Annotated in this window: 155 protein-coding genes, 6 tRNA genes, 1 pseudogene, 1 riboswitch and 5 other annotated features; of the genes and pseudogenes, 44 read left to right on the forward strand and 118 right to left on the reverse strand. The window is 26.3% G+C overall.

The features are described 5' to 3' along the window. Positions 1 to 324 (forward strand): annotated as a pseudogene (locus tag B5D11_RS07085) (transposase); the annotation flags it as partial. A gap of 146 nt (positions 325 to 470) precedes the next feature. Here B5D11_RS07085 and zapA read toward each other — a convergent pair. From zapA to ytxC, 10 genes are all read right to left on the reverse strand, one after another. Continuing rightward, positions 471 to 1,067 (reverse strand): cell division protein ZapA, encoded by a 597-nt coding sequence (gene zapA / locus B5D11_RS07090; protein WP_078682356.1) that lies wholly within the window; start codon positions 1,065 to 1,067, stop codon positions 471 to 473. Between the two features lie 197 nt (positions 1,068 to 1,264). After that, the gene (gene pheT / locus B5D11_RS07095; protein ID WP_078682357.1) at positions 1,265 to 3,646 is read right to left on the reverse strand and encodes a phenylalanine--tRNA ligase subunit beta; all 2,382 of its coding nucleotides are present in this window, start codon (positions 3,644 to 3,646) and stop codon (positions 1,265 to 1,267) included. 67 nt (positions 3,647 to 3,713) lie between these two features. Then, positions 3,714 to 4,733: a phenylalanine--tRNA ligase subunit alpha gene (gene pheS, locus B5D11_RS07100; protein WP_078682358.1), complete on the reverse strand. Its 1,020-nt coding sequence runs from the start codon at positions 4,731 to 4,733 to the stop codon at positions 3,714 to 3,716. Between the two features lie 135 nt (positions 4,734 to 4,868). Further along, positions 4,869 to 5,081, reverse strand: a binding site (T-box leader). 302 nt (positions 5,082 to 5,383) lie between these two features. Next, on the reverse strand, positions 5,384 to 6,172 hold the full coding sequence (locus tag B5D11_RS07105; protein ID WP_180376977.1) for a TrmH family RNA methyltransferase: 789 nt from the start codon (positions 6,170 to 6,172) through the stop codon (positions 5,384 to 5,386). A gap of 15 nt (positions 6,173 to 6,187) precedes the next feature. After that, on the reverse strand, positions 6,188 to 6,850 hold the full coding sequence (locus B5D11_RS07110) for a potassium channel family protein (protein ID WP_078682360.1): 663 nt from the start codon (positions 6,848 to 6,850) through the stop codon (positions 6,188 to 6,190). Positions 6,851 to 7,107: 257 nt separating this feature from the next. Next, complete coding sequence (locus B5D11_RS07115; RefSeq protein ID WP_078682361.1) at positions 7,108 to 8,454, reverse strand: TrkH family potassium uptake protein; 1,347 nt, start codon at positions 8,452 to 8,454, stop codon at positions 7,108 to 7,110. A 455-nt stretch (positions 8,455 to 8,909) separates the two neighbouring features. Further along, positions 8,910 to 9,269: a 50S ribosomal protein L20 gene (gene rplT, locus B5D11_RS07120; protein WP_078682362.1), complete on the reverse strand. Its 360-nt coding sequence runs from the start codon at positions 9,267 to 9,269 to the stop codon at positions 8,910 to 8,912. A gap of 30 nt (positions 9,270 to 9,299) precedes the next feature. Beyond that, positions 9,300 to 9,497, reverse strand: a complete 198-nt coding sequence (rpmI, locus tag B5D11_RS07125; RefSeq protein ID WP_078682363.1) for a 50S ribosomal protein L35 — start codon at positions 9,495 to 9,497, stop codon at positions 9,300 to 9,302. Between the two features lie 20 nt (positions 9,498 to 9,517). After that, the gene (gene infC / locus B5D11_RS07130; protein ID WP_078682364.1) at positions 9,518 to 10,039 is read right to left on the reverse strand and encodes a translation initiation factor IF-3; all 522 of its coding nucleotides are present in this window, start codon (positions 10,037 to 10,039) and stop codon (positions 9,518 to 9,520) included. 17 nt (positions 10,040 to 10,056) lie between these two features. After that, positions 10,057 to 10,173 (reverse strand) — a sequence feature (ribosomal protein L20 leader region). Between the two features lie 45 nt (positions 10,174 to 10,218). After that, positions 10,219 to 11,118: a putative sporulation protein YtxC gene (gene ytxC / locus B5D11_RS07135; protein WP_078682365.1), complete on the reverse strand. Its 900-nt coding sequence runs from the start codon at positions 11,116 to 11,118 to the stop codon at positions 10,219 to 10,221. 369 nt (positions 11,119 to 11,487) lie between these two features. On the opposite strand from ytxC, the gene B5D11_RS07140 reads away from it, so the two are divergent. After that, positions 11,488 to 12,186: a DUF6873 family GME fold protein gene (locus B5D11_RS07140; RefSeq protein ID WP_078682366.1), complete on the forward strand. Its 699-nt coding sequence runs from the start codon at positions 11,488 to 11,490 to the stop codon at positions 12,184 to 12,186. A 553-nt stretch (positions 12,187 to 12,739) separates the two neighbouring features. Here the strand turns inward: B5D11_RS07140 and B5D11_RS07145 are convergent. The 13 genes from B5D11_RS07145 to B5D11_RS07205 form a co-directional block, all read right to left on the reverse strand. Then, positions 12,740 to 12,814, reverse strand: a tRNA-Cys gene (locus B5D11_RS07145). 4 nt (positions 12,815 to 12,818) lie between these two features. After that, a tRNA-Gly gene (locus tag B5D11_RS07150) sits at positions 12,819 to 12,893 on the reverse strand. A 4-nt stretch (positions 12,894 to 12,897) separates the two neighbouring features. Continuing rightward, a tRNA-Phe gene (locus B5D11_RS07155) sits at positions 12,898 to 12,973 on the reverse strand. An 18-nt stretch (positions 12,974 to 12,991) separates the two neighbouring features. Then, positions 12,992 to 13,068 (reverse strand) — tRNA-Asp (locus B5D11_RS07160). 4 nt (positions 13,069 to 13,072) lie between these two features. Beyond that, a tRNA-Val gene (locus B5D11_RS07165) sits at positions 13,073 to 13,148 on the reverse strand. A 367-nt stretch (positions 13,149 to 13,515) separates the two neighbouring features. Beyond that, positions 13,516 to 14,400 (reverse strand): Hsp33 family molecular chaperone HslO, encoded by an 885-nt coding sequence (gene hslO, locus B5D11_RS07170; RefSeq protein ID WP_078682367.1) that lies wholly within the window; start codon positions 14,398 to 14,400, stop codon positions 13,516 to 13,518. 113 nt (positions 14,401 to 14,513) lie between these two features. Continuing rightward, complete coding sequence (locus B5D11_RS07175; protein WP_078682368.1) at positions 14,514 to 15,254, reverse strand: class I SAM-dependent DNA methyltransferase; 741 nt, start codon at positions 15,252 to 15,254, stop codon at positions 14,514 to 14,516. 72 nt (positions 15,255 to 15,326) lie between these two features. Then, positions 15,327 to 15,614: a small, acid-soluble spore protein, alpha/beta type gene (locus B5D11_RS07180; RefSeq protein WP_078682369.1), complete on the reverse strand. Its 288-nt coding sequence runs from the start codon at positions 15,612 to 15,614 to the stop codon at positions 15,327 to 15,329. Positions 15,615 to 16,039: 425 nt separating this feature from the next. Next, positions 16,040 to 16,996, reverse strand: coding sequence for an ABC transporter ATP-binding protein (locus B5D11_RS07185; protein ID WP_078682370.1), 957 nt, complete (start codon positions 16,994 to 16,996; stop codon positions 16,040 to 16,042). Continuing rightward, positions 16,996 to 18,015 carry an ABC transporter ATP-binding protein gene (locus B5D11_RS07190; RefSeq protein WP_078682371.1) on the reverse strand — a complete coding sequence of 340 codons (1,020 nt, stop codon included), beginning with the start codon at positions 18,013 to 18,015 and terminating at the stop codon, positions 16,996 to 16,998. The genes B5D11_RS07185 and B5D11_RS07190 overlap by 1 nt, the downstream gene beginning before the upstream one ends. Positions 18,016 to 18,028: 13 nt before the next feature. Next, the gene (locus B5D11_RS07195; RefSeq protein ID WP_078682372.1) at positions 18,029 to 18,961 is read right to left on the reverse strand and encodes an ABC transporter permease; all 933 of its coding nucleotides are present in this window, start codon (positions 18,959 to 18,961) and stop codon (positions 18,029 to 18,031) included. Between the two features lie 12 nt (positions 18,962 to 18,973). After that, positions 18,974 to 19,906 (reverse strand): ABC transporter permease, encoded by a 933-nt coding sequence (locus tag B5D11_RS07200; protein WP_078682373.1) that lies wholly within the window; start codon positions 19,904 to 19,906, stop codon positions 18,974 to 18,976. A gap of 71 nt (positions 19,907 to 19,977) precedes the next feature. Beyond that, positions 19,978 to 21,693, reverse strand: coding sequence for a peptide ABC transporter substrate-binding protein (locus B5D11_RS07205; RefSeq protein ID WP_078682374.1), 1,716 nt, complete (start codon positions 21,691 to 21,693; stop codon positions 19,978 to 19,980). A gap of 728 nt (positions 21,694 to 22,421) precedes the next feature. Here B5D11_RS07205 and B5D11_RS07210 point away from each other — a divergent pair. The 3 genes from B5D11_RS07210 (at position 22,422) to dapB (ending at position 25,223) form a co-directional block, all read left to right on the forward strand. Continuing rightward, positions 22,422 to 23,423, forward strand: coding sequence for an aspartate-semialdehyde dehydrogenase (locus tag B5D11_RS07210; protein ID WP_078682375.1), 1,002 nt, complete (start codon positions 22,422 to 22,424; stop codon positions 23,421 to 23,423). 44 nt (positions 23,424 to 23,467) lie between these two features. After that, the gene (gene dapA / locus B5D11_RS07215; RefSeq protein ID WP_078682376.1) at positions 23,468 to 24,355 is read left to right on the forward strand and encodes a 4-hydroxy-tetrahydrodipicolinate synthase; all 888 of its coding nucleotides are present in this window, start codon (positions 23,468 to 23,470) and stop codon (positions 24,353 to 24,355) included. A gap of 115 nt (positions 24,356 to 24,470) precedes the next feature. Beyond that, the gene (gene dapB, locus B5D11_RS07220) at positions 24,471 to 25,223 is read left to right on the forward strand and encodes a 4-hydroxy-tetrahydrodipicolinate reductase (RefSeq protein ID WP_078682377.1); all 753 of its coding nucleotides are present in this window, start codon (positions 24,471 to 24,473) and stop codon (positions 25,221 to 25,223) included. A gap of 69 nt (positions 25,224 to 25,292) precedes the next feature. On the opposite strand, the gene B5D11_RS07225 is transcribed toward dapB, so the two are convergent. After that, a complete protein-coding gene (locus B5D11_RS07225; RefSeq protein ID WP_078682505.1) occupies positions 25,293 to 26,459 on the reverse strand; it encodes an aminotransferase class I/II-fold pyridoxal phosphate-dependent enzyme in 1,167 nt (388 codons plus the stop codon). 184 nt (positions 26,460 to 26,643) lie between these two features. Between B5D11_RS07225 and dapD the strand changes: the two genes are divergently transcribed. Continuing rightward, on the forward strand, positions 26,644 to 27,354 hold the full coding sequence (gene dapD, locus B5D11_RS07230; protein WP_078682378.1) for a 2,3,4,5-tetrahydropyridine-2,6-dicarboxylate N-acetyltransferase: 711 nt from the start codon (positions 26,644 to 26,646) through the stop codon (positions 27,352 to 27,354). A gap of 47 nt (positions 27,355 to 27,401) precedes the next feature. Here dapD and B5D11_RS07235 read toward each other — a convergent pair whose 3' ends face one another. The 3 genes from B5D11_RS07235 to pdaB form a co-directional block, all read right to left on the reverse strand. Beyond that, entirely contained in the window at positions 27,402 to 28,082 is a 681-nt protein-coding gene (locus tag B5D11_RS07235) for a single-stranded DNA-binding protein (protein ID WP_078682379.1), read from the reverse strand. Between the two features lie 78 nt (positions 28,083 to 28,160). After that, positions 28,161 to 28,676, reverse strand: a complete 516-nt coding sequence (locus B5D11_RS07240; RefSeq protein WP_078682380.1) for a hypothetical protein — start codon at positions 28,674 to 28,676, stop codon at positions 28,161 to 28,163. Between the two features lie 122 nt (positions 28,677 to 28,798). Beyond that, positions 28,799 to 29,566, reverse strand: a complete 768-nt coding sequence (gene pdaB, locus B5D11_RS07245) for a polysaccharide deacetylase family sporulation protein PdaB (protein WP_078682381.1) — start codon at positions 29,564 to 29,566, stop codon at positions 28,799 to 28,801. Positions 29,567 to 29,891: 325 nt separating this feature from the next. Here pdaB and B5D11_RS07250 point away from each other — a divergent pair, with 325 nt between their 5' ends. Beyond that, positions 29,892 to 30,416, forward strand: a complete 525-nt coding sequence (locus B5D11_RS07250) for a DUF4364 family protein (RefSeq protein WP_078682382.1) — start codon at positions 29,892 to 29,894, stop codon at positions 30,414 to 30,416. Here the strand turns inward: B5D11_RS07250 and B5D11_RS07255 are convergent. The 3 genes from B5D11_RS07255 to B5D11_RS07265 all read right to left on the reverse strand — a co-directional run bounded on the left by B5D11_RS07255 (position 30,413) and on the right by B5D11_RS07265 (position 35,360). After that, positions 30,413 to 31,297, reverse strand: a complete 885-nt coding sequence (locus B5D11_RS07255; protein WP_078682383.1) for a YncE family protein — start codon at positions 31,295 to 31,297, stop codon at positions 30,413 to 30,415. The genes B5D11_RS07250 and B5D11_RS07255 overlap by 4 nt on opposite strands. 58 nt (positions 31,298 to 31,355) lie before the next feature. Continuing rightward, on the reverse strand, positions 31,356 to 32,651 hold the full coding sequence (locus B5D11_RS07260; RefSeq protein ID WP_078682384.1) for a bifunctional folylpolyglutamate synthase/dihydrofolate synthase: 1,296 nt from the start codon (positions 32,649 to 32,651) through the stop codon (positions 31,356 to 31,358). A 63-nt stretch (positions 32,652 to 32,714) separates the two neighbouring features. After that, positions 32,715 to 35,360, reverse strand: a complete 2,646-nt coding sequence (locus B5D11_RS07265) for a valine--tRNA ligase (RefSeq protein WP_078682385.1) — start codon at positions 35,358 to 35,360, stop codon at positions 32,715 to 32,717. A 70-nt stretch (positions 35,361 to 35,430) separates the two neighbouring features. After that, positions 35,431 to 35,653: a binding site (T-box leader), on the reverse strand. 179 nt (positions 35,654 to 35,832) lie between these two features. On the opposite strand from B5D11_RS07265, the gene B5D11_RS07270 reads away from it, so the two are divergent. Next, positions 35,833 to 36,855 carry an ABC transporter substrate-binding protein gene (locus B5D11_RS07270; RefSeq protein ID WP_078682386.1) on the forward strand — a complete coding sequence of 341 codons (1,023 nt, stop codon included), beginning with the start codon at positions 35,833 to 35,835 and terminating at the stop codon, positions 36,853 to 36,855. Positions 36,856 to 36,976: 121 nt separating this feature from the next. Here B5D11_RS07270 and B5D11_RS07275 read toward each other — a convergent pair whose 3' ends face one another. The 10 genes from B5D11_RS07275 to B5D11_RS07320 form a co-directional block, all read right to left on the reverse strand. Then, on the reverse strand, positions 36,977 to 41,287 hold the full coding sequence (locus B5D11_RS07275; protein ID WP_078682387.1) for a 2-hydroxyacyl-CoA dehydratase: 4,311 nt from the start codon (positions 41,285 to 41,287) through the stop codon (positions 36,977 to 36,979). A gap of 228 nt (positions 41,288 to 41,515) precedes the next feature. Further along, positions 41,516 to 41,914 carry an ATP synthase F1 subunit epsilon gene (gene atpC / locus B5D11_RS07280; protein WP_078682388.1) on the reverse strand — a complete coding sequence of 133 codons (399 nt, stop codon included), beginning with the start codon at positions 41,912 to 41,914 and terminating at the stop codon, positions 41,516 to 41,518. An 11-nt stretch (positions 41,915 to 41,925) separates the two neighbouring features. Then, entirely contained in the window at positions 41,926 to 43,326 is a 1,401-nt protein-coding gene (atpD, locus tag B5D11_RS07285; protein WP_078682389.1) for a F0F1 ATP synthase subunit beta, read from the reverse strand. 23 nt (positions 43,327 to 43,349) lie between these two features. Continuing rightward, on the reverse strand, positions 43,350 to 44,198 hold the full coding sequence (atpG, locus tag B5D11_RS07290) for an ATP synthase F1 subunit gamma (protein WP_078682390.1): 849 nt from the start codon (positions 44,196 to 44,198) through the stop codon (positions 43,350 to 43,352). Positions 44,199 to 44,263: 65 nt separating this feature from the next. Further along, on the reverse strand, positions 44,264 to 45,781 hold the full coding sequence (gene atpA / locus B5D11_RS07295) for a F0F1 ATP synthase subunit alpha (protein ID WP_078682391.1): 1,518 nt from the start codon (positions 45,779 to 45,781) through the stop codon (positions 44,264 to 44,266). Between the two features lie 16 nt (positions 45,782 to 45,797). Beyond that, on the reverse strand, positions 45,798 to 46,340 hold the full coding sequence (locus B5D11_RS07300; RefSeq protein WP_078682392.1) for a F0F1 ATP synthase subunit delta: 543 nt from the start codon (positions 46,338 to 46,340) through the stop codon (positions 45,798 to 45,800). Position 46,341: 1 nt separating this feature from the next. Continuing rightward, positions 46,342 to 46,821, reverse strand: a complete 480-nt coding sequence (locus tag B5D11_RS07305) for a F0F1 ATP synthase subunit B (protein WP_078682393.1) — start codon at positions 46,819 to 46,821, stop codon at positions 46,342 to 46,344. A gap of 112 nt (positions 46,822 to 46,933) precedes the next feature. After that, complete coding sequence (atpE, locus tag B5D11_RS07310; protein ID WP_078682394.1) at positions 46,934 to 47,167, reverse strand: ATP synthase F0 subunit C; 234 nt, start codon at positions 47,165 to 47,167, stop codon at positions 46,934 to 46,936. 115 nt (positions 47,168 to 47,282) lie between these two features. Beyond that, the gene (locus tag B5D11_RS07315) at positions 47,283 to 47,984 is read right to left on the reverse strand and encodes a F0F1 ATP synthase subunit A (protein WP_242942255.1); all 702 of its coding nucleotides are present in this window, start codon (positions 47,982 to 47,984) and stop codon (positions 47,283 to 47,285) included. After that, complete coding sequence (locus B5D11_RS07320) at positions 47,971 to 48,348, reverse strand: hypothetical protein (protein ID WP_078682396.1); 378 nt, start codon at positions 48,346 to 48,348, stop codon at positions 47,971 to 47,973. Before B5D11_RS07320 ends, B5D11_RS07315 begins: the two co-directional genes overlap by 14 nt. Positions 48,349 to 48,728: 380 nt before the next feature. Here B5D11_RS07320 and B5D11_RS07325 point away from each other — a divergent pair, with 380 nt between their 5' ends. The 3 genes from B5D11_RS07325 to B5D11_RS07335 all read left to right on the forward strand — a co-directional run bounded on the left by B5D11_RS07325 (position 48,729) and on the right by B5D11_RS07335 (position 51,118). Next, positions 48,729 to 49,496 carry an ABC transporter ATP-binding protein gene (locus B5D11_RS07325; RefSeq protein ID WP_078682397.1) on the forward strand — a complete coding sequence of 256 codons (768 nt, stop codon included), beginning with the start codon at positions 48,729 to 48,731 and terminating at the stop codon, positions 49,494 to 49,496. After that, positions 49,486 to 50,292: an ABC transporter permease gene (locus tag B5D11_RS07330; RefSeq protein ID WP_078682398.1), complete on the forward strand. Its 807-nt coding sequence runs from the start codon at positions 49,486 to 49,488 to the stop codon at positions 50,290 to 50,292. The genes B5D11_RS07325 and B5D11_RS07330 overlap by 11 nt, the downstream gene beginning before the upstream one ends. 469 nt (positions 50,293 to 50,761) lie before the next feature. Further along, positions 50,762 to 51,118: a tetratricopeptide repeat protein gene (locus tag B5D11_RS07335; protein ID WP_078682399.1), complete on the forward strand. Its 357-nt coding sequence runs from the start codon at positions 50,762 to 50,764 to the stop codon at positions 51,116 to 51,118. A gap of 20 nt (positions 51,119 to 51,138) precedes the next feature. On the opposite strand, the gene B5D11_RS07340 is transcribed toward B5D11_RS07335, so the two are convergent. Genes B5D11_RS07340 through B5D11_RS07350 form a run of 3 tightly spaced genes read right to left on the reverse strand, consistent with a single transcriptional unit; the run spans position 51,139 to position 56,461 of the window. Beyond that, positions 51,139 to 52,332 (reverse strand): transglutaminase-like domain-containing protein, encoded by a 1,194-nt coding sequence (locus B5D11_RS07340; RefSeq protein WP_078682400.1) that lies wholly within the window; start codon positions 52,330 to 52,332, stop codon positions 51,139 to 51,141. 26 nt (positions 52,333 to 52,358) lie between these two features. Then, complete coding sequence (locus B5D11_RS07345) at positions 52,359 to 55,157, reverse strand: ATP-binding protein (RefSeq protein ID WP_078682401.1); 2,799 nt, start codon at positions 55,155 to 55,157, stop codon at positions 52,359 to 52,361. Between the two features lie 2 nt (positions 55,158 to 55,159). Then, on the reverse strand, positions 55,160 to 56,461 hold the full coding sequence (locus B5D11_RS07350; protein ID WP_180376974.1) for a metallophosphoesterase family protein: 1,302 nt from the start codon (positions 56,459 to 56,461) through the stop codon (positions 55,160 to 55,162). A gap of 379 nt (positions 56,462 to 56,840) precedes the next feature. Between B5D11_RS07350 and gltX the strand changes: the two genes are divergently transcribed. Further along, positions 56,841 to 58,301, forward strand: a complete 1,461-nt coding sequence (gltX, locus tag B5D11_RS07355; RefSeq protein ID WP_078682403.1) for a glutamate--tRNA ligase — start codon at positions 56,841 to 56,843, stop codon at positions 58,299 to 58,301. 83 nt (positions 58,302 to 58,384) lie between these two features. Here the strand turns inward: gltX and B5D11_RS07360 are convergent, their stop codons facing one another. From B5D11_RS07360 to B5D11_RS07370, 3 genes are all read right to left on the reverse strand, one after another. Next, positions 58,385 to 59,314, reverse strand: a complete 930-nt coding sequence (locus B5D11_RS07360; RefSeq protein ID WP_078682404.1) for a S66 peptidase family protein — start codon at positions 59,312 to 59,314, stop codon at positions 58,385 to 58,387. Positions 59,315 to 59,448: 134 nt separating this feature from the next. Next, positions 59,449 to 59,955, reverse strand: coding sequence for a D-glycero-alpha-D-manno-heptose-1,7-bisphosphate 7-phosphatase (locus B5D11_RS07365; RefSeq protein WP_078682405.1), 507 nt, complete (start codon positions 59,953 to 59,955; stop codon positions 59,449 to 59,451). Positions 59,956 to 60,002: 47 nt separating this feature from the next. Continuing rightward, the gene (locus B5D11_RS07370; RefSeq protein WP_078682406.1) at positions 60,003 to 61,463 is read right to left on the reverse strand and encodes an aminoacyl-histidine dipeptidase; all 1,461 of its coding nucleotides are present in this window, start codon (positions 61,461 to 61,463) and stop codon (positions 60,003 to 60,005) included. 385 nt (positions 61,464 to 61,848) lie between these two features. Between B5D11_RS07370 and B5D11_RS07375 the strand changes: the two genes are divergently transcribed. After that, on the forward strand, positions 61,849 to 62,451 hold the full coding sequence (locus B5D11_RS07375; RefSeq protein WP_143327683.1) for a DUF1836 domain-containing protein: 603 nt from the start codon (positions 61,849 to 61,851) through the stop codon (positions 62,449 to 62,451). Positions 62,452 to 62,516: 65 nt separating this feature from the next. On the opposite strand, the gene B5D11_RS07380 is transcribed toward B5D11_RS07375, so the two are convergent. After that, positions 62,517 to 63,245: a lysophospholipid acyltransferase family protein gene (locus tag B5D11_RS07380; RefSeq protein ID WP_078682408.1), complete on the reverse strand. Its 729-nt coding sequence runs from the start codon at positions 63,243 to 63,245 to the stop codon at positions 62,517 to 62,519. A 113-nt stretch (positions 63,246 to 63,358) separates the two neighbouring features. Here B5D11_RS07380 and B5D11_RS07385 point away from each other — a divergent pair, with 113 nt between their 5' ends. Further along, positions 63,359 to 64,219, forward strand: a complete 861-nt coding sequence (locus tag B5D11_RS07385; protein ID WP_078682409.1) for a ComEC/Rec2 family competence protein — start codon at positions 63,359 to 63,361, stop codon at positions 64,217 to 64,219. Positions 64,220 to 64,501: 282 nt separating this feature from the next. On the opposite strand, the gene B5D11_RS07390 is transcribed toward B5D11_RS07385, so the two are convergent. The 4 genes from B5D11_RS07390 to manA all read right to left on the reverse strand — a co-directional run bounded on the left by B5D11_RS07390 (position 64,502) and on the right by manA (position 68,311). Continuing rightward, entirely contained in the window at positions 64,502 to 65,281 is a 780-nt protein-coding gene (locus B5D11_RS07390) for a serine hydrolase (protein ID WP_078682410.1), read from the reverse strand. Between the two features lie 89 nt (positions 65,282 to 65,370). Beyond that, a complete protein-coding gene (locus tag B5D11_RS07395; RefSeq protein ID WP_078682411.1) occupies positions 65,371 to 66,468 on the reverse strand; it encodes a 6-phosphofructokinase in 1,098 nt (365 codons plus the stop codon). Positions 66,469 to 66,782: 314 nt separating this feature from the next. Next, on the reverse strand, positions 66,783 to 67,229 hold the full coding sequence (locus tag B5D11_RS07400) for an FUSC family protein (RefSeq protein ID WP_078682506.1): 447 nt from the start codon (positions 67,227 to 67,229) through the stop codon (positions 66,783 to 66,785). Positions 67,230 to 67,333: 104 nt separating this feature from the next. Then, the gene (gene manA / locus B5D11_RS07405) at positions 67,334 to 68,311 is read right to left on the reverse strand and encodes a mannose-6-phosphate isomerase, class I (protein WP_078682412.1); all 978 of its coding nucleotides are present in this window, start codon (positions 68,309 to 68,311) and stop codon (positions 67,334 to 67,336) included. A 278-nt stretch (positions 68,312 to 68,589) separates the two neighbouring features. Between manA and B5D11_RS07410 the strand changes: the two genes are divergently transcribed. Together B5D11_RS07410 and B5D11_RS07415 are read left to right on the forward strand one after the other, a co-directional pair. Continuing rightward, positions 68,590 to 69,942 (forward strand): Mur ligase family protein, encoded by a 1,353-nt coding sequence (locus B5D11_RS07410; protein WP_164850156.1) that lies wholly within the window; start codon positions 68,590 to 68,592, stop codon positions 69,940 to 69,942. 27 nt (positions 69,943 to 69,969) lie between these two features. Beyond that, positions 69,970 to 70,701: a type 1 glutamine amidotransferase gene (locus B5D11_RS07415; protein WP_078682414.1), complete on the forward strand. Its 732-nt coding sequence runs from the start codon at positions 69,970 to 69,972 to the stop codon at positions 70,699 to 70,701. A 31-nt stretch (positions 70,702 to 70,732) separates the two neighbouring features. On the opposite strand, the gene B5D11_RS07420 is transcribed toward B5D11_RS07415, so the two are convergent. The 3 genes from B5D11_RS07420 to B5D11_RS07430 form a co-directional block, all read right to left on the reverse strand. After that, a complete protein-coding gene (locus B5D11_RS07420; RefSeq protein ID WP_078682415.1) occupies positions 70,733 to 70,903 on the reverse strand; it encodes a YtxH domain-containing protein in 171 nt (56 codons plus the stop codon). Positions 70,904 to 71,031: 128 nt separating this feature from the next. Continuing rightward, positions 71,032 to 71,496: a ribonuclease HI gene (rnhA, locus tag B5D11_RS07425; RefSeq protein WP_078682416.1), complete on the reverse strand. Its 465-nt coding sequence runs from the start codon at positions 71,494 to 71,496 to the stop codon at positions 71,032 to 71,034. Beyond that, complete coding sequence (locus tag B5D11_RS07430) at positions 71,471 to 72,442, reverse strand: YkvA family protein (protein WP_078682417.1); 972 nt, start codon at positions 72,440 to 72,442, stop codon at positions 71,471 to 71,473. The genes rnhA and B5D11_RS07430 overlap by 26 nt, the downstream gene beginning before the upstream one ends. A 259-nt stretch (positions 72,443 to 72,701) precedes the next feature. On the opposite strand from B5D11_RS07430, the gene B5D11_RS07435 reads away from it, so the two are divergent. Then, the gene (locus B5D11_RS07435; protein ID WP_078682418.1) at positions 72,702 to 74,444 is read left to right on the forward strand and encodes an ATP-dependent metallopeptidase FtsH/Yme1/Tma family protein; all 1,743 of its coding nucleotides are present in this window, start codon (positions 72,702 to 72,704) and stop codon (positions 74,442 to 74,444) included. A 333-nt stretch (positions 74,445 to 74,777) separates the two neighbouring features. On the opposite strand, the gene B5D11_RS07440 is transcribed toward B5D11_RS07435, so the two are convergent. The 3 genes from B5D11_RS07440 to B5D11_RS07450 form a co-directional block, all read right to left on the reverse strand. Further along, positions 74,778 to 75,776 (reverse strand): rhomboid family intramembrane serine protease, encoded by a 999-nt coding sequence (locus B5D11_RS07440; protein WP_078682419.1) that lies wholly within the window; start codon positions 75,774 to 75,776, stop codon positions 74,778 to 74,780. A 140-nt stretch (positions 75,777 to 75,916) separates the two neighbouring features. Continuing rightward, a complete protein-coding gene (locus B5D11_RS07445; RefSeq protein WP_078682420.1) occupies positions 75,917 to 76,978 on the reverse strand; it encodes an HD-GYP domain-containing protein in 1,062 nt (353 codons plus the stop codon). A gap of 125 nt (positions 76,979 to 77,103) precedes the next feature. Then, the gene (locus tag B5D11_RS07450; RefSeq protein ID WP_078682421.1) at positions 77,104 to 77,505 is read right to left on the reverse strand and encodes a DUF6762 family protein; all 402 of its coding nucleotides are present in this window, start codon (positions 77,503 to 77,505) and stop codon (positions 77,104 to 77,106) included. 191 nt (positions 77,506 to 77,696) lie between these two features. Between B5D11_RS07450 and B5D11_RS07455 the strand changes: the two genes are divergently transcribed. Further along, complete coding sequence (locus tag B5D11_RS07455) at positions 77,697 to 78,356, forward strand: metal ABC transporter ATP-binding protein (protein ID WP_078682422.1); 660 nt, start codon at positions 77,697 to 77,699, stop codon at positions 78,354 to 78,356. A gap of 12 nt (positions 78,357 to 78,368) precedes the next feature. Further along, positions 78,369 to 79,163, forward strand: coding sequence for a metal ABC transporter permease (locus B5D11_RS07460; protein WP_078682423.1), 795 nt, complete (start codon positions 78,369 to 78,371; stop codon positions 79,161 to 79,163). A 38-nt stretch (positions 79,164 to 79,201) separates the two neighbouring features. On the opposite strand, the gene B5D11_RS07465 is transcribed toward B5D11_RS07460, so the two are convergent. From B5D11_RS07465 to B5D11_RS07475, 3 genes are all read right to left on the reverse strand, one after another. Then, positions 79,202 to 79,618 (reverse strand): Fur family transcriptional regulator, encoded by a 417-nt coding sequence (locus B5D11_RS07465; RefSeq protein WP_078682424.1) that lies wholly within the window; start codon positions 79,616 to 79,618, stop codon positions 79,202 to 79,204. A 79-nt stretch (positions 79,619 to 79,697) separates the two neighbouring features. Further along, a complete protein-coding gene (locus tag B5D11_RS07470) occupies positions 79,698 to 80,255 on the reverse strand; it encodes a manganese efflux pump MntP (RefSeq protein ID WP_078682425.1) in 558 nt (185 codons plus the stop codon). A gap of 84 nt (positions 80,256 to 80,339) precedes the next feature. Next, positions 80,340 to 81,518, reverse strand: coding sequence for an aminotransferase class I/II-fold pyridoxal phosphate-dependent enzyme (locus tag B5D11_RS07475; protein WP_078682426.1), 1,179 nt, complete (start codon positions 81,516 to 81,518; stop codon positions 80,340 to 80,342). Positions 81,519 to 82,367: 849 nt separating this feature from the next. Here B5D11_RS07475 and B5D11_RS07480 point away from each other — a divergent pair. Beyond that, entirely contained in the window at positions 82,368 to 83,198 is an 831-nt protein-coding gene (locus B5D11_RS07480) for an SDR family NAD(P)-dependent oxidoreductase (RefSeq protein ID WP_180376975.1), read from the forward strand. A gap of 349 nt (positions 83,199 to 83,547) precedes the next feature. Here the strand turns inward: B5D11_RS07480 and B5D11_RS07485 are convergent, their stop codons facing one another. Continuing rightward, positions 83,548 to 85,545, reverse strand: coding sequence for a fructose-1,6-bisphosphatase (locus tag B5D11_RS07485; RefSeq protein WP_078682428.1), 1,998 nt, complete (start codon positions 85,543 to 85,545; stop codon positions 83,548 to 83,550). Positions 85,546 to 86,056: 511 nt separating this feature from the next. Between B5D11_RS07485 and B5D11_RS07490 the strand changes: the two genes are divergently transcribed. Both B5D11_RS07490 and B5D11_RS07495 read left to right on the forward strand, forming a co-directional pair. After that, positions 86,057 to 87,070 (forward strand): permease, encoded by a 1,014-nt coding sequence (locus tag B5D11_RS07490; protein ID WP_078682429.1) that lies wholly within the window; start codon positions 86,057 to 86,059, stop codon positions 87,068 to 87,070. A 381-nt stretch (positions 87,071 to 87,451) separates the two neighbouring features. Beyond that, entirely contained in the window at positions 87,452 to 88,780 is a 1,329-nt protein-coding gene (locus B5D11_RS07495) for a CCA tRNA nucleotidyltransferase (RefSeq protein WP_078682430.1), read from the forward strand. 205 nt (positions 88,781 to 88,985) lie between these two features. On the opposite strand, the gene B5D11_RS07500 is transcribed toward B5D11_RS07495, so the two are convergent. The 8 genes from B5D11_RS07500 to B5D11_RS07535 all read right to left on the reverse strand — a co-directional run bounded on the left by B5D11_RS07500 (position 88,986) and on the right by B5D11_RS07535 (position 98,623). Next, the gene (locus B5D11_RS07500; protein WP_078682431.1) at positions 88,986 to 89,531 is read right to left on the reverse strand and encodes an amidase domain-containing protein; all 546 of its coding nucleotides are present in this window, start codon (positions 89,529 to 89,531) and stop codon (positions 88,986 to 88,988) included. A gap of 96 nt (positions 89,532 to 89,627) precedes the next feature. Then, positions 89,628 to 92,015: a VIT and vWA domain-containing protein gene (locus tag B5D11_RS07505; RefSeq protein ID WP_078682432.1), complete on the reverse strand. Its 2,388-nt coding sequence runs from the start codon at positions 92,013 to 92,015 to the stop codon at positions 89,628 to 89,630. Between the two features lie 67 nt (positions 92,016 to 92,082). Further along, positions 92,083 to 93,204 carry a GNAT family N-acetyltransferase gene (locus tag B5D11_RS07510; RefSeq protein ID WP_078682433.1) on the reverse strand — a complete coding sequence of 374 codons (1,122 nt, stop codon included), beginning with the start codon at positions 93,202 to 93,204 and terminating at the stop codon, positions 92,083 to 92,085. 20 nt (positions 93,205 to 93,224) lie between these two features. Next, complete coding sequence (locus tag B5D11_RS07515) at positions 93,225 to 94,544, reverse strand: glycosyltransferase (protein ID WP_078682434.1); 1,320 nt, start codon at positions 94,542 to 94,544, stop codon at positions 93,225 to 93,227. 275 nt (positions 94,545 to 94,819) lie between these two features. Then, positions 94,820 to 95,173, reverse strand: coding sequence for a hypothetical protein (locus B5D11_RS07520; RefSeq protein WP_078682435.1), 354 nt, complete (start codon positions 95,171 to 95,173; stop codon positions 94,820 to 94,822). Positions 95,174 to 95,503: 330 nt separating this feature from the next. Then, a complete protein-coding gene (locus B5D11_RS07525) occupies positions 95,504 to 96,859 on the reverse strand; it encodes a glycosyltransferase family 4 protein (protein WP_078682436.1) in 1,356 nt (451 codons plus the stop codon). A 370-nt stretch (positions 96,860 to 97,229) separates the two neighbouring features. Beyond that, complete coding sequence (locus B5D11_RS07530) at positions 97,230 to 98,171, reverse strand: SPFH domain-containing protein (RefSeq protein ID WP_078682437.1); 942 nt, start codon at positions 98,169 to 98,171, stop codon at positions 97,230 to 97,232. Further along, positions 98,171 to 98,623: an NfeD family protein gene (locus B5D11_RS07535; RefSeq protein WP_078682438.1), complete on the reverse strand. Its 453-nt coding sequence runs from the start codon at positions 98,621 to 98,623 to the stop codon at positions 98,171 to 98,173. The genes B5D11_RS07530 and B5D11_RS07535 overlap by 1 nt, the downstream gene beginning before the upstream one ends. A 372-nt stretch (positions 98,624 to 98,995) precedes the next feature. Here B5D11_RS07535 and B5D11_RS07540 point away from each other — a divergent pair, with 372 nt between their 5' ends. Then, positions 98,996 to 100,897, forward strand: coding sequence for an NAD(+) synthase (locus B5D11_RS07540; RefSeq protein WP_078682439.1), 1,902 nt, complete (start codon positions 98,996 to 98,998; stop codon positions 100,895 to 100,897). 32 nt (positions 100,898 to 100,929) lie between these two features. On the opposite strand, the gene B5D11_RS07545 is transcribed toward B5D11_RS07540, so the two are convergent. Both B5D11_RS07545 and B5D11_RS07550 read right to left on the reverse strand, forming a co-directional pair. After that, positions 100,930 to 101,355 (reverse strand): YaaR family protein, encoded by a 426-nt coding sequence (locus B5D11_RS07545; protein ID WP_078682440.1) that lies wholly within the window; start codon positions 101,353 to 101,355, stop codon positions 100,930 to 100,932. A 236-nt stretch (positions 101,356 to 101,591) separates the two neighbouring features. Further along, positions 101,592 to 101,858, reverse strand: coding sequence for a hypothetical protein (locus B5D11_RS07550; protein WP_078682441.1), 267 nt, complete (start codon positions 101,856 to 101,858; stop codon positions 101,592 to 101,594). A 531-nt stretch (positions 101,859 to 102,389) separates the two neighbouring features. On the opposite strand from B5D11_RS07550, the gene B5D11_RS07555 reads away from it, so the two are divergent. After that, a complete protein-coding gene (locus tag B5D11_RS07555; protein ID WP_078682442.1) occupies positions 102,390 to 105,056 on the forward strand; it encodes a cation-translocating P-type ATPase in 2,667 nt (888 codons plus the stop codon). Between the two features lie 115 nt (positions 105,057 to 105,171). Here B5D11_RS07555 and B5D11_RS07560 read toward each other — a convergent pair whose 3' ends face one another. Beyond that, entirely contained in the window at positions 105,172 to 105,669 is a 498-nt protein-coding gene (locus B5D11_RS07560; protein WP_078682443.1) for a GAF domain-containing protein, read from the reverse strand. 275 nt (positions 105,670 to 105,944) lie between these two features. Between B5D11_RS07560 and B5D11_RS07565 the strand changes: the two genes are divergently transcribed. Beyond that, a complete protein-coding gene (locus B5D11_RS07565) occupies positions 105,945 to 108,971 on the forward strand; it encodes a vitamin B12-dependent ribonucleotide reductase (RefSeq protein WP_078682444.1) in 3,027 nt (1,008 codons plus the stop codon). 102 nt (positions 108,972 to 109,073) lie between these two features. On the opposite strand, the gene B5D11_RS07570 is transcribed toward B5D11_RS07565, so the two are convergent. Further along, positions 109,074 to 109,460, reverse strand: a complete 387-nt coding sequence (locus B5D11_RS07570; protein ID WP_078682445.1) for a hypothetical protein — start codon at positions 109,458 to 109,460, stop codon at positions 109,074 to 109,076. A 250-nt stretch (positions 109,461 to 109,710) separates the two neighbouring features. Here B5D11_RS07570 and B5D11_RS07575 point away from each other — a divergent pair, with 250 nt between their 5' ends. Together B5D11_RS07575 and B5D11_RS07580 are read left to right on the forward strand one after the other, a co-directional pair. Continuing rightward, positions 109,711 to 110,178, forward strand: a complete 468-nt coding sequence (locus tag B5D11_RS07575) for an Lrp/AsnC ligand binding domain-containing protein (protein WP_078682446.1) — start codon at positions 109,711 to 109,713, stop codon at positions 110,176 to 110,178. A 187-nt stretch (positions 110,179 to 110,365) separates the two neighbouring features. Further along, the gene (locus B5D11_RS07580) at positions 110,366 to 110,581 is read left to right on the forward strand and encodes a DUF378 domain-containing protein (RefSeq protein ID WP_078682447.1); all 216 of its coding nucleotides are present in this window, start codon (positions 110,366 to 110,368) and stop codon (positions 110,579 to 110,581) included. A gap of 66 nt (positions 110,582 to 110,647) precedes the next feature. On the opposite strand, the gene B5D11_RS07585 is transcribed toward B5D11_RS07580, so the two are convergent. The 7 genes from B5D11_RS07585 to B5D11_RS07615 form a co-directional block, all read right to left on the reverse strand. Beyond that, positions 110,648 to 111,163, reverse strand: coding sequence for a hypothetical protein (locus B5D11_RS07585; protein WP_078682448.1), 516 nt, complete (start codon positions 111,161 to 111,163; stop codon positions 110,648 to 110,650). 80 nt (positions 111,164 to 111,243) lie between these two features. Then, positions 111,244 to 112,998: a phosphoenolpyruvate carboxykinase gene (locus B5D11_RS07590; protein ID WP_078682449.1), complete on the reverse strand. Its 1,755-nt coding sequence runs from the start codon at positions 112,996 to 112,998 to the stop codon at positions 111,244 to 111,246. A 486-nt stretch (positions 112,999 to 113,484) separates the two neighbouring features. After that, on the reverse strand, positions 113,485 to 115,467 hold the full coding sequence (gene tkt, locus B5D11_RS07595) for a transketolase (protein WP_078682450.1): 1,983 nt from the start codon (positions 115,465 to 115,467) through the stop codon (positions 113,485 to 113,487). Between the two features lie 105 nt (positions 115,468 to 115,572). Next, complete coding sequence (locus B5D11_RS07600) at positions 115,573 to 116,310, reverse strand: class I SAM-dependent methyltransferase (RefSeq protein ID WP_078682451.1); 738 nt, start codon at positions 116,308 to 116,310, stop codon at positions 115,573 to 115,575. Positions 116,311 to 116,625: 315 nt separating this feature from the next. Beyond that, positions 116,626 to 117,420 (reverse strand): ABC transporter ATP-binding protein, encoded by a 795-nt coding sequence (locus B5D11_RS07605; RefSeq protein WP_078682452.1) that lies wholly within the window; start codon positions 117,418 to 117,420, stop codon positions 116,626 to 116,628. Then, on the reverse strand, positions 117,386 to 118,288 hold the full coding sequence (locus B5D11_RS07610; RefSeq protein WP_078682453.1) for an ABC transporter permease: 903 nt from the start codon (positions 118,286 to 118,288) through the stop codon (positions 117,386 to 117,388). Before B5D11_RS07610 ends, B5D11_RS07605 begins: the two co-directional genes overlap by 35 nt. A 1-nt stretch (position 118,289) precedes the next feature. Then, positions 118,290 to 119,303: an ABC transporter substrate-binding protein gene (locus B5D11_RS07615; RefSeq protein WP_078682454.1), complete on the reverse strand. Its 1,014-nt coding sequence runs from the start codon at positions 119,301 to 119,303 to the stop codon at positions 118,290 to 118,292. Positions 119,304 to 119,941: 638 nt separating this feature from the next. Between B5D11_RS07615 and B5D11_RS07620 the strand changes: the two genes are divergently transcribed. Then, positions 119,942 to 120,580, forward strand: a complete 639-nt coding sequence (locus B5D11_RS07620; protein ID WP_078682455.1) for a histidine phosphatase family protein — start codon at positions 119,942 to 119,944, stop codon at positions 120,578 to 120,580. Between the two features lie 203 nt (positions 120,581 to 120,783). Here B5D11_RS07620 and B5D11_RS12650 read toward each other — a convergent pair whose 3' ends face one another. The 18 genes from B5D11_RS12650 to B5D11_RS07705 all read right to left on the reverse strand — a co-directional run bounded on the left by B5D11_RS12650 (position 120,784) and on the right by B5D11_RS07705 (position 136,365). Further along, positions 120,784 to 120,921 carry a hypothetical protein gene (locus tag B5D11_RS12650; protein WP_164850153.1) on the reverse strand — a complete coding sequence of 46 codons (138 nt, stop codon included), beginning with the start codon at positions 120,919 to 120,921 and terminating at the stop codon, positions 120,784 to 120,786. Between the two features lie 176 nt (positions 120,922 to 121,097). Then, entirely contained in the window at positions 121,098 to 121,628 is a 531-nt protein-coding gene (locus tag B5D11_RS07625; RefSeq protein ID WP_078682456.1) for an ECF transporter S component, read from the reverse strand. A gap of 245 nt (positions 121,629 to 121,873) precedes the next feature. Then, positions 121,874 to 122,314: a DUF134 domain-containing protein gene (locus tag B5D11_RS07635; protein WP_078682457.1), complete on the reverse strand. Its 441-nt coding sequence runs from the start codon at positions 122,312 to 122,314 to the stop codon at positions 121,874 to 121,876. Positions 122,315 to 122,346: 32 nt separating this feature from the next. Further along, on the reverse strand, positions 122,347 to 122,538 hold the full coding sequence (locus B5D11_RS12655; protein WP_180376976.1) for a hypothetical protein: 192 nt from the start codon (positions 122,536 to 122,538) through the stop codon (positions 122,347 to 122,349). A 121-nt stretch (positions 122,539 to 122,659) separates the two neighbouring features. Next, positions 122,660 to 123,490: an Mrp/NBP35 family ATP-binding protein gene (locus tag B5D11_RS07645; protein ID WP_078682458.1), complete on the reverse strand. Its 831-nt coding sequence runs from the start codon at positions 123,488 to 123,490 to the stop codon at positions 122,660 to 122,662. Positions 123,491 to 123,730: 240 nt separating this feature from the next. Then, positions 123,731 to 124,147, reverse strand: a complete 417-nt coding sequence (locus B5D11_RS07650) for a HutP family protein (protein ID WP_078682459.1) — start codon at positions 124,145 to 124,147, stop codon at positions 123,731 to 123,733. 285 nt (positions 124,148 to 124,432) lie between these two features. Beyond that, positions 124,433 to 125,779 carry an NADP-specific glutamate dehydrogenase gene (gdhA, locus tag B5D11_RS07655; protein ID WP_078682460.1) on the reverse strand — a complete coding sequence of 449 codons (1,347 nt, stop codon included), beginning with the start codon at positions 125,777 to 125,779 and terminating at the stop codon, positions 124,433 to 124,435. 121 nt (positions 125,780 to 125,900) lie between these two features. Beyond that, positions 125,901 to 127,022, reverse strand: coding sequence for a tRNA 2-thiouridine(34) synthase MnmA (gene mnmA / locus B5D11_RS07660; RefSeq protein ID WP_078682461.1), 1,122 nt, complete (start codon positions 127,020 to 127,022; stop codon positions 125,901 to 125,903). 26 nt (positions 127,023 to 127,048) lie between these two features. Then, complete coding sequence (gene proC, locus B5D11_RS07665; RefSeq protein WP_078682462.1) at positions 127,049 to 127,864, reverse strand: pyrroline-5-carboxylate reductase; 816 nt, start codon at positions 127,862 to 127,864, stop codon at positions 127,049 to 127,051. Beyond that, positions 127,857 to 128,516: an endonuclease III gene (nth, locus tag B5D11_RS07670; protein ID WP_078682463.1), complete on the reverse strand. Its 660-nt coding sequence runs from the start codon at positions 128,514 to 128,516 to the stop codon at positions 127,857 to 127,859. Before nth ends, proC begins: the two co-directional genes overlap by 8 nt. A 192-nt stretch (positions 128,517 to 128,708) precedes the next feature. Then, positions 128,709 to 128,843: an OadG-related small transporter subunit gene (locus B5D11_RS12945; protein ID WP_265936967.1), complete on the reverse strand. Its 135-nt coding sequence runs from the start codon at positions 128,841 to 128,843 to the stop codon at positions 128,709 to 128,711. Positions 128,844 to 128,870: 27 nt separating this feature from the next. Next, positions 128,871 to 129,992 (reverse strand): sodium ion-translocating decarboxylase subunit beta, encoded by a 1,122-nt coding sequence (locus B5D11_RS07675; protein WP_078682464.1) that lies wholly within the window; start codon positions 129,990 to 129,992, stop codon positions 128,871 to 128,873. Between the two features lie 209 nt (positions 129,993 to 130,201). Next, the gene (locus tag B5D11_RS07680; protein ID WP_078682465.1) at positions 130,202 to 130,903 is read right to left on the reverse strand and encodes a lysophospholipid acyltransferase family protein; all 702 of its coding nucleotides are present in this window, start codon (positions 130,901 to 130,903) and stop codon (positions 130,202 to 130,204) included. A gap of 255 nt (positions 130,904 to 131,158) precedes the next feature. Further along, the gene (gene queG, locus B5D11_RS07685) at positions 131,159 to 132,157 is read right to left on the reverse strand and encodes a tRNA epoxyqueuosine(34) reductase QueG (RefSeq protein ID WP_078682466.1); all 999 of its coding nucleotides are present in this window, start codon (positions 132,155 to 132,157) and stop codon (positions 131,159 to 131,161) included. A 20-nt stretch (positions 132,158 to 132,177) separates the two neighbouring features. Next, positions 132,178 to 132,762, reverse strand: coding sequence for a serine O-acetyltransferase EpsC (epsC, locus tag B5D11_RS07690; RefSeq protein ID WP_078682467.1), 585 nt, complete (start codon positions 132,760 to 132,762; stop codon positions 132,178 to 132,180). Positions 132,763 to 132,843: 81 nt separating this feature from the next. Continuing rightward, positions 132,844 to 133,755, reverse strand: a complete 912-nt coding sequence (gene cysK, locus B5D11_RS07695; RefSeq protein ID WP_078682468.1) for a cysteine synthase A — start codon at positions 133,753 to 133,755, stop codon at positions 132,844 to 132,846. 78 nt (positions 133,756 to 133,833) lie between these two features. Continuing rightward, positions 133,834 to 134,087 (reverse strand) — a binding site (T-box leader). Positions 134,088 to 134,162: 75 nt separating this feature from the next. Beyond that, positions 134,163 to 134,888 carry a spore cortex-lytic enzyme gene (gene sleB / locus B5D11_RS07700; protein ID WP_180376978.1) on the reverse strand — a complete coding sequence of 242 codons (726 nt, stop codon included), beginning with the start codon at positions 134,886 to 134,888 and terminating at the stop codon, positions 134,163 to 134,165. 214 nt (positions 134,889 to 135,102) lie between these two features. Continuing rightward, complete coding sequence (locus B5D11_RS07705; RefSeq protein WP_078682470.1) at positions 135,103 to 136,365, reverse strand: magnesium transporter; 1,263 nt, start codon at positions 136,363 to 136,365, stop codon at positions 135,103 to 135,105. 164 nt (positions 136,366 to 136,529) lie between these two features. Continuing rightward, positions 136,530 to 136,693, reverse strand: a riboswitch (M-box (ykoK) riboswitch). 217 nt (positions 136,694 to 136,910) lie between these two features. On the opposite strand from B5D11_RS07705, the gene B5D11_RS07710 reads away from it, so the two are divergent. The 3 genes from B5D11_RS07710 (at position 136,911) to B5D11_RS07720 (ending at position 141,813) form a co-directional block, all read left to right on the forward strand. Continuing rightward, positions 136,911 to 138,758, forward strand: coding sequence for a YgiQ family radical SAM protein (locus tag B5D11_RS07710; RefSeq protein ID WP_078682471.1), 1,848 nt, complete (start codon positions 136,911 to 136,913; stop codon positions 138,756 to 138,758). Positions 138,759 to 138,827: 69 nt separating this feature from the next. Beyond that, positions 138,828 to 139,637, forward strand: coding sequence for a tetratricopeptide repeat protein (locus B5D11_RS07715; RefSeq protein WP_078682472.1), 810 nt, complete (start codon positions 138,828 to 138,830; stop codon positions 139,635 to 139,637). Positions 139,638 to 139,899: 262 nt separating this feature from the next. Continuing rightward, a complete protein-coding gene (locus tag B5D11_RS07720) occupies positions 139,900 to 141,813 on the forward strand; it encodes a BMP family ABC transporter substrate-binding protein (RefSeq protein ID WP_078682473.1) in 1,914 nt (637 codons plus the stop codon). Positions 141,814 to 141,856: 43 nt separating this feature from the next. On the opposite strand, the gene B5D11_RS07725 is transcribed toward B5D11_RS07720, so the two are convergent. The 4 genes from B5D11_RS07725 to B5D11_RS07740 form a co-directional block, all read right to left on the reverse strand. Further along, positions 141,857 to 142,447, reverse strand: a complete 591-nt coding sequence (locus B5D11_RS07725; RefSeq protein ID WP_078682474.1) for a metallophosphoesterase family protein — start codon at positions 142,445 to 142,447, stop codon at positions 141,857 to 141,859. Between the two features lie 31 nt (positions 142,448 to 142,478). Further along, positions 142,479 to 143,126, reverse strand: coding sequence for a hypothetical protein (locus tag B5D11_RS07730; RefSeq protein WP_078682475.1), 648 nt, complete (start codon positions 143,124 to 143,126; stop codon positions 142,479 to 142,481). Between the two features lie 68 nt (positions 143,127 to 143,194). Next, positions 143,195 to 144,082 (reverse strand): YegS/Rv2252/BmrU family lipid kinase, encoded by an 888-nt coding sequence (locus B5D11_RS07735; protein WP_078682476.1) that lies wholly within the window; start codon positions 144,080 to 144,082, stop codon positions 143,195 to 143,197. Positions 144,083 to 144,191: 109 nt separating this feature from the next. Further along, positions 144,192 to 144,620 (reverse strand): CBS domain-containing protein, encoded by a 429-nt coding sequence (locus tag B5D11_RS07740; RefSeq protein ID WP_078682477.1) that lies wholly within the window; start codon positions 144,618 to 144,620, stop codon positions 144,192 to 144,194. Between the two features lie 397 nt (positions 144,621 to 145,017). Between B5D11_RS07740 and pssA the strand changes: the two genes are divergently transcribed. Further along, positions 145,018 to 145,533, forward strand: a complete 516-nt coding sequence (gene pssA / locus B5D11_RS07745) for a CDP-diacylglycerol--serine O-phosphatidyltransferase (protein ID WP_078682478.1) — start codon at positions 145,018 to 145,020, stop codon at positions 145,531 to 145,533. A 14-nt stretch (positions 145,534 to 145,547) separates the two neighbouring features. Here the strand turns inward: pssA and B5D11_RS07750 are convergent, their stop codons facing one another. From B5D11_RS07750 to B5D11_RS07765, 4 genes are all read right to left on the reverse strand, one after another. Further along, positions 145,548 to 145,889: a hypothetical protein gene (locus B5D11_RS07750; RefSeq protein WP_078682479.1), complete on the reverse strand. Its 342-nt coding sequence runs from the start codon at positions 145,887 to 145,889 to the stop codon at positions 145,548 to 145,550. An 81-nt stretch (positions 145,890 to 145,970) separates the two neighbouring features. Then, complete coding sequence (gene sdaAA / locus B5D11_RS07755; protein ID WP_078682480.1) at positions 145,971 to 146,840, reverse strand: L-serine ammonia-lyase, iron-sulfur-dependent, subunit alpha; 870 nt, start codon at positions 146,838 to 146,840, stop codon at positions 145,971 to 145,973. 7 nt (positions 146,841 to 146,847) lie between these two features. Beyond that, on the reverse strand, positions 146,848 to 147,525 hold the full coding sequence (sdaAB, locus tag B5D11_RS07760; protein WP_078682507.1) for an L-serine ammonia-lyase, iron-sulfur-dependent subunit beta: 678 nt from the start codon (positions 147,523 to 147,525) through the stop codon (positions 146,848 to 146,850). Between the two features lie 109 nt (positions 147,526 to 147,634). Then, a complete protein-coding gene (locus B5D11_RS07765; RefSeq protein WP_078682481.1) occupies positions 147,635 to 149,293 on the reverse strand; it encodes a nucleoside kinase in 1,659 nt (552 codons plus the stop codon). Positions 149,294 to 149,455: 162 nt separating this feature from the next. On the opposite strand from B5D11_RS07765, the gene B5D11_RS07770 reads away from it, so the two are divergent. The 3 genes from B5D11_RS07770 (at position 149,456) to fba (ending at position 151,550) form a co-directional block, all read left to right on the forward strand. Continuing rightward, positions 149,456 to 150,145: a DUF421 domain-containing protein gene (locus B5D11_RS07770; protein ID WP_078682482.1), complete on the forward strand. Its 690-nt coding sequence runs from the start codon at positions 149,456 to 149,458 to the stop codon at positions 150,143 to 150,145. Next, a complete protein-coding gene (locus B5D11_RS07775; protein ID WP_078682483.1) occupies positions 150,142 to 150,522 on the forward strand; it encodes a DUF4363 family protein in 381 nt (126 codons plus the stop codon). The genes B5D11_RS07770 and B5D11_RS07775 overlap by 4 nt, the downstream gene beginning before the upstream one ends. Before the next feature lie 104 nt (positions 150,523 to 150,626). Further along, entirely contained in the window at positions 150,627 to 151,550 is a 924-nt protein-coding gene (gene fba / locus B5D11_RS07780; RefSeq protein WP_078682484.1) for a class II fructose-1,6-bisphosphate aldolase, read from the forward strand. 39 nt (positions 151,551 to 151,589) lie between these two features. On the opposite strand, the gene B5D11_RS07785 is transcribed toward fba, so the two are convergent. Continuing rightward, complete coding sequence (locus B5D11_RS07785; protein ID WP_228201965.1) at positions 151,590 to 151,940, reverse strand: helix-turn-helix transcriptional regulator; 351 nt, start codon at positions 151,938 to 151,940, stop codon at positions 151,590 to 151,592. A gap of 249 nt (positions 151,941 to 152,189) precedes the next feature. Between B5D11_RS07785 and B5D11_RS07790 the strand changes: the two genes are divergently transcribed. Continuing rightward, positions 152,190 to 153,929, forward strand: a complete 1,740-nt coding sequence (locus B5D11_RS07790) for an ABC transporter ATP-binding protein (RefSeq protein WP_078682486.1) — start codon at positions 152,190 to 152,192, stop codon at positions 153,927 to 153,929. Positions 153,930 to 153,931: 2 nt separating this feature from the next. Next, positions 153,932 to 155,713: an ABC transporter ATP-binding protein gene (locus tag B5D11_RS07795; RefSeq protein WP_078682487.1), complete on the forward strand. Its 1,782-nt coding sequence runs from the start codon at positions 153,932 to 153,934 to the stop codon at positions 155,711 to 155,713. Between the two features lie 144 nt (positions 155,714 to 155,857). On the opposite strand, the gene B5D11_RS07800 is transcribed toward B5D11_RS07795, so the two are convergent. Beyond that, entirely contained in the window at positions 155,858 to 156,352 is a 495-nt protein-coding gene (locus tag B5D11_RS07800; RefSeq protein WP_078682488.1) for a hypothetical protein, read from the reverse strand. 179 nt (positions 156,353 to 156,531) lie between these two features. On the opposite strand from B5D11_RS07800, the gene B5D11_RS07805 reads away from it, so the two are divergent. The 6 genes from B5D11_RS07805 to leuS all read left to right on the forward strand — a co-directional run bounded on the left by B5D11_RS07805 (position 156,532) and on the right by leuS (position 161,973). After that, entirely contained in the window at positions 156,532 to 157,074 is a 543-nt protein-coding gene (locus B5D11_RS07805; protein WP_078682489.1) for a class IV adenylate cyclase, read from the forward strand. 2 nt (positions 157,075 to 157,076) lie between these two features. Further along, positions 157,077 to 157,970: a DUF5685 family protein gene (locus B5D11_RS07810; protein ID WP_078682490.1), complete on the forward strand. Its 894-nt coding sequence runs from the start codon at positions 157,077 to 157,079 to the stop codon at positions 157,968 to 157,970. Further along, positions 157,954 to 158,538 carry a J domain-containing protein gene (locus tag B5D11_RS07815; protein WP_078682491.1) on the forward strand — a complete coding sequence of 195 codons (585 nt, stop codon included), beginning with the start codon at positions 157,954 to 157,956 and terminating at the stop codon, positions 158,536 to 158,538. Before B5D11_RS07810 ends, B5D11_RS07815 begins: the two co-directional genes overlap by 17 nt. 22 nt (positions 158,539 to 158,560) lie before the next feature. Further along, a complete protein-coding gene (locus tag B5D11_RS07820) occupies positions 158,561 to 159,064 on the forward strand; it encodes a hypothetical protein (protein ID WP_078682492.1) in 504 nt (167 codons plus the stop codon). 39 nt (positions 159,065 to 159,103) lie between these two features. Continuing rightward, a tRNA-Gln gene (locus B5D11_RS07825) sits at positions 159,104 to 159,180 on the forward strand. An 82-nt stretch (positions 159,181 to 159,262) separates the two neighbouring features. Beyond that, positions 159,263 to 159,479 (forward strand) — a binding site (T-box leader). Positions 159,480 to 159,537: 58 nt separating this feature from the next. Next, positions 159,538 to 161,973 carry a leucine--tRNA ligase gene (leuS, locus tag B5D11_RS07830; protein WP_078682493.1) on the forward strand — a complete coding sequence of 812 codons (2,436 nt, stop codon included), beginning with the start codon at positions 159,538 to 159,540 and terminating at the stop codon, positions 161,971 to 161,973. Positions 161,974 to 162,038: 65 nt separating this feature from the next. On the opposite strand, the gene B5D11_RS07835 is transcribed toward leuS, so the two are convergent. Continuing rightward, positions 162,039 to 162,827 (reverse strand): GTP pyrophosphokinase, encoded by a 789-nt coding sequence (locus tag B5D11_RS07835; RefSeq protein WP_078682494.1) that lies wholly within the window; start codon positions 162,825 to 162,827, stop codon positions 162,039 to 162,041. A 328-nt stretch (positions 162,828 to 163,155) separates the two neighbouring features. Between B5D11_RS07835 and B5D11_RS07840 the strand changes: the two genes are divergently transcribed. Beyond that, complete coding sequence (locus B5D11_RS07840) at positions 163,156 to 164,160, forward strand: methyl-accepting chemotaxis protein (RefSeq protein WP_078682495.1); 1,005 nt, start codon at positions 163,156 to 163,158, stop codon at positions 164,158 to 164,160. Positions 164,161 to 164,409: 249 nt separating this feature from the next. Here B5D11_RS07840 and B5D11_RS07845 read toward each other — a convergent pair whose 3' ends face one another. The 9 genes from B5D11_RS07845 to B5D11_RS07885 all read right to left on the reverse strand — a co-directional run bounded on the left by B5D11_RS07845 (position 164,410) and on the right by B5D11_RS07885 (position 173,400). Beyond that, positions 164,410 to 166,884 carry a CoA-disulfide reductase gene (locus B5D11_RS07845; RefSeq protein WP_078682496.1) on the reverse strand — a complete coding sequence of 825 codons (2,475 nt, stop codon included), beginning with the start codon at positions 166,882 to 166,884 and terminating at the stop codon, positions 164,410 to 164,412. Positions 166,885 to 166,886: 2 nt separating this feature from the next. Continuing rightward, on the reverse strand, positions 166,887 to 167,174 hold the full coding sequence (locus tag B5D11_RS07850; protein WP_078682497.1) for an ArsR/SmtB family transcription factor: 288 nt from the start codon (positions 167,172 to 167,174) through the stop codon (positions 166,887 to 166,889). A gap of 118 nt (positions 167,175 to 167,292) precedes the next feature. Further along, complete coding sequence (locus B5D11_RS07855; RefSeq protein WP_078682498.1) at positions 167,293 to 167,979, reverse strand: metallophosphoesterase; 687 nt, start codon at positions 167,977 to 167,979, stop codon at positions 167,293 to 167,295. A 13-nt stretch (positions 167,980 to 167,992) separates the two neighbouring features. Further along, positions 167,993 to 168,250, reverse strand: a complete 258-nt coding sequence (locus B5D11_RS07860; RefSeq protein WP_078682499.1) for an EscU/YscU/HrcU family type III secretion system export apparatus switch protein — start codon at positions 168,248 to 168,250, stop codon at positions 167,993 to 167,995. A gap of 45 nt (positions 168,251 to 168,295) precedes the next feature. Further along, a complete protein-coding gene (locus B5D11_RS07865) occupies positions 168,296 to 169,630 on the reverse strand; it encodes a hypothetical protein (RefSeq protein ID WP_078682500.1) in 1,335 nt (444 codons plus the stop codon). Between the two features lie 117 nt (positions 169,631 to 169,747). Then, the gene (tyrS, locus tag B5D11_RS07870) at positions 169,748 to 170,968 is read right to left on the reverse strand and encodes a tyrosine--tRNA ligase (RefSeq protein WP_078682501.1); all 1,221 of its coding nucleotides are present in this window, start codon (positions 170,966 to 170,968) and stop codon (positions 169,748 to 169,750) included. Between the two features lie 237 nt (positions 170,969 to 171,205). After that, entirely contained in the window at positions 171,206 to 171,616 is a 411-nt protein-coding gene (locus tag B5D11_RS07875; RefSeq protein ID WP_078682502.1) for a hypothetical protein, read from the reverse strand. Positions 171,617 to 171,722: 106 nt separating this feature from the next. Then, the gene (locus B5D11_RS07880; RefSeq protein ID WP_078682503.1) at positions 171,723 to 172,871 is read right to left on the reverse strand and encodes an AlbA family DNA-binding domain-containing protein; all 1,149 of its coding nucleotides are present in this window, start codon (positions 172,869 to 172,871) and stop codon (positions 171,723 to 171,725) included. Positions 172,872 to 173,094: 223 nt separating this feature from the next. Continuing rightward, on the reverse strand, positions 173,095 to 173,400 hold the full coding sequence (locus tag B5D11_RS07885; protein WP_078682504.1) for a hypothetical protein: 306 nt from the start codon (positions 173,398 to 173,400) through the stop codon (positions 173,095 to 173,097). Between the last annotated feature and the right edge of the window lie 187 nt (positions 173,401 to 173,587).

Below are 173,587 nucleotides of genomic sequence, written 5' to 3' on the forward strand. Positions count from 1 at the left end.
CGTGATAGAAATGGAGAATATGAGCCTAAAATTGTTCCTAAATATCAAAGAAATGTAACAGGAATTGAAGAAAAGGTTATAGCTCTTTATGCTGCTGGAATGACTACAAGAGATATAGCTGAACAAGTTAAGAATCTTTACGATGTTGAAATATCATCTGAAATGGTATCAAATATAACAAATAGAATTATTCCTGTAGTTACAGAATGGCAAAATAGGCCGCTTGAAAAGACTTATTCATTTGTATTCATGGACGCAATACATTATAAAGTACGTGAAGATAAGCAGATTGTAGTTAAGGCAGCTTATGTTGTTTTAGGTGTGAATGCTGCATTATCAAGATAAATCATAAATACCTCCTAAAAATCAGCATATAATATCACTATATTATATTAAATGTGTAAAACAATATATGCATGTTTATAAATAATAAAAACTACAGCTATAATTATAGCTGTAGTTTTTATTATTTATTTTTCTAATTTTATAAGAGAATTTTTCATTCTTTTTTCTTTTACAAGATCTATACCTTTTTCTATAAGTCTTTGCTGAAGATCAATAGTCTTGTATTTATAACTTTGGAGCTGAAATCTTAGTTCTTTATTTTCATTTTTTAAAATATTTCTTTCATTTAAATATTCTTTGGCAGTTTCTTCCATTATTTGAAGCTGACTAACTAAGTTTTTAACTTCTTCTTCTTTTTCTTTAGAAAATTGCTCGCTTGTCATATTTTTTAATTTTAATTGAAGTTCTGCATTATATTCTTCTAAATATTTGAGTTGTTTTTTTATAGAATTTAATTCCTCTTTTAAGCTTTTTTCCTTTTCTAATAGTTTGTCTACTTTTTCTTGAAGTTCTTCATAAGCTTCATCACATTTATACATATCATCTGCGGCATTTAAAGCAGTAAGAATTGAGGCTGCAGATAAACTTAATTTAGGATTAGCTTCTAAAGTTTCTTTAAGCTTTTTATCTACATACCTAGCTACTTTATGTAAATATTCTTCATTTTCTTCTCCTCTTAAATTATATTCAACACCATTTATAACAACCGTTACAACGTTCATCGGTTCACCCTCTTAAGTTTTTTATATAATTTATCTATATTTTAACATATTTTTGACAGCTATAAAACACTAATTTGAAATTTTATGTTAAATTATATAAAATGCCTAGACTAACTTTATAATTTTTAGTAAGTCTAGGCATTTTTTTAATTATTACTTTGATAAACCAAATTTATTTTTCATATTATATTATATATTTATCTTAATTTAGCACCTAAGTTGTGTTCTAAACTTCTTAGTATTTTATCATGTACTTTATTTACTTCTTTATCAGTTAAAGTTTTATTTTCAAGTCTATAAGTAATTGAGTATGCAACACTTTTCTTGCCTTCTGGTATTTGATTGCCTTTATAAACATCAAAAAGTTTAACTCTTTCAACCATATTTGAGCCTTGTTTTTTAATTATATCTTCAATTTCCTGAACAAGTACAGAGTCATCTACTAATACTGCCAAATCTCTTGTAACAGCAGGATACTTTGGAAGAGGCTTATATTTTTTATTCATATTGCTTGATTTAATTAAAACATCTAAGTTTAATACTGCTATATAGCATCTTTCATCTATTCTATAGTTTTCGCTTACATCAGGATGAATTTCACCTAAAGTTCCTATTAAATCTTTTTTAATATACAAAGCTGCTGTCTTCCCTGGATGAAAAGTAGGATTTTCAGATTCTCTTTTAAAAGAGGCATTATCTATTCCTAATGTATCTAAAATATTTTCCACAATTCCTTTTAAATCTAAATAATCTACATTACCATACATACCTATTGTAATTATATTTTTTTCATCAGGAAGTTTATTAGAATCTTCTTTAGGGATATATACTTTACCTATTTCAAATAATTTAACTTCTTCATTATTTCTTGAATAATTTCTAGCTAAAGCTTCCATCATAGAAGGAATAGTTGTAGTTCTCATTATGCTAAAGTCTTCTCCAAGGGGATTTTTAATAACTACTGCATTTCTTAAAGTTGAGTCTTTTGGAAGTAAAATTTTATCAAAAACTTTTGGACTTATAAAAGAATAACTTATAGCTTCATTTAATCCACATCCTATAAGAGTTTCTACTATTTTATCAGTTAATTTTTGTTTTGTGTTTTTGCCTCCATGTAAAGATATACTATTCATAATAGAAACAGGTATATTGTTATAACCATATATTCTTGCAATTTCTTCAGCTACATCTTCTTTAATATTTATATCACTTCTAAAAGTTGGAACTGTTATAATTAAAGTATCATTGCTTAATACCGTTCTAAGTTCCAATCTATCAAGACATTCTTTCATTTCTTGTCCTTCAATATTTGTTCCTAAAAATTTATTAACCCAGCTTACACTTACTTCAATAACCTTTTCCTTATAAACTTTAGGATATATATCTATTGTACCTTCCATAACTTCTCCACATCCCAAAGTTTCTACTAAATTACAAGCTCTATCAAGTGCAATTTGCGCTAAATTAGGGTCTAAGTCCTTTTCAAATCTGCTTGAAGCTTCTGTTCTTAATCCAAGATTTTTAGAAGATATTCTTATATTAGTTCCATCAAAATTAGCACATTCAAATATAACTTCATTAGTATCTTCTTTTACTTCTGAATTTAGCCCTCCCATTATTCCAGCAATGCCAATTGTTTTGTTTCCATCTTTTATATTTAATACTTCTGAATTTAATGTTCTTTCTATTCCGTCTAAAGTAACAAATTTTTCTCCATCTTCTGCTCTATCAACTACTATAGTGTTAGAAGAAATTTCTCTTCTATCAAAAGCATGCATTGGCTCTCCAAGTTCTAACATTACAAAATTAGTTATATCTACTATATTATTTATTGGTCTAACTCCAGCATCTAAAAGTCTTTCCTGCATCCATGCTGGTGATGGAGCAATTTTAACATTTTTAACTCCTCTTGCCATATACCTTCTGCAAAGTGTATTATCTCTAACCTCTACCTTTAAAATATCATTAATATTTTCTTTTGATGATGCTTTGTAACTTATATCTGGAAATTTTAAAGTTTTTCCTAAAGTAGCAGCAGTTTCTCTAGCTATACCCACAATACTTAAACAATCAGGCCTATTTGAAGTTATTTCAAAATCTATAACTGATTTGTTAAGTCCTAAAACTTCTTTAATATCTTTTCCTATAGGAGTATCTTTTGGAAGTATCATAAGACCGTGAACGTGTTCCTCTCCTGCTATTCCAAGCTCTTCTTCAGAACACATCATACCATTTGAAACTACTCCTCTAAGCTTACCTTTTTTTATTTTTACTCCATTAGGTAAAGTAGAACCATGAAGGGCTACAGGTACAATATCTCCTTCTTTCATATTTTCTGCACCTGTAACTATTTGAAGTTCTTCTCCATTTCCAACATCAAGCTGACAAATAACTAATTTTTCTGCATCAGGATGAGGTTCTATTTTTAGTATTTTACCTGTAACTACATTTTGTATTTCATCTCCAGATGTTATAATTTCTTCTACTTTAGAACCAGAAAGAGTAAGTCTATCTCCTAATTCTTTAACTGATATATCAATGTCTACATAATCTTTAAGCCATTTATATGGTACTTTCATAGTTAATCCTCCTCATAGCAATATTAAATATTTCTGTATTTAGTTTTTATTTTAAATATCTATATAATTAAAACTGATTAGAAAATCTTACATCACTTTCATATAAAAGTCTTATATCATCTATTCCATATTTAAGCATTACCATTCTATCTATTCCAAACCCAAAGGCAAATCCACTATAAACTTCAGGATCTATACCGCAATTTCTCAAAACTTGTGGATGAACCATTCCACAACCTAAAATTTCTATCCATCCGCTTCCTTTACATAATTTGCATCCCTTACCTCCACACATAAAACAAGTTGCATCCATTTCTGCTGAAGGTTCTGTAAAAGGAAAATGATGTGGTCTGAATTTAGTAACTATATCTTCACCATACATTCTCTTAGCAAAAAGATCTAAAGTTCCTTTTAAATCTGCAAAAGTTATACCTTTATCTACAACAAGACCTTCCATTTGATAAAAAATTGGAGAATGTGATGCATCTACTGCATCAGAACGATAAACTTTTCCTGGTGCTATCATTTTAATTGGAGGTTTTTGGCTTTCCATAGTTCTTATTTGAAGTGGTGAAGTCTGTGTTCTTAAAACTACATTATCATTAATATAAAAAGTATCTTGTTCTCCTCTTGCTGGATGATTTTTAGGAATATTTAATGCTTCAAAATTATAATAATCTAATTCAACTTCTGGCCCTTCAACAATGGTAAATCCCATTGATAAAAATATATCCTGTATGCTCTCAAGAGTAAGTGAAATAGGATGCCTTTTACCTAAAACCCTTTTATTTCCAGGCATAGATATATCTATAACTTCTTTTTTTAACTTAAATTCTTTTTCTTTTAGTTTAATATTGTTTGAAGCTTCTTCTATATGCTTTTCTAAAGTTTCTCTAATTTCATTTGCTATTTTCCCTATTATTGGTCTTTCTTCCTTAGAAAGAGCACCCATACCTCTTAATATTTGAGTAAGCTCTCCTTTTTTACCAAGATATTTAACTTTAATATTTTCTAAAATAGCTTTATTTTCAGCTTCATTTAATTCCTTAAGAGCCATTTCTTTTATTTGTTCTAATTTTTCTCTCATATATGATCTTCTCCTCCTAAATTTATTGAATAATTAAAATTTACAATATGATACCCAACTTAATTTAATATTGCAATCTTTTAAAATAATAATACTCCCTCTATTTAGAATAAAATATAAAAAAAATCCATCCCTATAAGGGACGGATTTTTCCGCGGTACCACCCTAATTGACATAAAAATGTCCTCTTAGATAAATTTAATGGTTTTATCCACCAACAGCTACTATATTTCACTGTCAGAACTCCAAAGTGAACTTCGATGAAAAACTTTTAAAAAGGCTTTCAGTCTATGACCTTTTCTCCCTGAAAAAGTATTCTTCATCTACTCTCTTTTTCATAGTTTTTTATTTATTTATTTTTAATTTACTAAAAAATTATTATTTATATACATTAAACTTCAAAATTTAATAGGTTTATATAGTAAAATAATAATACGATTTTTACTAAAATATATTTTAGTAATTCCAAAACAGTATTTTTTCTTAAAAATAACCACTATATTTTAAAATAAATCAATAATGGACATACTGCTCATTGTATAGACAGTAGGAATTTATTTACAGTTTACTACGGTTTAATAATATTCTATATTTATATTATTTTACTAAACCATATTTAACTTAAATCTTAATCATTTATATATTATAATTTAGCTCTTATATATTGTCAACTTTTGTCTAACTGCTTCAAACATTATAATAGAAGCTGCCGCAGCAACATTTAAAGATTCAGCCCCACCTGGCATAGGAATTTTTACTTTTACATCTGCCAATTCTAAAATTTCTTTACTAACTCCAAAGCCTTCATTGCCTACAGCTATTATTATATTTTGTGTCAAATCTTCATCATATAAATTTTTTGAATCTTTTAAAGAGGTTACAATTAACTTAAATCCATTATTTTTTAGTTCTTTAAGCTTAGTAAAATTATCATCTTGAAATATAGGTATATTAAAAATAGATCCCATAGTTGATCGTAGAACTTTTTCATTATAAATGTCTACAGTTCCTTTTGTAAGTATAACTCCTAAAGCTCCAGAAGCATAGGAACTTCTAACTATATTGCCTAAATTTCCAGGATCTTGTACCTTGTCTACTAATATATAAAATCCTTTTTTAGATTCTATTTTAAAATCTTTGTTTTTTACTACAGCTGCAATGCCTTGTGGATTTTCTGTACTGCAAAGCTGTTTTAAAATATTATGGTTAACTACATATACTTTTGTAGAAGATTTTATATTATTTTTAATGCTATAAGTTTCCCATTTATCCAAAATCATTTCACTTATAAAAATTTTGGATACTTCAAAATTAGATTTTAAAGCTTCATCTACAAATCTAAATCCTTCTATTAGAAATTCTTTTTTTTCTAATCTATATTTTTTTTCTTTAAGCTTTTTAGTTTCTTTTATTAATGAATTATCCTTGCTTTCGATGATTTCCAAATATTTCACCTATCTTCCAAAGATGCTTTCAAATCTACTTAATTCTTTAGTTGAACCTATTGCTATAATAGTATCTTCTGGACTTATTAAATCATCCGCTCTTGGTGCTATATTAATTTCTCTATTTCTCTTAATTCCAATAACACTTAATCCATAATTTGCTCTTACATCTATTTCTCTTAAAGTTTTTCCATACCATTCTTCTGGTGCTACAATTTCTGCAATATTATAATCTGGTGAAAGTTCAATATAGTCTAAAATATTAGATGCAAATATATTATGTGCAACTCTAACTCCCATATCTCTTTCAACAAATACTACTCTATCAGCTCCTATTTTATATAGAAGTTTTGCATGCATTTCATCATGAGCTTTACTTATTATATATTTAACTCCAAGTTCTTTTACTATAAGAGTAGCCATTATACTTGCTTGAATATCTGAACCTATTCCTATTACAGCTACATCAAAATTACTTATTCCAAGATCTCTAAGACTTTTTTCATCAGATGTATCTACCTGTGCTGCATGAGTTACATAATCTGATATCTCTCTTACTGCATCTTCATCAGAATCTACTGCCAGTACCTCATTTCCAAGTGAATAAAGTGTTTTTGCAACTGAAGATCCAAAATTTCCAAGACCTATTACAACAAATTGTTTCTTACGCATATTTTCCTCCCAAAACTTTTAAGAATGCTGAAAATTTAAAATTTTAGTATCCTTAAATTTCATAAAATTATTATATATGATTAACCTACAGTAAGCTGTAGATTAATTTTCACTATGAAATTTATATATATTGGTCAATATTTAATAAAAAAACTTTTGTGAGATAATCATTATATAAGTTTAAATTTTAATACAACCATTTTAATAAAATAATAATTACTCTATGATAAAAGTAAACTATATTAAATTAATTAATATTATCCAACTAATATTTTATCTTCTGGATATTTGATTGTATTTTTGCTGCATTTTCTAGCTATTGCAAGAACTATAGTAAGTGGTCCAACCCTTCCGCAAAACATTGTAAATGAAATAATTGCTTTACCTATGGTTGTTAATTTAGTAGTAAGTCCTAATGTTAACCCTACAGTACCAAAAGCTGATGTAACTTCATAAATAATATACTCAAGAGATGCTCCTACTTCAGTAATTGATAAAATCATACTTACAGTTATAATTAGCCCAATTCCTATTATAGTAATTGCAAGAGCTCTATATATAATTTCTTTTCCTATTCTTCTTTTAAATATTTCTGTATCATCTCTTCCTTTTACAACTGAAATAACTGTCATAACTAAAATTCCAGCTGTCGTTGTTTTAATTCCACCTGCAGTAGAACCTGATGAACCTCCAATAAACATTAATATTACAGTAAGAAATCTTCCTGCTGGTGTCATATCACTTGTAGATATAGAATTAAATCCTGCTGTTCTAGGTGTAATAGAAGCAAATAATGAAGATAATATTTTGCCTTTAAATGACATAGGTGCAATTGTTGCAGCATTATTATGTTCAAACAAGAACATCAAAATTGCTCCACCTAATATTAAAATAGATGTTACAGTTATAACTAATTTAGAATGTAATGAAAATCTTTTTTGTTTTCTATAATTAAATATCTCATACCAAACATAAAAACCTAATCCACCACTAGCTATAAGAAAAGAAATTGTTAAAATTATCACTGCATTATCAGCATAAACAGTAAGACTTCTAAATTGACCAATTAGATCAAATCCAGCATTACAAAAAGCTGATATTGAATGAAATATACTAAAATATATACCTTTAGCTAATCCATAATCAGGGATAAATACTGTAGAAAGTAAAAGTGCTCCTACACTTTCTACAAAAAATGTAAAAATCAAAACATGTTTAGCTAGTTTAACAAGCCCTTGCAGCGAAAAAGCATTCATAGCTTCCTGCATAACAAGTCTTTCTTGAAGAGTAATCCTTTTGCCTATAACTAAAGAAATTAATGTAGCAAAGGACATAAAGCCTAATCCTCCTATTTGAATTAAGCATATAATAACAGTTTTCCCAAAATAACTCCAATAAGTTCCAGTATCTAAAGTTACAAGCCCTGTAACACATACTGCAGAAGTAGAAGTAAATAATGCATCTATAAAAGGAGTTTGATTACCTGAATTTGAAGATACAGGCAATGTCAAAAGTATAGCTCCTATTAGAATAACCAAAGCAAACCCTATTGTTAAAATTTGGACAGGTCTAAACTTTATATCCTTGTAAAAATTGATTTGCATATTAGCACCTCTTATAATAATAATGTGAATATAATTATTTATTATATTCATTTATATATGTATTTTAAATATATATGTATTTAAAATATAATATCATATATTATATGATATTATTAACCCACAATAAGCTGTAAATTAATTTATACTATACAGTTTATAATTTTCTAAATTTTTATTGCTTATATAGTGGTTAATATTTATAGTAAGTCAATATTTAATAAAAGACTTTTTATAAGATAATCATTATATTAATATATTAATAAATTTTTTAGAAGTATAGCCGAATACTTAATTTTAAATTATAAAATAAGTACCCGGCTAAAAAAATATACTATAAAATTATAAATATTAATTTCTTAATTATTGTTTATTAATAATTATCATTATACTATTAATATAAAAATTTACAACATATTTAATATAAATTTTTATATTAATTAAATAAGAAAAATTTATTATTGATTTAATGATTTTTTAGCAGTTTCAACTAATTCACTGAAAGCTTTTGGATCATTTATAGCTATTTCTGAAAGCATTTTTCTATTTATATCAATTCCTGCAAGTTTAATTCCATTCATAAATTTTGAATAAGATAATCCGTTCATTCTTGCAGCAGCATTTATTCTTGCTATCCAAAGTTTTCTAAAATCTCTCTTTTTTAATTTTCTTCCTACATATGCATTTCTAAGTGCTCTTATAACAGTTTCATTAGCTGTCTTAAATAGCTTGCTTTTTCCACCATAATATCCTTTTGCAAGCTTAAGTACTTTTTTATGATATTTACGAGCGTTCATAGCTCTTTTAACTCTTGCCATTTAAAAAAACCTCCTCCTAGTGCATTAATATTATAGATATGGTAATAATTTTTTCATTGATTTTTCTTGAGCAGCTGCTACATAATCAGTTTTTCTAAGATTTCTTTTTCTTTTAGAGCTTTTCTTTGTTAATATATGGCTCTTAAATGCTTTAGCTCTTTTAAGCTTTCCACTTCCTGTTTTCTTAAATCTTTTAGCTGCACCTCTATGTGTCTTCATTTTAGGCATAGTAAAATTCCTCCTCTCAATTATGCTCTTTTAGGAGCAAGTATCAAAATCATATTCTTTCCTTCTAATTTAGCTGGTTTCTCTATCACACTTACATCTTCAAGTTTACTTGAAAAAGAATTTAATATACTGTAACCTACATGTGAATAATCAGCTTCTCTGCCTCTAAATCTAACAGTGACTTTAACTTTATCACCATCTAGTAAAAATTTTCTAGCATTATTTGCTTTTATGTTAATATCATGTTCTTCAATAGTAGGGCTTAATCTTATTTCTTTAATGTTTATAACTTTTTGCTTTTTCTTAGCTTCTTTATCTTTTTTAGTCTGCTCATACAAAAACTTACCAAAATCCATAATCTTACAAACAGGTGGAACGGCAGTTGGAGCTATAAGAACTAAATCTAGTTCTTTTTCTTCAGCTATTTTCAAAGCTTCTTTTGTTTGAAGAATTCCCAATGGTTCTCCATTATTATCAATTACTCTTACTTCTTTTTCACGTATTTCCTCGTTTAAAAGATAATCTTTATTAATAATTTTCACCTCCAAAATATTAATATAAATTAAAAAAAGGACAGCAAAAGCCGTCCTTTAAATAGCTCAACACTAAAAGTTAACCTATTAAAACCTCTTTAGCAAAGCCTCAAGGTGAGAAACGGCTGTTTCTACTTAATTCAACATTAATAATTTTATATTTTATTTCATAATTTGTCAATAGATTTTTATGATTTTATTTTTGATTTTATATTTTTACACATATTACATTTATCACAAAATTTAACCCTATCTCCAAATACACTTGTAATAGTATCTAAAATTTCTTTGTTGCTGCAATTTTCTTTACCATGAATTATTATATTTTTAGGTGCATTTGTAATAAGTGCACTTATAAGCATATCATCAATACTTATAGCTCCAGAAAATTTATCATCACTTAAATCACTAAATAATATATCCATTATATCATTCCCAAAACCATCTTGCAAAATATAATTTTCATTGCCTTCAATTATAATGTTGATTTTTTCTATTTTACTTTCTTGAAGATCTACAAAATATTTTAAAAGTTTTATAAATTCACTATATTCTTTTTCTACCATATAATTTTCTACTACTTTATCAATTATACTTTCTAAATCATTTATAAACTCTTTCATTCTAAATCTGATAAAACCATTTATGTTGATTTCTTTATTTTCTTCAATGCAATCTGTTATCTTTTGAATTATAGAATTTTTTCTATTTCTATAAAATACCATATTTTCATTTGTTATAGGTCCTTTATTTTTTAAAGCTTTTAAGCTTAAATTTTTAATTTCTTTAATTTCATCATACTTTAAAAAGAAATAAGTATTAGTTATAAAATTATGTATTTCTTTTTTGTAAAATTCATCAATAACTAAATCATATAAAATATCAGCCATATAAAAATTAAATATTTTTGTAAGCTTAGAATCATAAGCATTCTCATCACAAAATATCTTTAAGAAGTGAGTATTGTTATCTATGCTTTCTGAAAAGCCTACTGTTATGTTTCTTTCATTAAAATATTGCTTCATTTCACTTACTTTTTCTACTATATCTTCTTTAAATTTATCATATACAACTGTTAAAAGCAGCATATTTGATACACTCCCTTCTTATACTATTATGTGTTTAAAGAAAATGTATATGCAAAATTAATTAAACAATTATCGACAAAACTAAAATTATATAAATTTTTATAAATATAATTTTATAAAAATCTAATATTAATGCTTATCAAAATAAACTCTTATTTATAATATAAACATAAAAAATAATAGCAATTTCAAAATCACTATCTATAAAAATAAAATGTATATTCTATGCTTAGAATTATTATTTTATTAAATTCTCTATTGTATATTTATAATAAATATATTAATAAAACTTTCTGTAGTTGAAATAATTTATATTTAAATTTATATTTAATTGTAATAATGTTATTATATACAGGAGTTGAATTTATTATGAAAATTATTTTTATAGATTATAGAGCAACAAAAGAGGAGAAAGAAAATTTAGGGAAATTAGGTTATAAAGTACTTACAGTTCCTCCTAACAATAATTTATATGAAGCTGTATGTGGACACCCTGATATGCTTTTACATGTATTAAATGAAAATACTATTATAGTACATAAAGATATGGATTTAAAATTTATTGATTTTCTAAAAAGTCAAAATATAAATGTTATTTTTTCAGAAAAAAGTTTAAGTAGTAATTACCCTTTAGATATAATTTTAAATGCAGTAAATTTAGATAATATTTTTATGCATAATATAAAATATACAGATAGTGTTTTACTTAAAATGATAAAACATAAAAAGATAATAAATGTTAAACAAGGTTATAGTAAATGTTCTACAGCAATTGTAAGAAATAATGCTGTAATGACAAGTGATAAAAAAATTGCAAAAAGTCTTTATGAAGAAGGAATTGATGTACTTTTATTGCCTCCTGGAGATATTTTGCTTCCCTATTTAAATTATGGATTTATAGGCGGGTGTTGTGGACTTTTAGAAGACAATATTATTGCTTTTTATGGCGATTTACACAATTATTTATATGGCAAAGATGTATTTGATTTTTTAAAAAAGCATAAAGTAGAACCTGTATTTTTAAGTAAAGGTAAACTTATAGATAGAGGAAGTATACTTACAATATAAAACAGTATTTACTATAGAAGTATTTATATTTTAAATCTTGCATTATAATATACTTGAACCATTGTAGTATACTTACAATATAAAATAAAGCAGTAACCAAAATACTAAATTATAATTTTGGTACTGCTTTATTTTTTAATATTATTATCATCTCACAAAGGTCTTTTTATTAAATATTTATCAATTATATCTAATCTCTATCAAGTACTCCAGCATGTATCATGCTATCACTTGATACATGTAAAATAAAAAGTTCTTTATGTATAGATATAATAGAAATTTAAAAATACTATAAATTGTATAGTGGAAATTAATTTACAGCTTATTATGAATTAATAATATTATATATTAAAAACTATTTTAAAGAAACAAATAAAACTAAAATTACAGCTATAGATTATAGATTAATCATATTTATATATTAAAAAACTATATATAAATTAAAAAACTATATATAAATTAAAAAACTATATATAAATTAAAAAACTATATATTAAAATTTGTATATTAAAATATTAAAAAGCTGTTTTAAGATAAATCTTAAAACAGCTTTTGGAGGCGCCACCCAGATTTGAACTGGGGAATAAAGGTTTTGCAGACCTCTGCCTTACCACTTGGCTATAGCGCCATACTGGAGCGGAAGACGGGATTCGAACCCGCAACTTTCACCTTGGCAAGGTGACACTCTACCATTGAGTCACTCCCGCAAAATGGTGGCCAGACCAGGAATCGAACCAGGGACACGAGGATTTTCAGTCCTCTGCTCTACCGACTGAGCTATCTGGCCTTAATATTATTAAATAAATGGCGACCCAGAAGGGGCTCGAACCCTCGACCTCCGGCGTGACAGGCCGGCACTCTAACCAACTGAGCCACTGGGCCATAGTGGTGGGCACAACAGGGCTCGAACCTGTGACCCTCTGCTTGTAAGGCAGATACTCTCCCAGCTGAGCTATGCGCCCACTAATTATCACTTAAGACAATTAAAATTATATAATGTTAAAGTTGAATTGTCAATATGTTTTTTATTCAAAAGGCATTTTGTGATTGATTTATGATAATGTCTTCATTATATCGTAATTTATGTTGATAACTGGACAAAAATAATTAAAAAAGCACCAATAAAACTGGTGCTAATATTATAAAAATTTTGAAACATTTTTTAAAATGGTTGATATATGTTTTTATTTAAAAGACATTTTTGCTTGCTTTTATAAATATTACTTGCTTTTGTAAATATATTTTATGTAGAAAATTTTTAAATTTATCTATATAAAATATAATAATAAATATATAGATAAATAAATATATTTATATTTATATTTATTATTACATAGTTGCTTTTTTTAAAATCTCACCTATTTCTTTATTTGTAAATATATAAGAGGTATTACAGAAATGACATTTTACTTCTTCATCTTTGCCTTCGTTGTATATTTCTTCTAAATCTTTTTTCCCTATGCTTATAAGTGCTTTTTCTACTCTATCTCTTGAACAATCACATTTAAACTCTGGCTTAATACTATCTAATATATTTAAATTCATATCTTCAAATATAAAATTTAATATATCTTCAATAGTCATTCCTTTTTTAATAAGTTCAGTTATAGAAGGTATATCCTGAAGCCTATAAGTTATTAAATCTGCTGTAAGTTCATCAGCACCAGGCATCATCTGTATTATAAATCCTCCTGCAGCTTCTATACTTAAATCAGTTCCAACTAATACTCCAAGTCCTACTGCTGATGGAGTTTGTTCGGAAACAGTAAAATAATAAGCTAAATCGTCTCCTATTTCACCTGTATATATAGGAACTTGACCTACATAAGGCTCTTTCAATCCCATATCTCTTATAACAAGTAAGTTCCCATTTTTACCTATTGCTCCTCCAACATCTAATTTCCCTTTACTGTTTGCAGGAAGTTCTACAGATGGATTCCCAATATATCCTTTTACCTTTCCATTAGGATAAGCTGTTACTACAACTCCTTCTGCTTTTCCTCCTCCAGAAATTTGTATAGTTAAAGTTTCTTTTTCAGATTTTAACATAGCTCCCATAAGGCTCCCTGCTGTAAGCATTCTTCCTAAGGCTGCAGCTGCTGTAGCAGAACAATTATGTATTTTAGAAGCTTTATCTACAAGTTCTGTAGTTATAGCTCCAAATATTCTTATATTTCCATTTTGAGCTGTTGCTCTTACTAATTTATCAGCCATTTTTACCTCCTTACAAATAACAAATCGTAAAATAATTTTTACGATAATTATAAAAAATTTATCACAAATTTGTTTTCAAATATATTATTGTATATTATTGTTTATAAACTGCTTTAATTTTTTTTAAGTACATATACTATTCTTTCACATTCATCATCTATAGGAAGATTTTCATAATTATTTAATTTTTCAACAATTTTAAATCCTATATTTTTTAATAAATTATCTAAATAGTTTGTTGTATATGCTTTTTCTATATGTTCTTCATCAAATCTTTTATACAAATTATCTTCTTTTATAAAAAAAATTAAATTCATTTGAACTATATCATTTTCAGTAAAGTTATCCCATATATATACTACATTATCATTGTCAAAAGTAAAAGTATTATTTCCTAATATATTAATGAGTTTATAGTAAGAGTTAATATCAAAAATAAATATTCCATTGTTTTTCAAGTGATTATAAACTGAATTAAAATAAGCATTTAAGTCATTTTCTTCAATAATATAATTTGTAGAATCAAGACAGCAGGTTATAAGATCAAATTTACGATTTAAATTTAATTTTGATATATCCTGACATATAAATTTTGCTTTTATTTTTAAAGCTCTTAATTTTTCTTCTGCTTTTGTAAGCATTTGACTTGATAGATCTACAGCCCATGTATTTTTAAAATATCTAGATAATTCTAAAGTCATGTTTCCTGTACCACAAGCTAAATCAAGATAATCATTTCTTTCTAAATTTAATTTTTCACATATTTCTAAAATCTTGTCTGCCCATTTTTTATAATCTATATCTGAATTTATCAATTCATCATAAATATATGCAAACTCTTCATATTGACTCATTAAAATTTCTTCCTTTCTAAGCACAATTATGCTCAAAGTAAATAATATATATTTCTGCTGTATAAGTCAATATTATTTTTTTATATCCTCATATTTAAAATCTATATATCCATCATTCATAATAATTTCTTTATTTTTAGGAAGATTTAATTCTTTTTTCCTTTTTGTCATTATACCTCCTATACGTCCAGTTTCTTCTGCTGTCAAAGAACTCCATCCATATTTATCTACTTTATCACTTAAGCCTAGTTCTTCTGCTATTTCATATTTTATTGTCTCTCTAAGTTTTTCCATTTCAGTTAGTTCTCTATTAGACTTTAATTTTGCTTTAATAACTTTTTTAAGTGGTGTTTTACCCATAAATTTTATACCCCCTATTATATACTATATTTTTTATTTTTAACTTAGGGGATTATATTTATTCATATATAAAAATTTTAATCATTTTATTATTTTTTATGAATATATTATATAATTAATTATATTTTGTTGAGAATATTTCAAACAGTGTAAAGGAAATTTTTTAATGAATATATTATATAATTAACTCACAATAAGCTGTAAATTAATTTCCACTATACAATTTATACTGTTTCTAAATTTCTATTATATATAGTGATCAATATTTAATAAAAAGATTTTTTGTGAGATAATCACTATATTTAGATAATCACTATATTTAGATAATCATTATATTTATATCTATAAAAAATTTTTTATACTCTAATATATTTAGTATACTATACATATTATTTACAATAAAAAAAGATGGAGAAATTCCCCATCTAGAAAAGATGACAAGCTACAAAGTGATCTTTTTCAATTTCCTTAAATTCTGGTCTTTTTTCATGACAAATAGGTTTAGCATACTTACATCTAGCTGCAAATCTGCATCCTGGTTTTGGATTTATTGGACTTGGCACTTCTCCTTCAATAACAATTCTTTGCCTTTTCCTTTCTGTTTCAGGATCAGGAATAGGAATAGCTGATAAAAGTGCTTGAGTATAAGGGTGCAAAGGCTTATCATACAAAACATTACTACCTGCAAGTTCTACCATAGTACCTAAATACATAACTCCAACTCTGTCAGATATATGCTTAACCATAGAAAGATCATGGGCAATAAATAAATAAGTAAGTCCTAGCTCCTTTTGAAGATTAATAAGCAAATTTACAATTTGTGCTTGTATAGATACATCAAGAGCTGAAATAGGCTCATCGCATACAATAAACTCAGGTTCTATAGCAAGAGCTCTTGCTATACCTATTCTTTGTCTTTGACCTCCTGAAAATTCATGTGGAAATCTAGAGGCATGCTCTTTATTTAACCCTACAAGCTCTAAAAGTTTATATATTCTGTTAGTTCTTTCTTTTCCAGTATATAAGTTGTGTATGTCAATTCCTTCGCCAATAATATCTCCTACAGTCATTCTCGGATTTAATGAAGCATATGGATCTTGAAATATTATTTGTGCCCTTCTTGTAAATTTTTTCTTTTCTTTATGATTTAATTTATGAATATCTACACCATCAAATAATACTTTACCATCAGTTGCTTCATATAATCCCATTACAGTTCTGCCGCAAGTTGTTTTACCACAACCTGATTCTCCAACCAAACCTAATGTTTCACCTTTTTTTATATTAAAACTTACATCATCTACTGCTTTTAATACAGCATCTTTACCAACTTTAAAGTATTTTTTTAAATTTTTAACCTCAATTAGATTTTGTTCTGCCATTATTTTGCACCTCCTAATTCTTTAGGCATTTCTACTTTTGGTGCTAATGAATGTTTTAGCCAGCAAGAAACTTCATGGCTATCAGAAAGTTTTGTAACTTCTGGCATAGCTTCTCTACATATAGGCATTGCATATTCGCATCTTGATGCAAAAGGGCATCCTACTGGTGGCTTTATTAAATCCGGAGGAGTTCCTTTAATGGAATATAACTCTTTTTTATGTCCAGTGTCTAACCTTGGCACTGATTGAAGTAATGCCCAAGTATACGGATGCTGAGGTTTATAGAATATTTCATCTGTAGTTCCTCTTTCTATTATTTGACCTGCATACATAACTTGAATTCTATGTGCAACATCAGCAACTACTCCAAGGTCATGAGTTATAAGTATAACTGCAGTTCCAAGTTTAGCCTGAAGATCTGCAATAAGTTCCATTATTTGAGCTTGAATTGTTACATCAAGTGCTGTTGTTGGTTCATCAGCTATAAGTATTTTAGGATTGCATGCAAGTGCTATAGCAATCATAGCTCTTTGTCTCATACCGCCCGAAAATTCGTGAGGATATTGTTTTGCCCTTTTTTCTGCATTAGGTATATTAACAAGTTTAAGCATTTTAATTGCTTCACCCATAGCTTCATGTTTATTCATACCTCTATGAATTATTAAACTTTCTGCTATTTGCTTGCCAACTGTCATTGTTGGATTTAGAGATGTCATAGGATCTTGAAAAATCATACTTATCTCTGCGCCTCTTATATTTCTTAATTCTTTTTCAGGTAAATCCACCAAGTTTTTGCCATTAAATATTATTTCCGAACCTTTTTTTATTTCTCCTGGAGGGGTTTGTATAAGCCTCATTATAGATTTAGCTGTAACTGATTTACCACAACCAGACTCACCTACTACTGCTAAAGTCTCTCCTTTATTTAAGTAAAAATCTACACCTCTTACAGATTGAACTTCACCAGCGTAAGTATGATATGAAACTTTCAAATTTTTAACTTCTAATATTTTTTCCATTGCTATTTCCCCCCTATTGACGTAATTTTGGATCTAATGCATCTCTTAATCCATCGCCTAACAAGTTAAATGAAAGCATAGTTAAACTGATAAATAGTGCCGGGAAAAATAACTGATAAGGATAAAACTTCATATTTTGTTGTCCTGATTGAGCTAAAGCACCCCAACTTGTATTTGGAGATTTTACTCCTAAGCCTATATAGCTTAAAAAAGCTTCACCAAATATAAAAGATGGTATATCAAAAGTTATAGCTACAATCATAACTCCAATTGTGTTTGGAATTAAATGCTTTAAAATAATTCTATTTGAATTGGCACCAAGGGCTTGTGCTGCCAATACATATTCTTGTTCTTTTATTTGAAGAATTTGTCCTCTAACTAATCTTGCCATACCTACCCATCCAGTAATAGTCATTGCTATTATAAGTGGAAGAATGGCTCCTTTAATCTGAAGTTCTGAAAAAAGTATTGAAATAAGAATAACTACTATTAAGTAAGGAATACTACTTAATATTTCAACAATTCTCATCATTATATCATCAACAATACCACCGAAATAACCTGATATACCACCATATATAACTCCAACAAAAGTATCAATTATAGCTCCAAAAAAAGCTATAATTATAGATATTCTTCCACCTTTTGTTACTCTTGCAAAAAGATCACGTCCTAACATATCTGTACCAAACCAATGTACTTTATTAGGGCTTTGATTAATGTTAGAGGTATCCATAGCTTCAAATGAAAATTTAGTAATCATAGGTCCAAAAATGGTAATAAATATTATTAAAACCAGTATAATTAATGAAGCTATGGCAACTTTATTTTGCTTAAGTCTTCTCCAAGCGTCTTGCCAGTAAGTTATATTTGGTCTTAGAATTTCGTCAGCATTAGAATTTTCGCAACCAATAATTTGAAATTTTTCTTTACTTAATTCTGACATAATTCGCTCCTCCTATTTCTTTTCACCTGATATTCTTATTCTTGGATCTATTAGTCCGTATACAATATCAACAATAACTAATGAGAATATATAAAGTGCTGCAACAAAAATGGTTTGTCCCATTATCATAGTAAAATCTCTATCCGTTACACTGTTTACAAAGTAGGAGCCTAATCCTGGTATAGAAAATATTGTTTCTATTACAAAAGACCCAGTTAATACTCCAGCTATTTGAGGTCCTAATAATGTTATAGCTGGCAAAATAGCATTTCTTATAATATGTTTCCATGTTAATGAAATTTTTGATACGCCTTTAGCTTTTGCTGTTAATATATAATCCTGTCCTATTACATCTAAAGCATTAGCTCTCATATATCTAGCATAAGTAGCAATTGAACTAAAACTCATAGCAATAGAAGGCAGTATTGTATATTTAAAAGAACCATATCCTGTTGTAGGAAGTAATTTAAATTTAACAGTAAATGTGTATTGAAGAAGAGCCGCAACTACAAAGCTTGGTATAGAAACTCCAAGAAGTGCAATAAAAATAACTAAATAATCAGGCCATCTTCCTCTATTGAAAGCAGCTATAATTCCTAAAATACACCCTAACAAAAATCCTAATACTATAGATTGAATACCTATTCTTGCTGACTTAGGAGCATGTTCTTTTATAACATCGCTAACGTTTCTTCCTGCATATACCATAGATTCTCCTAAATCACCTTTTGCAACATTTTTAATATAAGTTAAATATTGTTCTGGAACTGATTTATCTAAACCATATTTAGCTCTAAAGTTTATTCTAGCCTGTTCTGGAAGTTTTTTTTGTCCAGTTGTCAGAGGATCTCCAGGCATTATATGCATAAGCATAAAGGTTATTGTTATTATTATAAATAATGTTACAAACATATATCCTATACGCTTTGCTATGAACTTTAGCATATTCATCCCTCCACAAAATAAAATTTGTTGCCGCAGGATTATATCCCACAGCAACTTTAATACAATATTTTTTATTTTCCTCTGCCTTGAGTATAAGCATACTTAACTTCATATAATTGACCAAAATTTACAAGCATAAGATTTTTTACATAATTAGCTTCAAATATGTTGTATTTTCTGTAATTTACAGGAGAAGCTACAGCTTCATCAACTAAAAGAAGTTGTTCTGCTTGTTTAAATAATTCTGTTCTTTCAGCATCATCTTTAGCAGTTCTAGTTTTGTTTATAAGTTCATCATATTTAGCATTCTTCCAACCATTATTCATCTGTCCAGCGTTGCTAAGCCACATATCCATAAATGTCATTGGATCATTATAGTCAGCACCCCAAGCTAAACCTGCAAGCTGATATTCACCACTGTCAAGTCTTTTCATAAATTGGTTCCATTCCATATATTCTGGTTCTATTTTAACTCCTAGAGCATTTTGATATGCCTGTTGATAATATTCAGCAATTTCTTTTGTTTCAGCATCTGTTCCAGAGTTAATCATCTTTATAGTTATTTTAGATGGATCTTCAGGAAGTCCTAATTCCTTTAGTCCTTCTACAAGTAAAGCTTTAGGGTCTTTATATTTATCATAAGCAGCTTTTAATGGTTCAACCCCTGCAGCTTTTCTATATTCTTGATCTCCTATAAGAATTTCAAATGGTACCCATCCTAGTGCTGGTGAACCAAGTCCTTTGTAAATTGTTTTTACTATATCTTCTCTATTTAATGCTAATGAGAAAGCAAGTCTTACCTTAGGACTATTAAATGGGTTTACCTGACCATCAATTTTTGGTATTGTATTATAAGTCTGATAAACTACAGATCCATCATATCCTGTTAAATTAGTATATTTACCTGCTTTATTAAATTGATCTACATACTCTGGTTTTCTAACTCCTACAGCATCTATAGAACCATTTTCAAGTTCATTCATTCTTGCTGTTTCATCTTTTATAATTTTAAAATTAACTTTATCTAATTTAACATTGTCTTTATCCCAGTATTTTTCATTTTTTTCAAGAACTACATCACTTTGATGTGTCCAACTTGCAATTTTAAATGGTCCGTTTACAGGAAGAGTTTCTGCTTCTGTACCATATTTATCTCCATATTTTTCAACTATATCCTGTCTTTGAGGTAAAAATGTTTTAAATGAAGTTAATTGTAAGAAATATGGTACTGGCTGTTTTAATGTAAATTCAAGAGTATTATCATCTATTGCTTTTACTCCAACATCTTCTTTCTTACCTTTTCCTGAATTATATTCCTCTGCCCCTTTAATTGGGAATAAAAAGTATGCATACTGTGCTGCTGTATTAGGATCAAGTGTTCTTAAAATGCTGTAAACATAATCATTTGCTGTAACCTTTTTACCATCATACCATTCATAATCTCTAAGAGTAAATGTCCATTTTAAGCCATCTTCAGATGTTTTCCATTCTTTTGCTCCAGCTGGTGCAATGATTTCCTTACCATCTTTGTCTTTTTCAAGCCTTGTTAAACCTTCTGTTATTTCAATAAGTATTTGAGATGAATAAAGATCTGTTGCTTTTGACAAATCCATTGTTTTAGGTTCTGCCTTTAAAGTTAAATTTAAATACTGCTCCTTATCCATTTCTCCTGATGCAGCTTGATTATCAGTTCCTGCTTGAGGTGTTTTACTACCACAACCTGCAAACAAAGATGCAGTAAGAACTGTAGCAGCCATAACTGCGGCTAACATTTTTTTGCTTTTCATTTTATTTCCCCCTTTTAATTTATATATATATTTATATATGATATGTATTTCTACTTATCATATTATTTCATATAATAAGTATTTCTAATTATCATATTAACTATTCATGATAATTTTAATAATTATGAAATTATTAAAATATAAATGTTTAAGCTATGAAAATTCATAAATTTTTATGTCTTATTTTTTCATTTTTACATACTACCATACATTTTATATGTTGTCAACATTTGAATTTTCATGGTTTTATTACAGCAAAGTTATAAAAATCTGTTTGAAATTTTCTAATAATTGAATTAAAATTTTCTTATCTAAGCATCAATTGAATAATAAAAATTTAAATTTATTCATAGATATCATTATTTAAAATTTAATGTTAACATCTAACAAAATAATAATATTTATAATAATCTTTCTTGCTCTAAAAAATAAAATATATTTTTGTTTATATTTTATATATCTAATTCATCTTATTTATTATAAACTAAAAGTAAAAATATATAAAATAATTTAAAAATTATAGCACTTTAAAAAATTTTTCTAATATCATAATAATAATAGAAAGGAAATAATACTTTTATTATAATAAAAAATAAATAATAATTCTACTAAAATTTTATTTTAATTACAATTTTACAATTTAACATACAAAAGTATATATTTTTTTACATATAGATTATATAATATACTTATTATATATATTTTATAGTTTTTAGGAGGTATAAAACATGAAATTTAATGTAGCAATTGTTGGTTGCACAGGTATGGTTGGAAGAAAATTTATAGAAATATTAGAAGAAAGGGATTTTCCAATAGACAATTTATATCTTTTTGCTTCAAAACGTTCTGCTGGTACTTCTATTTCATTTAAAGATGAAAATATAATAGTAGAGGAACTAAAAGAAGATAATATAAAAAATAAATCTATTGATTTTGCTCTTTTCTCTGCTGGAGGAGATGTAAGTCTTGAATATGCACCTATATTTGCTAAATATAACGCCATTGTAATAGATAATAGTAGTGCTTGGAGAATGAATAAAGACGTTCCTTTAGTAGTTCCAGAGGTTAATCCTGAAGATATTAAATTAAATAAAGGTATAATAGCAAATCCTAATTGCTCAACAATACAAGCTGTAGTAGCTTTAAAACCTTTATATGATAAATATGGAATAAAAAGAATTATTTATTCTACTTATCAAGCAGTATCCGGTGCAGGTATGGGAGGATATAATGATTTAAAAGAAGGAATTAATGGTAAAGCACCAAAAAAATTCCCTTATCCAATAGCTAATAATGTTATTCCTCATATAGATACTTTTACAGAAAATGGATATACTAAAGAGGAACTTAAAATGATAAATGAAACTATAAAAATTATGCACGATGACAGTTTAAAAATAACTGCTACTACTGTAAGAGTTCCTGTTTATTACGGCCATAGTGAAAGTATTAATGTAGAATTAAAAAATGAATTTAACATAGAAGATATATTTAATCTTTATAAAAACTCTAAAGGTATTGTTTTAAAAGATGATGTTAATAATTTAGTTTATCCTATGCCATTAGAGGCAGAAGGACATGATGAAGTTTATGTGGGAAGAATAAGGAGAGATTTTAGTGTGGATAATGGTTTGAATTTATGGGTTGTTGCAGATAACATAAGGAAAGGTGCTGCACTAAACGCAATTCAGATTGCAGAATATATAATAAATGAAAGGAAAAAATCATAATCAACTGTGATTTTTTATAAATAATTAAGAAGGAGGCTAATTATATGAGTATTTTTAAAGGCAGTGGCGTAGCTATAGTTACACCTTTTAATGAATCTGGAGTTGATTTTAAAAAATTAGAAGAACTCTTAAATTGGCATGTAGAAAACGGCACTGACGCTATTATTGTATGTGGTACTACCGGTGAAGCTTCAACAATGACTGAAGCTGAAAAAAAAGAAACAATTAAATTTACTGTAGATGTAATAAAAAAGAGAATACCTGTAATAGCAGGAACTGGTACAAATAATACAAAAGCTTCTGTTTCCATGAGTAAATTTGCTGAAAGTGTTGGTGTAGACGGACTTTTAGTAATAACTCCTTATTATAACAAAACTACTCAAAAAGGACTTATTGAGCATTTTAAAGCTATATCTGAAAGTGTAAATCTTCCTATTATATTATATAATGTTCCATCAAGAACAGGCATGAATCTTGAACCTAAAACACTTAAAGCTCTTTGTGAATTTGAAAATATTAAAGCTATAAAAGAAGCTAGCGGAAATATAAGCCAAGTTGCTAAAATTAAAGCTCTTTGTGGTGATAGAATAGATATATATTCTGGAAATGATGATCAAGTAATTCCTATTATGTCCTTAGGAGGATTAGGGGTAATTTCAGTACTTGCTAATATTATACCTAAAGATATTCATGATATGTGCAAACTTTTCTTTGAAGGAAAATATGAAGATGCATTAAAAATACAGCTTAATACTTTAGCTTTAAGTGATGCTGTATTTATAGAAACAAATCCTATACCAATAAAAACTGCCATGAACCTTATGGGAATGAATGTAGGAAATTTAAGACTTCCTCTTTGTGAAATGTCTCCTGCTAATTTAGAAATTTTAAAGAAAGAACTTGTATCTTATGGATTAAAATTATCCCAATAAAAATATTTTAAATTATTACTTATACATGTACTACAAATAATAAAAAATTTATATTAAATATATGTATAAGTTAGTTTTAAATAAAAAGCTTATAAATAAGCATTGGAGTGATTAAATGATAAATATTTTATTAAATGGCTGTTGTGGGAAAATGGGTAAAATAGTTACCCAGTCTTGTACTAATTTCCCTAATATAAAAATATGTGCAGGAGTAGATAGATTTAAAACAAATATGAATTATCCTGTTTATGAAAATATTTTTGAGTGCAAAGAAAAAATAGATGTAATTCTTGATTTTTCAAGACCTGATTCTTTAGAATCCCTACTAACTTATTCAAAAGATAAAAATATACCTCTTGTTCTTTGTACTACAGGTTATAGTGCTGAGCAATTATCAAAAATAGATGAATATAGCAAATTAATTCCTATATTCCGTTCTGCTAATATGTCTTTAGGAATTAATGTAGTTAATAATATATTAAAAAAAATAACTAACCTTCTTTATAATAATTTTGATATTGAAATAATAGAAAAGCATCATAATCAAAAGGTAGATGCTCCAAGTGGTACTGCTCTTCTTCTTGCAGATACTATAAAGTCTTCTATATCTGAAGAAACAAATTATGTATATGGAAGAGAAGGAAATAGCAAAAGAAATCATAAAGATATTGGAATACATGCAGTAAGAGGTGGAAGTATTGTAGGGGAACATGAAGTTATGTTTGCAGGCCAAGGAGAAATAATAGAAATAAAACACACAGCTTTATCTCGTGAAGTATTCGCTATAGGGGCATTAAAAGCCTGCGAATTTATGTATGGCAAAGAAAAAGGACTTTACTCTATGGACGATATTATAGAAAATAATTAAAATTTACAGTATGCTTAAAAAATAATCCATTGCATCATAAAAATAATGCAATGGATTATTTTTATTTAATTATGTAAAATTTTTATTTATCCATTTTTCAAGTCTATCCATACCTTCTTTTAAAATATCAAAGCTGTAAGAATAAGATATCCTTACATGTCCTTCTCCTAAAGGACCAAAAGCTGAACCTGGAACAAGAGCTAAATGTGCTTCTTTAAGAAGTCTTTCACAAAACTCTTCGCTGCTTAATCCATATTTTTTTATAGAAGGAAATATATAAAAAGCTCCAGTAGGCATTACTGTTTCTAATCCCATTTTTATAAGTCTTTTATATACATAATCTCTTCTTTTTATAAATTCTTTTTTCATATCTTCTACATCTTTAAGGCAATTTTTAAGGCCTTCATAAGCACCATACTGGGCTATTGATGGTGCACAAGAAACATTATATTGATGTACTTTCATTATTTCATCCATAAAAAATTTTGGTGCACAAACATATCCTACCCTAAGCCCAGTCATAGAAAACATTTTAGAAAAACCACTTATTAAAATAATTCTATCTTTTAATTCCTTGCACTGAGCTATAGAATAATATTCTTCTTCAAAACATAAAGAGCTATATATTTCATCTGTAACTATGATTATATTACTATCTTTTAATAAATTACTTAATTTATTTCTATCTTCTTTAGATAAACTTGCCCCTGTAGGATTAGATGGATATGAAAGTATTAATATCTTTGGATCTTCAGTTTCAATAAGTTTTTTAATTTCATCTACATTTATAGAAAAATCTCCATTAAGACTATAATTTATTACTTTTCCACCTGCTAATTTACTGCAGCTTTCGTAAGCTGGATAAGCTGGACTTGGTATAAGAACCTTATCTCCTTCATTTAATATAGCAGTAAATGTGGAAAGTATAGCTTCACTGCCTCCTACAGTTATACATATCTCATCTTTATTATAATCTATATTAAATTTACTTAAGAATTTAGATATTTCTTCTCTAAGCTCCGTTAACCCTGAATTTAATGTATATTCTGTTTTGTTTTCATTTATAGCATTTATCATTGCTTTTTTTATATTTCCTGGGACATTAAAATCAGGCTGTCCTAATGTTAAAGATAAAGCCTCAGGTACTTGAATAACTTTATTGTAAAATTTTCTTATACCAGAAATTTCTATATTTTTTACTCTTTTTGAAATTGCATATTCGTTATATGTAGAAATATCCACTAAACTACCTCCTTTGTATTTGATTTATACTTATAATTATATTCTTTTTTGCTATTTTTTAAAAGATTTTCTTTTTATGCTAATTTACCCCTTTCATTATTCTTTATTTTTTATTATAATTTATTGTATATTGCCATATAGTAAAAGTTTAATAACTTAAAAAAGGAGGTTTATTAATATGGAATATAATTTAACAGACCCTTATGAAATAGCAAGATTTATAAAAGAATCAAAAAAAACAACCCCTGTTAAAGCATATATATCAGGAAATTTAGATGAATGTGATTTCGGAAATATAGATGTATATGGCTCCAATAATTTTTATGTACTTTTTGGTGAAGGTAATGAAATTTTAGAATTCATAAACCAAAATAAAAATAAAATAGAAAAATTTAAATTAGAAAATGATAGACGTAATTCAGCAATTCCACTTATGAATATTCTAAATGTAGATGCTAGAATTGAACCAGGTGCTATTATAAGAGATAAAGTTATAATAGGAAAGAATGCTGTAATTATGATGGGAGCTGTAATAAATATAGGCGCAGAAATTGGAGAAAGCGCTATGGTAGATATGAATGCTGTTATAGGTGCCAGAGCAAAAATTGGCAGAAGAGTACATGTAGGTGCTGGCGCCGTTGTCGCTGGTGTTCTTGAACCTCCTAGTAAAAGTCCTTGTGAAATAGGAGACGATGTTTTAATTGGTGCAAATGCTGTCATTCTTGAAGGAGTTAAAGTTGGAAATGGTGCCATTGTAGCTGCAGGCTCTGTTGTAACAGAAGATGTACCAGAAGGTGTTGTTGTTGCTGGAACACCTGCAAAAATTATAAAAACAGTAGATGAAAGAACAAAAGAAAAGACAAAAATACTTGATGATTTAAGAAAATAAGGGAATTTTTCCCTTATTTTTCTTTTATTTTTTATTATTTATTTTTATTATTTATTCTCCTCAAAAACATTTTCATTTTCTTCGTCGTCACTTTTTATTACACTTAAATCTTTATTTACTTTTTCCATTTTAGATATAGATACTTCATAAGCTACTTTTTTAATTGTTTCATTCTCTGATATTTTCTTTTCATATTCTCTGCTTTGAAGTCTTCCCCATATTCTAATATTATCTCCTACTTGAAGGTTTTGGCAAAATCTTGAATTTCTTCCCCAAGCTATGGTTGGAATATAATCTGATTTATTATAAGAACGATTAACTGCTAAAAGCATGTCTGCTATTTCTCTTCCAAAAGGAGTAGTCCTATAAATTGGCTGCTTACATATATATCCATCAAGAAATATTTGATTTGGATTTTTACTTTTTTCAATGCAGAATTCAATATTTCTTGCAAATACTGAAAGTATAAGTCTGTTAGCCCCATCTATAAATTTATTATAAGATCTAAGCTGCCCTTCTACTATTACTTCACTTCCTTCTTTAAGATCCATTCCTACTATTAATCTTTCCGAAACTGTAACATTTAATAAATCCTTTGCTTCACTTAATCTTGGTACTTCAATATTAAATGTATAAAATCCTTCTCCATACATTTCATGGCTAAATTGAAGATCCGATACTATTTTCCCCTCCAAATATATCTTATTGTTTAACATTAAATTGTCCATCTTAACCCCTCTTTCCCTTAGTTTTAATTACTCACACAACATATAAATATTCAAATAAAAAATAAAATATAACAATTTTTAACTTAAAAATAAAACTTTTTTAAATAATTTTTTTTCTATATCTTCTGCTTTTAATCCTTCAATCAATGCTATTGTTACTGATACCATCAATGAATATAAATGTATATCATTAATATATTGAAAATGAATAGGTATTTCTTGAGGTTCAAGTATGTAATCTTCTTTTAAATCTAAATATCTCTGGAGGCAATATACAAAACCTAAATTATTATCTTCAACACTGGAAAGAGTTACTGTATTTTTATTCCCAAATCCATATGTTATTATATTCCCATATATATTCAAATTTTCTTTATAATTATTATCCATATTAATAAAACAATAATTACATTTTAAATTTGAAAATTTTAATTTTTTATTACTATTTAAAATTATATAGTCTAACTTAGAATATTCAGTTAACTCATCTAAAAATAAAAATTTATAATGAATTTCTAAAATATCTAAAGCCTCTAATATATATGTTTTTAATTTCTCTTCTTCTATCCCAGATATTATTGTTAAGTTTTTCATATAATCCCTCCTGCAAAAACTTATTTTAAATTATTTTAAGCAGGAGGCTGTATTTTATACATTTATGAATATATGTTCTCATTATATTACATATTTATTATAATCTTCAATACAAATACATTTTATTTAGATATTTGTCTTCCTGTAGAATCTATATAAAAATTATCTTTATAAATTAAATCAGAAACTTTTACAAAAGTATATCCATCATTTTTTAATTTTTCTAGTACTTTAGGAAGATTTTTAGGTGTATATTTAGCAGTATTATGATATAAAATTATTGAACCTGGTTTTGTTTTTGAAATTACTCTATTATATTCTATATCTTCTCCTTGTTCCTTCCAATCAATGCTGTCAACATCCCACTGAATACAATAAAAGCCAGCCTCTTCTATAGTTTCTATTAAAGTATCATTGTAAGCTCCTGAAGGAGCTCTAAAAAGCTTTGTCTCCTGACCTGTTATAGATATAATTTTATCTTCACAGTTTTTAATATCCTGCAATATTTTTTCTTTTGGTATTTTTGTCATATCTGGATGCTTGTCACTATGATTGCCAATTTCATGCCCTCTATTAGATATTTCTTTAGCAAGGTCTTTGTTATCCTCAATCCATCTTCCTACAAGAAAAAATGTAGCTTTAACATCATATTTATCTAATATATCTAATATTTGTTCTGTATTATCTTCTCCTAAACTTACATCAAAAGTTAATGCTATCTTTTTTTCTTTTACATCTACACTGTATATAGGGAGTTTTTTATGCATTAATTTAAATACTCCTATATTTTTATAATTAACTATTATTGAAGTTATAGAACTTATAAATAATAAAATTAATGCTATAAATATTTTTTTAGCTATTTTCCTTTTTTCATGTAATATTGTCATATATCTCCCTCATATTTATTATTTCTATATAATATTATTCTTAAAAAAATTTTATATTCATATGTTTTACTTTGGATAACATATGTCTTTATATATACTTTACTATCATATTATTTTTTATTTTGAGTTAAATTTCTCATTTTACTTTGGATAATATAGGTCTTTGAGCCTTTAATAATACAGTATAAGTATTTTTTTAAAAGAAAAACTATAAACATGAAATTAAAGCACCGATTTATTTCGATGCTTTTTGTGATATAATATTTTTATAATATTTTTAAGAATGTTAGCATTATAATATACATTAATACAAGGGGGAATAACTGTGTTTGGAGATACTTCTGAATTAGCAGAAAATAAATTACTTCTTCTTTATATATTTGATAAAATCAATCTTCCAATTTCTAATATACAGATAACACAAATAGTACTTGAAAATAATTTCATAAATTATTTTACTCTTCATCAATACATATCTGAATTAGTTTCTTCTGGATTTTTAGAATATACAAAAGAAGAATCTAAACATAAATTAATTATAACAGCAAAAGGTTCAAAAGTTCTTTCTATGTTTAAGCAAAGACTTCCTAAAGATAAAATAGAAATAATAGATAACTATTTAAAACTACATTTAGAAAAAATTAAAAAAGAAATTACTATTTTTGCTGATTATACAATTGAAAATAATAATAATTATATAGTAAATTTAAAAGCAACTGAAAACAATTCAATTTTAATGGACTTAAAATTAAATGTTCCTTCAATTAAACAAGCAAGAGAACTTTGCAGCAGATGGAAGCAAAATTCATCAGAATTATATAGTAAAATAATTAGTTTGCTTATAGATTAAATAATTAGCATACCTGTAGGTTCTCCCCCTATAGGTATGATTTTTTTAGTTTCTTTTTTTAAATTAAGCTCTATTAAAAAATTATTATAGTTATCACCCACATAAATATTTTCTTCATTTTTAATTATACCTCTTGGCATCCCACCTATTTTTATTTTTTTTATTTCTTTTACATTATCCATATCTATTATACTTATAGTACCATCTCCAAAATTAGATATATAGCAAATATTATTTTCACAATAAATATCTACAGGATAAGTTCCTACTTTTAATCTCCATACAGTTTCTAAATTTTTTAAATCTATCATGCATAAACTTCCATTTTTATTAATTCCCATAAAACTTTCACATACTAAAAGCTTATCTTCTTTTGGTGTAAAAATTGCTTTTACTGGATAACTTAAAACTTTTATATTTTTAATATTAAAGTTATCACTACAGTCAATTAGTGTTATACTATCACTATTCATGTTAGATACTGCTATTATCTTTTTATTTTTATTAATAGATATACTATGTGGAAAATTACCACAGGGTATTTCTTCAATTATTTTATTTTGGCTTAAATTAAATACTATAATACTATTTAATTCACCACAGATAATATAAGCATTATCTTCAAAAACATCTACTCCATTACAATGCATGCCAATAAAAAAATTTTCAATTTCTTTATTCATATTTATATCTACAATAGATAAACTATTACTATAACTGTTAGCTACTAATAACTTATCTTTATAAATACATATATCATGGGGACCGGCTTTATAAGCTTCATGCCTGCTTAGTTCTATTTTCTGTTCCTCTTTAAATTGAATTAAGTTAACCTTTGAAATATAGTCAGAAGAAGTATTGCATACGTATAAGCAGCTCAATCTAATCACCCCCGTTACACTAATATATAATATGTAACTAAGGGCAAACTGTTAATAATTAATAAGCATTTTTTATTATTTTCCTCATATCTCCTATCATATAAAGAGATCCACATATAAGGAGTAAATCATCTTTTTGACAATAAGATAATCCTAATTTATAAGCTTTTTCATAATCATCTTCAATTTCTACATTAGGATTAATTTTCTTTATATTATAAGCAAGTTTTTTAGAAGTTTCTGCTCTTTCAGAATGAGGAGCTGTAACTATAATTTTAGCTGCTTTAGGAGCTATTATATTTATCATATTTCCAACTTGTTTATCAGCTAATATACCTAAAATAAGAATTATATTATTATATTTAAAATAAACATCAATGCTTTCTTTTAAATTTTTTATACCATCTACATTATGTGCTCCATCTATAACTACCAATGGATCCTTTTTCATAACCTCTAATCTTCCAGGCCATTTTACATTTTTTAAAGCTTTTAAAATATGTTGTTTTTCTATATTTATACCTTGCCTTATAAGTTCTTCTACTGCATGTATTACAACAGAACAATTTAACATTTGATGTTTTCCTAAAAGGTTAAATTCTACTTCATAATAATTTTCATTAGTTTTAATAATAATATTTTGTTTAAAATTATTAAAATCTATATATTTTAATTCCGCAGTATTTCTTTTAACATCTATAAGTTTAGAATTTTTTTCAGTGCATATATTTTTTATTACATTATAGCTTTCTTCTTCTTGAGGATATAAAACCAAAGGTACTTCATTTTTTATTATTCCAGCCTTTTCATAGGCAATTTTCCCTAAAGTATCTCCAAGTATTTTCATATGATCATAACTTATAGAAGTTATAATACTTAATATAGGTATTATAACATTAGTAGAATCTAATCTTCCTCCAAGACCTACTTCAATAACAGCATAATCTACATTTTTATCATAAAAATATTTAAACATAGCACAACTTATTATTTCAAACTCTGTAGGATGTTCATATCCTAAGCTAATTACCTTATCTACAGCTTTAGCTACTTCAGTTACTACTTTAGCTAAATCTTCTTTGGATATATTCTCACTATTTATTTGAATTCTTTCTTCAAATTCTTCTAAATACGGAGAAATATACATACCAACTTTATATCCTGCTTCTTTTAAAATTTCACTTATCATAACAGTTGTAGAACCCTTACCATTAGTTCCTGCTATATGTATACATTTTAATTTTTTATGAGGATTCCCTAAAATTTCTAAAATCTTTTCTGTTCTTTCTAATCCATAATTACTCCCCAATTTTGCAGTATTTTTTATATAACTCATAGATTCAATATAATTCATTTTATCACCAGTTTCTATTTTATTTATATAAATTAATCAGCAGAGGAAAATCCTCTGCTATTTTTAATTTAAATTTTTAATTCTTTGAATAACTGCATTAAGCATTTCTTTATATTTTTCACCTTTAGCTCTTTCTTCATCTACAACAGCCTTTGGAGCTTTATTTACAAATTTTTCATTTGAAAGTTTTTTCTCTACTCTATCTATTTCAGATAAAAGCTTTGTTTTTTCCTTATTAAGTCTTTCAAGTTCTTTTTCTCTATCTACTAAATCTAAAAGAGGAATATATATTTCGGCTCCTCTTGTAACTACTGAAACAGCATTTTGAGGAATTTCTTCTTTAGATTGTAACATATTAATCTCTGATGCAAATGCGAGTTTTTCAAAATAAATTGTACCAGATATAAAAGCTTTTTCAGCTTCTTTTGAAACTAAAGCTAAAATTTTTGCTTTTCTTGATGGTGGAACATTCATCTCTGCTCTTACATTCCTTATGCTTTTAATAGCATCTATAATATAATCCATATTTTCTTCTGCTTCTTTATCATTTAAATTTTCATCATATTCAGGCCATTTTGATATTGTAATTGATTCATATTCAGCGTCTAAATGTGTATATATTTCTTCTGTTATAAATGGCATTATAGGATGAAGAAGCTGCAAACTTGTAGTTAAAACTTTATAAAGCACATTAAAAGTTATACCCTTTGCTCTTTCATTATTCCCATAAAGTATAGGTTTGACTAATTCTATATACCAGTCGCAAAACTCTGACCAAATAAAATCATATATCTTTTGTGATGCTATTCCAAGTTCGAATTTTTCTATATTATCAGTTATATCTTTAGAAACAGTATTTAATCTTGATAATATCCATCTATCAGCTATAGTATAATCTTTATCATCTTTATATTTTTCCATAATATTTTTATCTAAATTCATTATAACAAATCTAGATGCATTCCAAATCTTATTTGCAAAATTTCTAGCTGCTTCAACCTTTTCTTCTTGATATCTTATGTCATTTCCTGGAGCATTCCCAGTTATAAGCATAAATCTTAAAGCATCTGCTCCATATTTTTCTATTACATCTAATGGATCTACACCATTGCCTAAAGACTTAGACATTTTTCTTCCTTCTGCATCTCTTATAATTCCATGTATAAGTACAGTTTCAAAAGGAATATCGTTCATATTATGAAGACCTGAAAATATCATTCTTGCTACCCAGAAGAATATAATATCATAACCTGTTACAAGAGTATTTGTTGGATAAAAGTATTTTAAATCCTCTGTTTCATTTGGCCATCCTAAAGTTGAAAATGGCCATAGAGCGGAACTAAACCAAGTATCAAGAACATCTTTATCCTGTTCTAAGTTACTGCTTTTACACTTTGAGCAAGTTTTTGGCTCTTCTATAGAAACATTAATCTCCCCGCAATCTTTGCAGTACCAAACAGGAATTCTATGTCCCCACCAAAGCTGTCTTGATATACACCAATCTTGAATGTTTTCCATCCAATTATAATATATCTTTTCAAATCTTTCTGGAACAAATTTTATCTTTTTTTCTTTAACAACTTCTATTGCTGGTTTTGCTAAAGTTTCCATTTTTACATACCACTGTTTTGAAATCATAGGCTCTACTGTAGTTTTACATCTATCATGGCATCCAACATTGTGAGTATGTTCTTTTATTTTAACTAAATATCCTTGCTCTTCTAAATCCTTAACTATTGCTTTTCTTGCTTCGTATCTATCCATGCCTGCATATTTACCGCCTAAAGCATTTATAGTTCCATCTTCATTCATAATATTTATTTCTTCTAAATTATGTCTTTTACCAACTTGATAATCGTTTGGATCATGAGCAGGAGTTATTTTAACTGCACCTGTTCCAAAATCTAAATCTACATAGTCATCTTCTATTATAGGAATTTCTTTATTAACTAAAGGTAAAATTAGTTTTTTACCTACTAAATGTTTATATCTTTTATCTTTAGGATTTACAGCTACTGCTGTATCTCCAAGCATTGTTTCTGGACGAGTTGTTGCTATTTCTAAATACTCATCACTTCCTACTACTGGATATTTTATATGCCAAAAATATCCATTTTGTTCACTGTATTCTATTTCCGCATCAGAAAGAGCTGTTTTACATTTTGGGCACCAATTTGTTATTCTATTTCCTTGATATATAAGCCCTTCATTATATAATTTAACAAAAACTGTTCTAACAGCTTTACTTAAATTTTCATCCATTGTAAAAGCTTCTCTTGTAAAATCCGCTGAAACTCCCATTTTTTTAAGCTGCATTCTAATTCTTTCTCTATATTCATATGTCCATTCCCAAACTTTATCAAGAAAAGCTTCTCTTCCCATTTCTTTTTTCTTTAAACCTTGTTTTAAAAGCTCATTTTCAACTTTAACTTCCGTTGCTATACTAGCATGGTCTTCTCCTGGAAGCCAAAGTGTACTGTAGCCTTGCATCCTTTTAACCCTTATTAAAAAATCTTGAAGTGTATTATCTAATGCATGACCTAAATGAAGCTTACCTGTTATATTTGGAGGAGGCATAATAATAGTATAAGGTTTTTTATTTTTGTCTACCTTTGGAGTAAAGTATCCTTTTTCTTCCCAAGTTTTATAAATTCTTTCTTCAAATTCTTTTGGATTATATGTGGTTGCAATATTTTTTAACTCTTCCATAACTTCATCTCCTCATATTGTATATTGTACATTATAATTTTTAACTAATAAATAAAAAAGCCTTCATCCATAAAAGGACGAAGACATAATCGCGGTACCACCTTTTTTCCTACAGACACAAGTCGATAGGCTCTTAAATTTTTAACAGTTAAGAAAACCGTCTTGCTTTACTAAAATTCAAGCAAGAAGCTCCAAAGCTACCTTCAAGGCAATTTGTATAGAAAGTCTCTCAGCCTTAGAACTTTCCTCTCTTAATACTCCAAGCCTTTACTCCTCTTTATCAAAGCTTTTTATTAATATATTATGTTTTAATTATTAATTATTATACTATTATTTTAATATCTGTCAATATTATTTAAGAAATTAAATATTATTAAATTTTTATATAAATCATAAACTTTAAACAATTATTAACACTATTACTTCTCACTTCATAATATAAAGTATACTAAGATTTTTAATGGAGGTATTTATGAAGAAAAAGTATTTAACCTTATTTCCTTTGCTATTATCCTTTGCATTAATTATTACTTTATTTAGTGGTTGTAATAAAAAAAACAATAGTGATGTTATAAAGGTGAAATTAAATGAAGTAACCCGTTCCATTTTCTATGCACCTTTTTATGTTGCTATGAATGAAGGCTTTTTTAAAGAAGAAGGACTAGAGATTGACCTTACAACAGGCGAAGGTGCAGACAAAACTATGCAGCAGGTTTTAAGCCGCAGTGTAGATATAGGTTTTTCTGGGCCAGAACAAGTTTTATACATCTATAATCAAAAAAGAGAAGATTATCCTATAGTATTTGGACAGCTTACACAAAAGGACGGTTCATTTTTAGTGTCTAGAAAAGAAGAAAAAGATTTTAAATGGGAATCTTTAAAAGGTAAAGTTATATTAGGAGGCAGACCTGGTGGGGTTCCTCAAATGACACTTGAATATGTATTAAGAAACCATGGAATCAATCCTTCAAAAGATGTTGAAATGATAACTAATATTGCATTTTCTGCAGTAACTGGAGCATTTAAGGGAGGTACTGCTGACTATGCTGCATTGTTTGAACCAAATGCAAGCCTTTTAAGAAAAGATAATACAGGTTATATAGTAACTTCTGTTGGTGCTTCAGCTGGAATAATTCCATACACCTGTTATTATTCTACAAAATCATATATAGAAAAAAATCCTGAAGTTATAGAAAAATTTACTAGAGCTGTTTATAAAGGTCAGATTTGGGTTCAAAATCACAATGAAAAAGAAATTGCAAAATCTATAAAGTCATTTTTCCCTGGGACAGATGAAGATTTAATTGCACAAGTTGTTAAAAACTATAAAGACATAGATGCTTATGCACCAAACTTAGTTTTAAAAGAAGAAAATATGACCAGGCTTATGGATATCATTCAATCTTATAAAGCAGATATCTTACCTGAAAGACCTCCTTTTGATAAAATAGTTAATAATAGCTTTGCAGAAAAAGCTATAAAAAATGTAAAGTAGTTTTTATTTATATAATATAAAAGAGCGGCGAAAAACTACTATAATAATTATTAATTTTTATAAATAAAAGCCATGCATAAAAAATTTTTATGCATGGCTTTTAAATTTATTGAAAGCTTTTTTAAAATCCTATATCTAAACCATTTTTAGTTTCTATTTCTATTTTTTTATCACTAGCCGCTTCATTTAATGCTTCATTGCCTGTCTCAATGTTTAAATTTTTAAATGCTACAGAAAGCATGAGTTTTATTCTGTTAAGCTGATTTACCTCACTAGCACCTGGATCATAATCTATAGCTGTTATATTTACATCAGGATATTTATTTTTTAATCCTTTTATCATTCCTTTACCTGTAACATGATTTGGAAGACAAGCAAAAGGCTGCATACACACTATATTTTTTACATCACTTTCTATAAGCTCTATCATTTCTGCAGTTAAAAACCATCCTTCACCTGTTTGATTCCCTAAAGATAATATTTCTTTAGCTCCTTGAGCTAATTTATTAATACTTTTAGGAGCACTAAATCTTTTACTTTTATTTAAAGCTTTTTTCATTTCTATTCTGTAATATTCCATACCAACTATAGCGGCATTACTTGCAATTTGAGCTTTTGTTGTTCCTGATAAATATCTCTTTTTAAAATTTGCATTATATGCACAATACATAAGAAAATCCATTAAATCAGGCATTACAGCTTCGGCACCTTCGCTTTCAATAATATCTATTATATTATTGTTTGCTGTCGGATGGAATTTAACTAATATTTCTCCAACTAATCCTACTTTAGGCTTTATTATATCTTTTAGCTCAATATTATCAAAATCTTCTACTATTTTTTTTACATACTTTTTAAAAAGCTTTCTATCTCCTTTTCTTACTGCTTCTTTACATTTTTCTGTCCAAAATTCATACAAAAGATTAGCTGAACCTTTTACTTCTTCATAAGGTCTTACTTTTAAAAGTACTCTCATAAGTAAATCGCCAAATACAACTGCCATCATAGCTTTATTCAAAAGTCCAATCGTTATAGAAAATCCCGGATTTTTTTCTATACCCATTGCATTTAAAGATATTACAGGTATATTTTCATATCCAGCATCTTTTAAAGCCTTTCTTATAAAACCTATATAATTAGTAGCCCTGCATCCGCCTCCAGTTTGAGAAATCATTACAGATAGTTTATTTATATCATATTTACCTGATTTTATAGCTTCTATAATCTGTCCAACAACTATTATAGAAGGATAGCAAGCATCATTGTTTACATATTTAAGTCCTTCATCTACCGCATCTTTATCTACAGAAGGAAGAACAACAAGATTATAGCCTGACGCTCTAAAAGCTTCTTCTAAAAATTGAAAATGAATAGGAGACATCTGTGGTACTAATATTGTATGAGTTTCCTTCATTTTTTCAGTAAAAATAACTCTTTTTAAAGGCTTAGTTATTAATGAAGGTTTAAATCCCATTTTATCTCTTTCTTGCATAGCAGCCTTTAAAGAACGAATACGTATCCTAACTGCACCAAGATTGTTACCTTCATCTATTTTTAAAACTGTAAATATCTTATTAGAACTCTCTAAAATTTCTTGAACCATATCTGTGGTTACTGCATCTAATCCACATCCAAAAGAATTTAATTGAACAAGCTCTATATTCTTTTGAGTTTTTACAAAGCTAGCAGCACCATAAAGTCTTGAATGATATACCCATTGATCAACGACTCTAAGAGGTCTTTCTATTTTACCCAAGTGTTCAATAGAATCTTCTGTAAGTACAGCCATATCAAATTCTGTTATTAAATTTGGTATTCCATGATTTATTTCAGGATCTATATGATATGGTCTTCCTGAAAGAACAATACCTTTTTTACCTGTTTTATTTAAATATTCTAGTACTTCTTCTCCTTTTTTTCTTATATCTGATTTGAAATTTTCCTGCTCTTTAAAAGCCTTTTCTACAGCATTTTCTATTTCAGCCTTTGTAACACCGAAAGTTTTAAATTCTTCAAAAAGTCTTTTCTTAAGTTTTTCTTTATCATCTAAAGCTAAAAAAGGATTCATAAATTTTACATCTTTTTCTTTTAATATATCCATATTAGTTCTTATAACTTCTGAATATGAAGTTACTATAGGGCAGTTATAATGATTATCCGCATCTTCTTTTTCTTTTTGTTCATATGGTATACATGGATAAAAAATAAATTTTATTCCTTTATTTACAAGACTCATTATATGTCCATGAGTTATTTTAGCTGGATAGCATACCGATTCTGATGGTATTGTTTCAATTCCCATTTCATAAATTTTTTTTGATGATCTAGGAGATAATTCTACCCTAAATTTTAACTCAGTGAAAAAAGTAAACCAAAATGGATAATTTTCATATATATTTAAAACTCTTGGAATTCCTACTGTCCCTCTTGAAGCTTCTTCAATATCTAAAGGCTTATATTTAAAAAGTCTTTTATATTTATAATCGTAAATATTAGGTATATCTTGTTTTTTATTAGTTATTCCAAGTGGTCTTTCACATTTATTTCCCGATATGAATTCTTTTCCTTCATTGAATTTATTTATAGTTAAAAGACAATTATTACCGCATAATCCACATCTTCTCATAGTGGTTTGTGAAGAAAATTTATCTAAATTTTCTTCAGATAATAAAGTACTTTCCATGCCTTCTTCATATCTTTCTTTAGCTATTAATGATGCGCCAAAAGCTCCCATAAGCCCTGCAATATCTGGTCTTACTGCTTCTCTTTCTGATACAAGTTCAAAACTTCTTAAAATAGCATCATTATAAAATGTTCCACCTTGAACTATTATTTTTTTACCCATTTCTTTTGAATCACGAACCTTAATAACTTTTAAAAGTGCATTTTTAATTACAGAATAGGAAAGTCCAGCAGATATATCTGCAACAGTAGCCCCTTCTTTTTGTGCTTGCTTAACTCTAGAATTCATAAATACAGTACATCTTGAGCCTAAATCTACTGGATTTTGAGATTTCAATGCTTCTTTTGCAAAATCATCTACGCTCATATTTAAAGAATTTGCAAAAGTTTCGATAAAAGAACCACAGCCTGAAGAACAAGCCTCATTTAATAATATACTATCTATAACACCATTTTTTATTCTAAGGCATTTCATATCTTGCCCGCCAATATCTAATATAAAGTCTACTCCTGGTAAGAAAAACTCAGCAGCTTTATAATGTGCTATAGTTTCAATTTCTCCTATATCTATATTTAAAGCAGCTTTTAATAAAGCTTCTCCATAACCTGTTACAACTGAATTAACTATTTTGGCTTCTTTTGGCATATTTTTGTATAAATCTTTAAGAATTTTTATAGAGCTATTTAAAGGACTTCCTTCATTACTTCCATAAGAAGAATAAAGTATACTTCCTTCTTCATCTATAAGTACAGCTTTTGTTGTAGTAGAACCAGCATCAATTCCTAAAAAACATTTACCTTTAAAACTATTTAAATCTCTTCTTAAAGCTTTATGTTTTTCATGCCTTTCTTTAAATTCTTTAAGTTCATCTTCATCTTTAAATAGAGGTCTTAGTCTTCTTACTTCATTTGAAGTATTATTGTAAATAGAATTTAACCTTTGAAGAAAATCTTTAAATGAAATAGTATCTCCATTTTTAGAAGCTAAGGCTGCTCCTATAGCAACAAAAAGTTGAGAGTTTTCTGGAAAAATACTCTCTTCTGGAGATAAATTAAGTGTTTCTATAAATCTTTTCCTAAGTTCTGAAAGAAAATAAAGAGGTCCTCCTAAAAAAGCTACTTTCCCTTTAATAGGCTTACCACAAGCAAGTCCACTTATTGTTTGATTAACAACAGCTTGAAATACAGAAGCTGCAATATCTTCTTTTGCTGCTCCTTCGTTTAAAAGGGGTTGTATATCTGTTTTTGCAAATACACCACATCTTGATGCTATAGGATATATAATCTTATGTTTTTTAGAAAGTTCGTTAAGCCCTGCAGCATCAGTTTTAAGCAGTGAAGCCATTTGATCTATAAATGCTCCTGTCCCTCCTGCACAGGTACCATTCATTCTTTGTTCTAATCCTCCATCAAAATAAGTGATTTTTGCATCTTCTCCTCCAAGTTCTATAGCCACATCAGTCTGAGGAATAAATTTTTCAATAGTGTTAGTAGATGCAATAACCTCTTGTATAAAAGGTACATTAAGCCATTTAGAAATAGAAAAACCACCTGAACCTGTTATTGCTATTTTTATATTTTCATTTTTATATTTATTGTAAGCTTCATTTATTATATTTATTATTGTCTTTTTTATGTCTGAATAATGTCTTTCATATTTACTATAAATTATATTATTAAAACTATCTAAAATTACTAATTTTACTGTAGTAGAACCTACATCTAATCCCATATATAAAACTTTGTCCATATTTTTAGCTAAAAAGCTATTCCCCCCTTCATTACGAAGCATGCCTATAAAATATTAAAAATTTGAGTAAATTTACTCAAATTTTATATATTATTTAAAATATATTATTTATTACTTAAAACATATTATCGTTTTATTTCAATATACTATATATTATATAACTTTAATTCATATTATTCAACTTAAAAAAATAACCCAAGCGATAATAAATATTCACTTGGGCATACACTAATCTGCAGCTTTTATTCTTGCTAAAGCTCTTTTTAACCTTAGTTCTTCTTTTTTATAATCTCTAAATTGATTTTTTCTTAAAATTGTTTCTGCTTTTTTCTTAGCTTCTTCTGCCCTGTTTATGTCAATTTCTTCTGGCCATTCTGCAGTTTCACAAAGCAAATTTAATTTATTATTTGAAATTTTTAAAACTCCTGTAGATGTAAAAAGTTTTAATTTTCTTCCATCTATAGTAGTAAAATATGTTACTGTCGGTACTAAAGAAGTAGTCATATCTAAGTGATTAGGTAAAATTTCAAATCGTCCTATTTCACTTTCTGTAGAAAGTTCCTTAACTTCTCCATTAAATATTTTTCTCTCTGGGGTTAAAATCATAAGTTTTAATTTTTCATCCATTTATCTTCCCCCTAGTCTGCCATCATCTTTTTTGCATTCTCAACTACTTCATCAATAGTTCCAACAAACAAGAAAGCAGCTTCAGGTATGTCATCATACTTTCCTTCTAATATTTCCTTAAATCCTCTTACAGTTTCCTTTACAGGCACAAATTTACCAGGTATTCCAGTAAATTGTTCTCCTACTGTAAAAGGCTGTGAAAGAAATCTCTGCACTTTTCTAGCTCTAGATACTACAAGCTTATCTTCTTCAGAAAGCTCATCAATTCCAAGTATTGCTATTATATCTTGAAGTTCTTTATATCTTTCAAGTATATGTTTTACATCGTTAGCTACTTTATAATGTTCTTCTCCAACAATTCTAGGATCAAGTATTCTAGATGTTGACTCTAAAGGATCAACTGCCGGATATATTCCTAATTCTACTATTGATCTCGAAAGTACAGTAGTAGCATCAAGATGTGTAAAAGTAGTAGCTGGCGCTGGATCAGTTAAGTCATCAGCAGGAACATAAACCGCCTGAACTGAAGTAATGGAACCATTTTTGGTTGATGTAATTCTTTCTTGTAATGCTCCCATTTCAGTTGCAAGAGTTGGTTGATATCCTACAGCACTAGGTATTCTTCCAAGAAGTGCTGAAACTTCAGAACCAGCCTGAGTAAATCTAAATATATTATCTATAAATAGAAGTACATCTTGACCTTGATCTCTAAAATATTCTGCCATAGTAAGACCGGTTAAAGCAACTCTCATTCTTGCACCCGGCGGCTCATTCATTTGTCCAAAAACCAAAGCAGTTTTTTCTATAACTCCTGATTCTTTCATTTCATTATAAAGGTCATTACCTTCTCTTGTTCTTTCTCCAACTCCTGTAAATACTGATATACCTCCATGCTGTTTTGCTATATTATTTATAAGCTCTTGAATTAAAACAGTCTTTCCTACTCCAGCACCACCAAAAAGTCCTATTTTACCTCCTTTTTGATAAGGTGCTATAAGGTCAATAACTTTAATTCCTGTTTCAAACATCTCTGGTACAACTGATTGCTCTTCAAAACTTGGAGCTGGTCTATGAATTGGATAATATAAACTTGCCTTTATACTTTCTCCCTCGTCTATGGTTTCTCCTAATACATTAAAAAGTCTTCCTAAACATTCTCTTCCTACTGGAACTGATATTGGTTTCCCTGTATCATGGGCTTCCATACCTCTTTTTAATCCTTCTGTAGAATCCATAGCTATAGTTCTTACAATATCGTCTCCTATGTGCTGCTCAACTTCTACAGTAAGTTTTTTATTTTGCCCTAAATTTATTTCAATAGCATTATATATACTAGGAAGATTTTCTGAATTAAATTTTATATCTACTACTGGTCCTATGACCTGTACTACCTTGCCTACATTTTCAGCCATAAGCCTCTCTCCTCTTCCTTTTTTTATTTTTGTGCTTCTGCTCCGCCTACAATTTCAGATATTTCTTGAGTTATAGCACTTTGTCTCATTCTATTAAACTGAAGTTTTAATTTATCTAATAATTGATTTGCATTTTTAGTAGCTCCATCCATAGCAGCCATTCTTATTGATTGCTCGCTGCATTTTGAATGAATTAATAAATTAAGCATTTTTGCCCTAATATAAATAGGAACAATATCATCTAAAAAATCATCTACTTCAGGTTCAAATTCTATATATTTCGTAGAATAATTTTCTTCGTCTCCTAAAGGTAAAATTTTTTCTATAGTTACTTCTTGTTTAGCAGTACTTAAAAATTTATTATAAACTGCATAAACTTCTCCTACTTCATTGTTGTCATAAATATTTAAAATGTCCATAGCAAAAGCATTTGAGTCTCCTAAAGTAGGTACATCATGAATATCAGTATATTTTTTGTATATTTTATAATTATATTTATTAAAAAAAGATACTCCTTTTTCTCCTAAAATAAATAATAAAGAATTTTCTTTATCTTTAGATATTTCCTCTAATGCTTTATTCAATACATTTAAATTAAAAGAACCGCAAAGACCTTCATCTGAAGTAAATATTACATATAATTTTTTCTTGTTACCATTACCATTTTTATATACATTACTTATTTCGTGATGCTTTAAACTTTCATTTAATACAGCCATTAAAGAATCATAATAAGGACTGTTTATATCTAATGCTTCTTTAGTTTTCCTAAGCTTAGAAGTGGCAACAAGTCCCATGGCTTTTGTAATTTTTTGTGTATTTGTTACAGACTTTATTCTGCTTTTTATAGCAACAAGTCCTAGCCCTGCCACATTAAACACCTCCTACAATCCTTAGATGGCATAGCAATTTAAAATTGCTATGTCTTTTTTTAAGCTTAGACCTCATTAGATAAAAATATTTTTTTAAATTCAGTAATTGCCTTATTTAATGATTCTTTAATTTCGTCGGTGAGTTCTCCCTTTTCTAGTATAGCTTCACCTATTTTTTTATGATGAATATTCATATATTCTAAAAATTTATCTTCAAATAATTTTATTTTATTAACATCTATATCCATTAAAAAGTCATTAACAGCTGCATATAAAATCATTATTTCTTTTTCAACAGACATAGGTTTATATTGATCCTGCTTTAATATTTCAGTTATTCTTTTACCTTTTTCCAATCTTCTTTTTGCTTCTTTATCTAAATCTGAACCAAATTGTGAGAAAGCTGCTAATTCCCTGTATTGTGCTAAGTCAAGTCTAAGAGTACCTGCAACTTGCTTCATAGCTTTTATCTGTGCATTTCCTCCAACTCTTGAAACTGAAATACCTGCATTAACAGCCGGTCTTTGCCCTGAAAAGAATAATTCTGATTCAAGGAATATCTGACCATCTGTAATAGATATAACATTAGTTGGAATATATGCTGTAACATCTCCAGCAAGAGTTTCAATTATAGGAAGTGCCGTCATTGATCCTCCACCTAATTTGTCAGAAAGCTTAGCTGCTCTTTCTAAAAGCCTTGAATGAAGATAAAATACATCTCCTGGATATGCTTCTCTGCCTGGTGGTCTCCTAAGTAATAATGACATTGTTCTATAAGCTGATGCATGTTTTGAAAGATCATCATACACTATTAAAACATGTTTACCTTTATTCATAAAATATTCTCCCATACTGCAACCAGCAAAAGGAGCAAGGAACTGACGAGGAGCTGTTTCTGACGCTGTAGAAGAAACTATTATTGTATAGTCCATAGCTCCCATTTCAATTAATGTATTATATATATTAGCTACAGTTGATTGCTTTTGACCTATAGCAACATATATACAAATTATATCTTTACCCTTTTGATTTATTATAGTATCAATTGCAAGGGCAGTCTTTCCAGTCTGTCTATCTCCTATAATAAGTTCTCTTTGTCCTTTACCTATAGGGATCATTGAGTCTATAGCTTTTATACCAGTTTGAAGTGGTTCTTTTACTGATTGCCTATCAATAACCCCAGGAGCAATAACTTCTGTGGGTCTATATTCAGAAGCTTTAATAGGTCCTTTACCATCTATAGGCTCTCCTAATACATTTACAACCCTTCCAAGAAGAGCTTCTCCTACTGGAACTTCCACAACTCTTCCTGTTCTTTTAACTATATCTCCTTCTTTTATTCCTCTTTCACTTCCAAAAAGAACAGCACCTACATTATCTTGCTCTAAATTTAAAGCCATACCATAAACACCATTAGAAAATTCAAGAAGTTCGCCTTCCATACAATCATCTAATCCATGTATTCTTGCAACTTCATCTCCTACTTGTATTACGGTACCAGAATCTATAGTTTCTAATTTATTTTCATATTTTAATATCTGCTCTTTTATAATAGATGTAATCTCTTCAGGTTTTATGTTCATTATTTCACCTCTATTCTTATTTAAGAGACAATTTTTTCATTGCTTCATATCTGCTTTTAATTGTTCCATCAATTATATCATCGCCAATTTTAACAAATACTCCTCCAATTATGCTTTTATCAATCTCTTCATCTAAAATAACTTTTTTGTTGTACTTATTTTCAAGTTTACTTATTAAAGATTTTTTTTCTTCTTCATTAAGAGGAATTACAGTCTTTACATGAGCAACTAAAGTTTTATTTTTCCCTAAATAAATATTTTCAAGTTCATTAAAAATCCTATCTATCTCCATTATCCTGTCTTTTTCAACAAGTATTAACAAAAAAGATAGTATATCATTTTCTATTTTTCCTTTAAATATATTTTCAAGTAGCTGTTTCTTTTTAGATGTACTTATATTAGGATGTTTTAATAATTCTAAAAATTCTTTGTTGTCATGCATAATTTTTGTTATTTCTCTTAATTCTTCTAAATACTCTTTGGTTTTATTCTTGTCTTCAGCTATTTCATATAAGGCAAGTGCATATCTTTTTTCTAGATATTCATATGTTTCATTCAAATTAAACACCTACCTCATTGATATACTCATTTATGAGTCTTCTATGCTCTTCTTCATCTAATTCCTTTTCTAAAGCCTTAGAAGATAGCAATATAGCTAAATTTACAGCTTGAGCTTTTATATCATCTTCAGCCTTTTGTCTTTCTCTTTCTGCATCTTTTCTTGCTCTTTCAAGAATGTTGTCTGCTTCTTCTTTAGCTTTATTTATTATTTCATCTGATAGTTTTACAGCTTTATATTTTGATTCATTTATTATTTTTTCTTCTTCTTCATAAACTTTTTTTATTTTTTCTTCATGCTCCATTTTTAAAGCTTCAGCAGTTTTTACTGCTTCTTCTGATTTTTTTATTCTTTCTATTATTTCTAATTCTCTAGAATTAATAGTTTCTGTCACAGGTTTATAAAGAAAATGCTTTAAAATAATATTTAAAATTCCAAAATTTATAATTGTAGCTATGACAGTTAGCCAATTTATCTCCACAACTAATCTTGCCTCCTTTCAGTAAATCAAAAACTGTTTAGGCAGTTTGTTTTTTATAAAGGCATTTTAGAATTAATTTTGATTTAGTGCCTTCTTAGGCACTAAATCAAAATTAACCAGCTATTTTACCTATTAACATTAATGCAACTAATAATCCATAAACAGCAGTTGCTTCTGCAAAAGCATTACCTAAAAGAAGTGCTGTAGTTACCTTACCACTTGCCTCTGGTTGCCTTGAAATAGCTTCAACAGCTTTACCTGTTGCATTACCTGTTGATACTCCTGCTCCTATTCCTGCTAATACTGCAATTCCTGCTGCTATTGCTATAAATCCTGCACTTGTCATATTAATATTCCTCCCTTTAAATCAATTAATATTTATTATAATTCCCTATTTAGCAAATAAAATAATTTTATAGCTTTTTAGGGGGTTATACTAGAATAAAATTATAAAATATATGTTATTCATGCTCTGCTATAACTTTTAAATTTATCATAGTAAGCATAGTAAATACTAACATTTGTACTGTACCATCAAAAATATCAAAATATACATGTAAAGGTACTGGCAAGCCAATTTGTGCAAAGAAGCTTATTCCTCCAAGTGCTTCATAAACAATTTCTAATATTACTGCCGCTGCAGTCATATTACCAAATAAACGAAGACTTAAAGACACTGGAAGTAAGACTCTTTCAAGTAAGTTCATAGGCAGCATAAAAAATGCTGGTTTTGTAAAGCCAATAAAATAATGAAAAATTCCAACTTTTTTAATAGCATACCATTGAATAACTACAAAAGTTGTTAAAGCCATGCCTAAAGCAACACTATAATCCATAGTAGGAGGTTTAAAGCCAACCAATCCAGTTAAATTCATAAAAAGTAAAAAAGCTACAAGAGATCCTACATATGGTGATAAATTTATATAATTTTCTCCCATGGTAGATTTAACAAAATTATTTGTATATTCTACCAAAAGCTCAGCAATGGACTGCTTTTTGTCTGGAACTTTTTTTAAATTTCTTGTAAGGAATATACTTAACACTGTAATCAAAATAATAATAATCCATTGTGCAATTATATTTTTAGAAAATCCATAAGTATGCCCCAAAAAATTTAAATTAAAAAGATAACTTTCTTCGCCCACACAATCACTTCCTTTCATTAAATAAATTAAATATACCATAGGCTATTATTGCAATAATATGAGAAGTAAATCCCATAATATAAGAAATCATATTGTTAATATTATTATTAAATATGATAATACCTATTATGCAAATAATTAATGGCTTTAGAAAATTTATAGCGGTTAAAATTTTTAATGATTTCTTTTTTCGTTTTACCAGTATATTGGCACTTATTATTCCAAAAATAAAAAAAACTGCTGCTCCTAAAAATAGACCTAGCAGAAATTCTCCTGTGTAATTATTAGATTTAGATATAACTTCTACAATTATTATTCCTAATATTCCTATTAAAATATCAAATACAATAATTTTTTTAAATGTACTTAATACTTCTACCAATTGTTTTTACCTCACATTCATATAAACTTATTATAAACATTATGTTTTACTTATCAAATTTTAAAAATAACAAATTATATTAATTTAAGCTTGTCTAAACGTTTTAAGTCTTGTTTTCTCCTTATATTCTTTGATTATAAAAAACATATATAAATATTTAACTTTAAAAATATATTATCAAAGCAATAATAACACCTTCTTTAAAAATAGACTATAAACTCCATGCTTAAATTATTATTTTACTACACCAAATTAACTTTTCATATAAAATACCTATAAATTAACTTTAATTTTAACACTATATATCCATTTTTCATATAATAAAGTATCAATAATTTTTATTTTTTAATAGTATAAGAATATAATAAGGAGCTGATGTTATGAACATAGTAGAGCTTAGTAATATATATATGAATTATCATACCCTAAAAAATGAAACCCAAGCTATTAATAACCTTAGTTTTAGTGTAAAAAAAGGAGAATTTATAAGTATAGTCGGCCCTTCTGGTTGTGGTAAATCTACTATTTTAAACATTATTGCAGGTCTTTTGAAACCTTCTTCTGGTAAAGTTTATATAGGAGGGAATGAATGTACTGCAATTTCTAAAGATATAGGATATATGTTTCAAAAGGATCATCTTTTTGAATGGTTAACAGTTTTTGATAACGTATGTTTAGGTCTTAAAATACAACATAAGTTAAATACTTATACAAAAGAAAAAATAAATATGTTATTAAAAAATTATAACCTTTTAGATTTTAAATATCATTATCCAAATGAGCTTTCAGGTGGAATGAGGCAAAGAGTTGCTCTTATAAGAACTTTAGCTTTAGATCCAAAAGTTCTTCTCCTTGATGAACCTTTTTCTGCTTTAGATTATCAAACAAGATTAAATGTAAGCGATGAAATATATCAAATAATAAAAAAAGAAAATAAAACAGCAATAATGGTAACCCATGATATTTCTGAAGCTGTATCTATGTCCGACAGAATAATAGTTTTAAGTAAAAGGCCTGCTACAGTAAAAAATATAATTGACATAAAATTTGAAGAACAATTCAATACCCCTTTAAAGCATAGAGAAGCACCTGAATTTAGAGTTTATTTTAATACAATATGGAAGGAGCTGGACGTAAATGATAAATGAAAGTTTAGAGCATAAACAGTATTTAAAAAAAGTTAAACGCAGGAATACTATCATAATAATTGTTAGATTAGGCATACTTATTGCATTTTTTTCAATTTGGGAAATAGCTGCATCATTTAAATGGATTGATCCTTTTTTAACAAGCTCACCTTCACGCATGATTAAAAGTTTAATTACAGTATATAATGAAGGAACTTTGTTTAGGCATATATTTATAACATGTATAGAAACTGTAATTGGTTTTTTGCTTAGTACTATTATAGGTACACTTATTGCAATACTTTTATGGTGGTCTGATTTTGCAAACAGGGTATTGGATCCATATATAGTTGTTTTAAATGCTTTACCAAAAATAGCTCTAGCTCCTATTATCATATTTTGGATGGGTAATGGAATGAAAGCCATAGTTCTTGTTACAGTACTAATATCTATAGTGTCTACAATAATAAGTATATTAAATGGATTTAAAGAAGTTGATGAAGATAAAATTAAACTTATGATAACTCTTGGGGCATCAAAATTTCAAATTTTAAGTCATCTTATAATACCTGCTTCTATTCCTACTCTTATATCTTCACTAAAAATAAATGTCGGCTTATCTTGGGTTGGTGTAATTATGGGAGAATTTTTAGTATCTAAAGAAGGTTTAGGATTTTTAATAGTTTTTGGAGGTCAAGTAGCTCAGCTTGATACAGTAATGATGAGTATTATTATACTTTCAATTTTAGCTTATTTTATGTATCAAATTGTGGCTATTATAGAAAAAAAATTTAGCAGAGGATATACTTTAAAATAAATTTGATAATATTATTAACCCACAATAAGCTTTAAATTAATTCCCACTATACAATTTATAGTGTTTCTAGATTTATATTATCTATATAATAGTCAATATTTAAATAAAGAGACTTTTTGTGAGATAATTATAATGTTATATTAAAAAATAAATAAAATATATGTAATGAACTTAAGTAAATTATATAAGTTCATTGCAAAAAATAGCCGCAAATTAAGTGTTTTTTATTTTAAATTTTATTAAATTAAACCACTTAATTTGCGGCTATTTTTAAATTAGAGTTTCTTATTAAGTCTTATAAGCTTTACGGAAGGTATTAAAAATTTTTTAGTAATTTAATTATTTATGTATATATCTTGTAAAATATGGATAAAATTTAAATGGAATATTTTTCATAAATATTTTATATATATCATAAATATAAGATATATATAAATATTTAATTTACATATAAACATAGGAGGAATATATGAACTATTTTCAAAAAGCAAATGAATTATATAGTATTAAAGATTACAAAAAAGCTATAGAAATGTATGAGCAAGCTGTAATTTATAAAGATAATGAAGCTGCCTCTCTTTATAACGCAGCAGTGTGTTTTATAAAACTTAAAGAATATAAAAAAGCAATTCCGCTTTTAAAATCTGCTATAATGAAAAAGAGAGAAAGCAAATATTTCTTTAATTTGGGTTATTGTTATATTATGCTTAATAATCCTCAAAAGGCATTAATATATTTTAACACAGCTTGGTCTCTTGATAATAATGATGATGATTGTGAAAAAGCAATTAACTCAATACTAAAAAGTTATGTTAAAAAGCCGTAGATTTAAATCTACGGCTTTTATTACCATTCACCAGCAACTCTTTCATTTCTATGATCAATATTAAATCTTTTGCTATCAAAATAATTTCCACCTTTATAGAAAGTAGTGTCTACATTAATCCATTTGTTTTCTTCTTTTATGTAAACTTGGTTCCAAGCATGACTTACCCAGCTTATACCATTAAAGCCATCTCCAGTTATAATTCTAACCTTTAATCCGTTTGCCCTCGCCATAGCTACATAAAGGCAAGCATAATCAAAACAAATTCCTTTTTTAGTTTCAAAAGCAGGTATAGCTCCAGATTTCATACTAAAATCATTATTTAATACACTGTTTGCTTTATCATAATCGTAATCTATGTTTTTACCAATCCATTCATATAATATTTTTGCTTTTTCTCTATCACTTGCTGCATCCTTTGTCAAATTTTTAGCAAAGGATCTTATGTTTTCATTAGATTTAATACCTTCGTCTAATGTAATACCATTATAATAAATTATAACTTTTTTATCAGATGTATTTGATGGATATATATTTGTATCTTTAGAATATTCATTTTTGTTTTCTGTTTCTTTTACTACAATTTTAAATGAATTATCTAAAATATCAGGCAACTTTTTAGCAAGTTTAGAATTTGATATAGGTACTACTATTTCTTTGCATAAAGCACTATATATTTTTGATTCTTCTAAATAAACATTATACTTACTTAATATATTGAACATAGAAGCAAAATTTAAAATAAAAGTAATAATAAGAGTATAGCTTATAGCTTTTGGTATTTGACTTATACCCCCAGTAATTCTTTTTGATATATTACTTTTATTTTGAATAAATTTCTCTAATGCATCCAAAACAGGATAAAAAATAATATAATTTAATATTTCTAAAACAATTCCTAATAATTTATAAAATATAAATATCATTAAAGGTATAATGACAACATAAAATATTATCATTTTATTATCAATATACATTTTTATATTTATAGGTATTATTTCATATATTTTTTTATAAATTCCCTTATCATGCTCAATAAATATTTTTTTTGAAATATTTATACCTAAAAATAAAGAAATTATAAAAGATATATTACTTTCTACTTCTTTAATATCTGCTTTTAAATTTTTAGATGAAAATTTTAAAAAAAAGCCTTTTAATATAGGATATATAAAAACTACAATCAAAATAAAACTTATGGGATTTATATTCATAAGCATCACCTCTTTGCTGCCATATTTTAAGATAAATATTTTGTAAGTTTTTCAAAATCTGAAACTTCAAAATTTCCTTCTTCTAACTTCCAATATTGAACATCACAGCTTATATTGTTTATTATTTCTAACAATTCTTTATGACAAGTTAAAATAAATATTTGATGTTCTTTAACTAATTCATTTAATATATTTAAAGTATTTTTAGTATGAATACTATCAAAATTTACAAAAGCATCATCTAATATAATTGGGAATTTAGGATTTATCTCTTTTATCCTATTAATTCTTACAGATAAAAATAACTGTTCTGCTGTACCCGTGCTTAATACATCTACGGATTTATAAATTTGTTTGTTTTTATTTTCTACTTTAAAATCTGATTGAAGAATATTGTCTGAAGGTAGCACAGACTTAATTTCTCCACCTGTTATTTTATCTAAAATATTACTTGCTCCTACTAAAATAGAATCCTTAGCTCTTTCTATAAAATTTTTCTGAACTTTTTCTAAAATATATTCTGCAGCAGCATAATAAGAATATTTTAAAGCTAAATTTTCCATAAGTCCTCTAGCTTCATCTATTTGTTTTTGAGATTTTTCAAGTTTTTCTGATGTCTTTAGATTATCAATATCTATTTTTATCTTTTGTCTTTCTTCTTTTATATTTTCTAAATTTAAAAGAAGATTTTTTAATTTAGCTTTAGAAGTATCATATTCTCTTTCTATTTGGTCTTTAGAAGTATAGTTTAAAAATATATAGTCAATATTAAAATTATTATCATTATAAATTTCAGAATAAGCCTTTTTTATCCTATCCCCTTTCATAATTTTTTTAAGCTGTTCTTCTATTAATTCTTTGTTAAATTTTAAACCAACATATTTGTTATATATTCTAACTTTGTTAATTTTTTCTTCCATAATGTCTAATATATCTTCAGTATTTTCTTCTATCAAAAAAACTTTTTTGATTTTATTTTTCATTATTTGATTTTTAATACTAATATCTTCAAAGTTTTGTGCTTTATTTAAATGCATTGCTGCAGTATCCATTGCATTAAATATTTCATCTTTATAGTTTAATATATTATCATTTTCGTATAAATTATTATGTACGTATAAGCTTACTATATCTTTTACTTTTAGTAAATCTGATTTTATATCATAATAAAGATTTTGTATTTTTTTATTTGTATTTTTTAAATTAAAAATCTTTTCTTTTAAATCTTGTATATCTTTAAAATATTGATATATTGAATTTATAGAAACTTCTCCTTTTATTTTAAGCTTATTTTTATATAATTTTAATTCTTCATATAAACTTTTAATATTATTTTCAATAGCTTCTAAATTTAAACTGCTATTTTTTAACTTATTTTCTAAAGATTTAAGTTCAATTTCTAAATTTCTTTTTTTTATTAATAAATTATTTTGAGAAAAATATTTTATTATAAAATAAATAGATAGTATAGTAACCCCTATTACAGTTATGCTTCCCCCTATAAATTTGTTAAAAATAAATAAAACTATTCCTAAAAAAATTATTCCTGTAGAAGTATATAAATATCTTTTAATTAAATTATTTATATTTAATGACTCTATATTATTAAATTCAGATTTTATTATTTTGTTTTTAGATTTTATATCTTCAATTTCCCAAAGTATCTGCTTTTTTTTATCTTCTTCTTTTTTTATGTTATCTATAAGCATTAAAAGCTTATCCTCTTTTATAAAATCACAATCTATACTTAAGACTTCAGATATATCTTCATTCCAATCTGAATTTAAATAATTCATTTTTTTAAAAATATTATTTTCATCAATTTCAAGCTGATTTTTTAATGATAAATAATTTTCAATTTTTTGCTTTATACCTGATTTTTGCTTTTCAAATATTGTTATATCATTTTTTTTATTTAAAAGTTTATTGTAATACTTTATAATATCAGAATCTTTTTTGGTGGTTTTTTTATATTCATTATATATATTTTTATATTCTTCATATAATATTTCCATTCTTTCCAAAGATGGAAATTTATCAAATCCTTGAAAATCATGTTCTTTTTCATAATTTTCAATTTCTATTTCTATATTTTGCTTTTCTTTGTAAATATCAAAATTATTTTTTAAAGTTTCCAAAATTATTATTTCATTTTCAATTTTGTTAATGTCTTTATATAAATTATTTATTTCTTCTTCTAATTTATTTAATTCAATACATTTTTCATTGTATTCTTTAAGCTCTTTAAGTGCTTCATCTCTATTTTCAATTCCTTCTAAAACACTATCATAATAAGGTTTAAACATTTTAGTATTTGGATTTCCAAGTTTTCCGCCTATTTTTTCTTTTTCCTTTCTAAAATTATCTATAAGTTTAGGGATATGGATTATATCTTTTATACCAGCACCAAGTAAAACAGCTTGAAGCTTTTCTTCTTCATCTTTCCCTTTTGCTCTTTTAAGTTCATCAAGTGTAATTGTATAAAGTTTTTTATAAGTATAAATATCTATATTTTTATGTAATTCTTTTAAAGATACTGATTTATGAAAATCTAAAGAAGTTATTTGAGGCTCACTAAACCCACTAATACGCAAATTAAGATTTTCTAAAGAATCACTTATTATATCACTTTCAACATAATATTCTATGCTATCATCTCTTAAATTTCTAGGAAATCCATAAAACATATATCTTAAAATTTCTAATAATGTAGTTTTACCCGCCCTATTTAATCCTCCTATTACTACAATTTTAGGAGATATATTATTCATTAAAGCATTTTTATAAATTCCCATATTACCTATATAAAGTCTTTTTATTTTCATATTTAATCATCACCTTTTTCCAAAACAGCATCTATAATAATATTTTCTGCCTGTTTTACTATATAACTTAAAAGTTCATCATTAAGCTGTAATTTTTTTATATTTATATCTTCTACTGAATTTGTTCTTTCCCAAACAGAACCTAATCTTTTTATAAATGCATCATCTTTTAAACACTCTAAAGAAATCTTACTTATTTCTTTTAAGAGCTCATTATTATCCTTTAATAATTCCAAATTTTCAATAGGTTTTCTTAAATTTAACTCTATAGAATCTACATATATAAAAGGATCATAATTTATATATTTATTATTTAAATTATCTAAAAGATATTCTCTAATTTCATCTTCTTTTTCTAAAATAAGGTTATATATTTCTCCTCTGCCTGTTATAATAAATCTTACTGCTATACCTTTTATATATTGAGAATATTCTTTAATATCTTTTATCAAGTTTTCACACTTTAAATATAAAAAATCTTCTAAATCCCCTAAATTTTTTATATTTTTTTCTCCTGTTATATCAACCTCTTCTTTTTTCCATAATACATCTGAAGTATTAATAAAATCTATATTTTCTATTACATTATCATAAGCTTTAACAAAAACAATTCCACCATAACCTTCTTCTCCTAAATCTCTTCCTTGAGGTATTCCAGGATATATTATAAAAGGATTATTATCTATAATTTTATATTTATGTATATGACCAAGTGCCCAGTAGTCTATTCCTTCTATAGCTTTTAAATTTGCAGGAAGACATGGAACGTAATTATTAGAATTATCTAATTGAGTATGCATTAAAGCAATATTTAATGCATTATCTTTAGGTAAATTATAATGGCTATACATTTTTCTGCTATCCCAATTATCTCTATAAGATTGTCCAATAATTCTACAATATATTTTTCCATATTCATCTTTAAATTCATATATTTCTGGTTTTTCAAAACCGAATATATATACATTACTAGGGAGATTAAAAAGTTCATTATCTTTATTTATTGGATCATGATTTCCACCAATAGCAAATACCATTATATTATTTTCTTCTAATCTTTTGCATTGGTTTATAAAAAAACTATTACCTTTAACTGAGCGAGCTTCTTTATCATATATATCTCCACTTATAATTATAAAATCTACACTCTTATCTATTGCAATATCACATATTTTTTTAAATGAATTGTACACAGCATTATCTCTAATATCTATAATATTATTATTTTTTATTTTCCTTGTAAAATGAAGAATACTTCCTAAATGTATGTCTGCGGTATGAATAAATTTTATTTCATTTTTCATAAATGTCCTCCTAAGCATTATTGATTATATTATAATAGAAAAACCTGTAATTATCTATAAAAAAGCATGATACGTATGTAAAAATTGGTATGTAATTTTTATTTTTTATTATATTTATTTGCAGTTTGTAATTTAAAACTAAATAAAACTTTATTGAGCATTTATTAACTTTAATAATATTTTAAAAATATAGAAATTGTGGATATTTAATATATAAAATATTATATTGCAAATTAAAGATACTTAAGGTTAAATCTTGACATAAAAAATTCATTATTATATGATAAAAAGAGGATTTTAAATATATTTGATCCTCTCATATTTGAGAGGATTTTATTTTATGTATATAAAAATGCATATATTTTAAGGAGTGAAACAAATGTGTAAAGGTAAGATAAGAACCAGATTTGCACCTAGTCCAACTGGTTATATGCACGTTGGAAATCTTAGAACGGCATTATATGCTTATTTAATAGCAAAACATGAAAATGGTACATTTATACTTAGAATTGAAGATACAGATCAGGAAAGATATGTAGAAGGTGCTACAGATGTAATTTATAATACTTTAAAAACTACTGGCCTCATTCACGATGAAGGTCCAGATATTGGAGGCCCTTTTGGACCATATGTTCAAAGTCAAAGAAAGGATATTTATCTTGAATATGCTAAAAAACTTGTAGAAAAAGGAGAAGCTTATTATTGTTTTTGTTCTAAAGAAAGACTTGATATGTTAAAAGCTAATGCAGAAGCATTAAAAAGGCCTTTTAAATATGATAAACATTGTCTTCATCTAAGTAAAGAAGAGGTAGAAGAAAAATTAGCTCAAGGTATTCCTTATGTTATTAGGCAAAATAATCCAACAGAAGGTACTACAACATTTGATGATGTTATTTATGGGAAAATTTCTGTTGATAATTCTGAACTTGAAGATATGATACTTATAAAATCTGACGGATATCCTACATATAATTTTGCAAATGTAGTTGATGATCATCTTATGGGTATAACACATGTTGTTAGAGGAAGTGAATATTTATCTTCATCTCCAAAATATAATCGTCTTTATGAAGCTTTTGGATGGGATATACCTATATATGTACATTGTCCTCCAATAATGAAAGATGCTCATAATAAATTAAGTAAAAGAAATGGAGATGCTTCTTTTGAAGATTTAATAGCTAAAGGATATCTTAAGGAGGCTATAATCAATTATATTGCTCTTCTTGGATGGAATCCTGGAACTACACAAGAAATATTTTCTTTAGATGAGCTTATAAAAGAATTTGATTATCTTCATATTAATAAGGCACCAGCTATTTTTGATCCTGTAAAATTAAGATGGATGAATAGTGAATATATTAAAAAACTTTCCCTTGAAGAATTTCATGAAAAAGCTTTGCCTTATTATGAAAAAAGTATAACAAATCCTAATATTGATTTATTTAAAATAAGCTCTCTTCTTCATACGAGAACTGAAGTACTTGGAGAAATTCCAGAACAAATAGACTTTTTTAATTCCCTTCCTGAGTACTCTAATGAATTATATATTCATAAAAAAATGAAGACTAATCTTGAAAATTCATTGGTTAGCTTAGAAAAAGCTCTACCAGTTCTTGAAAACATAGAAAATTGGAATTTTGATTCTCTTCATGATGCTATATTTAAACTTATTGAAGAAATGGGAATTAAAAATGGCGTTATGTTATGGCCAATAAGAACTGCTTTATCAGGAAAAGCATTTACTCCAGGTGGTGCTTTTGAAATTGCAGAAATATTGGGTAAAGAGGAATCTTTAAGAAGAATTAAAATTGGCATTGAAAAATTAAAAAATGCATAAATATTTTAAATAAATTTAAGAGCCATACATAATTAAGGCAAATCCTTTTTTATGTATGGCTTTTAATATAATATTTTATATTTTTATATTAAAGCATTTTCTAATACTTTAATTGTACATTCATCCGCATCTATATAAGCTTTTACTCCAAGAGGCAATGTTACCTTAGGCTTACAGTGTCCTGCTTTAAAATTATATATAGTTGGCTTTCCTGATTCTTTTATAATGTCATTAAATACTTCCATAAGTGTAAGATCATCTTCACGTTGAAGATTGCAGTTTTTAAAGTCTCCTAAAATTATTCCTCTGCAATCATTTAACTTTCCTGCAAGTCTAAGCTGAGTTAACATCCTGTCTATTGAATAAGTACATTCATCTATATCTTCTAAAAATAAAATCTTTCCTTTAGTGTTTATTTCATAAGGAGTTCCAAGAGTGGCAGCTATTAAAGACAAATTTCCTCCTATTATTTTTCCAAAAGCTTTTCCTTTAACCATAGATTTAATAGGAATACCTTCAGGGTTTTTAATCTCACCTAGCGATTCTACAGATGTTATAGCTCTAAAATAGCTTTGTTTAGAAAATTCATCAAAATCATCTATCATATCTGAAGCTACCATAGGACCATGAAAAGTAATAATATCACATCTTTGATTTAATACTATATGAAGAGCTGTTATATCACTATAACCAATAAAAAGTTTGGGATTATTTTTTATCAAGTTATAATCAAGTTTATCCAAAATTCTTGGTACTCCATAACCTCCTCTTAAACAAAAAATCCCATCTATATTTTTATCTTTAAACATGTTATTTATATCATTAGCTCTTATATAATCCTCGCCTGAAAGATATCCATGTCTTTTACTTATGCTTTCTCCAGTTACTACATTAAATCCTTGTCCTTCTAATATTTTTATAGCTTTATAAACTATACTAATATTTTTTACTGGACTAGATGGAGCTATAAGGCCTATAGTGGAACCTTTTTTTAATGCTCTTGGTTTTTTCATTGCATAATCTCCCTATATTATTTCTATAAAAACTTTTATACATTTAAAATATCTAAAATATAAAATATTCAATTTAGTTAATTTTTATATAAAATTAAAATTTAAAACTAAAAAATATTTTTGTATTAGTATCTCTATTGTAATTCCATTATTTTATTTACAACTTCATAAAGGTTTTTACCATTTATATCTGCATTTTCATTTATTGTACCTATTTTGGCAGTTTTACATCCTGCAGAAATTCCTGCTTCAATGTCTGTATCCATATCACCTATCATCCAGCTGTTTTTTAAATCTACACTATATTTTTTAGAAAGTTCAAGTATCATACCAGGATTTGGTTTTCTACAGTTAGATTTTTTATTAAAATCAGGACAATATTTTATTTCTTTAAAGCTGCAATAAGGTTTAAGTTCTTCAATCATTTTTTTATGAATATCTTCTAGTTGTTCTTTAGTTAAATGTCCCATTTCAATTCCACCTTGATTTGTTACAATAAATAAATCATATCCTCCATCATAAGCTTTTTTTAAAGCTTCCTTTACTCCATCATAAATTATTAAATCATCAGGCTTATTTACGTGCTTTTTAGAATTGTCGTTTATCACTCCATCTCTATCTAAAAATAAAGCTTTATTCATTTTTTCACCACCTAAATTATATTATTTTATTTCTTTTAATATTATACTTATTTTATTTCTTTTAATACCGCTAAAAGATATTTCCATGTTCTTTGAACGGAAGATATACTCATATTTTCATTTGGAGTATGTACATCATAAATATTAGGTCCAAAAGATATCATATCTATTTCACCAAATTTTTCTTCAAATAAACCACATTCAACACCTGCATGTATAGCTACTATCTCAGGCTCTCTACCGTAAAGATCTTTATATACCTTTTGAAATAATTTTTTTATTTTAGAATTTGGGTTATATTTCCATTCTGGATAATCTGCTTCTTTGTAAAATTCAGCATTAAAAACTTCTGCTGTTATTTTATATTTATTTACAATATCTTCTTTTAAACTTCTAACACAGCTTCTTGCAGCACTATTAAAATGTACTGACTCAGAGTCTGTTTTCACAGCACCTAGATTTATAGAGCTTTCAACTAATCCTTCTATTTCCATACTCATAGTTTGAACTCCGTTAGGTATTAAATATAAAAATTCAATTGCTTTTTTTGTACTTTCTTTTGAAAATACCTTATTTAAAGTTTTTGAAACTATATTAAAATCTACATTGATATAAGGATCTGATATTTTAAATTCATTTTGTAAAATTTTATTCCATTTATCTATTAATAACTTTATATCTTCTATGCAATCTTTTTTTATTAAAATTTCTGCATAAGCTTCACGAGGAATAACATTATCCTTATTCCCACCGTTTATGGATATTAGGCGAAAATCAAATGTATTTAAAATATCATAAAGTATACGTCCTATAATTTTATTAGAATTTCCTCTTCCTTTATTTATTTCCATACCAGAATGACCACCTTTAAGCCCTCTGATTTTAATTTCAGCACAAACAAAATTTTCTTTTATATTTTGTTCCCAATCTATTTTAAGAACACTTCTTAATCTAACTCCTCCAGCACAGCTTACTAATAATTGTCCTTCTTCTTCTGAATCCATATTTATTAATATTCTTCCTTTTATATGTTCAGGATTTAAGTTTTTGGCTCCAGTCATACCTGTTTCTTCATCTGTAGTTATAAGTACTTCAAGAGGAGGATGAGGTATATCATTAGAACTTAAAATAGCTAAAGAATAAGCTATAGCTATACCATTATCTGCACCTAAAGTAGTTCCTAGTGCATAAATTTTATCTCCCTCAACTCTAAGCTTTAAAGGATCTTTATTAAAATCATGTTCTACATTTTGTTTTTTTTCATTAACCATATCCATATGACCTTGAAGCACAACAATAGGTGCATTTTCATAACCTTTATAAGCAGGTTTTTTTATTATTACATTTAAAGCTTCATCTTGAATTACTTCCAAGTTATGTTCTTTTGCAAAATTTACTAAATAATCACTAATAGCTTTTTCATTCCCCGAACCTCTTGGAATATTACTTATTTCTTCAAAATATTTAAACACTTCATAAGGTTTTAAATTATTTAATATATTGCTCATAATTATTACCAACCCTTCCTAATTATTTTCTCATTATAGCTAAACATAATAAAATATAAAAATCAAGTTGATTATATATATTTAATATAAAAACTAAATATAGTTTAGAAAAATAATAATATGATTATCCAACAAAAAGTATTTTCCCTTAGAATTGACCACTATATGTTGAAGTAAATCAATAGAGTATTATTTTATTATAGTGATAAAGCTTTGAAACTTTAGTATCTATCTATATATATTTATATTTTATAAAATTTAATAATGTATTTTATAACTTGTTATTACTATTTAAAATATATATAATTGTTTTATGTTTAATTTATTATAATATCAACTAATATAATAAATTTAATACAAATTATTATATTTTGGAGTGAGTACTTTGGAAAAAATCGAAGAAACTTTATTTAATCTTATAGAAAAAATATGTACTACAGAAGAAATAAAACTTTCAGATATACCTTGTGTAGATCTTTATGTAGATCAAGTAACTACTTTTTTTAATGATAAGCTTCAAAATTTAAAAAGAGACGATGAAGATAAAATATTAACAAAAACTATGATAAACAATTATGCTAAAGCAAAGCTTCTTCTACCTATAAAAGGTAAAAAATATTCGAAAGATCAAATTATTTTATTATCTTTAATTTATAATTTAAAACAAATACTTTCTATTAATGATATAGGTTTAATTTTATCTCCTATTATAGAAAATTTTTCAAAAGATAAAGATGCTTCTTCAAATTTAGAAAAACTTTATTCTACATTTTTAGAATTAATAAAACCCCAATCAAATGAATTTGCCCAATGGCTTAAAGATAAAATCAAATTAGTAAGTGAAGGAGATTTTTATACAAAAGATAAAAATGATGATTATACAATACTTATACTTATTGTATTAATTCTTATAAATTCTGCTAATCTTCACAAAAGAATGGCAGAAAAAATTATAGATGAATTTTTTAAAAATAAATCACAAAAATAATATTTTAAATATTCAAAAATAAATATGCACTATAAATAACATTTTAAGTTATTTATAGTGCATATTTATTTTTGTTCATTTAGACTTTTTAAATTTTTTTCTATTATGCCTTTTACAGTATCTGACAATTTGTTTTGTTCTTCTTTTGATAATTCTTTTGTGTATATAGGTTTTGATATAATAATATCTACATTGGCCGCTTTAATTTTTTTGCCTTCTTGTGCTTCAAAAATTTTATAAGTACCATTTATAGTAATTGGTACTATAGGCGCACCAGATTTCGTAGCTAATTTCATAGCACCTTTTTTAAATTCTAAAAGTTTTTCTCCTTTACTTCTAGTACCTTCTGGATAAATAACCATTGAATATCCTTTTTTTAAATTTTCAATGCCATCTAATATAGCCCTTACTGAATCTCTAGAATTTTCCCTGTCCATAAAAACACAATGTATCTGCTTCATCCAGTAATTTACTCCTGGAAGCTTTTCAAGTTCTTTTTTAGCTATAAATCCCATTGGCTTATCTATGTATCCAAGCATTGCTAATATATCAAAATCACTTTGATGATTAGATACAAATACACAAGCTTCTTGTGGTATATTTTCAGCACCAACTACATTTACTTTAGAATGAGATTTTTCTACTAAACCTTTTGCCAAGTTTTTTACTTCTTTATAAGAATATAAATCTATTTCTTGCTCTGTCATATTTTTCTTTAATATTTCAAACTTAAATCTTTTTATATATGTTTTAATTATAAAATATATTCCATAAAAAATCCATAAATATGGCATGTTCTTTCCCCCTAATAAATTAATACATTTATTATACTAATTTATATTATTTATTGCAAGACGACTTTATGTATGATAGTATAGATACACAAATTCATAAAGAGGTGTTATTGGTGAAGGTAAAAAACACTTTGCTTAAAATTACAACAATATTTATTTTTACTATATTAATTTTTACAAGTTGTACTTTACAAGAAGTTTCAAATTATAGTACAGATATAAAATTAAAAAATAATTTACTTGTACATTATATAGATGTAGGTCAAGGTGACAGTATATTAATACAAGTAAATAACAAAAATATGTTAATAGATGCAGGAAATAAGGATGATGGTGAAAAAATAGTATCTTATTTGAAAAATCAAAAGGTAAAAAAGCTTGATTATGTTGTAGCTACTCATCCTCATGAAGACCACATAGGTGGAATGAGTGAAGTAATTAAAAATTTTGTTATTGATGACTTTTATGCTCCAAAAAAAATTACTACAACAAAAACTTTTGAAAATATGATAAAAGCTTTAAACGGCAAAAAAATAAAAACTGCTTTTAAAGGAGTAGAACTTGATTTAGGAGAAGATGTGCAATGTCAAATGATAGCTCCAAATAATAAAAATTATAAAGAAATTAATAATTATTCAGCTGTAATAAAGTTAACTTATAAAAATACTAAATTTCTTTTTATGGGTGATGCAGAAAAACTAAGCGAAGAAGAAATAATAAATAATAATATAGATATTTCTTCTGACGTTTTAAAACTTGGTCATCATGGAAGTTCCTCTTCATCTTCTTCTAAGTTTTTAGATAAAGTTTCTCCTAAAATTGCAGTAATAAGTTGTGGTAAAAATAATGATTATGGTCATCCTCATAAAGAAACTATTTCTAACTTAAATAAAAGAAATATTACTATATATAGAACTGATCTAAACGGCACAATTGTGCTATCTAGTGATGGAAAAAATATAATAAAAAAATAAATTAATTATTTATATTTTATTTATAGTAAAAATTATAAAACATAGATATCCAACTTAAAGATTTAACATTAGTATGATGAAATAATAATTTAACTAGTAAATATATTTTTATCTAAGCAAAGAAATTTATTATTTTACAAAACTTATTACGTTAAGCTTTAAAGTTGGATATCTATAATTTCAATACATTTATTTTAATTATAATTTATTTTTATTGGTATATAATAAATAATCACGTTTACAAAAATCATTTACAAATCTATTTTAATTATAAATAATAATTTATTTCCAGCTTTTATCTATTATATCCCACATCATTTTCCCTAATCTCGATATAGTAACAATTCCATATACATTATTGGGAAGAGTTTTTGCCATAACTACAAATATAAAATCTCCTTTTTTTGTATTTAAAATTGCTGCATCATTTTCAACTCCATGTAAACTACCTGTTTTATTACCTATACATTTCCATTCTTTTTCAGGAATATAAAAAGGAATTTTTCTTCTATCTTGGCTTTTACGCAAAGAATTTAAAATAATGCTACTATATTCTTCATTTAAATACTTACCTTGATAAATTAATTTTAAAGAATTGGCTAAATCTAAACTTGTTGTTAAATTTTCTAACCCTTTTTCATGAGATTTAAAATCCATCATTTTTCTTTTCAATACAGTATCTTTTAATCCCATTTCTTTTATAACTTCATTTATACTTTCCATTCCTATTATATCTATAATCTTATTTGCAGCAGTATTATCATTTTGTATAAGCATAGCATTTAACAGCTCAATTATTTTATATTCTTTTTCATCAAATTCATGAATAATTCCATCTCCAGAAACCATATCTTCTTTTTTTATTAAAACATTTTCATAAAGATCAATAAAATTATCCTGAACTTTTTTTAATAAAGCAATAGCAATATGAATTTTTATACAATCTGCTGAAGGCATTTTTATTCTTTCATTAAAACTATAAGTATAAGAACTATTAATATCTTCAAAATAAAAACTATATTCTCCTATTCTTTGATCTAAATATCTCTTTAATTCTTTCATATCATTCTTCTCCTACTAGTTCCCTGAATATTAATTATATTATAAAAATATCAAGCAAATAGGCATGCAGATTATGCACGCCCAAATTTTTAATTGCCAAATGATATTCCAATACTTTTTGCAACTCTTACAAGCTCTCCATCAGGATCAACATTTTTAGTTTTTCCTATAACATTTTCTAGAGAATCATAAGATAACTTATTACCTTTTAAGCAAACCATATTGCCAAACTTTCCTTCATTTATTAAATCAACAGCTGCTACTCCATATTTAGTTGAAAGTACTCTATCGTAAGTTGAAGTGTTTCCTCCTCTTTGAACATGACCTAATACTGTACTTCTTATTTCATGATCTTTTATTATTTTTTCTAAATCTTCAGCAAGTTTATTAGCTATTCCACCTAATCTAATTGGATCTGGACTATCTTCAACTATTTTATTTACTACAACATCTCCATCCTTAGGTTTAGCACCTTCAGCAACAACTATAATGCTAAATACTTTCCCTTCTTTTTTCCTATCATAAATTTTTTCTACTACTTTATTTATGTCATAAGGAATTTCAGGTATTAATATAACATCTGCAGAACCAGCTATACCTGACTCAAGTGCAATCCATCCTGCATTTCTACCCATAACTTCAAGTATCATTATTCTGTGATGAGATTCAGCTGTAGTATGAAGTCTATCTAATGCCTCTGTTGCAATTTCAACAGCAGTATTAAATCCAAAAGTTATGTCTGTAGAAGCTAAATCGTTATCTATAGTTTTAGGAACACCTATAACCTTTACTCCTTTTCTAGCAAAATCTCTTGCACTTGTTAATGTTCCATCTCCGCCAATAACTACTAATACATCTACTCCCGCTTTTTTTAAATTTTCTACAGCTACATCAGATACATCTTTTTTTACCATTTTACCATTTTCTTCTACAAGATAATCGAAAAGGTTATCTTTATTAGAACTATATAATATAGTACCTCCTCTATGAAGTATACCAGAAACGCTTTCAAGATCTAATTTAACATAGTCATTATTATATAGACCTCTATAACCAAATTTATAACCTATAACTTCATAACCATACTTTAAAATTGCAGTTCTAGTAGCAGCTCTTATTACCGCATTCAATCCAGGACAGTCTCCACCACCTGTTAATAGTGCAATTCTTTTTATTTTTTCTGCCATTTACATATCCCTCCAAAACGTTTTTAGTTCAATTAAACACCTTAAAATATTAATTTTAAATATTTTTTGTTTTTTCTAAATTTACATACTATTATTTAATATACTAACTTTTTTTATCTTACTTTGTCAAGTTTTATCATAACGTTTTATATATATTTTATATATATTATAATACATAAATTTAGAATTTGAAAATGAATATTCTTTGAACATATTATTTTATTATCTGAATTAAAAAACAATATACTTAAAATATAAAATTAAAAATATATTAAAACTTTTTTACTTAAATTTATTATTTATATGCATTAATATTAACATTTTTGTTTATCTTTTGGAGGAGTAATACAATAATTTACAACAATTGAAACAATTATTCCTACAAAAGTATCTAAGAGCCTGTTAATACTATAAAAAAGAGGATTACTTTCTTTTAAGTTAATCATTATAGCGCAAAAAACAATACAACCTATTGAAGAAGCTTCTTTTATATTAAACAAATTACATAAATATATAACACAAACAATCCCTATCCCTATAAATAAAATATTACCAGGCATTATACTTGAAAAAATAAACCCTACAAAAGCACCTATAGAAGTCCCAACCATTCTGTTTTTACCAGCCTTTAAAGAGCCTTCTACTGATCCTTGCATAGAAATCACAGAAGCTATAGCAGCATAAAAAGGATATTCCATATTTAATATTTCAGATATCAAAATTGATATACATACTGCTATAGCTGTTTTTATATTTCTCATGCCAATTTTTTTAAATTTAATATTCAAATGTATCACTTCGCCTATTTTATTTTTATGTATAAACAAAAATTTAAAATTTTTAATATAAAATAAATTTATATAGTTTAACACATAACATTATTTATTATTTCCTTTTGAGCTTTGTAAACATTAGGAACATAACTTTTTAAAAGTTTAATATTACCTTTTATTTCATAACTTCCTAAAGCTGCAGGTATCATTAAGCTATCTCCTTTTTTTATTTTTTCACTTCCATCTTTATATATAATTTCTCCTTCTCCATCTACAACAGTAAATATGTAAAATCTTTCTATATCGCTACATTCTTTTAAACTTTTATTTATATCATAAAGTTCAAGAGCAAAATTTTCGCAAAGACAATAATAAGTTTTACTATACCCATCTCCTTCAAGCTTTAATCCTCTGCTTTTTTCTCCTCTCAAATTTAGATCAACTACATCTAAAGCTTTATCAATATGTAACTCTCTTCCTCTATTATAATCATAAACTCTATAAGTTGTATCGCTATTTTGCTGTATTTCTGCAATAATTACCCCTTCTCCAATAGCATGAATTAATCCACTTTTTACAAAGTAAACATCTCCCTTATTAACATATACTTTATTCATAAGGTTATCAAAATTGCCTGATTCTATAGCTTTTTTAAATTCTTCCTTTGTACAATCTTTTGTTCCAACAACTAAATTAGCTCCTTCAAAAGCATCAACAACATACCATACCTCTGTTTTACCCATTTCCCCCTCTACTTCTTTAGCATATTTGTCATTAGGGTGAACTTGAACTGAAAGCTTATCTTTAGCATTAATTAATTTTACTAAAAGTGGAAACCAATCTTTTGGTATTTGTGTACCTAAAAGTTCATCACCTTTTAATTTTATAAGTTCATCTAATTTTATTCCCTTAAATTTACCATTTGCTACAACGCTTGTACCATGTGGATGACAGGCAACATCCCAACTTTCTCCAATATTACCTTCTGGAAGATTATCTCTAAAATTTTCTAAATCTCTTCCTCCCCAAATTTTTTCAAAATATATGTTTTCAAATTTTAATGGATACATTTAAAAGCCCTCCCATGAAAATTTTAATAATCATAATAAAATAATTATAATTTTATAACAATTTAATTTATAAATATTCTATCAAAACTTTAATAAAAAAACTATACGAATATTATAACATAATTATTATTTATAATTTTGTTATAATTTTTTATTTAAATTTTAAATATATTTTTCAAATTTAATATTTATGCTAAAATAATAATGGCAATAATTAAATTATAAATATAAATTATAATAATAATTAAATAATACAAAAGTAAAAGGGAGTGTTTTAAATTAAAGTAAGGTCTTTATTTAGCATTATAATATCTAAAATAATAATAAAATTATCTAAAATATTATTTAAAGGTGGAAGCAATTTCCCTGGTAAAATAGCACTTAAGATAGATAAAAATATTTTATCTGTAACTTCTAAAGGTTATGACGTTATACTTGTTACAGGAACAAATGGTAAAACTACAACTACAAATTTTATATATAATATTTTAAAGCAAAATTATGAATTTGTAATAACTAATAATACAGGTGCCAACATGCTTACTGGTATAGTATCCTGTTTTATAGAACATTATAAATTTAAAAAAAATAATAATATTAAAAAATATGCAGTAATTGAAGTAGATGAAGCTAATGTGCCTTTAATTACCGAATTTATAAAGCCTAAAATTATAACTGTTACTAATTTATTTAGAGATCAACTTGATAGGTATGGAGAAGTTTATACAACATTAAATAAAATTTTATCAGGAATAGAAAAAACACCTCATTCTATATTAGTATTAAATGGTGATGAATCTCTTTTAGGTGATTTAAATCTTTCAAATAAAATTTTATATTATGGATTTAATTTTTCATCTGAATCTAAAAACAGCATAGACATAAATGCAGATTCAAAATTTTGCAAAAAGTGCAAAACTCCATATAGTTATGAATTTATTACTTATAATCATTTAGGTAAATTCTTTTGCTCTAATTGCGGATATAAAAGACCTGAACTTGATTATTCTTTAAATAATATAATAAATCAAACTTCAAGTTCTTCTTTAGTTAATATAGATGGAAATGAATATCTAATTAATCAGCCTGGTACATATAATATTTATAACGCATTATGTGCTTATGCTGTATGTAAAACTTTAGGTATAGATAATTCAATAATTTTTAATGTATTTAAAAGTACATCAAGTAGTTTTGGAAGACAGGAATCATTAAATATAAATGATAAAGAAGTTAAAATTATATTAGTAAAAAATCCTGCTGGCTTTAATGAAGCTATAAATACTGTTATTCTTGATAAAAAAAAGATAAGTGCTGCCTTTTTATTAAATGATAATTATGCTGATGGAAGAGATATATCTTGGATATGGGATGTAGACTTTGATAAACTTTCTTATATAGATTTAGATAAAGTATTAATATCCGGTACAAGATTATATGATATGGCAATAAGACTTAAAGTCTCTGGCATTTCAAAAGAAAATTTTGTTCTTTGCGAAACTTTTGAATCGCTTCTTGAAAATATAGAAAAATGTAATACCTCTACAATATATGTTTTAGCAACTTATACTGCTATGATTAATTTTAGAAAATTTTTACATAAAAAAGGGTATATCAAAAAATTGTGGTAGATTTTATTTTAAGTGAAGGTGAAAATTGTGGAAATAAATATATGTCATTTATATCCTGACTTATTAAATGTATATGGTGATTTAGGAAATATATTAATACTCAAATACAGATTAGTTCAAAGAGGAATACAAGTAAACATATCTAATATATCTATAGGAGATGATTTCGATCCTAATAAATTTGATATAGTGTTTTTTGGAGGAGGTCAGGATTACGAACAGTCCATAGTTTCTAAAGACTTAATGGACAAAAAAGCATCTAGTATAAGTAAATACATAGAATCTTCTAAAGTATTTTTAAGTATATGTGGAGGATATCAACTTTTAGGAAAATATTATACTACTCCTAAAGGTGAAAAGCTTCAAGGTTTAGGAATTTTAGATATATATACTGAAGGGTCAAATAAAAGATTTATTGGTAATACTGTTATATATAATGAAGAATTTAATGAAACTTATGTTGGTTTTGAAAATCATTCAGGTAAAACCTATATAGGTAATCTTAAGCCTTTAGGTAAGGTTATAGCTGGCTATGGTAATAATGGTGAAGATGGATTTGAAGGATGTATTTATAAAAATACTTTCTGCACTTATTTTCATGGTCCTCTTCTTTCTAAAAACCCTGAATTAGCTGACAGACTTATTATAAAAGCTTTAGAGAAAAAATATGGAAGTGGCTTAATTTTAGAAGATCTTGATGATAATTTTGAAATTAAAGCAAAAGAATTTATTGTAAACAGAGAAAAAAAGAGGACATAATTTCGTCCTCTTTTTTCACTATAATTTAAAATTATCTCATTTTTCTTATAACTCCATCATATACATCTTCTACCATTCCCATCATCATATCTCCAGATTTTCTAAGTTTTTTTCTTGTATTTCTATTAAGCTGAGGAGCAATTAACATTCCTGCTACAGCTCCAATCATAACTCCTGCAGATGCACTTTTCATAAATCCCATATTCTAACACCCCTTTCTTGTTTTAGATAAACAAATTAATATTTAAAAATATCATATTGTAAATTATGACATTTTTTAAATATCATTTATTGTTTATTATAGTATTAGAATATGCAATTTTTATTTTATTAGTCATTGAAATTACTGTTAATCAATTCATCCATTGCCTCATTAGCAAGTTTATCACATCTATTATTGTATTGATTGTCAGAATGTCCTTTAACTTTAATAAATTCCACATCGTGATATTTAAGAAGTTTTATTAAATTTTCCCAAAGTTCTTTATTTTTAACAGGCTCTTTAGATGAATTTTTCCATCCATTTTTTTGCCAATTTTCCAGCCATTTTTGATTTACAGCATTAACTACATAGGCAGAATCACTATATAGTTTAACTTTACATGGTTCTTTAAGCATAGACAAAGCATGTATAACTGCCGTAAGTTCCATTATATTATTTGTTGTATTTCTAAAAGCTTTTTTTATTTCTTTTTGGATGCCATTATACATAAGTATAATGCCAAAAGCACCTATAGTATTCTCTTTTCCATTGCCTCTACAAGCTCCATCAGTATATATTTCTACTTTTTTCATTTACTTTCTCCCCGCTTTTAGCCTTTGTTGATAATTTTTTAATATATTTTAAAAGTCTGGCAACATTTTGAGCTCCAACCATATTTGATATAAAAGATACTCCTTCTTTTATAATTTTTATAATATTTTCTTTACCGCTCCAATTTGATAATATAATTTCTTCAGGTATTTCATTTATTATTTTATTCATAGCAAAAAATATAATAGCAACATCATCTATTTTACCTATAAATGGTATAAAATCAGGCAATATATCTATTGGAGAAGAAATATACCCAATAAGACTTCCTACTAAAATTTTAGTTTTTGCGTCTACTCTTTTGTCTTTAAAAAGTCTCCATAAAAGAACTGTAATGTCTGGTATAATTAATGCATATTCTAATATATCTTTATATTTATAATCAACTTTATTTTTTAAATTATTCCTTATTTTATTATAAGTATCATATGCCTTATATTGATTTTTTTCTTTTTTTAAATCAAATTTTGAAGTTTCTTTAGATGGTTCATATATTATATCAGAAATTTCAATTTCTATTGCATTTTTTAACAAGTTTATATTATTTAGTTTAAAATAAAAAAATGGTATAAATTTTAATATCAAATTTAAATCTATATATAAATTATCTTTTTTTACAATAATGCCATTTTTCTCAAAATCTTTTAAAAGATTTTTTAATGCAAATCTTTTAACTGAAGATGTTATTCCTATTTTAGCAATTTTAAAATTAAAAATTTTAACACATAATTCATTGTTTTTTATATTACCTAATCCTACAGTTAGTCTGAATGGAATTTTTACTCCCTTTTTATAACTTCCATAAATATTTATCAATTCATCTATTTCTAAATTTTCAATTTTTAAGCCTTCAACTTTAATATATTCTTTAACAATTTCAATTAAATCTTTAGATGTTAATTTTACAGTAGTACTACTAACGTTCATATAGATTCCCCCTTTTAATTTATATCTATGAACATAATTAAAGTATATAATAAATTTTAATTAATGCAACAACCATTTTATTCTTTGGAATAATTTACTTTAGCAAAATTTATGATTTTCATTAGACATATTTTTTTTAATAATTATAATATTTATTATGATTATTGAATATTTTAATAAATTATATCCTAATAATTTAAAATAATAATAAATAAATATTTTTATATTAAACAACTATTGAGAGGGGGTTATCATAGGCATGAACAAAAATAAGAAAAAATATATCTATATACCTGCGTTTATAGCTGTTTTATCTTCGATAGTGTTATTAAGTTTTAACTTAACCGGCAAGTCTTCATATTATAAACTTTATGTTGATTTTTTAAGAGATGTTTCAAATAAAAATATATCAACAGTTTATATTACTAACTCTTCTAAAATTAAAGCAAAAATGAACAATGGAGAAATATATGAAACAGATAATCCAAGAACAGATAATTTTAAAGAGGAGCTTTTAAAGCAAGGTATTAAAGTTTCTGAAAGTTCACCGCTTTCTCCTAAACAGGCAATTCCAACTATACTTTTAAGTTCTTCTTTAGCATTTATGGCTGTTATGGCCGTTAAAACTAAAGGATTAAATACTAAAAAATTAAAAGGAGTTGACAGCCTTGACGTTTCATCTGTATCAAATATTCCTTTTAATTTTAATTCTTTTGCAGGCAATGAAGAGGCCAAAGAAAGTGTAAAAGATATTGTAGATTTTCTTAAAAATCCAGAAAAATATAATGCTTATGGAGCTAGAATGCCAAGAGGTATAATACTTTATGGTGAACCAGGTACAGGTAAAACTCTTCTTGCAAAAGCAGTTGCTGGAGAAGCAAATGTACCATTTTATGCAGTTTCTGGTTCTGATTTTGTACAAGTCTATGTAGGAGTAGGTGCAAGCAGAATACGTCAACTATTTAAAAAAGCTAAAGCAAGTGGCAGAGCTGTTATATTCATTGATGAAATTGATGCTATAGGTAAAAAAAGAGATGGATCTAAAAATGGTGGATCAGATGAAAGAGATCAGACTTTAAATGCACTTTTAACTGAAATGTCTGGTTTTAATGAAAAAGACGGCATAGTAGTTATGGCTGCTACAAATAGACTGGATATACTTGATCCTGCACTTTTAAGACCTGGAAGATTTGATAGGCATATTGAAATAACTCTTCCAGATGTTAAAGCTCGTGAAAAAATATTAGCACTTCATTTAAAAAATAAACCTGTAAAAGATATCGATATCCATGAATGGGCTCAAAAAACTTCATATTTTTCAGGAGCAAAACTTGAAAATTTAGTAAATGAAGCTGCTATACTTGCAGCAAAAGAGGACAGTAAATTTATTCAAAATATTCACATGGATAAAGCTTATTCAATTGTACTTGCAGGTTATGAAAAAATTGAAAGAGATTATATAAAAGATAAAGATAAAAAAATAACAGCTTATCATGAAGCTGGACATGCTCTTTTAACACTTAAAGTGCTCCCTAATGATAAATTATCTAAAGTAACAATAATTCCTACAAGTAAAGGAGCTGGAGGATATACTTTAAGTATACCTGAAGATAAACTTTATCAAAACAAAGATTATTTAAAAAGAAGAATAATGGTTCTACTTGCTGGACGTGCAGCTGAAGAAATAATATTTGGAACTGAATTTATAACAACTGGGGCTCATAATGATATTGAACAAACAACTAAAATAGTTTCCAGCATGATTACTCAATATGGAATGGGAGAAACTTTAGGTCTTTTAAATTTAGAACAGTTATCTTATTTAAATTATATAAGTACTGAAGACATAGTTAAAGAATGTAAAAATACTGTAAATTCTTTATATGAAGAAGTTAAATCCATAATTTTAAATAACAAAGATTTATTAGAAAAAATAGCAACTGCTTTAATAGAAAAAGAAACACTTCTTTATGAAGATATTGAAAATTTATTAGCAGCTTAAAATATTTTTAAATTATATATAAATATTCTTAATAAATAAAAAGTCATGCATAAATTAAAGAAAATTATTTATATGCATGACTTTTTATTTTTTTGATGAGAGAGGATTATTATTTTACTTGATAATAATATAACTTTAAAACTTAATCTAGTAAAATAATAATCCGAGCAGGGAATATCTTTTATCTGACCAGAGAGGATTATTATTTTACTTGATAATATATAACTTTAAAACTTAATCTAGTAAAATAATAATCCGAGCAGGGAATATCTTTTACCTGACCAGAGAGGATTATTATTTTACTTGATAATATATAACTTTAAAACTAACACATCAAGCTTTAAACTTTAATATATATAATAAATATCCTGATATAATTCCTCCTATAATTCCTCCTAAATGCCCAAAATTATCTATATTAGATATTGTAAGCCCTAATATTAAATTAGCTATAATTACCGAAGTAATATTCCTTAAAAAATCTTTACCTACAATTTCTTTCATCTTTATTGCAAAAACAAAAATTGTTCCTAAAAGTCCAAAAATAGCTCCAGAAGCTCCTATAGATACCCCTTGTGAAAACATAAAGCTAAATAAAGAAGACATAATTCCACTTACAAAATATATAATTATATATTTTATTTTACCATATAATTTTTCAACTAAAGGCCCAATAGAATATAGAGAATACATATTTAATACCAAATGTACTATTCCACCATGTAAAAACATACATGTTATTAACCTATAAAATTGTCCTTGCCTTATGTATGGATTATATTTAGCACCTAAATGTATAAGTACATTTATATCACTATAAAAAATATTTTTAGACAAAATAGCTGTAACTATATAAATAATTATATTTAAACTTATAATACAATATGTGATTATAGGTTTAAACTTTTCCTTTTCTTTTTTATTTGCAATTTCATTATTATAGATTATACTTGCTAATTCTTGCACAAAATCTTGATCTTTATAGCCATATTTAATTATTTTATTATTTTTATAGTCTATATAAATCAAATCATCTTTTAAATTAGTATAATTTAATTCTAAATTATATTCTTTAACATCAATCAAATATATTTTTACAATATCTATATCATAACAATTTAGTTTTAATTGTAAATATTCAAGCAAAGAAAAATCATCGTATTTTTCTTCATCGCTTTTTATAAATAATATAACTCTTTTTTTATTATAATTTATATTTTTTACTAATGCCCAATTAGACTCAAACATAAAAATATCATCTATTATAATGACTCCATAACCATAAAATCTACACATTTCATTTATAATATATTTTATATAATTTTCTTTCATAAATAATTTTATTCCCCTCCCTCTATGATATTTAATTTATTAAATTATATTGATATTTATCTAATTTTTCAAACTAAAAGTGAAGTGGCTGCCTTAAAATAGATTATACAAATTAACTTCTATTTTTAGGACAGCCACTTTTAAAACACCATAGACTCAATAACTAAATTATTATTTTTTAATAAATCTATTTCATAAAATTGTATTGGAAGTTTTGTCTCACTATCATAAATAACCCTTATTACTGGTCTATCTGGAAAATTTTTATTTTGTTTTACAACATATCCCTCTATAGAATTTGATAATTTTACACATGTGCCTAATGGATAAACAGAAAAAGTACTTTTGAAATTTTTTACAAAATTTTCATCAAAAGCTTGAGAACTTCCTGCTAAAATAAGCTCATAAGCTTCATTAGGGCTAAATTTTTTTCTGTATACCCTATCACTTCCAACTGCATCATATACATCGCAAATGCATACTATTTTACCAAATTTAGAAATTTCATTTCCTTTTAAATTAAAAGGATATCCCTTACCATCCACTCTTTCATGATGCTGAACAACAGCTTTAATTGCATTATAAGGTATATTAACATTTTTTATAAGTATTTCTTTACCATAAAGTGGATGTTTTTTTATTTCCTTAAATTCTTCATTTGTCAAGGAACCTTTTTTGTTTATAATTTTATTAGATATTTTTATTTTACCTATATCATGTAGAATAGCACCTATAGCTAATTCATTAAGTTCTTTCCCCGAAAGTCCTGAAGATATCCCAAGGAAACAAGACATTATACAAGTATCTAGTGAATGTACAAATGTATAATTGTCATAGGTTTGTATGTCATATAAGCTTTTATTTACATCACCCATGTTAATTATATAATCTACAAGGTCCTCTACTATCTCTAAAGATTCGCTAACTTTTATTTTATTACAACTATAAACATTTTTTAATATGGTAGACATATTTTTCATAACAGCTTGTTTAAGCTCTAATAATTTATTATCTTCTATTTCTACATCTTCAAGTCTATCATCTTCAATATATATATAAAATACGCCTAATTCCTTTAGCTTCTTAATGTAAGTTCTATTTAGACGAACTCCTTCTTTTAATAAAATTTTACCATCATTTGTTAATATATTTTTACCCAATACTTCATTATCTTTAACTCTATCAATAAATTCAAGTCTCATAGTATACCTGCCTTTTTCTTTTGTCCTTCTTATTATACTATGTAATATTGTAAAATTCAGCAATTTTTTTGTTTTTTTAGAATATATTTAGTAATAATGTAGAATTTTAAAATATTATACTTTATTTATTCTTTGTATTCTTCTTCTTTGTTTTTTATATTTTCAAAAACTTTATTCATTTCTTCTTCAATTATTTCACAAGCTAATTGTATTTTTTCTTCCATTTTATTATGTTCTTCTATATAATCAAATTTTAAAACCCAGGTAGGATTATATTCATCATCTACCTCTTCTAATATAAAACCATTTTCTTCAAAAGCTGAACCATCAAATAAATCATAAATAGCATAAAATTCCCATTCTTCAACATCTCTATTTGTATCAAAAAATATATTTACCTTTTCTCCATCATAATAAAATTTAGTTATATACTCTGCTCCTTCATTTACAGCAAAACTTCCCATTTCCTTTATAAATTGATTGGTTTTTATATCCTTTTCCATGAGAACTAATGATGAAAAATCCAAAATTATCATCCTTTCTAAAATTAAATATATAATTATGATATCATAAATTTATATTTATTAAACAAAAATTTATTTATAAAATAAACATTTAAAGACAAAAAATTTTTTGTCTTTATTAAAAATCTATTGCAAATAATTTGCATTTATATATAATTATATTAGTAATAATATTTAAGAATGGAGAAAGCTTTATGCTTACAATAAATGAATTATGTTTTTCATATAACAATTCTTTACCTTATTTAATTGATAACCTAAATTTACATATAGATAAAGGTTCTTATCTATCTATAATAGGCAAAAATGGTAGTGCCAAAAGTACATTAATAAAGCTTATACTTGGTTTCCTTAAACCTAAATTCGGCACTATATCAATAAATACTGATAAAATAGGTTATGTGCCTCAAAGAATGGAAGGATATAATCCTCAATTTCCAATAACCGTAGAAGAAATGTTAGAATGTCATAGAAAAGTTTTAAAACTTAAAAATAAAGATTTAATAACCTCTAATTTAGAAAAAATTAATATGATTAAATATAAAAGTTCACTTATAGGCAATCTATCTGGAGGTCAAATGCAAAAAGTTTTTATAGCTAGAGCCATAATGGGAAATCCTGAACTTCTTATACTCGATGAACCTTCTACAGGCATTGATATTAAAAGTCAGAAAGAGATTTATACTATTATAAAACAATTAAATAAAAATTTAGGTGTAACTGTTATTTCAGTAGAACATAATTTAGAAGCTGCTTTATCTAATTCAACCCATATATTTAAAATGGATGATGGGAAAGGCACTCTTTATACAGCATCTGAATTTAGCAAATACTTTAATATAAATTTATTGTAAATGGAGGAAAATATGCTTCAATATAGTTTTATGCAAAACGCTCTGTTAGCAGGCGTTTTAATTTCTATTCTTTGCCCAATAGTTGGGGTTTTTCTTGTGCTTAGAAGATATTCTATGATGGGTGATACATTGTCACATTCTTCTCTTGCTGGAGTTGCTATAGGTCTTATTCTAGGTTTTAATCCTCTCCTTACTGCTTTTATTTTTACTTCTATTTGTGGAATACTTATAGAGATTTTACGAAATTACTATAAACAATATTCCGAACTTGTAATGTCTATAATACTTACATTAAGTTTAGGTATAGCAATAATATTAATAAGTACTGGTAAAGCATCTGCTAATATAAATTCTTTTTTATTCGGAAGTATACTTACTGTTTCTTCTAAAGATTTATATATAATTTCCATATTAAGTATAATTTCTATTGTTCTTTTAATATTTTTATACAACAAACTGCTATATATAACTTTTGATGAGCAAGGAGCTTTTATTTCAGGAATAAATGTTAAACTTATAAATTATTTATTCATACTTTTAGTTGGAGCAACTATATCTGTATCCATAAGAATAATGGGTATACTTGTTATTTCTTCTATGATAGTAATACCTGTTGCAACTTCTATGCAGCTTAATAAAGGATTTAAAAAAACTCTTTTTTATTCTATATTATTTGCTTTTATAGATATTATTTTAGGACTTATATTATCTTATTATATAAATAGTGCTCCCGGAGGTACTATATCTTTAGTATCAGTTATCTTACTTGTACTTATTATTGTTTTTAAAAATGTATTAAAAAAATAAAAAGAATATGTAGTATCAATTGATACTACATATTCTTTTTATTTTGAATGATTTTTACATTCATCACATATACCTTTTATTTTTAGATCATGTTCCGTTAATACAAACCCTGTTTTATTTTTAATTATTTCTTCTATTTGAAGCATAGGACAATCAATTTCCACTTCTTTATGGCAAAGACTACACTCTAATATATGTTTGTGATTTTCTTTTTTTATTATATAACTAAATTTATCTTCACCTAAATTTAATTTTTCTATTATATTTTTATTTTCTAATATATCCATTGTTCTATATATTGTTGATAGATCTATTTTTAATCCTCTTTCTTTACACTGCTCATATATATAATCCACAGTTACTGCATCTTCAGTATTTAAAAGTATATTAAGTATACCAATTCTTCCTTTTGTAATTTTTATGTTATTCTTTTTTAAAAGATTTTCTGGTTCCATTCAATCACCACATTATATAATTTTATATAATATTATAACATATTATATAAAATTAATGTAGGATTAAAAAATCACTTATCTATAAAAATATCATCTTTAATCCAAATAAAATAAGTATAATACCACCTAAATAGTCAGCATATTTATATACTGCATTTATTTTTTTTAAATATCTAGATATTAAAAAAGCTCCAATAGAAGCTATCAAAGTAACTATTCCAATAAATATAGTATATTCAAGCATTATAAAAATATTATTAATGTTATGAAATACAGTAAAACCAACAACCATAGCATCTATACTTACAGATATCCCTAATATAATATACATACTTGGTTTAATTAAAGGACATTCTCCTTTATTATCATATCCTTCTTTAAGCATCATAATACCAACTATTCCTATAATAATTCCTCCAATTGTTTCTGGTATAGCAGCTATTTTAGTGTTAAACCAAAAACCTAAATAACTACCAATTAAAGAAAATAAAAACTGAAAAAATCCAAAAGATAATGCAAATAAATATTTATTATTTCTTCTTATATGATTATTTAACCCTATACATACAGCTGTTCCAAAAGCATCTAAAGATAATCCTATAGCTATAGTAAAAATAGAAAATATTGAATATTCCAAAATATATCTTCCTTTCTTTTTGTAAATTTATAATTAAATTTTTACTAAAATAGTCCGCTAAAAAGCGGACATAACTACATATATTTATTTATAATTTTTAACAACTTTTTCAAAGGCTTCTAATGCAAATTCAAGTTGTTCTTTTGTATGAGTAGGAGTATAACTTGTTCTAAGAAGAGCACAACCTTTTTCAACTGCTGGTGAAACTGCTGGATTTACATATACACCTGCATCTAATAGTTCCATAGTCATTTTAAAAGCTTTATAATCATCTCCAACGATTATAGGAACTATTGGAGTTTTAGTCCCTCCAACTGAAAGCCCCATTGATTTAAATCCTTCTTTCATAAATTCAGCATTTTCCCATAATTTTTTAATTCTTTCTGGTTCTGATTCTAATATATTTAAAGCTTCCATAGCAGCTGCTGCATTTGCTGGAGGTATAGACGCACTAAATATAAATGGCCTTGAATTATGTTTTATATAATGTATAACATCTTCTTTTGAGGCAACATAACCTCCTAAACTTGCTAAAGATTTACTAAATGTTCCCATTATTATATCAACTTCATCTTCTAATCCAAAATATTCTGCTGTACCACGGCCATGTTCACCCATAACGCCAAGACCATGAGCATCATCTACCATAACTCTAGCTCCATATTTTTTTGCAAGTCTAACTATTTCAGGAAGATTTGCAATATCACCTTCCATACTAAATACACCATCAACTACAATAAGTTTTCCTTTATCTTCTGGAATAGATTCTAATATTCTCTCTAAATCTTCCATATCATTATGCTTAAATTTTAACAATCTTCCAAAGCTTAACCTACAAGCATCTACAATGCTTGCATGATTTTGTTTATCACCAATTATATAATCATTTCTTCCAACAAGTGCAGAAATAATTCCTAAATTAGTTTGAAAACCTGTACTAAAAACTAAAGCTGCTTCTTTTTTTACAAAAGATGCAAGTTTTTCCTCAAGTTTAATATGTAAATCTAAAGTCCCATTTAAAAACCTAGAGCCAGAACATCCTGACCCATATTTTTCTATAGCTTTAATAGCCGCCTCTTTAAGTCTTGGATCTGAAGTAAGCCCTAGATAGTTATTAGAACCAAGCATTATAACTCTCTTACCATCCATTATAACTTCAGTATCTTGACCTGAGGTAAGTGCATGGAAATAAGGATATATACCTGCTTTCATAGCTTCTTTAGCATCAGTGTAGTTAAAACATTTTTCGAAAATATCAACCATTGGAAATTTTCTCCCCTTCCATAATAAAAAACAAAATAATGAATGCATTTTAAAATAATTATATCACAATATTAGCACATAACTAAAAAATATCATATAATTTTTTAAGATATTTTACTAGTTTTTTACTTTTATACATCGTTAAAATTTAATTTGGTAAAATAATAATCTAAACAGGGAATATCTTTTATCTGACCAGAGAGGATTATTATTTTACTAAGCACTAATATAATCCTTAAATCTTAATAGAGTAAAATAATAATCCGAGCAGGGACCAAGCAGGAAATATTTTTACTTATCAAAGACAATTATTATTTTATTATATAATAATAAATTGAATTATAAAAAAATATTTATTGCATTTATATAATATTTGGTACATAATAAATATAGCTAAAATTTGTAATTTATAACTAATCCAATATGAAAATTAAATTTAGTCTAGTAGAATAATAATTTAATCTGGGAATATATTTTTACCTTAGTAGAGAGGATTATTATTCTACTAAGCACTAATATAAACCTTAAATCTTAATATAGTAAAATAATAATCCGAGCAGGGAATATCTTTTATCTGACCAGAGAGGATTATTATTTTACTAAGCACTAATATAAATCTTAAATCTTAATATAGTAAAATAATAATCCAAGTAGAAAATATCTTTTATCTGACCAAAGAGGATTATTATTTTACTAATCACCAATATAAATCTTAAATCTTAATATAGTAAAATAATAATCCGAGTAGGGAATATCTTTTATCTGACCAAAGAGGATTATTATTTTACTATATATTATAATATACCTAATTTTATACATAAAACATTTATAATTTTAGAGGTGAATTGTGTGCAAAATAATTACAGCAAAGTTGTACTTATAACAGGAGCTTCATCTGGCATAGGAAAGGCAGCTGCCTATACTCTTATGGAAAAAGGTTTTAAAGTTTATGGCACTTCTAGAAAAATAGTTTCAGAAACTACTGTTAAAGCCAAAAAAGGTAATGGTTTTTTAAAAATGATACCACTTGATGTATGTTCTCAAGAATCAATAGATAATTGTATTAAATATATTTTAAAAGAAGAATCTTCAATAGATATACTTATAAACAATGCAGGTTTTGGAATTGCAGGTTCAGTTGAAGATACTTCTTTTGAAGAAGCTTTTAAACAATTTGATACTAATTTCTTTGGAGTACTTAGAATGTGTAGAGCTGTTCTCCCTAAAATGAGAGAACAAAAAAATGGTCTTATTATAAACATTAGCTCTGTGGCAGGACTAATATCAATTCCTTATCAATCAATGTATAGTGCCAGTAAATATGCCCTTGAAGCAATGACTGAAGCCTTAAGAATAGAGGTAAAACAATTTGGAATAAAAGTTTCTATGGTTGAACCAGGTGATACTAAAACTGGTTTTACAGCAAAACGAGAATATACTCATAATTCATTAAATTCTGTTTATAGTGATAAATTTAAAAAATCTATTAAAACTATGGAAAGAGATGAACAAAATGCTCCATCCCCTAAATTAGTTGTAGATGCTATACTAAAAATCATAAATTCAGATAATCCTCCTATAAGAATAACTGCCGGATTTTCTTACAAAATTTTAGTATTTTTAAAAAGGCTTCTTCCCTCAAGGTTTGTTGAATATGTAGTAAGCAAAATCTATTCATAATTTAATTTTAAATATTTAATATGATTACCTCATAAAAGTTATTTTTATTAAATATTTACCTATATATAATAGTGTAATAGAAATTTATAAATACTATAATTATAAATACTATAAATTGTATAATAAAAATTAATTTACAGATTATTGCGGGTTAATATTAATATACTATATGGATATTTGTAAGTTTTACATATAAATATCTTAAGGCTGTGTACATAAATTATGTTATAACTATATTAAACAAAAATAAAATATGTGTAAATGAGTTTTTAATGAAGTTTAAAACCCATTTACACATATTTTGCTTATTATAATTATAATATTAATTGATAAAAATAACCCCTATATTTTATTTCTGCTCTTTTATAATACCTTTTCTGTAAACATCTAAAAGTTTTTCTAAATCATTTATTTGAATTTTAAGTTCATATCCAATATCCGTATCCCCAACCCTTTTTCTTTCTACCCCTGTTTCTAATATTACTGTAGTAGATAATATATCTTTTTCCTCTTCAATAGCTTTATAAGTTGATTCAAAAGGTTCATGTGATACTAATAAAAGTCCATAAGAATTATATATAAGTGTATATCCTGCTATTCCTGTCTGTCCTTGATAAGCTTTTGAAAAGCCTCCGTCTATAACTAAAAGTTTTCCATTTGCTTTTATTGGACTTTCTCCATTTTTACTCTTAACTGGTACATGACCATTTATAATGTGAGATTTTTCTGGATCTAATCCAAATTCTTTTAAAATCGAATTGCATACTTTTTCATCATCTCTTAAATAAAAATATGGATTTTTTCCTTCTATATGAGTTTCCTTTTCTTCTATAAAATATCTTTCAAAAGTTGCCATTTTGTTTTTACCAAACAAAGGCGAATCTGGTCCATTCCATAGATACCATATAATGTCCATACCATAAAGTTTAGCTTTTGGATTATTTTTATAAAAATATCCCTCTCTTACTAAAATTTCTAATCTATCCAAAAAAGCTTTGCCGCTATATTCATGTCCTGTTTTGCCTATTTTAACTTTTTTAAAACTTCCATCTTCATTTAATGGTATACATCCATGGTATAGCAAATTAGAATTGTACTTTAAATACATACTCCCTTTGGTAAAAAGAAATCTTACATGTTTTTGAAGTTTTTCACTATTTAAAAAAGAAGATTTTAGTCTTTCCATTAGTTCTATCTCTTCTGGTATAAGTTCGTATGGATCTTGTGGATTAATTGTTGGAAAATTACTATCTTTTAATTTATAAATCTTACCATTCAAATTTATAGTACCTTTTTCATAATTGATCTTATTTAAAAGAAGTCTATCATTCATTTCAAAATATGGACGCCTTTTAATTACTTCTCCCTCTAGTTTAAACTGTATTATAGATATAGCTTTATGCATTTTGGATATAAGCCTTATATCCTTTTCACTATAGTTTTTACTGCTTTCAATTTTTGGTTTAAAACTTAAACATTCATCATTTTTATAAAAATCTATAGCAAAAGTAGCAAGTGGCAGCAAATTAATTCCATAGCCATCTTCTATAGTATCTAAATTTGCATATCTAGCACATATTCTAAGTACTGTTGCAATACAAACTTCACTTCCTGCTGCAGCTCCCATCCAAAGTATATCATGATTCCCCCATTGTATATCCACAGAATGATAATTTACAAGTGTATCCATTACAATATCTGCACCTGGCCCTCTATCAAATATATCTCCTAAAATATGTAACCTATCTATAACCAGCCTTTGAATTAGCTTTGATATTGCTATTATAAATTCATTAGCTCTTCCAATTCTTATAATAGTTTTTATTATTTCATTATAATATTCTTCTTTATCTATTCTATCTGGCTGTTCATGAAGAAGCTCCTCTATTATATATGAAAAATCACTTGGAAGTGCTTTCCTCACTTTAGAACGAGTATATTTTGATGATACATATCTGCAAATTTCAATCAATCTATATAATGTAATTTTATACCAATCTCCAATATTTTTTTCGTTTTTTAAAGTAATTTCAAGCTTTTGCTCTGGATAATAAATTAATGTAGCTAAACTTTTTATATCTTGTTCTCTTAAAGAATTTCCAAAAATATCATATATTTTTCGTTTTATTACTCCAGATGCATTTTTTAATACATGATTAAAAGCCTCATATTCCCCATGAATATCTGTTAAAAAATGCTCAGTACCTTTAGGCAGATTTAAAATAGCTTGCAAATTTATTATCTCTGTACAAGCTTCAGCTATAGTTGGATATTGATTAGATAAAAGTTTTAAATACCTTAATTCATTTTCAAATTCTTGAGTTAAATTATCTTCGTTATAAGGCATTTATAATCCCCCTTTTTTAATTACTTTGTTTATGTCATATGCGCTGTAAAGCATACCATTAGTATAACATATTTTATTATTTTTTGAATTTATTTGTTTATTAAATATACAAATATTACCTTATAACTTTTTTTAAAACATATGTCGATCATTTTTTTTAATGCCCTAAGATTTATACTATTGGCAACAGTTTTACTAGTGCTTTTTAACTATTTTATTCAGTTATCAATATAAATTTTGGTATATTAGGATATTATCATAAATCAATCATAATTATCTTATAACTTTTTAAATACATATTGACAAAATTCGATTTGATGAATATACTATAATTAATCAAAAGTAAGTAATCAAAAGTGTAAAAAAGCTTTTATATTACATAATAAAGTTTAATACTGTTTTTAAGATACCGTTTCTAAAAAAGTAAGCCGCTTGTAAATAGGCAAGCGGCTTATAAAGCAAATATCACATCGATAAATTTGAATATATCGATTTCAAGGAGGAAAATATAATGCAAACTCTAAAATCAATTTGGGATTTATTTCAAAATGAATTTCTCGGCATGAGGTGGCTTAATAGTTTAATTGGTAATCTACTGAAAGCTTGCGGATTAAATACCACAGGAAAAATTGGCGGAAGTGTTCAATTTTTTATTTACGATACGATTAAAATTATGGTACTGCTTGGCGTTTTGATTTTGATTATCTCATATATTCAAAGTTATTTCCCACCGGAGCGAACAAAAAAGATACTCGGTAGATTTCATGGCATTGTTGCAAACTGTATTGCCGCACTACTAGGTACAGTAACGCCGTTCTGCTCATGTTCTTCCATTCCGCTATTTATCGGATTTACAAGTGCAGGTTTGCCACTTGGGGTTACATTCTCATTCTTGATTTCCTCCCCAATGGTAGACCTTGGCTCTTTAGTGCTGCTTATGAGCATTTTCGGGTGGAAAATTGCCGTTATATATATGGTACTCGGATTAGTAATCGCTGTTATTGGTGGTACAGTTATTGAAAAGCTGCACCTTGAAAATCAAGTAGAAGAATTTATTCGTAGCGGCAATACTCTTGATATTTCAAAAGAGGAACTTTATTTTAAAGACCGTATCAAATACGCATGGGAGCAGGTCATAGAAACTGCTAAAAAGGTTTTGCCCTATGTCTTAATCGGTGTTGGTATTGGTGCATTTATTCATAACTGGATACCTGAAGATTTTATTGTTAGTATACTTGGCACAGGCAATCCATTTGGTGTTATTCTTGCTACCATTGCTGGAATTCCTATTTATGCGGACATTTTCGGAACAATTCCAATTGCCGAAGCTTTACTTTCAAAAGGTGCACAACTTGGAGTTGTCCTCTCGTTTATGATGGGCGTTACCACGCTTTCGCTACCTTCAATAATTATGCTTAGAAAAGCAGTTAAGCCCAAGCTTCTCAGTATTTTCATTATGATTTGTATCATGGGCATTATTCTTGTAGGATATTTCTTCAATGCAATTCAATATTTGCTTGTATAAATGTTTTATGCTTTTTTGTTAAATTTTCTAACAAAACAAAAAAATTATTTGCCTAACGAAAACTCAAATCCCCATAAATTTTAAAGCTTAAGTGCGGTTTTGAAATATCAAATCAAAGCCGCTATATTTTTTTAAAACTTGAATTTAATATAGAATATATTTTTATATTAGTTAAATTTATTTTTGATCTTGAAAGGCTTAATACACAAAATTACATCCTTTTTAGCATTAATTTATATAAATTTCTATTGAAATAAATGTTAAATAATAATACTATAATAAACATATAAAATAATATTTATAAATTTCATGTAAATAGGTAAAATAAAATATAGTTTAAATTTATTTATAATGCTTATTTATAAATTGAGGTGTTTTTATATGAGAATAAAATTAACAGAAGATGTTCAATATATATTAAATAAATTAAAGGAAAATAACTATGAAGCTTTTGTAGTTGGTGGTTGTGTTAGAGACAGTATATTAAAAAGACCTTTAAAAGACTGGGATATCACAACTAATGCTTTGCCAAACCAAATTATGAAACTTTTTGAACATACAATTCCTACAGGTATTAAACATGGAACAGTAACCGTAGTAATTAATGAAAAATATTTTGAAGTAACTACTTATAGATTAGATGGAAATTATACTGATAATAGACATCCTGATGAAGTTATTTTCACTTCTTCTTTACAAGAAGATTTAAGCCGAAGAGATTTTACTATTAATTCTTTAGCTTATAATGAAGAACATGGGCTTATTGATATATTTAATGGAGTATGTGATTTAAAAAATAAATTAATTAAATGTGTAGGAGATCCAGATAAAAGATTTAATGAAGATGCACTTAGAATGCTTAGGGGAATTCGATTTGCTTGCGAATTAGATTTTAATATTGAAAATAATACATATAAAGCAATATGCAAAAATCATGCTCTTTTACAAAATATAAGCTTTGAAAGAATTCGAGATGAATTTATAAAAATACTTTTAACATCATATCCAAGCAGAGGTATAAGAATGCTTCAAAACACAGGTCTGCTTAAATTTATAATTCCAGAACTCAATGAATGTGTAGGATTTGATCAAAAAAATCCTCATCATGATAAAGATGTTTTTAATCATATTATGGCTGTATTAGATAATTCTCCTGATATTTTAGCAGTAAGGTTAGCTGCTCTTTTACATGATATTGGTAAACCCAGAACATTTACAATTGATGAAAAAGGTATAGGACATTTTTATGGTCATAATATGATAAGCGCTGATATGGCTGAAATTATATTAAAAAGACTTAAGTTTAATAGTGATATAATAAAAAAAGTAACTATTATAATTAAAGAACATATGTCTGCCTATAATATTATGAAAAATAAAGCTTTGAAAAAGTTTATAGCTAGAGTAGGAGTCCAAAATATAGAAGATTTATTTGAACTTCAAATTGCAGATAGTAAAGGTCATAATAGTAATTCTGATTTTTCTCCTATATTAAAAAGACGAGAAGAAGTTAGAAAAATACTAAAATCAGGCGAAGCTTTTAATATAAATCATCTTAAAATAAATGGGAATGACTTAATTGAATTAGGTATAAAGCCTGGTAAACAAATAGGCATAATTTTAAATAAACTTTTAGATATGGTTATGGAAAAACCTGAGCTTAATAATAAAAATAGTTTAATAAATATAGTTAGAGATAAATATTTATAATTTTATAATATGATTAACCACAATAAGTTGTAAATTAATTTTCACTATACACTTTATAGTATTTCTAAATTTCTATTACATCTATATAATTGTAAATATTTAATAAAAGACTTTTATTAGATAACCATAATATTCATTAATTAAAAAAGTATTTGTATGATATTCAAAATTTTATATTATAAATATCATACAAATACTTTTTATTTTACACTACCTCTATTTTCATAAAATGCATTTGTTTTGCTTGAGGTTTTATATAAGATATATTTCTAGCATTGTAAGTGTTTTGAGATATTAAAGGAATTTTTACCCCTTTATTAATTGTCATAGCTGTAATTATTGCTGAATGATATATAACTTTTTTAAAATTTTCATATTGAATTACATCGCCGATTTTTAACATTTCTATGCTCGGAACTTCAATTGCTCTTAATCCTTTAAGCTTTCTCTCATTCCTGCTTTTTAAAGTCCAATAAAGAGAGTGTGCTACTGCCCAAGACAAAGACCATTTATCATTCATACTATTATTAGGATCTTTTTTATACCACCAAGGATAAATATCATAAGCAAAAGGAGCTCCACCTGCTTTTAAGCACTGAGATATAAAATTAGTGCAGTTTCCTCCTCCATCGCCATAAGAAGCAAAAAATCTATAATTATTATTTGGAGTTAAAGCATAAGTAAGAGCATACCTTACTGCTTCTTTTGCATTATAATTATTATATCTATAAAAATTTCCGTAATATATCATAGAATACTCCAATATATTATTTATATATTATTCTATGATTATAGTTTACATATTGTTAAATGTTTATATATAAAAATAATAATATTTTATTTTTTATTAAGATTTCAAAATTCCTAGTTTAGCTAAATTAAAAATAGAATTTTTTTCTTCACCTATAACAATTTTTTCTTCAATTTTTCTTTTATCAGAAGATAAATTAAATATAAATGGAGCAATTGTTTTTAGAGAAAACTTTGAAGTTAAATTTAATACATATAAAATTTCCTCTTTATCTTGTAATATTGTTTTAATTTCATTTATTAATTCTTCACATTTTTCATTTATTTTATTATTTAATATACCTTTTAATACACAAGATTTTAAAGCTAAAGCTGTAATATTAAGAAGTTTTTCACTATATAAATTACTGTTTTCATAAAAATTATTTATTAAAAATTTAACTGCCTTTGTAATTTGATTTGAATATATTAATATATCATCTTTGCCTATAGTAAAGCTTAATAATACCATAGCTGTAGTTTCTGATTTATTATAAAAATTGATTTTATCATAATCACAAAAACTTCCATCTGCAAATTGATTTTTAGCTAATATTCTTAATATATGAGGTCTTGGATAAATAAAATCTAATATAGCATTATCACCTTTATTTTTCAATTCATTTTCTGTTGGGCTAGGTGCTTTTTTATAAGTAAAACTAGGTACATCCAAAAATTTATTCCTGGAAATATTTTTTACTGTTTCTTCAGGAATGTTAAGAGGTACAATATGAGTTATAGGCATTCCAAGAACTGGATCTTCTATCATTTCAAGCATTATAAATGATGTTTCCGGGCTTAAAATAGAAGATTCTTTAGATATTTCAATCACTTTCCTTTTCATGGAATCATATATATCTCCTCTTTCAGTCCTCATTCTCTCTTCTATAGACTCAATCCTTTTTCTACTCCAAACCTTTTGTATTAATTCAGCATTTTCTTTTAAATCTAAAGTATCAAGATCTATAGTTTTAATATATCTTTCAGCTCCAACCTTACCCTTTATTGTTATTTTCCCTTCTATATTGCCACTTACTTTTGCAAATACAGAGAATGGTTCTCTATCATATAAATAATCAATAGTTCTTGGATAAGTTTTTTCAACATTTAAACTTCCCCAATCTATTTCTTCAATATCTACCTGTGGATTTTTAATTCTTCTAAGCTGTTTCAAAACTACATCTTCTATATTTTCGTCTTCATATATAAATTCAGCTTTCCCATATCCAAATTCTGCAAGTTTATTTATCACATAACTATTTACAGAAGTATCAACTCCAAAAGTAAATATCCTATTATCTCCTATATTTTGTTTTACATAACTTAAAACTTCTTCTTCATTTTCTATAATATCATCAGTAAAAAGCATTATATTACTATATCCAATATTATTTTTTTCTGATAAAGCATATTTTAGAGCTTCAAATATTTTTGCACCTTTTTTATCTTCTAAGTTGTCAATCCATAAAGTAGCTTTTCTAAGATTTTCTTCGTTAAAAGGAACTAATCCGCGATCAGAAAAAAAGTGAAGATTATTTTCAAATGCAATTATATTAAAACTATCATTTTCAGATAAATTTCTTATACAAAGCTGTAATGCATTCTTAGCCTGTTCAAGCTTAGCGCCTTTCATTGAATGAGAAATATCAATTAAAAATATATAATTATTTTTATCATCTTCTTCACTTATTTCAAGCTTAGGAATAAATCTAATGTATAAAATTCCTTTATTTTCATCTTCATACTTATAAAACATTCCTGATACCTGCGATGTTTTTTCTTCTTCAAATAAAATTATAAAATCTTCATCAAATTTATTTTTATCTTTATTTAAAGTAACTTTGGCTAAATTATTTCCTTCTTCCCATTCAACTTTTATATCATGAGAAGGAGATTTTATATTTACTTTATTAATTGGTTCAATAAGTAAATTTAAGTTTGATTTATAGTTTTCATAATTTTCAGAAAAATATTCTTTATTATCAGCATTTTGCGAATCAGAATGTAATATTGCTGGTATAGTTAATATCAAATTATTACCTTCATAAACTAAATTGTCTATATATGTAAATTTAATATTTATAGATTCTCCAGGCAATACTTTACCAATGGTAAGCTGAAATACATTTAAATTTATTTCTTCCAAAGTAAGAGCATTAACTCCTGTTTCATTAGAATTTTCATATATTTTTCTAGCTTCTTCTTTATCTTCAATTACTGCTTTAATAATTCTTCCCCCTAAAGTCGCCTCTAACCCAGTTATTAAAGCTGTTTCTGGTATTGGAAAAATATATGAGCAATCTATATTTGAATTTGAAACATTTATATATTCTTTTTTTATAGATATTTCCGCAAATTCACCACATACATTCCCACTTATAGAAACTTCTTTTAAAATAACACTGTTTTTCGATAAATTATTCCCTTTTAAACCATAGCTTAACATAAATACCTCCTAATTTATATTTAACTTATTAATTATAATTTCCTTATATAAAGTTATTTATGAGCACTTATATTTCTTTTTTATAAATTCTATATGTTCTGTAATGATTTGCACCAATTTTCTCTATATCTAATCTCATAGGTATATTAGTTTCTCCTATAGTTGAACCTTCTGCCCACTTATAACCCTTTTTTAAAGCATTTTCATAGAATTTGTAAAGCATAGCACTACTTACAGCTTTTTTCCTAAATTTAGGTATAACAAATAATATGAATATTCTAAATCCATCTATTTTTTTCTTATACCATAAATATTTTAACGGTCCAAATGGAAATAATTTTCCATTTAATTTTTTTAATACTTGATTGTAATCAGGTAATGCTATAGCAAATCCTATAGGTTGTCCCTCACTTCTTGCTATAAGTATAAGCTCTTCATCCGCCATTTTTATAAGCTGCCCTGCTTCTGCTTTTAATTCTTCATAAGTAGGTGGAGTTAAATCTTCCCAATCTTCCGGCATAGCAATGTCTAATATTTTTTTTATATCTAATATTTCATTATCTATATCTTTAAGATTTATATTATCTATTCTAAAATTATATCTTTTCATAGCATAATTAGTAATTTTTTGATGTTTTTCTAAATTTAAATCTGAATTTATATCTTGATAATAAGCATATAAATCTAAATGTTTAACAAATCCATATTCTTCAAAGAAGTTTACATAATACTCTGGGTTATAAGAATTCATAAGCACTGGTGAACCATTAAATCCTTTTACTAAAAGTCCTTTATAATCATCTCCATTTGTAGGAGATATAGGTCCTTTCACTACAGTTATTCCTCTTTCTTTAAGCCAGTTTACAGCTTTATCAAATAAAGAAAAAGCTACCTCCTTATTGTTAATGCTTTCAAAAAGACTTATATATCCATCTTTTAAGTTTTTCTTTTTATTTAAAGTTTCATTTATTCCAACGCAAATTCTACCTACCGCTTTTCCATTTAAATATGCCATAAAAAATGCATGTTCTCCATTCATAAAAAGTGCATTATCATGGCCTAAAAGAGTATTAATCATGTCACTTTCAAGTGGAGGAACCCAGTATTTATCTTCTTTATATATTTCATAACAAAGCTTAACAAATTTTTTAATTTCACTTTTTGTTTTTATTTCTACTATTTCAATCATATCTACCGCTCCTGAAATATTTAGTGTGATAATGGTACATTAAGTTCTATTTTTGCATCTAAACACTTATTAATATTATAATCATAATCATGCGAATATAATATAGTTTCTTTTAAAATTTTCTTTTTATCTTCATAACTGTTACAATACATATTCAAAAGATTATTTATATTTTCTTTATATATGTCTTTATTGCTTAATATTTCTTCTAAGGCCTCTTTTATATCTTCATTTTTATTTATAACTTTTCCTATATTATATTTTTCGATAATTGAAAGAGTACCTTTATCATTAGATGTTGCCTTTTGAAAAGTAATTTCAGGTATTTTATTAATTAAACTTTCTATAAATATTCCTGCAGAGGGCCTTGCAATTATACAGTCAACTGCAGCTAATATTTCATCAAAATTTTCAATAAATTTAAAGGGGATTAGTTTTACATCAATATTTATTTCGTCTAAATTTTGTATTTTATTGTAAGTTTTTTCATCTTTCCCGCATATTACAATTAAATTAAGCGGCTTATTATAACTTCTACAAATATTTTTTACTATATTTAAAAGAATTTTACCTCCTATACTTCCACTGGCAATCATAACTGTATCATTATTGTTGTTAAATCCATATTTTTCTTTTATTTTGTTTATATCTTTTTCTTTAAAATGCTTTTTTTCTGCTAAAGGGCCTATAACTTTAAATTTAGCATCATTATTTTGTTTTAAATTATATTGGGGATTTCTAAAAATAGAATTTTTATATCCATAAATAACAAAATCTTTATAGTATTTTAGTATATATTCTATTTTTTCTAAAAAAGTAGTTTCTTTATTTAATTCATAAGAGTAATAAGTTTTACTAAAATCATAATTTCTAATTGCCTCTCCTACTTCATTAAAATAACACAAATGAGTTGCATATGGATTTACTAAATCAATAAATATAGAAATCTCTGTTATAAATATATAAAAAGGAATTCCCTTTTCTTTTGCATAGCTTCCTATAGCTTTATTAAAACCATCTGCAGTACAAATTATAATATCAGGATTTATTTCTTGAAGTTTTTCATGATAAGCCGATGTACTAGATACTTCAATGAAAGGAAGTATAAATATTCTTAAAATAAAATTCAAAAGCATGTCCGCAGTTTTAGTTAAATTTTTTCTTATAAGAAAATTCCATAATTTAACTATTATATTTATGCTTGTATCTCCAATCATTTCACTCCCAGCACATTTTATAATACTAGCATTTTCTTCTTTTAAAATATCCTCTAATATATCTGCCATTCTACGATGACCCATACCCATTTTTTCATACACTATTAACACTTTTTTATTCATAATACCCTACCTTCCAAGACAGTCGTATACAGCCTGTTTTTAATAAAAGTTTGAATAAATTCATAAAGTAATTATACTACAGCAGAATATAAAAGAGAATATAAGTTTAAAATTCATTTATATAATTATAAATATATAACTTAAATGTCATAGTCTAGTAGAATAATAATTATATATGGTAAGATAAAATTATTACCTTTTTAAAATTATCATTTTACTAGACTATAATTAATTTTTCTATTACATATTATATAAAAATAATAAATCATTTTTACTTATATTAATCCCTTTAGCATAAGTCCGGCGGTACCTAAAGCAGCTTTTTCTTTTATAGATGTATATCCTTCAATATTAAATAAAATTTCCCCAGTATGATCATTTCCCTCTCTTATATAAACTCCATCTATATTTGCTATTATTTTAGAAGATGTATCCTTGCCTTCTTTTATATAGCATCCATCTAAATTAGCTATTATTTCTCCATTTTGTGAGCTTCCTTCTCTTATATAAATTCCATCTAAATTAGCTATTATATAGCAACTGTTTTTATCATTTATTTTTATATAGTTTCCATCTAAGCTAGCTATTATTTCTCCATTTTGATAGTTTCCTTCTCTAATATACCCCATTTTTCCCTCCATTATTATTATTATTCAAAATTTTTATGTTTTATATAGATATCAAAACTTCAAAGTTTTAATTAAACATCTAAAAAATAATAATAATTTTTGCTAAAAATAAATTATATCTCCTACTTAAATTATTATTTTACTATGTTATATTTAGTTTTCATGTTAGATATCTATAATATAAATTTTATGAATAATATAATTGAATATTACAAATATTTATATAAAATTTATTTTAATTTATTAAAACTTTATAAGCTTATGATAAACTAAAAATTAATCAGAACATAATTTTAGGAGGCCGAAATCAGCCTCCTAAAGTTAATATTTTTAATTTTTTACTTCTTCAGTAACTGCTTTTTTTGTCCTTCTTGTCCTAGTTTTTGGCTTTGTTTCTGTTTTATTTTCCGATGCTAATTTAGTATCTTCATCTTTGACTTTTTCAGTCTTTTTTCTTCTTGAAGTAGTTGCTTTTTTCTTAGGCTTTTCAATTTTAACTTCCCATTCTGTCCCTTTTGCTTCTTCTTGAATTTTTTCATATAATTTTATAGTATCTTGCGCTATACTATCCCAGCTGTACTTATTAGATATAAGGTCATAACCATTTTTAATTATTTTGTTTCTTAATTCTTCATCTTTTAAAAGAATTAAAATATTATCTTTAATACTATCTTTAGAACCATTTATTGCCCTCATTCCGTTAACTCCATGTTCTACTATTTCTTTTAATCCTCCAACATCTGAAACAACTAGAGGACATCCTGCTGCCATAGCTTCTAAAGCAACTATTCCAAATGGTTCATAAAGTGAAGGAATTACAGTTATATCAGAAATTTTATACATCTTTGTTTTTTCTATATCATTCATATATCCTGTAAAAATTACCTTTTCTTCAACTCCCAAAGACTTAACTTGTTCTTTTAATTTATCAGTCATTGCTCCTGTACCAGCTATTACAAATTTAACATCATTATAATTATCTATTACATCTTTAGAAGCTTCAATTAATAAGTGTATTCCTTTTTCATAAACATGTCGTCCAATACAAAATATTATTTTCTCTTTATCTTGTGCATATTTTCTTCTAAATTCTAATTTATCAAATTCAATATTAAATATTTCTTTATTTATTCCATTTGGTATTACAGAAATTTTATCTTCAGGAAGTGAAAATATATTTTTAACCTCTTCTTTCATATAATTACTACAAGTAATAACTTTCCAGCTTTCAAAAGTAAGAAGCCATTCTGCTGATGATATGTATTTTTGAATATCATTCCATATGCCTCTATTTCTACCATGTTCTGTAGCGTGAATAGTGCATACAAGAGGAATATTATAAGTCCACTTTATAAATTTTGCACTATATAAAGATAACCAATCATGTGCATGTACTATATCAAATTTTCCTTGAGTATTTATAAGCTTTGAAGCAGCTTCTGCCATTGCAAAATTTAAATGCATGGCCCATTTTATAAAATCTTCAGTTTCCAAATTATAAGGTTCAACTCTATGAACAAATACCCCTAAATCTTCTTCATAAAAAGAAGTTGTATCATCTTTACAAGTAATAACATGAACTTCATGACCTAAATTTTTTAAACTTTGAGATAAAAAATAAACATGGTTTGATAATCCCCCAACATTTTTAGGTGGGTATTCCCACGACATAATTAGAATCTTCATATTATATTTCCCCCTTAATTGTAAAATTAATAACAAATGCGAAACTTTTATTTTAAAAAATTTCATAATTATCTTATAATTTGCACTATATTACCAATTATAAACAATTTATTTTAAATTTCAATACTTTGTTTAAAACTTATATATTTTTGTAATTCATTTTTTATAAAAACTGTCCAAAAAACTCAATTGTTTGATTGCTTTTCTTTATGATAATTCAATTTTTAACATAAAATAATAAGAAATATATTTAAAATTGCCATATTACAAAAATAGCCACAAATCTAATGCTTTTCCTTTGTTTAAATGTTAGTAATTTTAGAAAAACATTTGATTTGTGACTATTTTAATTTAATCACTTATTTTTAAATTATTTTTTATTTAAAACTTCTCCTATAGCAGCTATATTACCAAATGTTGATAATGCCTCATTTGGAAGTATAAGTTTATTAGCTGGATTTTTAGCCATTTCAGTAAGTGCTTCTATCTGTTTTAAAGCTATAACAGTTTCATTTGTACCAGATTCTATTATTGCCTTATTAACCTTATCTATAGCTTTTGCCTGTGCCTCTGCTATAGCTTCAATAGCCTTAGCTTTACCCTCTGCTTCAAGAAGTTGTGATTCTCTTAATCCTTCTGCACGTCTTATAGCTGCTTCTTTTGCAGCTTCAGCCTCAAGAATTTTAGCCTGTTTTTCACCTTCAGCTCTTGCAATGTCACTTTGTTTTTGTCCTTCAGCTTGTAGTATTGTAGCTCTTTTATCTCTTTCAGCTTTCATCTGTTTTTCCATTGCTTGCTGTATTTCAGCTGGAGGTATTATATTTTTAATTTCAACTGAAAGTATTTTAATTCCATATGCATCTGTTATTTCATCTACAACTTTTAAAAGTTCTAAATTTATTTTATCTCTTCCTGATAATACTTCGTCAAGAGTCATATTTCCAACTATATTTCTCATGTTTGTTATAGTTGAATATACAATACCTGATTTGTAATTTTCAATATTATAAACAGCATCTTTTGCATTCATAACTTTATAGAAAATAACATTATCTATTGATATTTTTACATTATCTTTTGTAATTACATTTTGAGGTTCTATATCTAATATTTGCTGTTTTGTGGAAATTTTCTTTCTTACAAAATCTATAAATGGGATTACAAAGTGCCATCCTGGCTCTAAAACTCTATGAAATTGACCTAATCTTTCCACTACGTATAAACTACCTGTATTAACAATTTTTATTGATGAAAAAATTAATATAAGCAAAATAATAAATATTACTAATGTAAATAAACCAAATGTATTCATTATTTATTTTCCTCCCCTATCTCTTCTTTTATAATTTTTTTTACAATTAATTTATTGCCTTGAATATCTGTAATTATAATTAAATCACCTTTTTTAATTGGTTCCCCAAGGTTTTTTATTGTCCAATAAATACCATCAATTTTAATTTTAGCTTTTTCAATTACATCTTCATCCACAATAAATTTTCTTCCAATGTAATTCTCTTCCATGGTAGCTGTTCTTTTTATAGTACCTTTTAAAACCTTTTTTATAAATGGATATCCTAATGCCATAGATATTGCACTAACAGCAATAAATATTATTAACTGTACTGTAAAACTTGCATTTAAAATAAATCCAATTATTGCTGCAATTCCACCTACTGTAAACCATAAAAATAAAAATGAACTAGTAACTATGTCTACAATCAAAGCAATAACAGAAATAACTATCCAAAAAATTAATACATCCACACATGATCCCCCCTTTTATATAATTTTCCATAGATACATAACAATGGTTATGACCTTTAATTTAATTATATAACAGATAAAATAAATTTAATATGATTTTTTTATTTATCTATTACATTTATGCAGCTATTTCCGTTTAGTTATATAATACATCTTAAAAGTCATTTTGTTAAAGACTAATTTAACTTAAAATACGTTATTAAATACTATTTAAAGTGATTGCATTAAGTGTATTAAATAATTCTTTTCAATTTATACTTTTTCCTTATAATTTTAATTTTTGTTTTATTAAATATCTATAAAATGGTATAATAATGATGAATTTGAAAAATATATACACTAAGGGAATGTATTTGAATTGGAGTTGATTATATGAATTTTATAAGAGTTTCATCTGCATGTCCGTTAACAAATGTAGCAGACATAAATTTTAATTTAGAAAATATAAAAAAATGTATTGAGGATTCTTTAAATGAAAATTCTAAGCTAATAGTGTTTCCAGAGCTTAGTATAACTTCCTACACCTGTGGTGATTTATTTCTTCAAAGTAAGCTTTATAAAGAAGCTTTAAAGGCTCTAGAGGACTTATGTGTTTTTTCTAAAGATAAAGATATACTTATTGCTGTTGGTGCTCCCCTTTCATTTAATAATAGTATGTATAATTGTGCCTATATTATATTTAAAGGTAAAATATTGGGAATTGTTCCTAAAAGTTATATACCGAATTATAGTGAATTTTATGAGAAAAGATGGTTTTCTTCAGGATTAAATTTAATAAATAAAAATGTAAACTTATATTTTCAAAACGATATTCCTTTTGGTACAAATTTAATATTTACTTGTAAAGATTTTAAATTTGCTTTTGAGATTTGTGAAGATTTATGGGTTACCATACCTCCAAGTTCTTATTTGTCTTTAGGTGGAGCTAATATAATAGGTAATTTATCTGCTTCAAATGAGATAATAAGTAAATTTGAATATAGAAAAAAACTTATAGAAACTCAAAGTGCAAGATGCATAAGTTCTTATGTATATGCTTCTTCTGGAGTTTTTGAATCATCTACAGATTTAGTATTTAGCGGACATCTTTTAATAGGTGAAAATGGAAGAATTTTAAAAGAAAATAACCGTTTTCAAAGAAAGAATGAAGTTATTACTTCTATTGTTGATGTTGATAAATTAATTAATGAAAGACATAAAAATATTAGTTTTTCAGATAGTTCTAATTTACATATAGAATTTAAAGAAATATATTTTACTTTTGATGATACAAATATAGTGAATTTTGACAGGTATATAAATAAACACCCATTTGTACCTTCTAATGAAAAGAAAATGGAGCATAGATGCAAAGAAATATTTAATATTCAATCTTGTGCGCTTGCTAAAAGAATCACTCACACTAAATTAAATAAAGCCGTTATTGGAATATCTGGAGGGTTAGATTCTACTCTTGCACTTTTAGTTATTATAAAAACTTTTGATATTCTTAATCTGCCTAGAAAAAATATTATAACTGTAACAATGCCTGGATTTGGAACAACAGACAGAACTTATAGCAATGCTATTAATTTATGTAAAAATTTAAATACAGATTTAAGAGAGATAAATATAGTAGATGCTTGTCTTCAGCATTTTAAAGATATTGGTCATAATCCTGATATCCACGATGTAACTTATGAAAATGTTCAAGCAAGAGAAAGAACTCAAATACTTATGGATATATCTAATAAAGAAGGTGCTATATTAGTAGGAACAGGTGATTTATCAGAATTAGCATTAGGATGGGCAACATATAACGGAGATCATATGTCTATGTATTCTGTAAATTCTTCTGTACCAAAGACTCTTGTAAGATATCTTGTACGTTATGCTGCTTTAAAAGAAGTAGATGAAAAAACTTCAGATATACTTTTAGATATATTAGACACACCAGTAAGCCCTGAGCTTTTACCTAAGGATACAAATGGCAATATATCTCAAAAAACAGAAGATATAGTAGGACCTTATGAGCTTCATGACTTTTTCTTATATTATTTTGTAAGGCAGGGAGCTTCTCCTGAAAAAATTTTATTTTTAGCTAAACATGCCTTCAAAGATGACTACGATAGTGAAACAATAGAAAAATGGTTTAATAAATTTATGAAAAGATTTTTCACTCAACAATTTAAACGTTCAGCTTTGCCAGATGGTCCAAAAGTAGGTACTGTAAGTTTATCTCCACGTGGTGACTGGAGAATGCCTTCAGATGCAAGTTATAATTCTTTTATATAAAAATAATGAGGCAGAAACTTATTTCTGCCTCATTATTTATAAATATCTACAACTAATCCAGTAATTTCATCTATTGTTGCTGCAATTTTCATATTATCCTTTTCTTCGCTTAATAAAAGCTCAGTAAGTTCTTTCAGTTTAATGTCAATAGTTTCTACTGTCATAAAATATTGAGTCTGCCAAAAACTAATATCTTTATTAACTTCATACATATATGACATTATAGATTTTAAATATTCTTTTATAAGATTTTTATAAGCATATACATCTGAATAACATTTTGTTATTGCAAGCCTATTACCTTTCTTTTTTATATTTATAATCATTTCTTTAAGCTGCTGCTCATTTTTTTTATCTTTTGCAAAATTAAAGCTTTGAGAAAAGTCTTTTTTTGTATTAATGCTTTTCTTATCTTCAGAAATAAGAGGTGCATTTCTTTTTACTCTCGATATTTCCAAAACTTTCACCCCTACCTGCAAAATTTATTCATAATTAATATCTATATATCTATTTTTACTTTATTATAACACATATGTAAATAAAATTTATTCATATTTTGATTATCTTACAAAAAGTCTTTTTGTTAAATATTTACAACTATATATAATTAATAGAAATTTAGAAACACTATAAATTATATAGTGAAAATTAATTTACAGATTATAGTTTATTATTATTTTTTATTACTAAAAATTTAGTTATTAAGATTTTTTGATGAACTTTTTATAAATCTTTGTTCTAAATAATATGATTTTTTATTATAATTAGAAATTTTATTATAACTTTCTTCATTTTTTATTCTTTGAATAGTGTAAAAATAAGAACTAATAAAAACTATGATGCAAAGAATTACAAAAACTATTACCTTTACCAAAGGTTTTTTTAAATTATTAATAATTGCTAATTTAATTTTTTCAAATTTTTTCTTTTTTATTATATTATTATCACATTCATCTTTCATATATTTTCCTCCATAATTTATTATTTATATATAACTTCAGAGTTTAATTAATCCCTCTAATAAAATAAACTCTTATATTTGCTAAAAATGAAATGAATTTAATTATTCTTTTATTTTTCTACATTTAGTTTTTATATTTAATATTTGTAGCTTATAAAATATATGAAAAAAAGTTTTTATATATGAATTAAGAATAAATTAAATAAAATATAAATTTTTAATATAGTTCAGCTATTTTTGTACAATTATCAACAAAAATTGTGATATATTAGGACATTATCATAAATCAATCACAAATACATTATTTTTATCAAAATATATATTGAGTTTTAGAAATTCATATGATATAATTTGTAAAAAGGGGAGTAGCATGGACTTATAAGTTTTTAACTATTCGTCATTACGGTTTAAACCCGGATAGTTAACTCAAAGTGAGATGCAAGACCTTTGTCATAAATATGGCAAGGGTCTTTTTTTGTGTCAAATTCATAAATTTAAAAATTTTTCTAATAATATTAAAGAGGTGATTTTATGTGGTTTTTAAAAGACAAAAATGAAGTTTTAAAAGAATTTAAAGTTGACGCTTTAAATGGACTTTCGTCCGAAGAAGCTAAAAACAGGCTATTAAAATATGGCGAAAATAAGCTTGTTGAAAAAAAATCTAAAACACTGTTTCAGCTGTTTTTGGCACAATTAAATGATATTATGATTTTTATTTTATTAGGTGCTGCAATTATTTCTGGATTAATGGGAGAAGTCAGCGATACCATCATTATAAGTTTAGTTGTAATTATAAATGCAGTTGTAGGCGTAATACAAGAATCAAAAGCTGAAAAAGCTTTAGATGCTTTAAAAAAGCTATCTACTCCTAAAGCTGTAGTAAAAAGAGATGGTGAACTTAAAGAAATACCTTCTGAAGAAGTTGTACCTGGCGATATAGTTATAATTGATGCTGGAAGATACATACCTTGTGATTTAAGACTTATAGAAAGTGCTAATCTAAAAATTGAAGAATCAGCTCTTACAGGAGAATCCGTTCCATCTGATAAAGATGCTGACTTAATTTTAGAATCCTCTGATACCCCGCTTGGTGATCAGAAAAATATGGCTTTTAGTTCTACTTTATCTACATATGGAAGAGGAGTAGGAGTAGCTGTAGCAACAGGAATGAACACAGAAATAGGTAAAATAGCAAAAATGCTTGAAGATGATGAAGATAACGAAACTCCTCTTCAGAAAAAAATATCAGAACTTGGAAAAATTTTAGGATTTGCTGCTCTTATAATATGTGCTATTATGTTCATAGTTGGAATTATCCAAGGAAGAGAATTATTTGATATGTTCTTTACTGCTATAAGTCTTGCAGTAGCTGCAATACCAGAAGGTCTTGTTGCTGTTGTTACTTTGGTTTTAGCTATGGGCGTTCAAAAGATGATAAAACAAAATGCAATTATAAGAAAACTACCTGCTGTTGAAACTTTAGGGTCAGTTAACATAATTTGCTCTGATAAAACTGGTACATTAACTCAAAACAAAATGACAGTCACAAAATTTTATGCAAATAATGTTTTTGATGATATATCTTCTTTAAATATAGAAGATCCTATCCATAGGCTTCTTTTAGAAAATTTAATTTTATGTACAGATGCTACTTATTCTGAAGGTTCCAGTACTGGTGACCCTACAGAAATAGCTCTTCTTGAAGCTGGGGTTAAATTTAATATATTTAAAGACACTTTAGAAAAATTACATCCTAGAAAAAATGAAATACCTTTTGACTCAGACAGAAAACTCATGACTACTGTAAATCAATATGATAATCAATATTTTGTAATGACTAAAGGTGCAACAGATAACCTTCTTAATATATGTACATCTATATATATAGATAATGAAGTAAAACCATTAACAGATGAGTTAAAAAATAAAATAATGAGTTATGCAAATAATATGTCAGATGATGCTCTTAGAGTATTAGGAGCTGCGTATAAAAAAATAGATTCTCCTCATGTAGCTATTGACAATTTAGAATCTGATTTAATTTTTATAGGTCTTGTTGGAATGATAGATCCTCCTAGATTAGAAGTTAAAGATTCAATAGCTCAATGTAAAAGATCTGGAATTAAAACCATTATGATAACTGGAGACCATAAAAATACTGCTTTTGCAATAGCAAAAGAATTAGGCATAGCTGAAACTTTAGATCAATCAATTTCAGGAACTGAACTTGATAAATTATCTCAAGAAGAGCTTAGTGAAAAGATTGATAATTTAAGAGTTTTTGCAAGAGTTTCCCCAGAACATAAAGTAAAAATAGTAAAAGCATTTAAATCAAAGGGAAATATAGTCTCTATGACAGGCGATGGAGTTAATGATGCTCCTTCATTAAAAGCTGCTGATATAGGAGTTGCTATGGGTATTACTGGTACTGATGTTGCAAAAGGAGCAGCTGATATGGTACTTACAGATGATAATTTCTCTACTATAGTTTCTGCTGTAGAACAAGGAAGAAATATATATAATAATATAAAAAAATCCATAATATTCCTACTATCTTGTAATACAGGTGAAATAATTTCTTTATTCTTTGCAATACTTTTAGGCTGGCCTACACCATTAATGCCTATACATTTATTATGGGTGAATTTAATAACAGATACCCTCCCAGCATTAGCTTTAGGTGCTGATCCTGGTGATCCTAGCGTAATGGATGAAAAACCTCGTAATCCAAAAGATAGCTTATTTGCTCATGGCGCTGGAATAAACCTTATATTAAATGGTATTTTAATAGGTATTTTAACACTTTCAGCTTTTGTAATTGGAGCAAGGGTTGAATCAAATGTTACAACATTATTCCCAATATTCCCTGAAAATATTTCAAAGGATGCATTAATTCACGCACAAACTATGGCTTTTATAGTTTTAAGTGTATCTCAGCTAATACATTCTTTAAATATGAGAAATTCTAAAAAATCTATATTTCAAATTGGATTTTTCTCAAATATGTTTTTAATAGGTGCTATATTAATTGGAATATTCCTTCAAGATATAGTTATAACTGTTCCATTTTTAGCAAAGATATTTGAAGTTTCTAATTTAACAGGCAGTGAATGGGGTACTGTAATATTGCTTTCAATAATTCCACTTATATTTAATGAAATTGCTAAAATATTTATAAGAATAAAAGAAAAAGCTTAAAATAAAAATTTACATTTAATTAATTATTTGTTTTCTTTATATAATAAAACCATACATGTATTAAATAAATTTTTTAGTACATGTATGGTTTTAATTTATATAAATTATTTAGTCTTTAAACTTCTTCCCAATTTATATATTTATTTAGTTTTTCAACAAATTTTATAAGATACTTTTCCTCTAATTCAGTGAATCTATTAAACTCTGGACTATCTAAATCTAAAACAGCATAAACTTTATTTTCTTTAATTATAGGTATTACGATTTCAGAGTTTGTGGCAAAATCACAGGCAATATGCCCTGAAAAATTATGTACATTATCTATTCTTTGAACTTTTTTTAAAGCTGCTGCACTACCACATACTCCATTTCCAAGTTTAATTCTATTGCAAGCCGGCATTCCTTGAAAAGGTCCTAAAACAAGTTCATCTCCTCTCATTATATAAAATCCTACCCAATTTAATTTATCTAAACAAGCTTTTATAATAGCACTTGCATTGCTTAAATTGGCAAGAGAATTTTTTTCTGTGCTGCATTGTCCTTCAATCAATATAAGCATATATTTATATTTTTCTTCTGTAGACATATTTTGCAAAACATCTAATTTAAACATATTTTACCACCTTTTTAATAAATTTATTCTGCATAGGAATATATAAATATGTATTATAATGAAGTAGAAAAATTTATACTAACCTGCCTCATCATATTAATACTATTTATTAAATAATAAACATATGATATTGATTTTGTCAATAAATTTTCAAGAAATAAAATTGTTGAATTATATTGGAAAATATTCTATAATAGTCTTCGTGATACAATATATAGTGGTTATTTGCGAAAATAATACTATATATAGCTAAGTATTATAATGGAGGTAAATATATGGAAAATAATATAAAGTCTTTATTTAAAAGAGTTTATACAAAAGAACTAGAAAAAGATAAAAATAAAACAGTATATGATTTATTTAACTGGAAAACTGTAGATGTATTTTTAAAAGACTATAAAACTTCTAAAGTTATCATTGATATGAAGGATTTAGAATTTCCTGAACATTATTCTCAAAATGCTTGTAATATTATAGCTTCTAAATATTTTAGACGTGCAGGAGTTCCAAATAGTTTAGGCTATGAAAACAGTATGAGAATGGTTGCAGATAGATTAGTTAGTTTTTGGGCCAATGCTTTAGTTGATGAAGGCATAATAGAAACACAAGAAGAAAAAAATATTTTTTATGATGAAATGGTATATGGATTATTAAACCAAATGTATGCTCCAAATTCTCCTCAGTGGTTTAATACAGGTCTTGCACATTCTTATGGAATAAAAGGTAAAAAACAAGGTAATTATTATTATAATGAATCTTTAAACAAAGTAGTAGAATCTGAGGATAATTATACAAGAACTCAAGCTTCTGCCTGCTTTATATTATCTATAGAAGATAAACTCTTAGGTCCTCATTCAATATCTGAGCAATTTGTTACAGAAACAAAACTTTTTAAAGGTGGTTCAGGTACAGGAACAAATTTTTCTTCTCTTAGAGCTAAAGGTGAAAGACTTTCTGGAGGTGGAGTATCTTCAGGACTTATGAGCTTTTTAAAAGGTTTAGATAGAAATGCAGGAGCTATAAAATCAGGTGGAACTACTAGACGTGCAGCTAAAATGGTTTGTCTTAATGTTGATCACCCTGAAATTATGGATTTTATAACTTGGAAAGCTAAAGAAGAAGCAAAAGTAAGAGCTCTTGGTAAAATGGGATATGATACAGATATAGATGGTGAAGCTTATGAAACAGTTTCGGGGCAAAACAGCAATAATTCTGTAAGATTTTCTGATGATTTTATGAAAAAAGTAAAAAATCTAGATAATAACGAAGATGAAGTAATAGAGCTAAAAGGAAGAGTTGATGAAAAAGTAAACACTACAATAAAGGTTAAAGATATTTGGGATGCATTTAATGATTCAGCATGGCAATGTGCAGATCCAGCTCCGCAATTTGATGATACTTTTAATGCATGGCATACTTGTCCAGCAGGAGAAGATGGAATATATAACGCCCCATACAATAGAATTAATTCTACAAATCCTTGCGGAGAATATGCTTTTTTAGATGATTCATCCTGTAATTTAGCTTCTATAAACATATTTAAATTTTACAATCATTCTACTAAGAGTTTTGATTTAGAGGGATACATACATTTAATAGGACTTGTACAGCTTGTCTTGGAAGCATCTATACATTGGGGCCAATATCCAACAGAAGATATTGCAAGAAAAACTTATATGTTTAGAACTACAGGCCTTGGTATTTCAAATATAGCTTCACTTTTTATGGTTATGGGATTTCCGTATGATTCAGAAGAAAGCAGAGCTCTAGCTTCTTCACTAATAGGTATAATGACAGGATATTCATACTATGTATCTTCACTTATGGCTCAAAAGGTTGGAACTTTTAAAAAATATGAAATTAATAAAGAGTATATGCAAAGAGTCATTAGAAATCATGCTCGAGCTGCTGGTGCATTAGATACTCCTTATGAAGGCTTAAATTATGAGCCTCTTAAAGTAAATCATGAACTTTTAAAAAAGCTTAAATTAGGTTATATAAGTAATTCTTTAAAAAAAGTATGGAAAGACTCTTTAGAATATGGAGAAAAATATGGATATAGAAATGCTCAAGTTACTGTTATAGCTCCTACAGGAACTATATCTTTTGCTATGGATTGCATAGCTACATCTATAGAGCCATTTTTTAGCCACATAGTTTATAAAAAACTTGTAGGTGGAGGCTATATGACAATAGTTAATCCTGTTATAGAAATGTCTCTTGAAAATTTAGGATATACTAAAGAGCAAATTAAAGATATATTAAATTATGTTCTTAGAAAAGAAACTGTTTTAGAAAATGGATATGAATATGAAAAAATAGCAGATGGTAAAATAGAAGGTGCACCTCATCTTAAAGAAGAACATCTCCCTATATTTGACACTGCAAATAAATGTGGAAGCGGAGATAGATATATTGATCCGATGGGACACGTTTATATGGTAGCTGCTATAACTCCTTTAATATCAGGAGCTGTTTCTAAAACAGTAAATTTACCTAAAAATGCTTCTGTAGATGACTTTAAAAATGTTATTTTAACTTCTTGGGAGCTTGGAATAAAAGGCATAACTTTATATAGAGATTCATCAAAAGCTGCTCAGCCTTTAAATACCAATTTAACATCTGAATCAGGAGAAGTTAATCTAGAAAATTTAACTTATGATAAATTACTAGAAAAAGCAAAAGAACTTCAATCTCAAAGACATTATTCCAAACGAGATAAACCAGTAGGCATAAGATATGGCACTACTCATCCTGCACAAATAGAAGATGTTAAAATATATACTACAGTAAATAGAAGAGAAAATGGAGAAATATCTGAAATTTATATTACAACAGATAGAGAAGGAACTATAATTACAGGTCTTTTAAACTCTCTTTCTAAATCTATCTCAGTAATGCTTCAGTATCATGTACCTCCAAAAGATATTTCAAGAATGCTTAGAGGACAAAAATATGAGCCATATGGTTTTGTTCAAAAACATCCATATATTAAATATGTAAGTTCTATATCTGATTTAATAAGTAAAATAATAGACATAGAACTTGGAGATTTTTCAAGATGTCAAGTAAAACCTGAAGATTATGTAAGCAGTACTGCAGAAAAAATACCTTTTAATCAACATCCAATAAATAATATTAATAATGAAATAGTTTTTACAAAATCAATTAATTCAAATTATAAAGAAAGTGGGGAGAAACTTTACGGAGAAACCTGCCCTGCTTGTTCAGGAAATAGAATGATTATAAATGGTACATGTAAGGTTTGTCTTGACTGTGGTTCTACAACTGGATGCAGCTAAAAATATTTATATATTATTGATTAGAGTTAATATATTTGTATAAAATGTAAATAGGGACTATAAAAAAATAGGATGCGTTGTGGCAACAGGCATCCTATTTTTTTAATTTTTTTTATTTTTAACTCTATTAGGTTTAGCTTTTGGCTTTATTATAACATCTTTTTTCTTATCTTTTTTACCGTAACCAGTATATGTAGAAGAAGTAGATGATTTTGTTTTTTTGCTCATCCATCCATTTAAATCCATAAACCAAAGGAATAAAATTATAAATATTCCTGATGGTATAAACTGCCAAAATGAATTATTGGGTAATTTTACTCCTAAACTTACAAGTATTCCTGGTAAAAAAAGTACCAATATGCCTAATACCAAAACAATCCATTTATTAATATTTATTTTATTTAATACATAAACTTTCAAAATATTATATACAATTAAAATAATTACGGCAAAAACTATCATTAATAAAAGCTGTTTTACGATTTCCATTTTATCCCCCCTTTTTTTAATATTATATACTTAATATTATGATATATTTTTAAAAATATATCAAGCCAAAATAAAATAATGAAATTATTCGTTATAAAATTGTCAACTTTATATTTTGCTGATATAATATTCTATATAATTTACTTTGATAAATTGCAATTTAAATATATAGAATTTTAATATTTGAAAAAAACTAAAAAATCAAAATAATATTTATTTTAAAATAAAAACTATAGAATGGAGGTATATTATGGAAGGACCATGTAAATATCAATTAGATGATTTAGATCTTCAAATACTAAGTATATTATTTAATGACTCACGAACTCCTTTCCTTGAAATTGCGAGACAATGTCATGTAAGTGGCGGGACAATACATGTAAGAACAAAAAAAATGGAAGAAATGGGCATAATAAAAGGTACTAAACTTCTTATAGATACATCCAAGTTGGGCTATGATATTTGTGCTTTTGTAGGTATAAAACTTGTTAATTGCTCTTCTTGTGAATATGTTTCAGAAGAATTAAAAAAAATAAATGAAATAATAGAAATTCATTGCATTACAGGTGATTTTTCAATTTTATTTAAGATTATATGCAAAGATATTTCTCATTTACATGAATTATTAACAAATAAAATTCAAACTATTAAAGGCATTCAAAGTACCAGTATTTTTATTTCTCTTGATCAAATTGTAGATAGAAATATAAATATTTAAATATTATATAAACATAAAATTTAATTAAAATATATAAAATTTAAAAATTAAATTTATAATAATATTTTTAAAATCTATAGTTTATACCTATAGATTTTTATCTTTATAAAAAATTTATTTTAGTTATATTTTTAAAAAATATGCAGATACTATTTTTGTATAAATCAATTTAAAGGAGATGTATAATATGAAATTCTTAGATACATTATCACTTTTATTAGTTATAATAGGTGCAGTTAATTGGGGACTTATAGGATTTTTTGACTTTAATTTAGTATCTGCATTATTTGGAGAAATGACAACTTTTTCAAGAATTATATATGCTTTGGTTGGTATTGCTGGAATTTATTCTCTGTCTTTTTTAGGAAAAGACAGATATCAAGATAAAAATGAAGAAATATAATAATTTTTATTCTTTAAATTTATATTAAAAAATAATGCTGAAAGAAATAACTTTCAGCATTATTTTTTAATATAAATTATATATTTGTTTTTGAGTTTTATCTTTTTTCTTATAATTTTCAGTTAATATATTTATATACTCTATTTCCTCAGTTTCATTTGATGCAATATTATTTTCTAAAGCTACAGCTTTATTGTAATAAAGCTGTGAATAGCTTATTATAATATATTTTTTTATTGTATATAATTGTTTTACTGCTCCATCTCCTTTTTTCCATTTAAAAGAATCATAGAGTTTTTCTAATTTTATTGAACTTTTTTTATATTTTTCTATTATTTGTCTTTTACTTAGTTCATTAGCATTATATCTTTTATCATCAGCATCTATAGTATTTATTATTTCATTAAATTCTTTATCTATTTTACTTTCGTAAATTTTATATTTTTTATAATTTAACTTATTATTTCCAAAATATAGGCAAGATAATAAAATAGCTAACACTATAATTAATATTAATATAATACTCCAGCCTAAACTATTTTTTTGTCTAATATTTCTAGCTTTATAAATATATTTTCCCAAATAAGTTCACTTCCTAGAACTTTTTATAAAAACCTTATATTTATATATTTATAAAGCGATATTATATAAATAGAACTATTTTATAAAGATTTAATAATATCAAAAAGTTTTATAGCTGCATTTTTAGGACCTTCTTTTTCCTTTCCAGGAATTCCTAAACAAGTCTTAATTTGACCTACTTTAACCCCTCTTTCAAACATATTATTAAAATATAAATTTAAAAGTTTGTCAGTTTCTTCCTGTTTTTGATGTGGTCCAAACGGGTTAGCAAAATATGATTCTACAAGTCCAGTTTCTGATGTTGTTCCTTTTGCCATTCTTGCTCCAGATCTAAATACTTTAATAGCTTCTTCAGGACTATTGAAATATTCTATTTCAGATTCTCCTTCTTTTACATCTTCATAATTATTAGCATATAAGAATAAATCTACTGGATAACCTTTTATTATCTCTTTATAAGTTGCAACAGGCATAACAAGCCTTGCATTAATTTTATCTGGGTTCATAAATATACTTCTATCAATTTCTTTAAAAGCGTATCCTTGATCTAAATCATCTAATCTTACAAAAGCTCCAATTTCTGTTCCATAAGCTAACGGTTTGCCATTTTCATTTAATTTAAGAGTACCCATATCATCAAATACTATAGTCATATCACTTATATAATCTTCACTTAAGGCTCTGAAAGCTTCAAGACTTTCTGATTTTCCTGCACCGCTGTCCCCCATTATAATTACATTTGCAGATTTTCCATTCTTCATTACTATATTAACCATAGCTCCATGAATTGGAAGATTTCCTTTTTTTATCATAAGAACATTATGAAGAGTTAGTATCATTTTTTTCATATATCCAAAATAGTCTATTTCGTCTCCATGACTAACATAACCAAGCATTATATTATTTTTATTATCATCATAAAAAACAGTTTTAACTTTAGTGTCGTTATCTCTGGCTCCAAATACATAAATTATATCAGGTTTAGCTCCCATATATTCTTCTTCTTTAGCCATTTCGAATAAATTACATAATGTAATTCCATGAGACATAAAGTCTCTATGAAAATATATATATGCAAGAAATTTTCCTACCTTTGCTGGATAGCAAAAGAAATGATCATTATTTACATCAGCATTTTCTAATGGATTTTTATAAACTTCTTCAAAGTAACCTTTTCTTGTATTTTTTTTAGGATAAGTTATAAATGGTGTATTTAATAACATTGAAGTTATAAATGGAATATTTTTTAACATTTCATATTCTTTAGGAATATCCCAATTATTTTTCTTTACTACAATGCTAGCATTACCACCTGCTGAAAGCTGCCTATAAACAGTTGGTTTATATTCTAAAACATGTTCTTCTATTCTTCTATAAGTATTTAAAACAAGCTTTGAAAAATTCTTATTAGCCTCAACAAAGCTTACACTCTCATAACCTTCTCCTTCATTTACTTTACTACTATGTAGTATTGTATATCTTTCAAGTTTTCTCCAATATTTATATAAATCTTCTATTAAATCTATAAAATTTTCTTTTTTCATTAATATTTTTTCGTATTTATTATTTAGTTTTATAACTTCTGTAGTTTTTTCAATAGTTAAAAGCTTAAATAAACTTATTAAATTTTCTGTAATTTCATCAATAGTTGAATTTGGAAAACTATCATTAATATATTTATATATATTAGTTTTCCTTTTTTGAATTTTTTCTAAATATGAATATACTACTCTTTTAAATCCATAACTTTCTAAAAGTTTTTCCATGGTTTCACAGTATTTCACTGTAAAATTTATCATTACTTTATCATTGCTTAGCGAAAACTCTTTTTCCATATTAATCCTCCATCATGAATAATTTAATCCGAAAACATTCATTTTAATATCTTCATATATTACTTTATCATAAATTTTGATATTTTGAAACAAAAATAATTTCATTTTTACAATAATTTTAAATTTTTATCTATAATTATTATAATATATACACTATGAAAACTAAATATAGTCTAGTTATGTATCACACATCATAACAAGTATTATAATTATCAATTTTAATATAAATACTTTTTTGAAATAATAATATGATTAAAGCACAATAAGCTGTAAATAAATTTTCATTACACAATGAGTAAGTATATTTATTATTGATTTACTTCAAAATATAGTAATCAATTCTAAAAAAATAGTTTTTATGAGATAATCATAATATTATAAAAAAAAAGCTTCTCATAATTTATATATATTGAGAAGCTTTTTTATAATATTATTTTTTTATTTTTATTTTTTATACTAAATTAGTTGTAAATATTTTAAATATAATTATTTTAATAAATTTAAAGCTCTTTCTACTACATTTTCTACTGTAAATCCAAATTTTTCGAAAAGTAATTTAGCTGGTGCAGATTCTCCAAAATGATCTAAAGAAATAATATCTCCATCTAATCCTACATATTTATGCCATCCAAATGAAGATAGAGCTTCAACTGCAAGTCTTTTTCTGCATGCCATTGGAAGTACGCTTTCTTTATATTCTTTGCTTTGTTTATCAAATATTTCAAAACAAGGCATACTTACAACTCTTACATCTATACCTTTTTCTTCAAGTATCTTTGAAGCTTCATATATAAGTTCAACTTCAGAGCCTGTTGCCATAAGTATTATATCAGGTATTTCTTTCTTACTATTTTTTAATATATATGCTCCCTTTAATGCTTCTTTTGATGATTCTTCATATAAAGGTAAGTCCTGTCTTGTAAGCACTAATGCTGTTGGTCCATCTTCTCTAGTTATAGCTGAATACCAAGCTGCAGCTGTTTCTTTAGAATCTGCTGGTCTAAATACATGGAAATTTGGAATACTTCTTAATGCAGCTAATTGTTCAATAGGCTGATGAGTTGGTCCATCTTCTCCTACACCTATACTATCATGAGTAAGTACATAAGTTACAGGAAGCTTCATAATAGCAGATAATCTCATTGCTGCTTTCATATAATCAGAAAATACAAAGAAAGTTGCTACAAAATCCTTTAATCCTCCATGTATTGCTATACCATTTCCTATAGCAGCCATAGCAAATTCTCTTACACCAAAATGTAAGTTTGATCCACTTCTATTTTCTGCTGAAAAATCTCCTCTGTCTTTCATATATGTTTTATTTGATGGAGCTAAATCAGCAGAACCTCCTATAAGATTTGGAACTACTTTAGCTAATCTATTTATTATTTCTCCTGATGAAACTCTTGTAGCCATTTTTTTATCAAATTTCCAAAAGTCTTCATATTCTAATAAATTTACAGGAAGTTTTCCAGAATACCATAATTCATATTCTTGAGCTAATTCAGGATACTCTTTTTTATAGGATTCATAAAGATTATTCCATTCTTCTTCTTTCTTAATTCCTTCTTCTATTAAAGTTTTTATATGTTCTTTAACTTCTTTTGGAACATAAAAATCATCTTCATAATCCCATTTTAAAAATTCTTTTGTCTTTTTTACGTTTTCAAGTCCTAAAGGTTCTCCATGAACAGCAGCAGTACCTTGTTTTGGTGAACCATAACCTATTTGAGTTTTAATTATTATTAAACTTGGCTTAGTTTTCTCTTTTTTAGCTTCATCTATAGCTTTACTGATAGCGTCTACATTATTTCCATCTTCAACAGTTAAAACCTGCCAATTATATGCTCTATATCTAGCAGCTACATCTTCCCTAAAAGCTATATCTGTGTTTCCTTCTATGGATATATTATTTGAGTCATATAAAACTATAAGTTTATCTAATGCTAAAGTACCAGCAAGTGATGCTGCTTCAGAAGTTACACCTTCCATCATGTCGCCATCACCAGATAAAACATATGTATAATGATCTACTATATTAAATCCTTTTCTATTAAATTTGTTTGCTAAATAACTTTCTGCTAAAGCCATTCCTACTGCAGTTGCAAATCCTTGTCCAAGTGGTCCTGTTGTAGTTTCTACACCTATTGTATGGCCATATTCTGGATGACCTGGTGTCTTGCTACCAAGTTGTCTAAATTGCATTAAATCTTCTCTAGTAAGTCCATATTCAAATAAATGAAGAAGAGAATATAAAAGCATAGAACCATGCCCTGCTGATAATATAAATCTGTCTCTATCTTTCCAATTTGGATTTTTAGGATTATGCTTCATATGTTTTGACCAAAGTGTATAAGCCATAGGTGCTGCACCAAGAGGAAGCCCTGGATGCCCTGAATTTGCCTTTTGTACTCCTTCAGCTGATAATACCCTAATGGTATTAATAGCTAAATTATCAATATTATTCATTTATATCTACTCCTTTGCAAAAAATGTACAGTATATGCTTCTATAATATATTATACATTACTTGTTAAAAATAATTCAATGTGTTTATATTACAAATTTATTTATTTATATGTGTTTTTTTGTTCCTTTTATAATAGTTGAAAATGATTCCTCATTATACTCTTCCTCTAAAAAGCTTCCATATATTTCAATATCTAAAAATCCTGCTTTTTCAAACATTAACTTAAGCTCTTCTTTTTGTAAAGGTATAAGATCTACTGAATTTTTAAAACTTTCATTTTCCCCATTTTTATCAATTATAAGTTCCGTTTGAAATTCTATATTTCTTTCTTCATTTTTATAATTGTAATTTCTTATAAATTTAACTTTTTTAAATTTATTTTCAATAGTAGGAAGTGATTTTACATCATAGTTAATTATTCTATCATAATTAACTATCTGAACTATAAAAATTCCTTTATCACTTAAGACATCATAAACATCTTTAATAAAGCTTTGTATTTTTTCTTTATTTTTTAAATGTACTATGGAATTTCCTATACAATAAGCTAAGTCATATTTTTTATCTTTAAATTCATATTTTATTTCTGTCATATCTCCTGCAACAAAGTTAGCATACAATCCCCCCTTTTTCTTAGCAATTTCTATCATTTCTTCTTCTAAATCAATAGCATCTACCCTATGACCTTTTAAAGCTAAGGCAATAGAATATGTACCTGTTCCACAAGCTAAATCTAATACAGAAGAATTATTTTTTAAATTTTTACATAAAAATTTTAAAGTTTCTTCATTTTGTGGGAAAATATCATCATATACATTACTTAATTCTTTATAAAATTTCATATATTATCCTCCTACCCTTATTTTATTTGTTGTTTTTAAATTTATATAATTTATATATTTTTATATAAATACAAATTTTAATTAAAATTCATTGTTTAATAAAATAATTAAACATCCAATATGATATAAATTAATTTTCACTATAATTTATAATGTTTATTACTTTGTACTATATCTGTATATAGTTATCAATCATTAATAAAAATACTTTTTTGTTATATAATCATTAAAATAATAATCATAAATACTTTTTAATTATAACCATATAATATACTAATTATAATAAAAAATAAAGGTCAGCTTATAAAGCCAACCTTATGATAATAATACTCTATCACTTAAAAATTCTTTGCCTTGTATATTGTTGAAATTTTCAATAAGCTTTTCAACAGTTAAGCCTTTTTTATCATTATCTTTTATATCAACAACTATATTCCCTGTATGCATCATTATTAATCTATTCCCTAGTTTAATTGCGTGGTTTAAATTATGTGTTACCATAAGAGTAGTTATATCATTATCATTAACTATTTTTTCTGTTAAATCAATTATAATTTCTGAAGTTTTAGGGTCTAAAGCTGCAGTATGCTCATCTAATAAAAGAACTTTAGGTTTTTGCATAACTGCCATCATAAGACATAATGCCTGTCTTTGTCCCCCTGATAAAAGTCCTACTTTAGTATATAATTTATCTTCAAGCCCCAATTTTAATTCAGAAAGCATTTCTTTAAACATATTAACATTTTTTTTAGATATTCCAAAACTTAAATTAAATCTTTTCCCTTTGTTGTAGGCTAAAGATAAATTTTCAAGTATAGTCATATGAGAAGCTACTCCTTTTGAAGGATCTTGAAATACTCTCCCTAAATATTTTGAACGTTTATATTCAGGAACTTTATTTATTTCATTACCATCTATAATTATAGATCCACCATCTTCTTTTATAGAACCAGCTATTATATTCATAAGGGTAGATTTTCCAGCGCCATTACTTCCAATAATAGTTACAAAATCTCCTTTATTTACTTCTAAATTAAGTCCATTAAATAAATCATTTTGATTTACAGTATTTTTATTAAATGTCTTGTATAGATTTTGTATTTTTAGCAATAGCCTTACCCCCTAATGTAACTAATTTTTTATTTTTAAATCCGAAACTTTTCCCATTTAAAGATAGAGCTAATATTACAATTAAAGCTGTAATAAGTTTTAAATCTGTTGCTGGAAGTCCCATCTTTAATGCAATTGATATAGCTGCTTTATATAACATAGAACCTATTATAGTCATAGTAGTTGCCTTAATAATACTTACTTTTTTAAATATAGTTTCTCCCATTACTACTGCAGCCAATCCCATAACCATAGTACCTGTTCCCATATTTACATCTGAAAAGCCTTGATATTGTGCCATGATTGCTCCTGAAAATGCTATAAGTCCATTTGAAAGCATAAGCCCTAATAATTTTATGCTATCTTTGTTAACACCTAAAAGTGTTACCATTTGTTCATTATCTCCTGTTGCCGTCAAAATAAAACCAAGCTTAGTTTTCATAAATAAATCTAAAGCTAATTTTATAACTAAAACAATTATTAATAATATAATTATTGAGTAATCTGTTTTTGAAAAAATAGTTTCTTTCCCAAATAAAGGCACATTTGATTTAGACATTATTCTAAGATTTATAGAATATAAACCCATCATCACTAATATACCACTTAAAAGTTCTGAAATTTTAAGTTTTACATTTAAAACCCCAGTAACTAAACCTGCTAATGCACCTGTGAAAAAAGCTATAATACATGAAATAAAAGGATTCATACCTTTCATAAGACAAAGAGCTGTAATAGCTGCTCCTAAAGGAAACGTCCCATCTACAGAAAGATCTGAAAATTTTAATACTTTAAATGTTAAATATATCCCTAGTGCAACTATAGAAAATATTAATCCCTGCTCTAATGTGCTTATAAAAAGTTCCATATTAATTAACGCCCCCAGTTATCTTTTTTGCTTTATTACTTATATCTTCAGGTATATTTATATTTAACTTTTTAGCTGCATCTATATTAATAACCATAGAAAGCTCAGATAAAGTTGTAATTGGGATTTGAGAAACTTTCTTACCATTTAATATTTCAACAGCCATAAGTCCTGTTTGAAAACCTAATTTAAAATAATCTATACCATTAGTTGCTAATGCTCCTGATGCCACTTGTCCTTCTTCAGAACCTATGATAGGTATATTCTTTTTAAAACATGTATTGCTTATTAAAGGCATTGCAGAAACTACTAAATTATCCGTTGGAATATATAATACATCTATTTTATCTAATATTGAATTTAAAGCTTGGGTTATTTCATTGACATTATTTACTCCAACAGATACAAGTTCAAGGTTAAAATTTGGAACTGCTTTTTTTATGTTTTCCAGTTGAATTTCAGAGTTGCTTTCGCTTGAATTATATATTACACCCATTTTTTTACTATTAGGTAACAATTTTTTTAAAAGCTCCAACTGTTTTTCAATGGAAACATCATCAGAAGTACCCGTTACATTTGTATCTGGCTTATCTAAAGATTTTGTAAGACCAGCTTTTATAGGATCTGTTACAGCTGTTATAAGTATAGGAATATCCTTTGTAGCATTATAAGCAGCCTGTGCAGATGGTGTAGCTATTGCTAATATTAGATCTTCTTTTTGAGATACAAAATTCTGTGCTATAGTTTGAGCTGTTGCTATCTCACCTTGAGCATTTTGATAATCAATTTTTATATTTTTACCATCTTCAAATCCTTTAGATTTTAGTGCCTCAATAAATCCATTTCTGGCTGCATCTAAAGCCGGATGCTCAGTTACTTGACTTATTCCTATTTTTATTATTTTTTCTTTATTTGCTGATTTATCAGATGAAACCGCTGGAGTTTTAGAACATCCTCCTAGAATTGATACACTTAATAAAAGTGATGTTAGAATTGAAATTTTTTTACCTACCATACTACCATCCTCCAAAATTAATTAATATAAAATAAAAGCTCTCAAAAGGAGAGCTTACTTAACATAAAAGAACAAAAAGTAAAATTTTCTTAAACTACACTATATCTCCTACTAAAACTACCATTCTACAATTTTAATTATATTTAAAAATATCAATAATACTATAAATTTAAATATTAAATACTTACTTGTAAAAAAATTTATATAAATATAATCTATGCTACAAATTTATCACTACATATAAAAACATTACATTAAAAATAAATTATAGGCTAAATTTTATCATATATTTTTAACTATTTCAATATACTTTTACAATTTCTTAAATACAAAATATAATTTTATAACACTTAATATAATTATTACATTTATAGGTTGTATATATTTTTTCAATTAATAGAATTTAATAATTTCTTTCTCTCTTCTAAATTAAGATATGCACTATGAAAAATCTTCGCAAAAATAAGTAAACTTCTTTATATAATTTTAACTTTAGTATAGCAGAGTTAGCAAACTACGCATAAATTATGAATTAAAGATTAAATATTGACTCAAATTTTTAAATATCATACTATAAATATAGATATTCTGATTTTAATATCAAATATAATCAAAAATGATTTAATAAGGAGATAAAAATGAAAACTAAAGTATTTTTAATAAGACATGGTGAAACTGAATGGAATAAATTAGGCAAATTTCAAGGCTGTAACGATATAGAATTATCTAAAGAAGGTATTATACAAGCTACGTATTTATCAAGAAATTTTAATGGCAATTTTGATTATATATACACGAGTCCTTTAAAAAGAGCAGTACAAACAGCAGAAATTATTGCTGCAAGTAAACAAACTAAGCCTATTGTAGTTAAAGAATTAAGAGAAATAAATTTTGGTAAATGGGAAGGTCTTACAATAAAAGAAATATCAAATAATTTTCCAAAAGAATTTTATAACTGGAGAAATGATAAACTTGAGGCTCCTATATGCGGAGGAGATTTAAGTTTGAAAAATGCAAGTATACGAGCTAAAAATGCTATAAATAAAATTGTAACAAAGCATATGGAAAAGAAAATTTTAATAGTAGCTCATGGTGGAATAATAAAAGCTGGACTAATTGGACTTTTTGAATGGGATATGACAATGTACCATAAAATCAATTTAGGGAATACTTCAATTTGTGAAATAGATTTTGATTATGATTTAAATCCAACTATAATTAAAATAAATGATACAAGCCATATACCAAATAATTATATTATTAAATCATACGTATAATACTTTGAGCTAATTTTTTATCTTAAATTCATAAGTCCTAGAGGGATTAATCTGCAACAGAACCATCATATAAATTATAATGAGCATAACTTATATATTAAAATACTAACTAAATAATAAGTAAAAAGAGGGTTCTGTACTTGTAAATAAAAAGATCCGATTAAAATGACATCTCACCTTAATCGGACTTTTTATATCGTATTCTATTTTACTGGTGCTGGAGCTTTTACAACAATTAACTCTAAAATAATAGATATTGGTACAGGTACTGAAATCATGTCAGAATATCTCATTCTGACTAATCCACTAAATATTACTGCTATAGATATATCTGAAAACATTATATTCTTCCGTCTATTGAAATAACAGCTAAAATTATGTGTAAATACTTTAAAATATCTACAATAATAGACAATGAAGAAATGTATTTTATTAATGGAATCAAAAAAATAAAATTTAAAAACACTACCATGAAAATTGGTAGTGTTTTTATACCAAGCTTTTTATTTTCTTTTAGCTAAATAACTTTTCTTTTTATTAATAATTCTATAATTATTAAAGCAAAAGCTCCACCTACAAGTGCAGTTATAAGTTGAGGAGTACTCATACTTATTGATAATGCCTTAAGCACCTTAGGTGGAAAATTTAAGCCAAAAAGATTTATTAATTTAGTAGAAGCAAAGGTTAAAAAAGCATATTTCCCTATTGCTCCAAGAATAATTCCAATACCTCTTTTTAACAGTTGTCCTTCCATAAATAATGAAAATAAAAATACAAATAAAAAATTCCCGATTATAATAAATGGTATAAATGGAGCTAAAGGAGTTGCAAGTTGACCAACAAGCCATGCTAAAATAGGAGTTAAAATTCCTACTCCTACACCCCACCACTTACCGCAAATAAAAGCAGTTAATATTAAAATACAATTAATTATCGGACCTACTAAAAATTGATTAATCTGTGGTATATTTCTACCTATTATTTGAAATATGATACCCATTGCTAATAGTAAAGAAGCTTGAACTAATTTTTTTGTGTTAATGTTCATTTTTATATCTCCAATCTTTTATATTACTTTTATTATGTTTCCGGTATTGTTATATATAAATTTTTCTTTAAATTCATGTTTGATTTCTTTAGCAGCTTTTTTTGTACATTATACATTCCTTAATCTTCACGTACTTAATTGTTCCTTCTCCATTTGCATACTTTATTATTCCAACATTTCTTGGACACATAAAATGTTCAATTACTGTGTCAGTATAATTTTCTGGAAACAAACAATTAAATCCATTACTTTGTAGTTTTACACCATTTTGTGCAAAAATCTGCCTTTTTACTGCACATAACCTCATCTGAACCGCAAACAGGACAGTTATATTTATCCTGCTCATAGTTTATTTCATATACATTCCCACAATTAAAGCATTTAAATTTACAAAATGTTGCCCTATAATTTCCGCCATTTATCCTTATAGCATTTCCTTCTGTCAAAGCTATAGCTATCTTTTTTCTGGCACTATCAATAATATTTTGAAAAGTTTGCCTTGATACCTGCATTCTATCAGCACACTCTTCTTGATTTAGCTCTTCAATATCCTTAAGCCTCATTGCTTCAAGTTCTTCTACTTTTAATACTATTTCTTCAATCTCGCATTTAGGCTTACCCCATGGAACAAAATAAGTGTCCTCTGGAAAAAATTCTACTCTTCTAAATTTTGTTGGTCTTGGCATTTTAATTCCTTCCTATATTTTTATTTAAATTTTTATTTTATACTTTCTTTTAAAATATCATCTTCATTATCTGATAAAATTGCAATCTTGTTTTCTTTATCAATTTTTATAACTTCATCTATTAGAAGCTCTACACCTGCATTTGTAAGCATTGAATCTGGTATTCTATTTTTACTTGCATACTTTAATGTTCCAAAAATATATGGTATCCCACAAGGAACCATAACTGTTTTATTTTTTCTTACAAGTACTACACTTTTATCTGCATATACTTTTTTAGCTATTGTAGCAGTAATTATTCCCCTGCACTTCCTCCGATTACTAAAATATCTGTATTAATCATTACTATTCTTCCAAATCTTTTATTATATTTTTTACTATAGGGTTAAAAATCAATTCAAGACTTTCATTTACGCTTTCATACCAATGCTCACTCAAATTGCTTATACTATTTAGCATAGGAAGTTCTCCTAATAGTTTTAAATTCATTTCATTTAAAAATTTCTCTGTACTTTCGCCATTAAAAAGTTTTATTTTTTTACCACAATCAGGACAAGTTATATAACTCATATTTTCAATAACACCTAAAATGTTAATATCCATTTTTCTTGCCATATTTACAGCCTTTGATACTATCATAGAAACAAGATCCTGTGGCACAGATACCATAACTACTCCATTAATTGGAATAGATTGCATTACTGTTAATGCAACGTCACCTGTTCCGGGAGGCATATCAATTATTAAATAATCAAGTTCTCCCCAAAGAACATTTGTCCAAAATTGCTCAACTACACCTGCAATCATTGGTCCTCTCCATATTACAGGATCATCTTCCTTATCTATTAGGAAATTTAGTGACATGACCTTTATTCCATCATAGTTTTCAACAGGTATCATCATTTCTTCAAGTACTTCAGCTCTTTTACCTCTTAATCCAAGCAGCCTTGGAATACTTGGTCCTGTTATGTCAGCATCTAATATGCCCACACTATACCCAAGCTGCTTTAAATGTTTTGCAATGAGTACAGATATTGAAGACTTACCTACACCACCTTTTCCACTCATAACACCAATAATTTTTTTTACATTGTTTAATGGATTATTTTTAATCATACAGCTTTCCTTATCCTTTGAGCATCCATCATTTGATGGACATGTACTGCATTCTCCCATAAAATCATCTCCTAAATAAAATTTATTATTAGCATTTGCCAATTTCATATTACATCTATTTTTAGTTATTGTCAAATGCCAATTATAAATATCTTTAATTCGTAATACAAAAAAATAAAATAATAAAAATTAAGAAATTATATTTACCTAAGAGGTTATGAAAATATAATTGATAAATACGAAATTATGGGAGTGTAATTAGATTTGATTTTACACAAAACTAATTACACTCCCATAATTTTATACATTAGGTATAGATCTATGACCTATTCCTATTACTAAATCATTTAAATGTAAAACACCTATACTCATAAAAATTGCAACACTTAGATGTTCCCCACTTCTTGCTATGCCTATTTTCCCTCCAACATTTAACCCATTAGCTTTAGAAGCTACCTGCATAATAGCCTCTCTTGCAGCACCAATAACAGCTCCATCATGAACATGACAATCTTTTATTATGCCATTTCTTTTAGCGGCCACTAAAGCTCTTTCCATTATTTTAGTAATTGAATTATTTAAATTTCCACCTACATCTACAGCTACAGTTAATATTCCTTTTTCTTTAAATTTACTTTCCAATTCTTTTTCTTCTTCTCTTGATGATATAGCAAGCTCTATTGAAGCTTTAGCTACTGCTATACTGTCAATAATCATTTGTATCACTCCATCTAAATTTTTATTTTTAATAAGTTTAATATTAAATTTATTATTTTATGATTAACCAACAATAAGCTGTAAATTAATTTCCACTATACAATTTATAATGTTTATAAATTTCTATTATATTTATATATAATGGTTAAAAGACTTTTTGAAAGATAATCATTTTATATTTTTATTTATAACTTAATTGTATTATAATGTATTATTAAATAAAAGAGAAAAGGTAAAAAGAATTTTAACTTTTTACCTTTTCTCTTTTATTTATGAACTTTGTTTTTAAACTATACCTTGATACATCATAGCATCTGCAACTTTTAAAAATCCTGCAATATTTGCTCCTACTAAAAGATTACCTTTAAATCCATATTCTTCTGCAGTAGCAACACTTTTACTGTGTATATTTACCATTATATCTTTTAATTTTTTATCAACTTCTTCAAAAGTCCAATTCATTCTCATACTATTTTGAGACATTTCAAGAGCTGAAACTGCAACACCACCTGCATTACTTGCTTTAGCTGGTGCAAAAAGAACATTATTTGCAAAATATACCTCTACTGCCTCTAAAGTTGATGGCATATTTGCTCCTTCTCCTACTGCTTTAACGCCATTTTTAACTAATGTAAGCGCAGCTTCTTTATCAATTTCATTTTGAGTTGCACAAGGAAGTGCTACATCGCAAGGAATATTCCATATTCCATTGCAGCCTTCATGATATTCTGCAGAAGGATGATATTTAATATATTCGCTTATTCTTCCTCTATTTACTTCTTTAATATTTTTTACAGTTTGTACATCAATACCATTTTTATCATAAATAAATCCATTAGAATCACTACAAGCTAAAACTTTAGCCCCAAGTTGTTTAGCTTTTTCCATAGCATAAATAGCCACATTTCCTGATCCAGATACTACTACTTTCATACCGTCCATATCCATGCCATTACTCTTAAGCATTTCTTCAACAAAATAAACCAATCCATATCCAGTTGCTTCTGTTCTAACTAAACTTCCTCCAAAAGTAAGTCCTTTACCAGTAAGTACTCCAGCATCATAAGAAGAAGCAATTTTTTTATACTGTCCAAATAAATATCCTATTTCTCTTCCTCCAACTCCAATATCTCCTGCTGGAACATCTATGTTTTCTCCTATATGTTTATAAAGTTCCGACATAAAACTTTGACAAAATCTCATAATTTCTCTATCTGACTTACCTTTTGGATCGAAATTAGAACCTCCTTTTCCGCCACCAATAGGAAGACCTGTTAATGAATTTTTAAATATTTGTTCAAAACCTAAAAACTTTATAATGCTTAAATTTACTGTAGGATGAAATCTTAATCCACCTTTATAAGGTCCTATAGCACTATTAAATTGTATCCTATATCCTCTATTTACCCTAACTTTACCATTATCATCTATCCAAGGTACTCTAAACATTATTTGCCTTTCAGGTTCTACAATTCTTTCAAGTATACCTTCTTCCATATACTTTGGATTTTTGTCAAATACAGGAATCAATGTTTCTAAAACCTCTTCTACAGCTTGAAGAAACTCATGCTGTCCTTCATTTTCTTTTTTTACTTCGTCTAAAACTTTGTTTACGTACTCTTTACCATTCATAATAGCACCCCTTTAATTTTGCAAGTTTATATCATATATTATTGCACTTTTTATAAAATAGTGCAACAAAAAAATACAAAAAATCTCAACTTGAAAACGTTTGTTTGCATATATTTTATTTTTATATTTTATTTTTTGCTTCCTTTTCTGTTTTATAAATTAAATCTATTGTTCCGCCCCCAAGGCATACTTCATCTTTATAAAAGACTACTGCCTGACCTGGAGTTATAGCTCTTTGAGGCTTTTCAAAAACAACATCACATCTTCCATTATCTTTAATATTTAATATAACATTTTGATCAGGCTGTCTATATCTAAATTTTGCAGTACATGAAAATGTTCCTGTTGGCTTATTGTTACTTATCCAATTTAAATCACAAGCTTCAAGTCCATAAGAATACAAAGCTGGATGATTTTCACCTTGAACCACATATAATATATTTTTATTTAAATCTTTATCTACAACAAACCATGGTTCTCCAGTACCTATTCCTCCAATCCCAAGTCCCTTTCTTTGTCCTAAAGTATAATACATAAGTCCATCATGCTTTCCAACTGTCTGACCTGTAAGAGTTTTGATTTCACCAGGTTTTGCAGGCAAATAATTGCTTAAAAATTTATGAAAGTTTCTTTCTCCTATAAAACATATTCCTGTACTGTCTTTTTTAGTTGCTGTTTTTAAACCGTATTTCGCTGCAATATCTCTAAGTTCTGTTTTTTTAAGATGTCCTACTGGAAACATAGTTTTAGATAATTGATATTGATTTAATTGACATAAAAAATACGTTTGATCTTTGTTTGAATCAACAGACCTTAAAAGTTTATATTCATTATCTATAAAATCAACTTGAGCATAATGACCAGTAGCAATATAGTCTGCTCCTATTTTAAGTGCATAGTCTAAAAATGCTTTAAATTTAATTTCTTTATTACACATAACATCTGGATTTGGCGTTCTTCCTTTTTTATATTCCTCAAGAAAGTATGTAAATACTCTATCCCAATATTCTTTTACAAAATTTACAGAATAATATGGTATTCCTATTTGATCACATACCCTTCTTACATCTTCATAGTCATCAACAGCTGTACAAACACCATTTTCATCAGTTTCATCCCAATTTTTCATAAATATTCCTATAACATTATATCCCTGTTCTTTAAGAAGTAAGGCCGCAACAGAAGAATCAACCCCTCCTGACATTCCAATAACAACTGTAGTATCTTTAGGTTCTTTTTTCATATATAAACAACCTTCCTTTTGCATTTTTATAAATTTTTCTTTGACATTTCTATACTCTTTTCAGTACAAGCTTTCATAGCTTCTATAACTGTTCCTCTAAAATTATGTTTTTCAAGAGTATAAACAGCTTCAATTGTTGTTCCTCCTGGAGAACAAACATTATCTTTTAATTTTCCAGGATGTATTCCTGTTTCAAGCACCATTTTAGCAGCTCCAAGAACTGCTTGAGCAGCCATTTTATATGCTTTTTCTCTTGGTATTCCATCTCTAACTGCACCATCACTTAAAGCTTCAATAAACATATATACATAAGCTGGAGAAGAACCGCTCACAGCAGTAACTGCATCCATAAGTTTTTCTTCTATTAATTCAGTTTTTCCAAAGCTTTCAAAAATATTAATTATATAATTTAATTCTTCATTTAAAACCATATTATTTGAACATATAGCTGTCATACCTTCTCTAACTAATGCAGGAGTATTAGGCATAGTTCTAACTACTTTAATAGGAAAATCAAATGAATTTTCAATAAAGTCTATAGTTATACCTGCAGCTATAGTAACTATTATTACATCTTTTTTTATATAATTTTTTATTTCTTTAATAACATAAGTATATATATTAGGTTTTACTGCTAATATTAAAATATCTGCAAATTTAGCAGCTTCAATATTATTTGTAGTAATTAAAACATCATATTTTTCTTTAACAGACTTTAATTTTTCATAACTTCTATCACTTAATATTATATTTTCTTTTGAAATAATATTTGAATTTATTATTCCTCCAAGCATAGCTTGAGCCATATTGCCACAACCTATAAATCCTATTTTTTTATCCATAATATTCATCACCCTTATCTATATTTTTATTAGAATAATATTTACAGTATGAAGCTATTGTACATTTCTCACATTTTGGATTTCTTGCAGTACAAATTCTTCTTCCATGAAAAATAAGAAGATGATGTGCTTTACTCCATCTTTCTTTTGGTATGTTTTCCATAAGTTGTTCTTCAGTTTTAATTACATCTTCACTCTCTGCAATGCCAATTCTATTAGATACTCTAAACACATGAGTGTCTACTGCTATTGCTGGGACATTAAAAGCATTGCTTAATACTACATTTGCAGTTTTTCTCCCAACTCCTGGAAGTTTTATTAATTCTTCCTTAGTTTTTGGAACTTCTCCATTAAATTCATTAATAAGCATATTAGAAAGTCCTATTATGTTTTTAGATTTATTTTTGTATAATCCTATTTCTTTTATTTCTTTTTCAAGCTCTTCTTGTTTTAATTTTATAAAATCATAGGGAGTTTTATATTTATTAAACATTTTTTTAGTAACTTCATTAACTTTCTTATCCGTAGTTTGAGCACTTAACACTGTAGCTATTAAAAGTTCAAAAGGATTTTTATGTACTAATTCACATTTTGCATCTGGATAAGTTTCTTCTAAAATATCTAAAATTTCTTTTACATTATCTTTTTTCATTTATTATATATTCACCTCTATATAAATTTAAAGGCATGATGCTACAATTAAATATACTCTATATACATAAAGCTTCAAAATATTTAAATAATTTTATAATAAACTAATAATTATTTTTTCTTTTTAAAATCTATATTCCCATGCTTATATTATTTTACTAAAGTATATTTTATTTTAATATTTCATAATTTATTATTTCTCAGGAAATACTCTTATTAAAAATTTAATGCAAAGATATATAGCAAATAAAACTACAAAAATTCCTGTCATACCTTTAACCATAACCACTAAAGCTTTTATAAAGTTATTAAAAATTTCATAATTCATATATTATAACACCATCCTTTAATTTTACTATTTTATAATATTTAAAATTATTCCTCCAGCTATAACTGAAGCTATTTGCCCTGCTACATTAGCTCCTACAGCATGCATAAGTATGAAATTTTGATTATCTTCTTTTTGAGCCATCTTTTGAATAACCCTAGCTGACATAGGGAATGCAGATATACCTGCTGCTCCAACCATAGGGTTTATTTTATTTTTTAAAAAAAGATTTAATATCTTTGCAAATACTACCCCTCCTATAGTGTCAAATATAAAAGCAATAAGTCCTAATCCAATTATCATAGCAGTTTGAAGTGTTACAAAATTTTCTGCTTTCATCGATGATGCTATAGTTATGCCAAGAAGCAATGTAATAATATTAACCAAATCCTTTTGAGCTGTTTCTGATAATCTGTCTAATACTCCACATTCTCTTATAAGATTACCAAACATTAAAAATCCAATAAGAGAAACAGAAGTTGGAGCAATAAGTCCGGCTACAAGAGTAACTATTATAGGGAATAAAATTTTTGTTTTTTTAGAAATATTTTCTGGATTATATTGCATTTTTATTTTTCTTTCATTTTTAGTAGTTACAAGTTTAATAGCAAAAGGCTGAATAACTGGTACCAAAGACATGTAAGAATATGCTGCAACAGTTATAGGTGCTATGTACTTAGAATTAAAAAAATTAGCAACAAATATAGAAGTAGGACCATCTGCTGCACCTATAATACCAATTGATGCTGCATCTTTTAAATCAAATCCTAAAAGAGTTGCTGCTATTATAGTAAAAAATATACCAAATTGAGCTGCTGCTCCAAATAATAACATAAAAGGATTAGATAAAAGAGGTCCAAAGTCAATCATAGCCCCAATTCCTATAAATAATAAAAGTGGAAACATCTCTGTTGAAATTCCGCCTTTAAATAAAAAATCCAATATTCCTTCCGTTTCTTTACCATTTATAATTTGAGTTATAGCTCCCGAAAAAGGTATATTAACTAAAATTGCTCCAAATCCTATAGGTAAAAGTAATGAAGGCTCAAAATCTTTTGCAATAGCAAGATAAATTAAAATGCCCCCAATTCCCCACATAATAACTTGTTTAATTGTTATTGAAGCTATACCTTGAATTAAAAATTCCACAATATATCCTCCTCTTATAAATAAATTTAATTTTTTAAAATTCATATTTTCAATGTATTTATTATATCACAACAAATTCATACTTAGCCTTAATTTTCATTAAATGTTATAAATAAACTTAAAGGTCTTTAGTATTTTCATACCAAAGGCCTTTAAAAATTTAACTTTTTAGTTTTTATTTTAAATATATCTATTATTTTTAATATATTCTATTTATAAACTCCTCTATATTCTTCTGGAATAAGTTCTGCTATAGCTTTCATTAGCGTAGTTAAAGCTCTTTTTTCATAATCTTGCTTTTCCTCTCCCTGCTCTCTTTTAGGAATACTTATAGGCTTCCCTATTCTAACACCTATATTTGCATCCTGAAAGCTTTCTTTATCCATATTACCAGTATCATTTATAGGAAGAAATTTTTCTGTTCCCCAAATTCCAATTGGTATAATAGGAACATTAGTAATTTTAGCTATAAGGAGGAGTCCTTTTTTAGCTTCTATCATACTTGCTGTTCTACTTCTTGTTCCTTCTGGAAATATAAGTATATTGTTCCCGCTTTTTATAAGATTTATAATCCTCGTAAGCCCTTCTTTATCCGCCGTATTAGGCTTTAAAGGCGTAGTTTTAACAAGCCTTACTCCTAAATTTGTTGTAGCATTTTGTGAAAGCTTTACCCCTGCAACATAAGTTATATCTTGATCTTTTAATACTTTATCTAATATAAGAGCATCTGAATTGCTTAAATGATTAGATATAAATATTACAGGTTTTTTTACATTATTTAAGTTTTCCTTGCCTTTTAAATCTATATTAGCATGTTTTTTTATCATATAATCTACAAATTTTCTTGCAGCAAAATTTACAACTTTATCAGGCAAATAATCTGTTATTTTTGCAATTTTAGGAGAAATCACCCTATGTTTCACCCTTCCTTATTAAATTTATTTATTAAATTTACACTTAAGTATAAATTTCAAAAGTTTCAAAATCTAATACATAAACTAGTAAAATAATACTCTCTTATAATAAAAATATTACAAAGTTATATTGTTATATTACTAAATTATATTTAAATTTAATAATATCTAACTACATTGTAAAAATAAGTATTTTGTATAGAAAAATTTTTAATAAAATATAAATTTTAATAAAAATACTGCTTAATTTTATTATAATTCGAAAAACTTTAAAAGTCTATGGTAATAATTTTTAACATAGGGTGAGTTAATTGAATCAATATCTATATACTTAATATTGTTGTTTTTTGCTAAATTAATTAAAGCATTTCTTATAATAATATTTTTGCCTCTCCATCCACAAGAAGTTATAGCATATTTTTCTTTAAATGTTTTATTATCTATATTAATAATTTCTTTTAAATTTATTTTTTTCATGTAATCATATGGAATAAATTCTTTTAAATTTGAAAAATTTATTACTTTATTAAAAGGACATATATCTTGGCAGCTATCACATCCAAACATCCTTCCATCTAATTTATTAAACCATACATCTTCTATTTCTTTTTTTTGAGTTATATATGAAAGACATATATTAGGACAATTTTCATTTTTATTTATAGCTTTTGTAGGGCATGTATTTAAACACAAATCGCAATTACCGCATTTTTGCTTTAAAGGTTTGTCAATTTCTATTTCTAAATCTGTTATTATCTCTCCAAGGAAAACATAAGATCCATATTTTTCTGTAATAATCATATTATTTTTCCCATAAAAACCTATACCACATAAATAAGCTATATATCTTTCTGGAAGTGAATTACTATCCACAAAATATATAGCTTTTCCTCCTAAACTTTCTATAAAATTGCATATTTTTTTTAAATAATTTGATATTACTTTATGATAATCTCTTCCTAAAGTATATTTTGAAAAATATACGTATTTATCATTTTTATATTTAAAATTTTCATAAAAATCATGAAGATATGGAAAAGCAATTGAAATAATAGTTTTCCCATCCTCCATATAAATTTTAGGATTAATTCTTTTATCTATATCTTTTTCTTCAAATTCATTCTCTAATCCCTTTTGTTTTCTTTGTTTAAAAAAGGGCTTTAGTTCATCAAAAATCCTGCAACTACAAAAACCTACAGTATCTAATCCTAAATTATTACAAAATTTTAAAATTTCACTTTTGTAGTTCATTATTATCATCCTTTGAAAAATTATATTACCATTTCATTGTAAATATTTCTTTTTTTACCCATATAATCGCTAATTTCTATAATAGTATTAGGTTTTGCAGATACAACCTTAGCGGGAATGCCAACGGCAGTTGAATTGCAAGGTATATCCGCTAACACTACTGCATTAGCTCCTATTTTGGAATTATCACCTATATATATTGGTCCCAGTACTTTAGCACCTGCCCCTATAACTACATTATTACCTATAGTAGGGTGCCTTTTACCCGTTTCTTTTCCTGTACCCCCTAAAGTAACTCCATGATAAATAACCACATCATTACCTATTTCAGCTGTTTCACCTATAACAACACCCATACCATGATCTATAAATAGTCCCTTCCCTATTTTAGCTCCAGGATGTATCTCTATTCCTGTAAAAAATCTAGCTGCTTGAGATATTAATCTTGCAATAAAATAAAATTTTTTCTTATAAAAACTGTGTGCAATTCTATAAGCTATAATTGCATGCATAGAAGGGTATAATAATAAAACTTCTAATTTACTTTTTGCTGCTGGATCATTTTTTAATACATTATTTATATCATATTTTATATTTTTAAACATAGATTGTTACCTCCCTTCAATTAATATTCTGCTGTTCTAGTATATAAAAAACTAGAACAACAAAATAAGTTATTATTTAATTTATTCATATAAACCCATTGACAGATACTTCTCTCCTCCATCTGGAGCTATAGTTACAATTTTTTTACCTTTACCTAATTTTTTAGCAATTTCTAACGCTGCAGCAACATTAGCTCCAGAGGATATTCCAATTAATATTCCTTCTTCTCTTGCTACTAATCTAGCTGTTTCAAAAGCTTCCTCATCACTAACTGATAACACTTCATCAACCACTTTGCCGTCATATATATCTGGTATAAATCCTGCCCCTATACCTTGTATTTTATGTGGTCCTGGCTGTCCTCCAGATATTACAGGAGAATTTTTAGGCTCTACTGCAACTATTTTTACATCTTTTTTTATTTCTTTAATTCTTCTGCCTACTCCTGAAATAGTTCCGCCTGTTCCTACTCCTGCTATAAATACATCTAAGTCGCTTATATCTTTTATTATTTCTTCAGCAGTAGTATCATAGTGTTTAATTGGATTTGCTTCATTCATAAACTGTTGAGGAATATAAAATCCTTTATTATTTTCTGCTATTTCCTGAGCTTTTGCTATAGCGCCTTTCATTCCTTTAACACCTTCAGTCAAAACAAGTTCTGCACCATAAGCTCTTATCATATTTCTTCTTTCTACACTCATAGTCTCTGGCATAACAATTATAACTCTATATCCTTTAAGCCTGCCTATCATAGCAAGAGCAATTCCAGTATTTCCACTAGTAGGTTCTACTATAGTATCTCCTTTTTTTATAAGTCCCATTTTTTCAGCTTTTTCTATCATTCCAAGAGCAGCCCTATCTTTAACACTACCACCTGGATTATATTTTTCTAATTTTAAGTAAATGTCTGCCATATTATCTTTAATTATATTATTAAGTTTTAAAATTGGTGTATTTCCTATCATTTCTAACGCATTATTATATAACATACCTATTCCTCCTTAAATTTAATTCTTATTTGTATTGTAGATTTTTTGTCAAAAATAAAACTCCGTCTCTTATTAAAATCAAGAGACGAAGTTAAACTCCGCGGTTCCACTCTACTTGGATATAATATCCCACCTTATTCAAGCACCATATGATGCTTTATCACTATAACGGGTGATCCCGATGAAACTTACTAAAATAAATTAGCATTTATTTTTTCAGCTCATAACTCCGAAGGGCACTTCATATAAACTTCTTCATAGATATCTTCTCAGCTTTAGATATCCTCTCTGTATGCTTTGTTTATACTACTTTCCTTCTTCACAGTATTTCCGAGTAATTTACTATGAATTTTATACTTATATTATATATAAATCTTATAAAATTTGTCAACTATATTTTAAAAAATTTATTTACAAAATCTATGATTTCCAATAACCTTTATAACAGGTCTTGACCATATCCATTTATTAGTTGTTTTGGCAGGGTTATAATAATAAAGAGCTCCTCCAGAAGGATCCCAGCCATTTAAAGCATCTCTTGCAGCTTTTATAGAACTAGGATACATTTGTGCATGTATCTGCCCATCAACTATTGCTGTAAAAGCACCTGGCTGATATATTACTCCAGCAATGGTATTTGGGAATTGAGGACTTTTGGTTCTATTTATTATAACTGCTCCAACCGCAACTTGACCTTCATAAGGCTCACCTCTCGCTTCTCCATTAATACACCTTGCTAGAAGCTGTACATCTTTTTCATTGCTATTAGTAGTTTTAGCAGTAGTATTTGTTGATTGACTACCAGTATTCCACTGGCCTGCATTTATTCCAAGAGCATTTAAAGTTCTATCTCCAGCAATACCATCTACCTTAAGACCATTTTTTTGTTGAAATTTTCTAACTGCAAGATATGTTTTATAACCATATATTCCATCTAATCCACCATCATAATATCCCCATGCTTTTAATCTTCTTTGTATTTCTGTAACTATAGTCCCTCTTGAGCCCCACTTATATGTTACAGCCCCTACAGTATTATTTATAGGTGAAAAATAGACCGAAGTAATTATGTATGTAATCATAATTACTGATAAATATAATGCTATTTTTTTTAAATTAAATACCTTTTTTATCAAAAATATCCCTCCTTTGTTTAAAACAATTTTATATGTGCAATTTTAGTTTGTACTTATATATAAAAAAAATACATTTTTAATATAAATAAGAAACTGCTTTGAAACTAACTATTTAGTTAGTTTCAAAGCAGTTTAATGTAAATTCTATATAAGAGAGTAAATTGTAAAACTATTTTAAATGATTTTATAAATTTTATATTACACTTTTATTTTAGCCGGCTCTTTTTATTTTTCTTTTTAAATTTAAAGGAAGCACTTCATCTAATATATCACTTAAAATTACACTTCCACATAATTTATCTTCTTTATCAACTACAGGAAGAGAAACTAAATTGTACTTAACTGCCAGCTCAATAGCCTTATCTATATTATCTTTATCATTAATTTTTATAACATTAGTATCCATAATTTCTCTTAACTTGCAATTAGAATTAGAAATAATCAAATTTCTTAAAGAAATAACTCCTTGAAGTTTTTCATCATCATCTACTATAAATATATAATGCATTACTTCATCATCAGGTTTAAGTTCTCTTAGTAGCTCTATAGTTTCTTCTACTGTTATATCAACATTAAAAGCTATAAAATCTTTATTCATTATACTTCCAACTGTTTCATCTTCATATCTCATTAAAGTTCTTATTTCATCAGCATCTCCACTTTCCATGCTTGCTAATATTTTTTCAGCTGTTTCTTCATCTACTTCATCAAGAATACCTGCAATTTCATCATTTGGCATACTATCAAAAACTTCTACTACTTTAGATTCACTTATGTTTTTAATTAAATCTTTTTGAATTTCCGGCTCAATTTCTTCTAAAGTATCTGCAGCTAAATTTTCATCTAAGCTTTCAAAAACTTTTTTTCTAAATTCACTATCCATTTCCTCTAATATATCTGCCAAATCAGCAGGATGAAGTTTTGATAATTTTTTATATGGTACAGAAATCATTAAATTATTATTTTGCATTTCAATAGATTCAACATCATCCCATATTATTAAACTATCTGAAATTTCTTTATGAATTAAAGAACAAATCCATTTTACTATACCTTCCATTTTAAACCTTCTTGCTAAAGCAAGAAAACCTGTATCAACAGCAACAACTCTAAGTTCTCCAGCAATTATACTCATACTTAAATCATTAACTTTTACTACTTTTTTGCCATTTATATCTATTATTTGTTTGCCTAAAAGATGTTTAGATAAAAGATAAGAAAAGCTTCTTGGTATTATTTCTTTAGCATCTCTTATTTTTATAATTATTTTATTATTATCTTTAAAAAAGTCTATACTTCTAAATTCATAATAAAATATTTCTCCACCTTTTTTTATTTTATAGCCAATTGCCTTTGGATACCCTGTTTCTGTTGTAACAAAAATGTCTAAAAGTTTTCCTATGGAATCACCATATTCGTCATATACATTTTTGTGCAATATACTATTAAGGAAGAAATTTGTTATTTTTTCCATAAGATCCCTCCTCCTCAGAGGGACGGTTAAATAAAATGGATATGCGTCCCTCTGAAAATATTTAGTTTTCTTTTTAATTTTGTCCTCTCATATCGAGGGGCACCATCCATTCATCTCACCACCTATTAAAAAAATAAAAGAGCCTCAAAGGCTCCTAAAATTCAACAGTAAAATTCGTTGAGTTTTAGCACTATACAGCGTAGAACATAAGCTCAGCTGCATTAAATAAAACCTTAATTCGGTAGTATTTGTTGACCCATTGGCATCTCTCGATGTTTCCGGGCAGCAGCGTATATCTGTATAGGAGCCTCACCTAACAAACTATATTCTCTTTATACTATAAATTATATTATAATTTTACTAAAATGCAACCATATTTTATAAATTTAATTTAAATTTACTTAATTTAAGCTGTTATTTTTATATTTTAAAAGCTTTTATTATTATTTCTCTTTTTTTCTAACTAAAAATATATAATTCACGCTTTCTTAATAATTTTCATTATGTTAATATAAATATAAATTCATTTACAAGGGGTCGTACTTATGAAAAAACAGCAAGAAACATTAACAGATAAATTTCTTCCAATTTGTATGGATGATTTAATAAAAAGAAATATAAGTGAATTGGATTTTGTATTTATAACTGGAGATGCTTATGTAGATCATCCTTCTTTTGGATGTGCAGTCATTGCAAGAATTCTTGAAGATGAAGGCTTTACAGTTGGTATCATTGCTCAACCTAATTGGAATAATGCTGAAGATTTTAAAAAACTCGGAAGACCTAAACTTGGATTTTTAATTAACTCTGGTAATATTGATTCTATGGTAAATCATTATACCGCAGCCAAAAAAAGAAGAAGAGATGATATTTACTCTCCCGGTGGAAAATCAGGATTTAGACCAGATAGAGCAGTAATAGTTTATTCCAATCGTGCCAGAGAGGCTTATAAAGATGTCCCTATTATTATAGGCGGTATTGAATCTAGTTTAAGAAGATTTGCTCATTATGACTATTGGGAAGATAAAGTAAGAAGAAGTATATTATTAGATTCTAAAGCTGATTTACTTGTTTATGGTATGGGTGAAAAAACTATTATAGAAATAGCTAATTTACTAAAATATGGTATGCCTATAAATAAAATTACTAAAGTAAGAGGTACTGCATATATTACTAAAGAAATTGATAATATTAAAGATTATATAGAAGTTCCATCTTTTGAAGAAGTTTCTAGTAATAAAAAAGCTTACGCAGAAAGTTTTAAACTTGAATCTTACGAGCAAGATGGAATAAGAGGAAAAACTATTGTACAAAAACATGGTGATAGATATTTAGTTCAAAATCCACCTCAGTTACCTTTAACTCAAGAAGAAATGGATAGAACATATAATCTTCCATATGCTAGAGATTATCATCCTATATATAAGTCTCAGGGTGGAATTCCTGCAATAAATGAAGTTAAATTTTCTATAATAAGCCATAGAGGATGTTTTGGAAGTTGCTCTTTTTGTGCTCTTACTTTTCATCAGGGGCGAACTATACAAAACAGAAGTCAAGATTCTATTATAGAAGAAGCAAATAAAATAATTAAAGACAAAGATTTTAAAGGATATATTCATGATGTAGGTGGACCTACCGCAAACTTTAGGCATAAGTCTTGTAAAATTCAAGAAACTAATGGTGTTTGCAAAACAAAACAATGTTTGCATCCAGTTCCATGTAAAAATTTAATAATAAGTCATAAAGAATATTTAAATCTTCTTAGAAAACTTAGAAAACTTCCTGGAGTAAAAAAAGTATTTATTCGTTCAGGTATTAGATATGACTATTTAATATATGATAAAAACGAAGAATTTTTTGAAGAATTATGTAAATATCATATAAGTGGTCAATTAAAAGTCGCTCCCGAACATGTAAATAATAAAGTTTTATACCAAATGGGAAAACCAACAAGAGAAGTTTATGATAAATTTGTAGATAAATATAATAGTATAAATAAAAAGCTAAACAAAAAACAATTTTTAGTACCATATTTAATGTCAAGCCATCCAGGAAGTGATTTAAATGCTGCTATAGAGCTTGCTTTATATATAAAAAAAATGGGCTATATTCCAGAACAGGTTCAAGATTTTTATCCTACCCCTGGAAGCCTTTCTACAACAATTTATTATACTGGTATAAATCCATTTACTGGAGAGAAAGTTTATGTACCAAAAACTCAAAAGGAAAAAAGTATGCAAAGAGCGCTTCTTCAATATAAACGTCCTGAAAATTATAATATTGTAAAAGAAGCATTAACTTTAGCACATAGGGAAGATTTAATAGGTTTTGGAAAAGAATGTTTAATACCTCCAATACCTCCTAAAAAAGTAAAAAAACATAATAAAAAATAATATTTCTATAATTTAAAATTTTTTGTAATTAAGTTATAATTTTTATATAAATAGCTTAGGAGGTATTATATGAAAAAAAATATTATATTTACTATTTTAATAATTATAATATTTACTATTTCTTTTAATAAAAATAAAATTTTAGGATTGATTTTCTTATTACTTTTGTTTTTATTTTTATTAATAAAAAATATATCAAATATATATGTTTTTAAAGCTGTAAAAAAATATAAAAATGGAGATATATCTGAAGCTTTAAAATTATATGAAAAAGCATTAAAGCACAAAAATGTATCTTCTACAATAAAAATTAATTATGCTTATTTACTTATAAGAGAAGGAGAAATAGAAAAAGCTCTTAAAATATTAGAACCTCTTTTAAAAACCAATTTAAAAGACAGAGATAAAATTAATGCTACTTTAAATCTATCTATAGCTTTATGGAAAAAAGATAACTTAAAAGAAGCTATTAATGTACTTGAAAATTTATATGATAATAATTACAAAAATACAGTGCTATATCAAAATTTAGGCTTATTTTATATATTAAATGGAGATTTACAAAAGGCTTTAGATTTTAATTTAGAAGCTTATGAATATAATAATACTGATGCAAGCATTTTAGATAATTTAGCTATAAATTACTATATGCTTAAAGATTACGACAAGGCTTTAGATATTTATGAAAAATTAATTCCTTTAAATCCATCTTTTCCAACTGCATATTATTATTATGGATTGACATTAAAAATGAATAAAAATTTTAAAGATGCTTTAGAAATGTTTGAAAAATCTTTAACTTGTCGTTTTTCATATTTAACACCTATAAAAAAAGAAGAAATATTAAAAGAAATAGAAGAAATTAAACAAAATTTATAATAATTAATGTTTATGGCAGATTTAGCAGCAATGCTTATCTGTCATATTTTTTATGTTAATCATATAAATATTATATATATTTTATATTAAGTAATATCATAATTATTATTATTTTATTAAAGGAAATTTAATCTTTTATTACACTATTTAATTTTCAATTTAGATATCTATAAATGTCAGATATAAAATTTTAAAGTTTATATCTGTAATTTATTAATTATGATATACTTTATATAAAAGTAACTCCTAAGAGGTGAATATAATGGAAAACCGAGCTGGAATTGAATATTTTAAAGACGCCCATAAACTTGCTTTAAAAGAATATAATAAATGTGTTTCAAAAGGTGAAATAGGTTATCTTCCTTCTCTTGAAGGAATACTAAAAGACACAGAAATAATATCTCAAGTAGATTTAGGTTTAATAGAAATTCCAATGAAAAAAATTATAGGAACTTATACTCATCTTAGAAGTCTATCTTTTGCTAAAAACTTTATGCCTCTTATAGAAACTGAATTTAAAGATAAATGGTCAGCTCTTTGTATAGCTCATATAAATGAAGGTATACGAGATCCTATAAAGGTATATGAATATTTAAATTGGTTTTATGTTATTGAAGGAAATAAAAGAGTTAGTGTTCTTAAATATTTTGATGCTTATTCTATTAGTGCTAAAGTTATTAGACTTATACCTAAAATGGATGAAAATAATAAAGATATAAAAATTTATTATGAATTTCTAAAATTTAATAAAATAACTAAGATATATTCTATATGGTTTTCTAAAGAAGGTAGTTTTAATGAGCTTCTCAATCTTTTAAGCCGCTTTGATTCAAAATCACCAAACTTTTTTGATAAATATAAATACTTTGAAATTTATATTTATAATACTTTTTCAAAAATTTATAAAAAATTTGAAAATAATAAACTTCCATTAACAACTGGAGATGCTTTTTTAGAATATGCTAAAATTTATGGGATTCCTAAAGAACTTAATGAAGAAAAACTATCAAAAAGAATGCCTGAATTTATTAAAGAATTAGAAGCTATATGTAATAGTGATGATTATAAACTTTCTACTACTTTAATAGAACCTACTCAAAATAAAATGATAAGTACACTTACATCTTTAGTAATTCCAAGAAAAAAATTAAAAGTTGCTTTTGCCTACGCAAGAACAATAGAAAACTCTGGCTGGACATACGCACATGAACTTGGAAGGCTTCATATAGAAAAAGTATTAAAAGATCAAGTAATAACATCTTATGTAGAAAATGTTCCTGAAAATCTTGAAGCTTATAAAGTTTTTAAAAATCTTGTTAAAGATGGCAATGATATTATATTTACAACGAGCCCTATTTATTTAAATCCTACACTTAAGTGTGCTCTTGAATTTCCAAATGTAAAATTTTTTAATTGTTCTGAGGCACATCCATATCACCATATAAGTAATTATTATGGAAGAACTTATGAGGCTAGATTTTTAACAGGAATAATAGCTGGATCTATGACCAAAAATAATATATTAGGTTATGTGGCTACAAGTCCTACCCCTGAAGTAATTAGTTCAATTAATGCTTTTGCACTAGGTGCTAAAATGGTAAATCCTTATGCTTTAGTAAAAGTTGCCTGGACTAATGAATGGAATAGCAGAATGAAATTTACTGATGCTGGGAATTATCTTATTAAGCAAGGCTGCGATATAATATGTAACAGAACTTTAGATGTTCCTCATCCTGTTTCTACAGAATTTGGAGTTTATTCTATGTTATGTAGTATAGATCAAAACAAAGGTATACCTGATAAATATTTAGCTACACCTATATGGAATTGGGGAATTTTTTATGAAAAAATTATAAAAAATATACTAAATGACACATTTAAAACAATAATTGATATGTTCAGTACAGATACAAAACTTATAAATTTTTGGTGGGGAATAGATACAGGAGTTGTTGATTTATTTTATTCTAAAGAAGAAGTGCCAGTAGAAACTCAAAAACTTGTTAATCTTATGAAAAAAATGATTATAAATAATGCTTATCATCCTTTTACTGGTCCTTTATATGATAAATACGGCAATTTAAAAATAGAAGAAGATGAAACTGCATCTTATGAACAAATATTATCAATGGATTGGTTTGTCGAAAATGTAGACGCTGAAGAATATAAAATATAAAAATTAAAACCGCTGAGTATTTAAAACAGCGGTTTTTACTATATTAAATATCTATTAAATAATAATTAAATGCATTTACTATTTTAGTATTTTTATATTGCGTAACTCTAAGATTATGATTCCCATAATTAAGATGTATATGACCATGAAAGAAATATTTAGGAGAATATTTTTCTATTAATTTATTAAAGCATTTAAATCCTCTGTGGCATTCTGTATCTCTATCACCTATTCCAAAAGCAGGAGCATGAGTAACTAAAATATCAAATCCTTTATTTATCCATAATTTTCTTTTAAGTTTATTTATTCTTTTTTCCATTTCTTTTTCCGTATATTGATGTTTACCGCTACTATATTTATGACTTCCACCTAACCCTAAAATTCTAACATTTTTATATTTTACAAGCCTTCCATCTATATCTTCACATCCTTCAGGAGGCTTTATGCTATATGACGTATCATGATTGCCATGAACATAATATAATGGAGCTTTTATCATTGTTACCAAAAATGAAAGGTATTCAGCTTTTAAATCCCCACAAGATATAATAAGTTCTACATCTTTAAATTTTTCAGGTTGAAAAAAGTCCCAAATATATGAATTTTCTTCATCAGATACTAGTAATATTTTCACAATTTCTTCCTGCCTTTTCTTTAGTAAATATTTATTTTTTTAATTTATACAAGGCATAATCTGCACATAATATAAAAAATATATCGCCTACTATAGGTACAGGGAAGATGCCAATACCACATATTTTTATTATTATTTCAAAAATTTCGACAATTGAAGATATAAGCAATAAACATATTCCTATAGTATTTATATTTTTAAAACCTAGTAAAACAATAGCTGAAAATAAATATAAAGTATTTAATATTAAAAAAATACCATATATTAAATTATTATTTATAAATTCCATAGAATATCCTAATTCTTTTATAGAATTTATATTTACTTGGAAGTTAAATATTATAAATATATAAAAAATACTAAGTATAATTGAAAATATTATGCAATAATTAAATTTAAATTTATTGTTTCTAGAATATATGTAAATAGATATCATAGCTAATATTGGTATAGATATAAAATTCAAAAATATTATTGGCTTAAGTAAATACATATTTCTTATATTTTTATTTATTAAAAATATAAGAAGAGCTATATATCTAAGTGCTAAGGATATAAATGCTCCCACAGATAAAATCTTTATTTTAAAAGGAGCATATTTATATCCAAAATTTAACCCATAATAAATTAATATAAATGTTAGTAATAAAATTGATAAATAAATAAAATATATATTCATATTTACTCCAATAAAAATTATTATTACTAATATTTATTATGAATTTTACTTTTTTATTCTAATTAATTTTAATTTTGTTTCATTCCTAATACTTTTAATCCACCTTTAACACAGCTTATATTAAGAGGGAAATCCGGTCCCCTTTCTCCATCAATATCTGTAACTATATCTTCATGACATTCTATAAAAAGGTTATCAGTTTTAAAATACAATAAATTACTAGCATTTTCAAGATGCTCACCCTTAAGCATTTTTATAAATAAAGAACTTATTTCTACTATGCTTGAAGCTTTAATTATTATAACATCTAAATAGCCATCATCTATTTCTGATTTATATGCAAGCTTTAAATTTCCTGCAGTTCTTCCATTAAAAATAAGCATCAAATACATTTCTCCATCAAATTCTACTTCTTTTGATGAAACTTTAATTTTTATTTTCCTAAAATTTGGAATAGATTCAATACCTTTAACATAATAAGCAAGTTTACCTATAGTATTTTTTAATGCAACACTTGTTTTTTGGGATATATCTGTAAATAATCCCGTACTTGCTACATTTACAAAATATTTGTCATTAATTTTACCTATATCTACATTTTTTACATTGCTATTTAAAATTTGTTTACAAGCTTTAGACACATCTTGTGGAATACCTAAAAACTTAGCAAAATCATTAGCAGTACCTACAGGTAAAACTCCTATAGGTAAATCTATATTTGATTTTTTCATATAATTTACAACAGTATCTACTGTTCCATCTCCACCAGCAATTAATATATAGCTGTAACTATTATCAACATCTTCAAAAGCTTCATAAATTTCATATTCATAGCTTATTCTAAAAGGTATAACATTATATCCGTATTTTTGATGAATTGCAATAACTTTGTCTATATCCATTATAATAGTATTTTCACCAGAATATGGATTATATATAAATTTTACCTTTTTCAAATTAGTTCACCCTCTAATGTAAAATATTATATTTATTATATACTTTATATAATAAATCCACAAGAAAATTTAACATAATCTTGTGGATTTAACAATTTATTAATTAAAATTACATATTTGGAGAACTAGGCTCTGAAATATTACCCAATGCTTTTCCTGCATCATCATTAAGCTTTGACTCTACAGCTAAATCTCCTAAAGCAACTATACCTGTAATTTTACTATTTTCAACTACAGGAAGTCTTCTTATTTGTCTTTCACTCATTATGCGTGAAGCTTCATGGACATCCATATTAGGATTAGCAGTTACTGGATTTGATGTCATTATATCTCTTACCTTTTGATTTTTAATATCTTGATCTTGTGCTATAGAACGTGTTGTTATATCTCTATCTGTTATAACTCCTATAACATTTTCTCCTTGACAAACTGGAATAGAACCAATATTATGCTCTTTCATAAGCTTTGCAGCTTTTTCTACTGTATCATTTTCATTTAATGTAATAACGTCTTTTGTCATTATATCTTTAATTTTCATATTATTTCCTCCTTACATATTTTTTATTAATTTTTATTATATATTTTTAGCTAAAAAGTAACTTTTATTATATGTACTTTATTCACTTATTTTTAAAAAAGTCCAATATTTACATGTATATACAAATAGTCTGTAATTTGGTCAATTTAACAATACCTATATACTTGCATAATATAAAAATGAACATTGCATTATTGATGAATATGATATTATAAAAAATTAATTATGTAATTTTTAATTAAAATAAATTTAAAAAACAATATAATATAATAACATAGATTTATATTTATTTTATAAAATGGTAATTTAATATTACTTATTCGTTCATAATATGTTATAATACATAATATGTTATAATACATGTTTTATTTTTTATATTATTTAGGAGTGATTGTTAATGCAAACAAAAAGTGCAGTCCCCAATTTATTTACCTTTTCCAATTTAGCTTGTGGTATTTTGTCTTTACTTTGTACTTTTAATGGAAATTATAAATGGTCTTGTTTGTTTATAATAATTGCAGGTTTAATAGATAGATATGATGGAAGAGTGGCAAGATTTTTAAAAGTTTCCAGTGAACTTGGTAAAGAATTAGACTCTCTTGCTGATTTAGTATCTTTTGGAGTTGCACCATCTATATTAGTTTTTAATTTATATAATTTTATAAGTCTTGGAATAATGGGCTATGTTCTAGTTCTAATTTTTCCTATTGCTGGTGCCTACAGACTTGCAAGATATAATTCAACACCTTTTAATAATATATTTACAGGTATTCCTATAACTATTGCTGGATCAACACTTGCATTTTACTGTTTTATCACATTAAAAAATACTAATAACAATATATTAGCGATTATTATATTACTGATACTTTCTTACTTAATGGTAAGTAAGCTTCAAATTAAAAAGGTGTAAAAATTTACACCTTTTTAATTTGAAGCTTTATTTATATCTTTTAATTCATCATCCATCTCTTTGCAGATATGTTTTAAATCCAATTTATTTTTTATAATTTCAGATTTAATAAGACAGTAGTCTAAATAATCATAAGATATCTTATCTAAAGTATCTACTATAGAATCTATTACTTCTCCTAAATCTTCAGCTCTATCTAATGCTTTTTTTACATCTTTTCTTTTTGCTAATGCTATTTTATTAAGTTCATCTGCTCCGCCAATTAATAATTTATATGAATTTACCAATTTAAAAAGCAAATCTGCTAAATTGTTAATATCAACATAATGTTCTTCTATAAGCTTTTTGTAACTCAACAAATCACCCAAACTTTATTAATATCACATTATTTATATTTTAAAATTTTAAAGCTTATTACAAAATATAATATATTATTTTTATAATACCTTATTTTTTAATCTTATTCCAGTTGGTGTAGAAGCTAGACCTCCTAATGCTGTTTCTCTAAGTTCACAAGGCATTTGTTTTCCAACTTTGTACATAGCTGAAACTACATCATCAAAAGGAATTAAACTTTTTACTCCGCTCATAACCAAATCTGCTGTAGTAAGTGCAGATACAGCTCCTGAAATATTTCTTTTTGCACAAGGTACTTCAACTAATCCAGCTATAGGATCACATACAAGTCCTAAAATATTTTTAATAACTATTGCTCCTGCATCTAAAGCCATAGAAGGTGTGCCTCCCATCATTTCTACAACTGCTCCTGCTGCCATAGCTGAAGCTGAGCCACACTCTGCCTGACATCCTCCTTCAGCTCCAGAAAGAGTAGCATTTTTTGCAATTAATATTCCTATTCCTGAAGCTGTAAATAATGAATTTACTAATTCATCATCACTTTTATTAAGCTTTTCTCCTGCACTTATTATAGCTGCTGGGAGTATCCCGCAAGAACCTGCTGTAGGAGCTGCTACAATTTTTCCCATAGCAGCATTTACTTCAGAACAAGAGAGAGCTCTTGCCATAGCTTTTAATATAAATTCTCCACATAGACTTTTTCCTTTTTCAATATAATTTTGAATTTTTACTGCATCTCCTCCAATAAGTCCGCTAACAGAAATTACTTTATTTTTAAGTCCATATTCTGCAGATTCCTTCATTATATATAAATTATTTTTCATTTTATTTGTAATATCTTCTCTTGAAAGTCCTGTTTCTTTTATTTCTTCTCTTATTGTATATTCAGCAATAGAAATTTTTTCATCATTACATGTTTTTATAAGTTCTTCTCCACTGTTTACAAACATTTTATTATCACCTTTCCTGCAATGGGTTAATAACTTTTATGCTTTTAATATTACCTATATTTTTCATTTTTTTAACAATATCTAATGTTACATTTGAATCTGTTTCAAAAATCATAGTAGCTTCAGAGCCTTTACTGCTTCTATATACACTCATAGTTGCTATATTTATTTCTGCTTCATAAAGTATAGCTGTAACCTTTGATATAACTCCGGGTACATCTATATGCTTTATTATCAAAGTAGGATATTCTCCTGTAAACCTCATCTTTTCCCCATCCACTTCAGTAATAACTATATTCCCTCCGCCAATAGAAGAACCCATAATTTCTGATTTACTTCCATCATATTTTTTTATAATAAATTTTACAGTATTTGGGTGCTCATCTCCTAAATCCGTTTCAATAAATTCCATTTTAATTCCTTTTTCTTTCGCTATAAAAATAGCTTTTCTAAGTCTTTCATCCCAAGGATCCATTCCAAGTATTCCTGCTGCTAATGCCCTATCTGTTCCATGCCCTTTATAAGTTTTAGCAAAAGATCCATGAAGTAAAAATTTTACCTCTGATATATCTCCTCCCGCAATAAGTTTAGCCACCTTAGCAAGACGTGCAGCTCCAGCAGTATGAGAACTTGAAGGTCCAATCATAATTGGACCTAATATATCAAAAACACTATAATTTTTTATCATATGCTCTCCACCTTATTTCATATTAAAAATACTTTTTATATATATACACTACAAAAGGCATTAATAAAATGCAATAGCTTAAATTTATAATTTTAAAGTATTTATTTTAATATTTATAAAATACACTTCCTCCTATAAATTCCCTTAATATAGAATTACTCGGTACATATTCAGTACTTACCTCTTTAAAAAAGTTTAAGAAACTTTTAAGCCTTAATGCTTCATAATAAACGGGACTATCTTCTTTAATTTTGGAAAGTTCTTCTATTGCATATTTTTTCAAAACACAAAGTTCATATACAAGAGTTGAATTAAACATAACATCTGCCTGTTCTTGAAAGACAAATATATTTTTTTCTTCTCCTCGTCTTATAGAAGGCCACATTTTAAGAGTTTCTTCTCCACTATAACCTCTGGATAAGTAATCCCTTACCATTCTTCTAATAATCCTTACATCTGTTGTTGCTATTCTATTGTGATTATCTAAATTTAATTGAGTTAATGCACTTATATATATTTTAAATTTATTTTCTTTTGGAATTGCTGAAGTTAACATTTCATTCAATCCATGAATTCCCTCTACTATAAGTATGCCATTTTTAGGTAGCTTTATCTTTTGTCCATTCCATTCTCTCATACCTTTTTTAAAATTAAATGTAGGTATTTCTACTTCTTCTCCTTTTAAAAGAGCATTAATATGCTTATTAAAAAGCTCTAAATCTAATGCATATATGGACTCAAAATCATAATTCCCATTTTCATCTTTAGGAGTATGCTCTCTATCTACAAAATAATCATCTAAAGAAATTGGTATAGGATAAAGTCCATTAACTCTAAGCTGTATACCAAGTCTCCTTGCAAAAGTTGTTTTCCCTGAAGAAGAAGGTCCTGCTATAAGAACTAATTGAGAAGATTTTCTTTCATAAATCATATCAGCTATATATGCAATTTTCTTTTCATGAAGTGCTTCTGCTACATGTATTATGTTTATAATATCTCCATTTTCTACTTTATCATTTAAAGATCCTACATCAGCGACTTTTAATATATTTCCCCATTGTTCTGTTTCATAAAAAATCTTGAATAATTTTTTATATTCTACAAATTCAGGTATAATTTCAGGGTTTTCTTCAGATGGGTATCTAAGAATAAATCCAGGATAATAAAACATCAAGTCAAAATATTTTAAAACTCCAGTACTATACGCCATAGAACCATAAAAATAATCATATCTTCCATCTAATTCATAAAGATTTATTTTTTGTAGTGAAACATGTTTAAGCAGCCTTATCTTATCTTCCATATTATATTTTTCAAATATTTTTATTGCTTCATCTTTACTTACACTAACTTTTTTAATTGGTAAATCCTTATTAATAATCTCCTTCATTTTTATCTTAATATTTTCAATATCCTCATAACTTAAAGTGGTATTTTTTTCTATTTCTCCAAATAGTCCTTTACTTAATGAATGTTCTATGGTAATTTTAGCCTCTGGATATAAATCTAATACTGCTTTTATAAGCACAAATTGTAAAGTTCTTATATATGTTCTCATTCCAATATTTGTACTAATATCTATAATTTCAAAATCACCATTCTCATTAATAGTTTCAGTAAGTTCTTTATATTTTCCATTTACTTTTGCAAGAACTACAGGTAGTTTATGGTTTTTATAATTTTGTTTTACTATATCTGCAAGAATTGTCCCTTTTTTAACTTCAATAGTGTTTTCACCATTTAGTTTGAGTATAATTTTATCCATAAATTCCCTCCTAACCTGTTATATTATTTCAATAATATCATTATACTTGTAAAATAAAAAAATATTTCATTATTCACTTATAATTTCTAATAAATTTACAAAAAATATACCTTACATAAATATTTATAATTTTATTTTAATATTAATAAAGGACGTGATTTTTTGTTTATTACAATGTTTCGTACTATAATATTATACTTTATAGTAGTTTTCACTATGAGAATAATGGGAAAAAGGCAAATTGGAGAAATGCAGCCTTTTGAACTAGTAATTGCTATTATGATATCTGAACTTGCTTCTATGCCAATGCAAGATACTCGAATTCCTTTATCTCATGGCATTATTCCTATAATAACACTTCTTCTTTTACAGGCAGTTATAACTTTAGCTGAGCTTAAAAGTGAACTTGCCAGAAATATATTTAGCGGGAAACCCAGTATAGTTATAAAAAATGGGAAATTAGATATTAAAGAATTAAAAAACAATAGATTTAACCTTAATGACTTGTTAGAAGAACTCAGACTTCAAGGATACTATAATATAGAAGATATAGAGTATGCAATATTGGAAACAAGCGGTCAAATGTCTATAATACCAAAAACTAATCTTGAACCTGCTACAAAAGAAGATTTAAAAATCAAATATACCCAAGATAAATTACCTATTACTTTAATACTTGATGGCAAAATAAATACCAATAATTTAAAAATCATTAAAAAGAACAAATCATGGCTTATGAGTGAATTAAATAAAAATAACATTTCTTCTTTAGATAAAGTTTTTATTGCACTTATAGATTCCAAAGGAAAGTTCTTTTATCAACTTAAAGAAGGAGGAACATCTAAAAAATGAAAAACGTTGTATTTTCAATTATAATTTTTATTGTAATGATATTTTGTATGTTTTTTTCAATAAATTATCTTTCTAAAACAACTACAAATCTTCAAACTCTAAATAATGAACTTGAAGAATATATAAAAAATGATAATTGGGAAAAAGCTTACAACGCTTCTTTAGATATTACTAAAAAGTGGCAAGATGAAAGCAGAGTTATAAAAATATTTGTAAATCACCAAGAAATAGATAATATAGAATTAGAGCTTTGGAAAATTCCTCAATATGTAAAGGAAAAAACCAAAGATGAAGCTTTAGCTAGTGTGCATGTTTTAAAATTTCTTCTACTTCATATATACGATTTAGAAAAAGTTAATATTCAAAATATTTTTTAAAACTATGGAAAAACTATTAGCATTGAATTATAATATAATTGTATCAAAATCAGTCCCACTGGTACGATTAAAGTCCCTAATACATAATGAAAGGTGGAATTTTAATGGCTTTAGTAACTACTAAAGAAATGTTTAAAAAAGCTTATGAAGGTGGATATGCAATTGGTGCTTTTAACATCAATGATATGGAAATAATCCAAGGAGTAGTAAATGGTGCAAAAGCGCAAAAATCCCCTGTTATACTTCAAGTTTCATCAAGTGCTATTAAATTTGCTGGAGCTAAATATTTAAAAAATATGGTAGATGCTGCTGTTGCTGAAACTGGAATAGACATAGCTCTTCATTTAGACCACGGTCCAGACCTTGAAACTGTAAAAACAGTTATAGACGCTGGATTTACTTCCGTTATGTTCGATGGTTCTCACTATGAATATGAAGAAAATGTAAGACTAACAAAAGAAGTTGTTGATTACGCTCATGCAAGAGGAGTCGTAGTTGAAGCTGAACTTGGACAACTTGCTGGAGTTGAAGATGAAGTTTCTGTTGAAAAAAGCGTATATACAGATCCTGCTCAAGCAGAAGATTTTGTTAAAAGAACTGGATGTGACTCTTTAGCAATAGCTATAGGAACAAGCCACGGAGCATTTAAATTTACAGGAGAAGCTAAACTTAGATTTGATATACTTGAAGAAGTTCAAAAGAGACTTCCTGGATTCCCAATAGTTCTTCATGGAGCTTCTGCTGTTGATCCAAAATATGTTGAAATGTGCAATCAATATGGCGGCCAAATAGCTGGTGCAAAGGGAGTTCCTGCAGAAATGTTAAGAAAGGCATCTTCTATGGCAGTTTGCAAAATAAACATGGATACAGACTTAAGACTTGCTATGACTGCAACACTTAGAAAATTCTTTGCTGAAAATCCAAAAGAAATAGATCCAAGAAAATACATGGGTGCTGCAAGAACTGCTATTCAAGAATTAGTTGAAGATAAAATAAAGAATGTACTTGGTTCATCAAATGCACTATAATAAATAAAGAAAGAGATAGGATTTTCCCTATCTCTTTCTTTATTTATTTTTATATTTTTTAGGCGAACATCCATAATATTTTTTAAAAAGCTTACTAAAATAATAAGGATCATCATATCCTACCATAGATGCTATTTCTTTAACAGTAAACTCTCCATTATCTAAAAGTTCCTTTGCTTTATAAAGTCTTATACCAATAAGATAATTTATTGGTGATTCCCCTGTTTCTTCTTTAAATAATTTAGATAAATATATAGGATTTAAATGTATATAATTAGATATCATTTCTAATGATATAGCATTCATATAATTTTCATTCATATATTGAATAATTTTTTTTATTAAATATCTTTTATCATATTGCATAATAATGCCGCAATTACAACACATATATATCCCCTCCATTTCTCATTAATTTTACAATAAGTATTTAAATTAATAAAATATTAAAAACGTTTAAAATTTATATAAATATATTGATAAAAGTTTACATTTGCCTTTATTCTTCAATATTTTAATAAATTTATAAAATTACTTTTTATATTTAACAAGTTAAAATAATACATTTAATTTTATTATTTTATATTGCATAATATACTAGAATAAAAATTTATTTATATTAAAAAGGAGGTAAATATTATGAAGGCTATAAAGTGGATATATCAATATATAAAAGAATATAAATTGAAAATGTTTTTAGGATTATTTGCCGTAGTAATTTGTTCAGCACTTAATATGATAAACCCATATATGTCTGGATTTATTGTAGATAAAATTATAAATGGAGGTCAAAAAAATCTACTATTACCTGTATTATTGCTAATGATTTTTACAACTATTATAAAAACTGTAATAAGATATTTCTATCAGCTTAATTTTGAAAAAATATCACAGGCAGTTATTTTTAATATTAGAGATAAAATGTATAGTTATCTTCAAAATCAAGATTTTTATTTTTTTGATAGTACAAGAACTGGTGATATCATGACAAGAATGACTGCTGATATAGATGCAGTTAGACATTTTATTGCATGGGTTATTTATAACATTTTTGATAACGTTCTTATATTTTTATTCGCAATTATAACTATGTTTACTATAAATGTTAAATTTACTTTTATAATGCTTTCAATTACTCCATTTACTGCTTTTTTTGCTTATAAATTATCTAAAACAGTAAAAGGCAGTTTTGCTGCTATAAGACATCAATTTTCAAAACTTAATACAGTAGTTGAAGAAAATATAAGTGGGAATAGAGTAGTAAAAGCTTTTACACAAGAAGATTATGAAATTAAAAAATTCTCAAAAGTAAATTCAGGATACAAAGAAAAAAATCTACAAGCTTCTAAAATTTGGGAAAAATATCTTCCGATATTAGATTCTCTTGCAAGCATACTTGTTTTAGTTTTAATTCTTATAGGTGGAATTATGGTTATAAATAAAAATCTTACTCTTGGTGAGCTTATAACATTTAACAGCCTTATTTGGGCTATTAATAACCCTCTTCGTATGGCAGGATGGCTTATTAATGATGTTCAAAGATTTGCAGCTTCTGGTGAGAAAATTATGGAATTTATGATAGAGAAACCTAGAATTAAAAATGCATTAAAAACTACTAAAAAAGATAAAATTGAAGGTTATGTTGAATTTAGAGATGTTACATTTAGTTATGGAGATGAACCTGTATTAAAAAACATAAATTTAAAAGTAAATCCCGGAGAAAAAGTTGCTATTATAGGACCTACAGGTTCAGGCAAATCTTCACTTATAAGTTTAATATGCAGATTTTATGACTGTACTTCTGGTGAAATATTTATAGATGGAATAAATATTAAGGATTTAGATATTGTAAAGCTCCGTCAAAATATATCAATTGCAATGCAAGATATATTTTTATTTTCTGATACAATAGAAGGAAATATTTCATATGCTGTACCTGATGCACCTATTAGTGATATAACTTGGGTTTCTAAAATAGCAGGAGCTCATAATTTTATAGAAAATATGCCTGAAGGTTATGAAACAATAGTTGGAGAAAGAGGAGTTGGACTTTCTGGAGGTCAAAAACAAAGAATAGCTTTAGCTAGAGCTTTAATTAAAAATCCTTCAATATTAATTTTAGATGATACAACTTCAAGCGTAGATGTTGAAACTGAACATGAAATTCAAAATACATTAAATTCATATTTTAAAAATAAAACAACATTTATAATTGCTCATAGAATATCTTCTGTTAAAGATGCAGATAAAATATTGGTATTAAAAGATGGAGAAATAGTAGAAGAAGGTAATCATAAAGAACTTATAAATAAAAAGGGATATTATTATAAAACATTTATTAATCAATTAGGAGATTTTAATAGAGAGGAGGCTGTTTAAACATGGCTAGAAACAAATATGATGTAGATGAAGATTTAGAAACTAAATTTAATTTAAATCACTTAAAGAGAATACTTAAATATTTAAAACCTTATAAAAAAGAAATATTAATAACATTAACACTTATGTTTATATCAAGTATAGCTGCTTTATTAGGACCTTATTTAATAAAAGATGCCATAGATAATAAAATAAAAAATAAAGATATAAATGGTTTACTTATATTATCTTCTATTTTCCTTATAACTGTAATAGTTTCAGCAATTTGTTTAAAATTTAGAATAAGGATAATGAATTATATGGGGCAAAGCGTCATAGAAAAAATAAGAGCAGATTTATTCTGCCACCTTCAAAAGCTTCCCTTTAGTTATTATGATAGCAGACCTCATGGTAAAATACTTGTAAGAGTAGTTAATTATGTTAATTCTTTAAGCGATTTACTTTCTAATGGTCTTATAAATGTTATAACAGATTTATTTAGTTTAATAGTTATAATATTTTTTATGCTTGCTATAGATGTAAAATTAACTTTAATTTGTATGGCAGGTCTTCCTATATTAATAGGTGCAATATTTTTAATAAAAAATGCTCAAAGAAAAGCATGGCAGTTATTAAGCAGTAAACAATCAAATCTAAATGCTTATATACATGAAAGTATCAGTGGTATTAAAGTAACTCAATCATTTGTAAGAGAAAATAAAAATTTAAGCATATTCAATAATCTTATGGAAGAATACAGAAGCACTTGGATGAGATGCGTTTCTATTCAATTTGTACTATGGCCAACAGTAGAAAATCTCTCCGTACTTACTACAGCACTTGTATATGTAGCTGGAATAAGCTGGTTTACAGAAGAAATTACAGTTGGTGTACTTATAGCTTTTATAAGTTATATAGGTAGATTTTGGGGACCTATAACTAATATTAGTAATTTTTATAATTCAATAATAAATGCTATGGCATATCTTGAAAGAATATTTGAAACATTAGACGAAAAGCCATTAGTAAGTGATTTACCTGGTGCTTTTATTATGCCGGAAATAGAAGGAAAAGTTGAATTTAAAAATGTTGATTTTAGCTATGATGAAAACAAAAGAATTTTAAATAATATAAATTTTACAGCAAATAAAGGTACATCTATCGCTTTGGTTGGACCAACTGGTGCAGGTAAAACTACTATAGTAAATCTTATAAGCAGATTTTATGATGTAGAAAATGGAGAAGTTCTTATAGATGACATAAATGTAAAAGATGTTACTCTTAATTCTTTAAGAAAGCAGATGGGAATTATGCTTCAAGATTCATTTATATTTTCAGGAACTATTATGGATAATATTAGATATAGCAAATTAGATGCTACCGATGCAGAAGTAATAAGAGCAGCAAAAGCAGTTAAAGCTCATGAATTTATAATTAATATGAAAGATGGATATTACACTCAAGTAAATGAAAGAGGTTCAAGACTTTCTGTTGGGCAAAGACAGCTTATATCCTTTGCTAGAGCACTTCTTGCAGATCCAAAAATTCTTATTCTTGATGAAGCTACTTCAAGTATAGATACTCAAACTGAATTAGCTCTTCAAGAAGGTTTAAATGAACTTTTAAAAGGAAGAACTTCTTTTATAATTGCTCATAGACTTTCAACCATAAAAAATTCAGATATAATTATGTATATAGATAATGGTCGTATTATGGAATCAGGTACTCACTATGAACTTATGAATAAAAAAGGATTTTACTACAAACTTTACACTGCTCAATATAGTTTCTTAGAAGCTATATAAAAATAAGTAATAAAATTTTAAGCTGATAAATTTTTAATTATAATTATACTAAAATTCATTTAATATTTAAAAATAAATATTAAAAATAAAAAAACTGCCTTATAAAATTTTAAAAATTTTATAAGGCAGTTTTTTATGTGAAAATTAATATTTTTTAACAGCTCTTGGATTATATTTATAACACAAATTTACAAATTCTTCGTCTGGAACAAACCTTACTTGTACTCTTTCATTTCCTCCTGTTATCATAGCTACATATATTTTTTTATCTGTAGTTTTGGGAAAAAGATTTAAAACTTTAGATGGTTTATTGCTAAAATCTTTTACATAATCGCTATCCTCAGCAGCCAAAAGTTCAGTATTTTTTATATCAAAAGAAAAAACATGACTTCTTTTTTTCATTTCTACAATTTTATCTATATCGATTTCCCCATTTGTAAAAACGTATTCATATTCAACATATAAGTTTCTCTTTAAAAAAAGCATTCCTATACCTAATAATAAAAATATAATAAAAAATACTAAATTAATTGAAAGAGTTATAAGTGCCATTACTCCAAATAAATAAAATAATACTTCAACCACCTTATAAATGCCTGTTTTATAGGTCGTTATAAGTTGTTCATAAAAGTTTTCCATTTCATGTCCCCCTCGTATTGTGAATTAACTTAAAGATATTATATCATAATTATAATAAATAAAAAAACATATTTTAAATTATTTAAAAATAAATTAACTATTTGTATATGGTTTAAGAATAAAAAACTTATATAATGTTAATTATTATGTTATAATTTTGTTTGTCGGGAGTGATGATATTGAAAGAATTGGAAACAAGAATATTAGATGTTGATATAGATTATATTAGGAAAAAACTTTTATCATTAAATTCTAAAAAAGTAAAAATGGAGAATCAAACAAATAGAATTTATGATTTTAAAGATAGAAGACTTTTAAATTTAAAAGGCTATGCTCGGATAAGAAGTATAGATGATATGATAAATAATAAAACTATTCATTATATGACTGTAAAACAAATGTTAAGTCAAGAAAAATATAAAATTATGGATGAACACGAAACAATAATAGAAAGCTTTCAAGAAGGGGAAAATATTTTTAAGGCTTTAGGACTAGAATTAATTGAAATTATAGAAAAATATAGAGAAAGTTACAAATATAAAAATACCCTTATAGAAATAGACATAAACGAAAAAAGTTTTTGTCCTTTCCCTTATATAGAAATTGAAACTTCTTATGAAGAAGAATTAAAAGAAATTGTTAGTCTTTTAGGATACAAAATGGAAGATACTACTTCTAAAACTATATATGAAATTTTAAAAGATAGAGGTATTAAAAAATAACAATGTTTGGATATGTAACTCCATGTAAAATGGAATTAAAGGTCAAAGATTATGAAAAGTTTAAAGCTTATTATTGTGGACTTTGTAAAGAAATAAAAAATTCTTTTGGGAATCTTCCACGATTATCTCTTAATTATGACATGACTTTTCTTGCAATACTTTTAGATTCTTTAACTAAAGAAAACTTTAAAGCTACAAAACAATTTTGTATCCTTCATCCAACTCAAAAAAGATTAATTATAACTGAAAATTCTTCTATTAAATATGCAGCATTTTGTAATGTATCTCTTTCATATTACAAACTTTTAGATAATGTTAATGATGATAATTCTTCACTTAGTAAGGTTTATTCAAAAGTTTTAAATATATATTTAAAAAAAGCCCCTGATTATTATAAAAATAATTTATTATTTATAGAAAAATCTTTAAAAAATCTTTATAACGCTGAAAAGAATTCACAAAATAAATCTCTTGATGAATTAAGTCATCATTTTTCTGATTTGACTGGTTTCATATTATCTTCTTATATTGGAGAAAATAAAAATAAAGATGCTCTTTATTTTCTTGGATATAATCTTGGAAAATGGATATATATAATTGATGCTTATGACGATTTAGAAAAGGACATGAAAACCAATAAATTTAATCCTATAAATGCTGTATTTAATAAAGATAATCTCACATATACTAAATTACTTGATAAAATATCTGAAAGAATAGATTTTACTTTAGTAAGTTGTGCCCAAAGCATGATAGATTCTTTAAATAATATATCTATATCAAAAAATTATGATTTACTTTATAATATACTTCAATTTGGTCTTATGGAAAAAATGGACAAAGTTTTCAAAAGAACATGTAAAAAGGAGGAAATTTTAAATGAAAAATCCTTATGAAGTTTTGCAAATTAAGGAAGGTGCATCAAAAGATGAAATAAAAAAAGCTTATAAAGAACTTGTAAAAAAATATCATCCAGATCAATATGGTAATAATCCTCTTCGTGATTTAGCTGAAGAAAAACTTAGAGAAATAAATGAAGCATATGATTATTTAATGAATAATTCTAATAGTACTTATAGTCAAAATTATAATAGTTCTACTTCTTCTTCATACAATGATATAAGAATAGATTTACAAAATGGTAATTTAAGAGCTGCAGAAGAAAAATTAACAAGAATTTCTGTTAGAGACGCTGAATGGAACTATCTTATGGGAATACTTTATTTAAAAAAAGGCTGGTATGATAATGCTTATAATTATATTGTAAATGCCTGCAACTTAGATCCTAATAATTTTGAGTACAGACAAACCCTTAATAATCTTCAAAGGAGAAATACTGGATATAGGCAAACATATTATAATACTAATAGAGGTGATGGTGATCTATGTAATACATGTACGACAATCTGGTGTTTAGACTCTTGTTGTGAATGTATGGGTGGCGATTTAATAGATTGCTGTTAAAATAAATTTATGGAGGATTTATATGAATAAGACTGTAAATATAGCTAGAGGTGGTCTTTTTACTGCCTTAGGTGTCCTTTTTATATATTTAAGTATTATATCTCCGACAAATAAATTATATCTTCTTGGTATAGCTTCTTGTATTATTCCTCTATCAATTTTAACTACCAATTTAAAAAACAGTTTTTTAATATATTTATCCACAAGTTTTTTAAGTTTATTATTAACAGGTATTAAAGGGAATGTTATAGCTTATATAGTTTTCTTTGGACTTTACGGATTTGTAAAATATTATATTGAAAAATTAAGAAAAATTCCACTTGAAATAGTTTTAAAACTTTTGTTTTTTAATACTTCAATTGTTATATTGTATATAATTTCTAAAGCTTTTTTTAATAACATATTAAATATGAATATATCAATTTATATTATTTTAATTGGTATTCAATTTGCTTTTTTTATTTTTGATTATGCTTTAACTTTATTTATATCATACCTTCAAAGACGTATTAAAAAAATATCTTGACAACATAGTTATAGATGATATAATTATTATTGTTGTTATTGCCCAATAGCCAAATTGGTAAGGCACCAGACTCTGACTCTGGCATTGTGTAGGTTCGAGTCCTGCTTGGGCAGCCAAGGGATATATTCAATGAATATATCCCTTTTATTTTAATCTGCTATTGACAATAATTTAAACATATCATACAATATTTTATAATATTGTGCTGTGAACAGGAATAGTAGCATTTTAAGCAAATTAAGAGAGCTGTTGGCTGGTGGAAAACAGTATTTGCAAAGTGTGAACTCGCCTGGGAGCATACTTGCAAAAAAGCAAGTACGGTAAACCCGTTATCTTAATAAGTGAGACTTACATAATATTTTTATGTTTTGTCTAATTAGAGTGGTACCGCGGAATTTTATCTTTCGTCTCTTTTTATAGAGATGAAAGATTTTTTGTTTTAAACCAAAATAAATTTTTAAGGAGGAATAAAAATGTCTAACTACGGAACAGAAATTGATAAAAAATGGCAAAAAAAATGGGAAGAAACAAATCTTTATAAATTTGACAAAAATAATTTAGATAAAAAGTTATATGTTCTTGAAATGTTTTCTTATCCTTCAGGAGCAAATCTTCATGCTGGTCATTGGTTTAACTATGGTCCAGTAGATTCTTGGGCTAGAATGAAAAGAATGCAGGGATATAATGTATTTCAACCTATGGGATTTGATGCTTTTGGTCTTCCGGCTGAAAACTATGCCATAAAAACAGGAATACATCCAAAGGATTCTACTTTAAAAAACATAGATACAATGGAAAAGCAGCTAAAAGCTATGGGGGCTATGTTCAATTGGGAAAATGAAGTTATTACTTGTTTACCTGAATACTATAAATGGACTCAATGGGTATTTTTAAAGCTTTATGAAAAAGGGTTAGCTTATAGAAAAAAAGCTCCTGTTAACTGGTGCCCTAGCTGTAATACTGTACTTGCTAACGAACAAGTTGTTGATGGCCATTGTGAACGCTGCAACAGTGAAGTTACTAAAAAAGATTTAACACAATGGTTTTTAAAAATAACTGACTATGCTGATGAATTACTAGAAAAACTTGATGATTTAGACTGGCCAGAAAAAACTAAAGCTATGCAAAAGCATTGGATAGGAAAATCTGTTGGTGCTGAAGTAACATTTAAAGTAGATAATTCCAATTTAAGTTTTAATGTTTTTACAACAAGAGTAGATACACTATTTGGAGTTACTTATGTTGTTTTAGCTCCTGAAAATGAATTAGTAGATAAATTAACTACAGATGATAATAAATCTGCTGTTGAAGCTTATAAAGAAGCCGCAAAAAAACAAAGTGATATTGAAAGGCAGTCTTTAACTAGAGAAAAAACTGGAGTATTTACTGGTTCTTATGCTATAAACCCTATAAACGGAAAGAAAGTTCCAATTTGGGTAGCTGACTATGTACTTGCAACTTATGGTACAGGTGCTGTTATGGCTGTTCCAGCTCACGATGAGAGAGATTTTGCTTTTGCAACTAAATATAATCTTCCTATAGAAAGAGTTATAGAAAGTAATTCAGAGCTTCCTTATACTGAATATGGAAAACTTATTAATAGCGAAGAATTTACTGGTCTTACTACAGAAGAAGCAAAAGAAGCCATAGTTTCAAAACTTGAAAAAAATAATCTTGGTTCTAAAAAAATAAACTATAGATTAAGAGACTGGTTGGTTTCAAGACAAAGATATTGGGGTGCTCCTATTCCTGTTGTTCATTGTGAGCATTGTGGAATAGTTCCAGTACCAGATAGCCAATTACCTGTTGAACTTCCTTATAATGTAGAGTTTTCACCAGACGGTAAATCTCCTCTTGCAAAAAGTGAAGAATTTATGCATACTACTTGTCCTAAATGTGGTGCTAAAGCATTAAGAGATCCAGATACACTTGACACTTTTGTAGATTCTTCTTGGTACTTTTTAAGATACGTAGATAACAAAAACAGCAGCAAAGCTTTTGATAGTGATATAGTTAATAAAATGCTTCCTGTTGATAAATATGTAGGAGGTCCTGAGCACGCCTGCATGCACCTTTTATATGCTAGATTTATTACAAAAGCTCTTAGAGATATGGGATATTTAAATTTTGATGAACCATTTTTATCTTTAACTCACCAAGGTTTAATACTTGGTCCTGATGGACAGAAAATGAGCAAATCAAAGGGTAATACAATAAATCCTGATGATTATATCAAAGAATATGGTTCTGATGTTTTTAGAATGTATTTAATGTTTGGATTTGGCTATGAAGAAGGCGGTGCTTGGAGTGATGATGGTATCAAATCTATAGCCAGATTTATAGATAGAGTTGAAAGGATTTTAGATACATCAAGAAAAATAATAAATTCATCTAACAATAAAAATAGTATTGGTAATGCTGAAAAAGAGCTTAATTATTGGAGACATTTTGCAATAAAAGGAGTAACTTCTGATGCTGAAATATTTCAATTTAATACAGCCATAGCAAGATTGATGGAACTTACAAATGCATTATCTAAGTATATAAATGAAAAAGATAAAAATACTGCTTTCTTAAAAGAAGTATTAATAGATTTTATTAAACTTATGGCACCTTTCGCTCCTCATTTTAGCGAAGAACAATGGAATTTGCTTGGAATGAATTATTCTATATTTAATGAAACTTGGCCTGTATTTGATCCTTCTGCCTTAATAAAAGACGAAGTTGAAATTGCTATTCAAATAAACGGTAAAATTAAAGCTAGAATAAATGTTCCATCTGATTTAGATGAAGAAGGCATAAAAGAAACTTCTTTAAATAATGAAGATATAAAAAAGGCTCTTGATGGTAAAAATATTGTTAAAGTTATAGTAATTAAAGGAAGACTTGTAAATATAGTAGCAAAGTAAATATATATAAATAAAATAAATATAAATATAAATAAAATAATCCGGAGATATGTCTCCGGATTATTTTATTTATATTTATTTAAAGTTTTTTCCGTTGCATCAAGAAGATTATTTAAATCATAAACTTCTCCTTCTTCTATAAGCTTATTAAGCTGAATTTGAAATCTTATAGATTCAGACATTTTCCCCATAGAAGATAATGTTATTATATTGTTCATAATATTTGAAATTAAACTTGATTTAACTTCAAATAAAAGCTGTGCATCTTTTATTTCATCTTTAATCTCAAGCATTAGCTCATCAAGCTTAAATGCAGCATCTGCTGCATGCTTAAGTTTTTCTTTTATATTTGCTGGTATTTCATGTTTATACTTATAATTTAATGAATGTTCTATAGTAGCCCAAAAATTCATAGCCAAAGTTCTTATTTGAAATTCAGCCAAAATATCCTTTTGACCTTCTGCTAGATTAACGGGATATTTAATTATTACATGATAACTTCTATAACCGCTTTCTTTATAATTTGTAACATAATCTTTTTCATACATAATTTGCATATCTTTTCTATTTCTTATAAGTTCAACTACTCTTTGAACATCATCTACAAATTGACACATAATTCTAATTCCAGCTATGTCTTCAATTTCGTATTCTATTCTATCAAGAGGTATATTAAATTTATTTGCTTTTTCTAAAATACTCGAAATTTCTTTAACCCTTCCTGTTACAAATTCTATAGGTGAATATTCATTTTTTCTTCTATATTCTGTTCTTATACTTCTAAATTTTATTTTAAGCTCTTCTACAGCTTGTTCATATGGTATTAAAAAAGTCTTCCATTCCTTAATTGCCATAATATTTCATCCTTTACAATTAATTTTCACAATATATGATACAATAAATTTTACTATAATACAAATATTGTTAATATAGCATTTAATATAAATATATACTGGTAAATAAACTAGCAACATATTTTTTAATATATTTGCTCAATATAAAATTATTTTGATATAATTATGATTTTGCTTTATAATAATTATAAAATAAAAAATATGGAAACAAAATATTTTTTAATGTTAAGAAAGATTTAAATTTTACGATATTTATAATATAAATTAAAATAAATTTAAACAAAGGATGTAAATTTTATGTTCATAAAATTTAAGAGGGGGATTTTTAATGCTTAAACTCAGAAAAAAAAGTGCTAAAAAAAATAATACTATTTATGAAAATAATTATGAAACATCAACTCATTCCACAGAAGAAATAAATAAATCTAATTATACTGAAAATGATAGTAATTATGAAATTTTAAAAAATAAAGTTAGAACAATTTTAGAAAATTCTAATAATATGTTAGAAGTAAACCATAATATAAAAGAATCTATAAATGAAATTTGTGCATCAAATGTAAAACAAAATAACGACATATTAAATACTTTATCTATTTTAAAAAATTTTAATTCAGATATGGAAAATATGGCAATTGGTATAACAAACGTCCAAATAAAAGTTTTAGATACTAATTCTATGGCTGAAGAAGGATTAAAAAACATAGAAAGTTTAGATTCATCTATAGTTGACCTCCAAAGTTCTTTTAAAACATCTGCATCTACAGTAATAGATTTAGTTTCAAAAATAGAATCAGTAAATACAATAACCGATTCTATAAGCCAAATAGCAAGTCAAACTAATCTTTTAGCTTTAAATGCAGCAATAGAAGCCGCTCGTGCTGGAGAAGCAGGAAGAGGTTTTTCTGTAGTAGCTGATGAAGTTAGAAAATTAGCTGAAAATTCAAAATTAGCTGTTTTAAATATAACTAAGATATTAGAAGAAATTAAGCTTGATATAATGAATACTTCTAAAGCTATGACCGAATTTCATAATTCTTTAGAAAATCAAAATGGTACAATAAAATTAACCAAAGATACTTTTGTTAAAATAAAAGATTCTATTGATGAAGCTGCTTTAGAAATTGATAATAGTATTACTAATTTAGTAGGAACTTCAGATAAGAAAAATGAAATTATATCTAAAGTAGAAGAACTTTCTGAATTAGCTGAAACTACTTCTTCATTATCACAAGAAATTTCATCTTCAATTGAATATCAATTCCCTATATTTGAAAATATCAAAAACAATATTGACGATTTAAATAAAATTATTGAAAATTTACATAATTAAAAACTTTTTTATAAAATATATACTGATTAACTCACAATAAGTTATAGATTAATTTCCACTATATAATTTATAGTATTTCTAAATTTCTATTACATCTATGCAGTCAATATTTAACAAAAATACTTTTGAGAGATAATCATATACTATCTTAAATTTAAAAACCATGCATAAAAAATTTTTTATGCATGGTTTTATTAATTCTAACTAATAATATAATACATCATTCATTTTTTATAAATTACTTATATTTTATATAAATAGATTTACATTAGAGTCTTCTGCTTCTCCTAAATAGTATCCAACTCCAGCAATTTTAACACCGTCAATAAGTTCTTCTTTTTTTATTCCCATAATATCCATAGACATTTGACATGCTACTATTTCAACTCCGCTATTTATAGCAGATTGAATTAATTCTTCTAATGATGCAACATTTTTATCCTTCATAACTTTCCTTATCATCTTTCCTCCCATACCCATCATGTTCATTTTGGAAAGTTTAAGTTTTTTACTTCCTCTTGGCATCATAAAACCAAACATTTTATCAATAAATCCTTTATTTACTTTTACTTTTTCAGGCTTTCTTAATATATTTAGTCCCCAAAATGTGAAAAACATTGTAACTTTTTTACCCATAGAAGCAGCCCCATTGGCAATTATAAATGAAGCTATAGCTTTATCCAAATCTCCACTAAATATAATCATAGTTTTATTGTCTTTTACTTCATTATTCATAATTACATTAGCATTATTTGATAATTTTTCAATTCCTTTTTTAATAAAAGCAGTTATAGTACCACCTTTTTTATTTAAATCTATTAATTCATTGTTAGTTCTTTTACACCATGCTTTTATATCTTCATAAAATCCGGGATCAGATGCTGTTACCTTTAAAATTTCTCCATTTTTCATATCATCAATATACATTTTTACTTGCATTAATGGTCCAGGACAGCAAAGTCCACAGGCATCTAAACTTTTATCAAAAGCATCTTTTGCTCTTTCTTCTTTTTTAATAGTTTGAGTTTCTGGATCTATTTTCATATTATTTCCACCATTTTCATTGTTTTCATTCATTTCTTTATAATTTAAAAGAGAATAAGATTTGTATCCGCCTGTTAAATTTTTTACTTTAAATCCATTTTGAGTTAAAATTCTATCGGCAATATATCCTCTTAGGCCAACTTGACAATATTCTAATATTTCTTTATTTTTATCTAATTCATTTAACCTGTTTCTTAATTCATCTACTGGTATATTTATAGCTCCATCTATATGTCCATTATTAAACTCAATTTCAGTCCTTACATCTAAAAGTATAGTTTTATCTAAATCAATATTTTCTAAATCTTCAAGTGTAGCCAAGTGCATTTTACCTTCTAATACATTTTGTGCTACAAAACCAGCCATATTAACTGGATCTTTTGCTGATGAAAAAGGAGGCGCATAACTTAATTCTAACTCTGCTAAATCATATACTGTTCCACCTAGTCTTATAACCGTAGCAATAACATCTATTCTTTTTTCTACACCATCATAACCTATTGCCTGTGCGCCCAAAATTTTACCTTCATCATTAAAAATAAGTTTTATTGTCATTTGAGTAGCACCAGGATAATATGAAGCATGAGAATTTGGATGAACAAAAATAGCCTTATATGGTATATTTGCTTTCTTTAAATTTCTTTCGTTATTTCCAGTACTTGCAGCTGTTAAATCAAAAACTTTAATTACTGATGTTCCTTGTGTTCCTTTATAAGTTGAATTTAATCCTGCAATATTGTCTGCAGCAATTCTTCCCTGCTTATTTGCAGGCCCTGCTAAAGGAACTGCTGTCTTTTGTTTTGTAATAAAATCTACAACTTCTATAGCATCTCCAACTGCGTAAATATTTTCTATATTAGTCTGCATCTTTTCATTTACTATTATATGTCCACGAGGTCCAACTTCAATTCCTGCCTCTTTTGCAAATTGTGTATCTGGTAAAACTCCTATTGCAAGTATAACCATGTTAGTAGAAATACTTTTACCGCTATTTAAAATAACACTTACTTTATCATTTTCATCTTTAAAAGATTTAACTCCATCCTCTAATATAAGCTTTATTCCATGATCAATAAGTTCTTTTTCTGCTATAACTGCCATATCAGAATCAAATGGTGCTAATATATGTGGAGCTGCTTCAACTAAAGTAACATCAAGTCCTCTTTCTTTTAAATTTTCAGCCATTTCAACCCCAACATAACCTCCGCCTATAACCACGGCAGATTTTGTATCATTTCTATCAACATAAGCTTTTATTTTATCTGTATCTGGAATATTTCTTAATGTAAAAATTTTATCATTATCAATTCCTTCTATATTAGGTCTTAAAGCTTTTGCTCCTGGAGAAAGTATTAAATAGTCATAACTTTCTTCATAAATTCCTTTTTCCTTACTTTTAACTTTAACAGTTTTCTCATTTGGGTTTATTTTAATTACTTCACTATTAACTCTTACATCTATATTAAATCTAGATTTCATAGCTTCTGGAGTTTGAACTAAAAGTTTTTCTCGCTCTTTTATGGTTCCACCTATATAGTATGGAAGTCCACAATTTGCAAAAGATATATATTCATCTCTTTCAAACATAATAATTTCTATATTTTCATCTAATCTTCTAAGTCTTGCAGCTGCAGAAGCTCCCCCTGCAACTCCACCAACAATAATAACTTTTTTTGACATTTTTAATCTTCCTCCTTTAACAAAAGTTCAATTAATTTTTCTACTCTTTCATCACAAACTTTGTAATTTATCTCAAGTCCATTTCTCTCCCCTTCTATTATTTTTGCACTTTTAAGTTTTTGAATATGTTGTGATATAGTTGATTGAGGCATATCCAAACAATTTTGCATATAAGTTACATTGCATTTACCTTTCTCTAAAAGACCTTTAACTATGCATAATCTTACAGGATGAGCCAATACTTTTAATAATTCAGAAACTTCATTATACTTTCTATAATCTTTATCCATAAATATTACCTCTTTACATATTGTTAATTAAACTACAAATTTTTAAACACCTTTTCTGTAAATTATTATATCTATATATTACGATATAATAATATATAAGTCAATAAAAAATCCCATTTTATAGTATTTTAATGGGATTAAAATTTATATAATCTGCAGAAGTTAATATATATTCTATATCATCTATTTGCCCTTCAAAAACTTTTTTTAATGAAGGTCCATGAAGATGTCCATATATAACCTTATCTACTTTATACTCTTTAAAAATTTTAATAAATTCTGTTTCTTGAAATTTTTCATTTGTAGGAGGATAATGAAGCATTACTATATATTTTTTATATCCATCTTTCATTGCAGCATCTAAAGAAAGTCTTAATCTTATTAACTCTCTATTAAATATTTTTTCATCCCTTTGAGTAAAATTCTCTCCTCCAGGACATATCCATCCTCTTGTTCCACAAATAGCATAATTTTCATATAAAAAATAATTATTTTGTATAAATTTCATATCATCATAAAGAGAATTAAGCTTAGATATACTTTGCCACCAATAATCATGATTTCCTTTTATAAATATTTTTTTCCCTGGAAGATTGTGAATCCATTCTAAATCCTTTAGACCTTCTTCCATTTTCATAGACCAAGAAATATCTCCTGATACTAGAACAGTATCAGTATCTGTAATTTTTTCTATCCAATTAGTTTTTATTTTTTCTTCATGTTTATACCAATGTTCTCCAAAAATATTCATAGGTTTATCCGTACTAAATGCCAAATGTAAATCAGATATAGCAAAAAGGCTCATAAATTTACTCCTTCTATTCTTTTTTGTCATTATCAATTATATATGCAATTATTTTAGCCACAGCATCATATAATTCAGAAGGTATTTCCGAACCTACATCTACATTAGTTAGAAGTTCTGCCATTTCTTTATTATATATTACAGGTACCTTGCTGTCTTTAGCTTTTTCTATAATTTTATCTGCAATATGTCCCATCCCTGCCGCTGTAACTATAGGTGCTTCATAAGTTTTATCATATTTTAAAGCTGCTGCTTTTTTTATATTTTTCATAACAACTCCACACATATTTCTTATTTTAAATTTCTTATTTAATATTTAAACTATTATATTTATTCCTTCTAAATAATTATCATTAAATATATCACTAAAATTTGAAATATTAACTTCAGTATTTCTTTTATCAAAATTTAAAGATACATTATAGCTTATATTTGATAAATTTTCTAGTAATTTATCTTTTCTTGAATCTAAAATATGAATCCATTTTTCACCACATTTTATATCTATATGCATATTATTTTCTCTAACCTTAATATAAGCATCTACAATACCTATATAAGAAGTTTTCACACTAACAGCTATATTCACATTTTGAGAATCAATTTTTTTACCTGACTTTCTGTCATCTTTTATTAAAAGCTTACAATTGTATTCATATTTATTTAAATTTATAGGGACATTTAAATAATAATATTGACTGCTTATTGAGTTAAATACTTTAAAGTCATTAATATATTCTTTTACAATATCGCTTATTTTATTGAATTTATCATTATTATAACTTTCTATATCTTTTATAATATTTTGTATTGCATTTTTCATTTCTTCAGTTTTATTTTTTATCTGTTCTTTTACTAAAAAATCTAATTCTTTATATTTAATTTCTGATAGATTTTTTAATTCATTATTTAAAAAATCATTTTTATTATATATATAACTTTCTTCATATTTTAAATTTAAATTTTTAAGTTCTTTATATATAGTATTATCCTCTTTAGATAATTTTAAAAAACTTTTAATATTATCTTCATTTAAATCTATATTGTTTTCAATCATAGTAAATATATCATCAGTATTTAAATTTTTAAATTCTTTTAAAAATCCTTTTATTATTTTTTTTATATATTTACCATTTTCACTACTTAAGTCTATATTCTTACTTTTTATATACTTTTCTATAAACAATTCTTCTTTTTTATTATCATTTTCTATTTTATTTTTAAAATCTATTATACTCTTTATTTTAGATATATTTTCATTTGTAATAGGCATATTATGTTTAATCATTTTATTTAATATTTCATAATCTTCTTTATTAATATTTTCTTTATCATCAGAAATAAATTCTTTTATATAATTTTCTTTAATATTTTCCTTTTTCTTATTATCTGTTATTTTTACCTGAAGTTTCCCATCTTTAAAATTTTCTACTTGAAATTTCATCAATCCTTCTGGTATAAAATTTAGTGGTTTTTCAAATTTAGCAGGAATTTGCCATCCATTTGCAAGCTGTAATATAACTTCTTTATTAGAATCATTTGATTTAATTATTTTAGCTGGAAATATTTGACCAACTTCGAAAATAAGCTTATCAGAAATTTTTTTGGTATTTACATTATAAGCACTTATTATGCTGACTATACCTGCCATAATTTCACCACCTTTAATATATATATATATTTAATTATCGTATAATTTATTTCAACCTTAATAATGCCAGCTATATGATAAATAAGTTTTTATCATAAAACTGGCATATTAATTCTATTATTCTATTGTTATTCTATTAAAATTCTTCTTTCCCCTTCTAACAATCATAGCTCCATCTTTAAAATGTTCTTTTGTTATAATCATGTTAATATCTGTAACTTTTTCGTTATTTATACTTAATCCTCCCTGCTGTATAAGTCTTCTGCCTTCTCCCTTGGATGGAATTATTTTTGCTTCTAAAAGAATATCTAAAATATTAGAACCTAATTTATCACTATGTATTACTGTTGTAGGAACATTACTCATATCTCCACTACTAGAAAATAAAGCTTCAGCTGCAGATTGTGCTTTAATTGCTTCTTCTTCTCCATGAACAAGTTTTGTAACCTCAAAGGCAAGCACTTTTTTAGCTTCATTTATTTGAGCATCTTTAAGAGACCCTAACCTTTTAACTTCATCCATAGGAAGAAAAGTTAAAAGAGCAAGACATTTTTCAACATCAGCGTCATCTACATTTCTCCAATATTGATAAAAATCATAAGGTGAAGTTTTTTCTTTGTCAAGCCATAATGCTCCATTTTCAGTTTTACCCATCTTTTTTCCTTCACTGTTAGTTAAAAGAGTACAAGTCATTGCATATGCAGGCTTATTTTCTTTTCTTCTTATTAAATCAGCTCCTGCCAGCATATTAGACCACTGATCATCTCCACCTAGCTGCATAATACAACCATATCTTCTATTTAATTCAAGAAAATCATATCCCTGCATAAGCATATAATTAAACTCTAAAAATGATAAGCCTTTTTCAAGTCTTTGTTTAAAACATTCTGCAGTAAGCATTCTATTTACTGAAAAATGAACACCTATTTCTCTTAAAAAATCAATATAATTTAAATTTAAAAGCCATTCTGCATTATTTACTAAAATTGCCTTACCATCGCTAAAATCTATAAATCTTTCCATCTGTTTTTTTATACACTCTACATTATGAGCAATTTCTTCTTTTGTAAGCATTTTTCTCATGTCAGTTTTACCAGATGGATCTCCTACCATAGCTGTTCCACCACCAAGTAATGCAATAGGCCTATGTCCAGCTCTCTGCATATGTGCCATCATCATCATAGCAATAAAATGTCCAACATGTAGACTATCTGCAGTTGGATCAAAACCTATATAAAATGTTATTTTTTCTTTTTCAAGAAGTTCTCTTATCTCGTTTTCATGGGTAAATTGTTTTAAAAACCCACGTTCTATTAATGTATCTAATACATTTCCCATAAAATCGTCTCCTTTATCATCCTTTGTTAAAAGCCCTTTCTTTTTAGTATATAGTTAAAACAATATTTTATCAATATTTTATTGTATTTTTAATTACAATTGATTTATATAATATCCTAATATACAATAATTTCTCTTGATAACTGTACAAAAATAATTAAAAAAGCACTAATAAAACTGGTGCTAATATTCTAAAAGATAAAAGCTGCACTAAAATTTAGTGCAGCTTTTTTAGCTTTATGCTACATATTTTTTTATAAATTCAGGTATTTCATTTTCTTCACTATTAATATTTATATAAAATTCAATATTATTTTCCTTGGATAATTTATCTAAATCAAAAAATAAATGTGCTGCATTACTTAAGTTTCCGCAGACAATATTAGACAATCCATCAATAAAAATGGTATCAATATCATAGTCTTCCGAAAGTATGCCGCACAAAAATCCATAAAAACAATTATAATCTTTTAATTTGTAATCTTCAGTTGAAATAAGCCTAACACTTCTATGAAGTTGAAATAAATTTCTTTTGTCATCATCAATAAAAACAATATGGCCTTTAGAATTCAAAACCTTTTCATTTGCCATATTAATCAAAGCTTTTGTCTTTCCTGTACCTCTTTTTTGATAAAATACATGAATCACAATTGACCACCCCTCTAAATTATTTTTTAGGTGCTATTTCCTTCATTATATAATATTCAGAATATTTATTCAATATTCCTATTGTATAATATTTCTTAACAAATTGTTAACTTTTTACTTTATTGGGTCCAGGATAAATAACTTTGAAAAAATCTCCATTAATACTATTAATAAATTTTACATTACCTATATTTTTAAAAGCTATTTTCATTTTTGTAAAGCCTCTTTGAGCTTTTATAAATCTACTTTTGTCATCAAGAGCTAACAATTTTTCATATATCCACATATTCCTTCTTAAGTAATTATTTTCGCTTATATTTGTATTTTTAAGTAAAATGCCAGGACTAATAACACTTACATTTTCATTTCCAATTACAACTTCAATTTCTTTATTAAATATAGTGTAATCTCTATAAAAAACTGCATTTTTTATACCCTCATATACTGCTTCTATTGGATAATTTTCAGGTAATATTTTTTTTAAAATTATTTCACATTTATCTAATATGGATAGCAAATCACCATTTACTAATATAATTTCATTTTCTTTACTATTTATTTTGTTTATTATTCTTACTACATTGTGAGGAAGATATAAAAAATTAATTTTTGAAAAAACTAAAATACCTCCAAGGGTTACTACATATTTTTCTAAATCTTTATTAAATTTTATTATAGATGCATTTTCCATAAGAATAATTCTATTTTCTTCTTTTGATTCAATTCTATGAAATGAAAAATATTTATCTACAAGTTCTGTATCTATACAATCAATAGAGCTATTTATAATTGGACACAACTCAATATTTAATGATAAATTTTCCTGAAGGACTGAAGCTATTTCTTGCTTTCTCATTACATCTGTAGTTGAACCCCTTCTTATATAAAAAGCTCCATTTTCTTTTAATTGATATGGCTTTTGATCTCCATCATATATTGTAATCACGCCTAAAGTTTTTCCATTATAATAAATAGTTTCATATAGAATTGGTATAGGAGGTTCACATCTTGAACTTATAATCTGCATTATTTGTTCTTCTTTATAATCATTATCTTCTATTCCAATTATTTTCTTTGTTTTATCTTCAACACCAATTATAATATATCCTCTTCCACCTTTTGAATTTGCTATAGCACAAACATCTTTTGCTAATTCTTTTTTCCCGCTCTCTGTATTTAATTCCAATTTTTGTTTAAAATCTAATTTTAATCCTTCATTTTTATTAATTAAATATTTTAACTTCTTTTTATCCATAACCTACAACCTTATTCTTTATATATTATTGCTTTATTATATATTATATTATTATATACAAATAAAAGTACAGACAAATATTTAAATAATTATTTATATTTATTTATTTATATAAAACATAAATACTAAATATAGTTTATTAAAATAATAATTCAAAAAGTTAAAAAGCACAAGTTGTATTATTGTATTAATATCAACCTATGCTTTTTATTTGTTAATGTATTTATCTTACATTTAAATATACATTTAAATTTTTCTTTATATTATAAGCCTCATCAGAATTTGAAGTTATTATAAGGTGATTCCCTTTCAAATTAGTATTAAAATCTTGAAATCCTTCTGATTTTAGATGATTTTTTATATCATCAACACTTTCACTTTCAGCTATTAATGTTTTTCTTCCAACATAATCATTGTTTACATAGACTTCATAGCTATCATGATATAATTTCCCTCCATTATCAAAATCTCTTCTATTTATAAATATTGGGAAAAAGTTATTGTTACCTGAAGTAAAATTATTAAACATATTAAATCCTCCTTAATATAAAAATTTTATAATTATATTTTGATATAAATTTTTATGTTAATATTTATTATTTCTATATTTTTAAAATATATTGTAAATGTCAATATAATTTTGTACGAAAAGTGGAAAATTATTTTGTACAAAAAAGAGAATCAATAATTTTCAGAAGAACTGTCTAAATAGTTAA

This window comes from Clostridium sp. USBA 49, from assembly GCF_900167505.1.
Lineage (GTDB): Bacteria > Bacillota > Clostridia > Clostridiales > Clostridiaceae > Clostridium_AT > Clostridium_AT prolinivorans.

Bases quoted from the DNA above. Each gene is read 5' to 3' on its own strand.
- zapA (WP_078682356.1), bottom strand. From the start codon at position 1,067: ATGAACGTTGTAACGGTTGTTATAAATGGTGTTGAATATAATTTAAGA.
- pheT (WP_078682357.1), bottom strand. From the start codon at position 3,646: ATGAAAGTACCATATAAATGGCTTAAAGATTATGTAGACATTGATATA.
- pheS (WP_078682358.1), bottom strand. From the start codon at position 4,733: ATGAGAGAAAAATTAGAACAAATAAAAGAAATGGCTCTTAAGGAATTA.
- B5D11_RS07110 (WP_078682360.1), bottom strand. From the start codon at position 6,850: ATGCGTAAGAAACAATTTGTTGTAATAGGTCTTGGAAATTTTGGATCT.
- B5D11_RS07115 (WP_078682361.1), bottom strand. From the start codon at position 8,454: ATGCAAATCAATTTTTACAAGGATATAAAGTTTAGACCTGTCCAAATT.
- rplT (WP_078682362.1), bottom strand. From the start codon at position 9,269: ATGGCAAGAGTTAAAAGAGCTATGAACGCTCGTAAATATCATAAAAAA.
- rpmI (WP_078682363.1), bottom strand. From the start codon at position 9,497: ATGCCTAAAATGAAGACACATAGAGGTGCAGCTAAAAGATTTAAGAAA.
- ytxC (WP_078682365.1), bottom strand. From the start codon at position 11,118: ATGCTGCTTTTAACAGTTGTATATGATAAATTTAAAGAAGATATAGTA.
- B5D11_RS07140 (WP_078682366.1), top strand. From the start codon at position 11,488: ATGAAAATTATTTTTATAGATTATAGAGCAACAAAAGAGGAGAAAGAA.
- hslO (WP_078682367.1), bottom strand. From the start codon at position 14,400: ATGGCTGATAAATTAGTAAGAGCAACAGCTCAAAATGGAAATATAAGA.
- B5D11_RS07175 (WP_078682368.1), bottom strand. From the start codon at position 15,254: ATGAGTCAATATGAAGAGTTTGCATATATTTATGATGAATTGATAAAT.
- B5D11_RS07180 (WP_078682369.1), bottom strand. From the start codon at position 15,614: ATGGGTAAAACACCACTTAAAAAAGTTATTAAAGCAAAATTAAAGTCT.
- B5D11_RS07185 (WP_078682370.1), bottom strand. From the start codon at position 16,996: ATGGCAGAACAAAATCTAATTGAGGTTAAAAATTTAAAAAAATACTTT.
- B5D11_RS07190 (WP_078682371.1), bottom strand. From the start codon at position 18,015: ATGGAAAAAATATTAGAAGTTAAAAATTTGAAAGTTTCATATCATACT.
- B5D11_RS07195 (WP_078682372.1), bottom strand. From the start codon at position 18,961: ATGTCAGAATTAAGTAAAGAAAAATTTCAAATTATTGGTTGCGAAAAT.
- B5D11_RS07200 (WP_078682373.1), bottom strand. From the start codon at position 19,906: ATGCTAAAGTTCATAGCAAAGCGTATAGGATATATGTTTGTAACATTA.
- B5D11_RS07205 (WP_078682374.1), bottom strand. From the start codon at position 21,693: ATGAAAAGCAAAAAAATGTTAGCCGCAGTTATGGCTGCTACAGTTCTT.
- B5D11_RS07210 (WP_078682375.1), top strand. From the start codon at position 22,422: ATGAAATTTAATGTAGCAATTGTTGGTTGCACAGGTATGGTTGGAAGA.
- dapA (WP_078682376.1), top strand. From the start codon at position 23,468: ATGAGTATTTTTAAAGGCAGTGGCGTAGCTATAGTTACACCTTTTAAT.
- dapB (WP_078682377.1), top strand. From the start codon at position 24,471: ATGATAAATATTTTATTAAATGGCTGTTGTGGGAAAATGGGTAAAATA.
- dapD (WP_078682378.1), top strand. From the start codon at position 26,644: ATGGAATATAATTTAACAGACCCTTATGAAATAGCAAGATTTATAAAA.
- B5D11_RS07235 (WP_078682379.1), bottom strand. From the start codon at position 28,082: ATGGACAATTTAATGTTAAACAATAAGATATATTTGGAGGGGAAAATA.
- B5D11_RS07240 (WP_078682380.1), bottom strand. From the start codon at position 28,676: ATGAAAAACTTAACAATAATATCTGGGATAGAAGAAGAGAAATTAAAA.
- pdaB (WP_078682381.1), bottom strand. From the start codon at position 29,566: ATGACAATATTACATGAAAAAAGGAAAATAGCTAAAAAAATATTTATA.
- B5D11_RS07260 (WP_078682384.1), bottom strand. From the start codon at position 32,651: ATGAATTATATTGAATCTATGAGTTATATAAAAAATACTGCAAAATTG.
- B5D11_RS07265 (WP_078682385.1), bottom strand. From the start codon at position 35,360: ATGGAAGAGTTAAAAAATATTGCAACCACATATAATCCAAAAGAATTT.
- B5D11_RS07270 (WP_078682386.1), top strand. From the start codon at position 35,833: ATGAAGAAAAAGTATTTAACCTTATTTCCTTTGCTATTATCCTTTGCA.
- B5D11_RS07275 (WP_078682387.1), bottom strand. From the start codon at position 41,287: ATGGACAAAGTTTTATATATGGGATTAGATGTAGGTTCTACTACAGTA.
- atpC (WP_078682388.1), bottom strand. From the start codon at position 41,914: ATGGATGAAAAATTAAAACTTATGATTTTAACCCCAGAGAGAAAAATA.
- atpD (WP_078682389.1), bottom strand. From the start codon at position 43,326: ATGGCTGAAAATGTAGGCAAGGTAGTACAGGTCATAGGACCAGTAGTA.
- atpA (WP_078682391.1), bottom strand. From the start codon at position 45,781: ATGAACATAAAACCTGAAGAGATTACATCTATTATAAAAGAGCAGATA.
- atpE (WP_078682394.1), bottom strand. From the start codon at position 47,167: ATGACAAGTGCAGGATTTATAGCAATAGCAGCAGGAATTGCAGTATTA.
- B5D11_RS07315 (WP_242942255.1), bottom strand. From the start codon at position 47,984: ATGAAAGGAAGTGATTGTGTGGGCGAAGAAAGTTATCTTTTTAATTTA.
- B5D11_RS07325 (WP_078682397.1), top strand. From the start codon at position 48,729: ATGAACATAGTAGAGCTTAGTAATATATATATGAATTATCATACCCTA.
- B5D11_RS07330 (WP_078682398.1), top strand. From the start codon at position 49,486: ATGATAAATGAAAGTTTAGAGCATAAACAGTATTTAAAAAAAGTTAAA.
- B5D11_RS07335 (WP_078682399.1), top strand. From the start codon at position 50,762: ATGAACTATTTTCAAAAAGCAAATGAATTATATAGTATTAAAGATTAC.
- B5D11_RS07340 (WP_078682400.1), bottom strand. From the start codon at position 52,332: ATGAATATAAATCCCATAAGTTTTATTTTGATTGTAGTTTTTATATAT.
- B5D11_RS07345 (WP_078682401.1), bottom strand. From the start codon at position 55,157: ATGAAAATAAAAAGACTTTATATAGGTAATATGGGAATTTATAAAAAT.
- B5D11_RS07350 (WP_180376974.1), bottom strand. From the start codon at position 56,461: ATGAAAAATGAAATAAAATTTATTCATACCGCAGACATACATTTAGGA.
- gltX (WP_078682403.1), top strand. From the start codon at position 56,841: ATGTGTAAAGGTAAGATAAGAACCAGATTTGCACCTAGTCCAACTGGT.
- B5D11_RS07360 (WP_078682404.1), bottom strand. From the start codon at position 59,314: ATGAAAAAACCAAGAGCATTAAAAAAAGGTTCCACTATAGGCCTTATA.
- B5D11_RS07365 (WP_078682405.1), bottom strand. From the start codon at position 59,955: ATGAATAAAGCTTTATTTTTAGATAGAGATGGAGTGATAAACGACAAT.
- B5D11_RS07370 (WP_078682406.1), bottom strand. From the start codon at position 61,463: ATGAGCAATATATTAAATAATTTAAAACCTTATGAAGTGTTTAAATAT.
- B5D11_RS07380 (WP_078682408.1), bottom strand. From the start codon at position 63,245: ATGCCATATTTATGGATTTTTTATGGAATATATTTTATAATTAAAACA.
- B5D11_RS07390 (WP_078682410.1), bottom strand. From the start codon at position 65,281: ATGAAAGAATTAAAGAGATATTTAGATCAAAGAATAGGAGAATATAGT.
- B5D11_RS07395 (WP_078682411.1), bottom strand. From the start codon at position 66,468: ATGGCAGAAAAAATAAAAAGAATTGCACTATTAACAGGTGGTGGAGAC.
- B5D11_RS07400 (WP_078682506.1), bottom strand. From the start codon at position 67,229: ATGAGAAATATAAAAACAGCTATAGCAGTATGTATATCAATTTTGATA.
- manA (WP_078682412.1), bottom strand. From the start codon at position 68,311: ATGTATCCATTAAAATTTGAAAACATATATTTTGAAAAAATTTGGGGA.
- B5D11_RS07420 (WP_078682415.1), bottom strand. From the start codon at position 70,903: ATGGGATTTATGAAAAGTGCATCTGCAGGAGTTATGATTGGAGCTGTA.
- rnhA (WP_078682416.1), bottom strand. From the start codon at position 71,496: ATGAAAAAAGTAGAAATATATACTGATGGAGCTTGTAGAGGCAATGGA.
- B5D11_RS07430 (WP_078682417.1), bottom strand. From the start codon at position 72,442: ATGAACGTTAGTAGTACTACTGTAAAATTAACATCTAAAGATTTAATT.
- B5D11_RS07435 (WP_078682418.1), top strand. From the start codon at position 72,702: ATGAACAAAAATAAGAAAAAATATATCTATATACCTGCGTTTATAGCT.
- B5D11_RS07440 (WP_078682419.1), bottom strand. From the start codon at position 75,776: ATGAAAGAAAATTATATAAAATATATTATAAATGAAATGTGTAGATTT.
- B5D11_RS07445 (WP_078682420.1), bottom strand. From the start codon at position 76,978: ATGAGACTTGAATTTATTGATAGAGTTAAAGATAATGAAGTATTGGGT.
- B5D11_RS07455 (WP_078682422.1), top strand. From the start codon at position 77,697: ATGCTTACAATAAATGAATTATGTTTTTCATATAACAATTCTTTACCT.
- B5D11_RS07460 (WP_078682423.1), top strand. From the start codon at position 78,369: ATGCTTCAATATAGTTTTATGCAAAACGCTCTGTTAGCAGGCGTTTTA.
- B5D11_RS07465 (WP_078682424.1), bottom strand. From the start codon at position 79,618: ATGGAACCAGAAAATCTTTTAAAAAAGAATAACATAAAAATTACAAAA.
- B5D11_RS07475 (WP_078682426.1), bottom strand. From the start codon at position 81,518: ATGGTTGATATTTTCGAAAAATGTTTTAACTACACTGATGCTAAAGAA.
- B5D11_RS07485 (WP_078682428.1), bottom strand. From the start codon at position 85,545: ATGCCTTATAACGAAGATAATTTAACTCAAGAATTTGAAAATGAATTA.
- B5D11_RS07490 (WP_078682429.1), top strand. From the start codon at position 86,057: ATGCAAACTCTAAAATCAATTTGGGATTTATTTCAAAATGAATTTCTC.
- B5D11_RS07495 (WP_078682430.1), top strand. From the start codon at position 87,452: ATGAGAATAAAATTAACAGAAGATGTTCAATATATATTAAATAAATTA.
- B5D11_RS07500 (WP_078682431.1), bottom strand. From the start codon at position 89,531: ATGATATATTACGGAAATTTTTATAGATATAATAATTATAATGCAAAA.
- B5D11_RS07505 (WP_078682432.1), bottom strand. From the start codon at position 92,015: ATGTTAAGCTATGGTTTAAAAGGGAATAATTTATCGAAAAACAGTGTT.
- B5D11_RS07510 (WP_078682433.1), bottom strand. From the start codon at position 93,204: ATGATTGAAATAGTAGAAATAAAAACAAAAAGTGAAATTAAAAAATTT.
- B5D11_RS07515 (WP_078682434.1), bottom strand. From the start codon at position 94,544: ATGAATAAAAAAGTGTTAATAGTGTATGAAAAAATGGGTATGGGTCAT.
- B5D11_RS07520 (WP_078682435.1), bottom strand. From the start codon at position 95,173: ATGGGGTATATTAGAGAAGGAAACTATCAAAATGGAGAAATAATAGCT.
- B5D11_RS07525 (WP_078682436.1), bottom strand. From the start codon at position 96,859: ATGAAGATTCTAATTATGTCGTGGGAATACCCACCTAAAAATGTTGGG.
- B5D11_RS07530 (WP_078682437.1), bottom strand. From the start codon at position 98,171: ATGAATACATTTGGTTTATTTACATTAGTAATATTTATTATTTTGCTT.
- B5D11_RS07540 (WP_078682439.1), top strand. From the start codon at position 98,996: ATGAATTTTATAAGAGTTTCATCTGCATGTCCGTTAACAAATGTAGCA.
- B5D11_RS07550 (WP_078682441.1), bottom strand. From the start codon at position 101,858: ATGAAAGATGAATGTGATAATAATATAATAAAAAAGAAAAAATTTGAA.
- B5D11_RS07555 (WP_078682442.1), top strand. From the start codon at position 102,390: ATGTGGTTTTTAAAAGACAAAAATGAAGTTTTAAAAGAATTTAAAGTT.
- B5D11_RS07560 (WP_078682443.1), bottom strand. From the start codon at position 105,669: ATGTTTAAATTAGATGTTTTGCAAAATATGTCTACAGAAGAAAAATAT.
- B5D11_RS07565 (WP_078682444.1), top strand. From the start codon at position 105,945: ATGGAAAATAATATAAAGTCTTTATTTAAAAGAGTTTATACAAAAGAA.
- B5D11_RS07570 (WP_078682445.1), bottom strand. From the start codon at position 109,460: ATGGAAATCGTAAAACAGCTTTTATTAATGATAGTTTTTGCCGTAATT.
- B5D11_RS07575 (WP_078682446.1), top strand. From the start codon at position 109,711: ATGGAAGGACCATGTAAATATCAATTAGATGATTTAGATCTTCAAATA.
- B5D11_RS07580 (WP_078682447.1), top strand. From the start codon at position 110,366: ATGAAATTCTTAGATACATTATCACTTTTATTAGTTATAATAGGTGCA.
- B5D11_RS07590 (WP_078682449.1), bottom strand. From the start codon at position 112,998: ATGGAAAAAGAGTTTTCGCTAAGCAATGATAAAGTAATGATAAATTTT.
- tkt (WP_078682450.1), bottom strand. From the start codon at position 115,467: ATGAATAATATTGATAATTTAGCTATTAATACCATTAGGGTATTATCA.
- B5D11_RS07600 (WP_078682451.1), bottom strand. From the start codon at position 116,310: ATGAAATTTTATAAAGAATTAAGTAATGTATATGATGATATTTTCCCA.
- B5D11_RS07610 (WP_078682453.1), bottom strand. From the start codon at position 118,288: ATGGAACTTTTTATAAGCACATTAGAGCAGGGATTAATATTTTCTATA.
- B5D11_RS07615 (WP_078682454.1), bottom strand. From the start codon at position 119,303: ATGGTAGGTAAAAAAATTTCAATTCTAACATCACTTTTATTAAGTGTA.
- B5D11_RS07620 (WP_078682455.1), top strand. From the start codon at position 119,942: ATGAAAACTAAAGTATTTTTAATAAGACATGGTGAAACTGAATGGAAT.
- B5D11_RS12650 (WP_164850153.1), bottom strand. From the start codon at position 120,921: ATGTTTTCAGATATATCTATAGCAGTAATATTTAGTGGATTAGTCAGA.
- B5D11_RS07625 (WP_078682456.1), bottom strand. From the start codon at position 121,628: ATGAACATTAACACAAAAAAATTAGTTCAAGCTTCTTTACTATTAGCA.
- B5D11_RS07635 (WP_078682457.1), bottom strand. From the start codon at position 122,314: ATGCCAAGACCAACAAAATTTAGAAGAGTAGAATTTTTTCCAGAGGAC.
- B5D11_RS12655 (WP_180376976.1), bottom strand. From the start codon at position 122,538: ATGGTTCCTTGTGGGATACCATATATTTTTGGAACATTAAAGTATGCA.
- B5D11_RS07645 (WP_078682458.1), bottom strand. From the start codon at position 123,490: ATGGGAGAATGCAGTACATGTCCATCAAATGATGGATGCTCAAAGGAT.
- B5D11_RS07650 (WP_078682459.1), bottom strand. From the start codon at position 124,147: ATGATTATTGACAGTATAGCAGTAGCTAAAGCTTCAATAGAGCTTGCT.
- gdhA (WP_078682460.1), bottom strand. From the start codon at position 125,779: ATGAATGGTAAAGAGTACGTAAACAAAGTTTTAGACGAAGTAAAAAAA.
- mnmA (WP_078682461.1), bottom strand. From the start codon at position 127,022: ATGAAAAAAGAACCTAAAGATACTACAGTTGTTATTGGAATGTCAGGA.
- proC (WP_078682462.1), bottom strand. From the start codon at position 127,864: ATGGATAAAAAAATAGGATTTATAGGTTGTGGCAATATGGCTCAAGCT.
- nth (WP_078682463.1), bottom strand. From the start codon at position 128,516: ATGAAAAAAGATAATGTAAAAGAAATTTTAGATATTTTAGAAGAAACT.
- B5D11_RS12945 (WP_265936967.1), bottom strand. From the start codon at position 128,843: ATGAATTATGAAATTTTTAATAACTTTATAAAAGCTTTAGTGGTTATG.
- queG (WP_078682466.1), bottom strand. From the start codon at position 132,157: ATGAACTACAAAAGTGAAATTTTAAAATTTTGTAATAATTTAGGATTA.
- epsC (WP_078682467.1), bottom strand. From the start codon at position 132,762: ATGTTTAAAAATATAAAATATGATATAAATAATGTATTAAAAAATGAT.
- cysK (WP_078682468.1), bottom strand. From the start codon at position 133,755: ATGTTATATAATAATGCGTTAGAAATGATAGGAAATACACCAATTTTA.
- B5D11_RS07705 (WP_078682470.1), bottom strand. From the start codon at position 136,365: ATGGAAAAAATAACAAATTTCTTCCTTAATAGTATATTGCACAAAAAT.
- B5D11_RS07710 (WP_078682471.1), top strand. From the start codon at position 136,911: ATGAAAAAACAGCAAGAAACATTAACAGATAAATTTCTTCCAATTTGT.
- B5D11_RS07715 (WP_078682472.1), top strand. From the start codon at position 138,828: ATGAAAAAAAATATTATATTTACTATTTTAATAATTATAATATTTACT.
- B5D11_RS07720 (WP_078682473.1), top strand. From the start codon at position 139,900: ATGGAAAACCGAGCTGGAATTGAATATTTTAAAGACGCCCATAAACTT.
- B5D11_RS07730 (WP_078682475.1), bottom strand. From the start codon at position 143,126: ATGAATATATATTTTATTTATTTATCAATTTTATTACTAACATTTATA.
- B5D11_RS07740 (WP_078682477.1), bottom strand. From the start codon at position 144,620: ATGAAAATTAAAGATATAATGACAAAAGACGTTATTACATTAAATGAA.
- pssA (WP_078682478.1), top strand. From the start codon at position 145,018: ATGCAAACAAAAAGTGCAGTCCCCAATTTATTTACCTTTTCCAATTTA.
- sdaAA (WP_078682480.1), bottom strand. From the start codon at position 146,840: ATGTTTGTAAACAGTGGAGAAGAACTTATAAAAACATGTAATGATGAA.
- B5D11_RS07765 (WP_078682481.1), bottom strand. From the start codon at position 149,293: ATGGATAAAATTATACTCAAACTAAATGGTGAAAACACTATTGAAGTT.
- B5D11_RS07775 (WP_078682483.1), top strand. From the start codon at position 150,142: ATGAAAAACGTTGTATTTTCAATTATAATTTTTATTGTAATGATATTT.
- fba (WP_078682484.1), top strand. From the start codon at position 150,627: ATGGCTTTAGTAACTACTAAAGAAATGTTTAAAAAAGCTTATGAAGGT.
- B5D11_RS07785 (WP_228201965.1), bottom strand. From the start codon at position 151,940: ATGTGTTGTAATTGCGGCATTATTATGCAATATGATAAAAGATATTTA.
- B5D11_RS07790 (WP_078682486.1), top strand. From the start codon at position 152,190: ATGAAGGCTATAAAGTGGATATATCAATATATAAAAGAATATAAATTG.
- B5D11_RS07795 (WP_078682487.1), top strand. From the start codon at position 153,932: ATGGCTAGAAACAAATATGATGTAGATGAAGATTTAGAAACTAAATTT.
- B5D11_RS07800 (WP_078682488.1), bottom strand. From the start codon at position 156,352: ATGGAAAACTTTTATGAACAACTTATAACGACCTATAAAACAGGCATT.
- B5D11_RS07810 (WP_078682490.1), top strand. From the start codon at position 157,077: ATGTTTGGATATGTAACTCCATGTAAAATGGAATTAAAGGTCAAAGAT.
- B5D11_RS07815 (WP_078682491.1), top strand. From the start codon at position 157,954: ATGAAAAATCCTTATGAAGTTTTGCAAATTAAGGAAGGTGCATCAAAA.
- B5D11_RS07820 (WP_078682492.1), top strand. From the start codon at position 158,561: ATGAATAAGACTGTAAATATAGCTAGAGGTGGTCTTTTTACTGCCTTA.
- leuS (WP_078682493.1), top strand. From the start codon at position 159,538: ATGTCTAACTACGGAACAGAAATTGATAAAAAATGGCAAAAAAAATGG.
- B5D11_RS07835 (WP_078682494.1), bottom strand. From the start codon at position 162,827: ATGGCAATTAAGGAATGGAAGACTTTTTTAATACCATATGAACAAGCT.
- B5D11_RS07840 (WP_078682495.1), top strand. From the start codon at position 163,156: ATGCTTAAACTCAGAAAAAAAAGTGCTAAAAAAAATAATACTATTTAT.
- B5D11_RS07845 (WP_078682496.1), bottom strand. From the start codon at position 166,884: ATGTCAAAAAAAGTTATTATTGTTGGTGGAGTTGCAGGGGGAGCTTCT.
- B5D11_RS07850 (WP_078682497.1), bottom strand. From the start codon at position 167,174: ATGGATAAAGATTATAGAAAGTATAATGAAGTTTCTGAATTATTAAAA.
- B5D11_RS07855 (WP_078682498.1), bottom strand. From the start codon at position 167,979: ATGAGCCTTTTTGCTATATCTGATTTACATTTGGCATTTAGTACGGAT.
- B5D11_RS07860 (WP_078682499.1), bottom strand. From the start codon at position 168,250: ATGAAAAATATAAAAAAAGCAGCAGCTTTAAAATATGATAAAACTTAT.
- B5D11_RS07865 (WP_078682500.1), bottom strand. From the start codon at position 169,630: ATGGCAGGTATAGTCAGCATAATAAGTGCTTATAATGTAAATACCAAA.
- tyrS (WP_078682501.1), bottom strand. From the start codon at position 170,968: ATGGGAAATGTATTAGATACATTAATAGAACGTGGGTTTTTAAAACAA.
- B5D11_RS07880 (WP_078682503.1), bottom strand. From the start codon at position 172,871: ATGGATAAAAAGAAGTTAAAATATTTAATTAATAAAAATGAAGGATTA.
- B5D11_RS07885 (WP_078682504.1), bottom strand. From the start codon at position 173,400: ATGTTTAATAATTTTACTTCAGGTAACAATAACTTTTTCCCAATATTT.